253 protein-coding genes and 3 tRNA genes (2 of these 256 running past the window's edge) are annotated in these 229,825 nt (G+C 42.8%); 153 read left to right on the top strand and 103 right to left on the bottom strand.

Going from position 1 to position 229,825, the window contains the following annotated elements:
* The 10 genes from WC407_RS07700 to WC407_RS07655 form a co-directional block, all read right to left on the bottom strand.
* Positions 1–499, bottom strand: partial view of a rod shape-determining protein gene (locus WC407_RS07700; protein ID WP_373022026.1) — the start only. Its footprint begins 539 nt before the window's first position; the window shows 499 of its 1,038 coding nt (coding positions 1–499); the start codon lies at positions 497–499; the stop codon falls past the left edge of the window.
* An 8-nt stretch (positions 500–507) separates the two neighbouring features.
* Positions 508–1,740, bottom strand: a complete 1,233-nt coding sequence (gene clpX / locus WC407_RS07695; RefSeq protein WP_373022025.1) for an ATP-dependent Clp protease ATP-binding subunit ClpX — start codon at positions 1,738–1,740, stop codon at positions 508–510.
* A complete protein-coding gene (lpxA, locus tag WC407_RS07690) occupies positions 1,737–2,522 on the bottom strand; it encodes an acyl-ACP--UDP-N-acetylglucosamine O-acyltransferase (protein WP_373022024.1) in 786 nt (261 codons plus the stop codon). The genes clpX (WC407_RS07695) and lpxA overlap by 4 nt, the downstream gene beginning before the upstream one ends.
* 10 nt (positions 2,523–2,532) lie before the next feature.
* On the bottom strand, positions 2,533–2,976 hold the full coding sequence (fabZ, locus tag WC407_RS07685) for a 3-hydroxyacyl-ACP dehydratase FabZ (protein WP_373022023.1): 444 nt from the start codon (positions 2,974–2,976) through the stop codon (positions 2,533–2,535).
* 85 nt (positions 2,977–3,061) lie between these two features.
* Positions 3,062–4,660 (bottom strand): cation:proton antiporter, encoded by a 1,599-nt coding sequence (locus WC407_RS07680; RefSeq protein ID WP_373022022.1) that lies wholly within the window; start codon positions 4,658–4,660, stop codon positions 3,062–3,064.
* A gap of 115 nt (positions 4,661–4,775) precedes the next feature.
* Entirely contained in the window at positions 4,776–5,303 is a 528-nt protein-coding gene (locus WC407_RS07675) for a hypothetical protein (RefSeq protein WP_373022021.1), read from the bottom strand.
* A gap of 150 nt (positions 5,304–5,453) precedes the next feature.
* The gene (locus tag WC407_RS07670; RefSeq protein ID WP_373022020.1) at positions 5,454–5,822 is read right to left on the bottom strand and encodes a DUF86 domain-containing protein; all 369 of its coding nucleotides are present in this window, start codon (positions 5,820–5,822) and stop codon (positions 5,454–5,456) included.
* A complete protein-coding gene (locus WC407_RS07665) occupies positions 5,815–6,105 on the bottom strand; it encodes a nucleotidyltransferase family protein (RefSeq protein ID WP_373022019.1) in 291 nt (96 codons plus the stop codon). The genes WC407_RS07670 and WC407_RS07665 overlap by 8 nt, the downstream gene beginning before the upstream one ends.
* 56 nt (positions 6,106–6,161) lie before the next feature.
* On the bottom strand, positions 6,162–7,250 hold the full coding sequence (locus tag WC407_RS07660) for an epoxyqueuosine reductase QueH (RefSeq protein WP_373022018.1): 1,089 nt from the start codon (positions 7,248–7,250) through the stop codon (positions 6,162–6,164).
* Positions 7,251–7,252: 2 nt separating this feature from the next.
* The gene (locus WC407_RS07655; protein ID WP_373022017.1) at positions 7,253–7,759 is read right to left on the bottom strand and encodes a peptidylprolyl isomerase; all 507 of its coding nucleotides are present in this window, start codon (positions 7,757–7,759) and stop codon (positions 7,253–7,255) included.
* A gap of 108 nt (positions 7,760–7,867) precedes the next feature.
* On the opposite strand from WC407_RS07655, the gene WC407_RS07650 reads away from it, so the two are divergent.
* The 8 genes from WC407_RS07650 (at position 7,868) to acs (ending at position 17,732) form a co-directional block, all read left to right on the top strand.
* The gene (locus tag WC407_RS07650) at positions 7,868–9,088 is read left to right on the top strand and encodes a sensor histidine kinase (protein ID WP_373022016.1); all 1,221 of its coding nucleotides are present in this window, start codon (positions 7,868–7,870) and stop codon (positions 9,086–9,088) included.
* Complete coding sequence (locus tag WC407_RS07645; RefSeq protein ID WP_373022015.1) at positions 9,085–9,750, top strand: response regulator transcription factor; 666 nt, start codon at positions 9,085–9,087, stop codon at positions 9,748–9,750. The genes WC407_RS07650 and WC407_RS07645 overlap by 4 nt, the downstream gene beginning before the upstream one ends.
* A gap of 130 nt (positions 9,751–9,880) precedes the next feature.
* Complete coding sequence (locus WC407_RS07640; protein ID WP_373022014.1) at positions 9,881–11,230, top strand: OprD family outer membrane porin; 1,350 nt, start codon at positions 9,881–9,883, stop codon at positions 11,228–11,230.
* A 12-nt stretch (positions 11,231–11,242) separates the two neighbouring features.
* The gene (locus WC407_RS07635) at positions 11,243–11,557 is read left to right on the top strand and encodes a DUF485 domain-containing protein (protein WP_373022013.1); all 315 of its coding nucleotides are present in this window, start codon (positions 11,243–11,245) and stop codon (positions 11,555–11,557) included.
* Positions 11,557–13,215, top strand: a complete 1,659-nt coding sequence (locus tag WC407_RS07630) for a cation acetate symporter (RefSeq protein WP_373022012.1) — start codon at positions 11,557–11,559, stop codon at positions 13,213–13,215. The genes WC407_RS07635 and WC407_RS07630 overlap by 1 nt, the downstream gene beginning before the upstream one ends.
* A 108-nt stretch (positions 13,216–13,323) precedes the next feature.
* Positions 13,324–15,147 (top strand): putative nucleotidyltransferase substrate binding domain-containing protein, encoded by a 1,824-nt coding sequence (locus WC407_RS07625; protein WP_373022011.1) that lies wholly within the window; start codon positions 13,324–13,326, stop codon positions 15,145–15,147.
* Positions 15,147–15,761, top strand: a complete 615-nt coding sequence (locus WC407_RS07620) for a 3'-5' exonuclease (RefSeq protein ID WP_373022010.1) — start codon at positions 15,147–15,149, stop codon at positions 15,759–15,761. Before WC407_RS07625 ends, WC407_RS07620 begins: the two co-directional genes overlap by 1 nt.
* A 12-nt stretch (positions 15,762–15,773) precedes the next feature.
* Entirely contained in the window at positions 15,774–17,732 is a 1,959-nt protein-coding gene (gene acs, locus WC407_RS07615; RefSeq protein WP_373022009.1) for an acetate--CoA ligase, read from the top strand.
* Positions 17,733–17,850: 118 nt separating this feature from the next.
* Here acs and WC407_RS07610 read toward each other — a convergent pair.
* Positions 17,851–17,925, bottom strand: a tRNA-Gln gene (locus WC407_RS07610).
* Positions 17,926–18,055: 130 nt separating this feature from the next.
* Between WC407_RS07610 and WC407_RS07605 the strand changes: the two genes are divergently transcribed.
* The 3 genes from WC407_RS07605 to WC407_RS07595 all read left to right on the top strand — a co-directional run bounded on the left by WC407_RS07605 (position 18,056) and on the right by WC407_RS07595 (position 20,204).
* A complete protein-coding gene (locus tag WC407_RS07605) occupies positions 18,056–18,583 on the top strand; it encodes a YaeQ family protein (protein ID WP_373022008.1) in 528 nt (175 codons plus the stop codon).
* 99 nt (positions 18,584–18,682) lie between these two features.
* A complete protein-coding gene (locus WC407_RS07600) occupies positions 18,683–19,405 on the top strand; it encodes an ATP-binding protein (protein ID WP_373022007.1) in 723 nt (240 codons plus the stop codon).
* 91 nt (positions 19,406–19,496) lie between these two features.
* Positions 19,497–20,204 (top strand): YebC/PmpR family DNA-binding transcriptional regulator, encoded by a 708-nt coding sequence (locus tag WC407_RS07595; RefSeq protein ID WP_373022006.1) that lies wholly within the window; start codon positions 19,497–19,499, stop codon positions 20,202–20,204.
* A 24-nt stretch (positions 20,205–20,228) separates the two neighbouring features.
* Here the strand turns inward: WC407_RS07595 and WC407_RS07590 are convergent, their stop codons facing one another.
* The 3 genes from WC407_RS07590 to WC407_RS07580 all read right to left on the bottom strand — a co-directional run bounded on the left by WC407_RS07590 (position 20,229) and on the right by WC407_RS07580 (position 24,335).
* Entirely contained in the window at positions 20,229–20,867 is a 639-nt protein-coding gene (locus WC407_RS07590) for a transglycosylase SLT domain-containing protein (protein WP_373022005.1), read from the bottom strand.
* A gap of 23 nt (positions 20,868–20,890) precedes the next feature.
* The gene (locus WC407_RS07585) at positions 20,891–22,123 is read right to left on the bottom strand and encodes an MFS transporter (protein WP_373022004.1); all 1,233 of its coding nucleotides are present in this window, start codon (positions 22,121–22,123) and stop codon (positions 20,891–20,893) included.
* Between the two features lie 79 nt (positions 22,124–22,202).
* Positions 22,203–24,335 carry a WD40 repeat domain-containing protein gene (locus tag WC407_RS07580; protein ID WP_373022003.1) on the bottom strand — a complete coding sequence of 711 codons (2,133 nt, stop codon included), beginning with the start codon at positions 24,333–24,335 and terminating at the stop codon, positions 22,203–22,205.
* A gap of 136 nt (positions 24,336–24,471) precedes the next feature.
* Here WC407_RS07580 and WC407_RS07575 point away from each other — a divergent pair, with 136 nt between their 5' ends.
* On the top strand, positions 24,472–24,795 hold the full coding sequence (locus WC407_RS07575; RefSeq protein WP_373022002.1) for a hypothetical protein: 324 nt from the start codon (positions 24,472–24,474) through the stop codon (positions 24,793–24,795).
* Position 24,796: 1 nt separating this feature from the next.
* On the opposite strand, the gene WC407_RS07570 is transcribed toward WC407_RS07575, so the two are convergent.
* From WC407_RS07570 to WC407_RS07520, 11 genes are all read right to left on the bottom strand, one after another.
* Positions 24,797–25,735, bottom strand: a complete 939-nt coding sequence (locus WC407_RS07570) for a class I SAM-dependent methyltransferase (protein ID WP_373022001.1) — start codon at positions 25,733–25,735, stop codon at positions 24,797–24,799.
* A 9-nt stretch (positions 25,736–25,744) separates the two neighbouring features.
* Entirely contained in the window at positions 25,745–26,314 is a 570-nt protein-coding gene (locus WC407_RS07565) for a hypothetical protein (protein WP_373022000.1), read from the bottom strand.
* The gene (locus WC407_RS07560) at positions 26,308–27,270 is read right to left on the bottom strand and encodes an ATP/GTP-binding protein (RefSeq protein WP_373021999.1); all 963 of its coding nucleotides are present in this window, start codon (positions 27,268–27,270) and stop codon (positions 26,308–26,310) included. Before WC407_RS07560 ends, WC407_RS07565 begins: the two co-directional genes overlap by 7 nt.
* Positions 27,271–27,339: 69 nt before the next feature.
* Positions 27,340–28,002 (bottom strand): TIGR01621 family pseudouridine synthase, encoded by a 663-nt coding sequence (locus WC407_RS07555; protein WP_373021998.1) that lies wholly within the window; start codon positions 28,000–28,002, stop codon positions 27,340–27,342.
* On the bottom strand, positions 27,996–29,684 hold the full coding sequence (locus tag WC407_RS07550) for a sensor histidine kinase (RefSeq protein WP_373021997.1): 1,689 nt from the start codon (positions 29,682–29,684) through the stop codon (positions 27,996–27,998). The genes WC407_RS07555 and WC407_RS07550 overlap by 7 nt, the downstream gene beginning before the upstream one ends.
* A 10-nt stretch (positions 29,685–29,694) precedes the next feature.
* Positions 29,695–30,819 (bottom strand): substrate-binding domain-containing protein, encoded by a 1,125-nt coding sequence (locus WC407_RS07545; protein WP_373021996.1) that lies wholly within the window; start codon positions 30,817–30,819, stop codon positions 29,695–29,697.
* A gap of 61 nt (positions 30,820–30,880) precedes the next feature.
* Positions 30,881–31,627, bottom strand: coding sequence for a pseudouridine synthase (locus WC407_RS07540; protein WP_373021995.1), 747 nt, complete (start codon positions 31,625–31,627; stop codon positions 30,881–30,883).
* On the bottom strand, positions 31,605–33,437 hold the full coding sequence (locus tag WC407_RS07535) for an ABC-F family ATP-binding cassette domain-containing protein (protein WP_373021994.1): 1,833 nt from the start codon (positions 33,435–33,437) through the stop codon (positions 31,605–31,607). The genes WC407_RS07540 and WC407_RS07535 overlap by 23 nt, the downstream gene beginning before the upstream one ends.
* Positions 33,438–33,447: 10 nt before the next feature.
* Complete coding sequence (locus WC407_RS07530) at positions 33,448–34,524, bottom strand: DHH family phosphoesterase (protein ID WP_373021993.1); 1,077 nt, start codon at positions 34,522–34,524, stop codon at positions 33,448–33,450.
* Between the two features lie 7 nt (positions 34,525–34,531).
* Positions 34,532–36,706: a flagellar biosynthesis protein FlhA gene (gene flhA, locus WC407_RS07525; RefSeq protein ID WP_373021992.1), complete on the bottom strand. Its 2,175-nt coding sequence runs from the start codon at positions 36,704–36,706 to the stop codon at positions 34,532–34,534.
* A gap of 3 nt (positions 36,707–36,709) precedes the next feature.
* On the bottom strand, positions 36,710–37,114 hold the full coding sequence (locus WC407_RS07520; protein ID WP_373021991.1) for an Rrf2 family transcriptional regulator: 405 nt from the start codon (positions 37,112–37,114) through the stop codon (positions 36,710–36,712).
* Between the two features lie 252 nt (positions 37,115–37,366).
* Between WC407_RS07520 and rpsO the strand changes: the two genes are divergently transcribed.
* Positions 37,367–37,642, top strand: coding sequence for a 30S ribosomal protein S15 (rpsO, locus tag WC407_RS07515; RefSeq protein ID WP_299927893.1), 276 nt, complete (start codon positions 37,367–37,369; stop codon positions 37,640–37,642).
* Between the two features lie 138 nt (positions 37,643–37,780).
* Here the strand turns inward: rpsO and WC407_RS07510 are convergent, their stop codons facing one another.
* Positions 37,781–38,122: a hypothetical protein gene (locus WC407_RS07510; RefSeq protein WP_373021990.1), complete on the bottom strand. Its 342-nt coding sequence runs from the start codon at positions 38,120–38,122 to the stop codon at positions 37,781–37,783.
* Between the two features lie 74 nt (positions 38,123–38,196).
* A complete protein-coding gene (gene kdsB / locus WC407_RS07505; RefSeq protein ID WP_373021989.1) occupies positions 38,197–38,916 on the bottom strand; it encodes a 3-deoxy-manno-octulosonate cytidylyltransferase in 720 nt (239 codons plus the stop codon).
* A gap of 319 nt (positions 38,917–39,235) precedes the next feature.
* Here kdsB and WC407_RS07500 point away from each other — a divergent pair, with 319 nt between their 5' ends.
* The 10 genes from WC407_RS07500 (at position 39,236) to WC407_RS07455 (ending at position 48,949) form a co-directional block, all read left to right on the top strand.
* Positions 39,236–39,622 carry a type II toxin-antitoxin system PemK/MazF family toxin gene (locus WC407_RS07500; protein ID WP_373021988.1) on the top strand — a complete coding sequence of 129 codons (387 nt, stop codon included), beginning with the start codon at positions 39,236–39,238 and terminating at the stop codon, positions 39,620–39,622.
* Positions 39,623–39,749: 127 nt separating this feature from the next.
* On the top strand, positions 39,750–40,448 hold the full coding sequence (locus WC407_RS07495) for a tRNA1(Val) (adenine(37)-N6)-methyltransferase (protein WP_373021987.1): 699 nt from the start codon (positions 39,750–39,752) through the stop codon (positions 40,446–40,448).
* The gene (locus WC407_RS07490) at positions 40,433–40,813 is read left to right on the top strand and encodes a YkgJ family cysteine cluster protein (RefSeq protein WP_373021986.1); all 381 of its coding nucleotides are present in this window, start codon (positions 40,433–40,435) and stop codon (positions 40,811–40,813) included. Before WC407_RS07495 ends, WC407_RS07490 begins: the two co-directional genes overlap by 16 nt.
* Positions 40,806–42,059 carry a hypothetical protein gene (locus WC407_RS07485; protein ID WP_373021985.1) on the top strand — a complete coding sequence of 418 codons (1,254 nt, stop codon included), beginning with the start codon at positions 40,806–40,808 and terminating at the stop codon, positions 42,057–42,059. Before WC407_RS07490 ends, WC407_RS07485 begins: the two co-directional genes overlap by 8 nt.
* Complete coding sequence (gene trpC / locus WC407_RS07480) at positions 42,059–42,844, top strand: indole-3-glycerol phosphate synthase TrpC (protein ID WP_373021984.1); 786 nt, start codon at positions 42,059–42,061, stop codon at positions 42,842–42,844. The genes WC407_RS07485 and trpC overlap by 1 nt, the downstream gene beginning before the upstream one ends.
* Positions 42,845–42,920: 76 nt before the next feature.
* Complete coding sequence (locus tag WC407_RS07475) at positions 42,921–44,285, top strand: circularly permuted type 2 ATP-grasp protein (protein WP_373021983.1); 1,365 nt, start codon at positions 42,921–42,923, stop codon at positions 44,283–44,285.
* Entirely contained in the window at positions 44,282–44,977 is a 696-nt protein-coding gene (locus WC407_RS07470; RefSeq protein ID WP_373021982.1) for an alpha-E domain-containing protein, read from the top strand. Before WC407_RS07475 ends, WC407_RS07470 begins: the two co-directional genes overlap by 4 nt.
* Positions 44,978–44,988: 11 nt before the next feature.
* A complete protein-coding gene (locus tag WC407_RS07465; RefSeq protein ID WP_373021981.1) occupies positions 44,989–45,927 on the top strand; it encodes a M14 family metallopeptidase in 939 nt (312 codons plus the stop codon).
* Positions 45,924–46,853 (top strand): M14 family metallopeptidase, encoded by a 930-nt coding sequence (locus tag WC407_RS07460; protein WP_373021980.1) that lies wholly within the window; start codon positions 45,924–45,926, stop codon positions 46,851–46,853. The genes WC407_RS07465 and WC407_RS07460 overlap by 4 nt, the downstream gene beginning before the upstream one ends.
* Before the next feature lie 74 nt (positions 46,854–46,927).
* Positions 46,928–48,949: an EAL domain-containing protein gene (locus tag WC407_RS07455; protein ID WP_373021979.1), complete on the top strand. Its 2,022-nt coding sequence runs from the start codon at positions 46,928–46,930 to the stop codon at positions 48,947–48,949.
* Positions 48,950–48,955: 6 nt separating this feature from the next.
* Here the strand turns inward: WC407_RS07455 and WC407_RS07450 are convergent, their stop codons facing one another.
* On the bottom strand, positions 48,956–49,399 hold the full coding sequence (locus WC407_RS07450; RefSeq protein WP_373021978.1) for a GatB/YqeY domain-containing protein: 444 nt from the start codon (positions 49,397–49,399) through the stop codon (positions 48,956–48,958).
* A gap of 81 nt (positions 49,400–49,480) precedes the next feature.
* Between WC407_RS07450 and flgH the strand changes: the two genes are divergently transcribed.
* Positions 49,481–50,197, top strand: a complete 717-nt coding sequence (gene flgH, locus WC407_RS07445) for a flagellar basal body L-ring protein FlgH (protein WP_373021977.1) — start codon at positions 49,481–49,483, stop codon at positions 50,195–50,197.
* Between the two features lie 27 nt (positions 50,198–50,224).
* Here flgH and WC407_RS07440 read toward each other — a convergent pair whose 3' ends face one another.
* From WC407_RS07440 to WC407_RS07415, 6 genes are read right to left on the bottom strand one after another with little or no spacing between them, the layout of a single operon-like run.
* A complete protein-coding gene (locus tag WC407_RS07440; RefSeq protein WP_373021976.1) occupies positions 50,225–51,436 on the bottom strand; it encodes a murein hydrolase activator EnvC in 1,212 nt (403 codons plus the stop codon).
* Entirely contained in the window at positions 51,437–52,249 is an 813-nt protein-coding gene (locus tag WC407_RS07435; protein WP_373021975.1) for an SPOR domain-containing protein, read from the bottom strand. It lies immediately after the preceding gene.
* Complete coding sequence (locus WC407_RS07430; RefSeq protein WP_373021974.1) at positions 52,236–52,907, bottom strand: cell division ATP-binding protein FtsE; 672 nt, start codon at positions 52,905–52,907, stop codon at positions 52,236–52,238. The genes WC407_RS07435 and WC407_RS07430 overlap by 14 nt, the downstream gene beginning before the upstream one ends.
* Positions 52,900–54,075, bottom strand: coding sequence for a tRNA (guanosine(46)-N7)-methyltransferase TrmB (gene trmB / locus WC407_RS07425; protein WP_373021973.1), 1,176 nt, complete (start codon positions 54,073–54,075; stop codon positions 52,900–52,902). Before trmB ends, WC407_RS07430 begins: the two co-directional genes overlap by 8 nt.
* Before the next feature lie 5 nt (positions 54,076–54,080).
* Positions 54,081–55,334: a fibronectin type III domain-containing protein gene (locus tag WC407_RS07420; RefSeq protein WP_373021972.1), complete on the bottom strand. Its 1,254-nt coding sequence runs from the start codon at positions 55,332–55,334 to the stop codon at positions 54,081–54,083.
* Positions 55,279–56,256, bottom strand: a complete 978-nt coding sequence (locus WC407_RS07415; protein ID WP_373021971.1) for an RluA family pseudouridine synthase — start codon at positions 56,254–56,256, stop codon at positions 55,279–55,281. The genes WC407_RS07420 and WC407_RS07415 overlap by 56 nt, the downstream gene beginning before the upstream one ends.
* 51 nt (positions 56,257–56,307) lie before the next feature.
* On the opposite strand from WC407_RS07415, the gene WC407_RS07410 reads away from it, so the two are divergent.
* From WC407_RS07410 to WC407_RS07395, 4 genes are all read left to right on the top strand, one after another.
* Complete coding sequence (locus tag WC407_RS07410) at positions 56,308–57,417, top strand: FtsW/RodA/SpoVE family cell cycle protein (protein WP_373021970.1); 1,110 nt, start codon at positions 56,308–56,310, stop codon at positions 57,415–57,417.
* 32 nt (positions 57,418–57,449) lie between these two features.
* Positions 57,450–57,525: transfer RNA gene (locus WC407_RS07405), tRNA-Ile, on the top strand.
* A 113-nt stretch (positions 57,526–57,638) separates the two neighbouring features.
* The gene (locus WC407_RS07400) at positions 57,639–57,854 is read left to right on the top strand and encodes a hypothetical protein (protein ID WP_373021969.1); all 216 of its coding nucleotides are present in this window, start codon (positions 57,639–57,641) and stop codon (positions 57,852–57,854) included.
* A complete protein-coding gene (locus WC407_RS07395; RefSeq protein WP_373021968.1) occupies positions 57,851–58,153 on the top strand; it encodes a type II toxin-antitoxin system RelE/ParE family toxin in 303 nt (100 codons plus the stop codon). Before WC407_RS07400 ends, WC407_RS07395 begins: the two co-directional genes overlap by 4 nt.
* Before the next feature lie 195 nt (positions 58,154–58,348).
* On the opposite strand, the gene WC407_RS07390 is transcribed toward WC407_RS07395, so the two are convergent.
* Complete coding sequence (locus WC407_RS07390) at positions 58,349–60,787, bottom strand: EAL domain-containing protein (protein ID WP_373021967.1); 2,439 nt, start codon at positions 60,785–60,787, stop codon at positions 58,349–58,351.
* Between the two features lie 479 nt (positions 60,788–61,266).
* Here WC407_RS07390 and WC407_RS07385 point away from each other — a divergent pair, with 479 nt between their 5' ends.
* The 3 genes from WC407_RS07385 (at position 61,267) to WC407_RS07375 (ending at position 62,889) form a co-directional block, all read left to right on the top strand.
* The gene (locus tag WC407_RS07385) at positions 61,267–61,701 is read left to right on the top strand and encodes a low affinity iron permease family protein (protein WP_373021966.1); all 435 of its coding nucleotides are present in this window, start codon (positions 61,267–61,269) and stop codon (positions 61,699–61,701) included.
* Between the two features lie 110 nt (positions 61,702–61,811).
* Positions 61,812–62,063, top strand: coding sequence for a hypothetical protein (locus WC407_RS07380; RefSeq protein ID WP_373021965.1), 252 nt, complete (start codon positions 61,812–61,814; stop codon positions 62,061–62,063).
* A gap of 634 nt (positions 62,064–62,697) precedes the next feature.
* Complete coding sequence (locus WC407_RS07375) at positions 62,698–62,889, top strand: hypothetical protein (protein ID WP_373021964.1); 192 nt, start codon at positions 62,698–62,700, stop codon at positions 62,887–62,889.
* A 5-nt stretch (positions 62,890–62,894) separates the two neighbouring features.
* Here the strand turns inward: WC407_RS07375 and WC407_RS07370 are convergent, their stop codons facing one another.
* The gene (locus WC407_RS07370) at positions 62,895–63,263 is read right to left on the bottom strand and encodes a hypothetical protein (protein WP_373021963.1); all 369 of its coding nucleotides are present in this window, start codon (positions 63,261–63,263) and stop codon (positions 62,895–62,897) included.
* A gap of 160 nt (positions 63,264–63,423) precedes the next feature.
* Between WC407_RS07370 and WC407_RS07365 the strand changes: the two genes are divergently transcribed.
* Positions 63,424–64,287, top strand: coding sequence for an aldo/keto reductase family protein (locus WC407_RS07365; RefSeq protein ID WP_373021962.1), 864 nt, complete (start codon positions 63,424–63,426; stop codon positions 64,285–64,287).
* On the opposite strand, the gene WC407_RS07360 is transcribed toward WC407_RS07365, so the two are convergent.
* Genes WC407_RS07360 through WC407_RS07350 form a run of 3 tightly spaced genes read right to left on the bottom strand, consistent with a single transcriptional unit; the run spans position 64,284 to position 66,789 of the window.
* Complete coding sequence (locus WC407_RS07360; RefSeq protein WP_373021961.1) at positions 64,284–64,856, bottom strand: NUDIX domain-containing protein; 573 nt, start codon at positions 64,854–64,856, stop codon at positions 64,284–64,286. The two genes, WC407_RS07365 and WC407_RS07360, sit on opposite strands and share 4 nt — an antisense overlap.
* Positions 64,857–64,862: 6 nt before the next feature.
* The gene (locus WC407_RS07355; RefSeq protein ID WP_373021960.1) at positions 64,863–65,561 is read right to left on the bottom strand and encodes a tRNA-uridine aminocarboxypropyltransferase; all 699 of its coding nucleotides are present in this window, start codon (positions 65,559–65,561) and stop codon (positions 64,863–64,865) included.
* On the bottom strand, positions 65,542–66,789 hold the full coding sequence (locus WC407_RS07350; RefSeq protein ID WP_373021959.1) for a DEAD/DEAH box helicase: 1,248 nt from the start codon (positions 66,787–66,789) through the stop codon (positions 65,542–65,544). Before WC407_RS07350 ends, WC407_RS07355 begins: the two co-directional genes overlap by 20 nt.
* Positions 66,790–66,876: 87 nt before the next feature.
* Between WC407_RS07350 and WC407_RS07345 the strand changes: the two genes are divergently transcribed.
* Entirely contained in the window at positions 66,877–67,278 is a 402-nt protein-coding gene (locus WC407_RS07345; RefSeq protein ID WP_373021958.1) for a hypothetical protein, read from the top strand.
* Here WC407_RS07345 and WC407_RS07340 read toward each other — a convergent pair.
* Positions 67,268–68,755: a diguanylate cyclase domain-containing protein gene (locus WC407_RS07340; RefSeq protein ID WP_373021957.1), complete on the bottom strand. Its 1,488-nt coding sequence runs from the start codon at positions 68,753–68,755 to the stop codon at positions 67,268–67,270. The genes WC407_RS07345 and WC407_RS07340 overlap by 11 nt on opposite strands.
* A 173-nt stretch (positions 68,756–68,928) precedes the next feature.
* Between WC407_RS07340 and WC407_RS07335 the strand changes: the two genes are divergently transcribed.
* A tRNA-Gly gene (locus WC407_RS07335) sits at positions 68,929–69,005 on the top strand.
* A 29-nt stretch (positions 69,006–69,034) separates the two neighbouring features.
* Here WC407_RS07335 and WC407_RS07330 read toward each other — a convergent pair.
* The gene (locus WC407_RS07330; protein ID WP_373021956.1) at positions 69,035–69,475 is read right to left on the bottom strand and encodes a YcgN family cysteine cluster protein; all 441 of its coding nucleotides are present in this window, start codon (positions 69,473–69,475) and stop codon (positions 69,035–69,037) included.
* Between the two features lie 151 nt (positions 69,476–69,626).
* On the opposite strand from WC407_RS07330, the gene recQ reads away from it, so the two are divergent.
* Positions 69,627–71,429 (top strand): DNA helicase RecQ, encoded by a 1,803-nt coding sequence (gene recQ / locus WC407_RS07325; RefSeq protein WP_373021955.1) that lies wholly within the window; start codon positions 69,627–69,629, stop codon positions 71,427–71,429.
* Here the strand turns inward: recQ and WC407_RS07320 are convergent.
* The 4 genes from WC407_RS07320 to gspG are packed head-to-tail and all read right to left on the bottom strand — an operon-like array spanning position 71,422 to position 73,331.
* Positions 71,422–71,925: a type II secretion system protein J gene (locus WC407_RS07320; protein WP_373021954.1), complete on the bottom strand. Its 504-nt coding sequence runs from the start codon at positions 71,923–71,925 to the stop codon at positions 71,422–71,424. The two genes, recQ and WC407_RS07320, sit on opposite strands and share 8 nt — an antisense overlap.
* The gene (locus WC407_RS07315) at positions 71,922–72,362 is read right to left on the bottom strand and encodes a prepilin-type N-terminal cleavage/methylation domain-containing protein (RefSeq protein ID WP_373021953.1); all 441 of its coding nucleotides are present in this window, start codon (positions 72,360–72,362) and stop codon (positions 71,922–71,924) included. The genes WC407_RS07320 and WC407_RS07315 overlap by 4 nt, the downstream gene beginning before the upstream one ends.
* A complete protein-coding gene (locus tag WC407_RS07310) occupies positions 72,349–72,900 on the bottom strand; it encodes a prepilin-type N-terminal cleavage/methylation domain-containing protein (RefSeq protein ID WP_373021952.1) in 552 nt (183 codons plus the stop codon). Before WC407_RS07310 ends, WC407_RS07315 begins: the two co-directional genes overlap by 14 nt.
* Positions 72,900–73,331, bottom strand: coding sequence for a type II secretion system major pseudopilin GspG (gene gspG / locus WC407_RS07305; protein ID WP_373021951.1), 432 nt, complete (start codon positions 73,329–73,331; stop codon positions 72,900–72,902). Before gspG ends, WC407_RS07310 begins: the two co-directional genes overlap by 1 nt.
* A gap of 164 nt (positions 73,332–73,495) precedes the next feature.
* On the opposite strand from gspG, the gene WC407_RS07300 reads away from it, so the two are divergent.
* The 8 genes from WC407_RS07300 (at position 73,496) to WC407_RS07265 (ending at position 81,543) form a co-directional block, all read left to right on the top strand.
* Positions 73,496–74,404 carry a hypothetical protein gene (locus WC407_RS07300; protein ID WP_373021950.1) on the top strand — a complete coding sequence of 303 codons (909 nt, stop codon included), beginning with the start codon at positions 73,496–73,498 and terminating at the stop codon, positions 74,402–74,404.
* A gap of 94 nt (positions 74,405–74,498) precedes the next feature.
* Positions 74,499–75,521 carry a hypothetical protein gene (locus tag WC407_RS07295; RefSeq protein ID WP_373021949.1) on the top strand — a complete coding sequence of 341 codons (1,023 nt, stop codon included), beginning with the start codon at positions 74,499–74,501 and terminating at the stop codon, positions 75,519–75,521.
* A complete protein-coding gene (locus WC407_RS07290; RefSeq protein ID WP_373021948.1) occupies positions 75,518–75,907 on the top strand; it encodes a hypothetical protein in 390 nt (129 codons plus the stop codon). The genes WC407_RS07295 and WC407_RS07290 overlap by 4 nt, the downstream gene beginning before the upstream one ends.
* Positions 75,904–76,416 (top strand): hypothetical protein, encoded by a 513-nt coding sequence (locus WC407_RS07285; protein WP_373021947.1) that lies wholly within the window; start codon positions 75,904–75,906, stop codon positions 76,414–76,416. The genes WC407_RS07290 and WC407_RS07285 overlap by 4 nt, the downstream gene beginning before the upstream one ends.
* On the top strand, positions 76,400–77,227 hold the full coding sequence (locus WC407_RS07280; protein ID WP_373021946.1) for a hypothetical protein: 828 nt from the start codon (positions 76,400–76,402) through the stop codon (positions 77,225–77,227). Before WC407_RS07285 ends, WC407_RS07280 begins: the two co-directional genes overlap by 17 nt.
* Positions 77,211–78,815 carry a secretin N-terminal domain-containing protein gene (locus tag WC407_RS07275; RefSeq protein WP_373021945.1) on the top strand — a complete coding sequence of 535 codons (1,605 nt, stop codon included), beginning with the start codon at positions 77,211–77,213 and terminating at the stop codon, positions 78,813–78,815. Before WC407_RS07280 ends, WC407_RS07275 begins: the two co-directional genes overlap by 17 nt.
* Positions 78,812–80,326, top strand: coding sequence for a GspE/PulE family protein (locus tag WC407_RS07270; RefSeq protein ID WP_373021944.1), 1,515 nt, complete (start codon positions 78,812–78,814; stop codon positions 80,324–80,326). Before WC407_RS07275 ends, WC407_RS07270 begins: the two co-directional genes overlap by 4 nt.
* Positions 80,326–81,543, top strand: coding sequence for a type II secretion system F family protein (locus WC407_RS07265; protein WP_373021943.1), 1,218 nt, complete (start codon positions 80,326–80,328; stop codon positions 81,541–81,543). The genes WC407_RS07270 and WC407_RS07265 overlap by 1 nt, the downstream gene beginning before the upstream one ends.
* Positions 81,544–81,554: 11 nt before the next feature.
* Here WC407_RS07265 and WC407_RS07260 read toward each other — a convergent pair whose 3' ends face one another.
* Complete coding sequence (locus WC407_RS07260) at positions 81,555–81,983, bottom strand: lytic transglycosylase domain-containing protein (RefSeq protein ID WP_373021942.1); 429 nt, start codon at positions 81,981–81,983, stop codon at positions 81,555–81,557.
* A 111-nt stretch (positions 81,984–82,094) separates the two neighbouring features.
* Here WC407_RS07260 and WC407_RS07255 point away from each other — a divergent pair, with 111 nt between their 5' ends.
* From WC407_RS07255 to WC407_RS07245, 3 genes are read left to right on the top strand one after another with little or no spacing between them, the layout of a single operon-like run.
* Positions 82,095–83,042 (top strand): hypothetical protein, encoded by a 948-nt coding sequence (locus tag WC407_RS07255; protein ID WP_373021941.1) that lies wholly within the window; start codon positions 82,095–82,097, stop codon positions 83,040–83,042.
* A gap of 15 nt (positions 83,043–83,057) precedes the next feature.
* Positions 83,058–83,471, top strand: a complete 414-nt coding sequence (locus tag WC407_RS07250) for a hypothetical protein (RefSeq protein WP_373021940.1) — start codon at positions 83,058–83,060, stop codon at positions 83,469–83,471.
* Between the two features lie 3 nt (positions 83,472–83,474).
* The gene (locus WC407_RS07245; protein ID WP_373021939.1) at positions 83,475–85,481 is read left to right on the top strand and encodes an ATP-binding protein; all 2,007 of its coding nucleotides are present in this window, start codon (positions 83,475–83,477) and stop codon (positions 85,479–85,481) included.
* 2 nt (positions 85,482–85,483) lie between these two features.
* Here WC407_RS07245 and WC407_RS07240 read toward each other — a convergent pair whose 3' ends face one another.
* Entirely contained in the window at positions 85,484–86,146 is a 663-nt protein-coding gene (locus WC407_RS07240; RefSeq protein ID WP_373021938.1) for a response regulator transcription factor, read from the bottom strand.
* A 74-nt stretch (positions 86,147–86,220) separates the two neighbouring features.
* Here WC407_RS07240 and WC407_RS07235 point away from each other — a divergent pair, with 74 nt between their 5' ends.
* The 3 genes from WC407_RS07235 (at position 86,221) to nifE (ending at position 90,549) form a co-directional block, all read left to right on the top strand.
* Positions 86,221–88,392 carry a multiheme c-type cytochrome gene (locus WC407_RS07235; protein ID WP_373021937.1) on the top strand — a complete coding sequence of 724 codons (2,172 nt, stop codon included), beginning with the start codon at positions 86,221–86,223 and terminating at the stop codon, positions 88,390–88,392.
* 134 nt (positions 88,393–88,526) lie between these two features.
* Complete coding sequence (locus tag WC407_RS07230) at positions 88,527–89,129, top strand: class I SAM-dependent methyltransferase (RefSeq protein ID WP_373021936.1); 603 nt, start codon at positions 88,527–88,529, stop codon at positions 89,127–89,129.
* Between the two features lie 61 nt (positions 89,130–89,190).
* Complete coding sequence (gene nifE, locus WC407_RS07225) at positions 89,191–90,549, top strand: nitrogenase iron-molybdenum cofactor biosynthesis protein NifE (protein WP_373021935.1); 1,359 nt, start codon at positions 89,191–89,193, stop codon at positions 90,547–90,549.
* A 45-nt stretch (positions 90,550–90,594) separates the two neighbouring features.
* Here nifE and WC407_RS07220 read toward each other — a convergent pair whose 3' ends face one another.
* The 4 genes from WC407_RS07220 to WC407_RS07205 form a co-directional block, all read right to left on the bottom strand.
* Entirely contained in the window at positions 90,595–90,768 is a 174-nt protein-coding gene (locus tag WC407_RS07220) for a hypothetical protein (protein WP_373021934.1), read from the bottom strand.
* Positions 90,769–90,851: 83 nt separating this feature from the next.
* Complete coding sequence (locus WC407_RS07215) at positions 90,852–91,439, bottom strand: NAD(P)H-dependent oxidoreductase (RefSeq protein ID WP_373021933.1); 588 nt, start codon at positions 91,437–91,439, stop codon at positions 90,852–90,854.
* Between the two features lie 221 nt (positions 91,440–91,660).
* Positions 91,661–92,074 carry a DUF86 domain-containing protein gene (locus tag WC407_RS07210; RefSeq protein WP_373021932.1) on the bottom strand — a complete coding sequence of 138 codons (414 nt, stop codon included), beginning with the start codon at positions 92,072–92,074 and terminating at the stop codon, positions 91,661–91,663.
* Positions 92,067–92,369 (bottom strand): nucleotidyltransferase family protein, encoded by a 303-nt coding sequence (locus tag WC407_RS07205; RefSeq protein ID WP_373021931.1) that lies wholly within the window; start codon positions 92,367–92,369, stop codon positions 92,067–92,069. The genes WC407_RS07210 and WC407_RS07205 overlap by 8 nt, the downstream gene beginning before the upstream one ends.
* Positions 92,370–92,488: 119 nt before the next feature.
* On the opposite strand from WC407_RS07205, the gene nifN reads away from it, so the two are divergent.
* The 9 genes from nifN (at position 92,489) to WC407_RS07160 (ending at position 98,219) form a co-directional block, all read left to right on the top strand.
* Entirely contained in the window at positions 92,489–93,787 is a 1,299-nt protein-coding gene (gene nifN / locus WC407_RS07200; protein ID WP_373021930.1) for a nitrogenase iron-molybdenum cofactor biosynthesis protein NifN, read from the top strand.
* Positions 93,777–94,229, top strand: a complete 453-nt coding sequence (gene nifX, locus WC407_RS07195; protein ID WP_373021929.1) for a nitrogen fixation protein NifX — start codon at positions 93,777–93,779, stop codon at positions 94,227–94,229. The genes nifN and nifX overlap by 11 nt, the downstream gene beginning before the upstream one ends.
* A gap of 105 nt (positions 94,230–94,334) precedes the next feature.
* Entirely contained in the window at positions 94,335–94,787 is a 453-nt protein-coding gene (locus WC407_RS07190; RefSeq protein WP_373021928.1) for a NifX-associated nitrogen fixation protein, read from the top strand.
* A gap of 1 nt (position 94,788) precedes the next feature.
* Entirely contained in the window at positions 94,789–95,304 is a 516-nt protein-coding gene (locus WC407_RS07185) for a flavodoxin (protein WP_373021927.1), read from the top strand.
* Between the two features lie 10 nt (positions 95,305–95,314).
* Complete coding sequence (locus tag WC407_RS07180) at positions 95,315–95,689, top strand: nitrogenase-stabilizing/protective protein NifW (protein ID WP_373021926.1); 375 nt, start codon at positions 95,315–95,317, stop codon at positions 95,687–95,689.
* Positions 95,646–96,182: a nitrogen fixation protein NifZ gene (locus WC407_RS07175; protein ID WP_373021925.1), complete on the top strand. Its 537-nt coding sequence runs from the start codon at positions 95,646–95,648 to the stop codon at positions 96,180–96,182. The genes WC407_RS07180 and WC407_RS07175 overlap by 44 nt, the downstream gene beginning before the upstream one ends.
* An 89-nt stretch (positions 96,183–96,271) precedes the next feature.
* Positions 96,272–96,562 (top strand): 2Fe-2S iron-sulfur cluster binding domain-containing protein, encoded by a 291-nt coding sequence (locus tag WC407_RS07170; protein WP_373021924.1) that lies wholly within the window; start codon positions 96,272–96,274, stop codon positions 96,560–96,562.
* Between the two features lie 135 nt (positions 96,563–96,697).
* A complete protein-coding gene (rpoN, locus tag WC407_RS07165; RefSeq protein WP_373021923.1) occupies positions 96,698–97,963 on the top strand; it encodes an RNA polymerase factor sigma-54 in 1,266 nt (421 codons plus the stop codon).
* 112 nt (positions 97,964–98,075) lie between these two features.
* Positions 98,076–98,219, top strand: coding sequence for a hypothetical protein (locus WC407_RS07160; protein ID WP_373021922.1), 144 nt, complete (start codon positions 98,076–98,078; stop codon positions 98,217–98,219).
* Between the two features lie 17 nt (positions 98,220–98,236).
* Here the strand turns inward: WC407_RS07160 and WC407_RS07155 are convergent, their stop codons facing one another.
* A complete protein-coding gene (locus WC407_RS07155; protein ID WP_373021921.1) occupies positions 98,237–98,632 on the bottom strand; it encodes a P-II family nitrogen regulator in 396 nt (131 codons plus the stop codon).
* A 204-nt stretch (positions 98,633–98,836) separates the two neighbouring features.
* Between WC407_RS07155 and WC407_RS07150 the strand changes: the two genes are divergently transcribed.
* The 6 genes from WC407_RS07150 (at position 98,837) to WC407_RS07125 (ending at position 104,774) form a co-directional block, all read left to right on the top strand.
* Complete coding sequence (locus WC407_RS07150; protein WP_373021920.1) at positions 98,837–99,814, top strand: iron-sulfur cluster assembly scaffold protein; 978 nt, start codon at positions 98,837–98,839, stop codon at positions 99,812–99,814.
* The gene (locus WC407_RS07145; RefSeq protein WP_373021919.1) at positions 99,814–100,935 is read left to right on the top strand and encodes an aldo/keto reductase; all 1,122 of its coding nucleotides are present in this window, start codon (positions 99,814–99,816) and stop codon (positions 100,933–100,935) included. The genes WC407_RS07150 and WC407_RS07145 overlap by 1 nt, the downstream gene beginning before the upstream one ends.
* Positions 100,925–102,583 carry an FAD-dependent oxidoreductase gene (locus WC407_RS07140; protein ID WP_373021918.1) on the top strand — a complete coding sequence of 553 codons (1,659 nt, stop codon included), beginning with the start codon at positions 100,925–100,927 and terminating at the stop codon, positions 102,581–102,583. The genes WC407_RS07145 and WC407_RS07140 overlap by 11 nt, the downstream gene beginning before the upstream one ends.
* A 41-nt stretch (positions 102,584–102,624) precedes the next feature.
* Positions 102,625–102,837, top strand: a complete 213-nt coding sequence (gene nifT, locus WC407_RS07135) for a putative nitrogen fixation protein NifT (RefSeq protein WP_373021917.1) — start codon at positions 102,625–102,627, stop codon at positions 102,835–102,837.
* Between the two features lie 138 nt (positions 102,838–102,975).
* A complete protein-coding gene (locus WC407_RS07130) occupies positions 102,976–103,800 on the top strand; it encodes a helix-turn-helix domain-containing protein (RefSeq protein WP_373021916.1) in 825 nt (274 codons plus the stop codon).
* A gap of 95 nt (positions 103,801–103,895) precedes the next feature.
* Positions 103,896–104,774: a diguanylate cyclase gene (locus WC407_RS07125; protein WP_373021915.1), complete on the top strand. Its 879-nt coding sequence runs from the start codon at positions 103,896–103,898 to the stop codon at positions 104,772–104,774.
* A 3-nt stretch (positions 104,775–104,777) separates the two neighbouring features.
* On the opposite strand, the gene nifA is transcribed toward WC407_RS07125, so the two are convergent.
* Positions 104,778–106,412: a nif-specific transcriptional activator NifA gene (nifA, locus tag WC407_RS07120; protein ID WP_373021914.1), complete on the bottom strand. Its 1,635-nt coding sequence runs from the start codon at positions 106,410–106,412 to the stop codon at positions 104,778–104,780.
* Positions 106,413–106,540: 128 nt separating this feature from the next.
* Here nifA and WC407_RS07115 point away from each other — a divergent pair, with 128 nt between their 5' ends.
* Positions 106,541–107,089 (top strand): redoxin family protein, encoded by a 549-nt coding sequence (locus tag WC407_RS07115; RefSeq protein WP_373021913.1) that lies wholly within the window; start codon positions 106,541–106,543, stop codon positions 107,087–107,089.
* 5 nt (positions 107,090–107,094) lie between these two features.
* On the opposite strand, the gene WC407_RS07110 is transcribed toward WC407_RS07115, so the two are convergent.
* Both WC407_RS07110 and WC407_RS07105 read right to left on the bottom strand, forming a co-directional pair.
* Positions 107,095–109,104 (bottom strand): EAL domain-containing protein, encoded by a 2,010-nt coding sequence (locus WC407_RS07110; protein WP_373021912.1) that lies wholly within the window; start codon positions 109,102–109,104, stop codon positions 107,095–107,097.
* Positions 109,104–112,400, bottom strand: coding sequence for a chemotaxis protein CheB (locus tag WC407_RS07105; RefSeq protein ID WP_373021911.1), 3,297 nt, complete (start codon positions 112,398–112,400; stop codon positions 109,104–109,106). Before WC407_RS07105 ends, WC407_RS07110 begins: the two co-directional genes overlap by 1 nt.
* 187 nt (positions 112,401–112,587) lie before the next feature.
* On the opposite strand from WC407_RS07105, the gene WC407_RS07100 reads away from it, so the two are divergent.
* The 5 genes from WC407_RS07100 (at position 112,588) to WC407_RS07080 (ending at position 116,163) form a co-directional block, all read left to right on the top strand.
* Positions 112,588–113,022 carry an ankyrin repeat domain-containing protein gene (locus tag WC407_RS07100; RefSeq protein WP_373021910.1) on the top strand — a complete coding sequence of 145 codons (435 nt, stop codon included), beginning with the start codon at positions 112,588–112,590 and terminating at the stop codon, positions 113,020–113,022.
* A complete protein-coding gene (locus WC407_RS07095; protein WP_373021909.1) occupies positions 113,015–114,223 on the top strand; it encodes a nitroreductase family protein in 1,209 nt (402 codons plus the stop codon). The genes WC407_RS07100 and WC407_RS07095 overlap by 8 nt, the downstream gene beginning before the upstream one ends.
* A complete protein-coding gene (gene ald / locus WC407_RS07090) occupies positions 114,220–115,317 on the top strand; it encodes an alanine dehydrogenase (RefSeq protein WP_373021908.1) in 1,098 nt (365 codons plus the stop codon). Before WC407_RS07095 ends, ald begins: the two co-directional genes overlap by 4 nt.
* Positions 115,314–115,631: a hypothetical protein gene (locus tag WC407_RS07085; RefSeq protein ID WP_373021907.1), complete on the top strand. Its 318-nt coding sequence runs from the start codon at positions 115,314–115,316 to the stop codon at positions 115,629–115,631. The genes ald and WC407_RS07085 overlap by 4 nt, the downstream gene beginning before the upstream one ends.
* A gap of 79 nt (positions 115,632–115,710) precedes the next feature.
* Entirely contained in the window at positions 115,711–116,163 is a 453-nt protein-coding gene (locus WC407_RS07080; RefSeq protein WP_373021906.1) for a globin, read from the top strand.
* Positions 116,164–116,282: 119 nt separating this feature from the next.
* Here the strand turns inward: WC407_RS07080 and WC407_RS07075 are convergent, their stop codons facing one another.
* Positions 116,283–118,178 carry a hypothetical protein gene (locus WC407_RS07075; protein WP_373021905.1) on the bottom strand — a complete coding sequence of 632 codons (1,896 nt, stop codon included), beginning with the start codon at positions 118,176–118,178 and terminating at the stop codon, positions 116,283–116,285.
* Between the two features lie 193 nt (positions 118,179–118,371).
* On the opposite strand from WC407_RS07075, the gene WC407_RS07070 reads away from it, so the two are divergent.
* The 7 genes from WC407_RS07070 (at position 118,372) to WC407_RS07040 (ending at position 124,024) form a co-directional block, all read left to right on the top strand.
* On the top strand, positions 118,372–118,701 hold the full coding sequence (locus WC407_RS07070; protein ID WP_373021904.1) for a nitrogen fixation protein NifQ: 330 nt from the start codon (positions 118,372–118,374) through the stop codon (positions 118,699–118,701).
* Complete coding sequence (locus WC407_RS07065) at positions 118,698–119,711, top strand: AAA family ATPase (protein WP_373021903.1); 1,014 nt, start codon at positions 118,698–118,700, stop codon at positions 119,709–119,711. The genes WC407_RS07070 and WC407_RS07065 overlap by 4 nt, the downstream gene beginning before the upstream one ends.
* Positions 119,692–120,843 carry a VWA-like domain-containing protein gene (locus WC407_RS07060; RefSeq protein ID WP_373021902.1) on the top strand — a complete coding sequence of 384 codons (1,152 nt, stop codon included), beginning with the start codon at positions 119,692–119,694 and terminating at the stop codon, positions 120,841–120,843. Before WC407_RS07065 ends, WC407_RS07060 begins: the two co-directional genes overlap by 20 nt.
* Positions 120,812–121,525, top strand: coding sequence for a hypothetical protein (locus WC407_RS07055; protein ID WP_373021901.1), 714 nt, complete (start codon positions 120,812–120,814; stop codon positions 121,523–121,525). Before WC407_RS07060 ends, WC407_RS07055 begins: the two co-directional genes overlap by 32 nt.
* Positions 121,518–121,760, top strand: coding sequence for a hypothetical protein (locus WC407_RS07050; RefSeq protein ID WP_373021900.1), 243 nt, complete (start codon positions 121,518–121,520; stop codon positions 121,758–121,760). Before WC407_RS07055 ends, WC407_RS07050 begins: the two co-directional genes overlap by 8 nt.
* A complete protein-coding gene (locus tag WC407_RS07045) occupies positions 121,760–122,173 on the top strand; it encodes an ArsC/Spx/MgsR family protein (RefSeq protein WP_373021899.1) in 414 nt (137 codons plus the stop codon). Before WC407_RS07050 ends, WC407_RS07045 begins: the two co-directional genes overlap by 1 nt.
* 99 nt (positions 122,174–122,272) lie before the next feature.
* Positions 122,273–124,024 carry a cache domain-containing protein gene (locus WC407_RS07040; RefSeq protein ID WP_373021898.1) on the top strand — a complete coding sequence of 584 codons (1,752 nt, stop codon included), beginning with the start codon at positions 122,273–122,275 and terminating at the stop codon, positions 124,022–124,024.
* A gap of 1 nt (position 124,025) precedes the next feature.
* Here WC407_RS07040 and WC407_RS07035 read toward each other — a convergent pair whose 3' ends face one another.
* From WC407_RS07035 to WC407_RS07025, 3 genes are read right to left on the bottom strand one after another with little or no spacing between them, the layout of a single operon-like run.
* A complete protein-coding gene (locus tag WC407_RS07035; RefSeq protein WP_373021897.1) occupies positions 124,026–124,253 on the bottom strand; it encodes a hypothetical protein in 228 nt (75 codons plus the stop codon).
* On the bottom strand, positions 124,250–124,735 hold the full coding sequence (locus WC407_RS07030) for a hypothetical protein (RefSeq protein WP_373021896.1): 486 nt from the start codon (positions 124,733–124,735) through the stop codon (positions 124,250–124,252). The genes WC407_RS07035 and WC407_RS07030 overlap by 4 nt, the downstream gene beginning before the upstream one ends.
* A gap of 9 nt (positions 124,736–124,744) precedes the next feature.
* Entirely contained in the window at positions 124,745–124,981 is a 237-nt protein-coding gene (locus tag WC407_RS07025) for a hypothetical protein (RefSeq protein ID WP_373021895.1), read from the bottom strand.
* Between the two features lie 96 nt (positions 124,982–125,077).
* On the opposite strand from WC407_RS07025, the gene WC407_RS07020 reads away from it, so the two are divergent.
* The 5 genes from WC407_RS07020 to WC407_RS07000 are packed head-to-tail and all read left to right on the top strand — an operon-like array spanning position 125,078 to position 127,602.
* The gene (locus WC407_RS07020) at positions 125,078–125,968 is read left to right on the top strand and encodes a NifU family protein (RefSeq protein ID WP_373021894.1); all 891 of its coding nucleotides are present in this window, start codon (positions 125,078–125,080) and stop codon (positions 125,966–125,968) included.
* 12 nt (positions 125,969–125,980) lie between these two features.
* Positions 125,981–126,427: a molybdopterin-binding protein gene (locus tag WC407_RS07015; protein WP_373021893.1), complete on the top strand. Its 447-nt coding sequence runs from the start codon at positions 125,981–125,983 to the stop codon at positions 126,425–126,427.
* Between the two features lie 10 nt (positions 126,428–126,437).
* On the top strand, positions 126,438–126,812 hold the full coding sequence (locus WC407_RS07010) for a 4Fe-4S dicluster domain-containing protein (RefSeq protein WP_373021892.1): 375 nt from the start codon (positions 126,438–126,440) through the stop codon (positions 126,810–126,812).
* 10 nt (positions 126,813–126,822) lie between these two features.
* On the top strand, positions 126,823–127,203 hold the full coding sequence (locus WC407_RS07005; RefSeq protein WP_373021891.1) for a NifB/NifX family molybdenum-iron cluster-binding protein: 381 nt from the start codon (positions 126,823–126,825) through the stop codon (positions 127,201–127,203).
* 3 nt (positions 127,204–127,206) lie between these two features.
* Positions 127,207–127,602, top strand: coding sequence for a 4Fe-4S dicluster domain-containing protein (locus WC407_RS07000; protein WP_373021890.1), 396 nt, complete (start codon positions 127,207–127,209; stop codon positions 127,600–127,602).
* Here the strand turns inward: WC407_RS07000 and nikR are convergent.
* Positions 127,599–128,012, bottom strand: a complete 414-nt coding sequence (nikR, locus tag WC407_RS06995) for a nickel-responsive transcriptional regulator NikR (protein ID WP_373021889.1) — start codon at positions 128,010–128,012, stop codon at positions 127,599–127,601. The genes WC407_RS07000 and nikR overlap by 4 nt on opposite strands.
* Positions 128,013–128,179: 167 nt before the next feature.
* On the opposite strand from nikR, the gene WC407_RS06990 reads away from it, so the two are divergent.
* On the top strand, positions 128,180–130,210 hold the full coding sequence (locus tag WC407_RS06990) for a TonB-dependent receptor (RefSeq protein WP_373021888.1): 2,031 nt from the start codon (positions 128,180–128,182) through the stop codon (positions 130,208–130,210).
* On the opposite strand, the gene WC407_RS06985 is transcribed toward WC407_RS06990, so the two are convergent.
* Positions 130,207–130,782 carry a GNAT family N-acetyltransferase gene (locus WC407_RS06985; protein ID WP_373022065.1) on the bottom strand — a complete coding sequence of 192 codons (576 nt, stop codon included), beginning with the start codon at positions 130,780–130,782 and terminating at the stop codon, positions 130,207–130,209. The two genes, WC407_RS06990 and WC407_RS06985, sit on opposite strands and share 4 nt — an antisense overlap.
* A gap of 256 nt (positions 130,783–131,038) precedes the next feature.
* Between WC407_RS06985 and WC407_RS06980 the strand changes: the two genes are divergently transcribed.
* The gene (locus WC407_RS06980; RefSeq protein WP_373021887.1) at positions 131,039–131,284 is read left to right on the top strand and encodes a hypothetical protein; all 246 of its coding nucleotides are present in this window, start codon (positions 131,039–131,041) and stop codon (positions 131,282–131,284) included.
* 3 nt (positions 131,285–131,287) lie between these two features.
* Here WC407_RS06980 and WC407_RS06975 read toward each other — a convergent pair whose 3' ends face one another.
* Complete coding sequence (locus WC407_RS06975; protein ID WP_373021886.1) at positions 131,288–132,178, bottom strand: DMT family transporter; 891 nt, start codon at positions 132,176–132,178, stop codon at positions 131,288–131,290.
* A 113-nt stretch (positions 132,179–132,291) separates the two neighbouring features.
* On the opposite strand from WC407_RS06975, the gene WC407_RS06970 reads away from it, so the two are divergent.
* Complete coding sequence (locus WC407_RS06970) at positions 132,292–134,487, top strand: SulP family inorganic anion transporter (RefSeq protein WP_373021885.1); 2,196 nt, start codon at positions 132,292–132,294, stop codon at positions 134,485–134,487.
* Positions 134,488–134,490: 3 nt separating this feature from the next.
* Here WC407_RS06970 and WC407_RS06965 read toward each other — a convergent pair whose 3' ends face one another.
* Positions 134,491–135,033: a YbhB/YbcL family Raf kinase inhibitor-like protein gene (locus WC407_RS06965; protein WP_373021884.1), complete on the bottom strand. Its 543-nt coding sequence runs from the start codon at positions 135,031–135,033 to the stop codon at positions 134,491–134,493.
* A 171-nt stretch (positions 135,034–135,204) separates the two neighbouring features.
* Here WC407_RS06965 and WC407_RS06960 point away from each other — a divergent pair, with 171 nt between their 5' ends.
* The 3 genes from WC407_RS06960 (at position 135,205) to WC407_RS06950 (ending at position 137,631) form a co-directional block, all read left to right on the top strand.
* A complete protein-coding gene (locus WC407_RS06960; protein ID WP_373021883.1) occupies positions 135,205–135,921 on the top strand; it encodes a pirin family protein in 717 nt (238 codons plus the stop codon).
* 72 nt (positions 135,922–135,993) lie between these two features.
* Positions 135,994–136,551, top strand: coding sequence for a hypothetical protein (locus WC407_RS06955; RefSeq protein WP_373021882.1), 558 nt, complete (start codon positions 135,994–135,996; stop codon positions 136,549–136,551).
* A gap of 282 nt (positions 136,552–136,833) precedes the next feature.
* Positions 136,834–137,631 (top strand): hypothetical protein, encoded by a 798-nt coding sequence (locus tag WC407_RS06950; protein ID WP_373021881.1) that lies wholly within the window; start codon positions 136,834–136,836, stop codon positions 137,629–137,631.
* 43 nt (positions 137,632–137,674) lie between these two features.
* Here the strand turns inward: WC407_RS06950 and WC407_RS06945 are convergent, their stop codons facing one another.
* Both WC407_RS06945 and WC407_RS06940 read right to left on the bottom strand, forming a co-directional pair.
* A complete protein-coding gene (locus WC407_RS06945; RefSeq protein WP_373021880.1) occupies positions 137,675–138,307 on the bottom strand; it encodes a cysteine hydrolase family protein in 633 nt (210 codons plus the stop codon).
* Positions 138,304–138,837, bottom strand: a complete 534-nt coding sequence (locus WC407_RS06940; RefSeq protein WP_373021879.1) for a carboxymuconolactone decarboxylase family protein — start codon at positions 138,835–138,837, stop codon at positions 138,304–138,306. Before WC407_RS06940 ends, WC407_RS06945 begins: the two co-directional genes overlap by 4 nt.
* Positions 138,838–139,032: 195 nt before the next feature.
* On the opposite strand from WC407_RS06940, the gene WC407_RS06935 reads away from it, so the two are divergent.
* The 7 genes from WC407_RS06935 (at position 139,033) to WC407_RS06905 (ending at position 143,825) form a co-directional block, all read left to right on the top strand.
* Entirely contained in the window at positions 139,033–139,608 is a 576-nt protein-coding gene (locus WC407_RS06935) for a TetR/AcrR family transcriptional regulator (protein ID WP_373021878.1), read from the top strand.
* Entirely contained in the window at positions 139,601–140,497 is an 897-nt protein-coding gene (locus WC407_RS06930; protein WP_373021877.1) for a DMT family transporter, read from the top strand. The genes WC407_RS06935 and WC407_RS06930 overlap by 8 nt, the downstream gene beginning before the upstream one ends.
* A gap of 2 nt (positions 140,498–140,499) precedes the next feature.
* Positions 140,500–141,186, top strand: a complete 687-nt coding sequence (locus tag WC407_RS06925) for an SDR family NAD(P)-dependent oxidoreductase (RefSeq protein WP_373021876.1) — start codon at positions 140,500–140,502, stop codon at positions 141,184–141,186.
* A gap of 385 nt (positions 141,187–141,571) precedes the next feature.
* On the top strand, positions 141,572–142,426 hold the full coding sequence (locus WC407_RS06920) for a helix-turn-helix domain-containing protein (protein ID WP_373021875.1): 855 nt from the start codon (positions 141,572–141,574) through the stop codon (positions 142,424–142,426).
* 74 nt (positions 142,427–142,500) lie between these two features.
* Positions 142,501–142,875: a carboxymuconolactone decarboxylase family protein gene (locus WC407_RS06915; RefSeq protein WP_373021874.1), complete on the top strand. Its 375-nt coding sequence runs from the start codon at positions 142,501–142,503 to the stop codon at positions 142,873–142,875.
* Entirely contained in the window at positions 142,862–143,473 is a 612-nt protein-coding gene (locus WC407_RS06910; protein ID WP_373021873.1) for a cysteine hydrolase, read from the top strand. Before WC407_RS06915 ends, WC407_RS06910 begins: the two co-directional genes overlap by 14 nt.
* Positions 143,474–143,537: 64 nt before the next feature.
* Positions 143,538–143,825 (top strand): YciI family protein, encoded by a 288-nt coding sequence (locus WC407_RS06905; protein ID WP_373021872.1) that lies wholly within the window; start codon positions 143,538–143,540, stop codon positions 143,823–143,825.
* Between the two features lie 9 nt (positions 143,826–143,834).
* On the opposite strand, the gene WC407_RS06900 is transcribed toward WC407_RS06905, so the two are convergent.
* On the bottom strand, positions 143,835–144,347 hold the full coding sequence (locus WC407_RS06900) for an HPP family protein (protein ID WP_373021871.1): 513 nt from the start codon (positions 144,345–144,347) through the stop codon (positions 143,835–143,837).
* Positions 144,348–144,438: 91 nt separating this feature from the next.
* Positions 144,439–144,996: a TetR/AcrR family transcriptional regulator gene (locus tag WC407_RS06895; RefSeq protein ID WP_373021870.1), complete on the bottom strand. Its 558-nt coding sequence runs from the start codon at positions 144,994–144,996 to the stop codon at positions 144,439–144,441.
* On the opposite strand from WC407_RS06895, the gene WC407_RS06890 reads away from it, so the two are divergent.
* From WC407_RS06890 to WC407_RS06870, 5 genes are all read left to right on the top strand, one after another.
* Positions 144,989–145,219: a hypothetical protein gene (locus WC407_RS06890; protein ID WP_373021869.1), complete on the top strand. Its 231-nt coding sequence runs from the start codon at positions 144,989–144,991 to the stop codon at positions 145,217–145,219. The genes WC407_RS06895 and WC407_RS06890 overlap by 8 nt on opposite strands.
* 107 nt (positions 145,220–145,326) lie before the next feature.
* On the top strand, positions 145,327–147,375 hold the full coding sequence (locus WC407_RS06885; RefSeq protein WP_373021868.1) for a 2-isopropylmalate synthase: 2,049 nt from the start codon (positions 145,327–145,329) through the stop codon (positions 147,373–147,375).
* A 2-nt stretch (positions 147,376–147,377) separates the two neighbouring features.
* Positions 147,378–148,178: a sulfite exporter TauE/SafE family protein gene (locus tag WC407_RS06880; protein WP_373021867.1), complete on the top strand. Its 801-nt coding sequence runs from the start codon at positions 147,378–147,380 to the stop codon at positions 148,176–148,178.
* A 15-nt stretch (positions 148,179–148,193) separates the two neighbouring features.
* A complete protein-coding gene (locus tag WC407_RS06875) occupies positions 148,194–148,550 on the top strand; it encodes a nuclear transport factor 2 family protein (protein ID WP_373021866.1) in 357 nt (118 codons plus the stop codon).
* 24 nt (positions 148,551–148,574) lie between these two features.
* A complete protein-coding gene (locus tag WC407_RS06870) occupies positions 148,575–149,261 on the top strand; it encodes an aspartate/glutamate racemase family protein (protein ID WP_373021865.1) in 687 nt (228 codons plus the stop codon).
* A gap of 54 nt (positions 149,262–149,315) precedes the next feature.
* On the opposite strand, the gene WC407_RS06865 is transcribed toward WC407_RS06870, so the two are convergent.
* Positions 149,316–149,966, bottom strand: a complete 651-nt coding sequence (locus WC407_RS06865) for a hypothetical protein (protein ID WP_373021864.1) — start codon at positions 149,964–149,966, stop codon at positions 149,316–149,318.
* Between the two features lie 103 nt (positions 149,967–150,069).
* The gene (locus WC407_RS06860; protein WP_373021863.1) at positions 150,070–150,753 is read right to left on the bottom strand and encodes a serine protease; all 684 of its coding nucleotides are present in this window, start codon (positions 150,751–150,753) and stop codon (positions 150,070–150,072) included.
* A gap of 263 nt (positions 150,754–151,016) precedes the next feature.
* Between WC407_RS06860 and WC407_RS06855 the strand changes: the two genes are divergently transcribed.
* The 4 genes from WC407_RS06855 (at position 151,017) to WC407_RS06840 (ending at position 153,858) form a co-directional block, all read left to right on the top strand.
* Complete coding sequence (locus tag WC407_RS06855) at positions 151,017–151,598, top strand: transglutaminase family protein (RefSeq protein ID WP_373021862.1); 582 nt, start codon at positions 151,017–151,019, stop codon at positions 151,596–151,598.
* A gap of 79 nt (positions 151,599–151,677) precedes the next feature.
* Complete coding sequence (locus WC407_RS06850; RefSeq protein WP_329658349.1) at positions 151,678–152,118, top strand: doxx family protein; 441 nt, start codon at positions 151,678–151,680, stop codon at positions 152,116–152,118.
* Positions 152,115–153,338 (top strand): cytochrome-c peroxidase, encoded by a 1,224-nt coding sequence (locus WC407_RS06845; protein ID WP_373021861.1) that lies wholly within the window; start codon positions 152,115–152,117, stop codon positions 153,336–153,338. The genes WC407_RS06850 and WC407_RS06845 overlap by 4 nt, the downstream gene beginning before the upstream one ends.
* Positions 153,339–153,561: 223 nt before the next feature.
* Complete coding sequence (locus WC407_RS06840) at positions 153,562–153,858, top strand: DUF4242 domain-containing protein (RefSeq protein WP_373021860.1); 297 nt, start codon at positions 153,562–153,564, stop codon at positions 153,856–153,858.
* A gap of 58 nt (positions 153,859–153,916) precedes the next feature.
* Here WC407_RS06840 and WC407_RS06835 read toward each other — a convergent pair whose 3' ends face one another.
* Genes WC407_RS06835 through WC407_RS06825 form a run of 3 tightly spaced genes read right to left on the bottom strand, consistent with a single transcriptional unit; the run spans position 153,917 to position 155,307 of the window.
* On the bottom strand, positions 153,917–154,195 hold the full coding sequence (locus WC407_RS06835; protein WP_373021859.1) for a heavy-metal-associated domain-containing protein: 279 nt from the start codon (positions 154,193–154,195) through the stop codon (positions 153,917–153,919).
* A 10-nt stretch (positions 154,196–154,205) separates the two neighbouring features.
* Positions 154,206–154,829, bottom strand: coding sequence for a Crp/Fnr family transcriptional regulator (locus WC407_RS06830; protein ID WP_373021858.1), 624 nt, complete (start codon positions 154,827–154,829; stop codon positions 154,206–154,208).
* Between the two features lie 40 nt (positions 154,830–154,869).
* Complete coding sequence (locus WC407_RS06825; RefSeq protein ID WP_373021857.1) at positions 154,870–155,307, bottom strand: DsrE family protein; 438 nt, start codon at positions 155,305–155,307, stop codon at positions 154,870–154,872.
* A gap of 122 nt (positions 155,308–155,429) precedes the next feature.
* Between WC407_RS06825 and WC407_RS06820 the strand changes: the two genes are divergently transcribed.
* Both WC407_RS06820 and WC407_RS06815 read left to right on the top strand, forming a co-directional pair.
* On the top strand, positions 155,430–155,843 hold the full coding sequence (locus WC407_RS06820; RefSeq protein ID WP_373021856.1) for a VOC family protein: 414 nt from the start codon (positions 155,430–155,432) through the stop codon (positions 155,841–155,843).
* A 49-nt stretch (positions 155,844–155,892) separates the two neighbouring features.
* The gene (locus WC407_RS06815; RefSeq protein ID WP_373021855.1) at positions 155,893–156,315 is read left to right on the top strand and encodes a DUF3995 domain-containing protein; all 423 of its coding nucleotides are present in this window, start codon (positions 155,893–155,895) and stop codon (positions 156,313–156,315) included.
* A gap of 177 nt (positions 156,316–156,492) precedes the next feature.
* Here the strand turns inward: WC407_RS06815 and WC407_RS06810 are convergent, their stop codons facing one another.
* The 3 genes from WC407_RS06810 to WC407_RS06800 are packed head-to-tail and all read right to left on the bottom strand — an operon-like array spanning position 156,493 to position 159,735.
* Entirely contained in the window at positions 156,493–157,158 is a 666-nt protein-coding gene (locus WC407_RS06810) for a type 1 glutamine amidotransferase (protein WP_373021854.1), read from the bottom strand.
* A 23-nt stretch (positions 157,159–157,181) separates the two neighbouring features.
* On the bottom strand, positions 157,182–158,462 hold the full coding sequence (locus tag WC407_RS06805; protein ID WP_373021853.1) for a GNAT family N-acetyltransferase: 1,281 nt from the start codon (positions 158,460–158,462) through the stop codon (positions 157,182–157,184).
* A gap of 10 nt (positions 158,463–158,472) precedes the next feature.
* Positions 158,473–159,735, bottom strand: coding sequence for a serine hydroxymethyltransferase (locus WC407_RS06800; protein ID WP_373021852.1), 1,263 nt, complete (start codon positions 159,733–159,735; stop codon positions 158,473–158,475).
* Between the two features lie 151 nt (positions 159,736–159,886).
* Here WC407_RS06800 and WC407_RS06795 point away from each other — a divergent pair, with 151 nt between their 5' ends.
* From WC407_RS06795 to WC407_RS06735, 13 genes are all read left to right on the top strand, one after another.
* Positions 159,887–160,360: a pyridoxamine 5'-phosphate oxidase family protein gene (locus tag WC407_RS06795; protein ID WP_373021851.1), complete on the top strand. Its 474-nt coding sequence runs from the start codon at positions 159,887–159,889 to the stop codon at positions 160,358–160,360.
* Positions 160,361–160,401: 41 nt separating this feature from the next.
* A complete protein-coding gene (locus tag WC407_RS06790; protein WP_373021850.1) occupies positions 160,402–160,557 on the top strand; it encodes a hypothetical protein in 156 nt (51 codons plus the stop codon).
* A 17-nt stretch (positions 160,558–160,574) separates the two neighbouring features.
* Positions 160,575–161,324, top strand: coding sequence for an arylamine N-acetyltransferase (locus tag WC407_RS06785; RefSeq protein WP_373021849.1), 750 nt, complete (start codon positions 160,575–160,577; stop codon positions 161,322–161,324).
* Between the two features lie 3 nt (positions 161,325–161,327).
* Positions 161,328–161,912 carry a transglutaminase family protein gene (locus tag WC407_RS06780; protein ID WP_373021848.1) on the top strand — a complete coding sequence of 195 codons (585 nt, stop codon included), beginning with the start codon at positions 161,328–161,330 and terminating at the stop codon, positions 161,910–161,912.
* Positions 161,909–162,349: a hypothetical protein gene (locus WC407_RS06775; RefSeq protein ID WP_373021847.1), complete on the top strand. Its 441-nt coding sequence runs from the start codon at positions 161,909–161,911 to the stop codon at positions 162,347–162,349. Before WC407_RS06780 ends, WC407_RS06775 begins: the two co-directional genes overlap by 4 nt.
* Complete coding sequence (locus WC407_RS06770) at positions 162,346–162,771, top strand: DUF3995 domain-containing protein (protein WP_373021846.1); 426 nt, start codon at positions 162,346–162,348, stop codon at positions 162,769–162,771. The genes WC407_RS06775 and WC407_RS06770 overlap by 4 nt, the downstream gene beginning before the upstream one ends.
* Positions 162,768–163,283, top strand: a complete 516-nt coding sequence (locus tag WC407_RS06765; protein WP_373021845.1) for a GNAT family N-acetyltransferase — start codon at positions 162,768–162,770, stop codon at positions 163,281–163,283. The genes WC407_RS06770 and WC407_RS06765 overlap by 4 nt, the downstream gene beginning before the upstream one ends.
* A gap of 169 nt (positions 163,284–163,452) precedes the next feature.
* Positions 163,453–164,127, top strand: a complete 675-nt coding sequence (locus WC407_RS06760; RefSeq protein WP_373021844.1) for a hypothetical protein — start codon at positions 163,453–163,455, stop codon at positions 164,125–164,127.
* A 66-nt stretch (positions 164,128–164,193) separates the two neighbouring features.
* Positions 164,194–164,607 carry a protein tyrosine phosphatase family protein gene (locus WC407_RS06755; protein ID WP_373021843.1) on the top strand — a complete coding sequence of 138 codons (414 nt, stop codon included), beginning with the start codon at positions 164,194–164,196 and terminating at the stop codon, positions 164,605–164,607.
* A 21-nt stretch (positions 164,608–164,628) separates the two neighbouring features.
* Positions 164,629–165,246, top strand: a complete 618-nt coding sequence (locus WC407_RS06750; RefSeq protein WP_373021842.1) for a hypothetical protein — start codon at positions 164,629–164,631, stop codon at positions 165,244–165,246.
* Between the two features lie 51 nt (positions 165,247–165,297).
* Positions 165,298–165,552 carry a type II toxin-antitoxin system Phd/YefM family antitoxin gene (locus WC407_RS06745; RefSeq protein WP_373021841.1) on the top strand — a complete coding sequence of 85 codons (255 nt, stop codon included), beginning with the start codon at positions 165,298–165,300 and terminating at the stop codon, positions 165,550–165,552.
* Positions 165,542–165,820 (top strand): type II toxin-antitoxin system RelE/ParE family toxin, encoded by a 279-nt coding sequence (locus WC407_RS06740; RefSeq protein ID WP_373021840.1) that lies wholly within the window; start codon positions 165,542–165,544, stop codon positions 165,818–165,820. The genes WC407_RS06745 and WC407_RS06740 overlap by 11 nt, the downstream gene beginning before the upstream one ends.
* On the top strand, positions 165,817–166,422 hold the full coding sequence (locus WC407_RS06735; protein WP_373021839.1) for a pentapeptide repeat-containing protein: 606 nt from the start codon (positions 165,817–165,819) through the stop codon (positions 166,420–166,422). The genes WC407_RS06740 and WC407_RS06735 overlap by 4 nt, the downstream gene beginning before the upstream one ends.
* Positions 166,423–166,428: 6 nt before the next feature.
* Here WC407_RS06735 and WC407_RS06730 read toward each other — a convergent pair whose 3' ends face one another.
* The gene (locus WC407_RS06730) at positions 166,429–166,794 is read right to left on the bottom strand and encodes a methylated-DNA--[protein]-cysteine S-methyltransferase (RefSeq protein ID WP_373021838.1); all 366 of its coding nucleotides are present in this window, start codon (positions 166,792–166,794) and stop codon (positions 166,429–166,431) included.
* A 213-nt stretch (positions 166,795–167,007) separates the two neighbouring features.
* Between WC407_RS06730 and WC407_RS06725 the strand changes: the two genes are divergently transcribed.
* Genes WC407_RS06725 through WC407_RS06715 form a run of 3 tightly spaced genes read left to right on the top strand, consistent with a single transcriptional unit; the run spans position 167,008 to position 168,684 of the window.
* Complete coding sequence (locus WC407_RS06725; protein ID WP_373021837.1) at positions 167,008–167,568, top strand: DNA-3-methyladenine glycosylase I; 561 nt, start codon at positions 167,008–167,010, stop codon at positions 167,566–167,568.
* Complete coding sequence (locus WC407_RS06720) at positions 167,556–168,362, top strand: ABC transporter ATP-binding protein (RefSeq protein ID WP_373021836.1); 807 nt, start codon at positions 167,556–167,558, stop codon at positions 168,360–168,362. Before WC407_RS06725 ends, WC407_RS06720 begins: the two co-directional genes overlap by 13 nt.
* Positions 168,363–168,384: 22 nt before the next feature.
* Entirely contained in the window at positions 168,385–168,684 is a 300-nt protein-coding gene (locus tag WC407_RS06715; protein ID WP_373021835.1) for a helix-hairpin-helix domain-containing protein, read from the top strand.
* On the opposite strand, the gene WC407_RS06710 is transcribed toward WC407_RS06715, so the two are convergent.
* Entirely contained in the window at positions 168,681–169,826 is a 1,146-nt protein-coding gene (locus WC407_RS06710) for an iron-containing alcohol dehydrogenase (RefSeq protein WP_373021834.1), read from the bottom strand. The genes WC407_RS06715 and WC407_RS06710 overlap by 4 nt on opposite strands.
* 10 nt (positions 169,827–169,836) lie before the next feature.
* Positions 169,837–170,442 carry an NAD(P)H-dependent oxidoreductase gene (locus WC407_RS06705; protein ID WP_373021833.1) on the bottom strand — a complete coding sequence of 202 codons (606 nt, stop codon included), beginning with the start codon at positions 170,440–170,442 and terminating at the stop codon, positions 169,837–169,839.
* 102 nt (positions 170,443–170,544) lie between these two features.
* Here WC407_RS06705 and WC407_RS06700 point away from each other — a divergent pair, with 102 nt between their 5' ends.
* The 4 genes from WC407_RS06700 (at position 170,545) to WC407_RS06685 (ending at position 172,938) form a co-directional block, all read left to right on the top strand.
* Positions 170,545–170,898: a winged helix-turn-helix transcriptional regulator gene (locus WC407_RS06700; RefSeq protein ID WP_373021832.1), complete on the top strand. Its 354-nt coding sequence runs from the start codon at positions 170,545–170,547 to the stop codon at positions 170,896–170,898.
* 10 nt (positions 170,899–170,908) lie between these two features.
* Positions 170,909–171,136, top strand: a complete 228-nt coding sequence (locus WC407_RS06695; RefSeq protein ID WP_373021831.1) for a DUF2798 domain-containing protein — start codon at positions 170,909–170,911, stop codon at positions 171,134–171,136.
* A gap of 103 nt (positions 171,137–171,239) precedes the next feature.
* A complete protein-coding gene (locus WC407_RS06690) occupies positions 171,240–172,310 on the top strand; it encodes an alkene reductase (RefSeq protein ID WP_373021830.1) in 1,071 nt (356 codons plus the stop codon).
* Between the two features lie 145 nt (positions 172,311–172,455).
* Positions 172,456–172,938 carry a PAS domain-containing protein gene (locus WC407_RS06685; protein ID WP_373021829.1) on the top strand — a complete coding sequence of 161 codons (483 nt, stop codon included), beginning with the start codon at positions 172,456–172,458 and terminating at the stop codon, positions 172,936–172,938.
* Between the two features lie 22 nt (positions 172,939–172,960).
* Here the strand turns inward: WC407_RS06685 and WC407_RS06680 are convergent, their stop codons facing one another.
* The gene (locus WC407_RS06680) at positions 172,961–173,875 is read right to left on the bottom strand and encodes a class I SAM-dependent methyltransferase (RefSeq protein ID WP_373021828.1); all 915 of its coding nucleotides are present in this window, start codon (positions 173,873–173,875) and stop codon (positions 172,961–172,963) included.
* 117 nt (positions 173,876–173,992) lie between these two features.
* Between WC407_RS06680 and WC407_RS06675 the strand changes: the two genes are divergently transcribed.
* Positions 173,993–175,264 (top strand): coproporphyrinogen III oxidase family protein, encoded by a 1,272-nt coding sequence (locus tag WC407_RS06675; protein WP_373021827.1) that lies wholly within the window; start codon positions 173,993–173,995, stop codon positions 175,262–175,264.
* Here WC407_RS06675 and WC407_RS06670 read toward each other — a convergent pair.
* The 3 genes from WC407_RS06670 to WC407_RS06660 form a co-directional block, all read right to left on the bottom strand.
* Complete coding sequence (locus WC407_RS06670; protein ID WP_373021826.1) at positions 175,236–175,580, bottom strand: hypothetical protein; 345 nt, start codon at positions 175,578–175,580, stop codon at positions 175,236–175,238. The genes WC407_RS06675 and WC407_RS06670 overlap by 29 nt on opposite strands.
* 62 nt (positions 175,581–175,642) lie before the next feature.
* Complete coding sequence (locus tag WC407_RS06665) at positions 175,643–176,518, bottom strand: diguanylate cyclase domain-containing protein (protein ID WP_373021825.1); 876 nt, start codon at positions 176,516–176,518, stop codon at positions 175,643–175,645.
* 58 nt (positions 176,519–176,576) lie between these two features.
* Positions 176,577–177,767, bottom strand: a complete 1,191-nt coding sequence (locus WC407_RS06660) for a NifS family cysteine desulfurase (RefSeq protein ID WP_373021824.1) — start codon at positions 177,765–177,767, stop codon at positions 176,577–176,579.
* A 167-nt stretch (positions 177,768–177,934) separates the two neighbouring features.
* Here WC407_RS06660 and WC407_RS06655 point away from each other — a divergent pair, with 167 nt between their 5' ends.
* Both WC407_RS06655 and WC407_RS06650 read left to right on the top strand, forming a co-directional pair.
* The gene (locus tag WC407_RS06655; RefSeq protein WP_373021823.1) at positions 177,935–178,228 is read left to right on the top strand and encodes a nucleotidyltransferase family protein; all 294 of its coding nucleotides are present in this window, start codon (positions 177,935–177,937) and stop codon (positions 178,226–178,228) included.
* A complete protein-coding gene (locus WC407_RS06650) occupies positions 178,221–178,568 on the top strand; it encodes a DUF86 domain-containing protein (RefSeq protein ID WP_373021822.1) in 348 nt (115 codons plus the stop codon). Before WC407_RS06655 ends, WC407_RS06650 begins: the two co-directional genes overlap by 8 nt.
* 53 nt (positions 178,569–178,621) lie before the next feature.
* On the opposite strand, the gene clpX (WC407_RS06645) is transcribed toward WC407_RS06650, so the two are convergent.
* From clpX (WC407_RS06645) to WC407_RS06625, 5 genes are all read right to left on the bottom strand, one after another.
* Entirely contained in the window at positions 178,622–179,833 is a 1,212-nt protein-coding gene (gene clpX / locus WC407_RS06645) for an ATP-dependent Clp protease ATP-binding subunit ClpX (protein ID WP_373021821.1), read from the bottom strand.
* A gap of 1 nt (position 179,834) precedes the next feature.
* The gene (locus WC407_RS06640) at positions 179,835–180,431 is read right to left on the bottom strand and encodes an ATP-dependent Clp protease proteolytic subunit (RefSeq protein WP_373021820.1); all 597 of its coding nucleotides are present in this window, start codon (positions 180,429–180,431) and stop codon (positions 179,835–179,837) included.
* Positions 180,432–180,443: 12 nt separating this feature from the next.
* Positions 180,444–181,274: an SIR2 family protein gene (locus WC407_RS06635; protein ID WP_373021819.1), complete on the bottom strand. Its 831-nt coding sequence runs from the start codon at positions 181,272–181,274 to the stop codon at positions 180,444–180,446.
* Between the two features lie 129 nt (positions 181,275–181,403).
* A complete protein-coding gene (locus tag WC407_RS06630) occupies positions 181,404–181,910 on the bottom strand; it encodes a hypothetical protein (RefSeq protein WP_373021818.1) in 507 nt (168 codons plus the stop codon).
* A 64-nt stretch (positions 181,911–181,974) separates the two neighbouring features.
* On the bottom strand, positions 181,975–182,418 hold the full coding sequence (locus tag WC407_RS06625) for a hypothetical protein (protein WP_373021817.1): 444 nt from the start codon (positions 182,416–182,418) through the stop codon (positions 181,975–181,977).
* Positions 182,419–182,579: 161 nt separating this feature from the next.
* Here WC407_RS06625 and WC407_RS06620 point away from each other — a divergent pair, with 161 nt between their 5' ends.
* The 7 genes from WC407_RS06620 to WC407_RS06590 all read left to right on the top strand — a co-directional run bounded on the left by WC407_RS06620 (position 182,580) and on the right by WC407_RS06590 (position 189,875).
* Positions 182,580–185,372, top strand: a complete 2,793-nt coding sequence (locus WC407_RS06620; protein ID WP_373021816.1) for an EAL domain-containing protein — start codon at positions 182,580–182,582, stop codon at positions 185,370–185,372.
* A 177-nt stretch (positions 185,373–185,549) separates the two neighbouring features.
* A complete protein-coding gene (gene nifB, locus WC407_RS06615; protein ID WP_373021815.1) occupies positions 185,550–186,965 on the top strand; it encodes a nitrogenase cofactor biosynthesis protein NifB in 1,416 nt (471 codons plus the stop codon).
* Between the two features lie 4 nt (positions 186,966–186,969).
* Complete coding sequence (locus tag WC407_RS06610; protein ID WP_373021814.1) at positions 186,970–188,085, top strand: homocitrate synthase; 1,116 nt, start codon at positions 186,970–186,972, stop codon at positions 188,083–188,085.
* Positions 188,076–188,903 (top strand): GNAT family N-acetyltransferase, encoded by an 828-nt coding sequence (locus tag WC407_RS06605; protein WP_373021813.1) that lies wholly within the window; start codon positions 188,076–188,078, stop codon positions 188,901–188,903. Before WC407_RS06610 ends, WC407_RS06605 begins: the two co-directional genes overlap by 10 nt.
* Positions 188,904–188,941: 38 nt before the next feature.
* Complete coding sequence (locus tag WC407_RS06600) at positions 188,942–189,139, top strand: CCE_0567 family metalloprotein (RefSeq protein WP_373021812.1); 198 nt, start codon at positions 188,942–188,944, stop codon at positions 189,137–189,139.
* Between the two features lie 12 nt (positions 189,140–189,151).
* Positions 189,152–189,430 carry a hypothetical protein gene (locus WC407_RS06595; RefSeq protein ID WP_373021811.1) on the top strand — a complete coding sequence of 93 codons (279 nt, stop codon included), beginning with the start codon at positions 189,152–189,154 and terminating at the stop codon, positions 189,428–189,430.
* Positions 189,420–189,875: an N-acetyltransferase family protein gene (locus tag WC407_RS06590; RefSeq protein ID WP_373021810.1), complete on the top strand. Its 456-nt coding sequence runs from the start codon at positions 189,420–189,422 to the stop codon at positions 189,873–189,875. Before WC407_RS06595 ends, WC407_RS06590 begins: the two co-directional genes overlap by 11 nt.
* A 4-nt stretch (positions 189,876–189,879) precedes the next feature.
* On the opposite strand, the gene WC407_RS06585 is transcribed toward WC407_RS06590, so the two are convergent.
* Entirely contained in the window at positions 189,880–191,442 is a 1,563-nt protein-coding gene (locus WC407_RS06585) for a diguanylate cyclase (RefSeq protein WP_373021809.1), read from the bottom strand.
* A 207-nt stretch (positions 191,443–191,649) separates the two neighbouring features.
* On the opposite strand from WC407_RS06585, the gene WC407_RS06580 reads away from it, so the two are divergent.
* The 6 genes from WC407_RS06580 (at position 191,650) to WC407_RS06555 (ending at position 200,131) form a co-directional block, all read left to right on the top strand.
* Positions 191,650–195,105, top strand: coding sequence for an EAL domain-containing protein (locus tag WC407_RS06580; protein WP_373021808.1), 3,456 nt, complete (start codon positions 191,650–191,652; stop codon positions 195,103–195,105).
* A gap of 211 nt (positions 195,106–195,316) precedes the next feature.
* Complete coding sequence (gene nifH / locus WC407_RS06575) at positions 195,317–196,234, top strand: nitrogenase iron protein (protein ID WP_373021807.1); 918 nt, start codon at positions 195,317–195,319, stop codon at positions 196,232–196,234.
* A 114-nt stretch (positions 196,235–196,348) separates the two neighbouring features.
* Positions 196,349–196,708: a hypothetical protein gene (locus WC407_RS06570; protein ID WP_373021806.1), complete on the top strand. Its 360-nt coding sequence runs from the start codon at positions 196,349–196,351 to the stop codon at positions 196,706–196,708.
* Positions 196,709–196,722: 14 nt separating this feature from the next.
* Positions 196,723–198,192, top strand: coding sequence for a nitrogenase molybdenum-iron protein alpha chain (gene nifD / locus WC407_RS06565; RefSeq protein WP_373021805.1), 1,470 nt, complete (start codon positions 196,723–196,725; stop codon positions 198,190–198,192).
* Positions 198,193–198,196: 4 nt separating this feature from the next.
* Positions 198,197–199,741 carry a nitrogenase molybdenum-iron protein subunit beta gene (nifK, locus tag WC407_RS06560; protein WP_373021804.1) on the top strand — a complete coding sequence of 515 codons (1,545 nt, stop codon included), beginning with the start codon at positions 198,197–198,199 and terminating at the stop codon, positions 199,739–199,741.
* A 201-nt stretch (positions 199,742–199,942) separates the two neighbouring features.
* The gene (locus tag WC407_RS06555) at positions 199,943–200,131 is read left to right on the top strand and encodes a hypothetical protein (RefSeq protein WP_373021803.1); all 189 of its coding nucleotides are present in this window, start codon (positions 199,943–199,945) and stop codon (positions 200,129–200,131) included.
* Positions 200,132–200,150: 19 nt separating this feature from the next.
* On the opposite strand, the gene WC407_RS06550 is transcribed toward WC407_RS06555, so the two are convergent.
* The 3 genes from WC407_RS06550 to WC407_RS06540 form a co-directional block, all read right to left on the bottom strand.
* Positions 200,151–202,055, bottom strand: coding sequence for an HD domain-containing phosphohydrolase (locus WC407_RS06550; protein WP_373021802.1), 1,905 nt, complete (start codon positions 202,053–202,055; stop codon positions 200,151–200,153).
* A gap of 97 nt (positions 202,056–202,152) precedes the next feature.
* On the bottom strand, positions 202,153–202,392 hold the full coding sequence (locus tag WC407_RS06545; protein ID WP_373021801.1) for a hypothetical protein: 240 nt from the start codon (positions 202,390–202,392) through the stop codon (positions 202,153–202,155).
* A gap of 76 nt (positions 202,393–202,468) precedes the next feature.
* Complete coding sequence (locus WC407_RS06540; protein WP_373021800.1) at positions 202,469–204,430, bottom strand: putative bifunctional diguanylate cyclase/phosphodiesterase; 1,962 nt, start codon at positions 204,428–204,430, stop codon at positions 202,469–202,471.
* Positions 204,431–204,566: 136 nt separating this feature from the next.
* On the opposite strand from WC407_RS06540, the gene WC407_RS06535 reads away from it, so the two are divergent.
* Together WC407_RS06535 and WC407_RS06530 are read left to right on the top strand one after the other, a co-directional pair.
* Positions 204,567–204,788, top strand: coding sequence for a hypothetical protein (locus tag WC407_RS06535; RefSeq protein ID WP_373021799.1), 222 nt, complete (start codon positions 204,567–204,569; stop codon positions 204,786–204,788).
* Positions 204,789–204,791: 3 nt separating this feature from the next.
* Positions 204,792–205,004, top strand: a complete 213-nt coding sequence (locus WC407_RS06530) for a hypothetical protein (RefSeq protein ID WP_373021798.1) — start codon at positions 204,792–204,794, stop codon at positions 205,002–205,004.
* A gap of 6 nt (positions 205,005–205,010) precedes the next feature.
* On the opposite strand, the gene WC407_RS06525 is transcribed toward WC407_RS06530, so the two are convergent.
* From WC407_RS06525 to WC407_RS06510, 4 genes are all read right to left on the bottom strand, one after another.
* Positions 205,011–206,696, bottom strand: a complete 1,686-nt coding sequence (locus WC407_RS06525) for a diguanylate cyclase (protein WP_373021797.1) — start codon at positions 206,694–206,696, stop codon at positions 205,011–205,013.
* Positions 206,693–207,946 carry an urea ABC transporter substrate-binding protein gene (locus WC407_RS06520; protein WP_373021796.1) on the bottom strand — a complete coding sequence of 418 codons (1,254 nt, stop codon included), beginning with the start codon at positions 207,944–207,946 and terminating at the stop codon, positions 206,693–206,695. The genes WC407_RS06525 and WC407_RS06520 overlap by 4 nt, the downstream gene beginning before the upstream one ends.
* A 78-nt stretch (positions 207,947–208,024) precedes the next feature.
* Positions 208,025–208,282, bottom strand: coding sequence for an EscU/YscU/HrcU family type III secretion system export apparatus switch protein (locus WC407_RS06515; RefSeq protein ID WP_373021795.1), 258 nt, complete (start codon positions 208,280–208,282; stop codon positions 208,025–208,027).
* Complete coding sequence (locus WC407_RS06510; RefSeq protein WP_373021794.1) at positions 208,279–209,778, bottom strand: flagellar hook-length control protein FliK; 1,500 nt, start codon at positions 209,776–209,778, stop codon at positions 208,279–208,281. The genes WC407_RS06515 and WC407_RS06510 overlap by 4 nt, the downstream gene beginning before the upstream one ends.
* 176 nt (positions 209,779–209,954) lie before the next feature.
* On the opposite strand from WC407_RS06510, the gene WC407_RS06505 reads away from it, so the two are divergent.
* On the top strand, positions 209,955–211,586 hold the full coding sequence (locus tag WC407_RS06505) for a methyl-accepting chemotaxis protein (RefSeq protein WP_373021793.1): 1,632 nt from the start codon (positions 209,955–209,957) through the stop codon (positions 211,584–211,586).
* An 8-nt stretch (positions 211,587–211,594) separates the two neighbouring features.
* On the opposite strand, the gene WC407_RS06500 is transcribed toward WC407_RS06505, so the two are convergent.
* Positions 211,595–212,356: a TerB family tellurite resistance protein gene (locus WC407_RS06500; protein ID WP_373021792.1), complete on the bottom strand. Its 762-nt coding sequence runs from the start codon at positions 212,354–212,356 to the stop codon at positions 211,595–211,597.
* Between the two features lie 179 nt (positions 212,357–212,535).
* On the opposite strand from WC407_RS06500, the gene WC407_RS06495 reads away from it, so the two are divergent.
* Entirely contained in the window at positions 212,536–213,747 is a 1,212-nt protein-coding gene (locus WC407_RS06495; protein ID WP_373021791.1) for an EAL and HDOD domain-containing protein, read from the top strand.
* A 13-nt stretch (positions 213,748–213,760) separates the two neighbouring features.
* Here WC407_RS06495 and WC407_RS06490 read toward each other — a convergent pair whose 3' ends face one another.
* From WC407_RS06490 to WC407_RS06465, 6 genes are all read right to left on the bottom strand, one after another.
* A complete protein-coding gene (locus WC407_RS06490) occupies positions 213,761–217,264 on the bottom strand; it encodes an EAL domain-containing protein (protein ID WP_373021790.1) in 3,504 nt (1,167 codons plus the stop codon).
* 80 nt (positions 217,265–217,344) lie between these two features.
* Positions 217,345–218,076 (bottom strand): class I SAM-dependent methyltransferase, encoded by a 732-nt coding sequence (locus WC407_RS06485; protein ID WP_373021789.1) that lies wholly within the window; start codon positions 218,074–218,076, stop codon positions 217,345–217,347.
* Positions 218,077–218,131: 55 nt separating this feature from the next.
* The gene (locus WC407_RS06480) at positions 218,132–218,827 is read right to left on the bottom strand and encodes a LytR/AlgR family response regulator transcription factor (RefSeq protein WP_373021788.1); all 696 of its coding nucleotides are present in this window, start codon (positions 218,825–218,827) and stop codon (positions 218,132–218,134) included.
* Positions 218,808–219,830, bottom strand: a complete 1,023-nt coding sequence (locus WC407_RS06475; RefSeq protein WP_373021787.1) for a sensor histidine kinase — start codon at positions 219,828–219,830, stop codon at positions 218,808–218,810. The genes WC407_RS06480 and WC407_RS06475 overlap by 20 nt, the downstream gene beginning before the upstream one ends.
* A gap of 170 nt (positions 219,831–220,000) precedes the next feature.
* Positions 220,001–221,314: a diguanylate cyclase domain-containing protein gene (locus WC407_RS06470; protein ID WP_373021786.1), complete on the bottom strand. Its 1,314-nt coding sequence runs from the start codon at positions 221,312–221,314 to the stop codon at positions 220,001–220,003.
* 3 nt (positions 221,315–221,317) lie between these two features.
* On the bottom strand, positions 221,318–222,037 hold the full coding sequence (locus tag WC407_RS06465) for a PAS domain-containing protein (protein WP_373021785.1): 720 nt from the start codon (positions 222,035–222,037) through the stop codon (positions 221,318–221,320).
* 164 nt (positions 222,038–222,201) lie between these two features.
* On the opposite strand from WC407_RS06465, the gene WC407_RS06460 reads away from it, so the two are divergent.
* From WC407_RS06460 to WC407_RS06435, 6 genes are all read left to right on the top strand, one after another.
* On the top strand, positions 222,202–223,719 hold the full coding sequence (locus WC407_RS06460) for a response regulator transcription factor (RefSeq protein ID WP_373021784.1): 1,518 nt from the start codon (positions 222,202–222,204) through the stop codon (positions 223,717–223,719).
* Positions 223,709–224,470 (top strand): MBL fold metallo-hydrolase, encoded by a 762-nt coding sequence (locus tag WC407_RS06455; RefSeq protein ID WP_373021783.1) that lies wholly within the window; start codon positions 223,709–223,711, stop codon positions 224,468–224,470. The genes WC407_RS06460 and WC407_RS06455 overlap by 11 nt, the downstream gene beginning before the upstream one ends.
* Positions 224,471–224,552: 82 nt before the next feature.
* Entirely contained in the window at positions 224,553–224,807 is a 255-nt protein-coding gene (locus tag WC407_RS06450) for a hypothetical protein (RefSeq protein ID WP_373021782.1), read from the top strand.
* 47 nt (positions 224,808–224,854) lie between these two features.
* Positions 224,855–226,336: an ABC1 kinase family protein gene (locus WC407_RS06445; RefSeq protein ID WP_373021781.1), complete on the top strand. Its 1,482-nt coding sequence runs from the start codon at positions 224,855–224,857 to the stop codon at positions 226,334–226,336.
* On the top strand, positions 226,333–226,926 hold the full coding sequence (locus WC407_RS06440; RefSeq protein WP_373021780.1) for a CheB methylesterase domain-containing protein: 594 nt from the start codon (positions 226,333–226,335) through the stop codon (positions 226,924–226,926). Before WC407_RS06445 ends, WC407_RS06440 begins: the two co-directional genes overlap by 4 nt.
* Before the next feature lie 3 nt (positions 226,927–226,929).
* Complete coding sequence (locus WC407_RS06435) at positions 226,930–227,691, top strand: protein-glutamate O-methyltransferase CheR (RefSeq protein WP_373021779.1); 762 nt, start codon at positions 226,930–226,932, stop codon at positions 227,689–227,691.
* Here the strand turns inward: WC407_RS06435 and WC407_RS06430 are convergent.
* Positions 227,688–229,295 (bottom strand): methyl-accepting chemotaxis protein, encoded by a 1,608-nt coding sequence (locus WC407_RS06430; RefSeq protein ID WP_373021778.1) that lies wholly within the window; start codon positions 229,293–229,295, stop codon positions 227,688–227,690. The two genes, WC407_RS06435 and WC407_RS06430, sit on opposite strands and share 4 nt — an antisense overlap.
* 106 nt (positions 229,296–229,401) lie before the next feature.
* On the opposite strand from WC407_RS06430, the gene WC407_RS06425 reads away from it, so the two are divergent.
* Positions 229,402–229,825: the start of a diguanylate cyclase gene (locus WC407_RS06425; RefSeq protein WP_373021777.1), read on the top strand. 1,838 nt of this gene lie beyond the right edge of the window; only the first 424 of its 2,262 coding nucleotides appear in the window; the start codon lies at positions 229,402–229,404; its stop codon lies off the right edge, out of view.

Here is a 229,825-nt window from a genome sequence, read left to right as displayed (position 1 = left end):
CTCCGATGTCAACAACGATATTTCCTTTTGGTTCACGAATATCGATTCCCGCACCGATAGCGGCTGCCATCGGTTCATCAATCAAATACACTTCACGCGCCCCTGCACTCATTGCCGATTCACGAACCGCTTTGCGTTCAACCTGTGTTAGACCGTAAGGGATACAAATAATAATACGTGGGCTGATGAGTGTGGTACGACCGTGTGCTTTTTCGATAAAACGTCGGATCATTTTTTCGGTCATATCGAAATCGGCGATAACACCGTCTTTCATCGGGCGGATTGCTTTGATATTCCCCGGAGTTTTCCCCACCATCTCTTTGGCTTCACGCCCTACGGCAAGGACTTTTTGTTGACCGTATTTCTCGGTTTTTACCGCAACGACGGAGGGTTCATTGATAATGATCCCTTTGCCTTTAGAAATAACGATGGTATTGGCTGTCCCTAAGTCGATAGAGAGATCGTTTGAAAACATACCGATTAATTTATTAAATAACATTATTTGTCCTATGCACTTTTTTGGTTGGGTTTTTTGATGTAGACGGGGGTAGAACCCTCTTCAACAACCTCTTTGGTAATGAGTACTTCATAACCGCTGTATTCAGGAAGCTCGTACATGGTTTCACCCATGATCTCTTCGAGAATAGCACGAAGTCCACGTGCTCCGGTTTTACGTGCAAGCGCCTTGGATGCAATGGCATTCAGCGCTTCTTTTTCAAATGAGAGTTCTACCTCATCGATGGCGAAGAGTTTGGTGTATTGTTTTATGAGACAATTTTTAGGTTCGGTCAGGATACGAACCATCTCTTCTTCGGTAATTTTATTTAAAGAAGCAATAATAGGAAGACGTCCGATAAGTTCTGGGATCAAACCGTAACTGACCAAATCATCGGGTTCAACATTTTCAAAACTGTCATTGATATCGGCAGTACTGTGCTTATCTTGACCGAATCCCATAACATTCTTCCCTTGTTTGCGCTCAAGGATTTGTCCAAGACCGTCAAATGCACCGCCGCAGATAAATAAGATTCCAGAGGTATCGATTTGGATGAAGTCTTGATTCGGATGTTTTCGTCCCCCTTTGGGAGGGATATTGACGACAGCCCCTTCAATGATCTTCAGTAGGGCTTGTTGAACCCCTTCTCCGGAGACATCACGGGTGATAGAGCGATTTTCGCTCATACGGGAGATTTTATCGATTTCATCAATAAATACGATCCCCTGCTGAGCCCGTTCAACATCGCCATCCGCGGCCTGAAGAAGTTTGGTAAGGATGTTTTCGACATCTTCACCGACATACCCTGCTTCGGTGAGGCTGGTTGCATCGGCGATTGCGATAGGTACATTCAAAACACGGGCAATGGTTTGTGCCATCAGGGTTTTACCGCTACCGGTCGGTCCGATGAGCAAGACATTGGATTTGGCGATTTCGGTATCATCATCAACGTGTGCGTGTTTAAATATTCGTTTGTAATGGTTGTATACGGCCACAGAGAGGAGCTTGCGTGCTCTGTTCTGGCCGATGATGTACTGACCCAAAAAGGCGTTGAGCTCTTTAGGGGTTAACAACTCGGTATGGGCGTGTGCGGCAGCAGCTTTTGAATCGGCTTCATTGTCGCCGAACATAATTTTATAAGCCGAGAAGACACAGTTTTTACAGATATAAACATTGTTGCCGGCAATAAGAGGATTGTGATCGCTCTCCTGTGCCTCGCAAAAGCTACAATGGCGGTGTATCATGATTGACTCCTTTCAAAGGGGATGCCCCGTTTTGTGTTGATAATAAATGTACAAAGATTACGTACATATTCACTTGAAGCACTCTCTAAAAGTGCTGTTGCACTCTCTTGAAGCGGTTTGCCCGATTCAAACAGTTCTCGATACGCAGCGCGCAATGCGTCGATGTCTTGGCGCTCGATATGACGGCGAAGACCGTTGAGATTTAGCCCGCGCAATACTGCACGATTTCCCTCTGCAAGACAATAAGGGGGAACATCTTGCGATAGGGCAGAAGCTCCGGCTATCATCGCGTAATCGCCGATTTTGACAAATTGGTGGATGGGGGTCATACCGCCGACGACGGCATGATTACCCATTTCGACATGCCCTGCCAAGGTGGCGGCATTGGCGAGGATACAATGATCGCCGATGATCACATCATGCCCTAAATGAACATACCCCATAAACAGGTTGTGTGAACCGACAACGGTTTTGCCCCCGCCCCCTGCTGTTCCGGGATTAAAGAGGGTAAACTCACGGATTTTATTGTAATCGCCGATAATAAGTTCAACCTCTTCACCCGCGTATTTCAAATCTTGCGGTACCGACCCGAGTACGGCGTGTGAAAAGATGTCGTTGTATTCACCGATGGTGGTATTACCGTATATACATGTACTGGCGGCAATTTTTGTCCCGCGTCCTATTTTGCTTTTACCGGAGATAAAACAAAAAGGTCCGATTTCGACATCTTCACCGATAATGGCACCCTCTTCGATGTGGGCAAGTGGAGATATGTTACTCATACCTGCTCGCTTACTTATCAACGATCATGGCTTTGAGTTCTGCTTCGGAAACAAGAGTGTCATCGACATACGCTTTTCCTTCTAAAACCCAGATAGATCCTTTATGTTTAACCACATTCATACGATATTCGAGACGATCTCCCGGGCGGACGGGAGCACGGAACTTCGCACCGTCGATGCTCATGAAATAGACCACCTTGTGTGCTGCTTCCTCTTCGGTCATGTCCATGCTTTGAAATGCGAGAATTCCTCCGGCTTGAGCCATCCCCTCTAGGATCATAACACCCGGATAGATTGGATGCCCCGGGAAGTGACCTTCGAAAATTTGTTCGCCAATAGTGACGTTTTTAAAGCCGATAAGGGATTCATTGGGCGTAAGAGACGTTACTCTGTCAACCAAGAGAAAAGGAAAACGGTGAGGCAAAATTTTTTGAATTTGAACGACATCTATCATGTTAGTAAGCACCTTGGGTAAAAAATCCCCCAATTTTACCTCAAAAATGGTTAATTAATAATAATGAATTTTAATCCTCTGACAACTACTTTTTAAATGCCCGTTGTACAAGAAGATCTGCTACTTCAAAACTGGCATCCACAAATTCCAACTCCGGTAAGTCCCTCATGCTTTTTCGTTCTTCTACACTGTCGATTTTGACAATGATATGGGCTTCGTTGTCATAGCCGAGTACCGCTTCGCTGATGAGGCGTCGGTTTTGTTCACTGCTCATGGTAATGATGATCGCTTTGGCCTCTTTTACCATCAACGACTCTAAAACCGGGAGTTTGTTTAAGTGCCCGAAGTACGCCATGTAGCCGAGCTTTCTCGCATGTAAAACATGTTTCAAGTTATCGGAGATGATGACAAAGTTTGCCCCTTTGGATTGCAGCGAAGCGGCAACAATTTTTCCAAGCATCGCAAATCCGGCAACAATAATATGATCCTGGCGTTCGATAGGGGTGATGACGTCGGATTCGTAAAACTCTTTTTCAAAGTAGGAGGAGAGTTTATAGATATTTCCGATAATAAACGGGGTTAGAATCATCGAGATAACACTCACCAAAATCAAAAAACTTGCCATCTCTTCGCTGATCAGTTTTTGTGCCCCTGCCAAAGCAAAAACGGCAAAGGAAAACTCCCCGATTTGTGCGAGGGACAGAGCTGTCTTAGCTGAGGTGTTCTTATCGGAGTTACGCCGTATGATCGCATAAATAACGAGCGCTTTAAAAAGCATCGCAAAAATGAAAACAAAAATTATAATGTGAATGTTTTCAGCAAAATAGAGCATATTGATTTTCGTTCCCACCCCGAAGAAAAAGGCTCCGAGAAGGAGATCTCTGTAGCTGGCGATGTCCGATTCGACTTTGACGTTAAAACGGGTATCGGCGATGATCATCCCGGCGATAAAAGCTCCCAAGGAGTAGGTAAACCCCATGCTGTGTGCAAGCAGTGACGTTCCGATGAGGATGGAGAATACCGAGCCCAAAAAGAGTTCTTCGAGTTCCGTTTTAGCCGAAAACTGCAAGAGGGTATTAACGATTTTATCCCCTATAGTAAACATAAACAAAACGACGAAAGCGGCAGATAGGATTGTTTTGCCGATGACTTCTCCCAGTGAGAGGGTGTCGTTGGACAAAAAAGTGATGAGCAATAAAATCGGAATCACCGCGAGGTCTTGGAAAATCAAAATTCCCATCGATTTTTGCCCATAAGGGGTGTGGATGTCCTTGGACTCTTTGAGATAGGTGAGGACGATGGCGGTGGAGGAGAGGGAAAACGCCAACGAGATGATCAAAGAGGTGTTGAAATCGAGACGAAAAAGAAAATGGGAGAGGATAAAAATCACTACGACGCTGAACAGGACCTGCAGCAGACCGTTGGTAAGGAGGATCTCTTTCATCTTTTTGATTTTTTCCAGACTCAGTTCCAACCCGATGGTAAACATCAAAAATACGATCCCGAATTCACCGATGAGGTTGAGCGAATCGATTCCGTCCCCGTTGAATCCAAACAGGTAGCTGATGATCGTTCCCGTCGCGATATAGCCGATGATATGGGAGATTCCAAACCGTTTTAGGATGATGTTGAGAACCGTTGAAATGGCAACGGTTAAAAAGATGGTTAGTAGTAAAGTTTCCATACAGACATTATAGTGCAAGGTCTGTGCTAGAGGTGGTTAAAAAGTAGGCGGTTAAGATGGCATAGGGGAAAAATGAGGGTGGAATACGAGATTTTATTTTTTAACACCCCTCTTGCTAACGCTTTTCGTTTTCACCATTCTCATAAGCCATAATTTTTAGTTTTTTAGATCCTTCATGAAAGTTGTAATCCATCATGGAAACTGTTTTTTTATTGATATACATTTGAATTTTGCCATCTTCCTCGGCAGGCGTGCTTGGCTCTTCAACTACTGATATTAACAATTTAACTCTTGGCTTGTAGTTACTGCCAGGATTATATAAAATGATACTCTGTCCCTGAATGTATGGCAAATCACTATTCGTCAATAAAATGGCTTGTCCATCAATAGCCCTTTTACTGACCCCAACATTTATATCTTGTCCACCTGCAATTTTGTCTTTTAAAGTACAGGCAATAGCACTTACATTATCATGAGTTTCGTTAGTATTTTTTACAAATGTAGCAATTTCGTCTGGTAGTTTAAGATAGACTAATATGAATGTAGCAATTGAAATCGTTGATGGAATCAAAAAAGCGACTATCTTCCATGTGATACTATTAAAGAATTTTGTAAACCCGTTATTGGTTGCTCTCGGCGCCATTAATATCCTTATAGTAATTTTAAGGAATAATGCCAATTTATTCTTAAATAAACTTTTTTACTCGTTCCAAAGCTCTGAAAAGGAAAGGGGTAGGTACTTAATCTTCATTTTTATTGTCACGAGATATAGGGGTCAGTTATTCAATCTTTACTATTTTAAATATTCTCGAAGTTTTAAAATTTTTTGCTCTAATTCTTCTAACTTTTCATCACAGATCATATAAATAGTCTCTGCATCAATATCGATGTAGTGATGGGTTAAAATCTCTCTCGTTCGAATGATTTTATTCCAATACTCTTTGTTGGCAACCATGAGTAGTAGCTCTTGTTGGCATTTATCCAAATTTTTTAACGCTTCCCCGATAGACTGCAATCGCATGGATATGGCATCGAGTTTATCTAGCCCCTCATCGCTGTCTAGAAAATCATCACTCGAAGCAATGCCGCTAAATCTTCGCTTGATTAATCGCAGACTCTCAAGGATAAAGTCTAAAAGTTCAGCAGTAGGGGCTTTATCCATAGATTACCTCTTTTTGGATACTTTCGAAGATAGCCCCTTTGCTTCTTTTGTGTTTGTGTAATAAGTCTATTTTTGTATGATATAACTCTTCTAAATGGTTCCAGAGACCTGTTAGATTATCGAAGGTTTTGTGTTTAAATTCGACATAAATATCAATGTCACTCTCAGGTGTTTGCATATCTTTTGCATAGCTTCCAAACAGTCCGATTTTATCAACTTCATAGGTTTTTTGGAGGTATTCTTTTTCTTGAGAGAGTTTTTGTAAAATATCAATTTTTGTCATTTACACTTCCCTCCTACTAAAGATACCGGTTTTTTATTGCGAAGATTATAACAAAATCAGGCTAATTCCAAACGAATAAGTTTTTCTCTCGTATCGTCGTATGTTTTTGTCTCTAACAAAAGGGAGATTTTTTCAGTGGGGATTACATCGACCACGATGATCGCTGAGGTGTTAAAAGGGCTATCGGTTAGTTGTGTGCGCAAAACTATTTCGGTTTCGACAGAGGGAGCATTAAACATGAGCTCTTTCGTATTTTTGTACGATGATTCGCTGAGGGTGTTGAAGGTGTCTAGGGTGATAAATCGTACCTCTTCACGGTTAAGAAAAAACTGTCCGTTAATCTCAAAATCGATTTTTCCCTCGATGGCGAGGCGGTTGATGGTGGAGTAAAAGAGGGGATAGGACGGGATAACCGTGTTGAGTACTTTTACGGAGGCACGCATCAGACGATAGTTGTAAAACCGTTCTTTGAGTATGCGATAGGGGATGCCTTGCTTTTCGAGTTCATTGCGGCGGGTATAGAGTTCCAGCCTCTCTTCGATCGAGGCAGGGAGAATCTGGCAGCTTAGAGGTGAGAACATCTCATCCATCAATTTATGTTGCTGATCACGCTGCATACTAAGACCATAGAGACAGCCGCAATAGTCTTGACGGTAGAGTTGCTGTTCTTTGGCAACCCGTCCCTGATCGGCAGTTCCGTTGTTTTTACGGTAGTCAAACGCGACAAATTTGACGCCGTGTGAGGCTTCAAACACCTCACCGCTTCGGATAAGCTGTTCTTGAGATTTCTTGGGACTAACGAGGAGGGTGGTGGTCATAGTGGACTCACCCAGTTCAATCGCTTTGTGGGCACTTACTTCGAAACGACGATCAAAACACACTTCACAGCGCGCTCCTTTTTCCGGTTCTTTTTCCAAACCTCGGACGGCGTCTATCCAGTTTTCAAAATCGTATTCACCCTCTATCAGCTCAATCCCCAGTTTTTTACAGCTTCGTTCTACATCGAGAAGACGGAGTCGGTATTCGCTGTAAGGGTGGATATTGGGATCATAGAAGAACCCGACGAGTTTTTCATCGGGGAATTCCTGCTGCAGTTTCTCGATAAAGAAGTGAGAATCGACGCTGCAACAGATATGTACGAGCATAATTAGTCGCGAGAAGCTAAAATCTCTACAGATTCGATAGTGTCGCGCATTTGGATACTGTCAAGAACCGCCATGGATTCTGCATCATCCGCTTCGATACCGCCGAATACCGTGTGAACGCCGTCAAGATGCGGAGTGCTTACGAAACAGATAAAAAACTGGCTTCCTCCGGTATTTGGTCCTGCATGAGCCATAGAAAGAGCCCCTTTTACGTGACGGTGCGTGTTAAGCGCTGTTTCACACGGAATCGCCCAACCCGGGCCGCCGGTACCGGTGCCGTGAGGACAGCCGCCTTGTGCCATGAATCCTGGGATTACACGGTGAAAATTAAGGCCGTTGTAGTACCCGTCGTTTGCGAGTGCTGCGAAGTTTGCAACGGTGTTTGGGGTCTCATCGTTATACAATTTGATCCACATAACCCCTTTGGCTGTGGTCATTTTTGCCCATTGGTAACTTGCTAGCTCTTCAGCGGTAGGAGTGTAGGTTTTAAGTTCTTTACGTCCGAACATGAATGTGATCCTTGAGGGAATTTTTTGCAATTATAGTGAATTTATCTTAAGAGGCTTGGATGAACTTGTTATAATACATCTCATTAATTTACTAAAAGCAGGTTTGGGATGGGAGATTGGTTTAGTCGTAGATGGTCTCAAATCAGCCTGAATCAGGTTAACTTTTACACTATTGTTTTTATCCTTTTTTTTACGGTTATTTTTTCTTCTTTGCTGATCTACGATGAATACAAAGATTTTTTAAAAACAGCACAAAGCGGGATTGAAATCAACAAAATTGCCTCCCTAAACAGCGCCCTTTCCTTTCAAAATTTACCCAAAACACGGCTTATAAGAGTTATGGTGGAGATAGCTACATTGGCGATGATCCTTTTTGGCTTTATCGTAGGTATATCCAAAATTGTTAACAGTATGATCGCTCGTGATATGGAACGGTTTATGGAATTTTTTGAAGCTGCCCATGAAAAAGCGGAACCGATTTCATCGAACGACCTTTATTTTAAGGAGTTCAAAAAGATGGCGGGCTATGCCAATGAGATGGCTTTGACATTAGAGCAGCAAAAAGAGTCTTTATATCAACTTAATGCCAGTTTGGAAGAGCGAGTTCGCATTAAAACTCAGGCACTGGAACTCAAAAACAGTGCATTGGAAGAGGAACAAAAATTTTCACAAGGACTATTAGAATCGCATAAACAGTTTATCCGTTATGCGATTCATGAAACCCATACCCCACTTTCGGTTATTATGGCTAATATTGAGTTATTTACAATGCACGAGGGGCGAAATCGCTATCTTGCAAAGATCGAAGCGGCGGTAAAAAATATCTTTAGTATCTATGATGATCTGAGTTATTTGGTCAAAAAAGATCAAATTGAGTATCCCTTAAAAGCGATTGATTTGGGAGAATATATCGGAACACGTCTCGAATTTTTTGATGAGGTTGCCCATTTTTCCAATCTTTCGTTTGAATTTAGTAAACCGGATTTTCCTTCATGGATACAATTTAACGAAACAAAGTTGCAGCGGGTTATCGATAATAATCTTACCAATGCGATTAAATATACCAAAAACGGTGAAATTATTCATGTAGGGATTCGCTATACCGTTGATGCTTGTCTATTTTGGGTAGAGAGCCGTTCCCAAAAAATTCATGACGCGCAAAAGATTTTTGAGGCATACTACAGGGAACGAAAAAAAACAGATGGATTTGGACTGGGACTTAGTTTGGTGAAATCGATTTGCGATGAAGAAGGGGTCACCATAGCGATTGAATCCAATGACGATTTCACCCGTTTTGAATACCGGTTTATAAAAGAGGGGAATGTTTGAAAATCCTTTTACTTGAAGATGAACAGATGCTAAGCGAAGCGATCAGCGAGTACCTTGTCGCATTGGGACATCGAATCGTTCCGTGTTATGACGGAAATGATGCATTGGTACGTATACAATCCGATAACTTTGATTTGCTCATTCTCGATATCAATGTACCGGGGATAGACGGGTTGGATTTACTGGAACAACTCCATTTGCTCAAAATTCGCCCTCCCGCTATTTATATCAGCGCGTTAGTTGATATTGAAGGGATTAGCCGTGCGTACGACCTTGGCTGTTTTGATTATTTAAAAAAGCCGTTTCATCTCAAAGAACTTTCATTGCGCATCGATAAAGTGATGCAAAATTGTGTCATTCCTCAAAGTCATGTACGGCTTTCGAAGAGTTACGCGTACGATGCTTCAACCTCAACTTTGTTGTGTGATAACGTAACACATCCGCTTACTAAACGACAGCTCCAAATTATCGATTTGTTGGCACGTAATCGTGGCCGAGTCGTTGATTTTGAACAATTTCGCACCTATATATGGGACGATGAATACGTTGACAATGCAACGATACGGGCTGAAGTGAGCCGGTTGAACAAGAGTCTCAAAGAAGATTTTATTCAAAACATACGGGCATTAGGTTACATGATTGATATTCCACGCCCACATTAGTGTTACCTTTTTACTCATATCGCATGCTGAAATTTACTTTTAAAGAATAATTTTTTCTAATTTACCTTTTGCTACGTTCGTGCTACGTTTTATTTTTATGATGACGGTGTAAAAACTTGAAGGAGCCAGAATGAGACATACAGTACGTCTTTCACTCTTAGCATCATTACTCGTAATGAACGCATCAGCAGCCGATGATTTGGAGAGCATGTTCAAAGAGGGAAAAGTTAGTGGACAGATCCGAGAGTTCTCGATCAGCCGTGATGTAGAAGATACCCGTCCAGTATCAGGAGTTGTGGGTAAAGATTATACTCGAAAAGCAAATGTTATCGGCGGATATTTAAAATACGATACAGCTGCATGGAACGGTTTGAGTTTAGGGGCCGCATTCTACACAACCAACGGTTTATTGTTGCAAGATACGAAAATGGACTACTACAGAGTTGATCCAACTTTGCTTGGTAATAATAACGGTTCTTACAGTCAGCTGGGTGAAGCGTATGTGCAATATAAATATGGCAACACAACCTTCAAAGGGGGACGCCAGAAGCTTGATACCCCTATGGCGGGAAGTGATGATGCAAGGATGCTTCCGAATCTTTTTGAAGCATATGTCGTCAGTAATACCGATCTTAAAGATACAACGTTTATCGCAGCGCAAGTAACCAAATTTGCTCAGGGGACGTTTGGACGCGCATATAACGGTGGAGTTCTAGGTGTTACTTCAGGATATTCACTGAATAACATTAGAGATACCGACACAGGCCAGTTTGTCGATATGGGAAGTTATGCGATCGGTCAGAATACCGGCGGTGTAAGTGTTGCCGCAGCTATTTATTCAGGAATTCCGGGACTGAAACTTCAATTGTGGGATTATTATGCCCGCAATATTCTCAATGCAATATATGGGGAAGCTAGTTATGGGTTTACGATGGCAAATGGCATTGCTCCCTACGTTGCGGCACAGTACATCGGTGAAAGAGATGTGGGTAGCAACAGTGTTATCACAAAAGTAAAAAGTGATTTTTCTGCGGCAAAAGCAGGGGTGAAAGTTGCTAATTTCGATGTATACGGTGCAATTTCGCATAACAGTAAAGATGCTACCGCAGCGGTTAACGGTGGAACAATTTCTCCATGGGGTGGGATGCCGGCTTATACTCAGGGTATGGTAACGCGTCATCAGTTTATGGCAGGAACCGATGCGTGGAAACTTGCAGGAAGTTACGACTGGAAAAATTTTGGGGTCAATCTGAATACGGGCATTTACTATACCTCGTTTAAAATGGATGCCCTCAATGGTTACTCTACCAATTATGCATGGACGGCACAAGAATCTGGTGTGGATGTCATCTATTCTCCAGAGAAAGTCAAAAATCTTCAACTTCGCCTTCGTGCGAACTATACGGATGATTTTTATCAAAGTACGACTGGCGCTATCAGCTGGAGTGAATACCGTTTTATCGTCAATTATAACTTTTAAAGGAGTACGAGTATGAAACAAGAACTTGTCGATCGTATTAAAAACGATCCCGATTTTCACCACCTTGTTAGTGTGCGAAGTAAATTCGCTTGGACATTAACTATCGTCATGTTGGTTATTTATTTCGGTTTTGTATTGACGATTGCGTTTGATCCGTCAATTTTGGGGACTCCGTTATCGGCTGGCGCTGTAACGACAGTTGGAATTCCGGTCGGTGTCGGTGTTATTCTCAGTGCATTTATCCTTACCGGGGTCTATGTTCGACGTGCGAACGGTGAGTTTGATGAACTTACAAGACGTATCAAAAATAAAGCAAAGGGGGAATAATGAAAGCGTTATTTTTAGCTCTTTTCTCGGTTGCTGCATTTGCCGGTGAAGCCCTTAGCGGTGCGGTAGAAAAACAACCGTTAAATATGTCTGCCATTATTATGTTCTTGATCTTCGTTGGTGCAACGTTAGGGATTACCTATTGGGCAGCCAAACGTACTAAAACGGCAAAAGATTTCTACACCGCAGGTGGCGGAATTACCGGTTTCCAAAACGGTATGGCGATCGCAGGGGACTATATGTCCGCGGCATCGTTTTTGGGTATTTCAGCCCTCGTTTACGGTAAAGGGTATGATGGTTTGATCTACTCTATCGGATTCTTGGTCGGTTGGCCGATTATCTTGTTTATGGTGGCTGAACAGCTTCGTAATCTCGGAAAATATACGTTTGCAGACGTCGCATCGTATCGTTTACAACAAACCCCGATCCGTACATTGGCGGCATTTGGATCAATTGTAACGGTTATTTTGTATTTGATCGCTCAAATGGTTGGAGCAGGTAAACTTATTCAGCTTCTTTTCGGTCTTGATTATGAAATCGCGGTTATTTTGGTCGGCGTGTTGATGATCCTTTACGTAACATTCGGCGGTATGCTGGCGACAACATGGGTCCAAATTATCAAAGCGTTCTTGTTGCTCTCCGGTGCGACATTTATGGCGATCGCGGTTATGGCTCACTATAACTTCAACTTTGAATCGTTGTTTTCAACGGCTGTTAGTATGAAAGACAGCTCTATCATGGCTCCGGGTAAACTGGTAAGTGATCCGATTTCGGCAATTTCACTCGGTATCGCGTTGATGTTTGGAACCGCGGGTCTTCCGCATATCCTCATGCGTTTTTTCACCGTCAGTGATGCAAAAGAAGCTCGTAAATCGGTTTTCTATGCGACCGGATTTATCGGGTATTTCTATATCTTGACGTTTATTATCGGTTTCGGTGCAATCGTAATGGTATTCCAAAATCCACAATATCTTGACCTTGCTAAACAAGCGGTTGATGGCGGCTACCCGATTCTCGGCGGCGACAATATGGCGGCAATTCACCTATCCCATGCAGTGGGCGGCGATTTCTTCCTTGGATTTATCTCTGCGGTAGCGTTTGCGACGATCCTTGCGGTTGTTTCCGGTCTTACGTTGGCGGGTGCATCAGCAATTTCGCATGACCTTTACGCCAGTGTTATCAAAAAAGGTAAAACCGACGGTCTTATGGAGATGAAAGTTTCTAAAATTGCTACGGTTATTTTGGGTCTTGTTGCTATCTATTTGGGTATTGCGTTCGAAGAGCAAAATATTGCGTTCATGGTCGGATTGGCGTTTGCAATTGCTGCAAGTGCAAACTTCCCGATTTTGTTCCTCTCTATGTATTGGTCAAAACTCACCACTCGCGGTGCATTGATCGGTGGATCTTTGGGTCTTTTGACGGCAGCAGTATTGGTCGTTCTCGGACCAACCGTATGGGTTGATTTCCTTAAAAATGCAGAACCGATTTTCCCATACAAATATCCGGCTCTCTTCTCGGTAAGTGCGGCGTTTATCGGAATCTGGTTCTTCTCGATTACCGACAAAAGCGACAATGCGGCACGTGAGAAAGAAGGGTATGAAGCACAATTTATCCGTAGCCAAACCGGTATCGGTGCAGAAGGTGCTGTTGAACATTGATTTGAACGCCGAAGGAGCAAAAGCCCCTTCGGCTGTGCTAGCCGCTATGGCACTGAAGCTTGCCTCTATCGAGGCAGATTTCTTTCATTGATTTTTTAGGAGTCAGCTTTGAGTCTATTTGACCAAAAAGCACTATTGATGTCGATCCATCCTTTTGATCTTTTAGGGGAGAGGATGATCGAAAAACTGATGACACAGATGGATATTGCCTATTATCCGAAGGAGACGGTCTTGATCGCTCCGAGGGTTAGGGCAGAATCTCTCTATATCATAATCAAAGGTATTGTCAACGAAACCATCGAGGGTGAACTCCAAAATGTATACGGGGAACGCGACAGCTTTGACGCGAATTCCCTGATATACGGAAATACCCAAAGCACTTTTAGCGTTGCCGAAGATCTCATCTGTTACTGCCTCCCCAAAGAATCTTTTCTCAACCTTCTCCAGGATGTCGAACCGTTTCAAAACTACTTTATGCAAGACTTTATCACCAAACATCAAAACCTCAAAGAGCGACAGCACCAAAACGAATTGACCCCTTTTATGGTTTCGCGTGTGGATGAAATTTATCTCCATACCCCCTGTATCGTAGATGCCTCTCAATCCATCAAAGAATCGCTGAAAGTGATGATGGAGAAAAATGCAAACGTGATGCTGGTTGATAATGCCGGTCATATGGGGATTGTTACGGATAGCAATTTGCGTGAGCGGGTTTTATTGGTTGATAAAAGTACCAATGATCCGGTCGGTGATATTGCGACATACGGTCTGATAACGATTGAGCGAAGCGATTTTTTATTCAATGCATTGCTCCTTTTTACCAAGCACGGGATTATGCGTCTGGTGGTTGTCGAAGGGGAGAAGGTTGTCGGTATTTTAGAGCAGCTTGATTTGCTGAGTCATTTTGCAAATCACACCCATTTGATTGTTGCTTCCATCGAACGCTCATCGAGTATTGAAGAACTTGAAAACACGCAGCGTTCATTAAACTACCTGGTTCGCTCTTTGACCTCCAAGGGGGTGCGGGTTCGCTATATCTCTAAACTTGTCAGCGAACTTAATGCAAAGGTGTATCGTAAAGTATTTGAGATGGTTGTTCCGCAAAAATTACACTCTCAATGTGCCTTGATTGTAATGGGGAGTGAAGGACGCGGCGAGCAGATTTTGCGTACCGATCAGGATAATGCCCTTATAATTCGAGATGGTGCGGATGAAGCCGAATTTGAGCCGTACATGATCCGGTTTAACGCGTATTTAATACGTCTCGGGTTTCCAAAATGCAGCGGTAATGTTATGGTAAGTAATCCATACTGGCGTCAAAGCGTATCAGGTTATAAAACCATGATTTCGCAATGGGTAGAGACATTAAACGAGGATGCACTCCGCTCGTTATCAATCTTTTTGGATGCTACGTGTGTCGCAGGGGATGAGAAGTTGCTTGGAACATGCAGAGATTATATTCGTGAACATTTTGAGGGACGTAGCGATGTGCTGGCCCATTTGGCAAAAGCGGCACTCGCGTTTGATACCCCATTAAGTCTTTTTTCGGGTTTTGTTCTCGGACATGCCGGGCATGAAAGTGAACTGGATATTAAAAAAGGGGGAATTTTTGCGATTGTCCACGGTGTCCGTATTTTGGCTTTGGAATACAAAATCGAATGCACCAATACAACGGAGCGAATTAAAGAACTTAATAATGCCGGATTATTTGACAAACGGTTTGCGAGTGAGTTGATAGAAGCGTATGATACATTGCTGGGGATACGTTTGCGCTCAATGCTCTCCCAAAAGCAGCAAAGTGAAGAACAAAACTATGTCAATCCGAAACTGTTTAGCAAAACGGATCGAGATCTGCTCAAAGATGCATTTAAAATCGTCAATACGTTCAAAAAGTTTCTTACGTATCATTTTCATTTAGGAATGGTAGTTTGATGTTTGAGAATCTCAGACGTTCATGGAATCGTCGCTCTCTCAAAGATGACTCCTATTTATGGATGTTTGAACCCTACGATGGGGATGAAGTGGTCGTGTTTGATACGGAAACTACCGGGTTAAATACGAAAAAAGATGCGATACTCAGTATCGGTGCGGTGAAAGTTAAAGGGGATCGTATCTTGACCTCGGAGAGTTTTGAAATTTTCTTAAAACCTTCTCGTGAGATCAGTGTTGAAAGTATCAAAATCCACCATATTCGTCCCTGCGATTTGGAGAACGCAATGGAACCGTTGGAAGGGGTAAAAAAATTTTTGAAATTCATCGAAAATCGCCCTTTGGTAGGGTATTATTTAGAGTTTGATATGGCGATGATAAATCGTCTCGTCAAACCGTGGCTTGGGTGTGAACTTCCCCATAAACAGATTGAGGTTTCAGGGCTTTTTTTTGATAAAAAAATCGCCCTTATCCCTCAAGGAAATATTGATTTACGCTTTGACACCATCCTGCGAGATTTGAATGTTCCAAGGATGGGACAGCACAATGCATTGAACGATGCTATCATGACCGCAATGGTCTATATAAAATTAAAAAATACACTTAAACTACATTAAGGAGCCTTAACTATGAGTGATATCGTAAAACCAACTTTTCAACCGAACCGCGAGTTTGCCAAGCAAGCCCGTATCAAAAATATGTGTGAATACCATGATTTACAAACATGGGCAAGTGAAGATTATGAGGGGTTCTGGGGACATTTTGCCTCTGAGAAAATCGACTGGTTCTCACCGTATACCCAAGTACTTGATGAGAGCAACGCACCGTTTTACAAATGGTTTTTGAACGGTAAACTCAATGTTGCTCACCAATGTATTGACCGTCATCTTACTTCGCGTAAAAACAAAGCGGCGATCATTTTCGAAGGGGACCGCGGTGATAAACAAATCATTACCTATCTTGAGCTCTATTACAACGTTAATAAATTTGCCAACCTTCTAAAAAATGAGTTTGGTGTCAAAAAGGGTGACCGCGTTGTTATCTATATGCCGATGATCCCTGAAGCGGCGTACGCGATGCTCGCATGTGCCCGTATCGGTGCGATCCACTCGATCGTATTCGGAGGGTTCTCTTCTGAAGCGTTAAAAGACCGTATCGAAGATGCCGAGGCAAAATTGGTCATCACCGCCGACGGTGCATATCGAAAAGACAAACCGTACATGCTCAAACCGGTAGTCGACCTGGCGATTGATGAAAAATCACCGGTCGAAAAAGTTCTTGTTGTTGAGCGCAACAATGAGGATGTGACATGGGTAGCGGGACGCGATTATTCGTATAATGAACTCATAAAAAACCAATCCAGTATTTGTGAAGCGGAAGTGATGGACGCTGAAGATCCTCTATTCCTCCTCTACACGTCAGGTTCTACCGGAAAACCGAAAGGGGTTCAACACAACTCAGCCGGGTATATCCTTTGGGCGCAAATGACAATGGAATGGGTATTTGATGTCAAAGAGAACGACACCTACTGGTGTACGGCAGACGTCGGCTGGATTACCGGACACACCTATATCGTTTACGGCCCGTTAGCTATGGGTGCGACAACCGTCATGTTCGAAGGGGTACCGACCTATCCGGATGCGGGACGTCCGTGGAAAATGGTCGAAGAGTACAAAATCAACCAATTCTATACCGCTCCGACCGCGATCCGCGTATTGCACAAAATGGGTGAAGATGAACCGGCAAAATACGATCTCAGCAGCTTGAAAGTGCTCGGAACCGTTGGTGAACCGATCGATCCACCGGCATGGAAATGGTATTATGAGGCAGTCGGTGGTGGCAAATGTGCGATCGTTGACACCTACTGGCAAACCGAGACAGGAGGACACATCGTCTCTCCATTGCCGGGAGCGACTCCGATCAAACCTGCATGCGCAACATTCCCGCTTCCGGGGATTATGGCAGAAATTTTAGATCCCCAAACGGGTGAAAAGGTAGCAGTAGGGGAGGGCGGTTATATGTGTGTAACACGTCCATGGCCTTCAATGATTCGCGGCATCTGGGGTGATCCTGAGCGTTTCGTGAAATCGTATTTCGGTGATGTCAAAAAAGATGGTCAGCCGGTATACTTCACGGGTGACGGCGCGATCTACGACGAAGACGGTTACATTACGATCACAGGACGTACCGATGACGTTATCAACGTTTCGGGTCACCGTATGGGAACCGCTGAAGTGGAAGCGGCATGTAAAAAGCACCCTAACGTCGCCGAAGTTGCCGTTGTCGGTAAACCGCATGAGATCAAAGGTGAGGGGATCTTCGCTTACATTGTACTCAAAGGTGATGATACCGTCGGTGAAGAGATGGAGATGGTCAAAGAGATCAATAAAGTGATCATGAAAGAGATCGGTAATATCGCAATTTGTGATGATATCGTTTTCGTACCGGGATTGCCGAAAACCCGTTCAGGTAAAATCATGCGCCGTATCCTTCGCTCCATCGCAAAAGGTGAAGTGATTACTCAGGATATCTCGACTCTCGAAGATCCAAGTATCGTTGCGACGATCGAAGCAAAAGTCAAAGGCTAATAGCTTCTTCTTTTCCCTCCCGTTTCGGCGGGGATTTCTCTCTATTTTTCCCATAAAAAGAATGCAGTTATTGTAAACATGACGGATTTCAAAAAAAAGCATGAAGTGTACAGAATTGTGGATGGGGAAGAGGGATTCGAACCCCCGAATGACTGGACCAAAACCAGTTGCCTTACCGCTTGGCGATACCCCAATGTTTTGAAAGTGTAAGAATACAAATCCAATCCTTAAAGATCAATAGACGCTACCTCAAAATTATCGATTAGTACGATAGTATAAGCCCCTTTATGTCATAGTTTCAGCACGTATAAGGGAGTTTTTTTATGGCCGCAGGTTCAACGATTTACAAAGTACAACTCAGTATAGCCGATATGGATCGTAATTACTATGAGACCCATGAGATAACGATAGCCCAACACCCCTCGGAAACCGATGAGCGGCTTATGATCCGTCTCGTCGCCTTTGCCCTCAATGCGTCTGATCGCTTAGTGATTACCCAAGGGATCGGAGGAGATGACGAACCCGAACTGTGGGAGAAAAATTACGGAGGAGAGATCGAGTTGTGGATCGATCTTGGGCAGATGGATGAGAAACGGCTCCGCAAAGCATGTGGAAGATCCGAGAAGGTGATCATTTATACCTACAACACCAAAAGTGCTACTGCGTGGTGGAAACAGTATGGCACGACGTTTGAGCGGTTTAAAAATCTCAAGGTAATTCATCTTTATACCGAGGGGATAGAAAAATTGTGTGAGCGTTCCATGCGTCTGCAATGCAATATTAGCGACGGTGAACTCAGTTTTCACAGTGAGCGGGGAGATGTTACAATAATGCAAGAGAGATGGCGATAATACGTCACCTTTCTTCACGCCTGCTTCCCGATTTATCTTTAAATCCGCTACCTTTGGTTATACTTGCTCCCTATATTATCTCCCTTGATGGATAAAACTATGAAACGAAAAATCGGAAAATTTAAAAGCTCTATCGCTACCCTCGAACTCCAAGACCGCGTATTGCGCGAAAATACCCTTATTTTGGCGGAACCGGGTTCAGGAAAAACCCATCTTGCAAATAAAATTCGTGAGTTTGTCATTGACAGCGGTATTCCTACCCTGTATCTTGATTTTTCCAATCCTACCCCGGATGAGGTAGAGGAGAAATTTAAAAAGGGGTCTGATTTTCATTATATGTGCTTTAATGAGAGTGATGAATTTAATGCCGCTTTGGATACGGCTATTGAACAGCGTCAGAACATTTATATGGCGGTAAGCCCCTCTTTTTTTGCCAGCAAACGGGATATCAAAAGCAAGCTTTCTCAGATGATGCAGAAACGGGAACTTTTGAATAATTATTACTACATTATGCAGGAAATTTCCAGTTTGGAAGGGTTTTACACCAAATTCGAAGACTTTATTTTTTATATTTTCGACCTTGTCAATCTCAAGAAATTTGGGCTTACCTTTTTGGCACAGCCGCATGAGATGTTTGAAAACCCTCGTATCAAGTTGCTGTTCTCCTTTCTTTTTGTGGGGCGTTGTTCTAACGCCTACTATTACAACACAACGGTACTTCGCTCGATGGAGCCGAATACATTCTTGTATCAACATCGAGTGGATAACCGCTCACTCCTCTTCAACAGCATCCAAAGCGATGTTGTTTATATTGACGCCTAAAACTGATTTCTTCGGTTTTAGCACGTTGAAGATAGCAGCTAAAATCGCTATAATTTCATAATTTTTTATATTTTTTAGAGGAGCATACGGTATGGGAAGAGCGTTTGAATATCGCAAAGCGGCAAAAATGAAGCGTTGGGGAAATATGTCGAGAATATTTCCAAAATTGGGCAAAATTATTACAATGGCTGCTAAAGAGGGTGGTGAAGACCCTGATATGAACCCGAAACTCCGCAGTGCTATTTTGACGGCAAAAGCGCAAAATATGCCCAAAGACAATATTGATGCGGCGATCAAGCGGGCTTCCGGTAAAGATGCTATTTCATTGGCGGAAATGAATATCGAGGGAAAAGGGCCGCACGGTGTTTTGTTTTTCGTTGAATGTGCTACCGATAACAATGCGCGGACCATTTCGAATGTTCGAACGATTTTTGGCCGTGCCAAAGGTGAAACCCTTAATAATGGATCTTTAGAATTTATGTTTAGCCGTAAAGCGGTCTTTCGATTTCCAACACCGGCTATGGATTTAGAGGAGCTTGAGTTTGCTCTTATTGATGCAGGAATTGAGAGTATTGAAGACGAAGAGGGTGAAACAAGCGTGTATGGCGAATATACCTCTTTTGGTGCCCTTTCTAGCGCTCTTGAAGCATTGGGGATAGAACCTGCCAGTGCAGCATTGGAGCGTATTGCTAACTCTCCGGTTGAATTTAGTGATGAACAAATGGCGGATATTGAAAAGCTTATTGATAAGCTCGAAGAGGACGATGACGTCCAAGCCGTTTACACGAATATCGGTTAATTTTACTTCTCTCCCTCGGGAGAATTATTCTCCCTTTTCTTTCTCATTCGTTTGTGAATAATGAATTTTGGCATCCAGCAGAAGCGTTTTGGCAAAATGGGCTTTTGTTCCTGCTGGAAAATGGGGATCTTTGAGTAAAACAGAGATTTTTTTACTGCCGTTTCGTTCAATAAGACGATGGATTGTCCCTTCTCCGGCCGCATAAGCAAAATCGACTAAATACCAGCTTCCAAACTCTTTTTTAAGATCCAGTAAGAGGTGAATAATTGCATCGGTTGAACGGTTGATACTGAGGCGTTCATCCTTTTTTTTTGTCACGGTAAGTCCAAAATTACGACCGCTTTGTTTGGTTAATTGCCATAGCCCGGCTGTCCCGTACCCGCGAGAATTGGGATGAAATTTGGACTCGGCGTAAGGGACGAGTGCGAAATACGTAGGGATTCCTGCTTCTATGAATTTTTGTTCAACCTCTTTGTACTCTTGGGTGGTCTCCTGATAGCGTTTGTATAATGCGATATATCCCGTGTGATAGCGCTCTTGAACTCCATTTAGGGCGCTTATTTCATCGTAAGACTCGGGGGAGCCAAGAGCTTCTAAAGAAGCATTAAGCGCTTCTGAAGTGGGTGCAGCGCTAAGGGCAGTATATCCTAGGATATACGCCAATAAGAAGCTTTGGATCAGAATCCTCATGCTTCGATGTAATCCAGATCTTTATGAAATGTTTCATGTGTATAGTAGAGGGCTACGGCTGCGAGGAGAAAACATACGGCACCAACGATTGCACCTGCACCAAGTACCCCATAACTCTCTTTTAAAAAGATAAATGACGTGGTGATCGGTACAACGGCTCCACGGACAAAGTTTGGCGCGGTAGTTGCCACTGTGGCACGGATATTGGTTCCAAACTGTTCTGCCGCCATGGTGATAAAAAGGGCCCAATAGCCGCAAAAGATTCCTAATGCCATACATGCCCAATAAAATTCGTTTGCACTCGCTCCGCGCAGGGTGTAATACCATAATACACTGAGTGTGGAGAAAAAGAGGAAAAGGGTAAACGCTTTTTTACGGCTTCGGAGTTTTTGGGAGAGGTATCCGCTGCCTAAATCCCCAATTGCAAGTCCGATATAGCAGTACATTAGTGCCTGTCCTGCGGTAACCGGCTCAGTAATTTCAAGAGCTTTGGCAAATTCAGGGGAGAACATCACCATAACACCTACGACAAACCATAATGGAATCCCGATGGCAATAGCTTTGAGGTATTTGCCTAAGAGACGACGGTGGGTAAAGAGGGATAGAAAGTCTCCACGCTTGATCTTTTCGCTAAGGTTATGTTCAAACATTCCGGATTCACGTACTTTTAGACGTAGGACTAGAAGGGAAAGCCCTAAAATCCCTCCGATAATATAGGCATTACGCCAATCGAAGTTTTGTGCTACCAGATTAGCGGCAACAACCCCAAGTACCCCGAAACTTGCGATACTCATAACTCCATACCCGCGCAAATGTTTAGGAAGAATTTCGGCTACGAGGGTAACCCCTGCCCCAAGTTCTCCTGCTAAACCGATTCCGGCAATAAAGCGCAATGCGGCATATTGCTCGACATTGGTGACGAAGGCATTGAGAAAATTGGCAATAGAATAGAGGATAATAGAGGCAAATAATACGGAAAGACGCCCTTTTTTATCTCCCATTATCCCCCACAGAATACCGCCGATCAGCATTCCACCCATTTGCATATTGAGGATGATAGATCCCCATGAGGTAATTTGATCACTGTTTAAACCAAGTTCTCCAAGACTCGCTACACGGACAACACCAAAGAGGATTAAATCATAAATGTCGACAAAATACCCCATTGCAATGACGATGACGGGGAGTGTCAGAACCTGACGGAGGATAGAGGAGGTAGAAGCAGGCATTAAAACTCCAAAATAGATATAGTCTTTTATTATAACTTAGGAGAGCTTATAAGTGATATTAGAGGGATAAATAGCGTAATTAACTGATACGATTGGGAAGCATAGTAATATGAGAAAGCCATTGATCACGGTTTTTGGATTGAAATTGGATGGCGTGCAGCGTGATGCTAAGACCTTGCGCCTGAGCTTCTTTGATAAGAAAACGGAGTTCCGTATCCATACCGAAAAGCTCACAATACGTATCGATACCGGCTTTAAAACGGTGGGTGTCTTTACGTAATAGTTGCTTGAGCTGCACGTGATACGCTGTTCTCAAAAGATCCCCGATCCGTTCATGCCGTTTGGGGAGAGTGATGAGATTTGCGAACTCTTTCTTGATCGACGTTGCATCACCGCTAATGGCATAACGTTCACTTCTCTGCAGCTTCTCATTCCATTGTATTTCGAGTTCTTGAGCCCAGGGGAGGATCATAAGCTCGCGATGGGAATCAAGCAGACGATAGGCAGAACGCATATGCTCATGGCTGATGGCATGATGCAAGTTCGATGCAAGAGATGCAAATTTTTTTAACTCACTACACGTTTCTTCATATTGAATGACATTGGTAAGTTCTTCCAACAATAGATTTGCCCGTTCGAAGGATTTGCTTTTTAATGCATCGGTAATGGCCGGAACCAGTTCTCCTACCTCTGATATCAGTTGTATATACGAGGGAAGTTTACGGATTATGGGGTATCGATGGCTTAATTGCATTAAGGTTTTATAATCGTGCTCATAAATTGCTTTGGAACATTTTTTAAGTACGTCAAAATGTTGGAGGAGCAGTTGGATAAAAGGCCATTTTACACTAACGGAGGTAAAGGGTTGAATCTCTGCTCTACACTCTTTTATTTTCCCCATAAGCATCAACTTTTGAGCTTTTCCAAACCGTTCTGACCAAAACTTTTCTGCCATTAAAAATAATGAAGTTGATTGTAACTGAGGGTATTGTTCCGCTAAACCGTAAAAGGGGGAGAGCTTTTGCTGGTTAAAAAGATAGGTGAGTCGGTCAATATGGGAATAGGCGATGGTGAGTGTAGCTATCTCTTTGGATTTAGCCGGATGAAAGGGGGCTAAAATGGCTTTGGCTTTGTCAACATTTCCTTTTTCCAATGCAACTCGTGCCGATTCTAAATTAAGCTCAAAGATCGATTCTAGCTCTTTATAGGATCGGTTTTTTTGGAGTAAAGGTTCTTTTTGGGCATACAGATACGCATCAGAATATTTTTTCGAAGCAATAAGGGTATCAAGATGATGTTGCGGTTCAAGGTCAAAACGAAAGAGTTCCCCTTTTTGGGTTCCGACATAGAGTTTATCCTCTTCATCTTTGCACATTGCCGTGATCGGATGTTCGAGTTCGATATACGAGTCATTGAGTATTTTCATCTCTTCTGCATCAACCAAAATAATATGGCGCTGTTCTGAAGCGACTAGAATATAGGGTTCTGTCCCTGCTTTAAGCAAATGGGTGATAGGTCCTAACGCAGTACTGAGACGTTGATTGGGGTATTTGGTATTTCGATCCAGTTTTAAAAGGGTTCCGCTTTGATTTCCGACGACAAGAGACTCCTGATGGAAAAGGAGGGCACCGTTTTTGACATATCCGGCATGAAGACGTTGTGTCTTGGTCTGCCCAAGATAATCGGTAATGACGATACTCCCTCCATAGCCTGTCGTTGCTACCAAATCTTTTTCAAAGGCAATGGCGGAAACGAAGTTTACTTTTGGTTTGATGGTGGAATAGGCGGCATATTCGGGAAAAGAGTGCATCCGTGCAATAAGTGTTGATGAGTCGCAGCGCCAAAGAAGTACCCGTCCTTGATCCGTTCCGCAGATGAGATATGATCCGCTTGGATCAAATGAAAGTACGGTGGGATATTGCTCATTCAACTCAAATTTGCGGATGGTTTTTTTTTGATCCAGATCGATGAGATGAAGTGCTTTGCTGTGGTTGCTTCCAAAAGCAATACGGTTATGAATGGGATCGAATACGCAATAGAGCTTTGCTTCTTCCGGTAAATTAAGACGTAGAAGCCTCTCTTGGGTATTGTCCGTTGAATTATAGAGGTATATTTCATGATTGGCGGTTACTACTCCGAGCATCGATCCCTTCAGTGGATAGAGTGCGATGATAGGGGATTCAAAATTAGCTAAACCGATTCTACTGGGCATTCTGTACTATCTCTATGAAATTAGGTTGTTGTTTACAGTATAGCATAATTGCAAAGACTATTTAGACAATATTTTTAATATGTTATACTAGTTGAAACATTTTTAGTAATTCAAAGTTGAAGAGGAGGTAGAGACTATGCAAGCGGAAAGAAAAAAAATCATTCAATATGCACTGGATTTTGAGATTGATGATATCAATACCTATTCGGGATACAAGGGTGATTTGGTCGTTAAAATTACCACCAAAGATATGCATGTAGTTGTGGCTATACGAAAATTTGCAATGGATTTGAATATTAAAGAGGTGGTTATTAAACAAAATCCGCATCTTCTTGAGTATGAGATTTATTGCGTTACCCCGGATGCAGAAGTCTATCATTTAAAAACAGAAAATATCATGGAAGAAATTCATACTCAGCATCCGGTAAAAGATCCATGGGAGGGAAAAAGGGAAAAATAATCTAGCTGTGTATTAAATTAATTTTTGTTCCGGTTAGAAACAGGTAGTCTTTTCCTGTAAGTGTTACTCTAAACTTTTTTTGTTGCAAATATTTTTTACAATAGTAAATGTCTTTTACCAGTATCGACATCTCTGAATAGGGATAGTTCGGTGCTTTGGCTCCGTAAATCATCTCTCCCCCCATCCAGCGGCAGTTCGGAAACCCTAGAATAATCGCGCCATCTGTGCTAAGATAATTTTGTACCAGGGACATAAAGAGAGGTTTGAATTCCAGTCCGCTGCTTTGCAGGGTACCGATTGTGATGATAAGGTCAAATTTTCCTAATCCGAGTGAATCGAGATCATTGATATCATGGGCATAAAAGGTGGCATTGCCCTCATCGAAGCGCTCTCTTGCAACGCTAATAGCACTCTCGGAGTGATCAATTCCAATAAGTTCAAGACTCAGATACTCTTCGCGAGGGAGGATTTGACGGATGAGGTCAAATTCGTCGCCTGTATTGATCCCCAAATTTAAAACCCGTTTTTTTTCCCCGATCTTGACATTTCGCAATGCACGTAGGTAGGGGGAGAGAAATGCAGGTTCTTCATTTTTGTGGATTGCAGCAAAACGGGATGTTATCCCGTATTTTTCCTCTTGGGCATCACAGTGGTGAAATGAGTCGCTGAGATCAAGTTTTTCGTAGGTGATAGCAATGGTATTTTCGGATATCGGTTTCGGTGTCAGCATCCGACAAAACAGCAGCTCCCCCAGATCGCTCCATCCTTTGTAGCTGCGATAGAGATAGTTACTTCCATTGATCGTTAGAGTTTCACCTGCGTAGTGTCCACGTCCGATATCGGGATTGAGCACTTCAATGGTGATGGTTTCGGCTTCTTTGAGGGTTTCTTGCGCCCATGAGAGAATGTCGGTCATGGATTCGGTAGTAAAGGTTTTCAAAATAGTTTTTTATTCTTGGAATAAGTTTATTAATTTTGTTTTTAGTGGAGTAAAATTTGGATGTTCCAAATCAAATGGTGCTTTTGGATAGGCTGTTTTATATATTTGATTTAGAATAGCTTTGTGATTTTCTTTTGAAGTAAACTCTGAGCACTCTAAAAAAGTTTCAATGCACCCTCGATGTTCGTCTGGAATCGTCGATAAAATCAAAGACTCCAAGTAACCGCATTGTTTTTCATCGCAGGTTACATATATATCAGACTGCTTTGTTAACCCTAAATTATCAATGATAGATTTAAGTTCTTTGGTAGTGTTTTCGTATCCTCCATATGTAGCATCATTTTCTTTATAGTCTGCATCAACAACAAAAAGAACTCTTTTTGTCATTTCTGCATCTATATTGCTTTGTAATTGCCGATAATTGACATGATCTGACTTAAAAAAATTACTTTTAGTCCCCATCCCAAAAAATTCTACTTTATCGGCAGAGAAACCCAACTTTTCTATTAAAAGTTTTAAAAGCTCATTGTCATTTGTTTTTTTAGCATTTCCCTCATGTAAAATGGCAACCTTTACCATCCTCTGACCTCGTGGTCTTGTTCGATGCTATTTTCGATAAGTTCATAATCAAATGTCGTTGCTTTTATTTGCCCGTCACTTAATTTACTCATCCGTATGTAGGCAATCTCTTGATCTTCAAGTTTCTTTGCTACCCGTGCATATGATTCGATACACTCTTTTGAATGGGTAGTGGCAAAAACTTGGACGTTTTGTTCTTTGGAAACTTTTAAAATAACTTCCCAGACTCTATCGAGATAAGTGTAATGAATTCCATTTTCTAGCTCATCTATAAATAAGTATCCATTTTGGGCTTGGAATAGTGCATTAACAATTGAAATAACATGTCTTACACCATCTCCAAATTCTGTAATTTCTAACCAGGTTTCATTGATTTTGCATTGTGGTAAATCATCAATAACTTTAAAAGCTTCTATGCTATTATCAAATTCATTTAAAATAGTATTTAAAAATGTCTCTTCATCCTTCTTCTGTATAGTAGAATAATAACGTATGATTTCTCCATTGGATAGTCCAAAACTATCTATAAATTTGATATTATCAATGATGTCTATTTCATATGAAAAATCGTTTGTGTTAACTCTTATATATTGTTTATTAAATTCAAAATTATAAAGTTTGATACCATCTTGTTCTTCAATTTTAAATGATGATTTATTTATATTGGATATTAAATTTATGCCATTAGAACGTTCCATAAAAATTTTGGCATTATTGGTTGTATTGTTAGCTAATATATTTAAGTTTTCTCTCATATATTTAACTCCCCATAAGGCACCAACAAAATTTTTAATATTCATTGCTCGCATATTAATGAAACATGCTTCCATAAATGCCGTTTTACCAACATTATTTTTACCGCTGATAAGATTTATCCGTTGAAAATCTTTGGATTCAAAATTATGGAAGCATTTGAAATCAACAATATTGATCCATTTTAAAAAATGTTCACCCATATTAAGCCCTTTGGTCTGGTAAAAAAGTGTACTTATTGTACAGTGCTTTATCTAAAATTCGGTTTTGACTTAAAACTGCTCCCACGGTTTATCCCATGCTTCAAGTTGTGTACGACACTCCGAACTGATAAACCGTTCCCCCTCATCGGGCGGCGAGACAAAACTAAAAGGCTCCCCGTTAAACGTAAATCGTAATGCATAGGCATGCAGATATCCCCTCTCTTCTTTGCGCGCTTCGTCAGCTTGCGCATAGCGCTCATCACCTGCGATAGGGGAACCCAGAGATTTGAGGGCGACACGTATCTGATGGGTTTTTCCCGTATGGGGTTTGATGAGGAAAAATCGCTCATGGGTTCGCAACGCACAGCTCACAAACTGAGTAATAGCCGGATTTTCCATCGTCGTAAGGAGCTTATAATCTCCCCGCCGAGCACTGCTCATATCCCCTTTGACCCACCCCATTTTTTTCTTCGGTTTGCGCATCGAAATGGCGAGGTAATATTTTTCGATTTTTCGATTTTCAAACAGCTTTCCAAACTGAGCGGCGGTTTCGGAGTTTTTGGCGAGGATAACGAGTCCTGAGGTCATTTTATCGAGGCGGTGGACGGGGAAGAGAGGGATGCCGAAGTGTTGAGTGATTTGGACGACGAATCCGGCTTCTCCTTCGGAATGGAAGTTTGTTCCAGCGCGTTTCGCTACGATGATAAAATCGTTGTTTTCAAATATCAGCATGGATCGATTCGAGCAGCGTAGATGTATTCCTCTTCGCTTTCCTTGAGCGATTGTGTACGTTCTTCAACTCTCTTAAGGAGATGATGACGCACTTCATCCTCATCGGCTACTATCAAGGGCAGCTCGATCTGAAACAATGATCCCTTGAGAGGTTCACTGATGAGAACAATATTGCCGCCCATCAGTTGTGCAAATTGACGGGCGATGGTGAGACCCCAACCTCTTAGTCTTTTTGGAGTCTCTTTGGTAAATTGGACGAACGGAGGGAAAAGATGCTTTTGATCTTCGAGAGTAATCCCCGGACCAGTGTCTTGGATCTCGATTATGAGGTGATCGCGTAGATTGTGTTTGATACTCAGTCGGATATTCACACTCCCTTTTTCGGTAAATTTGATGGCATTGCTGATCAGATTGATAAGAATTTGGCGAATACGGGCCTCGTCACCTTTAATGTAATGCGGGAATTCTGAGGATTGCTCGAAGTGCAATTGAAGCCCTTTGTGCTCGGCATGTATACGCATCATTTCCAAAATATTGCGTATCATAGCGTCGATGTCGAAAGGGGAAATTTGCAGGTGCAGTTTACCGGACTCGATTTTGGCAATCTCCAGAATATCGTTGATGAGGGTAAGAAGATATTCGCTGCTAAGGGTGATAATATCGATATTTTGGCGCTGGTTATTGTTCAATAGGGGATCTTGGCGGAGTATGTCTGAAAACCCTAAAATGGTGTTGAGAGGGGTACGCAGTTCGTGGCTCATATTGGCAAGAAACAGGCTTTTGGACTTGTTGGCCATTTCCGCCGCATCGCGTGCTTGAATCAGGTCTATGGTGCGTTGTCCCAAATGCCGGCGGTCTTCCCAAAACAGTTCTACGGCGTGTGCCATTTCATCGATTTCATCGTGGAACGGCACATTGCAACGATGAGCGTACTCCTCTTTTCCTGTGGACGTAGTGTTCGCATCTATGCGCAGATCATGGCTGACCTGCTGTAAACGACCCAGTACATGGCGTCCAAGAAACCATTGTGCCACCATCCCTGCAATCATGAGGCTTCCGACCAGCAGGAATGTCACCCAGCGCACATTACTCTGGGTCATATTATTGAGCTGTTGCACGGATTCGCGATAGTATCGGGTGAATTGCGCTGATTGTACCTGTGTCGCGTTTATCAGCTCCTCAGCTTGTTTGTGCAATTCTTTAAGATAATGTTGTTCAGATTTCATCATATCCGGGTGTTTTCTATCAGCTTGTAGCTCCTTTTCACGAAGCTGTGCTGCGATATTCGTCGTGTTACGGAATAATTGACTGGCACGATGCAGTTCCAGTAATGCGTTCCCTTCAGACTCGGCGGCAAGTCGATCGACAACTTTGTCGAACGTACTCAACTGCTCCAAAATTTCTCCGTAACGAGTGTGCAGCTGTGTATGTGATTCAGACTGTTCCAACTGATAGGTCTTACGCTCGATCAGAAATGTTAGCCGTACCAGATCCTGCGCTTCTTGCATTTGGAGTAGACGATGTTCTGCCAATAGGTGAATGGTTGTTGCCGAAGTATTCAGGGTATAGACCGCCATGCCTCCGCCCGCCAGTATCAGAAGCGTTAATACGGATATCGCCAGCAGGAACTGCTGGCGCAGTGTATGCGGCAACCATGAGGTGAAAAGTTTAAACAAGACCATAACCGTTCCTCTAACGCTTCCAGATATGATGGTAAAATTTTCGATACTCGTTATCGGGATCGAATTCCATCCGTATTCCGCCATCATAGGCGATATTACTCGGCGTTACTAGGTGCGGAGGGATGACATAACCACTGACACTACGCCCTGATAGTAGGCGGTTTAGCTCATCCACCAACTGCCATCCTTGCAGATTCAACGGTTCAGCTACCGTTGCGTATTGAAACGTTCCGGCCTGTATCCGCATGAAAGCTGCCGGACTCCCGTCTCCAGCAGAGAAAAGATGGATATCACGCCCCGTTTTGGTAAATTCGGGAGCCGCATAGTCGAAATAGATATCATTGATTGCCAGGGCATATGTCCAGCGTGTACCGTAGTGTGAGAGTAACTCCCGTGTTATTTTCGGCATCAGCTGCGCGCTTTGCGAGATCGGTACACGGCGTATTTCCAACAAGGTACACTTCGGGCATTCTTGGATGATTTTTGCCATTTCATTTGCTTTGCTCATTGCAATTTCGAAGTTGCTGTCGGTAAAAATGATCACCCCCGCCTTGCCATGACTTTCGACGACGGCTTTCATGGCAGTTACTCGGGCTACTTGGAACGGATCAGTGGATACATTCATCGCCACGCTCCCTGAAGAGAGTTTGCCCGCGATTGGTCCTACATGCCATCCCACCACCGGAATGCCTTTCTTTTTAAATTCGACCAAACGGGATTCAAGAGTGCGCGCATCGCTTCCGAGTAATATTAGACCATCGGGTTTCATCAAGAGTGCTGCATCAAGTGCGTTCTTTCGGCCGTTTAAGGTACCGCGTGCATCAATCATTTTGATATGCCATCCCAATACGTCTGCCGCTTCGCCCAATCCTCTGGCAACACCCAATACGCCTCCGTTACGCAAATCCTCGCACACTACCGCTATCTTTATGCCGTGCTGTCCGATGGGACCTGATGTGGGACCATCCCACTTGGAAACGCGTTCGCCTGCTTTTTCCACAATTTGTCGCATTTCAACAAGTGTTGCGCCCCTTTTTTTGCAGCTCTGTTCCATGGCAAACAAGGCTCCGCCTTCGATCAGGTAGACAAAGGTGAGTAAATAGAGGAGCAAAGCTCTATAGGGCATTTTACCCATCCGGTTCTCCTTGGATCGAAAATCAACCCACTTTGATTATATCATACAAGTATAAAGTAGTTTAGGTAAAAAGGTATCCAATGTCGCCGCTTAGCGTTTGATACTCAGCTTCCTTTATGAAGCGATACTCTCTGGGCTTTAAATCATCCAGCGTTAAATTACCGAAAGAGGAACGGTGTAAAGCGACGACATGATTCCCCACCGCTGCGAACATCCTCCGTACTTGATGATAGCGTCCTTCGGTAATCTCTAACGTCACGTGTGTCTCGTCGACAAGGGTAAGTTTAGCAGGAAGACACGGAGCTTTTTCGCCGTTGAGCATCAGAGTTCCCGAAGCGAAAATTTCCATTTCATCACCTCTGAGTGGCCGCTCAAGGGTTGCTTCGTAGACTTTGGCAACATGATGGCGCGGGGAGGTGAGGCGGTGAAGCAATGCTCCATCATCGGTGAGGAGGAGCAACCCGCTCGTATCTTTGTCCAGCCGTCCGACGGTTGATATTTTTGGATCGCGTCTGTTCCATCGATCAGGGAGGAGATCGTAAATCAGCTTTCCTTCACTGTCATCGTGAGAACAAATATAACCGATAGGCTTGTGCATCAGAATCACGATCCCCTGCGGTGGATCGAGAGGCTCTCCCCCAAAGCGGATATCCTCGTGAGAGACTTTCGTGTCGGATTTCAGAGGGAGATTTTTGGTGTGGGTAATGATCCCTGCTCGCAAAAGAACCGTAACTTCTTTACGGCTGCAATAGCCCAGTGCGCCGAGCAATTTGTCCAGACGTATCTTAGAGGGCTTCGAGTTTTTCATCGGTCTCTTTGGTGATTCGCTCAAATTCGTTGGTTGCGACTTCGAGCCGCTCAAACAGTTCTTCAATCATTTTTTCATCAGCGGCAACCTGTTTGGAGAGTTCCATGAGTTTACCACTTTCCCCTTGATTGGAATAGACGATTAATTGCTCATGCGATACCTTCATCTTATCCTCAAGTTTCATGATGGTGTTTTCACAATGATCGATCTCTTTTTTGAGAGGATTTAATACACGTGAGCGTTCTTGGATGAGTTCGGCACGTTGCTGCTTTTGCTCTTTTTTATTCGTATTTTGTGTCGCTTTTACAGATTTCGGAGCATCGCTGATCTCTTCATCCCATCCAATTTTCTCCAAAAAGGTGTCGTAGTTTCCGTCAAAAAATTCTGCACCGCTCTCACGAAAAATAATAAGCTGATCGGCAAGCTCACGCAGCAGCATTTCGGAGTGGGTGACGATGATGACGGAGCCATCGAACCGTTTGATCGCGTCACAGAGCGAATCGATCGATTGCATATCGAGATGGTTGGTCGGTTCGTCGAGAAAGAGGAGATTGGCAGGGGTGGCGATGATTTTTCCGAGCATGACACGGCTGCGCTCTCCTCCTGAGAGGATGCTGATCTTTTTATCGGCATCGTCGCCGCTGAACATCATCGTCCCGCAGATACCTCGGATTCGGACATTTTGCAAGGTGTTGTCAGCACTTTGAATCTCTTCGGTAATAGTACGGTTTTTATCAAGACGGTCGATGTTGGTTTGCCCGAAATGGGCGATCGCCGTAGAGGGGTGAAACGCGATTTCCCCTTTCGGTGTCAGAACCCCTGCGAGGGTGTTGAGGAGGGTCGATTTACCTTTACCGTTTTTCCCTATGATGGCAAGGCATTTTTTGGTCTCCAACACAAAAGAGAGATTTTGGAACAGCAATTCATCCTCTTTGTAGCCGAAAGAGAGATTTTTTGCTTCCATGATGATCTTTGCAGGGGTAGGGCGATAGGAAAAGGAGAAGGATAAATCTTTCTCCCCTTCTAATGACTCCATGACCCCCATCTTATCCAACTCTTTTTGCTTGGATTGGGCAAGTGTCGCTGTGGAAGCGCGGGCTTTGTTTCGGGCGACAAAATCTTCTAACTCCGCACGCTTTTTATCGTGGTTGATCTTGGTCTTTTCATAAATTTCGTCTTCTTGTGCCATAAATGTGTAATATTTATGGGTGTCGCCTTTGATGATCGATACATTTCGACGGCGTAATCCCATCGTGTGGGTACTCACCGAATCCATAAAATCGCGATCATGGGTGATGAGGATCACTTCCCCCTCGAACGTACGGATAAAGGCGCCAAGCCATCGCAGCGAAACGATGTCGAGGTAGTTCGTCGGTTCATCCAGCAAGAGCATATTGGGTTCGGTAACGAGAAGTTTGACCAGGTTGAGACGGATTTGATATCCCCCCGAAAAACTTAAGGGGTCACGATCCAAATCCTCCTGGCTAAATCCAAGCCCGAAGAGAATTTTTTCGACCCGATACACTTCGTGTTCCGCGTCCCCCGTAAGTACCGATGCGCACTCTTCCCGTACAGTTTTATGGGTAAAGTGGAGGTGTTGACGCAGCGTTCCGATACGATAGTTTCTGGGGATAAGAACTTCTCCCTCATCATAGGACTCTTCGCCGAGGATGATTTTAAAGAGGGTCGATTTTCCTGAGCCGTTTCGCCCGACGAAACCGATTTTTTGGCCTGAACCTACTTTGAGATTCAGATTTTCGAAGAGTACGCGTGTGCCGTAGCTTTTGGTAAGGTTATTAAGTTGAATCATGCGCTAGGTGTTAACTCTCTATTTTAGCGGGAAGTTTACCGGGCATTGCCTCTTTGTTGGAGAGCAAATCTTCGATTTGGCGTTTGACTTTGTCATAACGAAATTGCTCTTTAAACCCGTTGATCCGTCCACCAGCTGCATTGGGGTGTCCGCCTCCGCCTGCCCATTCTGCGGCCATCATTGCCACATCGACTTGATCATGTCCGCGTAGACTCATAGTGCCGCGTGTACTGACATCGACAATAAAATCAAATTCAGGGAATGCGGTGACAAAACCGTTTCCGATAATCGACGTATTGCCCAAGCCGTAGCTCAAAAAGCCGCGCCATCCTTTGTAATAGATGGTCATAGTAGAACGTTTGGTTCCGAGCAGTGCCACGATGTATTTGGTTGAAAGATTATCGAGGGTATTATCCACATCGTCTTTGAAAAACTCTTTTTTCATTTTATGGAGTGCTTCATCAAGGACAATATTGGCATTGGGGAGAAAACGCATTGTAGCGGCTTGTTCTAGCATAGCGAGTTTATAGACACGATCTTCATCGCCGAACATGACACGGCTGAGTTCTTTAGCATCGCTGATAAGGCGCATACACACTTTGCCATACTCGAAATCATCCTCTTCATCTTGATGCCACAGATCGACTGCATTAACCACTTTAACAAACGCTTCGAGCCATCCTCCGGCTTGTAATCCGTAATGCTCAATTGCGTATTCGTAGACGATTTTGGTTGCACAACGTTCCGTGTCGAGAAAATACCATGGGTATTGTGCTGCGGTATCTTTACCGCTTCCGTGGTGATCGAGCAATGTGATCGTGATCTCCCAGCCCCCTTCATTCAGGCGATTGACTTCGTTGTTAAGCCAACGCGCTTCATCGGGATAGAGATTAAGGTCACTGATAAGGATCGTGGCGGTTTGTTTGACTTTTTTGATGGTATCGATAATCTCTTCGAGACGATCCATTACTTCGGCACCGTAATTGGCATTGAAACTGATCATGGTGTGGGCAGTTTGTGCCATAACAAGCTGGCAGCTGTACCCGTCAAGATCGATGTGGGAGAGGTGATAAATGGTTTTTTGCATAAGTATCCTATTTAGTATCTAAAGTTATGGAGCCGAGTACTTCGAATTTTGCCCCTGAATCGATCTCAGCATGAGAGAGGGTAACGATGTCGAGGCTGAAACGCTCAAAAATTTCAGCCAACGGGCGGCGAAGTTTAGGATCAACAATGACAATGATCGGAGAGACCCCTTTTTGGAGGAGTTCAGTGGCTTTGGCACTGGTCGCTTGGATCAGATTATTGATCTCCCCGACATTGAGCATGAGCTGACGTGTTCCGTCACGCTCTTGGGATTTTTCCAAGAGGCGCTGTTCGCTCATTGCATCAAACGTCAGGAGTTTAATGACTCCGTCGGGGCTTGTGTAGGCTTGCGTGATGATACGGGAGAGTTTTGCGCGTACATGCTCCGTGATGATATCGACGCTTTTGGTATATTCGGCGACATCGGCCATCGTCTCTAAGATGGTAATCATATCTTTCAGCGGGATACGTTCATGAAGTAACGCTTTAAATACCCGCTGAATCAGACCGATATTGGCAACTTTGAGCAAATCGTCCACGACAACCGGATAGTCCCCTTTGATCTTATCAATAAGTGTTTGCGTCTCTTGGCGGGTGAGAAGCTCTTCGGCATGCCGTTTCACCAGCTCGCTCATATGTGTGGAGATGACGGTAGCCGGATCAACGACGGTGTAACCGTTGATAATGGCATCTTCTTTGAGCGACGGATCGATCCAAAGCGCATCCAGACCGAATGCCGGTTCTTTAGTCGCTTCTCCTGAAATTTCACCGATGGCCATGCCGCTATCCATGGCTAAATAGCGATCGGGCTGAATAAATCCGTCTCCGATATTGACCCCTTTGAGGAGTATCTCATATTGGGTCGGTTTTAGGTGAAGATTGTCACGGATACGTACCTGCGGCATCAAAAAGCCAAAATCGGAAGCGATTTTCCGCCGCATCGAGCGGATACGCTCCAATAAATCTCCCCCCTGCGCACTGTCAGCCAGCCGAATGAGCTGATACCCGAGAGTAAGTTCGAGCATTTCGATTTTGAGGATATCTTCGAGGGCGGCTTCTTCTTCTTTGGCAATCTCTTCGTTGGTTTTTTTACGCGGTGAACTTAGCGTAGAATCCTCTGTATCTTCCGGTGCATTGGTACCTTTTTTGGTCGAGGGACCTGTGGTAAGGAGAAGTTCCCCTTTTTGAAATTTGTGCAAAGCGTATCCCAAACCGGCAAAAACCAATCCCACAAATCCCATGGAAAGGGTCGGCAACCCCGGAACAGCGGCAAAAAGCATCATTATAAAACCGACGATGAGCATGATTTTAGCATTCCCCATGAGCTGGTTGATACTTCCCTCGGCGAAGTTCCCCGCATCATTGGAAGCACGGGTGATCATGATACCGGTTGCGGTAGAGATGATGAGGGCAGGGATTTGCATTACAAGCCCGTCCCCGATCGTTAGGATGGTATAGGTTTGCGCACTTGCCCCCGCATCCAGACCGAACTGGAAAATCCCGATCAAAAATCCGCCGATAATATTGATGATCGTGATGATGATCCCGGCGACCGCATCCCCTTTGATAAACTTGCCCGATCCGTCCATGGCTCCGTAGAAGTTTGCATCCTGCAAAATTTCGGCACGGCGGGCTTTTGCCTGCGCTTCATCAATGAGACCGCTGTTGAGATCGGCATCGATCGCCATCTGTTTACCGGGCATCGCATCGAGGGTGAAACGGGCTGCGACTTCCGCGACGCGATTCGAACCCTTGGTAACGACCATAAAGTTGATGAGGACAAGGATACTAAATACGATAACCCCGATGACGTAATTGCCGCCGATAACAAAATTACCGAAACTGGTGATAATATCACTGACCGCCTCAGGCCCCTCATGCCCGTGGCTGAGAATCATACGGGTTGTGGCGATGGACAGCGAGAGGCGAAAAAGGGTGATGACGAGTAGCAACGTCGGAAAGGTCGTTAGATCGGTTGGTTTTGGGATGTAGAGTGAAATTAATAAAATCAAAACAGCGATGGCGATAACGACCGCAAGGAGCAAATCGAGCAGGGCGCTGGGTAAGGGGACGATAATAATCGCTAAAATGGCCATAACGAAAAAGACCATACTTAAATCGCGTGAAGCGAATAGTACCCCTAAAACGGTTCTGACATCGGGACTTTTTTTTGCTTTGGCCAAACGTTACTCTTCTAAAATAGCTTCGAGGGTGAGGATTCCCAAAAAGGCGTCGACTTTCCCTTGGAGTCGATTCAGAAACGGCCATAGGCCGCAGGTCGGTGCTTTATTGGAAGGGCAATCTTCTTGGGACGGAGAGCAATTAAAGACGGCAGGACTTTTTCCTTCCGCCGCTTCCATCACTTCGAGTACGGTGATCTCAGAACTTTTGCGTGCCAGTTCAAATCCGCCGTTTACCCCTTTGTAGGAGTTTAAAATTCCCTTGCGTGCTAACGACTGGAGAATTTTTGCCAAAAAACTTTTGGAGATGTCGAGTTCGCGGGAAAGGGTATCCGCATCCATCGCATGCCCCGCTTTTGCCAAGACGATCAGCGATAATAGTGCGTATTCACTCGCTTTTGTCATCAGCATCGGCATCCTTTATTATTTTTGAATACCAAAGGAATAAAATCCCTTTGGCTACGCTAAGCCGCTAAGGCACTGAAGCTTGCCTCATTCAGAGGCAGAAAATATCGTTTTGTACTTTCTTTATCTAGGCAATTATAGCTAAAAATTATTAGAGATAGTTTTGACTGCAAAAGGGGAGTTTTTTTGCTATAATTCCGACCTTGCTTGAGAAAAATGTTTTTCATGTAAAATTTAACTACCCATCAGGAGGCTATTATGGCTTTAGATACGGCTAACAAAGCGCAAATTATTAAACAATACCAAAGAACTGAAGGTGATACCGGTTCAAGTGAAGTGCAAATCGCTCTTCTTTCTACTCGTATTGCAGGTCTTACAGACCACCTTAAAATCTTCAAAAAAGACCACTCATCACGTCTTGGTCTTTTGAAACTTGTTGGTCAACGTCGTCGTTTGATGCGTTATTTGAAACGCACAAACCGCGAAAGCTACAACAAACTTGTTGCTGATCTTGGAATCCGCGACAATATCTAAATCACTTCATTTAGAACGCCAAAGGAATACATTCCTTTGGCTTCGCTAGCCGCTATGGCACTGAACTTGCCTCTTGCGAGGCAGATTTTCTTACATAAAATATTCTTTTATCTTCCGCTAACTTCTATGTTTAACCGATCACACATCATGATGATAATGTTCTAATACCCGTTTGTATTCTTCGTACACTTGCGCAGGTGTGAGTGAGTTTTTGTACATTTTTAGAATTTGTCGGATGAAATCGAGTGGGTATTCGATGGAAAGGCCGGCATTTTTTGTGTAAATTTTTGCCAAGGTATCGTACATTCCCTCATAAATTGCGGGTTCTTCTTGTTTAAGACGTTGCAGGTTCTCTTCGGCTTGGATCAGTTTCGCATCATTAAACTCGCCACGCTCGTGGATCGTTTTACGAAGCTCTACATATTCTTTTAGGCTTTTGCGGTTTAGGACATAATCGGTAAACAGTTCTATGAGTGACATTTCTACTCCTTTATTCGTTTTGATAATTTTACGCTTTAAGTGTAGCAACAGTATAGCAGTGAAAAACCTTTATATCAAAATCCGAAAATTTTCTTTGCCCGTTCCAAATCTTCCACTGTATCGATACCGAATCCTGCGCTCGCCACTTTTACCATCGAGATTTTTTTGCCGTGGTAGAGGGCGCGGAGCTGTTCGAGTTTTTCGATGTCCTCCAGCGGTGCTTCGCCTAGTGCGCAAAAATTGTGCAGAGACTTTTTCGTAAATCCGTAAATCCCGATATGTCCGAAATAGTTCGCTTCCCCGCTGCGGTTAAACGGGATCGGAGAGCGGGAGAAATAGATGGCATTGTGATCCGCATCGGTGATCACTTTTACGAGATTCGGATCTTGTGCCGATTCGGTATTGATCGCGTTGTAACAGCTTCCCATGATGAATGGAGCGTTTAGCGCTTTGAGGGCGTTAAGTCGCTCGATCAGGAGTTCAAGCACTTCCGTTTCGATAAACGGTTCGTCTGCTTGGACGTTGATGATGAGTTCATCATTCGGTACATCGATGATCTGGGCGCACTCATTGATACGGTCGGTTCCGCTTTTGTGGGTCGTAGAGGTGAGGCGGGCTTCGACACCGTGAGCGGCACAAATTTCGAGGATTTTTTCATCGTCACACGCGACGACGACACGGTCGATGGATGCGACCCGTTTGGCAGTACGGATCACCATCGGCAAACCGCCGATATCGGCTAAAACTTTTTCGGGAAAGCGGGTTGAGGCGAGACGGGCAGGGATGATAATCATAGTTAAACCTGATATGAAGTGATATAATTAAGCAATTATATCCCAAAGGGTGAAAGATTGGGGTATTTGAGTTTTTTGGCTAAAATAACAACTATTTACAGCTAATTGATGAAGTAATGAAAGAATTTTAATGAGTTTCAATACCCTTGGCTGCATCTCAAGTATGAAGGCTTACAAGGGAATTTCAAGGAAGATTATAACATTTTTTAGGGAAAGAATAAATCTCGTTCGGCAATGCACGATATGACACATGCTATATACGCATACGATTATTGTGACACTGTCACAACAATCTTTCTCAACGAGATAGAGGAAAAAAATGAAAAAATTTAATGAATGGAATGAAGTTAAAAAAGAAATAGATACTCATGAAAAGTCTATTATCTTCAAAGAACGGGATGTTTTTTGGGTGAGTATCGGTGAAAATATCGGATATGAACAAAACGGAAAAGGTGAGATTTTTTCACGCCCTGTTGTCATCGTAAAAAGATTTTCGAGAAATATGTTTTTCGGCATCCCGTTATCAACGCAACTAAAAGAGGGTAATTTCTTTTTTGAGTTTGAACTCTCAGGTGTAAAGAGTAATGCGTTGGTCGTTCAAGGTAGATTATTCGATGTAAAACGGTTGGAAAATAAAATCGGCATGATGAATAAAAATGATTTTGAGAAGCTAAAAATACGAGTAAGAGAGCTGTTAAATGTGTAGATTTTCTCCCCTTGGCAGAACCAAGAGGCATCCCGAAGGTAATTATGGAAGAATTTTACCCCAAAAGGGTTTAAAAGTAAAGAGTGGTAAATATTTAGAAAATATGATAGAAAAGGTAATGTACTAAATGCTCCTTTATCAACCTGACGGAGGCTATTGTTACAACAGCGATTCGATATTGCTGTACGGATTCATCTCCCGTTTTGCCCCGAAGGGAAAAATGCTCGATGTCGGTGCGGGGAGCGGAATCGTAGGACTATTGGTAGGACGCGATTTTCCGGAAGTGATACTCGAAGCGGTCGAGAAACAGCCGTTGTATGCCGAATTTGCCCGTCGCAATGCTACGATCAACGGTATCGAGTACACACTGCATGAGGGGGATTTTTTAGAACTCGGAAATCATGGAAGCTATGACTGGATCGTCTCCAACCCTCCGTTTTATCATGAAAATGTTTCACGTTCCGAAAATCCGATACTCCATCAGGCCCGTTACAATGTTCACTTACCGATTGAGCCGTTTATGAGCAAAATTGCTAAACTACTCAGATCCAACGGCGAGGCGGCGATCTGTTACGATGCACGTCAATTTGTCCAGCTTTGCACTGCGTGTGAACGTGCAGGATTAAGAGTCGTTGAGGTACAATTCGTCCATTCTAAAGAGGATCGTCCCAGTACACTGGTGATGCTCCATCTGAAAAAAAACAGCAAAGCGATGCTGAATGTTCTTCCTCCGTTAATCACGTTTTCGGAAGAGAGTTATACCCCTGCGGTGCAGGCGATTTACGATAAAGCAAAGGCGCACAGTATTAAATGTCCGATTATATGACACAAGAAGGTTTCAGCTACGCATTTGACCCCTCTGCATGCTCCTCATGCGGTGGTAATTGCTGTACCGGAGAGAGCGGCAATATTTTTGTCTCTGTGACCGAGATCACCGCCATCGCAAAGCTGTTGAATAGGGATGAAGGTGAGTTTCGTCGAACATTCTTGCGTAAAGAGGGGTTTCGATTTTCGCTTAAAGAACGGAAAGTAAACGGCTCTTATGACTGTGTGTTTTTTGACCGTTCACTAAATGGGTGTAGTATTTACACTGCTCGTCCGTTGCAGTGTCGAACGTTTCCCTTTTGGGATTATTTTCGCCATCGTATCGATGAACTTAAAGCTGAATGTCCAGGGATAATACATGATTAAAATAGTTCTAACCAGTTTGCTGTTGAGCGGTGTAATGTTCGCCTCTCCTAATCCGATGATGAACAAAACTATGCTTGAAGATACGTTTACCCTCTATGCTCTGGATGCACAAATGCGCCAAAAACCGCATCAAGCATCGGAATACTTTGCCGAACTGTATAAGCAAACGTCTAAAAAAGAGTATCTTTATCAATCATTGCGGATGCTGGAGCAATCCAATGATACCAAAATGTTATCAAAATCAACGGCAGATGCGTTGGCGCTATCTCCTGAGGATGAGACATTAAAACGTTTTGAAATTATTGCACTCCTTAAAGGGGGGAGCTTTAGCGAGGCTTCTCAAAAAGCGGCAGCATTGAGTGAAAAAACTAAAAAATCGTCTGATTATCTCCTTTATGCCGAATCGCGGTTGAAACTTGATGATTATGAGGGGGGGATGAGTGCATTGAGAAATGCGTACGCACTCACCTATGATGATGCGACGGCAGAGCGAATGGCTTTGATTCAATATGCTAACCTGGGACAAAAAAATGAGGCGATTAAATTTCTAAAAGAACATATCGGAGCACACGGAAATAGCAAGCTGATCGGAAAACGATTAGGGAGTTTGTATGCTGATAGCGGTGCGTATGAGGATGCGGGAGAGATTTATGCTCAAACGTATGATTTGACGACCGATTCGGATGCTGCCACACAAGCGGTCAAAATTTATCTTTACACCCAAAACTATGTGAAACTCGTATCCATTTTAGAAAAATCGGGAATTAATGATCCATTGCTTTTGGAGCTGTATGTTAAAGAGAAAAATTTTGATAAAGCCTCTGCTCTTGCTCAAAAATTATATGAACGGGAGAATAACCCTCTTTTTCTCGCTCAAAGTGCTGTATACACCTATGAAGGGGCGAAAAACAGAAATGATCCTCTCATGCTAGCCAAAGTCGTGGATGGACTCAAAAAAGCAACTATGCAGATTGAAGAGCCTTTGTATCTCAATTATCTCGGGTATTTAATGATTGATCATGATTTGAATATCAGTGAAGGGATGGAGTATGTTCGCCGTGCTCTTAAAAAACAGCCGGAATCCCCTTTTTACATTGACTCGCTTGCATGGGGAAATTATAAACTCGGCGAGTGTGCAGAAGCATTGCGTTTGATGAAGCAGGTCGAATCGGTGATCGGAAGTGATGAGCAGGAAGTAAAAGAGCATCTAAAAGCCATTGAAGCATGTAAAACTAAGGAGAAATGATGATTTTAGATGACATTATCAAAAAAACCAAAGAAGATTTAAAAGAGCGCGAAGCGGCTTTTAGTATGGAGTGGCTAGGGCGTTCACTTGCCTTTAATTCCCGTGCACCTCGTGATGTGCGCCCGTTTTTGACCTCGACCCCCCAAGAGCCGTACAGAATCATTTCGGAAGTGAAAAAAGCGAGCCCTTCGCGCGGAGTCATCCGTGAAGATTTTGATCCTGTAGCTATTGCCCAAAGTTATGAGCGTGGCGGTGCTAATGCGATTTCTATTTTGACCGAACCGCACTTTTTTCAGGGAAATTTGGATTACCTCGCAGAAATTCGCCGTTATGTGAGCATCCCGCTATTGCGTAAAGATTTTATTATCTCCAAATACCAACTTCTTGAAGCTCTTGTATACGGTGCCGATTTTGTCCTCCTTATTGCGGCGGCACTCACCAAAGACGAGCTCAAAGAGCTGCTTAGCTACACGCGCCATTTAGGGATGGAAGCATTGGTTGAAATCCACGACAAATCCGAACTTACCAAGGCGATCTATGCGGGTGCCGACATCATCGGAATCAACCACCGTAACCTTCAAACGTTTGATATGAATATGAATTTGAGCTATGAACTGATCCCCTTGATCCCGAACGGCAAGATTATCGTTGCCGAGAGCGGTATTTATGAACATGGTCAATTAGAGGATTTAAACAAAGCGGGAGTCGATGCCTTTTTGGTGGGAGAATCGTTGATGCGCCAAGACGATGTGGAAGAAGCTCTTAAAAAACTTAAAAACGGATAATTGCCTACTATTTAAGCAACCCTTATGATTAGTTTAGGATATGATGAGTCAGTCCTAATTTTGACAAGGGGTACTCATGATCGAACCGATAAGTCCAGAATTACAAAAATTTTACGATATTTTTGAGAGTGTGGATCAGACCAAAGTCTCCGATTTTAAAGATTTCTTAGAATCCAATGCCGTCAATTTTAACCTCTTCAAAGAGGGAAATTTTATTGAGCGTTCTTTCCCCTTTGATATGATTCCCCGGATTATCCCTAAAGCAGAATTTGACCATTTGGAAGCAGGAATTATTCAGCGGGTTAAAGCATTAAATGCTTTTTTGAACGATATTTATACCGATCAAAAAATTATGAATGACGGAATTGTTCCGCGTGAATATGTTGATTCAGCCAAAGGATTTTTACCGGAGTTTATGGGTATTATCCCCCCCCAAGCGGTTCGTACGCATATCAGCGGTATTGATTTGGTTAAAGATGCGGTAAGCGGCAATTGGATTATCTTGGAAGATAATTTGCGTGTCCCAAGCGGTGTGAGTTATCCCCTCACAATCCGTCGGGCATTTCGTCATACTTATCCGGAGTTTTTTGAGTCGATGAAAATATCGAAGATCAAGCATTACGGCGACCAGTTAAAAGCGGCGATGGATTATGTGAATACGGGCGGTTTGAATGTTGTCCTTACCCCAGGAAGGTACAATTCGGCCTATTATGAGCACAGCTATTTAGCCAAAATTACCGGTGCAACCTTGGCACTGGGAGAAGACTTGGTGGTTGAGAATGATGAAGTCTTTTTGCTTGCATATAATGGGGAACATCTTCGTGTCGGAGCAATTTATCGACGGCTGGATGATGATTTTCTCGATCCCGAAGCTTTTGAGCCGGACAGTTTGATCGGAGTGCGGGGATTGACAAGAGCTTACCGTGCCGGAAACGTAGCGATTATGAACAGTATAGGTAATGGAGTCGCCGATGATAAAGGGATCTATTATTTTGTCCCTGAGATGATTAAATATTATTTGAATGAAGAACCTATCCTCTCCAACGCGCCGACCTATTTGCCCTATTATGAAAAAGATCGAGAGTATGTTTTAGCGAATATCGATAAGCTGGTTATTAAAGATGTTGCCGAAGCAGGAGGGTATGGGGTGCTGTTCGGTAATCGTCTCAACCCTCAGGAACGTCAAGAGATTATTGATCTGATTTTGGCTGATCCGCGTCGTTTTATCGCCCAAGAAGTGATTGAGTTTTACGATTTGCCCTGTATGATGGAAGGGGGTATCGTCCCCCGTAAAGCCGATTTACGAGCATACGTCATTCATGGTGATACAATTTCCGTGAGTATGGGCGGGTTGACGCGCTACGCAATGGAAGAGGGTAATTACCTCGTAAACTCCTCGCAAGGGGGCGGATTTAAAGATACATGGGTGGTGGAATTATGATGAACAGTGCACCGATTTCAATCAATACGGCACAGCATCTTTATTGGTTTGGACGTTATGTTCAGCGTGCTCAGACATTGCTCGTAGAGATGTTGGAAAGCTATGATTACGTACTGGATCGAGAATTTGAACATGGTAAAAAACTCTTTGCCAAATTAGGGATCGAAGCCGAGTATAACAGTGGCCTCGATTTTCTCAGAGTCGGTGTTTACGGCTCTCACTATGGGAGTGTCGATTCGATCATCAAGATGGCGAGAGAAAATGCAATTGAGACTCGCCACCTTTTGGATGAACGGGGATTTGCTACGTTAAATAAAATCTATAACCACTTGTGTGAGGGACATGACCGGGCAATCAGCCCTGCCTATCTGGAAGAAATTATCGATAATTGCAGTTTAATCTTGGGGATATTTTCATCGGAACTTGATCGTACTAGAGCCTATCAGCTGATCCGTTTTGGGCAGCAGATCGAGCGTTTCGATCTTATTTTGCGCTTATACGGAGAGTTGGATATGGTAGTTGCCGATATCGACGTGATTAACAGCATCGCGCGCCAGTTGAACCGTCAGTATCGTCCTATCAATGTGACTACTTCGGATATTCCGAAATTCCTTTTATTTTTGAACGGTGTTGTAGATAAAGTTATTCACAAAGAGCCCTTTGGGTCGTTACAATCTCAATCTCAAGCGTAATAGGAGAGTAGGTGGGTATTATAGAAGAGGTTTTTGCAATCGATTTACCGGTAGGGGAGCAATTTCGGATTCAACGGTGCCGTTACACCCCCATTGGCGGTAAAACAGAGAAGCGTATTTCGATCGTGAGCGGAATTCACGGAGATGAGCTGGAAGGGCAATATGTCTGTTTTTTACTGGGGCAATGGCTTCGTGCTAATCCGGATAAGATTAAAGCAACGATTGATATTTATCCGGCGATAAACTCTCTTGGAATCGATAGTATTACCCGCTCTGTCCCTTTTTATGATGTTGATCTAAACCGTATTTTTCCGGGAAGTAAAAATGATTTTCTCCCAGCTCAAATTGCAGATGGAGTCGTGAATGCGATGAAGGGGTCTGAAATCGCGATTGATATCCACTCCAGCAATGTTTTTCTACGCGAAATCCCCCAAGTACGTATCGCGAAATCACAAGAAGCAGTTCTTGTCCCTTTAGCCAATAAGCTCAATATCGATTTCGTGTGGGTTCATGATGCGGTAACTGTTTTGGAATCCACCTTTGCCCATGCGATGAATACCCTTGGAACCAAAACTCTCGTCGTTGAAATGGGTGTGGGAATGCGCTTGGGTCAAGCCTATGGGCATCAGCTTTTGGATGGAATTTTACATCTTATGGCAAGTGAGGGCTTTTTGGCTATCGAACCTCCGAAGATCCGTTTTCCGATACAGTCTCATGTCGGAGAAGTGGCGTATCTTAATGCTACCTCTCCGGGATTATTTGTTCCGGCTATCGAGCATTGCCAAATGATCGAAGAAGGTTCTGTTGTGGGGCATATTGTCGATCCTCTCAGCGGTAAAACCCTCGATGAAATTATTGCTCCGATCGGCGGGATTCTTTTTACCCTAAGAGCTTATCCTATTGTGTATGAAGGTTCTTTGGTTGGCCGGATTTTCGGAGAAAACCGATGAGACGATTTGAAATTTTAAACCTGAAATCTCCCAATCGTGCCCCTTTGAAAGTAGAAGGATTTTTATTCGCAGAAGATCAAAAGGGGCCATCAATCGCCATTGTGGGAGCAATGAGCGGTGATAACGTTAATCAGCTTTATGTTGCTTCCCATTTGGTTGAATATCTTCGCCAAAAAGAAGAAGAGGGAAAAATTTCGGGAAAAATTTTAGTGATTCCTGCCGTTAATACCTATGCCTTGAATATGGGAGAAAAATTTTGGCCTTTGGACAAAACGGATATTAATATGATGTTTCCAGGCTACAAAGAGGGGGAGACGACACAGCGGATTGCAGCTGTTTTGTTTGAAGCATTACAAGGGTACGATTATGGGATAATCCTCGAAGGTCGTCGAGATCAGGGGATGTGTTTGCCGTATGTAAAAATTATCCAAAGCGGTTATGAAGATCTTGATGCGGCAAAAGAGTTTGGGATGCGCTTTATCCATTATCGCCCTTACAGCCCGATAGAAACGGTGATGCTCCAATATAATTGGCAATTGTGGGGGACTAAAGCAATGTCGGTTGTTTTTGGAAAAAACGGTACGATTGACCCGAATACGAGCGATGAAGTACAGGGAGCGCTGGTCCGTTTTATGGCAAAACGGGGGATTCTTGGATTGGCGGTTTTTGACGGATATGAGAGTAATATTATCGAACCTGAACATATAAATATCCTCAAAGCCTCATGTGCCGGGATATTTGAATCAGCCGTTGCCTGCGGTACCCATATTTATAAAGGGGAAACCCTTGGTCGGATTACGGATGCATTGAGCGGCAAAAAAATCGAGAAAATCGTTGCTCCTTGTGATGGAGTAATAACCTGTCAATATTCACATCCTCTTATTTTTCAAAATTCGATTGCTTTTCGAATCGCATCGACGGATTAAATAGTAATTCTTATGTTTATTGTTTATAAATTTCATGTTATACTTATTTAATTTAATAACATTGGATGTTTTTTATGGAATCGTATACAACGTACAGAAGACTTATCGCTAAAACGGTTATTTTTTCATTAATAGCGAGTCTGTCAATAGCCTTTGTATATGGATTGTATATTAAAAAGCGTGCTGTTGATGATCTTGCCCGTGTTGATGCACGTAAAACAAGCCGAATGGCCTTTGAAGCACTTTACTCTGCAATGGAAAAAGGGTGGAGTAAGCAAGAAGTGGATGCAATCATTGTACGACTGAATAATGTTGAACCGCAGATGCGCATTAATGCCTACCGAAGCCCAATCGTCGCCTCACTCTTCGGAGATCGAATCAATGATAAAACTATTCGGGAACATGATCCGATGGTTGCTAAAGCGATGAAGGGGGAAGAGATATTGACGGGGGAAGATGAAATACGTTATCTCTACCCGATTGTTGTCAAGCAAGAGTGTCTTGCCTGTCATACCAATGCCAAAATCGGAGATATAAACGGAGTTATCGATGTCCGATTTCCTGTTGCGAACCTGAAAATTTCCCTTACAATGATGATTAACTCCTTTATAGTCTTTTTTACGGTTTTTACTATTGCTATTTTCATTCTTCTTTATTTTCGGCTGAATGCATTATTGGTACAGCCGTTAAAACAATTTATCGGAATGATCCAAGATATTATCAATAAAAATGATATGGCCAAACGGGTCAGTCTTAAAACAAGAATCCTTGAAGTGAAAAATATTGAGAATTATTTTAACAAGATGCTCGATTCGATCCAGGATTATTATGAAAAGCTTCAGCATCTTTCGGATCGTGATTATCTTACGGGGCTCTATAACCGTCGAAAGTTTGAAGAGTTTCTCTCCTATGAGATTAAACGTTCGATGCGGCATCATCACAAATTCACAATGCTCATGATCGATCTGGACAATTTTAAATACATCAATGATACCTATGGTCATGCATCGGGAGATTTAGTTCTTAAAGAGGTAACGGAAATTTTCGGTGCAAATTTGCGCAATGCCGATATATTGGCCCGATTAGGGGGCGATGAATTTGCGGTTATTTTGCCTGAAACCCCTTATGAAAGCGGTTTTGCTGTCGTCGAGAAGCTCCGTTCACGTCTGGAATCTACGCCGATTTCACTGATGTTTGATCAGATTACCCTTACGGCGAGTTTCGGTATAGCGGAATATCCCGAGCAGGGAGAGAATATTGAGGCCTTACTTACCGGATCAGATTTGGCGATGTATAAAGCAAAACGTGCCGGAAAAAACACTATATCCCGCGCCGACCAAAGCGATCAGGATATGGCAGCTGAGATTCAGAAAAAAGGGGAATTTTTACGCCGTGCAATCGATGAAGATCGTCTAGAGCCGTTTGTTCAGCCCATTTATAATATTCGAACCAATGAAATTTTCGGATATGAGGTACTTGCCCGTATCCGTGATGGACAACGCTATATGGCGGCGGGACAGTTTATTGAAATCGCAGAGAGTCTTGGTATGGCATCCAGAATTGATCAGATTATTTTGTCTAAAGGGCTTGATAATAGAGCAAATCTGAAGATGTGGGACAAAAAATTCTTTTTTAATCTCTCGACACACAGTCTTTTTGGTGGGAATTACCTCTCGGTAATCGAAGAGCATACGATGAAAAACGATCAAGTTGGAGTGGATACAGGGATTGTGATTGAAATTCTGGAACGTGAAGCAATTCATAATGTTAGGGCATTGATGGATATTATTGAAGCAATGAAAGAGAAAGGAATTTCATTTGCCCTGGATGATTTCGGATCCGGTTTTTCCTCGTTTGTTTATCTGAAATATTTCGATACCGAATATATTAAGATAGATGGCGAATTTGTCAAAAATATTACGGTTAATGAAAAAGATCGTATTTTTGTCAAACATATCAATCAAATTGCCCAAGAGTTTGGTAAAAAAACGATTGCAGAATATGTTGAAGATGAGGAAACATTAGCGGTACTGAAAGAGATTGGTGTAGACTATGCGCAAGGGTTCCACTATGGGAGACCGCATGCACTTAGTTGAGCTGTATTAGCCTAAAATCTTTTTAGCGCACTCGTTGATTCGTTTACCATCAGCTTGTGCACCGAGAGTTTTGGATGCAGTTCCCATCACTTTACCGATCTCTTTCATGGAGGTGGCCCCCACTTCTGTGATAATAGCACGGAGGGCACTTTCAAGTTCCTCATCACTGAGTTGCTGCGGTAAATAGGTTTCAAAAATCGCCGCTTCTGCCGCTTCTATAACGTATAAATCTTCACGACCCGCTTCACGGTATTGTGCCATTGAATCATTCCGCTGCTTGACCTGTTTTTGGATAATTTTGATAATATCTTCATCGGATAGCTCTTTGCGCTCGTCCACTTCAATTTGTTTCATCGCACTGCTAAGGAGTCGAAGTGCATCACGTTTGGCAACGTTTTTTTCTTTCATAGCTGTCTTAATATCGTCGTTGATTTGTTCACGTAGTGTCATCAGTATTCCTTGGAACTATAATTGCTTTTATTATAGCTAAAGGGTATTTAAAGATGCCCCAAACAATTATCCGGATGGCAAATGCGTATACCTTTTTATTTTTCGATTCTTACAGCGTCATTGCTGTTTAGTGGTTGTACCGCGAGGTTGTCAGATCCGGAAATGGCTTTTACCCCCCCAACGTATGTTGAGCAGATGCCGGCGCGAGAAGAAGAGAGCAATTTCGTTTCCCGGGGAAGTTTGTTCGGTCAAGGAGACAGTCCTCTCTTTTCCGATCACAAAGCAATGCACGTTAATGATATTGTAACGGTTGTTATTTCAGAAACGGCAACCAGTTCAAGCAAGGCGAGTAAAGCCCTCAGTGAAGCAGATACTTTAGGATTAGGGGGCGGTGCGTTTACCTCCACTGGCAATAATGCTGCGGTGAATTCAGCAGAAAATAAATTGAACGGGCTGGCCAATATTGGATTTAAAGGGGGATCAACCTCCAGTTATACAGGATCTGGGGCAGCCACTAAAAATGCTACTTTTACGACGACGGTATCTGCCCGAATCGTTAAGGTAATGGCAAACGGTAATTATTTTATTACCGGACGACGAGAAATAATGGTGGATGATCAAAAACAGATTATGCAGCTTAGCGGAGTCATTCGTCCGTATGATATTGATCAAAACAACCAAATTAACTCTGCCAAGATTTCAGACGCGAAAATTATGTACGCCAATCAAGGCGATGTTGACCGTTCCATCAATCGAGGATGGGGAAGTAAGCTTGTAGAGGCCGTTTGGCCGTTTTAAAGCACATTTCTATGCTTTAACTTTTCCTTATCGTATCATCTGCAATGGATCGATATGGGCATTGCGTTGTGTTACTTGAAACATCAGCTCTTTTCCAACCCGTCCGATGATAGAGCCTTGTTTAATCCGTTTGCCCACCTCTACAGTAGGGGCTATTTTATCCAGATGCGCGTATATGGTATGTAATCCGTTGTCATGTTCGATAATAATAACGTTTTCAAGCATTGCAGTCGGTTTTGCCAAAATAACTTTTCCGTTGAATACGGCTTTAACTTTATCATCTCCATTCGGCCGTAGAGAAACGGAGTCGTTGAATATTTTAATTCCATAGATAGGATCGGTATAGGGACCGAACCGTTTGGTTACGATATAACTGTCGAGTGGAGCAATGGTTCGCTCACCGGAGTAGGCCGCTGTTGCAGAGGGTTGATAATCGGCTACCGCTTGGCGAACATCTTCAGGAACCGGTTTAGATCCTGGTTTTGGTGCGACGAGAGGCGGTGGAGCTTTTTTAGGGCGTTGCGCTTCACGTTTGATAATATTGAGACTTGCCAGCGTATTTTGGAGTGAACGTTGCTGATTGAGAATCCGATCAAGCGATTTTTTATACTCATTTTTCTCTTTTTCGAGGAGGGAGATCGCTTTTTCATTCTCTTTTTTAGTCTCTAAAACTTTATTTTTTTGCTGATCGATGACGGCAATCGATTTTTTTAAGACCGTGGTTTGTGATGAGAGTCCTGCAATTTTATCCGCATTCTCCGAAAAGATAAAATTGAGTTCTTTGATCTCTTGATTGATTTGTTTTAGGTGGAGTTTGAGAGCCTCTTCGGTAATAATAGCATCGGCTTCTTTTGCGCGGTCATCGTTTATGAGCAAGGAGATCGATGTATTTCGTGCAATGGCAAAAACGAGGCGTTGCTCAATCTCATTTTGGGTTTTTATCAATTGATTTTGCTGTGTTTCGAGCCCTTTGAGGGTCATTTTACTTGTCTGATAGACGGTTTCTTTGGATTTTAATTCTTCGACCAGGGTATTGATATGATCTTGTTGCACCCCGACGATTTGCTTTTGTTGAATGATTTTTCCGGCGGTCTCTTCGAGTTTTGCATTGAGAGAAGAATAGGTTTGTTTGGTTTCACTCAGTTGTTTTGATGTGGATTGAATCTTTTCATCGATCTTCGCCGCATCGGCTGCGACACACATGAAACAGGCTAAGACAAGAGAATGGGAAAATTTCATTTATTCCTCTTCTTGATGCCCGATAACGATGGTGAGGGTCAACAGAATCGAAACTCCCAAAGCAATGAGAAGTGAGCGCAGAGAATCACCCAAAAAGTCAAATAATTGCACATCGATTCCGACGGTATGGAGCAATACGTCCATCCAGCCATACTGGTCAATCATGAAAAAAGCTAAACACAAAATGATCGTAGCGATAATGGCATCCACGATCGCAAGACGAAAGAGAACTGCTGAACGAAGCCACACAGGGGCACCGAAAAGGGCCATAATGCTCATGCGGTCTGCATGCTGAAATTGCCATAAACGCATCTCTTTGAGGATGAGCAACGATGTTACGGCAGCAATGGCAATGGAGAAAATTTGGACAACATCTTTAAACAAGAGCATCAATTTATAAACGGTGTCATGCGTTTGGGAATACCCCTCTACCCGTTGAATGGCAGCATTGCTTTGGAGACGTTTCTGAAGCTTGGTAATCTCTTCTGGGGTTGGGAAACGATTCAAATAAACACGATAAAATTTTGGAAGGGTAATCCGCAAAAGATCAAGATTCTTTTTGGACATTTCCCCTTGAAGCCGTTGCAATACTTGATCGACGCTGATTGCTTCGCTCCGCTCTATCAGAGAGTGCATCGCTTTGAATTCGGGTTCGGTAAGGGATTTATTGGCGACCACAATGATCGAATAATCATTTTTAAGATGGGTTTCATAGGCGGCAATCGTACGGTCCACCCCCACATAAATTTGGACGGAAAAAAGGACGGTAAAGAGGGCAATAATAAGTGAGATATGATTTTTAAGCGACTTCATGGATATTCCCCAACTCGATATGAAAGTGTTTGTATGGGACATTGAGCCCCTCAGGAATATGGTGGGTAACGACGATAATGGTCGTTTTGAGCTGTGTATTTGCCCCCTCCAAAAGATTCCAGATCACTTGGGACGAATAGTCATCCAAATTTCCGGTCGGCTCATCGGCAAGGATTAAAATCGGGTTGTGGGCGAGGGCTCGTGCCATCGCAACCCGCTGTTGTTCCCCTCCGCTCAGCTCTGGAGGATATTTTCCAGCTTGATGGATAAGTTTGACGTGACCGAGGAGTTTTTCGACTTGTGAGCCGCTGACGTCTTTGGTATACCCTGAGATGATGAGCGGAAGCATCACATTTTTCTCGATGGTCCACTCTTTGATCAGTTTATAATCTTGAAAAACGATACCGATGTGGCGGCGTAGGAAATTGAGTTTAGAGGTGCTGATGCGGTTCATTTTGACCCCACCAACGATAAGGCTTCCGGCACGAGGTTCTATCGCTCCATAAAACGATTTGAGCAGTGTTGATTTCCCGCTTCCGCTGGCACCGGTAATAAATACGAAACTTCCCGCATCGATCGAGAAAGTAGCCTTAGAGATAATGGATTCGAACTCTTTGTAGGAGAGGGAAAGGTTGTCGGCGATAATAACTTTATCCATTAAGCAACTCGTTTAGTAAGATGTGGGCGTGTAAGTTTGCGGATGAACGAACCGGCTGGGTAGGATAATAACGCGCTTGGCCATCTTCAACGATGAGATAGCTGTGTTCCGGACGGTCATAACTTCCCATCGCAAGACGAAGCATCCAGCTGGTTTCATTGATAGAAAAGCTTCGTTCACAGTGGAGAAAGCCCCACTCGCGTTTGTACGTTTCCCGTCCGATCCGCTCAATGGCATCTTTTGAAATAGCGGAGGATGAGAAGGCAAAGTCTCCTTCACTTGAGGCTTCAGGACTTTGGACTTCGCAGGTAAAGGTGACGTCATAAATATTTTTTTCAAGACGTTTCCATCGATCCTCATATTTACTGCTGATAGCGATGTTTTGATTTTTTCGAACATCAAAACGGCTTTGCGTCGGTGAGCTGAATGTCTCCAAGGCAAATCGGTAATACTCTTCACTGTCGGTACGCAATTCCAACGTTCCATTCACCTTAAGTACTCGAGTGGATTCCTCTAAAAATGCTTTGGAAATAACGCGTCGATGCGGTTTTTTATCCCATGGAACCGGGAAATGGACATAGATTGTACCGACGATATTTGAGGGGACAAATTCTAAAAATAGGCGTGCATCGTAATCAAGCACCATAATATTATTCAGATTTTGGATAACGATTTGTTTGAGTGCCTGTTCGATAGAGGGTTTGTGAATTTCTAATCCGATAAAGAGGATATCGGGATTAGCGGCTGCTTGGTGAAGCAGATGGCGTGCCGAACCGAATCCGATCTCAATTCGCACTTCACGGTCAGTTGGAAAATCATTGGCAAAGAAATCGATGGTTTTAAGGGCACTCTGCGATTTTAGATGGGTGTTTTCAGGGGCATTATCGACGTTTGAATCGAGGACTTTTGACCCGGAACACTCCGCATATGCCAAGAGGGCATGTTTGACTAAAAAGTTGGGAGAAGGGCGTGTAATCTTGTCACTTTTGAGAAGCTCTTTGGTCTGTGTCTTTTTATGAAGGAGAAAAAACTTTCGCCCTTTATAACGGGTAGCAATCAGCGATTCTTGTTCGCGCTCAGTGTTGGTGGCGATAAAGTCAAATTCGACTTCTCCGCACGTAGCGGGGAAGGAGAGAGTGTTAAAAGATTCGAGGTGTAAATGCGGCATAGGTTCTATTTAGCCTCGTAACTGAGTTCAATTGCTTTGGTCGGAACTGAACGTATCCCGTCTTTGTCAACACTCATTATTTGATACATATAATCAGTATTTGGCAGGATAGCGGCATCATGAAACTTAGGTTCCGTAATAGCATTGATTTCGACGCTCTCTTTGCTGATCCAACTGGTTTTGGTTGTTTTAATGACCGTATACGAGACGGTGCGAGGATCATTTTTACTCCATTGCAAATCCACCGCTTTATCGAGAATTTTACCTTCATAAGCGATTGGAGGCTGCGGCTTTGAGAGGGTTGATCCTTGTATTGCAACTGACGAGAGTGGACTTTCCAAACCGTCTTTATCGACTGCTGTTATTTTATAAAAATAAAATTTCCCGTCTTCTTTTATAGCATCGCTAAAGGTGGTCGTTTCGAGTTTGACATAGTAATCAAATAGCCCATCCGGAGAGGTAGAACGATAAATATTGTAGTGGCTTAAATCTTTGAGCGTACTCGCTTCCCAAGTAAGGATAATTGCACGAGGTACATCGTTGGTAGCGGTGATGTTTTTGATTTCCGGGGGGAGAGGTTTTGTGATGACTTTGGTCATTTCACTTGGTTCCGTGACAAGTTTGTCATACGCATGAGCTTTGATACGGTAATAATATACCTGCCCGTCTTTTAAATCATGATCAATATATTCGGCATTCAAACGGCCATTAATGGTTGCGATTTCAGACCATGTCTGGTCGTTGACATTTTGACGCTCAATGGTGTAGCCGCTGATTTTTCCGTTTGGATGAGGACGCCAGAGAAGTTTTGCACTGCGAGGCATATTTCCGACGGATTGGAAAAAACTGACCGGTGGGATCATCGGCTGGGTCGCAACGGTAAGGGTCTCGGAACCAATGGATTCGCTTCCCTCTTTATTGAATGTTGAAAACCGGTATTGATACTGCGTATTGGGTTTTAGATCATTATCAACAAAATGGGTCGAAAAACGGCTGTCGATAGTGGCAATACGGTGAAGCTTTTGATCGTCCGTTCCCGGAGAATTTCGATACACATAGACTCCGACTACACGAGTATCTTCGACCGGTTTCCACTCAAAAGCCGATGAGGTAATATCGGAGATGAAGCCGTTCATTGAAAGGACAGGGAGGGTCGAATCAATGGCAACAATTTTTTCGGGTACCGGTTTCGGTGCACAGCCGCTAAAGAGGCTCAGTGCTAAAGAGACGCTCAAAGCGTAACGGATCGATGAGTGCATGAAGTTCCTTTTCGTCAAAATGTTTATTTAAATAATCTTCCATCATCGCCTCAAGAGGAGCTACGAATTGGACGCGCTCACGGGTCGTAGGATGGGTAAAATAGAGTATGTAAGCATGAAGCAAGATACGTTCCATCTTATCACTTTTTGCTTGTAATGCGTAGAGGTGATCGCCCATAATATGGCGGCTCATAGACTCTAAATGAACCCGAATTTGGTGAGTTCGTCCGGTGAAAAGTTTACAGGCAACCAGCTCTTGAGTTTCATCTTTGGACAACAGCACTTTTTGAAACTGTGTTTTGGCACTTTTGCCACTCTCGCTGATCGCCATTTTCAGACGATTTTGAGCACTCCGTCCGATCGGCTTGTCGATGATCATTCCATCCTCTTTGAGCGGAGGGGTAGAGACCGCCATGTAATAGCGTCCCATGCTCTTGTCCTGCAGCTGTGCCGAGAGGGCTTCGTGGGCAACATTGTTTTTGGCGATCACCATCGCGCCACTGGTTCCACGGTCTAGACGGTGCACGATACCGTGGCGCTCTTCACCGCTTAGGGTGGAGAGACTGATTCCCTTATGTTTGAGCCAATCTACCAGCGTCGGTTCTTTGACGCTTGGTGCGGGGTGTACGGTGAGAGAGCTGGGTTTGTTGATGACAAGAATATCGTCATCTTCAAAAAGTATCTCTACCTCAAAATCGATCTTCAACGCCGGAGTCGATTTGGCCACCGGAAAAATAATCTCGACGTTTTGGCCGAGTTTGAGTTTGAGACCGGGCTTGGAGGTCGCTTTTCCATCGACACGGATGCAATCCTGTTCGATCAACTGGGAGATCTGATTACGGGTTTGTCCAAGTTTTTGGACTAAAAAAAGGTCAAGACGAATCGCTTCCTCGACATAAAGTGTCACATTTTCTCTGTTCATTGACGCCCTTTATGATACAATCAGCTAAAAATTTTTACGAATGAGATTGCAGTGCTTAATATTGATCGCCGAATTCTAGCACATTTTGATTTTATAACCGTTATCTTATTGATTCCTCTTGTCTTTACTTCAGGTTGGTTAATACATGAGATTCATCCCGTACTCGGGCAAAAGCACCTTATTTATGTTGCTGTAGGGATCGGAGCATTTATAACGCTCTTTTTATTGCCGGTACGTCAAATGCTCTGGACTATCCCTATTTTTTATTGGAGCAGTGTTATATTGCTTGTCGCGGTAGAATTCGTAGGGCATGCCCGTCTAGGGGCAAAACGATGGATTGAAATCCCGTTCGTCCATTTTACGATTCAGCCTTCTGAGCTGATAAAACCTGCATTCGTTCTGATGCTCGCTTATCTGATCCATCGTAATCCGCCGCCGAGAGACGGTTATCGACTCAAAGATTTTGTAAAACTCTCTTTCTTTATTGTTTTACCGTTTCTCCTGATTGCCAAAGAACCCGATTTGGGGACGGCAACGGTACTTGTAATACTGGGGTATGGAATTTTATTTGTTGTGGGAGTACACTGGAAAATTTGGGTCGGATTAGCAACGGTATTGCTCGTTTCTATGCCGCTGATTTATACCCAATTGCACGATTACCAAAAACAGCGTCTTGTTGATTTTGTCGGAGAAAAGCCGAGTTACCACGTAGAGCAGTCGATTATCGCTGTTGGTTCAGGGGGATTTTTGGGTAAAGCCAAAGAAGATGCCACCCAAACTCAAATGAAATTTCTCCCTATCGCATCGAGTGATTTTATCTTCGCTTACGTCGTAGAGCGAACCGGATTTCTTGGCGCGTTTATGCTCATTTCACTCTATGCGGCACTAATTATCCATTTGCTGATGATTGCTTCCTGGGCACAGGATTATTACATTAAAGTCGTCTCTGCCGGATTATCGTTGTTTATTTTTATCTACATGAGCATTAATATCGCGATGACGATCGGAGTGGCCCCGGTTGTCGGAGTACCTCTACCGATGTTCAGCTATGGCGGGAGCAGTTTTGTCAATTTTATGGTTCTGTTTGGGATTATGGAAAACCTATTGGCGTATCGATTTCGTTATCTGTATGACAGTACCGGCAAAAAAAGCTTCGTCTAATCAAAGAGCGTTTATAATACCGCTCCTCAATCGGGTCAATAGTTCAGCGGTTAGAGCCCTCCGCTCATAACGGAGTAGTCGCAGGTTCAAATCCTGCTTGACCCACCACCTACAAAATACACTATCCTTCAATAAATTTAACAGTTTAAAATATAGAAAAATACATTTGTTGACGTAGAATGTAGTATTATATGGTATATAAAACGAAAGAGAGAAGACTCATGTTAGCCTATCATCTTGAAGTTCAAGACGAAACAATTCTTGATAAACTCAAAGCATTCGTTCAAACGTTACCTGCTAATGCCGTTATGTTGACACCTGAAAAAGATGATTTCAAGACAGAGCTTGAAATCCTTTTAAATCGGGAAATAGAGGCACCTTCCATTGCTAAGCATCAAGAAGTTATTAGTCAAATTAAGACTAAGTACGCTTTTTGACTACAATCGAATACACTCAAACGGCTCTTGATGAGTTTGAGGCTTTAATCGACCATATATATCAAGACAGTCCTCAATCTGCAAGATCTTATTTTTATCGGCTTGAAAAAGCGATTGCCAATCTTTCTCATACCCCTTTGATAGGCGTTGTCTGCTCAAAGAAAAAAATTAAATCTGATTGTCGGATTTTGATCGTAGATAATTACCTCATTTTTTATCATTACAATCCTTCGATAAGTTTGATTAAAATATTGCATCTTACCTATGGAAATGTAAATTATAAAAAGCTTTTTGTTTAATATTTTAATTTTGGAATGGATAGGCTATTTAAATATAGAAAATAATAAGGAAAATAGATGTTAGACCCAGCTATTCTTTATAGCTCGATGTTTTCAAATGCATGGCCGATCTTTCTGCTTATCGTCATCATATTGTTTTTTAAGAGTCCCTTTATGACAGGGAAAATCGGTGAAGGAATTATCAACTTTCGCCAATTAAATGACCCATTCATGAGTTTTCTCCCATTTCTGAGACCATGCAATGAATTTTTCTGAGGGCATCGGTCGTGCGATTCCATACCCTTGCACAAGTTCACACCCAAGTAAAAGTAGTTGTTGCCCGTGTGCATGAGTTTCAACACCTTCCGCAATCACTTCGCGACCAAAAGCTTTGGCCAAACCAATAATTCCTTCTAAGATAGCCAAATCATCACGATCTTCAAGCATATCACGGACAAAGCTTTGATCTATTTTTAGTGTAACAACGGGAAGACGTTTAAGATAGGTAAGAGAGGAATACCCCGTACCAAAATCATCTAAAGCGAAATAAATTCCCATTGCTTTACACTCTTCAATAATATTAAAAGCTAGATCAATATCTTCCAATGCACTGGTTTCGAGTACTTCAATTTTGAGTGAGGAAGAATTAAAATTTTCATGTTGAGCTAGGATCCATTGTAAACGCTGAACAAAATTTCCTTGCAATAATTGTTTAGCTCCAACATTGACGCTAACAAGTAAATTTAGCCCCTCAGTTTGCCATTGTTTGATTTGAGAAATAGCCTTATTGATTACCCATTCACCAATTTTGACAGATAGGGGATGATTTTCGATAATCGGAAGAAATTCAAGTGGAGGAATCAGCCCTTTTTCGGGATGTTGCCAACGTATAAGGGCTTCAGCACCGATAAGCTCCCCTGTTCGCATATTAACTTTAGGTTGATAGTAAAGAACAAATTCGTCATTATCCAGTGCTTGCTGTATTCTCTCTAAACGTTCATGTTGAATGCGTATTGTACGATCGTGTTCAGGATCAAAAATATGGTAGCGATTTTTACCTGATTGCTTTGCACTGTACATTGCTTGATCCGCTTGACGAATAAGCTGATCGGCATCTACATCCTCATGTTGAGGATAAAAAGTTATCCCTATGCTGGCTGAAACTTGAACTACAATATCATCAAGTTCTATAGTTTGACTTGTAGTATCGAGAAGCCTTTGGATAACAGGCAATGCAGTAGAAGTATCATCCATATCAATAAGAATCGCTACAAATTCGTCCCCACCTAATCGTGAGAGGGTATCTCCTTCTCGTAATGCCTGTTTCATACGTGTTGAAAGAGCTATCAGAAGCTGATCGCCAATTGAATGCCCATAGCGGTCATTGACTTGTTTGAAACCATCCACATCAAGATAAACAACCGCTATTTTCTCATTTCTTCGTTCAGCATGAATCATAGCTTGTCGCAATCGGTCGGATTTTAAAACACGATTAGGCAATCCTGTAAGTGCATCGTAGTGGGCGATATATTCAAGTTGTTGCTCGTGTTCTTTGTGAGAAGTAACATCGGAAAAAAGTGCCACGTAATACTGTGTATTTCCCTGAGTATCAACAATGGAACTGATAGTGAGCATCTCAGCATAAACTTCGCCGTTTTTGCGTCGATTCCAAAGTTCTCCATCCCACTGACCTTTTTCGAGTAGATCATGCCACATGCTAGAATAAAATTCTTTCTCTTGTAGTTTAGAGTTTAGAATACGTGGATTTGCACCAATCATTTCATCTCTTTGATAACCAGTGATGCGGCTAAAAGCATCATTAACATCAATGATAGTTCCATCAGGTGAAGTAATAACAATGCCTTCATTTGCATGGGTGAATACATTTGCGGCAAGATGGAGTTTTTCTTCAGCCTGTTTTCGCTCTGTAATATCGTAAATAATTGAAAATAAAAGTACTTTATTGTCACTTTTTATACGGGAGGTATAGGCTTCGACCTCGCGTATTTCACCAGATGCTAATCGATGAGAAAATAAAAAGTAGTTAGAATTTTCATTCACCGCCATTTGTAAATTATTGGTGAGTGATTCCGCTGGTAGAATATTAATATGGTTTATAGGCATATCGATTAGTTGCTGTTTGGAATACCCATAATAATTTGCTGCAGCATTGTTAGCATCTTCAATCTTGCCTGACTCAGGATTTATAAGTAACATGACCGAAGAATTTTTTTGAAAAAAATCCCGAAATTTTGCCTGACTTTCAATTAATAGTGCATCGGAAATTTTACGATTCGTGATGTCTTCTACTACAGCAATGAAATACTCTATTGCTCCTGCTTCGTTTCGTACTGCAGTTGCTGTTAGGTTTGCCCATGTAGGTGTTCCGTCTTTATGCACATACCGTTTTTCAATACTGAAACTGTCCTGTACTCCTTGATAGAGCTCATTAGCATGATACAAATCAAGTGCAATATCTTCTTTAAAGGTAATCTCTTGAAATGTTTTTGCCAATAACTCTTCATGCGTGTATCCTAAAAAGTCACATAATTGCTTATTTGCATGTATCCATCGACCTTCAACATCCACATGGGCAATACCAATAGCCACTTTCTCAAATGTTTCTACATACATGTTTAAGTTTTCTGCTGTCAACTAATTATTCCTCATTACTGTGAGCTGTTTGTATATTTTTACTGTTTATCGATACAACCCACAAATGAATCATAAAGCAATAAGAACTTCTTTTATTGATTCTCAGTTTATCTTTAACGTTACATAAATACGACTATCCTATCATATTTTAATCTTAAAATTTATTAACATAGTGTTATCTCTCTGGTACTTTTAGAATAAATAGTATTAACTCACAATATGTCATATTTTACATATTGAAGATCATTAATGAAGTGCTTTTCCGTTTACAATCGGTCTAATCAGACACAAGCGTTTTTTAAATAGCATCTTTACCTTTAGTATCATAGAATTGTTTTGTTAGACGGATTAATTAAAATTTTCACAATAATATCTGCAGTTATAAATGGCGAGTGTTTAAAATGCTTTAATATAATATAATTAATAAAAATATATATAATTCATGATATGGTTTATTTTATTATTTAAAGGATTGAGGGATGTATATACATAATAAAAAGTGGTACACGGCATTTACTAAAAGATTTGCCGCAATTTCAGGGAGATCATCAACTTTTGGTCTTGCAATCGCTTCTATATTGGTATGGATGCTCACCGGGCCTTATTTCAATTTCAGCAATACATGGCAACTCGTTATTAATACCTCTACTACTATCATCACCTTTATTATGGTCTTTGTTATTCAAAATACACAGAATAGAGATACCAGTGCAATCCAGATTAAGCTTGATGAATTAATACGATCGACTTTGGGGGCACATAATGCACTTTTGGATTTGGAAGAGCTCGAAGAAGAAATTATTAAAAATTATCAAAATCTTTATCAAGCACTTGCTCGAAAAGCACGTATGGGAATTGAAAATGGTGATACAGATACCAATAGCCCATCCTCTTATAAAGATGAAATTGCTTAAGAATACAGGATAAATCCACCGTACACTCCCCAACTGAATGGCAAAGTATACTCAAGCCCTCCCGTTAGATATAATGTTACTGTCGCATACAATACAAAAAGGATTTCATAATGGATGAAAAAATATTAGTAGAACTTCAACAACATATCGCTCAAGTGGTCGGTGATCACACGGCAAAAATGGCAATGGCACTAAACAACTATGTACTCGATACCGCAGCATCAACGGCGATTTATGCTATTGAAAAATCAACGGGCAATAAATTATCTAACGATGAAAAAGATAAAATTTTGACCTCTATTATGGGTGCAATGGACGGAAAACTTGAAGGCTATATCAAAATGGCATACGGCGAAGAGTGAATCGTTGATTCTTTGATGACGCCGATGTTTAATAAATCAAGTTAACCCGAATATTCTGGTTGACCAAAAAGTTATTGCGTTATAATACGTGTTGAAAAGATTATTTAATGTGTCTAACTGGCGCATAATTTAATCTTCTTACTTCCTGCCCTTTTTCCCTCATTATTTTATAAAATCTCAATCAAATGAATCGTTGAAATACCCAATTCGGCATCATCCCCATTTTTCAGAGCTGCTTTTTTGATTTATGTTGCTTTTCTCTTTGCAATTCAATAGTATTTAAATTTATTATATATAAGTATATTTGATAAGAAATATCAATTAGGTACGTTTATTGCTTGTTGTATAGATAGCTCTTCATTTGATAAAACGGATGTAAATGGCTTGACGTTCAATATCTCACTAAAGGTGATACAGCCATGATCCCTATTTTCGTTAAAAACTACAACTCTTTTCTCAATAAAATTGAAAATACCTGCGGTGTTTGGGCCAATATACTCTTCTAGTCGAGTATTCGCCCTAAATTAGTTTTGCTCTTGGCGCTTTATTCGTAGAGATTCAAAAGACATTGGTCGTTACATTACATGGAAAAGGTAGCCCCTTCCATCGTTTAATAATAATTTGGAAAATAATCATGACAGAATCAATATTTGACGCATTGAAAAATAAAATCAAAGAGAGACGGGAGTTACATCAGGAAGCGGTAGCAGAAATGTCTGCTGCAGAGAAAAAAACGGCAGAGGATAATGCTACGGCATTGGATGGTGAGATCACTGCTTTGGTTAAAGAGTATATTTTGCAACCGATAAGCAGCAAGGAGGATTGATCCCTCTACAGCGTAATCTTTAATTCTGCCATAAGAGCTTTTTTTGACCCTAACGGATCATCAAAAAATTGGTTTTTCATATCATCGTCGAGCAGAGCTATATCATCGACCAATTCGGGATCGTACATGTTATGAAAATGTTTTTGTGCCTCTTGTCCCATTGCGTCGAGCTGTGTTTCGTCTAGCTCTTCGTTGTCGAAAAGACCGATCTTATATCCTTGCTCGATACTTGCTATGGCACGAAGCCAGAAGAGTTTTTCTCGGCGCTCATCGTCGTTTTCTGCTTCGAGAAGACGGTTGAGTTGTTCTACGTCGTGTTTATAGGCGAGTGTAGCTTCTTTAATCAATTCTTTTTTTTCGGGTGTTAATGTCATGGTGTTATCGCTTTGTATAATAAATGGGAGATTATAGCACGCCGCTGTGGTGATGCGTATTTTTAAAGCTCTCCTGAATCGGGAGAAAATGCAATTTTTGCAAAGTTAAAAGTGAGTTGGTACCCACTATACTATCCGCAGTTTTATAGAGGATATCCGCATGCACACTGGCCTAGATGTCACCACATCCGAAAATATTAAGATGCCCAAACTGATCTACGGTACGGCATGGAAAAAAGAGCGCACCGCCGATTTGGTCGTTCAAGCGATTCTATGCGGATTTCGTGGAATCGATACGGCGTGTCAGCCCAAACATTATGAAGAAGCTTTGGTTGGGGAGGCATTGATGCGTCTCTCCCTGATGGGAATAGGGCGTAACGAGCTGTTTGTCCAGACAAAGTTTACCCCTCTCTCGGGACAAGACCCTATGCGAATCCCCTATGATCCTAAGGGGGCTTTAGACGTTCAGGTAGCACAATCGTTTGAGCATTCGAAAAAAAATCTCCAAACGGAATATGTCGATTCACTGGTGCTCCATTCCCCTCTTTTTCCGTATGCCAATCTTTTAAAAGTGTGGAGAGCTATGGAGTGTATTTATCATAGCGGCGGAGCGCGTCAGCTTGGGATTAGCAATTGCTATGATCTGGAATTACTGGTTCGGCTGTACGGTGAGGCGGAGATAAAACCTGCCGTGGTACAAAACCGCTTTTACGCTGAGAGCGGATATGACGTCGAACTTAGACGCTGGTGCACTGAGAAGGGGATTATCTATCAAAGTTTTTGGAGTTTGACCGCAAATCCCCATATTTTAGCAAGCCGCGAGTTTTTTGCCCTGAGCCAAAAGTATGACAAAACTGAAGCACAGATACTCTATCGCTATTTGAGTCATGTGGGGATTGTCCCGTTGATCGGATCGACATCAAAGAAGCATATTGAGGAGGATTTGGCACTCTTTGAATTTGAACTCACCGACAATGAGATAGCGAGTATCGGGATGTTATTGGGGGGAGAAAGTGTTTCCTAGAGATTGATGTGAAAAATTTCTCGCAGCAATACGTCAAGGTCTTCTCGGGATGAGCCGGCAAAAGAGTTTTCGATAAAGCGGACGATCCCTTTATTCTCATGCTGAATCAGCGGGACGATTTTGATCCCTGTAATCTCCGACATAAAGTGCGACTCATCCCCCTCTTCGTAGGCGTGGAGGAGGATTGAACGGGAGAAATTATTGAGGATGTGGTAATAGATATGCAAAAATTCTGCTTCGAGTACTTTTAGCCCGTATAGGTGGGTGACGAGGCGCGTTTCATGGCTCACGATCGGATGTACTTTATCGGGTTTGATCGTGATTCCAATCTCCTCTTTGATCTCCCGTACCAATGCTTCAATGAGGCTCTCCCCCTCATTCACCGTTCCGCCTGGAAATCCCATACGTCCATCCCATCGGTCGATCATAATCAGTGCAGGGCATTTGAGATGTTGCATGTCGTCTTTGAAGTATCTCCACGGTGAAATCGATTCGACGTAGATGGCTAGAAAAACGGCATTTTTTTTCGATGGGTTGGTCTGTCCAAAAGGTATACGTCGTGTTTTCATTTTTCCTTATCCCTTATCTGTCGATCCGTAGGTTCTAAACCGTATAGTATCTTCATCTCCTGTAGAAATACATTTCAGTTGATGATCCACCATCGATAAAAACGGGTCTAGAAAATGTTCCAATGACTCGGGTTGTATCGATTCGACCCCCTGCATATTGAGCAGTTCGAGTATGGTCAGTGTCGATTCTATGGTGGAGAGGCAAAAGTCGGCGGGTTGCTCTTTGATCTGAAATTGCGACGTTTTAGAGTGGGTAAAACTGAGCTTCGGCAGCTGCTGTAGATTGTGGCTGAGTCGAAGTATTTTTACCGAACACGGCCACGTTGAATCGATGATAAAAATGACCAGTTGTTTTCCATCCGTATCGATCTTTTGGGTGTTTAGATTGACACTTTTTTTGCCGGGATAGAGGACATAGCACAGATTGGAGGGATCATTGATCAGGGCATTGATGGCGGTATGGTCGGTGAAATCGACATCGATGTAGATCTCTGAATTGGGAAGGGAGAGATGGGTGAGGCGGCCTGTCCCGTTTTTGGTCTTTTTAAACTCTTTGGGGTGCATCAGAATGATGAATTTCGTATTCGTAGCGACGGGTTTGACGTGTGAACACATACACGAACTCATAGGGCGATAGCAGGTGTAGCATTTGGCTCTGGCTTCCGGTCTCTCCATGGGAAGATGGTTAGATTTTTTTACTGGCATCTTTGGCAGCTTGCTCTCTGAGTTTGTCTTTTTTACTTTTCCCTTTTCCTTTGACCGGTTGAGGACCACGCTCTTTGATCGGAGCCTCTCCGGTGAGGGCAAATCCCTCTATTTGCTCCCGTACAAGTTTAATTTGGGAACGTTTTTCGATCAGGGCAAAATGATCTTGATCTTCGTGGGAGATGAAGGAGACGGCTATCCCTGATTTTCCGGCTCTGGCAGTACGTCCTATGCGGTGGATATAGTCCGCAGGAGAGCGGGGGAGATCGAAGTTGATGACACAGGTGATATTGTCAATATCGAGTCCGCGAGCGGCAATATCGGTAGCAAAGAGGATACGGATTTTTTTGTTCTTGAATTGGTTGAGGGTAAAGGTTCGCTCCTCTTGGAGGAGGTCACCGTGAAACGAGTCGGCTGAAAAACCGTATTTTTTGAACTTCATCGCGATGTTATCGGCGGCGCGTTTATTGGCCATAAAGACGAGTACCTGCTCCCACTTTTCAGTATTGAGCAGATGGCGGAGGAGGGGACCGCGATTTTCCCGGTTGACCTCGATGACCCGCTGAGTGATACTCATCACCGTCGGCTCTTCGGATTCGAGGGTGATTTCTACGGGATTTCGGGTGATTTTGGAGGCAATTGCAACCATTTTCGGAGGATAGGTGGCTGAAAAAAGGAGATTCTGACGCTGGATTGGGATCTCTTGAAGGATAAGTTCCAGCTCCTCAGCAAATCCAAGGTCAAGCATCTTGTCTGCTTCATCAAGGACGAAGAATTCGAGATGGGAGAGATTCATCTGTCTCTTTTTCACGACATCGAGCAATCGCCCTGAGGTGGCTACGAGGATGTCACACCCTTGTTGTATGGCGTAGAGCTGATCGCCGATGCTCTCCCCTCCGATGACGCTTACCACTTTCGGTTGTTTCGGTAAAAATTCACCGAAGGTCTCAAACGCTTCGGCAACCTGCAACGTCAGTTCTCGTGTAGGGGTAAGGATTAGCGCTTTGATCTTCGCTTTTCCTTCCCCTTTGCTTCGCATCCAAAGCTCTAGAATCGGTAACACGAAACTCGCACTTTTACCGCTTCCCGTCTGTGCTCTGGCCATGACATCGTGACGTTCCAATACGAGGGGAATAACCTTTTCTTGTATCGCAGTGGGGTCAACAAAGCCGCTTTTTTGAAGTGCGCGCAGAATGTGCGGCGAGAGTCCGAGTCGGGAAAATGGCATTTGGGGATTCCTCGTAATATTTGAACGTATTTTAGGGAGTTTGCGCTTTAGAGGAGGTATAATCGCCTTTTTAAAACGAGGTAAACGATGTTAAAACGTCTTATTTTTATGTTTATGATCCTTTTAGGGAGTATACAAGGGGCTGAAATCTCCACCATGGACACTATCCGCTCCAAAATTTTAAACTCGGCAGTATCGCTTTATTTTAGTGCACGCGGATACGGGAAAGTCGAAAATATAACGGTCGACACGAACAAAAAAACACTCCATTTTATCCTTCTGCCGGAAGGGGAGACGCAAAAGCTTGCGGTGAACATCGGTTCGTACATGACCTTGAGCGTTGATAAAGAAGAATACTTGATCTTACGGAATGTTCAGACAAATCGCGTATGGCTCAACCGAATCTTTGCCGATCATATGGCAGAGGGGATTAAAGTGCCTTTGGGAATTGTTTCAAAAGGGGCAGGATCACTGCTGCTTAATCTGTAAGGGCATCTATTCCTGTGCAGAAATGAATGGTGTTACGCCCTTTTTCTTTGGCTGTGTACATCGCTTTATCCGCTTCGTGTAAAAGTTGATCTTCATTCCCCTCGTGGTTGGTGAAGACGACTACCCCGATGCTCGCACTGCAGTAATATTCGAAGAAGCTGTCGGGTTCATTGTTATTTGCATTGAAGAGGTAGGGGGCAGAGAGGGCCGTGCGAATTTTTTCGGCTACGATTTCAGCCTGAGCAACCGATTCAACTTTATTTTCACTGAGTTCATTCAGCATGATGACAAACTCATCACCGCCGAAACGGGCGACCGTATCCATCTCTCGTACACAGTTTTTAATCCTCTCTGCCGCTTGAATTAACAATAAATCGCCGACAGCGTGACCATAGGCATCGTTTAGGGGTTTAAAATTATCTAAATCGAGAAACATTAATACACAATATTTGTGGCTTCGTTTGCTGCTTGCCATGGCTTGTCTGAGGCGATCATAGAAGAGCCGACGGTTGGGAAGCTTTGTAAGCGAGTCATAAAATGCCAGTTGATGCACTTGTTCTTGCATCTGCTTGCGTTCAGTGATCTCGCGGGTTATACCGTGGAAGCCAATAATAGTACCGTTGGGATCACGATCAGGTTTGGAGAGGACTTCTCCCCATTTCAGCGTGCCGTCTTTACATCGATGCTGCAACTCGAAAGTGGTATAGCCCGTTTTAATTCCCTTCTTTTCGGATTCTTCTCTTTCTTTGAGTTTTTCGAGGATAAGAGCGATCCCCTCGTCGGTAAACATCTCAAAAACAGAGTGCCCGATCACTTCTTCAGCTTTATAGCCGCGTAATCGTTCATCGGCAGGGCTGATATAGGTGACATTCAGATTGAGATCGGTCTTCCAGATCACGTCGGATACATCTTCGGTGAGGAGTCTATAGAGGGCTTCACTTTCACGCAGTTTGGTTTCCGAAACACTTTTTTCAATAGCAATACTGGCGAGTCTGGCACTTTGTTCGATGAGGTAAATATCGGATTCATTTGGGGTGTGGGTATCGTGATGATAGATGGCAAATGTTCCCAGCACCTGATTGGTCGAAGAACGAATAGGCTGTGACCAGCAGCTTCCGAGCCCTGCACGAAGTGCAAGTTCTTTGTACGGTGCCCAATACGGATGGGTCGTGATATCTTCAACAACAACACGTTCATTGGAATAGGCGGCCGTCCCGCATGATCCGACGCCGATGCCGATTTGAACGCCGTTAATTGCTTCATTGTAAAAATCAGGGAGGCTCGGTGCGATACCATTGCCGAGATGGTTCCCCTCATTATCCAAAAGTAAAATACTGCACAGCATTTGAGGATGAAGTTTTTCGATCCCCAACACAATCTCTTGGAGTATGACATTGAGCGATTCACTGCTGACAAGCATTTCTAGGATATGGCTACGAAATTTTTCGAACTCTATCGGATCATTAGTTTCTGCCATTGTGCCTTTTCCCATGGTTTAGACGTAAAATATAGCTTTGTTGGGTTAATGCTATCAACTCTTGGCTGTTTTATAGCTGATGAGGGGGGGATGAGGTTTTGTAAAAAAGGGTGTACGACAGAAGTCGTCAAATAAATGCTTAAGGGTGAATGGATTATAATTCGCACCGTGATGCGGGAATAGCTCAGTTGGCTAGAGCGTCAGCCTTCCAAGCTGAATGTCGCGAGTTCGAGTCTCGTTTCCCGCTCCACCTCTTTTTCAAAACTTCCTCACTAAAACTTAATCTTCAATAATATGATCTTCCAAATCGATATCGTCTGTTTCAAGAATCGGATTCAATGCATGAACGCCATGTGCTCTTACACTCTCACGTGTGCCGCTGATCAGCGGATGCCATAAAGGGAGAGATAAATTATGGTAGCGCAGACGGTAGGCGCAGGTCTCGGGAAGCCAGTCAAATTCTGCGGCCCGTTGGAAGGTGAGCTGGGTGCACCCCTGTACTTTTTTAAAACGGTTGGGATAGTCGCTGCACTCTCCGGCTTTGATATCATAGCAGTGGCATACGACACGGGTCATTAAGACGGGGGCATGCTCATCTTCGTCGTCTTGAAGTTTATGCAAACAGCATAAGCCGCATCCATCGCATAGCGCTTCCCACTCATCATGAGAGAGTTCATTAAGTTTTTTTGTTTCCCAAAAGCGGGTATCGGTAGTTTTCATGATGACAGTGTAGCATTTGAGAGATAAATAATGCCATTACTCCCGATATCAGAGAGCTAAATGCTCAGGTGCTATAATGGGGATAAAAGAACAATTATTACAAGGAAACTTTTTTCGATGAAACTTAAAATAGTATGCATGAGCCGTAAACGTGGGTAAAAAGGACGAAGTCCTCAAAAGGGTATTCGGGCACTCCTCTTTTAGAGCATTTCAAGAAGAGGCCGTTGATGCGATCGTAGCGGGATCGGATGTGATGATGATTTTGCCGACCGGTGCGGGAAAATCACTCTGTTACCAGCTTCCGTCGTTGTTGATGGAGGGGGTTACAGTGGTGATTTCACCGCTATTAGCTCTTATGCATGATCAGATAACGGCATTGGGAGCTTTTGGGATTGAAGCGGCGATGGTCTCATCGATGCAGACTTCCGAAGAGATCACTGCAACGATGCAGCTTGCGACTGTGGCAAAACTCAAATTTTTATATGTTGCTCCTGAGAGGCTAAAAAGCGGCGAATTTATCCGATTTTTACGAAACATCCCCCTAAACTTTTTTGTCGTCGATGAAGCTCACTGTGTCAGTGAATGGGGGCATGAATTTAGGGAAGATTATCGGCAGCTCTACCGTTTGCGCGAGTTGTTTCCAAATGTCCCTATAGCGGCATTTACGGCGACGGCGACGCATATGGTGGAACACGACATCCTCTCTCAATTACGGCTCAGAGAACCGGTCTTGATACGGGCGAAAGTCTCTCGGGAAAATTTGACGATAGGTGCCCTTCATCGAAACGGAAACGGGCGTGAGCAGCTGATGGAATTTTTGAGCAAATACGAGCATGAGAGCGGTATCGTTTATACCTTTACCCGCAAAGAGGCGGAAGAGCTTGCTAAATTTCTCTCAACTAAAAAGATACCGGCACAAGCCTATCATGCGGGACTCCCGAGCGAACAAAAAAATGAGACCTATCGGGCATTTTTAAACGATGATATTCGGGTAGTCGTTGCGACCGTAGCGTTTGGGATGGGGATAGATAAAAGCAACATCCGCTTTGTAGTTCATACTTCGCTTCCCAAAACGATCGAAAACTATTACCAAGAGATTGGGCGTGCGGGGCGTGACGGACTCGATGCCTCTACGCTGCTGCTGTTTTCGGCTTCGGACTTTTTAGAGCGTAAACGGATGATAGAGTCGCAAAGCGACTCTCCCTATAAAAAATTGGCGTTCGAAAAACTCGAAGCGACCGCAAAATTTGCCTCCTCTCAGGTGTGCCGCCATCGGCTGATCGCCGAATATTTCGATGATAGTGCCACTGCGTGCGGCGTACGATGCGATAATTGTCTGGAACCGGACAAAGAGAGTATCGATATCACCCAAGAGTCGCTTAAACTCCTCTCGGCCGTTTATCGCAGCGGTCAGCGGTTTGGACTCCATTATGTAATTGATATTCTCCTCGGTTCCAAAAATGAAAAAATAGAGCAAAACGCTCATGAGCGCCTTTCGGTTTACGGGATAGGTAAAGATAAAAGCCGCCGGCAATGGCTTAGCATCGGAGATCGTCTTATGGAACTCGGGGCATTGGCACAAGGAGAGTTTCGTGTGGTTGCAATCGATGAATACGGGTTGCATATCCTTAAAAATTCCCTCGCTGTAACGATTCGTAAAGAGCGGTTGGAAGAGAAACAGCGAGGCGTAAAGGGTAGAAAAACAGCTTACGGATCTGAAGAAAATCATACGGTTTTTGAGCAATTAAGGGGATTGAGAACGGAAATTGCCAAGCGCTCAAATGTCCCGCCTTATGTTGTTTTTAGCGATAAAACACTTCAGGAGATGGCAGCTAAACTGCCGCAAAACCGATCTGAAATGTTGCAGATCGGTGGAATCGGAGAGGTGAAATTTGATCGATACGGAGAGGCATTTTTAGAACTTTGCCTCTTTATTCAAACGGGTACTATTTAGCCGTTTCGACAATGAGCGGCGATTGATTTTCAAATTTTAGGTAGATAAGCCGGTGCTTTGGGGAGTCATAAAGGCGAAACAATTCACACCGTTTGCCGATAAGATCACTGTGGATCAGATAGAGTGCTTCGGGACGTATCGGCAAAGTGATGGGGTAAGCCGATTCGAGTCGGACTAGAGTATTGTGTGCTTTAAGTACGACCCAAACGACAAAAGGGCGATCTATCCCGTACAACGATCGGTTGGAACCGCTAATCGATATTTGATCAAAATCTTTGCTCGTGCTTGCCGTTACGTTTATTGCTTGAGCGCGGTCTACATCGGTTCGCAACAGTGAAATAATTTGGTTTTTTTTGGAAATGAGAGCCTCTTTTTGTTGAAAAAAGCTCTGTTGCTTGCGCAACTCATCAATCGCTCCGAATAAAAAAACGGTGATAAGACCAAAAAGGGCGATGGAAACGACTAACTCTACAAGGGTAAAGGCATTGCGTCTCATTGGAGCCCCGACGTGATGGTAAAAAATGATCTTTTTTCGTTGGGATTTTGGAGGATCACTTTTTGGATGGCGATAGAGCTGAGCGCCACGCTAGAACCCATACCGTTTACCGGAGTGTTCATAAGGGGGTTGATGATCTCTTTGGGCAGTAGACGAATCTCATACGTGGCTGATTGCAGAGATTCTCTAATAACGGGATGATCGATGCTATAACGATTACGAAGTATCTCATCTACACTAAGCGTTCTGCCGTGAAAGGTATCATTGACTTCTCCAGCGACTAATCCCATCATAATAGAAGAGTTAAAACGTTTTAAAGCATTGGCAGAAGTAGTGGAAGCGTGGGAAATAACTTTCATCAATGCCATCGTCGCGATAGAAGCAATGGTAATGGCGACGAGTGTTTCAATCAGAGAAAACCCTTTAGTGAGTGCCATAGATATCATCTCCTCTTTGAGGATAGAGTGTTTCATCAAAGACAAATTTACGTAAACTCTCTTCACTGTAAGTGATATAGGGTTTATCCCCTCCCAGTGGTGCATAAGCATAAAATTTGTTGTTGCTCTTTAGAATCAACGGAGTGACTGAGCCATCGGGAAGAAGGGACATCTCGAAACACCCTTGGCTCAAGCCATTATCCGTCCGCGCAACCACCTTTCCCAATACACGAAGTTCGCCGAAACGGTTAAAACCATAGCGCAGCACCGGAGTATCCGAGTGTAGATGTGCCGTCGTAAGGAGTTTACCCTCATTGGAGAATATTCGGCACTCTTGGCAGGGTACATCGCAGAGCAACCGAATGGTACTGGATTGGGAAAGGGCTAAGAGGGTCGTTTTCAAGGTGGATGCACTGAGCGTCGCAGCGGTGACTTTCTCTCTTTTTAACGTAAAGAGTCCGATCGAATAGACGATCCCTATAATCGTCATAACGATGAGCAATTCAAAGAGGGTCATCCCTGAACGCGCTGTTTTCATTAGCGGCACTCAGAGAGTTTTTGATCCTTCTCTTCGTCTTTTCCACCCTCTTTACCATCGCTTCCTAAAGAGATCAGTTCAACCACACCATCAAGATTGAGATAAAGATAAGGTTTATTCCACGGATCTTTAGGGATGTTTTTTCCCTCAATGTAGCCGCTTGGGGCATACGATGTGTACGCATCAACGTTCGGATTCGTGATGAGGGCTTTTAATCCCTCTTCACTTGTCGGATACGAGCCATTGTCTACTTTGAACATTTTGAGGCTTTCATTCAAACTTTTCATCTGAATACAGACCAATTTTTGTTTGGCCTCTCCGCTTTTGCCGGTGATATTGGGGATGACGAAGGCTGCCAAAAGCCCTAAGATAATGATAACGACCATGATTTCAATCAGTGTGAACGCTTTTTTTTGGGTAGAAAACGGCATTTCATCGCTCCTGTTGTCTGTAATAGTTGTAGGATTGTATTTGAAATATAAGAAAAGGTGACTTAAGGTTCATATTTTGGATCCTTTTTATATTCATAAAAAATTCATCTGTACCAGATATACTTATCTTCATAAATAAAAATATATGAAACTGAAGAATGTGAATGAAAAGACGTGGCATGGTTTTGATGATGACGTTGGTCCTGATAACAATGCTGATGGGAATCGTCGCTTTGGTATTGACGCAGAGTGAACGTTTGTCACGGGTGGGGAATAATGCGTTTTATCAAAGTTCGTCGTTTGGGATTGTAAATGATTTAGAAAAACAACTTCCTGCTTTGCTGAGTGTTATTAGCGGAGCGGAACAACTCGATTTGGCAATACGCCTACCGTTGCAGTTGGAGAGTAAAAAAAGGGACTTTTCTCTTAAAGCACGACTCTCTTCCCCCTACGGTCGATTAAATATCAATCGTCTTATGAGCCCTGAGGGGCAAGTTAATGACATGAATGTGGCATTATTAATGCGGATATTTGCTGTGTATCCGATTGCTGACGCTGATATTTTTATTAAGCTCCTTTTTGATACAATCGATACTGATACCGTAGAACGTGGGACGGATACAGAGATAGCATGGACATCCACCGATTTTAAAAACGGTGTGATCGCGGATGCTAGAGCGTTTAACCGCATATTGGAACGTTACATAGAACTGACACGAGATACGACGATTTTATCAATTCCATGGGACCGGTATATCGGATATGATGGAGAGAAGATGGATTTCAATGCCCTCAACCCTGAAACGCTCTCCTTGGTATTACCTAAGATTTCTGCTGAAAAAATCCGTTCTCTGACCCTCTTCCGCACCAAAGCGTACGCGTCAAAAGAAGAGGCAATTTTGGCAGAACCTGCATTGGGTCCTGTATTTGACAACTATTTTTTCATTTACAAGCCGGGAGTTTCTTACAATCTTGTATACGATGTACGAGTAAGTGAAAATGGACATGAAGAACATGTACGGTTTCAATACAATCTCTTGGACAAAAAAGTACAACGTGTTGAGTTTCTTTAATATGACGCGTTTTGGCCGATTTTTTTGTGATACATTTCCGCGCGTTAGCCGTTTGTTCTGTCCCTCGGCCCATCTAATTTATAGTAAGGGGGATTTGTCTGTTTCGAGTGAATCGGTTTTGATCCTCTCTCCGAGTGATTATTGGGCATTAGCAGTTAACCTTAATGTAAAAACGCCCAAAGAGGCGGCAAGTTATGGTGCCGCATTGTTTGATTTGGGTAAGGAGTATCGCTACGAGGCACAAAAAGTGGGAGAGAATAGCTATATTCTCATTGCCTACAGCCCCGATGAACTCGCTCAACGCTTCAATCTCCTGCCGCACCTTTCAGTGATCAAGAAAATGACGTTTGCCCAATGGGTATTCGCCGAAGAGCCGCGCCCGATTTATCTTCCTAACGGGAAATATTTAACTACGCTTGAGGGGATTATTGTTGAAATAGATCCCTTATATATTGACACAAAACCTTCCGTTACATTGGATGAAGTGCTTTCTCATCCAAGACCTTTTTTAAAAACAATTCCGATAGAGGGGTTATCAACCGCTGAACTCACCCCAAAAACACTCACAATAACCCTAGTTATTTTAGGGATCCTTTTGGCAAATCTTGTCGCAGAAACATTTTTGAGTTATCAAAATTCAGAGCATCTGAGCCAAGAGATGCAAAGCGTGTTGGAATTATCCAAATTACCCGAAACCTCGATTGAGCGAGACGCGATTCTGGCTAATTTAAAGGTTAAAGAGGCCAAACAACTCCATTTTCGTCAGCTTTGTAAAGCGATCAGCGACCTTCCTATAGAAGGGAAAAGTCTTGTTAATCCCAAGGTTCCGAATATCTCTGCGGCTGTGAATGCAACGCCGGAGGGGATTGTCCTTATTCCGGGTTCAAAACCGGGTGAACCGAACCGTCTTTTGATCGAACATACCGCATCGGCTGCGAATATCAATGTTCACGGTGAGGGGATAGAGACATTTAATTATGATGGAAACGCCGTTAACTTGATAATAGAAACACACGATTCTGCGTCCAATGAATCTCTAAAGCGCGAGATTTCCAAACATTTTAATCATGCGCAGATCAATGATCATGACACCCAATTAGAGGTTCGGTTAAAATGAAGCCTAAATCATTGATATTTACCCTATACGTTATGGTGGCTCTGATTGTTCTTGCCGGAATAGGGGCTAGAGAACACTCACTTGCACAGGAATTAAATGAGGAACATACACTTCTCTTACAACAGGTTAAGTCAATCGATCTTTTAAAAAGACGTTGGTCAATCCAAGAGTCACAACGTGATTTTGAGTATTTGAAAAATCATCCCAACTTAATCAAACAAGAAAAACGGGGGGGGAACGTCTATTTTGAATATGATAATCTCTCCTCAAGCGAGTTTAATATTCTCACTAATAAACTTCTTAATTCCATGTTGGTGATCAAAAAACTAACGCTTCAACGTAACGGTGCTTCAAAAGGGTACATTACGGTGGAGATTGAATCATGAAACGTTTTTTTTACACTTTGTACATTCTGTTGGTCATAATCGTGATGATTCCGAAAGAAAAACTTTATTTCACGTTTGAATCGATCCTTTCACACTACCATCTTTTTATCAGCAATGAAGAGTTTACGAATGCACTTGTTTATTTTGATGCCGATAACGGGGTGGTATTACTTGACAACCAAGAGTTTGCTTCGGTGGAACATATCCGAATTGCACCGTGGATTTTGATCAATCGACTAACGCTCTCAAATATCTCTTTTTCACCGCTGTATCGAAACTTTTTTCCGGGTAAAATTGAGACTATCGCTTTTACCTATTCTCTTCTTCACCCTTTGCATGTTGAGATCGAGGGAGAGGGCGATTTCGGTCATTATGAGGGTACTGTGGATCTGATCGATCAAAAGGTTAGGGTTGTTTTTGATCCTACACCACAACTTCGCGCTTATGGGCTGCTTGTGAGTAAATTGCATCAGGAGAAAGGGGGATTGGTATATGAAAGCACTTTTTAATGAAGCCCTCTTTCAGAGATTCAATCTCTTGGCTTTGCCATTGGTTATAGTATGGAGTTTATCAAGTGTCGGAGGAGTGTTTTTATCCCATTACACTACCGAGGGGTTTGCCTCTGCCTTTGATCCCTTTTTTGAAATTTTTCATTTTGGAGAAAAATTCGGTATTGCAGAACATTTTGAGGGTGCGATACATACCAAAACCGTTACCACTACCTCTCTTGTTCCCGATCCGCACCGTATCAAAGCGATTTATCGCTCAAACTCCGGTTCGTTTGTGAGTATCAGCGATGCGCAAAAAACCCTTATTGTCCCATTGGGCGGCATCTATAAAAAAGTATTCCGTCTTACAGCCCTGCGTGATACGACGGCAACGTTTCGCGGATTCGGTAAGAGCTATACGCTGAGATTGGGACATGACGATCCTCTGGCGCGTCAAGAAGTGATGAACGAATCAATATCGGATCCTGCTCAAGAGAGTGGGGGTACAAATGAACGGCACACGATTGCGTATCAAGTCATTATGAATCAGATGAGCGATCTGCAAAATATCGGGAAAAATATTGATATCTCTGAAGTTGCTAATGGAGATAAAATTACCGGGTTTCGAGTCAATACCATTGCTCCGGAATCAATATTTGCGCAACTGGGTATTATGAATGGAGATGTCATCCTCTCCGTCAATAATAAAAAACTCTCCTCCTATGCCGACGCGCTTGCAGTGTATGGTCTTATACCGCATCTGCGAAGTATCCGCATCTCTGTTAACCGAAATAATCTCCAAAAGGATATCGTCTATGAAATCACCCGTTAAAATTTTGCTCTTCTCGATGTCACTCGCGGCGCTTTTGATAGCGTCTCCTATCCATACGGAAAAGGTCTCTCTCGCAATTGATGGAATGGGAATTTCCGACTTTATTAAACTGGTTGCCGCATCGACACATAAAAATATTTTTATCGGGGATGAGATACCCGGAACAATCAGCTATGCCGGTAACAAACCGATTCAGCAAAAGGATCTTTTCGGGATCTTGCAAAGTACACTGGATGCGCGTGGGTATACTCTGGTGGATACCGGAGGTGGGTATTTAAGTGTGGTCAAGACAGCGGATGCGATCCAAATGAATCTTCCACTTATGGAAAAAAGTGACATCCCGCAAATGCAAACCCACATTTTTACGTTCCATTTTTCTTCCGCTGAAACGATGGGAACCAAGATTAAGCACTTCAGCAGTAAAAATGGCAAAATCACTGCATCCAAGGAGTCAAATTCGGTTATTGTGACCGATTTTCCTGAAAATATTGCTACTATCAAAAAAGCGATGGTTATCCTTGACGCGCGTGATGAGACGATAGCAAATACTACCCATATCATTTCTCTAAAGAATGCAGATGCTAAATCCATTGTGGCCACTCTCAATACGATTCTTGGAAAAATGACATTGATTCCGGGGCAGCAGCCGCCGAGTATTACAAGTGATGATTCGACCAATTCGCTGATTATTATAACAAGCGATGATTTATTCAAAAGTCTTGAATCAACGATACATGACTTAGATCATAATCGACAGCAAGTCTATGTGCGAGCGAAAATTATTGAAATCAGTGAAAATAAATCTCAGGAAGTCGGGATAAAATACGGTCTTTCCGGCGGCAAAGTAGGGTCAAACGGGCTTTTTACCTTTAACTCTCTTTTGGGAGATGGCAAAACATCGGCAGTATCCCTTGATTCGACTCTTTTGGGTGCGATCACCCTTCCAAGTCTTACAAGCGGGATTGCGCTAGGTGCCAATATTGCCCTTTTAAATTCGAACGGTGCAGCAAATGTTTTATCGGAACCTTCTATTCTGTGTATTGATAACCAAGAATCGTCAATTTATGTAGGGAAAACAGAGTCAATCAGCTCAGGGGTAACTCAGGGAGTGGGAACAGGGATAACGCAAAATTATACTCGTCAGGACATCGGACTGACGCTAAAAATCAAACCGCGTCTTTCCAATGATAATAAAGTTCTTTTAGGGGTGAGTGCAAAACTCGAAGATATTGAGCCCAATTCCATAGCCGATCGTCCAAGCACCACCAAACGAGAGGTAATTACTTCCGCTATCGTCAATAACGGAGAGAGCGTTATTATCGGGGGGTTAATTCGGGAAAAAATCGATGAAACCAATACAAAAATCCCCCTTTTGGGTGACATTCCTGTAGTCGGATATCTTTTTAAAGACAAGGTGACAGCCCACGATAAAATCAATCTCGTCATTATACTGACTCCCTATATCATTGAAAAAAGCAGTGATTTGAGCGCACTTCGAGTGCAGTTGAGTGAACTTGATGCGATACAAGATCGTTATATTGCCAACATAACCAAAAACTTTGAAGCTAAAAAAGAGCTCAAGCCATGATTCAATTCCCCCTGTTGGATGAAACGCGCATTGAATTCACCCATCCTGAAAGTATTGATCTTGCGTTATGCATTCGCCACTCCCTTTTGTTTTGTACTTTTGAGGGGGAGACGTATGCCATTATCCCTGAGGGACAGCGATTAACAGCCCTTCAGCTTTACAATAAACTTTCACTCAGCTACCCGATAGCCTATTTAGGTCAATCAGGGTATGAAAATCTCTATTTGAAATTTTTAGAGCTGAAAACTGATCTTGATATCTCTGCAACGGCTCCGAGCAGCAGCGAATTTATCGATGAAGAGCTATCGTTGATCGATTTTATTAAAAATTCGGCGGATTTGCTGACCAGCGAAGAATCAGCCCCTATCATCAAATTTGTTAACACGATTTTTTATCAGGCGATCAAGCGTAAAGCGAGCGATATCCATATCGAAACCCATGAGAAAAAAGGGGAAGTACGTTTTCGGATTGACGGAGCGCTCATAAAACATATCGATTTGGATAAAAATATCATCGATTTGATTATCAGTCGTATTAAAGTTATTTCGGCGTTGGATATTTCGGAAAAACGGCTTCCCCAAGATGGGCGTACTCAGGTAAAAGTAGCCGGAAAAAATCTTGATGTAAGGGTATCGGTTCTTCCGACGTATCACGGAGAGCGGGTTGTGTTACGGCTTTTAATGCAGGCGGCTTCGATTCCTGCCTTACGGGAACTTGGATTTGATGAGAAAACGACCTCAGAGTTTGAAGAGCTTCTCAAATATTCACACGGTATCATCTTGGTCACTGGGCCTACGGGGAGCGGTAAATCGACGACATTGCACTCTTTTTTGCAGCAACTCGCAAGTCCGGAAAAAAATATCATATCCATTGAAGACCCGGTCGAGTACGATGCCCCTCATGTCAGTCAAATTGCCGTTAATACGAAAGCCGGATTGACCTTTGCGGGGGGATTGCGCTCCATTTTACGTCAAGACCCCGATATTATCATGATCGGTGAGATTCGTGATACCGAGACCGCCCATATCGCGATTCAAGCAGCGATGACGGGACACCTCGTACTCTCGACGCTTCATACCAATAACGCAACTGCTGCATTGACTCGACTGGCGGATATGGGGATCGATAAATTTTTGATCACTTCGACCTTGATCGGAGTATTGGCGCAGCGGCTTGTACGGCGTTTGTGCCCCTCCTGCAAAGAGATCGTTAGTTTGTCGAATGAAGATGCCGATGAATTGAAGATTGCGCACGGGCATAGCGTGGCACAACCCAAAGGGTGTGTCAAGTGTCATTATACGGGGTATCAGGGACGTGTTGCCATCGGTGAGTTTTTTATGCTGGATGATTCGTTACGGCCACTGTTGAAAAACAGTGAAAACGATTTTGAAATTCGTGAAATTATGCGAGAGAGGGGGATGCAATTTCTCTCCAATCAACTTATTGCACTTCTTCTGGATCACACGACCGGTCTTGATGAAATTATCCGTGTGGGAGTGAAAGAGGCGTAATGGAGTTTCATTACAAAGGGATAGACAGCACAGGGAAACCGCTAAAATCAACGATCGAAGCGGTAAACAGTGATGAAGCGAAGATGAAGCTCAAAGCTCTGGGTATTTTGTACTCGGACATCTCCACACGCGAGCAATCTTTTTTCGGTGTTCTTGCTCTGTTTAAACAAAAAAAATTCCCCGACAGCGTACTGGCAACACTGAGCCGTGATCTCGCCGTCTATCTGAATGCCGGAATCCCGCTGATCCGTTCATTGACCCTTTTAAAACATCAAAATCATGCGAATATCCGACTGGAACGTTTTTTTGAAACCGTGATTGCCCTTATTAATGAGGGGAAAAGCTTTGCACAAGCGCTTGAATCTCAAGAGCACTATACCCTCCCTATTTTTTACACCGGAACACTCAAAATATCGGAAGACAGAGGGATATTAGCGGAAGTTTTAAATGAACTCTCCCTCTATTTGGCGCTACAGGAAAAAATCAAAAAACAGCTGGCTCAAGCATTGGTCTATCCCTCGTTTATCGTAGTAGTATCGATACTGATGATTTCATTTATGCTCACCGTTGTGGTTCCGAAAATCACCTCTATTTTCGAGTCTACGGGGCAGGCTCTTCCATTGTTAACACAGATTGTTATTGCAATGGCCCATTTTTTTGCCCAGTATTGGTTTGTGATGGCGCTAGGCGTGTTGAGCGCCGTGGGGCTGTTTTCCTATAAAATGGCGACCAGCTACGACTTCAAAAAAGGGGTTCATGCCTTTATTCTGAATCTGCCTATTGTCGGAAAAATGGTCGAGACCAGTGATTTGGCTCGCTTTTGTACGATCTCTTCGCTACTGATCCGCTCAGGAATTCCGGTCGTTAATACGATCAAACTCTCCTGCATCACCCTCTCATCCGAAGTGATAAAATCGCTTTTCGAACAAGCCTCCGTAAAAGTTGTCGAGGGATCATCGCTCTCCAAGGCACTAAGACAAGAGGTGGGATATACGATTGACGATTCATTTATCGAAGCGGTGGCAATCGGCGAAGAGACCAGTGAACTCGCTTCGATGTTAGAGCACCTTTCATCATTTTACATCGATACGAACAAAGACAAAATCACCCTTTTCTTATCGGTACTGGAACCCTCATTAATGCTTGTTATCGGAGGGATAATCGGGGTGATGGTCACCGCAATGCTATTGCCTATTTTCTCGTTAAATTTGCAATAATAGTTTAGAACTTATGGTGATGTTTTTAACGCGATAATGAGTCTGTGAAGCCATTTCTCTTTGTGGGCTTGGGTTTTAGAGTGGTAGTTTCCGATAGCTTGGAGGTTAAATCCCCGTTCTTTGATATGTTCCGAGAGGAGCCAGCTTCCGGCGAAGATATTGATTTGGGGATTGAGTATGTTACGTTCATTGATTCCCCACGCCGATAACTTATGAAAATGGATCGAATTGATCTGCATTAAACCGTAATCTTTGGTTCCGTTATCGTTGATCCGAATGGCATTGGGATTGCCTGCACTTTCGATGGTTGCGATATTCTTGAGGAGTAGAGGGGGAATATTATAATAACTTCCCGCTTTTTGAAAGTAGGGTTCATACTCCGATACGTTCGCGAGGAGAGAAGTGCTGAAGAGAAGTGCGATAAAACAATTTTTTAACATTTCTTCCCCTCCGTACAATTGTAAAATTGTAGCACACTGGAAATAGTTTTATTCAAAGAAGATTATAATTACGACATGAAAGCATTAAAAATAATAATAATTGTGTCAATCATGACTTTTACTCTTACTCATGCCGAAGAGTATAGCTTTGGAAACGGAGTACAGGTGGCTGATTCTCCCTTGATTGTGGGGGGATATGCCTCGTCGATTATGGATCTAAATAAAAATAACCGCATGGTAAGTGTGGATGATGTGGCACTGTTAGCATACGGTGAATACGATCATATGGATTTTTTGGCAGAGCTTGAAACGGTGGATTTGTATAAAAAAGAGTTTTCAAACCGTCGCGATGAGAACAGCAGCGGTGCGATTCATGTTGAGCGGCTCTACGGAGACTATTTTTTTGGTCATAACGAACGGCTTCGGATCGGAAAATTTAATTCCGATATCGGGTTTTGGAATCAAATCCCTATCAATGTATTGCGTGATACGACCTCAAGCCCTCGCCTTGTAAGTGATTTTTTTCCAAAACTTACCACCGGTATCCAGTATGAGTCACGCCAGTCCATTGGTGCGGTACGTCGTATTTCAGTGACGCTGCAGAACAATCGTGACCTAGATATCGGGTTTAATAATTTTGATACCTATCGGCATTACGCCGCGACCTGTGATATCATAGATCAAGAGGCGTTGTGGCGTTTTAGTGGCGGATATTTTCAATATGAGCCTTGGAGGGAGGCTTATTATCTTTCGGGTGCGATGAAAACAGAACAAAAGAGGTGGACATTTCTTCTCGAATCCATCCTAAGACGCGATAGTGGTGAAGGGCGTGTAGCATACGATGTGTATGCACAAGGAGTATGGCATATGCGACCCGCACATGATCTGATTTTTCGTAGTGAAATTGAAAAAACACCGTTGACCTATGCGCATGATGGAAGTGCTATTGTAGGGTATACCTATCGACCGTTGAATAATATTGCTTTAAAAAGTGAGTATGAAGCGCATCAAAACACCCTTCTCAATCGCTGGCTCTTTTCATTCTCGGTCCTTTTTTAGGTGAATAGGATGAAAATGGCATTGGTTTTTTGGCTCCTTTTCAGTGGAATAGTACAACTGCAGTCTGAAACGCTCGTCATTGCTGCAGGGGAAAGTTTTGGTGTCAATGTCTTAGGGATCGATGAGATACGTTCGATCTATCTGGGTAAAAAATTCCGTCTGGGAAATCAGAAACTATTCCCCCTTAATTTAGGGATAGATAATCCGCTTCGTAATAAGTTTGAACAACAAGTTCTGGGAGAAGACAGGGATACTCTGGCACATAATTGGCTTCAAGCCCATTACCTTGGACATCATGCACCAAAAGTATTAAAAAGTCCCGAAACCGTTGCTGAATTTTTGACTAAAATAGATAATTCTATGGGGTATTTAGACGAAGATACAGCATTGAAATATCACTTAAAAATCCTTTTTCGTTTAAAAGAGTAATCGATGAAACATCGTTGGAACCGATTATCAATAGCTTTCAAGCTTTTCACGACCATTGTCGGAGGAATCGCACTTATTGTTATTATTTTACTTACCTATTTATGGGTGCATGAGTCAGAACTGATGCTTAAAAAAGAGCAGGACAGCCTTCATTCTCAGTCGGTTTTGGTTGCAAAGGATCTGAATACACATTTGAATATACTGTATAAAGAGATCCTTTTTTTGTCTCATCTTGAAGTGATGGATGATATTGTTGCTCGCGATATGGATCGGCGTATTACGAGTGTACTTGAACAAAAAGCGACCGATTTAGGGGAGTCCATTGTCCTCTTCACGATTACTCCGAACGGAATGATCTATGCCGCCTCCAAAGCATCTAAAATAAATACCGTGTCGAAGGATATAAAGAGGATTGCTACTGCTGTTAATACTAAAAAAACGTATCTTTTTTTGAGAGATAAACTTTATCTATTTACCCCTATTTACGGCTCATTTTACACTCAGGATTTATTGGGATATTTGGTACTCTCCTATCCGTTAGAAAATTTTTCACACCAATTAAAAACCGATCAAACCTTTTATCGGTGGTTAACCCCTCCCTCAGCCACATCCATAGTGTACAAATACACTAATCCCCTCCATAATGCCAATGCTTATTTACATGATAGCTACACCCTTAGCGGGATATTGGAGGGATGGGTATTGCATTACGCGATGCCTAAAAATGAAGCACTTTCTCTGTTGTACCATTTCCAAATGCTTTTTTTAGTGGGGTTTGGAGTAGGTCTCGTATTAATTTCCTTTTTAGTTTGGATTATTGTTCTTCGCATTATCAAACCGCTTCGTTCCCTTTCCGATACGGCAATGGCAATTGCGACGACGGGAGACTATACCCAAACGGTTCCTGAAACGGGAAATGATGAAGTGGGGATTATGGCTCATTCCTTTAATGCTCTGATGTTTACCACTCGAATGAGTATGAAGCGGTTGGAGATTGAGCGTGAAAAACATTGGGATAAATTGGTCAGTCTGATCGTTTTTTTCAATGCAATTACCAGATCCGATACCAAAGAATCGACCATTGAGATTGCTATGAGTGAAATTCGCCGTTTCAGTAATGCCAAAGAGGTTTATTTTAGTGAAGATCAATCTAAAATCAAGGGGGTATCTATTGCTTTGGACGCTGTTGGCAATGAGACTCACGGGGCTATCTGCATTATTGATCCGCAATTGACGAAAGAAGCCAATGAGCGTTTTTATGCTGCATTGGAGCGTATGTTGGCATTACAGATGCAACGTATTGAATTACTGGGCAAAACGCAGGCTGCTCTCAGCGCAAAATCGGCATTTTTATCGGCAATGTCGCATGAATTGCGTACTCCATTGGGATCGGTATTAAGTTTGACCCAGTATATGATGATACAACCCTCAACGCCCCAAGCAATAGCTGAAACATTGGGAAAAATTGAAAATTCGGCCTACCATTTGCTGGGTGTTATCAATAATATTTTAGATTTAGCCAAAGCAGAATCGGGGAAAATGGAACCTCATATGGAGCCTTGCGATCCTATTGGATTGATACGCGAAGCAATAGAGTTGGTATATCCTTTGGCAGAGGATAAAGAGCTGAGTATTACGACGTCGTATGTGTCGGTGAAAGATACGTTTATCAGTGATCCGCGCTTGTTTGGTCAAGTGGTGATTAATTTACTCTCCAATGCGATTAAATACACCGCTTTTGGCAGTATAGATGTAACCCTTCGCTACAGTGAGGGGATATTTATATTAGAGGTAAAAGACACAGGACGCGGCATTGCACATGAAGCATTATCCCATATTTTTGATGAATTTTATCGGGTACGTACGACAGAACAGGATCAGGCAGAGGGGAGCGGATTGGGGCTTGCCCTGAGTAAACGGATTGCACTGCTGCTTCGGGGAGATTTGCATATTATCAGTGAAGGGGAAGGGAAGGGGACAACGGCTTCGTTTCATTTTAGAACCTTCTAACCTTATTGTGCGATCATATACCCTACCCCTCTTACCGTTTGGATCAGTTCATCGGCATTAAGCTTTTTTCGAAGATTCTTAATATGGGCATCGACAATATTGCTGGCACTTACGTGGTCGAAATCCCTGCTTAGATGTTCTGATATCTGATACCGGGTGAGTACGGTATTGGCATTTAGGATAAGTAATTCGAGTAATTCAAACTCTTTGGCCGAGAGTTTTGCGGGGGTATTATCAATCAGTACACTACGAGAAGAAAAATCAATACTTAAATTCCCGATTTCTAGCAGGGTCTGTTTTTGAACGCTTTCACGACGAAGAAGTGCACGAATGCGGGCCAAAAGTTCGATATTGGAGAACGGTTTTTCCAAATAATCGTCCGCCCCCCCATCGAGTGCTTCGACTTTATCTTCGACCTCTTTTTTAGAGGAGAATAATAAAATAGGGGTTCTCATTTTTTCTTTTCGCAATTGTATCAGCAGATCAATGCCGCTTCCGTCGGGCAACATCCAGTCGAGCAAAATCAAATCATATTTTTTTTGAGTAATACATTCATCCCCTTCCCCTAATGTTTTAGCAATATCCACATGATAATGAGCATCGATCAGGAGTTGTTGGAGTGCATACAATAATTCTTCATTGTCATCAATAATTAAAAGATGCATGGGTTACCTTCGTTCATCAAATTTTCACAATGGTAGTTTACCATAACGCTTAAATATCAACTAAAGGAGTCAATATGCGTCAAGCAATTGGACTGGTTTCATCGGTACTTGCGGCATTTATCCTCACAGGATGCGGCGGTAGTGGGGTATCAACAGCAACATTTATCGATGCTGCTGTATCAGGATTGGAATTCGAGAGTGCTACGCAGCACGGTATAACTGATTCCAATGGTAATTTTATCTATAAAGAGGGTGAGTTGATCACTTTTCATATCGGTAATCTTTATTTAGGTTCTTCAACAGTAAAAAATGGAAAAGTCACCCCATTGGATATTGTAAAAACAGGCAATATTTCAGATGCGAAAGTTGTTCGCATGCTTCAAACACTTCAAACATTAGATAGTGATGGAAATCCGTCAAACGGTATCACTATTGATCCAGCAGTTGTGGCTATGCTCAAAACAAAATCTCGTATTGATTTAAGTAGTTCAACAATAACTGATTCTGATGTATTGAGTATGATTAATAAAAATGCTTATTCAGTTTCTTCAACAACAGCGCAAAGTAATTTTAAACCTGATACACCATCTAATGCCGCTAAGGGTTATATACCACCAACCATTGGAGCAGGTACAACAATAGGAACAGGAAGTACCAATACTGGAAATTACACTCTTGTGGCGTGGAATGACTTAGGTATGCACTGTGTGGACGGCAAAGACTACTCGGTCTTTAGTATCCTTCCCCCTTATAACAATCTTCATGCCCATCTTATTAGCAAAACGGTAACGAGCGGAAAAAATATCATCAGTGGAGTGACTCTGACCTATGAAGCAGTTGCGGATGCCAATGGATCTATCAATACAACGAGTAAAACGAAAACCAATTTTTGGACATGGGTCTATTCTTTATTTGGCGGCTCTCCGGCACCGGATCACGGGCTTAACCTTTCGAACCCATCTATTTCGAATCCAACGCCGAATTTAACCCCTGCGGCAATGAATTACAATAGTACTCAAGGATGGTGGGAAGCCGAGGGGATCCCTGTAACTCCGTATGATGACAATAATATTAAAAACTACTATCCGATGGTCAAAGTGGTTGCAAAAGATTCAGCCGGTACCGTATTGGCAACGACCAAAGTGGTACTTCCCGTCTCGGATGAGATGAGTTGTACGACCTGTCACGCCTCCAACAGTGTTGCTGCGGCAAAACCAACTGCCGGATGGGTCAATAATGCGACAGTAGAAAAAGATTGGAAGCAAAATATTCTCCGTCTTCATGATGAAAAACATCCGAGTGCGATTGCCGATGCGGGTATGGGTGCGTCCTATACGGGAGGAACTCTTTTGGCTACGGCCAATGCAGGACAACCGGTATTGTGTGCAGCGTGTCATAAGTCCAATGCCTTGGGTACGGGCTTGAAAACCGGTATTAAACCGTTGACCGAAGCGTTACACAGCAAACATGCTACTGTGACCGATCCGACTACGGGTCTTTCGATGGACAGCAGTACAAATCGCGATTCATGCTATAAATGTCACCCGGGATCCGTGACCAAATGTCTACGCGGTGCTATGGGTAATGCTAAAACAACCAGTGGTGCGAATGCTATCGATTGTCAAAGCTGTCACGGTAAAATGTCTGATGTAGGCCGAACAGGGCGTGAGGGGTGGTTGGACCAACCAAACTGCCAAATGTGTCATGATCGTAACGGATCATCTACGGCTAACTTTACACGATTCACCAGTGTTTTCTCTAGCGGAAGTACATTGCGAACGATTGTAGATCCAAAATTTGCCACTACGGCAAATGCTCCTGCTTCCGGTAAATCACTCTACCGATTTAGCAAAGGGCACGGTGATCTTCAATGTGAAGCGTGTCATGGTTCAACCCATGCGGAATACCCAAGTAGTCATGCGAACGATAATGTACAAAGTATCGCCTTGCAAGGACACACAGGAACGATCGCGGAATGTTCAACGTGTCATACGACAACACCGACTTCTTTTACCGGTGGACCTCACGGGATGCACGTTACCGGACAGAGTGCTGTTAGCTCACATCAACATGCTGCTGAGAGTAATCGGGCGAGCTGTACCGTGTGTCACGGTTCAGATTATCGAGGAACGATATTGTCCGCAACCTCTCAAGCGCGAACGCTAAGTGTTGAACATGGAATTAAAACCTTTGCTGCCAAACAAAAGGTCAGTTGTTACGATTGTCACAACGGACCAAATCCGTAATCTCCTTTCGACTATGAGCTCTTGCTACGGCAGGAGCTCACTTTCTTATCTTCTACTTTTAGCTAATCTTTTTCTTTTTATCAAATCTTTTTTTTAGAAATTTTGTTCATAATACGTTCAAAAAAAGAGAAATCATGACAGAACGTTTTAATGAAGCTGCCGCTCAGTGGGATAGCGGTGATATGCGTCAAAATATTGCCCACTCCACTTTTGAGACCATCGCAAGCCGCATCGCACTGTTGCCCCATATGGATATACTCGATTTCGGAGCGGGAACGGGACTTCTCAGTTTTAAAATCGCACTGCAGGTTAAATCGGTTGTCGGGATTGATCTATCCGAAAAAATGTTGGAACAAATCGAGGCTAAAAACAGCGATACCGTATCGGTTACACCGATATGTCAAGATATCATGAATGAGCCGTTAGATCAGAAGTTTCATGGAATCGTCAGCTCTATGGCAATGCACCATGTCAAAGATACCGCCACACTTTTTGAGACCTTTCATAAACATCTCAAACGTGACGGATTTGTTGCCATTGCCGATCTCGAAGCGGAAGACGGGAGTTTTCACAGCCACGGTAATGAGGGCGTTTACCATTTTGGATTTGAGCGTGATGCGCTGCGTCAGACGATCGAGAAGTGCGGTTTTATAAGTGTTCGATTTCACGAAGCCTATACGGTTGTTCGAGAGGATAAAAGCTATCCGATTTTCGTTGTAACGGCAATCAAAGTATAAAAATACTTCTACTTGCATGAATCTTGCATACTGTCGGTAATTCACTCCCTAGGAGTTTTCCGTGGTAAGCCGAGCTAAAATCAAAGAACTCATGAACGAGAGTGCCTGCTCTCACAGCAAAGATAAAAAACCCGGAGAGGGGTGTGATAAGCCTAAACCCGGTCTTGCCGCAGGGGGATGCGCTTTTGACGGCGCTCAAATCTCCCTTTTTCCCTATGCTGATGCCGTCCATCTCGTCCACGGTCCACAAACCTGTCTGGGTGCATCATGGGAGACCCGTGAGACAAAAACGTCGTACAAGGGGCGTGATCATACGCAGATGGGGTTTACGACAGGGATTAACACCAACGATGTCATCTTCGGCGGCGACAAACGGCTTGATGCGTCGATCGACTACATTATGGAACACTACAAACCCGAAGCGATTTTTGTTTATTCGACCTGTGTGACGGCACTCGTAGGGGATGACATCGATATGACCTGTAAATTGGCTGCGGATAAACACGGCGTCCCCGTTGTCCCTGTTCATGCCGCAGGATTTGTGGGGAGCAAAAATCTCGGTTCTCGCCTTGCGGGTGAAGCAGTTTTAGAGCATTTGATCGGTACCAAAGAGCCTGAACAGACAACTCCGTATGACATTAATCTGATTGGGGACTACAACGTCACGGGGGACATGTGGCAGTATCTCCCCATCTTTGAGAAGATCGGACTTCGCATCCTCAGCTCCATGAGCGGTGACGGACGCGTCGGAGATATCCGATGCGCCCATCGAGCCAAGCTTAACGTCATCGTCTGTGCCAAATCATTGATTACATTAACTCGTAAGATGCAGGAGCAATACGGTATCCCGTGGATTTCGGTCTCGTTTTACGGGAAGCGTGATACGACGTTTGCTATTCGTGAGATCGTTAATGCTTTGGGATGTCCGGAGCTTATCGCACGTGCTGAAGCGGTGATCGCGGAGGAAGAGGCGGCATTGGAAGAGAAACTTGCCCCCTACAAAGCCCTCTTCGCAGGGAAAAAAGCGGTACTTAACACGGGCGGAAACAAAGCGTGGTCTATCGCGTCAGGATTGCAGGATTTGGGTATCGAAGTGGTTGCTACGAGTGTGGCAAAATCGACGCAGGATGATATCGACAAAGCGCGGGAATATCTGGGTGAAAACGGAGTTTTGATGACGAAACCCGCCTCCGAGCAGGGGAAAATAATTGATTCTACGGGTGCGCATATCCTCCTCGCCGGAGGGCGAAGTCTCTACACCGCGATTAAGAAAAAGATCTCCTTTATCGACGTTAATCAGGAGAAGAAAACGAGCTATGGCGGATACGGCGGATTGCTCAATCTTGCGGAAGATTTGAAGTATGCTTTTCGTAATCCCGTCTTCGCCAATGTCGGAAAACCAGCTCCATGGGAGTTGTAGAGGTATCAAATATTGATACGTTTACATTAAAAAAATTAGAGAAATTCAACTCTGTGTTTGAAGGATAGGTTTGTTGTGTGTAGTTTTTGTTTCTTTGACATCGTTTTTGACAATGCCTAAAGTTACAATATCTACTGCGCCTCCAATCATTTTAGAGACACATCCTGTCATAAGTAATCCTATACAAATAATAGATATTACTAAAATGTTCTTTTTCATAAAATAACCTTATATTACTAATTTTAAAAGTGATTATATCTAAAACAGATTTGTACTTTTAAATAGCTGCTAAAAACTTAGTCCTAAAAGTTTTTCGCTAATGTGTCTTGTAATCCAAGAAGTGCTTTGTCCAGATTGAAGTCTGATTTGTAGACATCATGGACAGAGTACGTTTTTAGCGGTTTTGCTCCGCAAAATTGAAACGTTTTGTGCAAAGCGACATTGGCCTGATCGACGCTCATCCCTTCGAAAAATCCGTTCGGATTGTCAAACTCGCTCGTCGGACAGTTGTAGGTGAAACTGAGCATATACTCTTTTCCCTGCATCAATCCGCCACTTCCGTATTTTTTGGACGCATCGTCACGGCTTCTTCCGTCGCTGGTATAGGTGACTGTGTTGTTTCCGGCTGAAAAAATTTCATCGACGTATTTTTTAGCCAGCCACGGAAGCCCCATCCAGTAGACGGGAGATTGGACGAAAAAAACATTTGCCCACGTGAAATTTTCCAGCTCTACGGCGACATCGTAGCCGTTATCGATAGTGGTTTCCCGCACTTCATAGCCGTGTTCTAGAAAAAACGTTTTGGCTTCGTTCATGAGATCATGGGTCAGATTGCCGTTGGCAAACCCTTCATATTTTTGGTGGAGGTTGAGGAGGAGGACGTGTTTCATGGTAGTTTCCCTACGTATAGTATATTAGGATGGATTGTACTCCGATAGGGTAAACGGAAGATTAGGGGAATTATTTAGATTTATCATATCATTTTTGAGGAGATTTACATTAATCGTATCAATTATTGATACGATTAGAGGGTATAAATAAATCTAAGAGAGATATTGTTTGAGTTACGGAAGCGAACGAACGGTTTATTATACGGTGAGGGAAAAGTAAACTATTTCCGCAAATACTGAAGATGTTGATAGTATGGCGAATCCAAAAATTCGTTTAACAGTTCGATTGAGGGATCGATTAACTCGATCATTTCGAGAAGTGCTTGTTTGAGTTTTGGTAAAACTGCCCAAAGAATTTCAGCATCCGTACCGCGATAATCGTGAGATATTTTATCTCGTATCCCTGCTACATCCGACCAGTCTAGTTTGCTCACAAGAGCATCTTTCAATACTTGGTCTATTTTTTTGGATTCTTCGCCGATAGCAATAAACATCGAGATTACAGCATTGAGATGTATTTGCGAATCTGCCCAGACAAAATCGTTTGGATTATCAAAACCTGCTGAATATACCCAGCACTTTTCGGTACATTCAAGCATTGTAAAAATATATATCAGATTTCCATCGTTATACATAGATAAAATCTTTTTTAGCGTAATGTTTGATGATCGGATTCATGTATTTAAGCGGTACAAAATCAACTTTTGCTACATGTAAAGATTTTGCTATCTCATCGGAGATTCGTAAGAATTCAAAGCCGCTTTGTAATTCGACAGAACTGTCTCGTTCATAAAATATATCTACGTCACTGCTATCTTTTGCTTCGTTGCGAGCATAGCTTCCGTACAGTCCCAATGTCGTAATACCGTATTTATTGCGAAATTCGTCTTTTTTGCTTTTGAGATAATCGATGATGTACTGTTGTGTCATAGCGACCTCTCCGATTTAGAATAGGGTTATTATACACCAACCCTAAAAAATCACCGATTAACTCTTTAAAACCCTCTCCTCGTACAAATCTTGCAATACTCCTTTCATAAGGAGTTGCCATGGAATTCTCCCTTTCCCGTCATGAGCACAAACCGCTTCAAGTCAACCCGATCAAACATTCCCAGCCGATGGGGGCAACTCTCGCATACTTGGGTGTCAAGGATTGTATGCCTCTGATGCACAGCGCCCAAGGGTGCGCTTCGTATACGAAAGTGTTTTTTACCCGCCATTTCAACGAACCTATCGCGATTAACAATACTTCCGTGAGCGATATCACCGCCGTCCTTGACGGGGGTGATTACTCGATTCTTATGGCGATTGAAAATATCCAAAACAAAGAGAAAAATCTCAAACCGAGCATGATCGGTCTCCATACGACGGGTCTGACCGAGACCAAAGGGGATGATGTTCGCGGAGTGGGGATGCACATCGAAATCCCCTACGTGTTTGTCAATACTCCCGATTATGAGGGGGGGATGGAGAGCGGCTGGGCGTTGACCGTCACGGCAATGATCGAACAACTAACCGTTGCTGCAACTGAAATAAAACCGAATAAGCTTGTTTTTTTACCCCATCTGAGTATGCAGCCGATCGAGGTGGAAAAGATTAAAGCGGTGTGCGAGGATTTCGGGTTTGAGACCTATGCACTGCCCGATCTCTCCACCTCATTGGACGGGTATTGGGAAGCAGGGCAGGGGAAACTTGCCAATGGCGGAATCACGGTGGAACAGATTCGTGATTTGGGTACCTCTGCGGTCGTGGTCAGTATCGGTACATCAATGAAAAAATCGGCATTGGCACTTCAAAAAAAGAATCCCGCGATGGTACATCTCCATTTTGATCATTTGATGGGATTGGATGGGTGCGACAATTTTGTCAGTGCATTGATGAAAATCCGACATATGGATCCAAAACCGTTTATGAAGCGTTGGCGCTCGCGGTTGCAAGATGCGATGCTGGATTCCCACTTTCTTATCGGGAGTTCCCATTTTGTTATCACGGGTGAACCGGATATGCTCGTCGGTATGTGCGCACTGATCCGAAGTGTCGGCGGAACCATCGATGCAGCGGTATCTACAACATTTAGCGATGCGTTGCATATGATTGAAGCAGAGAATGTATTCGTCGGAGATTTGGAAGATGCGCGTCGCTTTTTTGATAAAGCGGATATGGTCATTAGTAATTTCCATGCAGAACGAATCTTGCATAGTGTTCATCATACGGCGCTCGTTATCCGAGGATTTCCGAACTATGAAGAGTTAGGGAACCAACTCAAAAACGATCAACTGTATGAAGGAAGCACGTACTTTTTGTTTGAAATAGCCAACGAATTGAGAAAGGTTAAACATGAACACTAAAATCAGCATAGAGGGGAACGGTACGATGAATAGCGCTTTGAGAGTTGCGTTTGCAACCAAAGATATGGAAGAGATTAACGCTCACTTCGGCGGAGCGAAAGAGTTCGTCGTTTACAACGTTTCTAAAGACGGCTATGAAGTATCCGAAGTGATTAAAACGGACAGTGCCGATCCGGAAGATGATGATAAAACCGATTACCGTGTGCGTGCACTCAAGGGTGTCAACATTATGTATTGCGAGAGTATCGGCGGTACGGCGGCGGCAAAAGTGATTCGTGCAGGGATTCATCCGATGAAAGTGTCAGAGCCGACACCGATTGAAGATATTTTGAAAACCTTGGTAACGATGATCAACGGCAATCCTCCCCCGTGGATCAAGAATATTATCCAAATGAAAACCGAGCACGATGTGCGACAAGATCGATGGCAAGCTGAAAGCTGAAGCGCTAGAGCGCGTGGGCTCGCTGCCTAAGCGAACTCAGCGTTAGCGTAGCCAAAAGGGGTTTTATTCCGTTGGCGTATGAAATAAGATAGGGAGAATAAGATAATGGAAGCAGAGAAAAAAATGAATGAATACGGTGTGGAGTTGATACGTCAAATCCGTGCACTCGATCAGTTTGGAAACTGGGCTAAAACCAGTGATGAAGAGCTGTTGGTCAAAAAGTATGTCAAAACCAAAGAGGATCTAAAAACGATCCCTTTGATCGCGGATATTGACGAGATGCTCATAAACGATATAAAGATGATCTATAAAGCGATCGCGTTGGCGTTTGAACGTAAAACGGGGATTGTCTGTAATGTTATTATGGAGATGAGCCACGAGGGGTTCGGCCGATGTGCAGTTATCGCAGGGCGTATTTGTATCGTCGATAAGTATTTTAAAGACGCACACCGTTTTGGATTCCGTACCTTAGAGGGGTTATTCGAAGACGGAGATAAACATTTAGCAAATGCAATTGCCATATATGAGCAATATAAACCGTGTACACAGGAGGGGTGAAATGGCAAAGGTAGGTATTTTTTTCGGTAGCAGCAGTGGTGTGACGCGCGGAGCGGCAGAACTTTTAGCAGAGCAACTCTCCGGTGCGGAATTGATCGATATGGAAGAAGATTTTGATGGTATCGAGCAATTTGATGATTTTGATGTCTTGCTTATCGGTTCTTCTACCTGGGGGCAAGGTGATCCTCAACGTGACTGGGTTGATCCTTTGTATGAACTGGACAATGACCGTCCTGATTTGAGTGGTAAAAAAGTGGCGTTCTTCGGTGCGGGCGATCAAAAAACGCACGGTGAACACTTTTTGAGCGCACTGGGGAAAATGCATGATCTGTTTGTATCCCTTGGGGCGGAAGCACACGGATTTATCCCGACTAGCGGGTATGAGTATAAATTTTCTCTGGCAGAGCGTGAGGGGAAATTTTGCGGTCTTGGGATCGACGATGTGAATCAAGAAGATTTGACTGAAGAACGGGTTGTAGAGTGGGCTGGTCAGCTCAAAAGCGAGATGGGATTATAAGGAGAACACAATGGGAACGTTGGGCGAATTTGAACAAATAAGCGATACCGAAGATTTCTTTGATTTTTTCAATCTTGAATACGATGAACGTTTGGTTCAGGTCAAACGGTTCCACATGATGAAAAAATTTGGCGAATTGGTTGAAAAGGCAAAAGGGCATGATTTCAAAAGCGATGAAAAATTGCTTGAGTATTATAAATTTGCTCTGATTACCGTGTACAAAAACTTTGAAAACGGTTATAGCCCATCGGCTGCTGATGTATGGGAAATGTTTGATAAGCCAAGTGCATGCGGTACCTGTTCTACGTCAACGAGCTGCAGCACTGTTGAGGAGGTCAGCAATGGAGTCCACGCCTGTGTCAGCCAAGCAACCATCCAGTTCTGAGCGAATCGAGAGCAAAGCCCTCGATTCTACGCTGGCCGCTATGGCACTGAAGCTTGCCTCTGAAGAGGCAGATAATAAACCTAAAATTGAAGAGAATATGCCCATTAATGATGAGGCACGTAAAACGAACCTCTATAAAATGTCAACCAAAGATGAAATTCTCTCCCTATTCAGGGTAGGAGAACGTGTACGTCTGATAAAAGCGATCCGTAATGACGGAACTTTTCCGCATGCAAAAGTGGGAGATGTCCTCATCGAAGCGGGATCAGAAGGGTATGTTCGGGCGATCGGCGATTTTTTACAGACGATTCGGGTCTATGAGGTCAATTTTATCGAAGAGGGGTTTGTCTTTGGATGCCGCGAAGCGGAATTGGAAAGCGCACTCGAAGATGACGGATACGATGAGGTCGCCGAAGAGCTGAAATGGATCAAAGAACATCGTGCCCAAAGAGCCGCAGAGAAAGCGGCGCAATCTCAAGAAGAGGGGGAGTAATATCAACATCTTCTGAGATTTTTGCATACCGTATCAAGCGGAATTGGTGCCCTTGCGGCTAAATAATCGTAATCAACAAAGGAGTTGGGATGACAACACGTGTAGAAATTATGAATGACTTTTTGGCGATCAACGTCATACCGGGCAAAACGATCCAAGATATCGTAGAAGCTTCAGGTTCTGCATTGCCATTTGGATGCCGTGATGGCGAATGCGGCACTTGTGTCGTAATGATCGAATCAGGTATGGAATTTATGAGCGAAATCAATGCAAAAGAGAAAGCTGTATTGAAAACGGTCGGTGAAACTAGCCCGAAAGCACGCCTTGCGTGTCAAATGAAAGTTGTCGCGCCAAACGGATTGGTACGTATCAAATACTAATGCCTCTTCACAACTCAGTTTTTGCTGAGTTGTCTATTATTTAATCATATAATTGCCTAGAAAAAGCCTATAATTTTCATAAGAACAAAATATGCATTTTATTGCGTAAATGTGTATTTTTTTAGGCGGATTATTATGCAAACATCACTCTCTTATAAACAAAAACAACTCCCAAGATTGTCGATGCAGACGTGGCTGCCTCTTTTACAATGCTCACTCAACGACCTCGAAAAACATTTACAAGTCATTACCAATGAAAATCCTTGCATCGAAGTGAGATCAGGGTTTGAAGAATCGAATGCCCAAGCGGGAGGATCTGCAGCCTACGGTGCCTTTCAAAATTATGTCTCGAATGCGTCATCGGATCAAATCGAATGGCTCAGCATCTCCTCTACCTCGTTGTATGAAAAACTCGATGAGCAGATTGTAGCACCGTTGTTTCCGACACCGATATCCCAAAAAATTGCCCGTCAGATTGTCTACTATATTAGCGATGAGGGGTATTTTGAGGGGTCTGTAGAAGAGGTAGCACAGCAGTGTGACACCGATGCTCATACGGTAGAACGGGTGCGCCAGCGCTTTGCCCACTTAGAACCCTCCGGTGTCGGTGCAATGGATTATAAAGAGTCCTTTTTATTTCAATTGAGCGATCATGATTTGGATGATGAACTGAGTATTTTACTCGGTGCGATGATTTTGCAGTTTGATAAGATGGAAAAATTCATTAATCATCCCAGACTCCATGACGCCAAACATGTTTTGCAACATCTTAAAAATCCTCCGGCACTGGAATATATGGAACCCGAAGCGCAGATAACCCCTGATCTTTTCGTCGAGTTTGCAGGTTCAGAATTGGATATTCGTATAAATCATGCGTTTTATCCCGACTTGAAAGTAAGCATGATTGATAAATACGATAATTTCGCCAAACAAAAATTCAAAGAGGCGCGCGAACTCGTAAAGCTCCTCGATCTGCGTAAAGCGACACTGTACAATGTCGCGCTGGTTTTGATTGAGAAGCAGTACACCTTTTTCATGGGGGGAGAACTTAAACCGCTCCGACTCCAAGATGTGGCGGATGAGTTGGGATTTAACGAATCGACGATCTCACGCGCCATTGCGGATAAATATATCCAAACGGAGCGCGGATTGTATGCATTTAAAGAGTTTTTCTCCAACTCTATCGGCGAAGTCTCGACGTCAGAGATTAAACACTTTTTGAAACGGCTGGTCGGAAGCGAAAAGAAAGAGGACCCGTTTAGTGATAAAACGTTGCATGAGATGATTGAAGAGCGTTTTGGCGTTAAAATGGTTCGTCGTCTTATTGCCAAATATCGACAAGAACTTGATATTCCCTCTTATAAAGAGCGACAGTTTCTTTACAAACTCGAATTGCTCTAGGTCACTTCTCGTCTGAAGTGACCGTTCTGTTTTTTTTAGTATTTATTCAGTTAATATTGGAACAAGGCAATGTGCTCTATGATGAGCGGATGTTAAACTAAAGGATTCCAAAATGAGTAGCAAGATTAAGAAAATTGTCAAAAAGCAAGTGAAAAATTTGCTCAAAAAAGAGTTAAAGCAAGAGATCAAAAAGCAAATGAAGAGCTTTAAGAAAAAAGAGAAGATCGAGCGAGGCGAAAAGGTATCCGCAGAATAATTGCTAAGAGACAACTCTTAGCTTGATGGGGTGTCGACGGCGGTGAAAAAGGTGTTGCTTTTGGTCGTAGCTCGCGGAATCGGTTGAGTAAGAGCAACTTCATCTTTTTCTCCTGTACGGATACGTTCGACTTCCAAGACGGGGGTGACCCACATTTTACCTGCACCGTGACCCAAATCTTGCGTATGCGCACGAATCGCTTCCATGGCTATCTCTTTTGTTTTATCGTTGGATACAACGATGAAAAGCATAACTTTCGGATACAAGTCGGGTGCGTTGTTTTTTTCTGCAATACCGAGAGAACCTTTTCCTATTACTTCCGTAACAGTTACCCCCTCGATTTCATTATCAAACAGTTCACGAAGAACATCATTTAAACAGTGACGGTTGAATACAGCGGTAATCTGGACCATTTGGAACCCCTTTGAAGTTTGTTGATATGCCATTATAGGCTGAATTAAGGTGAGCACGCACCAACCAACTGATTATTTTATAAGCAGCTTATAGAAAAGCCCTTGCATAGAGTATTCCCGTAAAAAAGTATGACAAAAATGTTACATCGCTGCGAGAACACCATTTGCATTCCTTTGGCAAATATCCATTCCAAGGAGCTATCAATGGCACGAGACACATTAATCGGCGGAGCATTATGGGAAGAGTACTCATTAGAAGTACAACGACGTATGAACGATCCGATCAATATGGGAGAGATTACCCAAGAGGAGGCCGATGCTGCGCAAAAGCAACTTATTATTGCCGATTTCGGTGCAGAGAGCTGTGGGGATGCCGTGCGATTGTATTGGATGATTGATCCTAAAAACGACGTGATCATTAAAAGTCGATTTAAAAGTTTCGGATGCGGTACAGCGATTGCCAGTTCGGATATGATGGCAGAATTGTGCATGGATAAAACCGTTGATGAGGCGTTAAAAATTACCAATATCGACGTCGAAAAAGCGCTTCGTGATGAGGCAGATATCCCCGCCGTTCCGGGGCAAAAAATGCACTGTTCGGTTATGGCGTATGATGTAATCAAAAAAGCGGCATCGATCTATAAAGGGGTCGATATGAGCGAGTTTGAGACGGAATATATCGTCTGCGAATGTGCCCGCGTTAGCCTTGATACTCTTAAAGAGGTTATTCGTCTTAACAAACTCGACTCTATCGAAAGCATCACCGATTACACCAAAGCAGGGGGCTTTTGTAAATCGTGTATCAAACCGGGCGGCCATGAGAAAAAAGATGTTTATCTCATCGACATGTTGGCCGAGATTACCGCTGAACTCGAAAAAGAGGCGATCAGCAAAAAGATCAAAGAGGCAAAAGGGGACGGTAATTTTAATGCGATGAGTTTGGTACAAAAACTTCGCAGTATCGAATCGATCCTCGAAGAGTACATTCGACCAACTCTCAAAGCCGACCACGGCGATGTGGAAGTAATCGACCTCAAAGAGACCGAAGAGGGACATGAACTCTACATTCAGTATAAGGGAGAGTGTATGAGCTGCTCCATGAACACGACGACAACATTAGCCGGTATGCAGGATATGCTCAATTTTAAACTCAAATCCAATTTGCGAGTGATGGTGGTCTAATGTCACACGCAACCAAAGAGGGGACATTTTCGTATCTAAAGAAGTTTGGTAAATATTCGAAAGATTTTTACCGCTTTAACGGAGAGCTGTTTTTCCCTTCCCTCGGAATTGGAACCTATAAACCGGAGCCGTACAAAGAGGATAATTATATTATCAACTATGGCTCAGCGATTAAAACGGCATTGCGAAACGGTATCCACTTTATCGATACGGCAATTAACTATCGCTATCAGATGTCGGAGCGTGAAATAGCCGAAGCATTGAGTGAGATGATACAATCGGGTGAGATCAAGCGTGAAGAGGTGATTGTCGCTTCCAAAGCCGGGTTTATACCGCTTGATTTTCCGTTTCCCGAAAACCCGTACGGTTGGATAAAAGAGAATATTATCAACAAAGAGTTGGCGGCTGCGGATGAGATTATTATTGATCAGCACTGTATGAGTCCCAAGTATTTGCGCTGGAGTTGTGAACAGTCGCTGAAAAATCTTGGACTTGATACCATTGATATTTTGTTTCTCCATAATCCTGAGACGCAGTTGGGGTATGTGGACCAAGAGACCTTTTATGCCCGTATCGAAGCTGCCTTCGAGCTTTTCGAAACCTTGCGTAGTGAAGATAAAATTATTGCTTACGGGATTGCATCGTGGAACGGGTTTTTATATGAAGAGGATCATACGGAGTATATTTCACTTACCAAAGTCATGGAGATTGCACGACGTATCGGAGGGGGTGAGCATGGGTTTAAATACCTTCAAAGTCCGTTTAATATGGCCAAACCCCACGCTTACGGATATGCCAATCAGCAGTGTGAAGACGGATTTTATTATCCGCTGATGCATGCCTGTGCCCGATTCGGTCTTAGTTTTTTAGGCTCGTCACCGCTGTTGCAAAAAAATCTTTTCAAACGACCGTTTACGCCGAAGATCGGTGAATTAATGCAAACCAGTGATTTGAGTGATGTGGCAAGTGCCCTCCAGTTTGCCCGAAGTGCGGGAGCCATCACGGCTATTTTTGGTGCCGTTGCACCGTCTCATGTTATTGATAACACTATTTTGGCTTATCTGCCCAATGCCACAACAGAGGCCATGGAAAGCCTAATGAGCGATTCGTATGCTGTATGATGTGATTGTCGTCGGTAGCGGTATCGCAGGGCTGAATGCAGCACTTCAAGCACGACGTGCAGGGCTTCATGTTGCCCTGATTTCAAAGAGCAATCAACTCCGTTCGAATTCAGCGGTAGCCTCGGGCGGAATCAATGCGGTGCTCAAAACCACTCGTAACGATTCCGTGCGAGTGCATATTTCCGATACGATTAACGGAGCAGACAAGCTTGGACGATTTTCCGCGATCAATGCGATGGTGTGCGGCGCTCGGGAGATCATCGAGGATCTTCAAGCCATGGGGGTCAATTTTGATGTCAGTGAGTCAGGAGATGTGGCTCAACGACCTTTTGGCGGGACGGCGGCAAAACGTACCTGCTATATCGCCGATCGTACCGGAGCAGCAATTACCCAAACATTGCTTGTGCAGTGTCGCAAAGAGGGGGTGGAAATGTTTCCAAACCACCTTATGCTCGGTATCGCAACCTTTAAAAATAAGCTTTCGGGGATTACGATGCTTCGGCGGCGTGATTCGCAAGTCATAGCTTTTGCGTGCAAATCACTGGTACTTGCCGGTGGGGGGTATGCGGGGATTTATCGAGGACATTCGACCAACTCCCAAGAATCCAGCGGGGATATACTGGCGATTGCTTTGCGGGCCAAAATGCGGCTGGTCAATATGGAGTTTGTACAGTTTCATCCAACGACCCTTTTAAACAGCGGAACCTTAATCAGTGAGGCAGCACGGGGGGAGGGGGCTTATATTGTCGATGAAAATGGATTTCGATTTACCGATGAACTCCAAACGAGGGACAAACTTTCCCGTGATATTGTCCGCCATCAGATGGCAGGGCATAGCGTTTATCTCGACTTCCGCCATTTGGGGGAGGAATTAATCGACAAAAAACTCCCCTCTGCCCGTAAACATGCTCTTAACGGAGCGGGGATCGATATTCTTACCGAACTGCTTCCTATTACCCCCTCGGCGCACTACACAATGGGGGGAATTTGGAGCCGTGACGATACCTCCACCGATATTGATAACCTTTTTGTCTGTGGAGAGTGTGCCTACAGTGGTGTACACGGCGCCAACCGTTTAGGGGGTAACAGTTTGCTGGAGGGGGCATATTTTGGCAAAGTAGCCGGTATACAAGCGGCTCGTGCGGCGAAGAAAGGGGTATTCCACCCGATCGATTATGCCCTGGTAGCTAAAGAGTTCCGTTATGTTGATATGATCTTAGAGGGGGAAAACCGCTTTAATATCAATACCATGCGCCGTAATTTGGGAAATATCCTTTATAAAAACGTAGGGGTATTCCGCCATCACGACTCCCTCGCAGGTGCACTCGAATATATTCATTATCTGATGAAAATGTCATCGGGTCTGTGTTGTATCAACAAAGAGCGTAGCGATAACGTCGAGTTGATGTCCATTATTGAGTTTCGTAACTCCCTCACCGTTGCCGAAGCGATGGTGATGAGCGCATTGGCTCGTGAAGAGAGCCGCGGTGTCCATTATCGAGAGGATTTCCCGCAAAGAGATGATCGCAATTATAAGGTTGATACCGTTATACGACGGCTTGCCGGGACATTTTTGCGAATCAGTTTTGAAAGTCACCTCGTTTCGGACTGGAGGCATCGTATTCGGAAGTTTTTTCACGCACAGTAGTGCGGTGAATTGAATAGGTAATTTTACACAAGGAGTAGGTTATGGCAAAAGTTATGTTACGTTACGATTCAAAAGGATCAATCTCTTTTTATGTCGCTAAAAAAGATATGGAAGAGACTATCGTTAAAAGTGAGTTTGATACGGATGAAAAATGGGGCGGTGAAGTTGAACTATCAAACGGTGAAACATGGTTTATTGAGCCAGGTGCGAAAAAGTTCCCTTCTGAAGTAGTAGCAATTAGACGGGGAGAATAATAGTTTATCCATTCATTCTTTGAATGGATATTTTCCTTGATTTGCTTATAAAATATTCTTATTTGTTTAATTGGCGGAATTTTACAATACATGTTTCCCTTTCTAGCCTATCATTGCGCTAGTTAAAGGATTACATAAATGAATATTATTTGCCATCAAAGTCCTTCTATTGATTCAATCTATCACATTCCGACATATCAATATAAAAAAGAGCAAGATTTTGAATTTATTGGTGCTCCCTCTGTACATGAACATATTATTTTAAATAATGGATGCGCTGTACTGATGTTTGAAATTGCTGGAAAAAAGTATGAATTTGACGGTGATTTAGTTTGCGGTAAATTTACTCATGCTCCAAAGATCAAAATTGTATTTAAAAATACGTGTCAAAAACTGACGATTATTCGTCTCAGTGCATGTGGCATGTTTAGACTGACTAATACTTCAATAGCCTCGATGGTAAACAAAATTGCACCTGGTTCAATAATAGATATGCAATTGGAAACTGAACAAAGCCCGGAACAATATATTCGATCTGTCGAATCAATTATGAATGCGGAGTCTCAAGAAGCTTCTTATGTACTTACACGCCAAATTATACGTTATGTCAATGCCAATTTTACGGAGCTTCCTACTAATCCTACTAAAACTGTAGCGGAACATTTTGGAATTTCTGAAAATTCATTACGCCGATATTTTAAAAAATATCTTGGAATTAACCTCTCTACCTACATTATTACCATTAAACGAAAAAAGATGATTCAAGCCCTTTATGAAAACAATTATGACTCATTAAGTGTACGAGAAAACGGTTATTATGATCAATCCCACTTTCTAAACGATTTTAAACGATTATATGGTGTCCCGCTAAAAGAGTATTTTAGTAATATTCAATTGATGCGGAACCATGCACCGGATTTGATGCATTTTTTATACCATTGTAATATTCAGAGTAGTATATGATGATCTCAGAAGTGCTGGCTATTAATCATTCGACACCAATCGGAAATTTATTTACTGAAGAATATAGAGTTCATACATTTGAAAGTAACACTTTAATGAAAGAAGTGTTTACTCATTTCACTACCTTTGCTGCTGATGTCGTCATAATTGTAGATGAAGCGATCTCGATCGGTATCATAACACTCAAAGATTTGATACGTATACTTCACAATTGTGATAATCTGATACGTCCAGTCAAAGAATTTATGACGACACCTTTACATACCTTTCACGCTTCTATGAGTATTGCAGAAGTTTTGGATGGGATGAAAAATGCTTTATTTGACAAAATTGTTGTAACGTATGATACAGGTGTTATTGATGTGATAGACAGACGTCATCTCTTGTCCTTCTGTTATAATCAACTTACTCCTATGATTAAGCATGAATACAATATGCTCCATTCACTTATAAGATTAGTGGGTGAAGGAGAGCACGGACTGTTAAAAATGGCTACAACAGATGCGTTAACAGGAATAGGTAATCGTCGTTTGTTAGAAGAAGTTTTCAATGCACATCAGCGCCTTGAAGAACGGTATGCCGTTGATATGTTTTTGCTGATGTTCGATATAGATGGATTCAAAGATATTAACGATACATTCGGACACAATGTTGGGGATTTAGTCCTAAAAGAATTGACAAAATTGGTTAGTAATTCGATTCGAAAATCTGATATATTTATCCGATGGGGTGGAGAAGAATTTATGATATTGTTGCGATATTCTGATTCTGAAAGCGTTGTAAAAATTGCCGAGCAGATCCGTATGCGTATTGATAACTATCATTTTGAGACTATAAGTCATATGACGTGTAGCTTCGGATTGACATCCATTAAAGCGAATGAAAGCCTTGAAAATGTAATTGAACGTGCGGATAAGGCGCTCTATCGTGCAAAAACAGACGGAAAGAATACGGTTCGAATCGAAGAGGTATAAGTGTTACAATTCAATTCCGTACTGTTTAATCTTATACCCAATTTGACGGGCCGTCATTCCGAGCAAGCGTGCCGCTTTCGTTTGAATGCCGTGCGAATCGATCAGCGCTTGCATGATGGATTCTTTCTCTAATTCTTGAAGACTTTTTTTCGTCATCGGTCCGCCGGAATGAGTCTCGACATGCGGTAGGTGTGCAGGTGCACTCATATATACGGGTTGTGCTGCGGGAGCGGGTTCAGGCTGCATATAGAGTTTTTGATAATTAAACGGCAATACATGACTGAGCATTTCCGGCTGTATTTCACCATCCGGACAGATAAGGACGATTCGCTCCATAGTATTTTGCAGCTCACGGATATTTCCCGGCCACGGATAATCAAGTAACAACTCCATCGCCGGTTTGGTGAAGTGCATATTTTTGCGGTGCTCTTTCATGAAACGATGCAGATAGTGTTCGATGAGGAGTTTGACGTCTTCGTACCGCTCCCGTAAAGGGGGGAGATTGATAGGGATGACGTTGAGACGATAAAATAGATCCTCTCGGAACTCTCCCTTTCGTACCATCTCTTCGAGATTGCGATTGGTTGCAGCGACAAGCCGAACATTGGTTTTAATGGTTTTATTTCCGCCGACCCGTTCGAACTCCTGCTCTTGCAAGATACGGAGTAATTTGACTTGCAATGAGGGGGTGATATCCCCGATCTCATCGAGAAACAGCGTACCGCCATCTGCCAGTTCAAAACGCCCTTTACGCATCTCTCTCGCATCGGTAAACGCCCCTTTTTCATGCCCGAAGAGTTCCGATTCTAGGAGCGTTTCACTGATGGCGGCACAGTTTAGTTTAATAAAGGGACCATTTTGACGACGGCTGAGGTTATGTACGGCAGTTGCAATCAACTCCTTCCCGGTACCCGTTTCACCCCGAATTAGAATAGTTGCATCGGTAGGGGCAACGGTGTTGATCATGCTGAAAACCTGCTGCATTCGAGTAGAGCGTCCGACAATATTTTCAAATTTATAATCTTTTTGCAGCTCTTCTTTGTAATAGGTTTTCAGTTCGCTGATGGACTCTTTTTCTTGTACGATGGTTTGCTGGACTTTCATCGATCCGACAAACAGCGTTCCGACGATGGTGAGCATACGGACAATTTCGTCAAAATTCAGAGGGCTGTTTTTACCGATATTGGCTGAGATGACACCGATGACCTCATCATCTTGGAGAAGCGGTACCGCGACATAGGAGACCATTTGTGTCGAGATATTTCCCATTTTGTTGAGGTAATTGATATTGTTGTGGATATTTTCGATAACAATAGGCTCGCGGCTCTTAGCCGCAAGTCCCGTAGCCCCCTCCCCGAAACGGTAGGTTGCCATTTTTTTTTGATGAGGTTCAAGATCGATGGAGACGAGCAACTCAAGCTCATCGACATCCTCTTTTTTACGAAAGAGGGCACACCGTTCGAGATATCCGTGTTGTTTGAGTTTACGTATCGCTTTTTCAATACTGTCATGAATATCAGTAGTACTGGTCAGTAAGACGGCTACGTCATACAGAAGATGAATCTCTTTGTACGCGAATGTCAGTGCACAGGTCTGGCACTCTTCATTGTTAGGTAGTTTAGGTTCATACGTCATCATGAATGCTCTTTCAATTAAATAGTAAAGTAATTGTATACTAATTTTAATCATTACCTATGTCTAAAAAATAGGCAGTTTGTAGAACATGATTTGCATTCACTCTTACAAAATTCCGACAAGGAGAACAAATGCACATTACTGTACACGGAACACTTACCGCATTAGAGGGAAAAGAGATGACAATTTGGCGTGAAGCACCTGCCGCGCGCGTCACGGCTTTGGATGGAAGCCAAAATGTAATCGGGATGATTGCTCCGAGCGCGCAGCTGCTTATTGCAATCCCTTCGCTCAAAACGGAAGTGTGTTCATTGGGAGCTAAAAAATTCAATGATCTTATCAAACAGTTCAAAAAACTCAAAACGGTGATGATTACAACCGATGATATCGAGTTTGTGAACGATTTTGTCACTCGTGAAGGGATCGACAGTGCCGAAGTGGTGATTGATACGGCGCGTGATTTTGCCAAAAAATTCGGTCTTTTGATCAGTGAGGGGAAGCTCAAAGACCGCCTTGCCCGTGCGGTATTTGTCATCGACCAAGAAGGGATGATCAGTTACGTCGAAGTTGTTCCTGAGATTACGGATGAAGTGGATTACGATAAATGTATCGAAGCGGTGGATAAAGCGGCCAACTTCAAGAAAAAAGGGCACGACCACGAAAACTGGATGGGCGTTTAATTTCTTTACCCCAATCTCTTATAAAACTGATTGGGGTAGAGGGGTTTGTCAAAATAAAACCCTTGGGCATAGGTTGCCCCCATCTTTTTCAATATCTCATATTGTGTTAGTCGCTCAATTCCCTCTACAATCGTTTTAGCACCGATGGCATTGGCTAAGGTCACAATGGTTTGGACAATCTCTCTGTCTTTGTGGTTATCTTCGATCTGCTGAATAAAACTGATGTCAATCTTTAAAAAATCAATTTCAAAGTGTTTGAGATACGCCAAAGATGAAAATCCGGTTCCGAAATCATCAATCGCGATCCGAATCCCCATCTCCCGAAGTGCGTACAGATACTCAGAGGTTAATTCCATATTTTTCATCATAACGTGTTCGGTAATCTCAACGACTAAATGATTCTTCAGTGCGGGAGTGGCTTCCAACAGCGCGCGCATATTATCTATCAGATGGATGTCTCCAAACTGATTGCCTGAGAAATTGACGTTTATAAATATTGCTTCGTCTAAGGGGTTGTTTTGTAAAAAATCGACTGTTAAGCTGAGAATATGGGAATCAATTTTTTTCTCGACCCCCAATTTTTCAGCCAAGGCAAAAAAGATATCGGGACGAACGTTGTTAAAAGTCAGATTTAGCCATCGTGCTAATACTTCTCCACCCACGACTTTAGTGGTTTCCATGTCGATAATAGGCTGTATCCGTATAAAGAACTCTTCCCCTCCTACGGCGCTCAAGAGCTCTGTCCGAATCGATTTATCTTTGGCTTTGTCGACAATAAAATCTTTTGCCATAAAGACACGGCTAGAGTGAGACGATTTTTTTGCTTCGTACATGGCGGCGTCCGCACGCTCGATGAGTTCAGACATTTTTTTGGCATCTCTAGGCGCGAGTGCGATACCGATACTCGCCGAGGTAAAATCAATAATTTGCTCATCCACTTCATAGGGGCGGCTCAGGGCTTCATCGATTTTTTGAGCTATCGCTTTTGCTGTCTCTTCATTGATTCGCTCAAGAAGAATGAGAAACTCATCCCCACCGTAGCGACCGATCATATCATTGGAACGTAGAATCTTTTTGATTCGGTTGGCGGCTTTGGATAAAACTAGATCTCCGTATTGATGACCGTAGGTGTCGTTAACCTGTTTGAACTTATTGAGATCGATAAAGAGGAGTGCAATTTGATTCTCTTCGCTCGCCACATCGATTTTGATCTCCAAAACGTTCAAAAATGATTCTCGATTATAAACACCGGTTAAAGGGTCTTTAAAAGAGGTAGATAAGAGTTTGGTTCTTAAAAATTTGAGTTCAGTGATGTCTTCGAGTATTCCGACGTAATTGGTCACATCTTTATAATCATTTTGGAGTGGAAAGATGGTGGAACGAACCTGTATAAGCTCACCGCTTTTAGTACGATCAACGAGCTCATCCTGAAAAATCCCTTTCTCATGGATGTCAGCGTGCATCTTTTTATAAAAATCGACCCCTTGTTTGCCCGATTTTAAAATGGAGGGCATTTTACCGATCACATCTTCGGCATCGAATCCGGTCATTTTTTTAAAAGCCGTATTTACCTCTATGATTTTGTAATCCCTGTCGGTAATCAGAACACCTGCATTGAAATGCTCAAGCAGTAGATGGAGCTTTGAGTTAAGTGCATTGTAACGCTCTTTGTAAAAGTCAGGGAAGATAATAATCATAAAAAAGGGTTTATCCCCCTCAAAGCGGTGCCCTATGAGTCTGCTTTCCCCTATACCATCTAATTTTAGATCGACTTGGGCATAAAATTGTTGTGAAAGTTGCGCTTTAAAGTTAAGAAGCATTGGGAGAAAAACGGGTTTAAAATGATTTTCGAGATAGTTGGGTTGAAAATCATTGACGTGACAAACCGATTTGGCTTTTTCATTGATACGCTGTACTTTGAGATCTTGATCGGTGATGATGACAGGCACAGGCAAAGGCATCATCCAATGCTCAAACCACTCGGATACATTTTTTAATAAGAGTGAATTTTGCATCAGCGTATAATCAACTTACACTCATCGGCGTTAATTTGGAAAGTGCCACGGTATATCTCTTCGAGGAACCCTTTAAAGACGTGAAACGTATCGTTCAACATATGTGTTTGTCCTGATGGATCGACAACCGCAGATTCACACTTCATAATTTCTTGACATAGCAACTCACTCCCCGGATGGGTGATGTTTAGAAGGATGTATCCCTCTTCTTTTTTGACTTCAACCTGTAATTTCATATTTTTGAGTTGCGTACTTTGAGCGACCCGAACGAAAAACATCATCCACAGTAAACTCAATTGGTGAAATTGCCCTGTTTTATCGAGATACGTGGCATCTTGATCCCCTATCACTTCAATCTCTATCGGAAAGGTTTTGGACTGCGTCAGTAAAAGTCCAATCTTTTCGGTGGCACCGAAGGTATTGATCACTTCCTCTTTTTGCGGAATAAAAAACTCTTTTAGAAACTGTATGTCGTTTAAAACATTCTCTTTTTCGATTTGAAACTGCTGAATATAAAGATGGTGTTCATTGCTATCAGGGATATTTTCGACGATCTGATGATATAAATGGTTGATCGAGTTGAGTGGTCGTTTCATCTGATCCATTAACTGCCGTACGAAAACATCAACCCCTAATACGCTAGAGAATTGATGAATGACCCGTGAACTGCTCACTTTGTACTGTATCTCATCGGTTAGTGCTTGTCTGAGTTTCTCTTTGGCTTCATCGATGGCTGAAATATCGGTTAACGTGACAACATAGAGAGCTTCATCACTATCCAACGCATTGGCAATAATATGAAAGGTACGCAATTCATTATTACGTTTGATTTTAACTTTTAGATCACTGCGTGATGAATGCAAGATGAGCTGAAGCCAGTTGGAACCGCTTTTTTTATCGTAAATAAAACCGTCTTCATCGATTTTTTCGAAAAAGTCACAAATGCATGCGTGCTCTTTTTTGAAATCTTCCAACGACTCGTATTCGCTGAAAAGATGTAAGAACGCTTGATTGGCAGAGTTGAGTTCTTTGCCGTCGGTTACGATAACAATATTGCTCTCCGTATCGAGGATTTGCTTGATAAATTGATACTGTACCTCTAGCTCATCGCGCAGTGCGTTGAGTTCATCTGCTTTGTCGGCTAAGTGATTTTTTTGAATATTTTGTTTTTCATACAATGCCCGTATTTCGGAATAGGCGGTTTGGAGCTCTTCATTGGTCGATTGCAACTCTTCATTCGTGGTTTCGAGCTCTTCATTGGAGGCTTGCAACTCTTCGTTGGAGGCTTGCAACTCTTCGTTGGAAGCTTGCAATTCCTCATTGGAGGTTTCGAGCTCTTCGACTACAGTTTGTAGATGTTCACGTGTCGCAATCAGCTCTTGTTCAAGATAGACAATGCGGGTATTGGTCGCTTCTACCGCATCGAGAACAATCTCATTTTTTCGCGCTTCTTGTAGCTCAAATGAGAGTAAAAACATCAGATAATTACCGCGATAACCCTCTAATGGAGAGAGTTTTAGACGGATTATACTATCTCCCTCGGTACGTTCAGCGATGACAGGGAAAACAAGGTTTGTCTCTTCTTTATTGGCTTTATAAACCAGTGAACGTATCTCTAAACTAATCCCATCGGGTAGCATTTTGAGGATATTGTTTTGAACCATTCCACTAGGAAATTTTAGTAAATCGTTTAGATTTCCTTTGATGTAATGGATGTTAAAATCGTTGTCGATAACCACACATTTATCTTCATAAAAATCAAACAGCGTTTGGCGTATCGCATCTTCAATAGTGCCCAGTTGACGTTTAGGGGTGATTTGGGTTGGTTTGAGATATTTTGGACGATTGATCATCTGAGGATAGAGCATTTTACGTGATTCTGCGGTGGTTCGCGCTTGAAAAATTTTGCTTTTTGTATCAATGGTTGCAAAATAATCGCTCGATGCACTTACCGTTTCAGATTTGCCCAAAAACATTGTTGCATGGGATTTGAGCGCATAGGCAAAGGTGGTGAAAATTCTCTTTTGGAGATCATTTTCAAAATAGATTAAAAGATTACGGCACGAAATAAGATCGAGATTGACAAACGGCGGATCAACCATGATGTTATGGCGTGAAAAAATAACCCGCTCTTTAAGAAACGGTTTCACCTCAAACTCATTCCCTCTTTGGTTAAAGTAACGTTTTAACCGTGCTTCGGATAGGTTGCCGACCAAGATCTCAGGGTATATCCCCTCGCGCGCTTTTTTAATTGCTTCTTCATCGATATCAGTGGCAAAAATTTTGATATGTACCGCACTGTGAGTTCCGATAATTTCATCGAGTAAAATCGCAATGGTGTAAGCTTCTTCCCCTGTGGCACATGCTGTTATCCAAACGCGAAACGTATCGGTGATCGGCTGAGTATGAATGTACTCTTGTATATGGGTACTTAAGGCTTCGAATGCCTCATGGTCTCTAAAAAATGCGGTTACACCGATGAGCATATCGCGGTACAGTAACTCAATCTCTTCGGGATTCTCTTGGAGATATCGGGTGTAATCTTCTAAATCAGAGGATTTGATTGCTGCCATACGACGCTCTATCCGGCGGGTAATGGTGCTTTTTTTGTATTGGCTAAAATCAACGCCGATACGCTCTTGTAAAATGTCAAAAATGTCAAAAAGCTTATTTTCTTCCTCTTTTTCAACCCGTAGTGATTTTGGATAGCGTAGAAGATGGATAATCTCTTTTGCCATATCTTCGGCAGAGAGGATGTAATCGACCCCTTTGGTATGAATCGCTGACATTGGCATTCCATCAAATTTCGCCTCTTCAGGTTTTTGTGCGATGGTAATACCACCCTCAGCGCGGATAGCACGGATTCCTTGCGAACCATCCGAACCTGTCCCTGATAATATAACACCGACGGCATGTTCCCCTTGTTCTTGGGCGAGGGAGATGAAAAATTTATCAATAGAAGGTTTTGGCCCGATACGATTTTCGGGTGGCTTTTCTAAATGAAAAAGACCGTTGGAGATAAACACATCACGATCTGGCGGGGTAATATAAATAGTATTAGGTTTTGGTAGGAGACCGCTTTTGACTTCCATAACGTCAAAAGGTGTTTCACGAGAGAGGAGTTCGAGCATCATGCTTTTATGATTGGGGCTGAGATGTTGTACGACGACGTAAGCAATCTCCCCTTTTTCCGCAGGAACATTGGAGAGAAAGAGTCGTAATGCTTCCAAGCCGCCAGCGCTGGAACCGAGTCCAACGATAATGAGAGGCTTTTTAGTTGTACTTTCTTTCGACATAACCGCTTCCTCTTCTATTTTGCTCGCTAATCTAAAATTATAACAGATTCTTGGTTATAAAATAGTCATGATTATTAAAAAATAGTTAATGAATATAATTTTATATTCAGGATAAGAATTAGTATTTAGTAAAGGGATAGAACGTATTTTGCATGTATTTTATTATCAGTGATTATGAGGAATATGTATGGTCGAGCAATACATTATGTGGTTAAACGGGCGGGGATTTCATCCCGATGATTTAGAATCCAAAGGGTTTAACGGCAATACCCCCTTGTTGCTTGCCGCCTTGGAAGGGAATGCCATGATGGTCTCACGTCTGATCGAGGCAGGGGCAAATCTCTATGCGATCAACGGCGATTTCAACGGGGTATTGTTTAATGCTTGTTATGCTGCATCACCCGAAGTGATCCGTCTCCTTGTGGAAGCGGGTGCTGATATCAATGATACGAACGAAGAGGGGACGACGGCTTTGATGTATGCGGCATCAGCTTCGCGCGTGGAGTGTGTCAAAATGCTTCTTAGCCTCGGTGCGGATCCATCTCTTCACAACGAAGACGGTTTCAGTGCTATCGAACTCACCAGTAATCGTGACGTCTTCCGACAACTTCGTAGTGCGTGAAGAAACCCTTCTAACCCCTCAGGGGGTTGCTTCTAATCAATCATTCTTGGATTGGGACTCTCAGCCCTCACTTTTTAAACACTATCCCCATTTTTGTTATCGTGTACCTTTATGTGATCATCCCTCCCTCCAATGGCTTAGAGAGACAAGATGTATCACGGATGAGCAGCGTATTGCATATAAACCGTATCATCGCCTTAATGTACCCTCTGCCGGAAATCTTCACCCTCTCGAAATTTATGTTCAGATCCGTAATGTATCGGGACTGCTTAGCGGTATTTATCATCTCGACGTAGTGAGAGATGAGCTTGTGATGATAGTCGAGCTAGGCTCAGAGGGGATTGAACCGCTTCTGGGATTGGATCGGCGTTTTAGCGGATGCATTGTGATGCTCTCACTCGTCCCTTTTCGTTCATCCTGGAAGTACGCTCTGCGTGCATGGCGATACCTCTATCTCGATCTCGGACATCAGATCGGAGCACTTAGCGCATCGGTAGAACATTTTGGGTTTCATCTGACAAAAATGTTTACGAATGATTTAAATGCCCTTAATCGTGTCATGGGGATGGGAGAGGATGAACGGATCGTTGCACTCTATGGAGTTGGGGAGATGTCGGAGAGACCGGTAAAACTGCTGCAAAAACCGTTGAAGAATGTTCAGCCGACCGATTACACGATTAGTAATGATCTGCTGGTAACGAGTGTTAAAAACAGCCCTCTCTACAGTGAGATTCCCACTGCTCAACGATGGGAGAATTTTATAACACTCAATCGTACCCGCCGAAGTGCACGGGAGTTTTATCTGCACGCCATGAAGGATGGCGCGATCGAAGTGTTGCTGCAACGGAAAGCTCCGCTGTCGTTAGAAGTTGTCGCAATACTCTTGCAAGCACACTCTATGCAACCTGGAGTGTATCGTAACGGAAAATGTGCTGTGAGCGAAAATTTTAATTCTGAAATAGTCCATCTGCTTTTAGATCAGCGTTTTATTTCAGGATCAAATATGGTAGTATTAATCTATGCAGAGATTTTTAGTGCAGAAACCCATATTGAAGCGGGGGTCTATGCGCAGGATCTTTATCTGGCGTGTGAGGAACTTGGAATCGGATGCAGCGGAATCGGCGCTTTCTATGATGATGAAGCGTCTCCCTGGTCGGATAATGCACTGCTGTATGCAGTCGCAATAGGAGGCAAATTATGATTATCGGTGTACCCAAAGAGATCAAAACGGATGAGTTCCGTGTCGGTATTACCCCATCCGGGGTACGAGAGCTTGTAAAACACTCACATACGGTTTTCATTGAGGCCGGTGCGGGTCTGGGAAGCGGATTTGAAGATGAAGCCTATAGGAATGCTGGCGGTACGATTATTGAAAACGCCGATGCCGTGTATGAGCGCTCACAGATGATACTGAAAGTAAAAGAGCCTATCGAAATCGAATACGGCCGCTTGCGTGAAGGGCAGATCCTCTTTACCTATCTCCATCTTGCTGCGGATAAGCGTTTGACAGAAGTGTTGTGCGAGAAGAAGATCACGGCATTGGCGTACGAGACGTTACGTGTGGGGAGACGGCTTCCGCTGTTGGAGCCGATGAGCGAGATCGCGGGGCGGATGGCGACACTCTTCGGAGCAGTGCAGTTGGGACGATACAACGGCGGGAGCGGACGGCTTCTCGGCGGTGCGGTGGGTGTTGAGACAAATCGTGTCGTCATCCTCGGAGCCGGAGTCGCTGGGAAATCGGCAGCGGACGCTGCGGCGGGTTTGGGTGCGGAAGTTACGATGTTTGATATCAATACCGAACGGCTGACTTATCTGCGCGATGTGATGAGTCCGCGTGTGACGATGATGTATTCGATCCATGAAGCGATTGAACACAGTATCAAAGAGGCCGATCTCGTCATCGGAACGGTACTCGTCACCGGAGCCAAAGCTCCGAAACTTATCACCAACGATATGCTTTCATGGATGAAGAAAGGTTCCGTCCTCGTCGATGTTTCTATCGATCAGGGGGGGTGTTTTGAGACCTCTCATCCGACAACCCATTCTCATCCGACGTTTGAAGTGGAGGGGATCGTTCACTACTGTGTAGCCAATATGCCGGGGATGTATCCGCGCACTTCGACGATAGCTCTCACCAATGCGACCTTGCCGTATGTGCTGAAGATCGCTTCGACACCGTTGGATACGCTGTTAAAAGATGAAATCTATACCGGTGCGCTCAACACGTATAACGGATATGTGACCAATCAAGCGGTTGCAGAGGCACATGCGATGGCATATAAGGCATTCTCATGAACGAAATGGACAAAGCGCACGAGATATTAGCCATTTATCGTTTTTACAAAATGGACGGTAAACTTTATGATTACGATGAAGATGATCGCCTTGATGAGCTTTTCGATGCGGTTGTAATGGCGATCAATGAGTGCGGTATCCTCAAACCGCTCCTTCCTAAAGAGGAGTTCGTTATCCCGTGTCGCGGATTGCTAAATCGTGAGCGTGCATGGCTGCAGCGGTTTGAACATAAAGACACCCGAGCTTTTTTTCTTAGCGATATTTACGATTTCTTGAAGCTCTTTACGGGACGGACGAAACTGCGGGTAGGGTGAAACGGTAAATTTTCGTCTATATTTTTCAGGCATGCCTCTGTATACTTACACTCTATAGCAAAAGAGAAAGGGTGAGTAAATGAATCTTATCATTTCAGATGGGACATTGGGGCAAGTATACTCTACAATCACAAAACCAAATCCAGAGTTTTTCCAACAAGTCGGAGAAGAACGATTTCGTAAATTGGTGAATGACCATTACGAGCTAATTCGTCAAACACCCATCTCCTTCATGTTTCCGATCGATTACAAAGAAGATTTTGACAAGGTCAAAAAACACGCTGCCGATTTTCTGATCCAAATGTGCGGAGGACCTGATTATTACGCGCAAACACGGGGGGATCCGAGGATGCTTGCCCGACATGCGCGGTTTCGGATTGATGAAAAAGGTCGCAAGGTGTGGCTGGAGTGTTACGCAACGTTATTACAGGAAATTGAACGTGAAGGGATTTCAAAAGAGAACATCCAATCGTTTTGGAACTACCTTGATACGTTTTCCAAAGTATTAGTAAATACAGAAAATTATCTCTAACGAAATTGATTATAGTGCGAATATAAATTGCCTTGATACATTATGGTATGACATTGAAGCCTATCTGAAAAAGTACGCGATTGGTTGAAAGTATTATCTTGTAAGTAGCAATAATAGTACTAATACTCGATAAAAGTGAGTGACAAGACATCATTCTTATAATTATCTTGGCGTTTATATTCTCGATATCCGTGTGATAATGCAATACCGATCAAATATTTTTTCCCCTCATGGGTGATAAAACGATGGGTTGCTTGATCCGAGTTAAAACGTAAAATTTCATCATCTAATTCGATGCTATCCATAGGGTTAAGATGGGGATGAGTCGTAGAGATAATAATCCCTTTACGATCGACAAAACACGAAAATCCGTTTTTAGAGGGGGGAAAGCTGTCGTTTAACATGGCTTTAAATTGCGGATAGGCATCAAATACGATACCGATTCCCCCCAATGTTTTATTATTTTGACGAATTGTAGCGCTGTAAATGTAGGTCGATTGAGCATCATAAAACGGCGTATTATCAAATTTACTGACAAAATAGTTCTGGCTATTGTGATTATTGAGTGTTCTTGAGACATATTCCTCGGAAACTTTTTTCCCTATGATCGTGGAATCGTTGGATGTTGCGATAACGGTAGAATTTTTATCATAAACAAACAGATTGGTATATACCGTATAGAGGCTATTAATGTACTGCAATACATCTGTCATGACTTTTCTATCTGGGGTCTCTTTGGAGAGTTCTTCTTCAAATATAGGAGTCATTGCCCACCAGCGGCTATCATTCGCCCGTTCATAGAGATTTCTATCCATAATGTCGATTGCTAATTTAGCCGATGCTTGAACATCGTAAATCAACCCTTCCATAATGGTATTTTCAAGATTGGTCACGGTATCTTTTATCGTACTGAGTATGGCAGTGCTTACCGTGCGAAGGTTATCGAGTACGGGTGTTAAAACATACACCTTCTCTTTTGAAGCAATCAGCTCACCATTAATAATCACATCGCTTAGATCTTCGATGACGTCATCTGCTTTGCAGATAATGGCTTTGATATTCTCATCCAAAGTACATTTGGCACTGATAGGGTCTTGAATCGGAGGATTTTTTGAACATTTTTGTGCATTAATAAAGGCGATACTTCTCCACGGAGCGCCGTAATAGCCTTCATACCCTTTTGTTTTTGCCGAGACATAGAGATATCCGTTACGGTAGATGATGTCATCATCGAATGAAAGTTTATGAACCTCTTTGTTTGTTTGGAGTGATTCTGATGATGCGGTGATAATCTCTTTGCCATCGGTAAAAATAATGTGTTCTGAAGGGTTTAAAAGGGATGAAAATATATAGTTCATCTCATCGTCAAAACGAAAACATAAAATCAGCACTCCGATCGGTTTTTTATTATCCATGATTCTTTGGGCAAAAATGAGCGTTTTTTGCTGTGAAGCAAACAAATCGGTATGGGCATAGCGTTCAACATAGCCGTCGCTCTGTAATGCATCGCGAATAATAGAATCCGATGTTGATGGGGTGAGCGTATTGTTTGGATTGATATTGAGACGGATATTTCCTTGTGTGTCTGCGATGATGATTTCGTTATAAACGCTGTATTTCATCGTATATTCGATTAGGCGATTTTTAAGATCTTCTATAGAAAAACGATCATTTAAGAAATCGATTATAGCGGTATCCGTAGCCAAAAATCCGACATCTGCCGTGCGCTCAAACAAATTTCGGATCAGGATATCGATACTGATTTGAGCTTTTGAATTTAGTTCTTCGGTGTATTTTTTCAAGTTCTCTCGGATAAGCAGAGGGATTAGCTCTTCTTTGAGATTACTAAAAGTCTCAATGGTTTTTTCGGTAAACGAGAATAGGTTGGCCGCTTTTTCGAGAGCACAAATTTTTCCGGTTAGGATGATTTTTTTAAGAAATCTGTTTTGATCATCGAAAAGATTTACACTGTTGCGAATAAACGGGAATATTTCTAAAAATTTTGTACTATCCATACGGTTGTATCCATTATATTGTTAGGTAATAAATTATCGGTATTTTTATTATGAAAATATAGCAGGTATACAAATTTTTATATCTATTAATTATTCTTATCTATGGTTATTATTTAATCATAGTTATTCATCTTGGATCGGTTATATCGCGAATATAAATTGCATTGATTGTCTATATATTAGGAGAAACGCAATGAGTGAACGTGACGCATTACGGTATGAAATCGAAGGCTATCTAAAAAAATACGCGATTGATGATGAATCACGATACGTAATAGCACCACTCGTTGCACTTAAATCGCTGGAGATGAATCATCTCTATGAAGATCTGGGCTTTAAAAGCCGTGTTCAGATGGGTACCTATATGGCACACCATTTTCCCCGTCTTGCCGAGCTTAAACCCAAAGATAAACTCTGGAAAAAATTTCTCTATGATGCCATAGGGAAAGTTGCACCCGCATGCGCGAGCTGTAATGATCAGGAACACTGTTTTAGCTGTTTGATCGCCGAGGCGAGTGCGTGAAGACCCCCTCGATAACGACTAGCGAACTCTATATCCATCTTGATACCCTCATCGGTGCCGATATCCCTGTCTTTATCCACGGAAGTCCCGGAATCGGAAAATCGTATATTGTTGCCGAAGTGGCTAAAAAACATGGTTTTGAATTGGTTGATGTACGCCTTTCACAAATGGATCCCGTCGATCTGCGCGGTGTCCCTGCGATACGAGATGAACAGACGGTGTGGATGAGCCCCGTATTTTTTCCGAAAGATACCGAGTCGAGCGGTATTCTCTTCCTCGATGAACTAAACTCCGCACCCCCTTCGGTACAAGCAGCGATCTATCAATTGGTATTGAACCGTAAAATGGGAGAGTATGAACTCCCTCGCGGATGGCGGATTATCTGTGCGGGGAATCGCATCTCTGATCGCGGTGTTGTGTTTCGTCTCCCGACTCCATTGGCGAATCGGATGGTGCATTTGAATGTTGAAGCACGGTTTGAAGATTTTAAACTCTTCGCGATTCGTGAGGGACTGCACTCTTATGTGATCGGATTTTTAGGATTTCGTCCCGATCTTCTCACCTCTGAACCCATTAGTGAAGATGATAGTAATCCGGCTTTTGCAACCCCTCGAAGCTATCATATGCTCTCCTCCATCCTCAAACACAATGATAATACAGCACATATTGCTCCGATTATCTACGGATTGATCGGATACGGGGCAGGAATCGAGTTTCTCTCGTATGTCAAGGTGTATAAAAAACTTCCAAATGTACAGGCGATATATAAAGGTGTGTATCCGAGTATTGACAAAAGTGAACCGGCATTGCTCTATGCGCTCGTTTCAGCAATGGTAGAACTCTATCGAGGTGGTGAAGAGGCGTCGAAACATCTATTTGGTTTTGCTCAAAATTTACCGACCGAGTTTGGGGTAATGCTGATCAAAGATACCATCGTCAAAGATGCTTTGATCGCGGAGTGTGCTGAGTTTGATGCATGGATTAAGTGCTATGGCGACTATATCCTTTAACGAGCGTCTTGAAAAGATTAGAGTTCAATTCCTATTCGATCACCCTTTTTTAAGCGTCCTAGCCCTCTCTATCCATCATAAATACCAGAGCAATTCTCACATGCTCTTCGAGACTGACGGTGTTAGTATCCGTGTTGATGAGAGCAAGGTTTTGGGATACGATGATGCGGCTCTCAAATATCTTTATGCCCATGTGCTTCTCCACATTCTCCTCAAACACCCGTTTCGGATGAAGGATCGGGAAAAGCCAACATGGAATCACAGCTGTGATATTGTTATCGGGTTGCTCCTCAGTGATTTTCTGCGCGTCGGAAGTGCTGATGAAGAGGCGATGGTGATCGAATCTTTTCGCGACAAAAGTGTCGAGGAGGTGTACTATGCCCTCTATAAAGAGAGTGATGAGGGGGAGGGGAAGCAGAGTGAGGATAATCCAACTGAGCAAAAGATGGATATTATCGAGCACGAGGGGGATACAAAGGTAGCGGAGGAAGAACTCGATGCACTGATTATTCAGGCAATGGGTGCGGCACGGAAGCAGGGGAATATTCCCTCCTCGCTACTGGAGATGTTTGATGAGATCACGAAACCATCTATCGATTTACACACGTTGTTACATGCCTATATGTCAGAGAGTTTTTTCGATAAAGAGTCCGATTTTTCTCACCCCAATCGCCGTTTTATAGATCAGGGGCTTTATCTTCCGGGATACCGGTATGATCGTAATCGTTTGAGTTTTTTTATCTTTTTGGATCGATCTATGAGTATCACAGCTGAGGTATTCGGGCGCTTTTTAGGAATTATTGACTCTATTGTTCGCATGAGTCACGATTTCGAGGTGAGCGTGATCCCTTTTGATGAGCGGGTATACGCCGAGGAGAAAAAGAGTTACGATGCACAGGGGATATTGCCTGAGATACGTTTTGCGAAAGGGAACGGCGGAACGCAGTTTGAACCGGTTTTAGAGTATCTAAACACCCATGCAGGGGAAAAGAGTCTGGCGGTGATCCTTAGTGATGGATATTTTACGGTGGAAAAAGCTCCGGCGATGCAGACACTCTTTCTCCTCAGTGAGAAAAAAAATTTGAAAAGGTTTGAACGTTATGGAGACGTCGTCTACTTTGACTTACCGTGAACATATCGAAGCGTTGAAAGACGATTTGGATTTTGAAGAGCAGGGGGATAGACTTTATCTGTATCATGAGGACGATGAGGCGCGGTTACTGTGGGCTTTTCATCGTCCAAGCGGTTCACATCCGGTACAGGTGGGCGACCCAAATACCGACGTAGCGATTATGGCATTCAATCACTCTCGTTTGGGAGCATTGGAGCGGTACCATCGATTGAATCCTACCGTGATCAGTGACTCCGATTTACGCCGTCATATTCGTAATCGTAGCCGGATGCTCTTTCGTGCCCTGGTTGATAATGATTTCACCGAATTGTTAGACGTTTTAGCTTTTGCCCCCGTCTTTATCGATCTAGCTTGCGATCAGATGATCAACGGGCGCATATGGAATGAAGAGTATGCTTCACCGTTGCGTGCGTCGCAGTTTTTAGAGCTGGCACATAACCATCTCAATGATAAACTGATCGAGGGGGTAATTCACCGTCTGCGACCGCTTAAACACCAAACGTTTGATGAAGCGAAAAGGCTTTTAAGTGAATTGATCTGTCAAGTACAAAAGTTGCATTCAGAGATCAAAGCGCACTATGTGGATGAGTTTGAGCGGTGGATGAAGAGCGAAAAGCTTCATCCTCTCCAACTTATCGTACTGACCAAGCAAATTGTTCTATTGAAGGAATCGCATGAATGAGACCAAACTCAAAGTGATGAAGGCACTTTTCGCCCTAAGTGACGAGATCGAATACAACATCTACGATTCTCCCGATATTGCTGAGTATGCGTGCATGGATATTGAAACGGTTGAAGTGGTGATGAAAGAGCTTTATGCTGAGGGATATTTAGGGGAGTGTATGACGGTAGGCGATGATGGATTCGATACCTTTTATCTCAACCGTAAAGGGCGAGCCCTGATAGGTGTGGAGTGATGCATAAACTCGTCGTATTTTATGAAAAACCTTTTTGCGCCGCAAATGCTAAGCAAAAGCAAATTCTTCGGGAGAGCGGATGCACGCTGATCGAGCGCAATCTTCTTGAACACGGACTGGATGCGGAGACGCTTCGCAGTTTCATGGGCGATAAGGCGGTGCATGAGTGGTTTAACCCCGCTGCCCCCGCTATCAAAAACAGCCTTATCTTGCCCGAAACATTGAATGAGGAAAGTGCGATGGAATTACTGATGGATGATCCGATTCTGATCCGCCGTCCGCTTATGATTATCGGTTCTGAAAAACTGTGTGGATTTGATGTGAAGAAAGTTTCGGACGTTCTGGAACGTTATGTCGAACCAATGCCTAACATTACCTGTATGGAAAAAGGATGCATGGAAAAGAGAATTTAATTTGTTGTTATTTTGAATTTGATATAATGTTATATAATAATGAAGTATTAGTGAAATATAAAATTTATAATCATTGATATTTACAGAGAAGGTAGTTTGTTGAACTTTTCACTTGAAAAAAATCTAATACGACTGATTGCCCTCGGCCCTTTCATATTTATACCGTTTGTTGTGATCGTTATATCCTCGGTTGTTATTTATCAAAATCAGCAATATTATAAACGTTCTATTGCAGAAATAGAAAATTCCTACATCAATACGCAAAAAAATGTCATTCTTTCCAAAATAGATAGCTCCATAAAACTGATGGAATATCAACAATCGATCACAGAGAGGATGTTGCAGGAGAAAGTTAAATCGCGTGTTGATACCGCCTATTCGGTAGCGCAAAATATATATACCCAAAACAAAAACACCAAAAGCCCCCAAGAGATTCAAAAAATGATCACCGATTCGCTTCGTCCTCTTGTCTGGAATGGTGGAGAGAGTTTTATATTTATTCTGGATTTTGATGGAGTTTTTCATTTGGCGCCGAATTATCTGAGGCACTTAGAAGGGCACAGTATTATTGATTTCCAAGATGCTACAAAAAGGTATGTAATCCGTGAAGAAATCGCAAAAGTAAAAAACACCGGTGAAGGCTATTTATGGGATACCTTTACGCGTCCCAAGTTTGATCCGAAGAAACAATTCAGACAATTAGCCTATGTAAAAAATTTGGGTTTATATAATTGGTATATCGGTTCGGCAGAGTATTTGGATACCACGACGAAAGAGATGGAAAAAAGCACTTTGGAGATTATCAATAACAGTGCTGCCAGCGACAGTGAGTATTTTTTTGTATTGGATCAAGCGGGAAATTTTATATCAGCAGGGAAAAATTCTGATTTGGTAGGTAAAAATGTTTTATCGCTGAAGGATGCCGATGGGAAGGAATTTATTAAAGAGCTGCTCAAAAGTGCTGCTTCCGATCACCCATTCTGGATAACCTACAAGTGGAAAAATCCTGCCAATATGCACATAGAACTGAAGCACACCTATGTTAAGAGAATTCCGAACACGAACTGGGTCATTGGAAGCGGATTCTACGTGGAAGAACTCAATAAGAAAATAGCGGATAAAAAAATGGAGTTGTCGAGAATCAATAAAAAACAATTCAATAATATCCTAATTTTCTCCCTTATGATACTTTTGATTTCACTGATTATTTCTTATATGATATCAAATAGGATACGAAAGAGATTTGTCGACTATTCAGGGATGATTGAACTGAAAAACCGTGAGTTGACGGTTTTAAATGCAGAATTGGAGAATATTGTCATAGATCGGACAGCAAAACTGCATGAAGCGTATGAAAAAATGGAAAAGATAGCGATTACCGATAGTCTTACCAATATCAACAATCGATATTATTTTAACAATGCACTGCAAAATGAAATCAACAGAGCAATCCGATATGACAGCTTTTTCTCCCTTATAATGTTTGATATTGACCATTTTAAGCAGGTAAATGATACGTATGGGCATGATGTCGGCGATAATGTTTTACGAAAAATTGTTGATATCGTTAGCAGTTGTTTGAGGGAGAGCGACATTTTTGCCCGGATCGGCGGAGAAGAATTTATAATTATCTTGCCTCAAACGACACTTGAATCTGCCATTGAAATTGGAGATAGGATACGAAAAAGTATCGAAAACTACTTTTTTGAAATGATTGAAAATACTACCATTAGTTTAGGCGTGGTTGCATACAGAGAAAATGAGAGTTTTGAAGAGATTTTAAAAAGGGTTGATACGGTATTGTATGAAGCTAAAAAGAGCGGACGCAATCGATTGATTGCGGATATATGATTTAGAGATGATCGCTGTAATCGCACAATCCGTCTATTTCAATCATCTCTTGAGCCTCTTTCTTTAAATCTTCCACATACTTTGACAACAAATCCCTTGAAACTCCACATGCGGACGCAATTTTTTCGATCACTTCACTGCTGACATTCGGAGTACGAAGTTGCATAAACTGATCGGCACTGATTTCGATATGAACCGTCTCGGTGGCGGAACAGAGGGTGAGTATCATCCCTCCATACTCGCTAAGGCTTCATTGATTTGTACCAATGCGAGCGATTTTGCATTTTCCACCTCTTTGTTATCCCACCAGTATTCGATGATAGCGTGTTCAATTTGTTCGAGCTGATCCATTTTGAGATTGGCGAATACTTCATACGACGTGATCTCTTCCGGGGTTACCCCTTTGGATGCGGCTACTTTATTCAGTGTTTCGATAATGCTCTCTTCGAGGGGTTTGGGACTCACTTCCAACCGGGCGTGATCGATCCACGCTCGGATCTCCTCTTCGAGATAGTCATGCCCCCACACTTGGTAACATAAAATACGGTTCGGACTGTAGACGATTTTCTCATCTTCGTTCAGCACATCGGACGTTTTAACTGACCCGTCATACAAATACACTTCAATCCGCTCATTTTCCCGTAGGGTACAGGCTCGTTCAAAGGCCGCTTTGGCGTGTTTAACTATTTCGCTTCGTAAATTTTCATTCATGTTAACTCCTTAAGATGCATTTGATTTAATGTTATGATAGTCCCATAGCCGCTTGTAATGGCTATCGAGTTCGGATAAAGTTGAATCAACGGTAATGAGTTCATTGGTTCGATCAAACCGTTGGGTATTGCTTTCGTACCATTTCTCCATTTCAAGCTTCAAAAAATTACGCTTGACCACGGTTTCGGCTATAAGATGACGAATTTCATCCATTTCGGAAGTGATGGTTTCAGTCGTGGCTATCATCGCTTTTCCTTATGTGAGGTTCTTTCCATCTCTTATGCATTTTTTATTCTCTCATTGAGAACGGCAATTGCACCAGTCGTTTTAAAAAGAGCGAACATGGAAGAGTTGCGTACCCACTATCATTATTTCAGCAATGAAGAGGGGGATGGCTATGAAATTTATAGCTGTGATTTTCCCGATGTAAAAGGATTCGGAGAAACGTATGAAGAGGCAATGTCGGATTTGCGAGTAAATTTGAAACGAAATGAGGGGAAAAAGATGGAAGAAGAGACAATGATGCAACAGGCAATCAAAGCTTATGATGCAAAAGATTTTATGAGTGCAAAATCTATTTGGGAATCTCTTAGCTCTTCGAATTCCGATGCGATGGTGAATCTCGGAACTATGTATGCCAAAGGATTCGGCGTCGCTAAAAATATAAGCACCGCATTTTCTCTTTTCGAACGTGCGGCATCACTGGGGCATGAAGTAGCCTCGTTTTATCTGGGGGGGATGTATGAAAACGGGATCGGTGTGCGTGCGGATAAAAATGAATCTGTCCGTCACTATACGATAGCGGCTGAGGCTAATATGGCCTCTGCACAGTTAAAACTGGGGATATTGCTTCGTAATGACGATGTCTTAACCTCTATGAAATGGATGATCAAAGCGGCGCATGCGGGAGAAGCACAAGCCCATTCTTTATTGACCTATGTGAGCAATCAAAATGACGCATCCGACATAAATGTCACATTTCGGATGATGGATGAATCTTCGCAGCGGGCAAAAGTTGAATCGATCATCGAACAAAATATTTCGGCTGTTTTAGCGAGCGATGGGGGCGGGGTTGAATTGGTCAATTATCTCAGCGGCGATACTCCCGAAATATGGCTCCGCTATTTGGGTGCATGTTCGGGATGCCATCTCGGACCGACTTCGACAGCGGGGATGATTTTAGAACAGTTTGAAAATGTCATTGATAAAAGAATTGTGATTTATCTCTGGTAATAGGAGTTTCATATGAATGCTTTTGCAGCACAGGTTGAAGATATCAAAAGCGATGATTTTTTCACTTGTATTACGATACGGATAAAAGATATGACGTTTAAGCTTCTTAAAACCGAAACACCTAAATGGCTCCGAATCGGCGATGAAGTGGAGTGCCGTATTCAAGAAGCGGCGATTGCGATCTGCACGGGAGTCCATGAGGGGAATGTTTCGATTGAGAACCATCTGGGCGGAGAACTGCAACATTTTCGTAAGGGTTTGGTTTTAAGTGAAGTAAGTGTCGATACCCCTTGCGGTGTACTCAATTCACTGATAACAACTGATGCTTTCGAGCGGATGGAGTTATGCGAGGGGTGCGCCGTGACATTGCTGCTCAAAGCGGTGGATATCAAATTACTACCGATAATCGATTCAACCTCGTATGAAAAATGCAAAGACAAATTGTATCAAGCCAACTAAGGAGAAAATTATGGCCGTAATGATTACTGATTCTTGTATTAACTGTGATGCTTGTATTGACGAGTGTCCTGTAAGCGCGATCGCGAGTGAGGGTGATTCACCGCGTGATGATTGGGAATATACCTACGTCAAACCTGAAAAATGTATCGAGTGTGTCGGTCATGCCGAAGTTCCTGCCTGTGCTGCAGCGTGTCCTACGGAAGGGTGTATCGTTTGGGATATGCCATATACGGCGGAATTCAATGACTATTATGCCAACAGTGCAGAGTATGTGATCGGTTCAAGCAAAAAACGCGGTGTTCTCACTCCGGAAGTTTCTCCGCAAACCTTCCGTGATGATATCTCTATTGCTGCCCGCGAATCTCGCGAAGCCGTAGCAGTTTAAAGGATAGAGGGTGCTAATCGCGTTCGCTTCATCGGATGGCATTCATGTTAATCAGCACTTTGGGTGGTCGAAACAATTCGAGCTCTATCGTGTACATGAGCACAGTGCCGAATATGTAAAAACTCTGGACAGTTCAGAGGATGCGATCGAAGACGAACACGAAAAACTCGCCTATAAAATCGGCACCGTAAAAGAGGCAGACATCATGTTTTGCTCTCAAATCGGACCGACGGCCTCAAAGTTGGTTCTTGCAGCTAAAATATATCCGATGCGCTCGGCTGAAAATGAACGGATCGATGAAGCGATTAAAAAACTTCAAGAGCTGTTATTGGGAAATCCACCGCCATGGTTACTCAGAATCGTACACACTTCAAAAGATAGGGAGATTTAAAAAATGTCTGTAATTATCGATGATACCTGCATCACGTGTGATGCCTGTTTGCAACAATGTCCTGTTAATGCGATCGTGGATGATATGAACAATCCTACCGGTAACAAACGGTATTATGTTCAGCCTGAGAAGTGTATCGAATGCGTGGGTGTGTTTGATGATCCGCAATGTGCCGCGATTTGTCCGAGTATCGGATGTATCACATGGGATATGCCTTTTACCAAAGAGTTTGATGGCTACTTTTTAAACGAAGAGATCTATAAACTCGGAGAGAAAAACGGTGTTCCTAAATCGCCATCATTCCGAGAGAAAAAATATCGTAAAGATATTCCACTCTCCGATCGCGGTATCGGGAAGCTCGTCCAAGAAGAGCCTGAAAATTTAGAAGAAGTGGGTTAAAAAGAGGCCGTTTTGGTCAGCTTGGAGAAGTTAATTCCTTTGAGTCCGCCGATTTTACTCGCAATTCCTTCGACCTGTGATGGTGTCCCTTTGATCATGATCGTCTCTAGGCAGTTATGATGGTCGATATGGACATGAGTATTACAGAGTATCTGCGCATCCCCCTCATGCTGTAGATCAGTCATCCGCTGCAACAGATCCCGCTGATGATGATCGTAAATGAGAGTCAATACTCCGATCACCGTTTCTTCACTGCTATTCCACCGATCTTCTACCAATTGTTCGCGAATCAAATCACGGACAAATTCTGAGCGCGAAACATACCCTTGATTGATAATCTGATGATCCAACGAAACTAAAAGATCTTCGGGGAGTGAGATACTGAAACGGATGATCGCGTCATTGGCCATGGGGCTTCCTCTGGAGATATATCTGTTATTTTATCCAAAATTTTATCTCTCCTCTCCCTAACCATAAAAACGAAATGAATAATCGTTCAATTTAAGGAGCATTTAAACCAATGCAGCAATAATACTAAAAGTAAAAAAGTAATACTGATGATTATCAGGGGGCAAACATGAACTATCCGACGTTCAACAACGTGATGATCGGATTGATTTTATCCTCCTCCGTGTATGGAGGGGGTGAACAAACGCTTAAAGAGGTAACCCTCTCGCCGATCAGTATTGAAGGGGAAGTGGACTACTCGGATATAACCGATGCGGCAACTGAGGGTACAGTCACGGCACGCCAGTTGGCTAATCGACCGCTGCTTCGTCCTGCCGAAGTTTTGGAAAGTGTTCCGGGACTCATTGTTACACAACACAGCGGTGACGGCAAAGCCAATCAGTATTTTTTACGCGGATTCAGTCTCGATCACGGGACCGATTTTTACACGACGGTAGAGGGGATGCCGACCAACCTTACCACCCATGCCCATGGGCAGGGGTACAACGATCTTAATTTCTTGATACCCGAACTGATTTCAAGCGTGATGTACAAAAAAGGGCCCTATTATGCGACCGAGGGGGATTTTGCTTCGACGGGGAGCGCCCATATCCATTACGCCGATAGTTTGTCGTCGGGAATCGCCAGTGTCACGGTGGGAAGTTTCGGCCAGAAACGCTTCCTTAATGCCAATGCATTTGATGTGAAGGGGGGGAAACTTTTATACGCCCTTGAATACTTCCATAACGACGGCCCGTGGGAAAACCCTGAAGGGTATCAGCGGCTCAACGGTGTCGTAAGCTATGCCAAAGAGGAGGGGCGTGATAGTTATAAAATCACTGCAATGGGATATAAAGGGAATTGGGAGGCAACGAACCAAGTGCCACTACGTGCTATTAGCAGCGGCATCATCGGAACCTACGGTTCGCTTGATCCGAGTGATGGAGGCAATACCCATCGCTATAGTCTATCCGGGGAATATACCCATCGGGATAATGATGGTACGACATGTGCAAATGCCTATATGATTGATTACGGACTCGATTTATTTTCCAATTTCACCTATTATCTCAATGATGCAGTCCGTGGAGATCAATTTGAGCAAAATGATGCCCGTACGGTTATAGGCGGTAATGTAGGGCGTGTATCGGTGTGGGGATTAAATTCCGTACAATCGTACGGTTTCCAACTGCGTAATGATGCGATCCGTGGAGTGGGGCTTTACAATACACAAGATAGGTTCCGTTTCAATACAATTAGTTCGGATCGGGTCAATGTCACCGATGGTGCCCTCTATTACCAAAATGAGCTGACCTTAAGCGATAAAGTCCGCTTGATTGCCGGAATACGCGGGGATTTATATCGGTTTGATGTTATAAGCGATGTCAATTCGGCCGATTCAGCGGTAAAAATGGCTGCTATTGCCAGCCCAAAACTCAGTTTTATCTTCGGCCCATGGGCAGATACGGAGCTGTTTTTAAACAGCGGGTACGGTTTTCACAGCAATGATGCGAGGGGGATAGCCCATGCGATTTCTTCGGCGACACCGTTAGTACGAACCAAAGGGGGAGAGATCGGTGTACGGACACGTGCAGTGGATCATCTGCAAAGCTCACTGGCATTATGGATGATGGACAGTGATTCAGAATTGGTTTTCGCCGGTGATACGGGGGGGACAGAGCCGACCGGACCATCACGCCGAACAGGAATAGAATGGGCGAATTATTGGACACCGACACCGTGGTTTATTCTTGATGCTGATATGACACTCTCTCGTGCACGGTACAAAGATCCAGTATTATCGGGTGGAGTCTATGTCCCTGAAGCGATTGAACAGACGGTATCGATCGGGGCAGCGGTTACAGAGTATGATAATTATTTCGGGGGGCTGAGACTCCGATATTTCGGCAGTCGTGCTTTAATCGAGGATAACTCGGTCCGCTCGAAACCCTCGACGCTTGTTAATCTCAAAGTGGGGCGTCATTTGGCTAAAAATCTTGATCTGAGTGTTGATGTGTATAACCTATTTGATCGTAAAACGTACGACATCGAGTATTATTATACGTCACGCTTAGCGGCTGAAAGTACTCCGATAATGGATCATATGGTTCATCCGGGCGAACCGCGTTCCGCACGTTTGACCTTGACGTATCGCTATTAAGTCCGTAGTGCCGATAATGCTTCAAAATTGCATTTAGAGAGGAGCTTGATTCGATCATTTTCATACCGTACCAATTGCTTTGGCGTGAAGTTGATGGCATTACCGTGTACTTTGGCATAGATTTTTTCTATGTTTCTTCCGATTAAAGTCTCCAAGGTATCTGTTTGTATCATCTCTTCAAATCCATCCAACCCTTGAGTTGGGATAGGGAGATCACAATAATAGTCGCCGATATTATTGACACCCCAAAAAACAAAACCGAGTTCAAGATAAAAATCGAGGGAATCCGATACGGAGGAAAAATTGATTCGTTTCACATGATGTTTTTTTGCACGATTAATGATCAAGTGTAGCAATTTATGGGCGTATCCACGGCGACGTTCATCCAACGGAGTAAAAAGATTATAAACGGTGAGATACTCGCTGTAACGGTCGATTTTGGAAAACAGATAACACAGATGGGTATCCTCTTCATTTACCAACACATCACATCCCTGTGCGCTCCAGCTGAAATGACGATCCCACCATGCGAGTGCCTGATCGGCAAAGCGGCGGCTTTCAGGGTCGAGTATTGATTCGATCGAGATGATGTATTCGGCACGATTGAGCGTGCAAATATGGGTGGTGATAAGAAACCTTTTAATCTTTATCCTATTATAGCATTCAATATCACGGTGCTGTAGGTCGAGCTGTATTATATTTAACCATTTGGGATAGAAAGCTTTAGTATTTTCATAAGAAACCGATTATAGCTGTGTTCACATAGTATTCACAATTTTTCGATACTATAGGTTATATAAATTTTTATTTTTATTAAAAGGAGTTGTTATGCGTCCATTTGTATATCTTGTAATTTTTGCGGTTGCTTTTTTGATTTTTAAAGCATTTTTTTTAGATTCTTATTTGAAAGAACAGAGGGTATCTGAGTCAAATAACTCGGTTGAGGTGACGCAAGAAAAATCTGTATCGGGAACAGTACCACCGATTTCAAAAGAAAAAAGTGTTGAAAAATCCAAAGAAGAGATGCCTTTGGATAAATTAGGAGATGATTTGTCTAAACACATTAAACTCTAGCTCTTATTTTTCTCTTGCAAGGAGGATGCCGCTCATTATAATGAGCAATCCGCCTGCCATGATCAACGGACTCGGTAATACATCTCCTAGTAGTACTCCAAAAAAGGAGGCGAAAAGGATAACGGAGTAGCTGATTGTACTTACGAGTCCTGCTTTGGCATAATAATAGGCGCGTGTCATATACAGTTGTCCGAACGCTGCCGCAAATCCCATCAAGACAATCCAAAGCCATGCAAGTCCATGCGGCATCACAAATACGTTGAGGGCAAAAGCAAATGCTTCTGAGGTAATAAATTCTGCACCGATCATCAGCAATAAGGGGATAAGTACCCCAAAAAACATAAACGAGAGGACAACGGTACGTTCATCGTAATGGGCTTTTAGACTTCGGACACTGGTATAGGCGAGTGCCGATAAAAAACCGGTTAGAATTCCCATGATATGCAAATAACTTATCTCTAATCCACTGAGAGTAACAACTCCGATAAATCCGATGATAATGGCAAAAACAGCTCTTAATTTGAGTTTTTCGCCGAGTAAGACGAATGCGAGAATAGCCGTAAAAATGGGTTCGGTTTTTGCATAAATGATAGCATTGGACAGAGATGTCGCACTGATGGTGTAAAAAAAAGTGAGCAGAGCTATAGTACCGATCACCCCTCGAAAGATGAGAGTATAGGGGCGTCCTCCGATGTTGTGGATCGGTTTACGATAAAGGAATACAAAAAGCACTCCCAGTCCGACGGCATTGCGCCAAAACGTCACCTCGACCGCACCCATCGAACCGGCGAGAAGTTTGGCGGTAAGCATCGTGAGGGAAAATAAAAATGACGCTGCGAGCATCAAAAGAATACCGCGTTGCGTATTGGTTATGTGGGAAGGGGAGATAATCATAAATACGATTGTAGCATGATATTTCTCAGCAATGATTTTTACTGGTATGACAATCCTATTTTTAGATACAATGGAGAAATCAGATATGATGAATAATATTGGGAATTGTTTATATGCTTAAAACGGATAATTTATTAGGGGATTTTTGGGGCGGAACGGCAGCCATGTTGGTGGCGTTACCCTCTGCTATTGCATTTGGGGTAACGATATATGCTCCGATTGGAGGACATTACGGTGCTTATGGTGCAATAGCCGGTATTTTAGGAGTTGCTACTATCGGAATCATTGCCGCCTTGATGGGGGGGACGAATAAATTGATTTCGGCTCCGAGTGCACCCGCTGCGGCAGTTATGTCGGCATTTGCACTCGAATATATAACGAGAGGAGTCAGCGCGGATACCGTTTTTATCTTATTGATGGTGGTTGCCTTGCTGTCGGGTATGATACAGGTAGCATTTGGCGTTATCGGACTGGGACGGTTGATAAAATATATGCCTTTTCCGGTTGTCAGTGGCTACCTCAGCGGGGTGGGTCTTTATATTATAGCTTCGCAATTCCCTAAGTTTTTAGGAGTATCCCCCGAATTGCATTTTTGGGAAAGCCTTCAGAACCCGATATTGTGGCAATGGCAAAGTATTGTTGTCGGTTTCTCCACCATACTTGCAATGCTTTTTGCCGATAAAATATTTCGATTTATCCCTGCGGTGATCGGTGCATTAATCATCGGTATCGGAATCTATTTTCTTTTAGCCTTGATCGATCCCTCTCTTTTACATCCGAATAATCGTTATGTCATCGGTGAGCTTGGAGGAAGCGGAGGAGTTGATTTTCTTCAAATATTTACAGGGCGTTTTGAAGAGTTGTCAAAGCTCTCTTGGGAAAATGTGACTACGTTGCTGTTTCCTGCATTGACGATGGCGGCACTTTTATCGATTGATACCCTTAAAACCTGTGTTGTGGTTGATTCGATAACCCGTTCGTACCATAATCCGAATAAAGAGCTGATCGCGCAAGGTTCTGGAAATATTGCTTCCGCCCTAATTGGAGGGATGCCAGGTTCGGGGATGATGGGGGCGACGATGGTCAATATCTCCAGCGGTGCTTCATCCCGAGTATCCGGTTTCATTGAAGGGTTAATGGCCATTATCGCTTTTGTTGTTTTAGGGAATTTTATTGCATGGATACCGGTTGCCGCATTGGCCGGAATTTTGATTGTAATCGGTGTTCGTATGATAGATAAGCGGAGTATTGAGCTTCTCGAATCCCGTAAAACAGCACTTGATTTTCTCATTATTATAGCCGTTGCATTGACTGCAATCCTTGTAAGCCTTATTGCCGCAGCCGGAGTGGGGTTGATGTTAGCTATCGTATTATATATAGTTCAGCAAATCGGCACATCGGTAGTGTATCGTCATATGGATGGGACGGAAGTAAAAAGTAAAATAGTACGGACGAGAGAAGAGAGCGCTCTTTTACGTGAAAAGGGGAGTTGCTTTTCGGTGTATGAATTACACGGCAGCCTCTTTTTTGGAACGGCGAATCAACTCTATTCGATACTTCAAGAGGATTTAAAGCAGAAGAAATACATTATCATGGATATGAAGCGTGTCCAAACCGTTGATTTGACGGCAGCCCATATTCTTCTTCAGATCAAAGACATCCTTCATGATAGAGGGGGATATCTGATGGTATGCCGATTGCCGCATAAACTCCCTACCGGAGATGATTTGGAAAGTTATTTCAACCACGTCGGACTCCTTAAACACTTAAGTCCTATCATGGTATTTGATGACCTTGACGATGCAATCGAATGGACGGAAAATCTTATCATTAACGAGGGACTTCTTGAAGAAAATGGGGAACGTCTGCTTGAACTTCATGATTTTGATCTGTTCAAAGAACGTCATGAAGATACCATACAAGAGATCCAAAGCCTTGTGGAGAGCCGATCGGTTAAAAAAGGGGAAATAATCTATTCCGAAGGGGCATCGCAAGGGGAAATTTTTCTAATACGACGGGGTTCTGTGCGGATTATGCTCCCTTTTCCGGACAGAAAGAGTGTACATCTGAGTACACTTGGGCAGAATGACTTTTTCGGAGAATTTTCATTTTTGGAAGGGAGTCCACACTATACGGATGCTATAGCGGGGAGCGATACCGATTTATATGCGATTACACGAGAATCGTTTGATCTTTTTTCAATACATCACAAAAAGGCCGCATTCCATTTTATGCAAAGTCTTGCTACCGTACTGGCAGAGAGACTTCGCTTGACACGATCAGAATTGGGTGCGGAATACGACGTATAAGTTTTATCTTCCGTAATACGATACCATCGCCGCTTTCCCTAGCGAATGGGCATTTATCATATATCCCGCCAAAGCAGGGGAGGCTTTGTCATCCAGATCGAGGTGCTCGATATTGAGAGCATGAACCGTAAACATATATCGATGAGGTTTATCTCCTTTGGGAGGACAGGCTCCGCCGAATCCAGCCTTGCCGTAGTCCGTCATACTTTGCAAGGCACTGATCGTATGCGATTTTGCCATATTTCCGAAATCAGCCGGAAGGGATGTCACAGAGGAGGGGATATTAAAAACGACCCAGTGCCACCATCCGCTTCCCGTCGGAGCATCCGGATCGTATACGGTCACGGCAAAGCTTTTTGTCCCTTTTGGGGCATCTTTCCAGTGCAGTTCGGGAGAGATGTTTTGCCCGTTGCATCCGAATCCGGAAAATTCCTGTGTTTTGGTTAACTGGCCGGCAAGATCATTGCTTTGAAGGGTAAATTCTCCTGCTCCAAGCGAGGTTGTACCTGCCAAAAAGATACTTGTCATAAGAGATAAAAGACGCATAGGCAACTCCTTTGATTGTTATGCTCATATTGTAACATTTTGAGATAAACGGTTACTTTCAATTGATTTTTGCATGAATGAATTAAAACAAGTATGATAAAATCTGTGTAGAAAATAACCAATTCATAGTTAGAGAAAGGAGAATAGACTCTTTTCAAAAAGGGGGTTCACATGAAAACATTTCTTCATAAAGCCGATCAACGCGGATCTGCTGAACACGGATGGTTGCACAGTAAATTTAGTTTTAGTTTCGCCGATTACCATAACTCGGAGCGAATGGGATTTGGTGCTCTGCGTGCTATAAATGATGATATTATTGAACCTGATGGGAGATTTGGAATGCATCCCCATCGTGACATGGAGATTATTACGATTGTCATGAAAGGCTCGCTTGAACACGAAGACTCCGAAGGCAATCACGGCATTATCAGTGCAGGGCAAATACAGTATATGTCGGCGGGGAGCGGTATAGAACATTCTGAGTTTAATCGATCCTCGCATGAGCGTGTCGAACTGTTTCAAATATGGATTACTCCCGATGCAAAAGGGCTTCCACCGCGCTATAAACAACGCGACTGTAATGATTTGGATACGATTAACCGCTGGTCGCTTATTGTGAGCGGTGACGGACGGAAAAAATCGATGCAAATTTCTCAGGATGCGAGTATTAAGACGGCGCGTCTGTATCCGGGACATACCCTTGTTTCCGATCCGATCAAAAAAGGACATGGCCGATTATTGTTGGTCATTGATGGCGAAGTAAATGCATGCGGGCATACACTTAAGCGCCGGGATGAACTGCAAGTGATTGGGGATGAAGCCTTTGAAATTACGGTAGAGAGAGATGCCCATTTGATCTTGTTTGATGTACCGATGGACAGACCATAGATCAAGAACCTTGACCCTATTAGAGAACGATTTTTGCTTATTAAAGTTTTTACTGTGTAGGAGGAAATCGTAATGAATGTAACAGCTGCATTAAACTCGGCAAGCACCATTGCCCCGACGGCCTTTAAAGATACCAGTGTCTCCCAAGAGTATATTGATTCTATCTACAAATCGTATCCTTTCGTTGCTGCTCAGACGCGTGATGAGATCAATAGTAACGATGCGGCATTGGGACAATTTAAAAAAGATATATCCACAAAAGGGGCGGCACAGTTTCTGCATGATCTGAATGAAGACAAAATAAAGACCCTTGTCGAAGCGTATCGCCAAAAGTTATTAAAGGAAAAAGAGGCAAATCCTGAAAAGCCAATGGACATAAACCAGATGGTAAGCGATTACCGAAAACTCTTGCTCAAAGAGATGATTGAAGCGCAAAAAGCAGAACAAGAACAGAAAAAAGAAGCTCAAAACGCAAAAACTTCAGAGTCGCCGGCTCTCTCAACAGCAGATATTCTTGGAAGCGTTAAAGAGAGTGCGTTCAACTCTTCGAATAAAAAGAGTGTTGATCTTTTGGAATTGATGATTAATACGGTATGTACTGAAACGGATAAGAAAGAGCATAATGCTTGATTAAATAGCAGCTAATCAGAAAAGAAGTGTACCAGAGATTAGAATCTTTCTTTATTACTAATAGTTTTATTTTGGACAGTTAGCTCAGTTATTTCTAATATAAATAGTATTAAATATTTATTTTCAATTTTGTATGCAATAAGTATTACTGGTATTATTTATTGCAGTTTCTTTGTTATCAAAATATTATTGGGAACAACATCAAAGTTAAATAGGTCGCCAATGGATAAGAGAGGCTAAAGTGTCTATTTTTATTTATTTCTACATTAAGGTAACACGCATATGATCATAAAACTCTTTTGTCCTTCTTGTGCATATGAAGCATCAAAAATTCTAAACAGTAAAATAACTATTGATGTCCCCGTCCCTATTGAACAAATCAAAGATGATGGTAAATATTTGGTTGAATGTGAGGCTGGTCATATAAATGAGGTAATTTTAGACAATATAAAATTAGAACTCTTATTTGAAATGGGAGCAAACGCATTAATTGATGGTTATTATCGAGAAGCTGTATCATCATTTGCTTCCTCGCTTGAACGATTTTATGAATTTTATTGGCATGTAACGATGATACATTTCGATCAAGATATAAAAGATATATCACAAACTTGGAAACCAATGTCTAAGTTGTCTGAACGCCAAATTGGTGCGTACTCAACTGCCGTATTATTACTCACAGGGAAGCCTGCTTTATTACTTAACTCAAACAAGGAAGTTCCATTTAGAAATAATGTGATTCACAATGGATATATACCAACAAAAGATGAAGCTACATTATTTGGTGATGCTGTTATGAAAATTATCTTAACTAATCTTGAGGATCTTCGAATTATTGCACCGATCACTTTAGAAAAAGTGTACGAACAATATACGCCAGATAGTCTGGAGGATGCTAATGATGAAAATAAACTTACTGGAAAAGTGAATATATTAACGTGTGTTGATATTAGATATCCTCAAAACAATAAAACTAAGCTAGAAGATCATTATGATCGTATTTTAAGAGATAGAGAGCCAACTCATATGTCTTTATTAACAAAAGAAGAAATGGAAAAATATTTAGCAGAAAAGGAATGAAGTCTTTTTATCGCTCCTACTCTCCCAAGTGGGAACGAATAGTTTAGGAATTTATCGTATCAATCCACTCTTGCGTACTCATAACCGTGCTAAATCGAAACGCTTGCTCCACAAGCGTGGTTCGGTGTAACTCTTCTGCGGTAGCTTTTCCTCCTGCATTCTCAAATGCCAGCGTTCCTGTCGCATCCGATAAAAACTCGACGTTAAAACCCAAATGATGAGCGTATCGCGCCGTCGTATCACAGCAGTGTTGCGTCATATAGCCGCTGATGACGATGGTATCGATCCCGTTGTTGCGTAGCCACGCTTCCAGATCGGTGCCGACGAACGAACTCGCCATCGTTTTTTCAATCGTATGTGCCGTTTTGGCATTTTTCACACTCTCGTGTAATTCCCATCCGTGTGTCCCTTTTACAAACGCTTTCGCTTTTGATGTATGTTGTACCATGACGATGGGGATACGTGAATCCGTCGCCGCTTGGATCGCCGTGACGATGTTGGAAGCGCTGTTTTTCGGATAGGTCACGGGGAGAAGCCCCGTAAAATATTCGTTTTGGACATCGATGACGAGTAATGCTCGCTTTTTGCTATTTTGACTTTTGATCGGAACCGTATCGGCGATGACACCGCTCGCGGCAAACAGTGCCGCTATTTTTAGTGCATCTCTGCGATTCATCCGTTATTCTCAATCTTGAACGTATTAAAAATAATATCGGTCGCCAACATCCGCGTCGCATGGTTTACCGCATCGAGAATATCACTATCACTCCATCCCATCTCACGCAACGTATCGAGATCATTCGCGGTGACACCGTGTGCGTTACGAATGGCTTTGATCGCCAATAACAGCATGGCAATTTCACGTTCAGGCAAGTTTGCCGATGTTGGATCTTTGCGCATTTCTGCCACTTGATCAAACGTCCATCCCGCTAGATTTATCAACATTCCCGTATTGTAATCGATACAAAACTGGCACTCTTCGCCACTGGAAACCATAATGCGGATAGCGGCGAGCAGAGGCATCGATAGGGTCGGGTGGTTCATATAAAATTTGATGAAATCCATCTGCTGACGCAACAACTCAGGGCTAATACTGAAAAGTTTGGCATTGTTGCCGACACTCCCGCGCATGGTCGTGATAATTTCATAGAGTTTGGCTAACTCACCGGTTGCTTCTTCGGGTGCTATGGTTTGAATGAGTGGCATGAGAATCCTTTTGGATGATGTTGACTGTTTGGTCAAGTGGCATTATAAAACGATTTGACCGAATAGTCAAGAGGTTGTGATACAATAGCATTTATATATCTTCCGCATTCATGCGGAAAGCTTTAGGGGGATGCAAGGGACAAGAATGTCCCTGCCATCAAAGCGGGCTTTGCTCGTTTAGGTGATAGCAATAAAATGAAAGAAAATACACGACAAAAACTGATCGATGCCACGTATGAAGAGGTATACTCTCACGGCTATCAAGGTGCGGCACTAGCCGATATACTTGCCAATGCGGGGGTGCATAAAGGCTCTATGTACCACTTTTTCCCCAACAAAAAAGAGATGGCACTCTCCGCGATAAAAGAGAAGATTGCGGAGCGGTTCGGAACCCGTTATTTGGCAATAGCCCAAGGGGATGGCGATTATTTAGTGCATTTTTTTGAGGGTTTGCGGGATCTTAAACAACGAGATTTTCGTCGCGGATGTCCGGTCGCAAACATCGTTCAAGAGATGTCCAATATCGATGAAGATTTTAATATGGCGATGAAGGAGATATACGCAAAGTTTCGTCAAAGTGTAAAAATCATTTTCGATAAAGCGGTGAGTGTCGGCGAATTGCGATCTTGTGATACGGCCAAACTTGCCCTTTTTACGACATCCACATTAGAGGGGGCAATCCTCTCGGCGAAAGCGTCGGGGGAGCCTCAAGACTATCTCGATTGTGTGGAATGCTTGATCAGTTACATTGAAAGTTACAAACATGAATAATACAAAGAATACAAACAAGTATATTATTTTGATGATTATCGCGATGCTCTTTTGGGGGGTTGCGTGGACAGCGGGTAAAGTCGCGGAGGAGCACTCCAATGCCCAAGTTGCCGCTTTTTGGCGTTATGCGATCTCGTTTATCAGTATTATCCCCGTGATTTGGTATATGAAAACACCTCTCATCACCGATAGAACGGGGTTAATCTATATGGTGATCGCTGGGGTGCTGACATCGCTGTTTAATTATCTCTTTTTCGCGGGACTTTCACACGGAAATGCGGGGTATGGAGGGACGATGGTAACCTCACTTGCTCCGATTATCACCTACATTCTCTCAATCTCATTTTTGGGAACCAAGGTCTCGTCCCGTCAACTCGGGGCACTCATCATCGGTATTTTCGGAGCGTTGATACTGCTTCGTGTACCGTTAGAAGGGTTCGCATTCTTGAACGTCGATAGTGCCTATTTTCTCGGGTGTGCGGTTGTGTGGGCATTGGTCACGGTCGTCTCCCAAAAAGCGGCGGCACGGGCTCATCTGATGTTTTATACCTTGGTCGTTTTCGGTATCACGACATTTATCAATATGCTTTTTGCCCTGCCGCACCATCCGTTTGATTTCGGGGCATATGATGCGGTATTTTGGTGGACAATTCTTTTTATAGGGGTCATTCCCGGAACATTCAGTACCGCTTTGTATTTTGTCTCAGCCGGTAAAGTCGGTGCGCACCGGACGGGAGTGTTTATGTTTATTGTCCCTGTCGGGGCGATTGTGTCAAGTTGGGTTGTGTACGGCGAAGCACTGGCTCTCTCGACGCTCATAGGGTGTCTGTTGGCATTTGCTGCAGTCATCTTGTTTAATATGAAAAAAAGTAATGTACAAGAGGACTAAAGATGAAAAAAACTGTTTTGATAACCGGTGGCAACAAAGGGATAGGATTAGAAGCAACCAAAGCTTTTGTGGTATTAGGCTACGAAGTCATTGTTTTGGCACGAGATTTTAGCAGTTTTGAAGATCATGCGGCGATACGGAAGGTTATATTTGATTTAACACAAGTGGATGAAATTCCCACGCTTATCGCATCGCTTCCTCCCATTGATATTCTGATCAATAATGCTGGGGTAATGTATTCGATCCCCTATCACAGCTATAGTGCGGAGAAGATCGATTCGATAATGAAGTTAAATCTTCATGCTCCCATCAAACTGATCGAAGAGGTTACCAAAAAGATGCCACTTGGCGGTCGTATTGTTAATAATGCTTCGATTGCCGGACAAATCGGACATCCCGATATTTGGTACGGGATGACCAAAGCGGCTCTAATCAATGCTACCAAGAGTTTTTCGAAAATCTTTGAGGGTAAAATTATCATTAATGCAGTAGCGCCCAGTCCCGTTGAAACCGATATGCTTGATGTAATACCCAAAGAGCGGCAAGAAGCATTTTTAAAGTCGGTCATAACCAAACGTTTCGCTTATCCGCAAGAGATAGCCAAAACGATGGTCTGGCTCGCCACCGAATCACCTGAATACATTAACGGAAGTGTGATCGATATCAATAACGGTTCGTTTCCGAGGTAGAAAAATGAAGAGAACCTCTTTTGAAAAAGATAGCACTGGCGAATATGCTGAACTTTTCTTACATGTAAGAGACTTCATAAAGATCTGCATAGACAACGATGCCAAAGAGAAGTACAGCAAAACATTACGACCTTGTACTCAAAAGAGGGTGGATTTTGCTACATACGAGTCAAAGATGACTATATCCACATTGGTTGGTTTCGAGGCAGACATATAGACGATAAATACAATCTGCTATTTGGAAAAGGCAAGACCATACGAGGGCAAAAAATCTATATGCTAGATAAGCCAACACGCGATGCCATAAAATACTATACTCACGAGACTTTGATGTTTTTGTTTGAGCATAATGCATTGATGAAATGAACTTAAAAGAGGTAAACATATGACCGTTAACTTGCCGAATTATATATTTGACAATAAAGAGTTATATCAAATCATAAACGATGATAAGATAATAGTGTCTAAATCTTCAAGATTTAAAAAAGATATGTTATCGCTGCGTAATAGTTTGCATCTTGTTATTTTACTTGTAAAAGGCGGGAAAGTTCTTCATTTAAAAGAGGGCGATGTGAGTATAGATACAAGCGATATTTTGTATTTGTCTCAAGGGAACTATTTTATGAGTGAAATTATGGGAGATAAAAATAACTTTGAATCGATTTTGATATTTTTTGATGATGAATATATCTTGGACTTTATCAAGCGATACAAAATAGAGTTGAATACCAAAGAAGAAAAGGATGTCTTAGCTCTAAAAAGGGACGCTTTTATAAGTTCATGTATCACTACTATAGATGGGTATTTTAAGGTGAATATGGAAAACGGCATTGATTTGGTTAAACTAAAACTAGATGAACTTTTTTTATATTCGCTTGAAAAAGACAAACAGCAATTTGGTACTTTTTTAAACAATATCATCACTACAAAATCCTCGAGAATCAAATACATTTTAGAATCAAATCTTGATATTATAAGTAGTCTAGAAGATATGTGTAAAATAACAAGGCTCAATGCAAAGGCTTTAAGAAAAGAGATGTTGAGACTTTATAAGCAAAATCCAAAAGAATGGCTAGATGTAAAGAGACTTTCTCAAGCTACAGCTTTACTTAAAAATAGTGAAGATAGTGTTTCTCAAATAGCAACAATGTGTGGTTATTCAAGTGTGTCTTGGTTTATCTCTCAGTTTAAAAAATATCATAAAATTACACCACAATCATATAGGAAACAAAACTTATAAAAAAAGGCAATTTCCTTATACTTTAAAATCTTCGTTTCATTTATAATCCTAACACATTAAACAAAGGAGATAAAATGAAATCTCAAAGATTTAAAAAGGGTTGGGAGAAATTAAAAGAGGTAGACGGTAGTGCTGGAGAGAATGTGATTAATTCTTTAAAAGATATAGCACCGGAGTTTGCAGATTTACTTATAGAATTTCCATTCGGAGATATTTATACAAGAGATGCTTTGGATTTAAAATCAAGAGAAATCGCAACTGTGGCAGCATTAACAGTTATGGGAAATGCTGCACCACAGCTAAAAGTACATATACATGCGGCTTTAAATGTAGGATGTAGTAAAGAAGAGATTGTTGAAATCATCATGCAAATGTCAGTATATGGAGGTTTTCCTTGTGCTTTAAATGCTTTATTTGTGGCTAAGGAAGTTTTTAATGATGGTAATTGATGCTAAAAAAAGTGCTTTGATCCTCATCGAGTATCAAAATGAGTGGTTAGGAAAAAATGCAAAATTAAACGCTTTAATGGAAGATAAAATCCAATTTGAAGATTCTAAAAGAAACTCTAAATTGGTTTTAGAATATGCTCGAAAACATGATATTCACATTGTGCATATTCCGTTAATTGTTAATAATGATTATAGAGAGTTTGGTAAAGATAAAGCTAAACTAGGGCTTAGAGCAGTCATTCAAAAAGTGAAAACATGGCAAGATGAGAGTAGAAATTTTTATAAAGATTTTGAACCAGAAAAAGATGAGTTTATAATAGGCGGTAGAGTTGGAGCTAGTGGATTTGCTGGTTCAAATTTAGATGCGATACTAAGAAACAATAAAATAGAAAATCTATTTTTAATAGGGTATGCCACTCATGTATGTGTTGAGTCGACTTTAAGAGAAGCACATGACAAAGGGTATAACACTTATATTATAAGTGATGCGACAAGTGCTTTTACAAAAGAACAAAAAGAGTTTGTTGAGAAAAATATTGTTCATCATTTTGGTGCTTTATTAAGTACGAATGAGTTCTTAATGGCAAAAAATTTATAAATTAAATAAGCTTACTAAAAGTGCCTGACACTTTTATGTGAGATAAAAATAAATTGGAGCACTTATGTTTATCATTTCATTAACTTACATCAAACCGCTTGAGGAGGTGGACACTCTGTTAGAAGATCATGTTGACTATCTCAAAGAGCAGTATTCTCTTGGAAATTTCCTCGCATCAGGACGTAAAGTTCCCCGAACTGGAGGGATAATTTTGGCACGAGGGGCATCTCGCGAAGAGATTGAAACGATTATTGCCCTTGACCCATTTTATCGGCATCATGTGGCAGAGTATGAAATCACCGAATTTAGTCCGACGATGACTACTAATGAATTGGTATTTTTACGAGAATAATACTTTGGGTTAAATCCAATACGACGGATACACCAGCGATTTTTTGAGATTGAGATAAAACAGCGCCAAGATCACCAATATCACGGCTCCGATTAGCGTCGGTGTGATCAAAAACGTCCATGGCGCGCCCAGCAAGAAAACGATGATGGGGTTTGATCCAGCGGGGGGATGGACGGTATTGGTTGCAAGCATGACGGCGATAGCGGTAGCGAGGGCTAATCCCATACTCCACCACATATCTCCGATGATGTGGAAGAATAGCAAACCGATTAACGTCGAGAGAAAATGACCTGCAATAACATTGCGCGGTTGGGAAAATGGGCTTTTTGGAAATCCGAACAACAGTACGCATGAGGCACCGAATGAGCCGAGCACGAGCGGATGGTGTAATGACTGAGTTAAATAACCGATCAGCGCAATCGCGATAAATCCTCCGCCCCATGCGAATGCAATCTCGTTGATATTTGCTTTGGTTGCAAGCGGTGCATGTTCTCCTCTAAACTTTTGAAAATAGCTTCTCACGATAGCTCCTTGGTATGTTGGTTTTCCACTTTAGAATTCTCTTTGTATATTTACTAAACAAACGGTTGTTTGATAAGATAAGTAAAAAAAATCAATCGAGCAAAGCGATCAATTTTTGTTCGATTTTCAGATAAAGGGTCGAATCGTTATAGAGATTCATCATCATAATCGCCCCCTGAACCGACGCAACCGATTCAACGGCAATCTCTTTTGCCTTTTCTGCTCCGTAGCGATTTTCCATGATGTGGCTCACTGCCTTCTCCCAGTTGTCGAAGTAAGCGAGTATTTCCTCTTTGAACAACGGTAGATCATGTGACGCTTCGAGTGCGAGATTACCCAGTAGACACCCTCCTGCACTGTTCAGAAAGTATTCATCGGTTTTTTGGACGAAGAGGGCTATTTTTTCGCGGTCGGATAGATCGTTACGGTACGCGATGGAGAAAATATGCTCTTCGAAATAGCGGTGGATGTATCGGAGTGACTCTAATCCCAACTCCTCTTTGCTTTTGAAATAGTGGTAAATACTCCCCTTGATCAGTCCGCATGCTTCACCGATCTTTGCCATCGTCGTGTTGTGGTAGCCGTGAAGTTTGAAGAGGGCGATGGAGTCTTTGAGAATCGTCTCTTTGTCGGTTTTGATGATGGGCATATATTTATCCAAACGATGGTTTGATAAAAGTGTACTCTGTTTTGGTGAGGGTGTCAAGGAAAATAATATATCGAATGATGTTGCATTCCGTATCATTATCCGTTACAATTTCAACAATACATATAAAGGAGAGACCATGAAAAGTCATACTATGCCTATTTCACAACCCATTACGGATAACCGTATCGCGAGCCTCTCTCTCCTCCTGCTGAACCTGCTGTAATTTTCCTTTTTTCGTTTTCTTTTTTACATTTTTAGTTTTGCCACATCGGGCGCAATGCGTCCGCACATCGGCATTTTCATTACTATTGTCATATTAAGGATATCTCTATGCATACGCATACAAAATACACACCGTATCCGACGGTAAAATTGGATAAAAGAGAGTGGGCGGATAAATCTGCCACAGTTGCCCCGCGATGGGTTAGTACCGATTTACGTGATGGGAATCAGGCACTTGCCAATCCGATGGGGTGTGAACAAAAAATTCCCTATTTCAAAGCATTGGTCGAGTTCGGGTTCAAAGAGATCGAAGTCGCCTATCCCAGCGCATCGCAGACGGAGTTTGATTTTTGCCGCCGTTTGATCGAAGAGGGGTTGATTCCTGAGGATGTCACCATCGGAGTGCTTGTCCCTTCGATAGAGCGTCATATCGTGCGAAGTTTTGAAGCATTGCGCGGAGCGAAACGGATCACGATGCATTTGTACAATCCCACCGCAGCCAATCAACGCAGTGTCGTCTTTCGCCGAAGCCGTGAGCAGATCATTGAGTTGGCATTGCAAGGGGTCGAGTGCATCAAAAACGAGGCAGAGAGGTCTGAGGGAGAAGTGGTATTCGAGTATTCACCGGAGAGCTTTTCGCAGACCGAATTGGATTTCGCCCGTGATATCTCCAATGCGGTGATTAGCGCGTGGGAACCGACATCGGAGCATCCGATGATCTTGAACTTACCCAATACGTTGGAAGCATGTTCACCGAACATCTATGCCGATCGTATCGAGTGGATGTCCAAGCATATAAAAAACCGTGAGAGCGTTATCATCAGTGTCCATCCTCACAATGATCGAGGATGCGCGGTAGCAAGTGCGGAGTTGGCGGTCTTGGCAGGGGCGCAAAGGGTAGAGGGGACGATCCTTGGAAACGGTGAGAGGGCAGGGAACGTCGATTTGATCACGTTGGCGTTCAACTATTTTTCGCAGGGGATTAATCCGTGTTTGAGGGTAGACAAAGTGGATGAGATATTAAGACGTATCACGAGCATCACAGGGATGAGTGTCGCCGAGCGTCATCCCTATGTAGGATCGATGATCTATACGGCATTTTCAGGCACTCACCAAGACGCGATCAAAAAAGGGATGGAGCATCATAGAGAGAAAAACAGTTCTATCTGGGAAGTACCGTATTTGGCGATCGATCCGCGCGACATCGGCAGAGAGTACAAAGACTCGATCCGCATCAACTCCCAATCGGGTAAAGGGGGAGTGGCGTATGTGTTAAAAGAGATCTACGGCATCGAAGTTCCTAGTGAGATGCAGACGAAGCTTGCTGAAGAGGTAAAACGTATTTCGCAAAAAAGAGGTGGTGAAATCAGCAGTGACGAGGTGCTTGGGATTTATGAGGGGATGATGAAACGTCATGAAAACAGTTGGAATGCGCAGGAATACAACAAACATGCGTCGTTCGTCTCAAATTTGGCATTGCCCGTCGTTGACTTACTTGCTCCGATAGAGGGGGAGGAAATATTGGATTTGGGATGCGGTGAGGGGACATTGGCACTTGAAATCCAAAAGAGCGGTGCGAAAGTAACGGGAGTCGATTTGAGTCACGAGATGGTGAAAAATGCAAGAAACAAAGGGATTGATGCAACGGTAATGAGCGCTACGGAGTTGGAGTTTAAAAATCGATTTGATGCGGTCTTTTCTAATGCCGTGCTTCATTGGGTCAAAGAGAGTGAAACCGCCGTTAGAAACATTTATAAAGCATTGAAGCCTAATGGGAGATTTGTCGCAGAGTTTGGAGGGGCAGGTAATTGTAAAATAGCCGTCGATGCGATGAAAGAGGTGTTTAAAAATCACTCTGAATTTGGAGTGTTTGAAGACCCGTGGTACTTTCCGAGTATTGAAGAGTATCGTACCCTCTTGGAGTCGTGCGGTTTTAGAGTCGAATACATCGAATTAATCCCTCGACCGACCCCTGTGGATGATATCGCCAACTGGCTTGATTTGTTCGCGAACGGTGTAACGGCTCATTTGAGTCGCGAAGAGTTTAGTGTGTTTAAAGAGGAAGTTAGAGCGATAGTGAAACCCGCATTGTATGATGAAAACGACGGTTGGCATGTTGATTATGTCAGGTTGAGAGTTAAAGCGGTGAGGGGATAAGTATGGAAACGATTTTTATCATTGATTACATCGCTTTAGGTTTACTGGTCGGATTTATGGCTGGATTGCTGGGAGTTGGCGGAGGTGGGATCATGGTGCCGATATTTGCCATGCTTTTTGCGATGCAGGGGTTTACAAGTGAGGTGATCATGCACATGGCACTAGGGACGTCAATGGCAACGATCATCTTCACCTCGTTTTCGAGCATGAGGGCGCACTATAAAAAGGATAATATCGAGGTATCGATGGCTCTTCGGATTGCAATCGGCGTTTTTGCGGGGACGTTTACAGCGACGTTCGTTGCATCGTATCTCAAGGGGGTCTATCTCGCTCTCTTTTTTAGTGCATTTATGAGTTACGTCGCCTACAAAATGTTCAGAAAAGCACACTATTACCATAATGAAAATCCGCATGGCATCGTTGGAAACATCGCCAGCGGTACATTTATCGGAGCGATTTCGGCACTGGTCTCTATCGGAGGAGGCTCACTTAGCGTACCGTATTTGATGCATCAAAATTTCGATATTAAACGCGCTATCGGAACGTCAGCGGCAATAGGGTTTCCCATTGCGATTTCAGGGACGATGGGATATTTGATTAACGGATGGAGCCTTACCGATTGGAATCATTACATTATCGGGTATATTTATGTACCTGCAGTGGTATTGGTCGCGATTAGCAGTGCATTTACAGCTCCTCTTGGGGTTAAATACGCGACACAGCTTCCGACCGACATACTTAAAAAGGTTTTTGGACTATTGGCGGTAATATTAAGTATTAAAATGCTTTTTTCGGTTATTTAACACAGGAGGAATACTATGATTGATACCGTATTTGCAGAGCGCTTCGCCCATGAGTGGGTAGAGGCGTGGAATAGTCACGATTTGGAAGCGGTACTATCGCATTACAGTGATGATTTCGAGATGAGTTCGCCGTTTATCATCGCATTCAGTCCTGAATCGGGTGGGACGCTCAGAGGCAAAGAAGCGGTAGGTGCTTATTGGGCAGCGGCATTGGAGAAATTCAGCGATCTGCATTTCATATTGGATAGTATATTTGTCGGGGCGGACTCTATCGCCCTCACGTATACGTCGGTGTTGGATAAAAAGGCGGTAGAGGTTTTCTTTTTCGATGAGAATGGTAAGGTTTTTAAAGCAGTGGCGCATTATAATTAATTTACTTTTGATGTTGGAGGAGTGATGAAAGTTATCGGAATTATCGGCGGTGTCAGCTGGGAGTCATCGGCAGAATATTACCGTCTTATCAATCAAAAAGTAAAAGAACGTTTAGGGGGTCTCCATTCGGCTGAGCTAATCCTCTACAGTTTGGATTTTGAGCTTATTTCTCAGTGGGAACATGAAGGGCAGTGGGATCAAATCGCCTCTTGCATCCTTGAAACATCCCAAAAATTACAATCAGCCGGAGCCGATTTCATACTCATTGCATCGAATACACTACATAAAATTGTGCCGGAAATCGAATCTCGATTGAGTATTCCGATTGTACATATCGCCGATGCCGTAGCAAAAACTATCCAAGAGGCAGAAATATCTACCGTAGCTCTTTTGGGGACGCGATTTGTGATGGAAGAGAGTTTTTATAAAGAGAGATTGGAAAAAGCAGGAATCGATATTCTGATTCTCTCACAAGAAGCAAGAGAATTTATCCATAATATGATTTATCATGAACTAGCACGGGGTGAAATCCGAGCTTCTTCCAAAGAAAAAATGGTTGAAATTATCGAAGAGATGATCTCTATGGGAGCTGAGGGAATTGTTTTGGCAAATACCGAACTGCCTTTGATTGTTTCTCCTGAAGAGTTGAAGTATCCGATATTTGATTCAATGAAAATTCATATTGGTAAGGCGATGGATTTAGCGTTGTGATCTTTGTATGTATTAGTCTGCATTCCCAACGAGGACGTTTGGAACGATGGAAATTTATTTTAATTGATGAGTAAATATTTTTAATAATGTTTCTTCATTAGTAATATTGACTTTATATTGTTTCATGTATATTGGTTTTACTTTTTCATTATCATTAAAATCAATTTCAGTATGTAAAAAACTATATAGGTTGTCTGATTCTTTTATAGTTATAATATGATTAGCTAATAACTCCTTGACTTGTCTTAGAATATTTGTATTAAGTACCCATAATTCATCATTAGTCAATTTCTTTGTTTTGAATGGATGAAAGGCATGAAGAGCATTATTGTAGTTTTTGTAGGCTTCTTTTAATTCGGATATATTTAAAGCATGTTGAAAACCTCTTGGAATAACTGTTGGTTCTCCTGTTTCATCTTCTACAAGATAACAAGGGGTTGGATAATATATAGAAACTTTGTCTTGTAAATTTTCAATAAATTTAGTTGGACTCCATTCTCCTTTTTGTTTGCTATTAAATTTATCTTGATTAACTACTACGAACAAATATGATATTAATTCTAATATCATTCTGAGTTGTAATGATGTTGATTCAACCATAATTTGATTTCTTTCTTTTGATAATGCTTCAGCAGAAATAGTTTTATTTTTTAAATCATTCATTATATATAAATATTTTTCTAGTACTGATTTATTCTGAATCATTATACTCCTTAGTATATATTTGTGTTGAAGTTATATTAGGATAACGTTTAAAATGAGCAATCAGCAACCCGCACGCGGGTTACTGATTGGCTCCTCTGATTTGTTATGCATTTAGTTCTAAGCCAATAGGGTTAGACTTGATTAAGTCGACTGCATGCATAATACCATAAGAAATAATGATTCCCGTATTGTATCGATACGCTAGTGGTAACTCTTGAGCACCTTGGTATATAGGTTCTTCATTATATCTGTATGCTGAAATAACACCTGCAACTTTAAATTCGTTGCTACTTGGCTCTTTGAAAATAACAGGGCCACCGGAAAAGCCTGGGTTATTATGGCCATCAAGGAATAATAATTGTGCATTTGTAGGTGTAGTATGAAGACAAGAAACAATGGCCTTTTTGACAAAAGGAAGAGGAAAATCACGGTTTATTTGGCCAATTTCACCTGTCATTCCATAGGGAAACCCAAGGAAATAGACATCTTGACCATAAACAATATCTGCCATTGTAGGTGGTAATGGGTAATTTGGAGAGAGACGTACATTGGTAGTGAGTACAGATATATCTATTTCGCCATTACAATGACCGACCAACGTTACATGTACATTTTTCCATTGATTGTCATGATATATAGACACTTGTTGCGTTCCAATAATAGCTGAAACTACATGCCTAGCTGTTACCAAGTATTGTCTGCCATCAACATCTATCGTAAAGCAGGTGCCTATAGAATCACCTATGCGAATATGGAATGTTCTTTGAATTACATTGGTCGTTATCACTTTTCTACCTTATGCATAACTGTTTATTTATACCCAAAATATACTATTTTGCCAGGAATTCCTCTGATAAGCAGACATTAAAAATGTCCTGATATTAGAAACATCCAGAAAAAATCTTACAAATTGACATATTTTTAAACATTTTACACCGTTTTTCTTAAAATCATTTCCGTAATCGCTTTAACAGCAGGCAAAGCGAAAAAAGAGGACAATTTCCCATTATCAGATATAGAAATCCTTATGACTGCTTACGGGGAAATAATATGGAAGAATTTTTAGCCTCTTCGGAGATCATCGATTTTACTTATCCGTCTGTAGCCGTAAAAGCCCGAGAACTGGCTCAAGGGTGCAATAGCGACACCGAGATCGCCAAGCGGTGTTTCGAGTTCGTCCGTGACGAGATACGCCATACGGGCGATGCGGGTGAGGGGATAACGACACTGCGTGCTAGTGAAGTGCTCGAACAAGGACAGGGGTGGTGCTATGCCAAAAGCCATCTGCTAGCCGCGTTACTCCGTGCTAACAGTATTCCGACGGCTCTATGTTATCAACGTCTCAGTTGTTCGGAATACGTCGAGGGTATTTATTGTCTGCATGGGCTAAACGCCATTTATCTCAAAGAGTTCGGCTGGTGTCGAGTCGATGCACGAGGGAACAAAGAGGGAGTAGATGCGCAGTTTAACCCGCCGCATGAAAAACTGGCATTTGAATTGGGAGAGAATGAATATGACTTACCCGATTTGTATGCCGAGCCTTTGCAAGTTGTCGTTGTAGCACTTAAAACCTATAAAAATTATGGTGAAATGGTCGGGCATTTTCCCGACATTGAAATAAAAATAGAGTAGAAACTTTTTTATGTGATCAAAGTCACATACGTGTCATAGTCATTTTTTTTACAATTGTCTCTAAAAAGGAGGCGATAGTATGAAAGTAGAAAAAATGGTGCGAATCATTCAGATCGCAATAGGGATAAATTTCCTTTGGTTTGGAATGCTTAAAATGTTTCCCGGGATGAGCCCGGCTGAATCGCTGGCAATCATGACGATTGAAAAGTTAACGTTTGGGCTTATAGCTCCTCACATATCGATAAAGTTGTTGGCGATATGGGAGGTTTTGATTGGTACAGGATTTATTATAGGAATGTACCCCAAATTCTTTGTGCGCATTTTTATGCTCCATATGGTTTTGACGTTTTCACCTCTGTTCTTATTTCCCGAACTTTGCTTTACAGTTGTACCGCTAGGATTGACGATTGTTGGTCAATACATCATCAAAAATCTTGTGTTTATAGCATCAGGTGCACTTATCTGTAACACCCTCGTTAAAAATAACGTATGTGCTCCATGCTCACGAGGTGAACTATGAGGGCTATCGTCATCTTTAGTACATTGGTACTCATCTCATCTTTGTATGGAAATGAAACATTACGATCAAAGGCACTAAAACACGGGCTTATACCTATGACGTCTATCATAGTGAGCCAAAAGTACAAAAAGGAGATGATTCAACTAGGGGAGAAGCTGTTTTTTGAGAAAAAGCTATCTCTAAACCGGGATATAAGCTGTGCGAGTTGTCATGCGGTAAACAAGGGTGGAGCAGATGGCCGATCTACGGCTGTGGGTGATCGAGGACAAAAAAATCCGAGTCATCTCAATACACCGACAGTCCTCAATACCGCTTTTTCTAAACATTTCTTTTGGGATGGGCGGAGCAAATCGTTGCAAGATCAGGCTAAAGGACCTCTTCAAGCACCGTTTGAGATGGCTTCAACTCCCGAATTGATCGAAAAGAGGCTTAAATCCGATAGTCGATACAAGAGCTTATTTGTCAAAGCATTCGGAGATAGCAATATCACTTTTGAACGAACAGCCGAGGCAATCGGTGCGTATGAGCATACCCTCACAACCAGTGGACGATATGACCGATTTTTGGAAGGAGATGTGAGTGCATTGAATCAAGTGGAAAAAGAGGGACTAAAACTCTTTATTGACAAAGGATGTATTGGCTGTCACAACGGAATCGGATTGGGTGGACAGGAGATGCGTAAATTTCCATTGCTTCATCATCCTATTTGGAGTATGGCAGATCAAAAAACAATTAATAAAATCCGAATTTCATATCTAGATTTTTTAGCTAATGAAAAGCGGACTCAAACGTTTAAAGATGAAATTGAACGTTATGCTTACTTGATGAAATCATTGGGTGAAAAAGAGATTACATTACTTAGTGAGGGCTATTTTCAAGCATACACTGCACCTGAAAAATATAGAGTAATGAGTACGCAAGGATGCTATATATGCCATACCGAACCAAACTTCGGCGTTAATAAACAGGTATTAAAAGAAAAAGCATTTGCGTTTAAAAATACGGGAGGTTTTCTGGGTAAAGACAAACCGGGGCGTTATTTTCGTGCACCTTTGCTCCGTAATGTTATTCGCACCGCTCCCTATTTTCACAACGGAAGCGTGAAAACACTCGAAGAGGCCGTACAAATTATGGTGACCTATCAAAGCCGCTCAAAAGTGAGCGAAAAGCAAATTTCTCACATAGTTGCTTTTCTAAAAGCTGTGGATTCAGAAAAATGAAATTTCACTGAAAGATGATGATAGTGACATTTGAGATATTCAGTTCTGCTATCATCATTTTATTGGGACATTTCATTGTACTACTTGTTTTTTGGAAATATAAAAATAGACAGTGAACTAACGCGTTGTGTGAGTTAAGTCACAGATATGAGATTGTGTAAACAGTTACACTATGAATGCTGAGCGTTTCGGTACGTTCACATACACAAATAAGGAGTCTTCAATGAGTCAAGCAATGCATTTTTACATGGATACCCATGATAAAACAAATGGTACATTCCCGGAAGGGATCACCCCCGAAGCATTAGCAGAGTTTTATAAACAGTACGAAAAAGCGTGTGAAGAAGAGGGGGTGATTTCGCTCAAAATTCATGTTGGATTTAATGAAGGACGGGCATTTTGTCTAAACATGGCACCAAGTATCAACGCGGTTTTTAAAGTTCACCAAAGAGTCGGATTACCGTTTGATACCATCACGGAAGTGAGTACTATTTCTCCGGCAGATTTATTGTTAAAATAAAGTCACAAGGGTAATTATCAAATTACCCTTACAGAAATTAAAAGTACTTGGCATACATCTATTTATCCATTTTTCCAATGGCACACGATACAAAGCTTTTTGCATTGGTGGCAAAAGATTGCAGGGTATTGAGCTCATCAGTAGAGAGCGGATATCCAAGACTTCTTAGTGTTAATTTTAGTTTTTCAAGCTGATCGGTTTCAATACTGAGAGTTATTTTTCTTGGTTGTGATTGAAGATCGACACTGACTTCCCCAAAATCGTCAGCCAAACTTTTTATCAGAGTATTGGCACACCCTTCGCATTTGACATTAAGAACTTCAAAGGTTTGTTTCATTGTATATCCTTTAGGATGAAATTATTTTAATAAAGCCTCTCCCCATGGAGATAACTCCCTCTTTTTCCAAATTTTTCAGAATACGACTGATCACTTCACGTGATGTCCCAAGTATTTGAGCAATTTGTTCATGCGTCGTGCGAATCGTGTCTCTACCCTGAACGAACAGCCAGTTAAGCAGACGTTGATCCATCCGTTTGAATCGGAGTTCTTCGACGAGATGCATGATTTGAGTAAGCCGTTCAGCACAAAATGAGATTTTAAAATCACGATATGCAGGAGAATTATTGATGAGCCAGCGGATTGTGTCGGTAGGTACAAGCCATCCTTCGATACTCTCATCGACAATAGCAGTAGCAGTGGCCGGAGTTTGGGAAATGGTGCTGAGTGTATTAACTAAGCACTGCTCCCCAGGTGTAATGTAGTAAAGAGTAATTTCCCCTTTGCCGATTTCGTCGGCATGGAGGAAGACTTTAACACACCCTTTTGTCAGAAAAAGAATCCCTTGATTAATATCGCCTTGGTAATAGAGAAACGTTCCGACACCCAAAGAGACTTTTTTGGCTTCTGAGCATACTTTTTCAAGCGATTCAGGCTCTAATGACTGAAAAAACTGATAATGATCCAGCTCCATGATTTCCCCTTTCACTTTGAAAAAGTATAGCTTAGTGTGATTAAAATGTCATTGATTGTGCGTTTGGAGCGTATAAAGCACCTGCAAGATCAGCCGGAGCAGCGATCTCAACGCCTTCAACAATATCTGACTTTTTGATTCCTCCTAGTTTAACAAAACCTTCACAGATTTTGACGTGCCCCCCTTTGCGAATCAATCCGGTCATAAGTTCTTTAGGCGTTGCACCGGCAAATTTAGGCTGAGTTCCTTTATTGAGAGCGAAATTGACCGCATCGGCTGCGATAAAAACAGTACTTTGAACCCCCGCATCTTGCATGGCATTAGCGACAGCTAAACCAAATCCGGCTTTAACGATTGATCCCTCAGTAATGGTGATTACCATACTCTTTGGCGCGTCAGTATTACATCCACCTGCTTCAGCGCTTGAAATCGCCAACATCATCCCCAACATTCCCGTCATTAACATTTTGAGGTTCATAGTACCCCTCCTATTTGAATTTAGCATTTTTGATGCAGTTGAATTGTAAGACAGAATGGTGGGGGAGTTCTGTGACTAAAGTCACATTAAATCTGTATTATAATTGTGAAAAAAGGGAATCCATGCAAAACTTGATTGTCAATCTAGCAGTGAGAGATATAGGTGAAAGCATCGCGTATTATCGAGATATTTTGGGATTTACCCCCATTATGGCGGTTCCTGAGGATAAAAGCAGTTTTAGCCCTGAGTTGGAAGAGGGCAAACGCTACCTTTTTGCAATGGTACAATCAGGCGGGGTGGAAATAATGCTCCAGCAAGATGAGAGTTTACGTGAAGATGTGGGTGACTTTTTTACAGACATCGGTGCATCGGTGACGTTTTACATCCGTGTTGATGATGTCGATGGATGGTATGAGACGATTGCACTCAAAGTGGAGATTATCAAACCTATAGAGACAACATGGTATGGGATGCGAGAATTTTATATCCGTGACATCAACGGGTATGTTTTAGCCTTTGCAACACAAGTGATATGATGAAATGTTCAGAAATGGTGAAGTACAGACTCAAGCAGGTTAGAAAAATATGAGTATTCTAGCAATTCTTGTTATTGTTGTATTGTGCCTGATCGGATTGCTCCATTTTTATTGGGCATTTGGCGGAAAATTCGCAGCTGAACAAGCGATACCGACAGAGAACGGACAGCGATTAATTAACCCAGGAAAAATAGCTACCGTTATGGTAGGAATAGCTTTATTTTGTTTCGCTTTTGTCGCTTATATACTCTATTTCTATGATTTGTCTTCGTCACACTATCGGAATTATTTCATCATTAGCGGATGGATACTATCGGTGATATTTACACTTCGAGGTATCGGTGAGTTTAATGCGGTTGGGTTGTTTAAAAAAATAAAATCATCTGAGTTCGCATATTATGATACCCATTTTTATACCCCGTTTGCATTATCTATGGGATTGATTTTCGCTACTTTGGCATATCGAGTATGATGAAAATCAATATAAATTTAGCTGTTTATTTGGGAGAAAACAACGGTATGAAATTTTCCTACGATCCATGTGAGTGCAGGACGAAGAGGGCTGGAGATAGAACTCTCGCCGAATGATTTAAAAATAGTCTGTTCGGCTGAGTTTTATGATTTGAGGGTATGATTTGAGGGTATGATTTTAGCTTTTTACCCACTTATCCAAAAGAGTGAATAGTGCTTGATTGCTTTTAAAGATATTGGATACCCCTTGGCGTATTGTTTGGGGGTCGCTAACGTACACAGAGTCAGATCGAAGATACTCACCATCAGCATTTAAAAGTTTTTCCATACTCTCCGCTGTCGTCTCAAAATGAAATTGGGTAGCGATAATCCGTCCATTCTCCGTGGCAAATGCCTGATTCTCATAAGCATCATTACGTGCGATACGGACAACATTATTTGGCAGATCAAACGTATCCCCATGCCAATGAAAGACGCATTGGGTTTTATCCAGTAAATCGGTGAGTGGATGAGGCAATAGTTCGATATTTCTCCATCCTGCCTCGCGTGTTCCGGAAGAATAGACGCGTGAGCCCATCGCGCTTGCCAACAATTGCGCACCCAGACAGATACCGAATACTTTGCCACCCTCACGGATACGTCGGCGTAGAAACTCGATCTCGTTACGGATAAAATCGAGATCATCATACGCACTCATCGATCCGCCCAATACCACCAGTAAATCATCCGCTTCCAAGGGTTCGTTTTCCCAACATCGGATGATGCGGTATGAGATACCGCGACTACGCGACCACTCACCGATTGCCGCTTCGTTTTCAAACGGTACATGTTGCCAAATTGTCATAATACGCTCCTGCGTTGTTTAGGTTAGAGTTGAATTCGTAACGGAATCATGGAGGACTTTTCAAACCCCATCCCCTCGTAAAAGCGGTGAGCGGCGATATTGTCTCCGTCGGTGAGGAGGGTAAGTCGTTGAACTCCTTTTTCTTTGCTGATTGTGAGAACATATTCGAGTAAAGATGAGCCGATATCCTCTCCTCTGTGATTCTCATCGATAACCATATCTTCGAGAATGGCGACTCTTCCTCCCAATGCCGTTGAAACGGTGTAGAGCAGATTCACCATCCCCACAATCTCGCCCTCTTTGGATGCAACGTATATCTCACCGATATTCTCATCGTCGATGATTTTTTTCAACGCCTTCGTCTGATTTGCACTATCGGGGGTGAATTCGGCTTCTTGGGAGAAGAGCTGATCTAAAAGATGACAAAGTCTCGGAATATCCTCTAGTGTTGCCGTTCGGTACGTGATTAGGGTCTCTTTAGAGACAGACTCATAGGCGATGAGGATCTTTTTGCGCTCAATCCCCCAGCGATATCCACTCATAGCACCGCTTTTGGCGATGACGCGATGACAAGGGATGAGATAGCCGATGTGGTTCTCCCCGATTGCACTGGCTACTGCACGCACCGCTTTAGGATTATCGATAGTATTTGCGATATCTTGATAGGTTGTTACCGCACCATCTGGGAGATTGATGAGGGCTTTCCACACATTGATTTGGAGGTTTGTCCCTTTGACCATCAGGTTGTATTTTTTGTTTTTGATGAAAATATTTTCCAAGTAGGTTTGCGCTTTTTCATCATCGTGTTGCAAATTTGCATTTTCCCACAGTTCACTAAATCGTGTAAAAATAGCCTCTTTGTTTTTATCGATAAACCCTAAATAACAGACCCCTTTGTCAGTATAGGCGATCAGTGCTTCACCGAAAGGTGTGAGACCGAAACCGTAGGTGATGGTGACGTCTTTCCCTTTTTCGCGCCACTCTTTTGGGGTAACTCCTATGAGATTGACAAACAGTTCGTGCAGTCTGCTGGAACTGGATAATCCGATGTCCAGAGTGCTGTCTAGCAGAGATTTGGACTCTTTGATATGCTCTTTGGCGTAGTTCAGCGTCACTGAGTGGAGAAACTGTTTAGGCGTTACTCCGACATACTCTTTAAACACCCGCATAAAATGGTATTTGCTCATCCCTATGTTTCGAGCTATCTCATCGATCGAGGGCTGATCTTTGAAATGGGTGTCGATATAGGTAATGGCTTTGGCAATAAGCTGATAATTCTGATTTAATATCTCGATATCTTGCATACGATCACCTTTAATAGGTTGCATAATTATAGACTCTAAAACCCTTCAAAAGAGTTTCGAGCTCCGCTTTAATCTGTATTTGAAGAGGGATGTTTTGTATGTCATCTAAAACATCGCAGATTCTATGCGCGATCAGGATAAACTCTTTTTCCTTCATCCCCAATGTACTCAACGCCGCAGAGCCTAGGCGTACTCCTGACGTAGACGAAGCAGGGCGGGGATCTGAGGGAATAGAATTTTTGTTGACGGTGATACCGGCATTTTCCAATGCCACACTTGCTTCTTCGCCGGAAAAATCTCTCTCCATCAGTGATATGAGTACCAGATGGTTATCAGTTCCTCCGCTGATGAGCTCATAGCCTCGTTGGATCAGCACCTCCGCTAAAACTTTTGCATTGGATTTGATGGCTTTGGCATACTCTCTCCACGAGGGGTGCAAAACTTCTCTAAACGCCACCGCTTTTGCGGCGATAACATGCACCAGCGGTCCCCCTTGTGTTCCGGGGAAAATGGCGCTGTCGATTTTTTTAGCGATCTCTTCGTTGTTTGTCATAATGATACCGCCGCGAGGACCTCTAAGTGTTTTGTGGGTCGTGGAGGTGACGATGTCGGCGTAGGGAAACGGGCTCATGTGCTCTCCCGCCGCAACCAATCCGGCGATATGGGCGATATCGGCAAAGAGTATTGCACCTACTGCGTCGGCGATTTCTCGGAATAGGGCAAAATCAATTTCGCGAGCATAGGCAGAAGCCCCGCACACGATAATTTTGGGTTGAACTATTTTTGCGATTTCTAAGACATTATCATAATTGATGCGGCCGTTAGATGCTACACCGTAGGTAAAGGAGTGATAGTTTTTTCCCGAAAAGTTGGGTTTTGCACCATGGGTCAAATGTCCTCCGTGGCGTAAATCCATCCCCAATATTTTATCTCCGGCATTCAGCAACGCCGCATAAACGGCTCCGTTTGCCTGACTGCCCGAATGGGGCTGTACGTTTGCATAGCGACAGTCGAAAATTTCGCAAAGTCGATCTTTTGCTAGCTGTTCTACCTGATCGGCAAATTGACATCCGCCGTAGTATCGTTTGTTCGGATACCCCTCTGCGTATTTGTTGGTAAAAATACTACCCATTGCCTCCATAACAGCAGGAGAGGTAAAGTTCTCACTCGCGATCATTTCCAGATGCGTTGACTGTCGGTCGAACTCATTTTCAATAATGGCGAAAACTTCCGAATCCGCAACCGATAAACTCTCTTCACGTATAAAACTCATCGCGTCTCCTTTTTGAATGGTTCGTCAAAGTTTATCTCTCTGAGTAGATATTGGCAATCCAAATCTTGCTGAATAGAGGAGAAACTGAGCAATTTTTGGATTGTTTTTGATTATTTTTTGAACTAGAATTCACCAAAAAAAAGGATGAATCATGAGACACAGAACCAAGAACCATCTGCTGACACAAGAGCAGATAGAAGCGTTGTTTAAAAGAGCCGAAGTCGGGAGAATAGCGACTTTGAATAAAGACGGTTACCCCTATGTTTTACCGATGCACTTTGTATATTTTAATTCAAAAGTATATTTGCATGGATTACCGAAAGGAAAAAAGATTGACAATATCAAGGCAAATCCAAAAGTATGTTTTGAGATTGATGAAATGATTTCATTAATTAGTGAAGGGATTGAAGATCCTTGTGACGTTAACACCGAATTTAATAGTATTATCCTTTACGGAACGGCTAGTATTGTGGATGATTTTGACGAAAAGAGAGAGGCGTTATCTAGTATTGTGGAGAAATTTACACCGCATCTGATGGAAAAAGAGTTACCTGTTCCTATGATTAACGGAACGGCAGTCATAAGAATCGATATTGTAGAATGCATAGGTCGATATTATAAATGACTATGAATTGTACAGATTAACCAAGATAAAGAGGCGTAACAATGTTTATTATCTCACTCGCCTATATCAAATCTCGCGAAGAGGTTGAGACTATTATCAGCCTCGATCCGTTTTATCGGCATGGTGCAGCAGAGTATGAGATCACTGAATTTACTCCGACGATGACAGTAGCTGAATTGACGTTTTTGAGAGAATAAGAATTAAAAGGAAAATAATGAAAGCTACGAATTTTAATCTCTCTGAGTATTTAGCGCGTATCGGATATGAAGGTGCGGTTTCAAATGATTTAGCGACACTGGAGAAACTTGTCGCTAAACAGCTGCAAAGTGTCCCATTCGAAAATACCGAGGTGCAATCCGGTCGTATTCCTTCGCTTATCCCAGAGGATATTTATACGAAAATCGTTACAAACGCTCGCGGCGGGTATTGCTATGAAGTCAACGGTCTGTTCGCGATGGCACTCACAGAGATCGGGTTCGAGTGGTATTTTGTAGGGGCGCGACCGATGTTTTATCCTGCTCGCCGACCTAAAACGCACATGGTGGTAGTTGTGCGTATCGAAGGGAAAGACTATCTCTGTGATACGGGATTCGGCGGATACGCTCTGCGCGCTCCGATAGCGATAGAAGAGGGCGAAGTGACTCAAGACGGTGATCGATTTCGACTGGAGTTGATCGATGGGGAATACGTGCTCAACTCTCTCGTGCAGGAGGAGTGGCAGCGACAATATGGTTTTGCTCTGCAACCTCAGGAGTGGATCGAGTTTAGTCTCGCAAACTATTTTAATGCTACGCATCCCGACACCATTTTCACCCAAAAGAGACTTGCCGTTATGCAAACACCTAACGGGCGAATGATTCTCGTGGATAATGAGTTGAAGTTGATCGAAGAGGGGAGATTGGAAAAACTCGAAGTTGATTACGAGAGAGCGTTAAAAGAGTATTTTGCTCTGGAGTTATTCTAAACGATGAAGCCGTTTTTAGAATCCACTGATATTATCGATTATACCCATCCAAGTGTTGCGGAAAAAGCGCGTGAATTAGCGGATGGATGTATAAACGATACGCAGATTGCTAAACGCTGTTTTGAATTCGTCCGTGATGAGATTCGCCACACGGGCGATGCGGGTGAGGGGATCACGACGCTCAAAGCGAGTGAAGTCCTCGAACAGGGGAGCGGGTGGTGCTATGCAAAAAGTCATCTTTTGGCGGCATTGCTCCGTGCAAACGGAATTCCTGCGGCATTGTGTTATCAGCGGCTCAGCTGTTCGGAATACGTCGAAGGTATTTATTGTCTTCATGGACTCAATGCGGTGTATCTGGCAGATTTCGGCTGGTATCGTATTGACGCAAGGGGAAACAAAGAGGGAGTGGATGCGCAATTTAACCCGCCGCATGAGAAGTTGGCATTTGAACTGGGTGAGAATGAATACGATTTGTCCGAACGTTATGCTGAACCTTTGGAAGTTGTTGTCGAAGCTCTAAGAACCCGAAAAAATTATGCTGAAATGGTCGGGCATTTTCCGGATATTGAAAAAATGGATATTAAATGAACAAAAAACAATTAGCCAGTAAATTAATGTTGATAGGAGGGTTGGTTGAAATTTTTCTTGGAATTCTTCACTTCATTTGGCCATTTCAGCTGATAAAAACGGGCGAATATGTGCATTTATCAGCGGATTATATGAATCTACTCTTTCTGAGTTCACTCTCTATCGCTCTTTGTCTCAGTGTTTTTGGATTATTGTCTATCTATTTTTCAAAAAGGTTGCTTTTTGATGAGAGAAGCGCATGGATTTATGGAATTTCACAAGGGTTAATATGGGAAATGAGAACACTGTTTGAGCTAATACTTCCTGTTAAAATACCTTTATTATTTATCTCAAATCCGACACTGTTAATCCTTCCATTAGCGTTTTTGCTTGGATTGCTTTTTTTAGTTCCTCTTTGGATGGTTAAAGAAAAATTTATACATAGCGAGAAAAAATGAGTGTTATAACCATTCTTGCTATTGTCGCGTTGAGTTTGATCGGATTGCTCCATTTTTATTGGGCATTGGGTGGAGTGATCGGTATGAATATCGCTGTACCGACAGAGGATGGCAAGCCATTAATTAATCCGGGAAAAGTTGCAACAGTTATCGTAGGGGTAGCTTTGTTCGGATTTGCTTCGGTTGCTTATTTATTGTATTTTTATGATTTACAATTGACGTCATATCGTGATTATATACTAAATGCCGGATGGATACTATCGGGGATATTTACCCTTCGAGGTATCGGTGAGTTTAATGCGGTCGGTTTGTTCAAAAAAATAAAATCATCCGAATTTGCATACTATGATACCCGTTTCTATACGCCGTTTGCATTATCTATGGGATTGGTTTTCGCTCTTTTAGCGTATGGGGCATCATGATTAATTCAATAAATATTCATAAGAGCACTATAAATGACATCGACGAGATTTTCCGATTCTACAAAATAGCGACCGATTTCCAAAAGTCCAAATTCTTCGTCCATTGGCCGGAGTTTAAACGCGAGTTGATAGAGACGGAGATAATGAAAAACCGACAATGGAAAATGATGATCGATGGACGTATAGCCTGTATCTGGGCGACGACGTTTAGCGATCCTCAGATATGGGGTGACCGTGACTCTGCCCTCTATATCCATCGCATCGCGACCAATCCCGATTTTAGAGGAAATAATTTAGTCGCTCAAATTGTAGCGTGGGCGGAACAATACGCGCGAGAAAATGCCAAAGAATACATTCGGATGGATACAATCGGTGAGAACAGAGGACTGATTGAGTATTATAAAAAATGTGGGTTCGAGTATCTTGGGTATTTCAAACTGGATTCTATAGAAGGGCTTCCCGATCATTATGCTCTAGCGGATGCATGTTTATTTGAGAAAAAACTTTTGTAACCGATCTTTCGCTATACTTCCACAACTTTACAAAGGAGAGCAGATGACACATTATCGCACTATCGACAATACCCCTCTTGTCCGAGTCGCTCTCTTTTGGCGTCTGCCATAACACTTTCTTTTTAACCTAACCCCATAACATTTATTACTACACACCATAAGGATACCTATGTCGTTGCAATTAGACGATTTCCTCATTACGGGTCGTACTTTTGAGGAGTATGTGGCATTTTTCGATTTGAATGCCGAGACGATGAAAAATATGAGAGTTTTGGACTGCCCAATCGGAGCGAGTTCATTTATAGCCGAAGCCAAAAGCAGAGGGATAGCGGCGTCAGGGTGCGATATTTTGTACTGTTATGATCGCGATGCGTTGCGTGTGCAAGGGGAAAAAAGTATCGAAAAGATCTATGCTGATACGAGCTGGATGGTGGATAATAATTTTGCATTTTATCAGTCAATAGAGAGACATAAAGAGCACCGAGTGGGTGCATTAGAAGCATTTTATGCAGATTACAACACAACGGATTATTGGTTCGCTGAACTTCCAAAATTGCCATATAAGGATGATAGTTTTGATCTGGTGCTGAGTTCGCATCTCCTTTTTGTCTATGACGATAGACTGAATTTGACATTTCATGAAGCATCGATAACCGAGATGCTGCGGATCGGGAGAGAAGTACGCATTTTCCCTTTGGTCGATTATAAAAACTCCCGCGCGGATGAATCGGATAATCTCAGTCCATTTACATATCAGATTGCAGAAAAATTTGGCGGAGAGATCGTTAAAGTCGGCTTTGAGTTTCAAAAGAATGGAGCGTATATGTTGAGGATAAAACGGTAAAATAAGAAAAAAAGTGTGATTACATGCTAACTGATACTTACAATGTTAAATAAGATTCTAAATTATATGCAAATTACGGAGAGCATAGCTTCATCGGGACAGCCTAGTGATTCTGAGTTCGCTGTAATCACAGATGCCGGATATAATGTAGTCATCAATCTCGCTATGCCAAATTCGGAAAATGCAATACCCTCCGAAGGTCATTTGGTTACTGCTAATAACATGATTTATATTCATATTCCAATTCCGTTTGATGTACCCGAACTTTTTCATCTACAATCATTTATAAAAATCATGGAGAGTTTTTCGGATCAGAAAGTCTGGGTACATTGCGTGAAAAACTACAGAGCATCGGCATTTTTATACCATTACTTATATAAATCACAAGGTTTTAGTGTAACAGAGGCACAAAAAGCGATACTTCCATCATGGGAGCCGAATGAAATCTGGCAACGGTTTATGAATCTTGATCAGAAATAGATATATAAGGAGAAAGAGACAATGAATCTAAATAAACTAAAAGAAGCCGAGGCAAGTTTCTTCGCATTTTATCCCAAAGGGTTCGAAGACGAAGCACTTCTGCCGATCATCAAACGGCACAATACGGCAAAAATAGGTCAAAGTGTACGGGAGATGTTCGCTCCCGATAATTTTGCTAAAACTGAACAGATTTGTGAGAGTTTTGCAAAAATTGTCTCCAAATCCTCACTGGTATCGCTTTTCGAAAAACCCAAAGTAAGAGACATGGTAAAGCAATTGAGTATGGAGCAACAAGATATGCTCTCCATCGGATTGTTTGAACTCTTGCACGCGAATCAAGAGAAAGGTTTTGAAATTTTGGTAGATATTTTATCGACCTATAAACTCGCAAAATGGTCGATTGTGACGCTGATCCCCTATTATTACGCAAGGGACAAAGACTTTTTTATCAAACCGACCACTACAAAGGACATTATCAAGTTCTTTGAAATCAGCGGTTTGGAATATAAACCTAAACCGACGTATGCATTTTACACGCGGTATAAAAAGGTACTCTTAGAGATGAAATCACAGGTATCTCCTATGATCAGTCAAGATAATGCCGGATTTACCGGCTTTTTAATGATGGCGATGAAATAATTTCTGTAATATTTTGCTATAATGACAGAAAGCTGTCATAAAGGGTATCCTATGCAAGCATTAAATTACACTACAGCGCGCAACTCTCTCAAAACGATTATCGATGAAGTGTGTGATAATAATGAAGAGGTGATTGTCACGACCAAAAATGACAAGAGCGTCGTGATTATGTCGCTTGATGAATACAACCGCACCCATGCACAGCTCAAACGTGAAGTCAAAGAGGCGATGGAGCAGATCGAGCGGGGTGAATACATGGGGATCGATGAGGCGTTTGATCGGGTGATCGCGAAATATGCGGATTGATTTCTCTCCCAAAGCGCATAGTCGGTTGGAGATGATCGCCGAATACATCTACGAGCAGACGAAGTCCAAAAAACTTACCCGAGAGTATTTACAACGTCTTCGCGAGTTTATCGTAGTCACATTGAGTGTTTTTCCCTATGCGGGGCGAAGTTCGGAAGAGTTGATTAGCGGTTCGCGCAAACTCGTTTATCAGGGGTACTCGATAATCTATACACTCGAAAAAGATCAGATTTGGATTTTGACCCTCTATAGGGAAAATTTGCCGTGACTCGCGATCCCATCACCGACGCCATGGACGTATTCGCCGAGAAATTCGAGGGCATTGATCTGCACGGCAAAAAGATCACCAAAGCCGAATTTGATGACTGTACGTTTGTCTCCTGTGATTTCAGTGAAACCTTTTTTTCCTCCTGCAAATTTACCGAATGCCGTTTCGAAAACTGTAATTTGAGCCTGATAAAGCTGACCAATACCAAAATGAGCGATGTCGAATTTGTATCGTGCAAGATGATCGGTATCGATTGGACGATGGCGGATTGGAAGAGTTTGCTCAATGCCGATCCTCTCCACTTTCGTGAGTGTATTCTCAACGACAGTAATTTTTTCGGTTTGAGCTTAGAGGGAATGGTAATGAGAGAATGCCGAGCGAAAGAGGTTGATTTTCGTAACGGGATGTTTCAAAAAGCCGATTTTACCCTTAGCGATTTCAAGGGGGCATTGTTCGGCAATACCCACCTTGAAGGTGCCAACTTTACCGATGCGAACAATACCATGATCGATATACGTTCCAACCACCTCAAGGGGGCGATTTTCAATCGTTATGAGGCACTGTTTTTACTCGAATCGATGGGAATCGTACTGGTAGATTAGACTTTTTTAGTCACTTTTTTTTTCTACTGCCAACAAAAATTCTTTTCTCCACAGCCCTCCGCTGTATCCTCCGAGTCCACCTCCCGTCGCGATGACACGGTGGCAGGGGATAAGGATAGAAATAGGATTACGGCCGTTGGCACTGGCGACGGCACGGACGGCTTTGGCGTTGCCGAATAGTTTGGCTTCTTCCGCGTATGAGATCGTTTCGCCGTAGGGGATTATCCGCAGTGTTTCCCAAACTTTTTTTTGAAATGGAGTTCCATCCGGAGCGAGAGGGAGGGTAAATATTTTCCGTTTTCCCTCAAAGTATTCACGCAGTTCTTCTTCTAAGCGGATCAGAAGAGGGGTATCGGAGTTTTGGACTAGCACAGACTAAGGGGTGAAATCTAGCGAGAGGATTGCGTTCTCATCGGCAGCTGCAATCATTTTGCCGATGGGGGTATGGATGAGACGAACATAGCTTTTCATGTATAAATTATAGTGATATTTTCTCAATAAGACGAGAGTATTTCACTTCGTCATAAAAAAGTGTTGTTGAACGGTTTATGCTATGATAGTTTAATGTAAAAAGTGGAGATAATAATGTCTGTTTCACGTTGCGGATGGGTCAAATTGAGTGATCCTGTATATGTGGCCTATCACGATGAAGAGTGGGGCAAGCCTTTGCATAATGATCGAGCTCTTTTTGAACTGTTTTGTTTGGAAACACAGTCGGCAGGTTTGAGTTGGCTGACGATACTGAAAAAGAGGGAAGGATATCGAGAAGCGTTTGAAGGATTTGATCTCTCGAAAGTAGCTTTGTATACCGAGGCGGATATCGATCGTATTGTACAGAGCGGAACGGTTATTAAAAGCCGTCCGAAAATCGAAGCGATTATTGCAAATGCGAAAGGGTTTTTAGAAATTCAACAAGAGTTCGGTTCTTTGGATAACTATTTTTGGGAAAAAGTCGATGGAAGTCCGATTGTTAATGATGTCTCTGATTATAAAAAGGCAGCATGCACCTCAGAGATTTCCGATACGATGACCAAAGAGCTCAAAAAACGGGGATTTAAATTTATAGGGTCGACAACCCTCTATGCGTTTATGCAGGCGTGCGGGATGGTCAATGATCATGAGAATGGATGTGCATGCAAGAGCTAAGAAAGTCGATAGTTTTTTTTGAAAATGTTGAACTTCGATACGATAATCTTCCTGTCCTTAAAGATATTTCACTCAAGATTGAGCAAGGGGAACATTGTGTTATATTAGGAGCAAACGGTTCTGGGAAATCGACACTCATTAAACTCATCAATTGTGAACTCTATCCATCCTACAAAGATGAGCTGTTTAAACGTGAGATATTGGGTAACGAGCGATGGGTCGTTACAGAACTGCGTAAACATTTAGGGGTTGTGACGAATGATCTGCATACCCGATTTTCACTCGATGGGAGTTATCTAAGCGGTTTTGAAACGGTATTGAGCGGATTTAACGGAACGATAGGGTTATTCGATCATTTAGAGAATACAACGGATCAGATGAATGCGGCTGAGGGCGCGATGGAGCGTTTAGGGATTCACCATCTGCACGATAAACGGGTGGATCAAATGTCGACGGGAGAACTGCGCAAATGCATCGTGGCACGAGCACTTGTTCATCCCGTAAAAGCGATATTACTCGATGAACCTACCGTGGGGTTGGATATCAAAGCGCAACTCGATTTTATAGAGATGATGCGATCTCTTGCTAAGAGCGGTACGACAGTAATTTTGGTAACACACCATATTGAAGAGGTTTTCGAAGAGATACAAAAAGCCGTATTAATCAAAGACGGGATTATTTATGCATCGGGAAACAAAGATGAAGTGCTCAATAGTATAAACTTGTCGGAGATATTTAATACGTCGCTTGAAATACAAAAGCAACGGGGCCGTTATTCGATACGTCCGAAATAAACATTGATAGAAAGGTCGTTTCATGAATCCCTCAAAAGTGATCCGAGAAAAAATCGAAAAACTCACCGATCTTCCCAACATCGGCAAGACAGTGGCTCATGATCTTACACGTATCGGCATTACCCGTCCCGATCAGCTGCGAGGGGAAGATCCCTACGATCTTTATGTCCGATTCTGCGAAGCGTTTGGAGAGAAGCAAGATCCGTGTATGCTTGATGTACTGATGTCGATCACCGATTTTATGGATGGCGGAGAGCCGCGTGTCTGGTGGGATTATACCGCCGAGCGTAAGGCACGCTACGGAGATAAGATCAGACTCTAGCCATTTTGGAGTATCTCTGCGATCGTTGCAGCAGAATACGTTTCCCCCATCCCCCACAATACGGCCAATCCATGTGCGTTTTCGGCAATCTCGGCAATTCGCTCTCGCGGGATATCCGCTTCTGCCAGAGTGGTCGGTGTTTTGATGGAGCGAAACCATTGTTCCAACGCGGCAATCCCCTCATCGGCAGTGTCAAGGGCGAAAACCTCTTTGGCAAACCGCTCAAACTGAGGCGTATTTTTTGCTTTGTACCATTTCATCCATGCCGGAATGACGATGGAGAGACCTGCACCGTGGGCGATGTTAAAGAGTGCCGAGAGGGCATGTTCGATCATGTGGTTCGGGAAGTTTCCTCCTCCCGTTCCCGAGTTTGTCAGGCCATTGAGCGCTTGGGTAGAGGCCCATGCGAATTCGGCACGTGCATCGTAATTGAGGGGGTCTTTGAGGAGAATTTCGGTCGTTTCGATGACGGTTTTGATGATCGATTCGACTAGACGGGATTGAAAATGGGGATGGTCAGTCGCCGTGAAATAGACTTCGATCGTATGGGCGATGATGTCGGTTGCCGAATAGGCGAGATACTCCGGGGGGACACTCATCATCAGTTCGGGATTGATAATGGATATTTTTGGGTTGACCAAAACGGATGCGATCGAATATTTTTGGTGGGTCGTATCGTTCATCACGACCGAGTTACCGTTCATCTCACTGGCAGTTGCTGCGAGGGTCATGATCGTATAGACGGGGAGTGCAGCCGTGATAGAGGCTTTCTGGATGAAAAAATCCCATACATTTCCGCTGTAAAGTGCCCCTGCCGCGATCGCTTTGGCCGAATCGACGACAGAGCCTCCGCCGACACCCAAAACCGCTTGAAGATTATGCGATTTGACGAGATCGATTCCGTCCTGTACGCGTGAGAGGAGAGGGTTGCTCACTACGCCGTCTAACTCTTCATAGGCGATCCCTGCTGATTTTAAACTCTCGATTACCCGGTTGTATAAACCGTTTTTTTTGATCGAACCGGTTCCGTAGACGATGAGAAGCTTTTTGACGCCTTGCTCGGCGATCATTTGCCCGATGTTGTTTTCTTTGTCCCGTCCGAATTCGATTCGGGTCGGATTGTAATAGGTAAATGCGTTCATTGGGTTCCTTTTAAATATACGTTACGATATCACTTAATTCGGATCTGTGTAGCGATGGCTGTTCGTTGACACGATAGCCAAACGGTAGTAATAATACAATACCGTAGGTATCGGTATCGATTCCCATGATTTTCTCTACCGCATTACGATCAAACCCCTCCATCGGACACGAATCGATCCCAATGGATGCGGCGGCACTCATCATATTGGCGGCAGCGATGTAAACCTGACGTGATGACCAGCACTCTAATGTCTCTTGATCACGCGGATCGACCCATTGGCTGTACATTCCGCGAAGTCCCTCTGGGTAGTGAAACTTGTCAAATTCGTTTTGGATGTAGCTGTCGGTACTGCGGACATTTTTTTTATAGGCAATTGCTATCAGTTCCGAAGATGTTGTGATCTGAGGCTGGTTCCATGCTACGGCTTGAATTTCTTCGCGCATTGCTTGATCACGAATGACAAAAAACTGCCACTGCTCCATCCCGAACGAACTTGGGCTGAGGCGTCCCGCTTCGAGGATAAAGGTCAAATCTTCCGAACTCATTGCTTTGGTGGTATCAAACAGTTTGCATGCATGACGGAAGTGCATTGCTTTTTCAAAATCGTTTCGCATAAAAAGGCTCCTTTAGGGTTTTATCAGGTGAGATTCTATAGCATACGGTATTAACTGTCAAGAACATACTAAAAAGTAATGTACATACTAAAAGGTAACTATGTGAAGAAGGATGAAGTACGTTTTAACTGTCCGTTTGAACTCACCATCGAACTGATCGGCGGGAAGTGGAAAGGGCTAATTTTGTGGCATCTACTCGATAAAAGAGTATTGCGCAACGGAGAGATGCTCCGTCTTATGCCCCGTATCACCCAAAAGATGCTTACACAACAGCTTCGTGAGATGGAGGAGAATGGACTGATTAACCGTGAAATTTATGAGCAGGTACCGCCAAAGGTCGAGTACAGTCTCACGATGCACGGTGAAGCACTCCGCCCAATACTCGATCAGATGATCGAGTGGGGATTGGTGTATGCGCAGGATAACAAGATTACGATTGCCTGCGGCAATAAATAAAGGAAAAAATATGGTTTCAGTTAAATATCTTCATCAGGTACAGGCGGCGTTGCTTTCGGGGTTTATGAGCTTTATTATGTCGGGGGCGATTACCTTTATTAATCTCGGATTTGTGCAGGGGTTTATTTCGATATGGCTTCATGCGTGGCTGGTGGCGTATGCGATTGCATTTCCGACCATTCTTCTCGTGTTTCCATTTGCTCGAAAGTTGGCCATGAAGATTGCGGCAAAGCCTTAAATCTCGATATCTCATTTCTTTTTAATATTACTAAAAATTATTCATTATTATATAAATCGGATTGTGGAACAATGATCCTATTATCTCGCTAGAGGAGTATGATATGGATCTGTTTTCTCCTATTAAAATCGGCAATTACCTTTTGAAAAATAGGATATTTATGGCACCGATGACACGGTGCAGAAGTGTAGAAAGTAATGCTGCCAATGAAATGATGGCTCAATACTATGGGCAAAGAGCTTCTGCCGGTTTAATCATCACCGAAGCTACTCAAATTTCACCCAAAGGTATCGGTTATCCCTATACCCCGGGAATTCATACCGCTATGCAAGTGCAAGAGTGGAAAAAAGTGACCAAAGCAGTGCATGATAAAGGGGGGAGAATTTTTTTACAGCTTTGGCATGTCGGGCGAATTTCTCATCCGGCATTTCATAACGGCGAACTACCCGTTGCCCCATCTGCTATCAAACCCACAGGGAGTATTTATACTTATGAGGGGATGCAAGAGTTTGTTACGCCACATCCTCTTAGTATAGAAGAGATTTCACGTGTTGTACAAGAGTATGTCATGGGTGCAAAGAATGCGATGGAAGCTGGATTCGACGGAGTAGAAATACATGGAGCTAACGGTTATTTGATCGATCAGTTTTTGCGCGATGGGACAAATCAGAGGGACGATATATATGGAGGTTCTATCGAAAATAGAGCACGGTTTCTTATTGAGATTATCGAAGGAATTTGTGCTGCTATCGGATCAGAAAATACGGGTGTCCGGCTATCTCCAAGCGGAACGTTTAATGATATGAAAGATTCCGATCCGCAAAACCATTTTTCCTACATATGCGAAAGACTCAATGGATACAATCTCGCTTATTTGCATATTATCGATGCTTTGGACGGAGATATTCGACACGGTGCGAATGTTGTTGAGCTGAGTACGCTTAGAAAGTCGTATAAGGGTATTTTGATCGTGAATGGTGGGTACACTTTTGAGAAAGGAAATTTGGTAATACAAAGCGGATTAGCCGATGCGGTAGCATTTGGAGCTCTTTATTTGGCCAATCCTGATCTTCCCGAACGTTTTAAAAGCAACACCGAACTCAATACTCCTGATCCTCATAGCTTTTATACGCAGGATAAAAAGGGGTATTTGGATTATCCGACACTGCACTAGGATAACAAGCTTTCGATTCCACGTTTAAAATGGATAACTCTTAAATTTGATATTAATTTGTTAATTCTGATGATAAACCGATGATACATGAATGCTAAGATTGTGTTCTATAAGGCTCGGAAAGTTTAATTTAAAGGGATAAACTTTGAAAGAACTAACGTTTGATAACAATGAAATAATTGTTTCCAAAACAGACACAAAAGGAAAAATAACATACAGCAATGCTCTTTTTTTAAAACTAGCAGGTTATACAGAAAAAGAGTTACTTAATGCACCGCACAATATCATCCGTCATCCGGATATGCCAAAAATAGTTTTCAAATTGCTATGGGATACAGTGCGCCAAGGTAAAGAAATTTATGCGTATGTCATTAATAAAGCTAAAAATGGTGATTATTATTGGGTTTTTGCAAATGTTACACCCTCTTTTGATAATCAAGGGAATATCGTGGGATACCATTCTGTTCGAAGAAGTCCATCACAAAAAGCACTTGATATTATAAAACCGCTTTATAAACAGCTACTAAACGCTGAAAAATATGATGGTATAAAAGCATCTGAAAAAATGCTAAATGATCTGCTGGCTGAAAATGGAGGTAGGTATGATAAATTCATCTTATCTATCTAAATTGCAAATATGGTTGAATTTGTTAAGCTTCTTTCTTGAAAATTAAATTTTTAAGACTTCGTTCTGCATCATTAGAGGGGAAGGTCTCAAGATTTTCCAGCCTCTCGACATAATGAAATTCGGGAGCATTCTCGCTAAAAAGTCTTTTGATAAACCCACTCTCCAATTCGGGAGCATTGAGTGCCGATAAGACGGTGCACTCCTTTGCTGCGAACTCATTGAGTCTTTTAATAATCTTGGCGTAGTCGGACGTCGCCGCAAATGATCCTTTCTGAAAGCTGGGAGGATCAATGATGATCAGATCATACGGTCCCGATTTGCGGATGCGACTCCACGATTTGAGGATATTGTAGGGCATAAATTCCACTTTTTTGGTATCGAGTCTGTTGAGGCGGTGATTTTCCCGTCCGACGGTGAGGACGTTTTTGTTCATATCGACGTTGACAACTGAGGCTGCACCCCCTGCGATAGCGCTGAGCGAAAAAGAACAGGTATAGGAGAAGAGGTTTAAGACGTTTTTGCCCTTTGCTTGCGTTCGGATAAAGTCACGTCCTATTTTCATGTCTGGGAAAAAACCGATGTTCTGTGCATTGAGGAAATTGACATGGTATTTGAGCCCGTTTTCGATAGCAAAAGTTTCCTGTGGCAATTCTCCAGCAAGGATAGTAGAGGGGGATGATGGAAGATAGCGTTGTTGAACTATTAATACCTTCCATTTGGCTTCGGCAGTATAGAAATCATGTAACATCGAGACAATCGATTCTTCTTCTTCGTTCTCATCAAACAATACGGCAAAAAGAACTTTATCGACGCTGTCTACGGTGAGAAAGCGGTATTCCTCATACGTATTGCCCCGACCGTGAAAGAGACGGGTATACTCCTCGGTGCAGTTGTGCGCATTGGTTAGTAATAGTTGTTGTAAATCGTTTAAGGTCATAGAGGTATCTTTGATAAAAGTGGTGAAAGTATAGCAGGAGTTTGATTGAGGTTTTTTTGAGTCAACTAAGCACCTCGCCCATGTTATAATATGACCAATGAGAGGGGTATAGCATCTATGATTGATTACCATGATATCTCAGATATCCGTTGGGGCATTGCTGAACAGATAGCTTCGGCAACAATGCGATGGGCGGTAAAGAGGTATCTTCATCTAAAACCTACTCAAAAAACATTACCTAGCGCACCCGATCAAACTTCGCGCTTGTTGTATATTCATATCCCTTTTTGTCTGACGCTGTGTCCTTATTGTTCCTTTCACAAATTTCGATTTGATGAACCGAGTGCGAAGCGCTATTTTGAACTGCTGCATCAGGAGATGCGGATGGTACATGCACTGGGGTATCGGTTTGATTCAATCTATTTTGGAGGGGGGACGACGACGATTCTCCCTTATGAATTAGGCGAGACGATCGATTTGGCAAAATCGTTATTTGCTATCCGCGAAGTGTCGTGTGAGAGTGACCCTCAACATTTGAATGATCTTGAAGATGCCCATTTGATTGGTAAAATCGATCGCCTCTCCATCGGAATACAGAGTTTTAACGATGATACCCTCAAACAGATCGCTCGATACAAAAAATACGGCTCCGGTGAAGCGCAGTATAAAAAAATAGAACAGGCCATCTCCCATTTTTCTATCGTCAATATTGATATGATTTACAATTTCCCAAACCAAAGCGAAGAGGATCTGCACCGCGAGATCGATACGATACTCAAACTTCGACCGCCTCAAGTAACTTTTTATCCGCTGATGTACGCTCCGGGAATCCGAGAGTCTTTGAACAAGCGATGGGGAATGCTCAGCGATACCAAAGAGGCTAAATTTTACCGTATCATCATGGAACGTATGCGGAGTGTTTATATCCAACGCTCCTCATGGGCATGGTCGCTTGAAAAAGAGGGGATTATCGATGAGTATGTGATCGAGAGGAGCGAATACGTCGGTATCGGGAGCGGCGCATTCAGTTTTATCGGCGATACCCTCTATGCCAATACCTTTTCATTACCCACTTACACTGAGATGTTGTTCAAAGGAGATTTGCCGATCACCCATACAATTACCTTTCCATTTCGTGCCATTCGTCAATATCGTATGATGGTGGAGCTGTTCGGTTTTTCCGCTGCAACAGAGCATTTGTGGCTTGAAAACACCCTTCTAGCCCTTTTTGGCGGATATCGCAACGGAAAAGTAAGCGCCGCAGGATCGTACCTCTCTTCCGTGATGATGCGGGAGTTTTACAATGGGATGGATTATGTCCGTGAGACGATGCGTCGTAATCTGAGGAAAGAAGACGGGATTATCCAACCTCATGAGCGTGTTGATTAAGGGCAATCGGTAGATAAAGCTGCCCGTAGCAGTCGCAGAATTTTTTGCACCCGCAAGCGTAAAAGAGATTTTTCCCTGTATCGAGCGAATAGCTCCCGAAATTGGTTTTGATAACGTCCCCTTGTATCCGTTGGATGGTGATGGTTTTAATCAAACATGCGTCCATGGGATCAAGGCGATGATATTTTTCTCGTGATGAATGGACCCATAAAAGAGTTGATGGGATAGGGAGAGTGAGCGCTTTTTGGGAGTTCCATTCACGCATTGCTCCGAGCGTTTCGAGTTCACTGTCAGTGATATTACGGTAAGGACGCATAGATAACTTCTCCGTATATGCATTTATTGCAAAAATACATGCATATACGGTTCTAGAATACGTTAGAGAAGGGTAACTTCGGAACTTAAAGATTCTTTGAGGGCATTTTCTGCGCGTGTGATAATACTGGCAGTATCTTCTTTATTTTTTTGGACGGTTGTTCCTATCCGCATACTGATGGTGTTTAGATCTTCAAACGGTTCTTCTCGCATCACGCTAAGGAGTTTCCGGCTGAATTTCATGGCATTATCGGGAGTATCGATGAGATAGGCCAATAGAAAAATCTTTTTTCCCCAGCGGACAAGCATATCGCTTTGTCGGATATTGCATTTGATGCTGGATGAAAAATCATGCAGGTATTTATCTGCATCGGCATCGGAGGACATCATTTCGATTAGGGTGATACCGATTTCTTTTTCATTGAATTCTGCCGCATCGTGAAAGCTTTTTGCGGTATGAATAAAATAATCTTTGTTGTATGCACCGCTCTCTTTGTCGATACTGACATCGTTTTCGATCATAATCCGTTTGATAAGGTCTTGTGAGATATCGGTAAATGAGACAATAGTGTACTCCTCAACCCTATCCAGAGAGACGGAAAAGGCAAAAGGATCCGCACGAAAATTGATCATACTAACAATTCTGTCTTGTTCGGGAAGAGCTGCAAGTGCAGTTATCCATTCATCGGGATTTTCGGCTTTTCCGGCATGAAAATAGGCGTCATGGGGGACAAAACGGTTGGGGAGTGAACCAAACTCACGGAGAAATTCTCTAACCGTTGGAAGGTTAGTGAAATCTTGAAATGCTTTGTTAAAAAGAATAGGGATATTATTGTGAAGAAGGATAATTAAATTCTTTTGGGTATCAATAGCCGCTTGAAAAAGCTTGCTGCATACATTGTCTTCAGTTATAAACAAAACATCACTTGATAGACTCATTCAAACCCTTTAGTAGGTGTATCGCATAATGATAACATATTGAAAAGGAAAAATGGCCTTATCCAGCCATTTTTTCGTTCGTGTAGGCATACGTTGAGGAAATAGAGCGTAGACGTTCCGCCGCTTTGGTGAAGACGTCTATCGTGTAATCAATCTCATCAGCGGTGGTAAAACGGCTGAGGCTGAGGCGAATCGCCGTGTGGGCGAGTTCGGGATCTTCGCCGATAGCGGTCATAACAGGATTCGCTTCGAGCGATTCGGAGGCACAGGCACTTCCAGTAGAAGCGGCGATACCGGCACGGTTGAGATCCCACAGCATCGATTCCCCCTCGATACCGCGAAGTGAGATAAGGATAGTATTTGGGGTGCGGCGTGCACGGTCTCCGACGATAATCGTGTCGGGGATGAGGGAAAGTGCATCTTCGAGACGGTCACGTAACGCTCGTACATCGCTGTTCATTTTTTCCAGGTGGCCGACCGATTGTTTCATCGCCAAGCCCATTCCGATGATGTAAGCGACGTTGAGGGTTCCGGCACGCTTGCCCCCCATTTGTTCCCCGCCGTGGAGGAGATTCGGAAGTTCAGAGCCTTTGCGGACGTACAATCCGCCGATCCCTTTTGGGCCGTGGAATTTGTGGGCGGAGAATGTTAGATAATCGATCGGTGTAGCGGTGAGATCGACTTTGACTTTTCCGATCGCTTGAACCGCATCGGTGTGGAACAAAATCCCCCGCTCTTTCGCGATTTGCGCGACTTCTTCGACAGGGAAGATCATCCCCGTTTCGTTGTTCGCCCACATCATAGAGATGAGGATCGTTTTGTCGGTGATCGCCGCGGCGACACGTTCGGCACTCACATAACCGTAAGCATCGACATCGACAAACGTGATCTCCGCACCGTTATCTTCGAGAAAGTGGAGGGTTTCAAGGACAGAAGGGTGCTCGACAGCAGAGGCGATGATATGGTTTTTGGATGGGTCGCGGAGAATGTGTTTGAAAAAGACCCCTTTAAGGACGGTATTGTTGCTCTCTGTCGCACATGAGGTAATGAGGATGTCGTCCGCATCGGGGGCATTAAGAGTGTCGTACATGTATCCCATCGCTTCGTTTAGATAAGGGCGTACTTCGATCCCGTACTGGTGGAGGGAGTTCGGGTTGCCGTAAAGCTCTTCAAAAAATGGCTGCATTTTTACTTTTACGATAGGATCGAGTTTTGTGGTGGCATTGTTATCTAAATAGACGCGTTTCATAGATAGTCCTCATAATGTAGGTTATTATGAGGAGAGAATGCAAGATTTGTTCGAGAAGGGGATAGAAATGACAGATTGTCATAAAAAATAGGTTTAAAACTATATTGCTATAATATGTGATACGAAATCGGGCTATAATTTCTAAATCTTGGATAGAGGAGTGCACTATGATCACACAAATGAAAATTCTCACTTTTCTGTTGGATCATAAAGAGACATTACGTGAGCGTTTCGGAGTCACACAAATCGGGTTATTTGGCAGTTATGCACGAGGCGAAGCAACTGAAGAGAGCGATGTGGATATTGCCGTCGAGATCGATGCACCCAACAAATTTAGAAGCTTTTTCGGGTTGAAACATTACTTGGAAACCAATCTTTACCCCAAAATTGACCTCGGAATCGAAAGTACCCTAAAACCCATTGCCAAAGAGTTTGTGAGTAAAGAAATCATTTATGTCTAAACGTGATTATTATCTTTACGTGAGTGATATGCTCGAATCGATGGAAGCGATAGAAAGTTATGTGAGCGGACTCAATTTTGAGGGATTTTTGAATGATCGAAAAACGTATAGTGCGACACTGCGTGAATATATCGTTATCGGCGAAGCGATCAACGCGATCATCGATTTGTTAGAAAAACGTTTTCCCGATTATGAATGGCGATTGGTAAAAGATTTCCGCAATTTTATCGTACACGAATATTTCGGAGTTGATCCCCGAATTGTATGGGATTTGACGACGCAGGAACTTCCGATTTTAAAAGCAAAAATTGAACTTTTGGATCAGTCAGATTTTAATTGATTTGATGAGAATTGAAGTATAGCTATACACTCCCACTCGGGAGAGTGTGCCAGTTAGCCTTCCGCATGTTCTTCTTTATAAACATAGATCGCTTCATTGGTCGGATCGTCGATCACCGCTTCGGTGACGGTGAGACTCTGTAAGTTTTTCTTTGACGGACAGCTAAACTGCAATGGCAGCATCGCCTCTTCGATAATCCCACGTAATCCCCGCGCTCCGACACCGCGATCAATCGCTTTTTGCGCCACCGCTTCGAGCGCTTTGTGCTCAAAATTCAGCTCGATACCGTCCATATCGAACAATGCTTGGAACTGTTTGATGAGGGCGTTGTCCGGTTCTTGGAGGATTTGGATCATTTGATCTTTTGTGAGTTCACCCAGCTGTGCGACGACGGGGATACGCCCGATAAACTCGGGGATCATCCCGTAATGGACGAGCGCTTTGGCATCGATTTTTTTCACTTTCGCATCGGCAGAGGCACTTTTGCTGAATCCCACTTTGTTGGTTTTTTTCGTGTGGGTGTCGGGGACGAGACCGACGAATGCTCCTCCGCAGACGAAGAGGACGTGAGAGGTGTTAAAGAGCACCGTCTCGGTGGTGGAGTTTTTACGGCTCCCTTTGACGGGAACGTAGACTTCGGCACCCTCTAGGATTTTGAGCAACCCTTGCTGTACTCCCTCACCTGAGACATCGCGCCCCATCGTCGAGCTTTCACCCTTACGGGCGATTTTGTCCACTTCGTCGATATAGATGATCCCCCGCTGTGCGAGGTCGATGTCGTAATTAGCGGCGGCGAGGAGGCGGCTGAGGATGCTCTCGACATCTTCACCGACGTAACCCGCTTCGGTCAATGCGGTCGCATCGGCGACGGCGAAGGGGACCTGCATGATCTTGGAGAGCGATTTGGCGAGCAAAGTTTTACCGCTCCCCGTTGGCCCTACGAGCATGATGTTGCTTTTTTCCAACTCGACGTTGTTATAGACCGGATTTTCGATCCGTTTGTAGTGGTTGTAGAGGGCGACGGCGAGCACTTTTTTCGCATCATACTGACCGATGATGTATTTATCCAAAAACTCTACGATCTTCTCAGGGGTAGGGAGCTGTTGCTGCATGGCGGAGCGCTGCTCAAAACGTACCTCTTTTTGCAAAATACTAGAGCAGGTGGTGACACACTCGTTACAGATATGGGTCGTCTCCGAGGAGAACATTTTTTTCACTTCGCTTTGTTTACGACCGCAAAATGAACAGGTTTTTTCGGTACTCATCTCAGACATCCTTAGCGGTGAATTTAGTGAGAATCTCATCAGCGAGGCCGAACGCTATCGCTTCTTTGGCCTCCATGTAATTGTCACGGTCGGACTCTTTTTCGATCACTTTGGCACTGTTGCCCGTAGCCTCGGAGAGGATCACATACAGCCGTCGTTTGAGGTTCAGGATATGTTTGGTGTGGATCTCGATGTCGCTCGCCTGACCCGAATACCCTCCGAGGGGTTGATGGATCATCACTTCGGCGTTGGGGAGCATGTAACGGTGCCCTTTTTCGCCGCAGGTAAACAACACTGCCGCCATCGATGCGACAAGTCCCATCGCATAGGTATAGACTGGGGCGTTGATCAGATTCATCGTATCGAGTATCGCCAGCCCCGACATGACTGAGCCGCCGGGAGAGCTGATATACATGTGGATCGGCTCTTCAGGGTCCATCGCTTCGAGGTAGAGCAACTGAGAGACGATAACTCCCATCATCTGGTCATCGATCGCTTCGGTGATAACGATAACACGGTCTCCGAGGAGTTTGGAGAAGAGATCAAAATAACGCTCTCCACGCGGTGAAACATCTTTGACGGTTGGGATAAACGGCATGAAATTCTCCTTTTAGACAAATGCTTTGATGAATTCGGGAAGTGACATAGGGATCACTTCGAGGTTATGTTTTTCAATGAACTTTTTCTCTTTTTTACCCAGCTCTTTGTCAGTAATGACGTAACCGCCTTCCAAATCCAAACTCAATTCATTGGCAACCATACGATCCGTATCGTGGTCGAATGAGGTTCCTAAAAAGAGATATTTTTTCGCTTTACGGTAGGTTTTGAGTATTTTTGGAACGGCAAATCCGCTCATCGCTTCGGTGAGCCAATCGACATAATCGGCATCGCTGATAACGAAGCTCGGATTGGGGAACGGTGAGCCCATTGGTTTAAAGAGGATTTTTTCGGCATTGTCGAGCACTTCATCCTCTACGAGAAAATATTTTTGGTTTTCGACATCGTACTCGTACACTTCATAGCGGTTTAAATGACCCATGATGCGCGATTTACCGATAATAAGTACGTGGGGGGTGTAGGCTAATAGCTCTTGTAATTTGGTATCACGGTTGGTATCGATGATATAGCGCGGTGACATATCGACGATCGCTTTGTGAAGCGGTGTCGGCTCGAACGGTTTGGTATAGATATGGTTGATCAGCTGTGTCATGTACTCGACACCGCGTCGTTGTTCCAAATGCATCGCGGCGCGTGAATATTCAAACATCAGTCTCGGAGCCATTGCCCGACCGCCGTTCATCGCCAAGATGAGTGAATCACTGTCATGCGGCACCGCTTCACCCTCTTTGGTCATTATTCCCTCAAACACGCCCAATCCGAAATAAGGGATGGTCGTTTGGTTGCGCAACTCTTTTTTGATCGTCTCTATTCGTGTGTCCATCGTGATCCCTTTTGGAACTTTAGATAGAGGATTGCATTTTGCGTTCTTGTATTAAATAGGAGTAATTTAGTCTTATTTGTAGGATTGTGGAGATAGGGGGGAGAAAAGAGACAAAAATGTCATCTCTACTTACCCGTGACACCCTTTTCCCGTATAACAACTTTGCGCAGCAGAAATCTTGACAAGTGCTTTATCAAAACTAAACGGTGCGTTTAGATCGTTTAAAATCTCATGGTAAAACACCGCTCCATCTTTAGAGATAATAAAGAGCGATTTGGCGAGTTCTTTGTTGGATAGGCGGATGCCGTAGTAGTCTCCGAATGCTTCGTCATAGTCATATCCGACCAGCCACTCTTCCAGTGCAGGCAATTCATGTTTATCGTTTGCGACGATGAGGGCTTGGGTGATTCCTCCGAGCGCGTTGAGGGAGAGGAGGGTGTCTATCTTGCGCAACTGAGTGATGAGGGGATCATCGATAAAGGGGACGCTGATGAGGAGTTGGGTTGCCCCATTTTGCCCCCCGATGATAAAGGTCTCTCCTGCATTGTTTTTTAGGGTTACTCTTTCCGAGGCGTATCCGACATCGAGCGGCATATCTTCGAGGGTGAGGGTGGAAGAGTTATAGATGATCTGCACAACAGACTCCTTGGTAGGCTATTGTCATCAAAATTGCATTTAGTGTTCTTGTAAGAGGGAAAGATTACGAGGCAGGATGGATACAGCGCAGATTGTCGGTGATTTCCGAACCGATGATAAAGTGTGCCATCGCTTCATGCGCCGTTTTGATAAAGGGGGGGAGTTTGTGGATTTTGATACCGACATTGCGCATGGCATAGAGGGTATTTAGACAGTATTTATTGACGAGGAGGTAATTGCATTTTCCGATCACTTCAAGGAGGGCGTAGTGTTCGCTGATGTGATGGGGATCTTTGCTTTTTTCAGTGTCACAGCTGCAGCTTTTTACGTTTAGATCACGCACCATCTCCCCTCCGGATCTTTCCCACGGGTTGAGTTTCGTTTCCACATGGGCATAACGCACATCGGTACGATCCCCTGTAAGTCGATAGAGGGCAAACAGGGTTGCACTGCACGGGTTTTGGTGATAGACACGCATCATTGCATCCATGGGTATGGCAACCATCATGATGTACTCCTTGTATTGGTTTGACAATGCAATTTGTATTCTGTAATATTTTTATGATAAAGTATAAACTGTGAACAATATATGCAAAAATGCATTAATTACTAAAATTTAGTTAAACTTATAGAGAATTAAAAAAATCAATATAGACGTCGGGAGTTTGGATGCAGCTAATTAATCATCGCTACGAAAACAAAGATCAGCTTGAAATTTTTTTAAATGAGATGATTTTTCCTAATCGATCTGATTCTATTTTGATTCAGTTTTTTAGCGGTGTTATGGACAAAAAAGTCTTGCAACCCATATTGGATATTCTTGTAGAATCTCTTCCGAATGCCACAATGATCGGTGCCACAACGGCGGGTGAGATCATGGACGGGGTTATGAGCTCGTCGCAAATTATCCTCTCTTTTTCCCTTTTTGAAGCAACTGATATTTCCACCTATTTTTATCCTCAATCGGATTTTGAACACGGCGTTCGTACGGCGCAAGAGATTTTAAGTGATCGGACCAAAGTGTGCATCGCATTTAGCGAAGGGCTCAAAAGTGATTCGGAATCGTTTCTGGACGGATTTACGTCGGTTCGAAACGATGTGATCGTTGCCGGTGGTAATGCCGGAGATGATTTGACATTTACCCGTACTTATGTCATCAAAGAGAATACGATCTACGATGAGGGGATCGTTATTGCTGTATTGGACAGTGATGTGCTTCAGGTGCATAATGCCTATTCGCTCAACTGGACCTCTGTGGGTAAAGAGATGCATATTACCAAAGCGGACAAAAATGTCATTTACGAGATTGACGGACGTCCGGTGAGGGAGTTGTATACCCATTATCTGGGTGCTGAAACGGTTGCTCGGGTACCGGCAAGTGCTATTGAATTTCCTCTCGTAAAGGTTGAAGACGGCGTTCGTATCGCCCGTTCTATTATTGCTAAGACGGAGGATGGCGGTTTTGTGTATGCGGGTCACTTTCATGAGGGGGATACGGTTCGCTTTGCGATCGGAAATATCGATGAGATTCTTAATCATGCGGTTGATATCCGAGATAGTGTTGCTTCCGCTCCGGTAGAAGCCACCTATATTTACTCCTGCTCGGTGCGTAAACTCTTTGTCCAAGAACAGCTTAATTATGAGTTTGGACTTATCAATGAAATTGCCCCGACGGTAGGATTTTTTACGTATGGAGAGTTTTTTCACTCCCCTTCGAACAATCAATTGCTCAATATCACTACGACAACCCTCTCTTTGAGTGAGATGAAAGTCCTCGCTTCTCCGGACAAGAACAGCGCCGACGAATACCGTCATTCGATGCTCAAATCGCTTACGTATCTTATCAATGTGACTCAAGATGAGCTTGACGATAATATCCGGCTTCTTGACCAATATAAAGTAGCGCTGGATGAAAGTTCCATTGTCTCTAAGACCGATGCAAAGGGATTTATTACTTATGTAAATGACGCTTTTTGCGAGATATCCGGATTTTCGCGCGATGAGTTGATCGGTAAAATGCATAATGTTATTCGTCATCCGGATACACCGAAGGAGCTTTTCAAAGACCTTTGGAGCACTATAACGGCAGGGCATATTTGGAAAGAGACGTTTAAAAATCTCTCGAAAAGCGGTGAGACCTATTATGTTAAAACGGTGATTGTCCCGATTCTTAATGATCAGGGAGAAATTGTCGAGTACATCGCTTCACGTGTCGATGTAACCGAGCTTATCGCCAAAGAGGAGATTATCCAGCGTCAGCTGATCGATACGTTGAGCGGATTGAAAAACCGTACGGCGCTGGTGAGTGATCTTGAAAACGGCGGGGATGAAGTTGCATTGGTCTTGTTTAATATTGACCGTTTTTCCAATATCAACGACTACTTCGGCTATGAGGTGGGAGACAGTTTGCTCAAAGCATTTTCGGGAATGCTCAGCCGTGAGTTCGGGCATGATCATATCTATCGCATCAGCGGGGATGAATTTGCTATTATTTGTATTGCAACAGAGTTTGATGATCAGTTTGTCGAGCGGATTAATGATCATGTCAGCAATTTGGAGAAAAAGAAGTTTAAGATCGGTATTAATGATATCACCGTGAACGTCTCCGGCGGTTTGGCGCATGCGGATAAAGCAGAAGTGTATAATCTCGCCCATATTGCACTTAAAGAAGCAAAAGAACAGCGGGTTAAAGTAGTCTTTTTTAATGATAATAAAGCCTTGAAAGAGAAAACCCATAATAATATTTTGATGTTTGATAAAATCAGATCGGCGATCGAAGAGGATCGTATTGTCCCTTATTTTCAGGGGATCGTAGATAATGATACGCGTGCTATTGTAAAGTATGAGTCCCTGATCCGTTTGATCACCCCGGATGGAAGCGTTATTAGCCCTTTTTTCTTTTTGGAACATGCAAAACGCTCAAAGCTCTATGATAAATTAACCCGCATTATGATTGCTAAGACTTTTAAAGTGTTTGAAGATACAGAGTATGAGTTTTCCATCAATTTGACGTTACAGGATATTGTCTCTGAGAAAACGCGCCAACTGTTATATGAAACACTGGAACATTCAAGTGCTGCAAAGCGTGCAGTTTTTGAGATCGTAGAATCTGAGGGGATCGAAAATTTTGATGAGGTTGCAAAGTTTATTAAAGTGCTCAAGGGATACGGTTGCAAAATTGCTATTGACGATTTTGGTACGGGATATTCGAACTTTAGTTATTTGAGTAAACTCGACGTAGACTACATTAAACTCGACGGTTCACTCATCAAAAACATTAATTTCGATGCCGATCATCTTTTGACGGTAGAGAGTATCCTCTTTTTCGCCCGTAAAAAAGGGATTGAAGTAATTGCGGAGTTTGTCGAAGATGAAGCAATTTTCAAAACGCTCGTAGAATTGGGTATTGAGTATTCTCAAGGGTATCTCTTTTCACAACCATCCCCGAGTATTAACGTCTAATTTCTCCTTCCCTTTTCCCCTTTTTTAGTAGCATTCCGACAAAAACGTCTCTTTTTGTCTGTATGCACACACGTATAATCGCTTAAATCACTAGAACGTCATTTGCATAACACTCTCTAGAAAATGGTTGATGCTGGATGAAGCAGGATCATGAATAAAACTACATAGGAGACTATTATGAGCTGTTCGTCTAGCGGAACCGAAGCTTTTATGCCCGATGACATCAAGGAAAAAATCCACAATCATCCATGCTACTCTGAGGGGGCACACCATCACTATGCCCGTATTCACGTTGCGGTAGCTCCGGCGTGTAATATCCAATGCAATTATTGTAACCGTAAATACGATTGTTCGAATGAAAGCCGTCCCGGTGTAACCTCTGAGCGCCTGACACCGGAAGAAGCGGCTAAAAAAGTGCTTCTCGTCGGCGGTGAAGTACAACGTATGAGTGTCCTAGGGATTGCGGGTCCCGGCGATGCATTAGCTAATCCTGCAAAAACCTTTGAGACCTTTGGACTGGTTCGTGAATTCGCACCGGATTTGAAACTGTGTCTCTCGACCAACGGTTTGGAACTACCGAATTTCATCGATGAGATGGTGGAATACAACATCGATCATATCACCGTCACTATCAACAGTGTGGATGAGACCGGAGAGATCGGAAGTCAAATTTATCCGTGGATTTTTCATAACAACAAACGTATTTATGGAAAAGAGGCGGCACAAATCCTTTTGAAAAATCAGCTCGATGGGATGAAAAAATGCGTTGAAAAAGGGATATTGATTAAAGCCAATTCGGTTTTAATCCCGGGAATCAACGATAAACATCTCCAAGAAGTTTCGAAAAAACTCAAAGAGATCGGTGTATTCTTGCATAACATCATGCCGATCCTCTCTGAACCCGAATTCGGAACAGCATTTGCCTTAGCCGGAGTACCGAGTGCAACGGATCAAGAGCAGATGGCGGTTCAAGAAGCGTGCGGTATGGATATGAAGCTTATGCAGCACTGTCGCCAATGCCGTGCGGATGCGGTCGGACTTATCGGTGAAGATCGTGGAGCCGAGTTTACCAAAGACACCTTTGCGGGACTCAGTTTTGACGAGCTGCAAATCAAATACGATTTGGAAGCACGTCAAGCGGCTCAGGCAAAAATCGAAGAGTTCCGATTCTTCTTAGATCGTGCAAACGATCGTGTGAGAAAAGAGAAAGAAGAACTCAGCTCTACGGGTGTAACAATCCTTGTCGCAGTAACGACTGCGGGTGAGGGGATGATCAACCAACACTTCGGAAGTGTGAGAGAATTTTTGATCTATGAAGCAGGGGACAAGGGAATCCGATTTATCCATCACCGTAAAGTGGAAGCGGAATACTGCGCAGGACCGGATGGGACGAATCCACTCGCTCCGATCTTAGAAAAACTCAAAGACGTGCAGTTGATCCTAACGGCAAAAATCGGTGGATGTCCGCAAGATGATCTTAAGGCTGCCGGCATCATCGCCGATCAAAGCTATGCGTATGAGCCGATCGAGATTTCGGTTCTTAAAGCGTCTCGTAAATATTTTGGTATGGATGAAAACGCGGAAGTGAATTAAGACTATGGCACTCATTAACGACACTACATTGCGCGACGGGGAGCAGGCTCCGTATGTCGCGTTCAATACCGAGGAAAAACTCCGTATCGCTACACTTCTGGATGCGTGCGGTGCAGATGAACTCGAAATCGGTATTGCGGCAATGGGTGTCAAAGAGCGAGAGGATATAAAAGCCCTCCTTTCTCTTGGTTTGAAAGCTCGGATGATGACATGGAACCGAATGAAGATGGACGATTTAGAGGCCTCATTGTCGTGCGGAATTAAAGCGGTTGATCTCTCAATTCCCATTTCGGATATTTTGATAGATGTTAAATTCGGCGGTAGCAAAACCAAGGTATTGCAAGAACTTGAACGGGTTGTTAGTGCTGCATCGCGTGAGGGGCTTTTTATCTGTATCGGCGGTGAAGACAGCTCGCGAGGAAGTTATGAATTCATCCGGGATGTGATGCAACTCGCCCGTGAATGCGGGGCGCACCGTTTTCGTTATTGCGATACGATCGGCATCATGACACCGACGCAAACGTATGCTTCGGTCAAGTTGCTGACGGACTTAAATCTCCTCCCAATCGAAATGCACACGCACAACGATTTTGGACTGGCTAACGCGAATGCCCTCAGCGGTATCGATGCAGGTGCAATCAGTATGAACACCACTGTTATCGGATTGGGAGAGAGGGCAGGCAATGCCTCGTTTGAGCAGATCCTTATGACATTGAAACATCTTTACGGTGAGGCACGCCCCATCGATCCTCTTTTGATCCGGAATTTAGTGCAGACGGTTGCAGGAGCGGCCAATATGGCGCTCGCTTCCAATGCCCCTATCGTGGGCGAACGGATATTTGCCCATGAGAGCGGCATACATGCCGATGGAATGATGAAAAATTCCCATGCCTACGAACCGTATGAAGCGTGTGAAGTGGGGTTGGAAAGTTCTTACCCTATCGGAAAACACTCCGGCAGTGCAACTATCCGCTATCATCTCAAACGAATGGGGATCAGTGCGGATACTGGTATTTTGAGAGATCTTCTCCCCAAAATACGAGAGATCGTCACCTCGCGCAAGCGGGTATTGGATTCGATAGAGTTAAAATCTCTCTATCAGGATGCGGCATGTATATAGGGTGGCTGAAATTTGTTGATGTTCCTGAACTCGTTAAAATTGCCGAAGAGACGGGATGGCTGCTGGACGGGTACCATGTAAAACTCATGATGATGCATGCCCCCCATTTGTGCTACGGTGCCTACGATGAGGGGGTATTGGTCGGAGCGGTTATGGCTATCGAATTTGAAACCTCGGCAATGATCAAGTACTTTATGGTCAAACCGACGCACCAAAAACAGGGGATCGGCAGACGGCTGTTCAATACCTTATTCGGTGTCATAAAAGATGAACACCCATCGATTTATCTGCATGCGAATCCGCAGCTAAAATCTTTTTTTGAACAAAATGGTTTTAAGGCTGTGATGGAGGTAGGGCGATATCTCAATGTCGGCAAAGTTCCTCCGTTTAGTTTTACCAACGCTCAGGCAAAAGAGCTTGACGGCGGTAATTTTGATGCCATTATCCGCAAAATAGATTTAGAGACGTTCGGAGAAGATCGAATGGATTTCATGCTTGATGAGATGGAGCGCAACAGCTCTCTCAAATTTGCTCTTCCAAACTCTTTTCAACACTCCAGTGTCATCAATGCACGAGGGGTTTATCTGGGCCCGTGGCAGTGCCGTGAAGGGTTTGAGGAGGAAGCGGAGAAAATGATGCAGGGGGTCCTTTATTTTCGCGGATTGAAAAAAGTGATGGCGGATGTGCCGATGGGAAATACCAAAGCCGTTGAATTGTTTGAACGGTATCACTTTCAGCAAAAAGGGACGTTTTTACATATGACATACGGTGAGCAGCGTAACGTCAAATTTGAGAACATCTACGCATTTTCTCTGTGAATAAAATTTGTAAATAAATCTAAAAAAAGGAATCTATTATGTCCGAAATGACTGAACAAGACCACAAAAAAGAGTTGGCAAAACTCAAACGCTTAGCCGTTGAAATAGCCTCTGAGATCCATGATATCGTTGAAGATACGGTTTGGACGAATCATGTTAAAATGCCGCAATTGGCTGAAAAACTTTACAATGCGGTCGAGAAAGCAAACCGTTACAAAGCAGAACATTCTCTCTAAAAGGGGGCTATCATGCCGACCCAAGAAGACGTGTTATCTATGGAAATATGCGAATGCGGCGGCAAAAGCGTCGCCGATGCGATCAAGATATTTCAAGAGACCGATTTACCTTATAAAAAAGCGAAGAAGCTGGTTACCGAATGTGATAAAAACTGCTGTCGCGCGGCTCTTATTCGTATTTTCGATATGACTTATTTCGGTAAATTTGATTATGACGAAATTGATCGCTTAATTCAGCTTCGTAACGACAAACTCGGAGAAATTCTTGAGAGGATGAAGAGTGGACGATAAGGTTAATATTCGCAAGGCTCATAGTGGTGATACACTTGCCATGGCAGGGTTGCTTTCGGAACTTTTTACTATCGAGGATGATTTTGCGATTGATCAGCAGAAACAACTACATGCCTTGTACTTACTTCTTCAAGATGCCGATGCGACACTCTTGGTGGCTGAGATATCCGGTTGCGTGATCGGAATGGTATCGATGCAAGGGTTGATCTCTACCGCTATCGGAGCAAAGGTAGGATTAATCGAGGATATGATTGTCACGGCCCCTTTTCGGGGGCAGGGTGTCGGACGATTATTATTGAGTGCAATGATTGAAGAAAGTGAGCGGTTGGGATATAGAAGGCTTAGCCTCGGGGCCGACAGACGAAATGATTCGGCACTTGCTTTTTATCGAACGTTTGGATTTGAGACAAGTAACATGGGGTTGATGTATCGAATCATCGAGTGATCGATTACCCTTTATGTACTACAACTTTGTTTTTTCCTGCTACTTTTGCGTCATACATCGCATCATCTGCCTTTTTGACAAACGCCTCGATACTTCCAATGTTATCGTATTGTGCGACACCGATGCTGATGGTAATTTGACCGACATTTTTAAAGACGCTTTGTTCAATCTCTTTTCTCAGTCGCTCCGCAAGGGCTATTGTCCCCTCATAAGGGGTGTCTATTTGTAGAATGACAAATTCTTCTCCACCCCATCGTGCAAACATATCGCTGCTGCGCACCATAGTACGGACAATGTCGGCGATTTGGACTAAAACATCATCTCCTGCGTTATGTCCGAAGGTATCGTTGACTTTTTTGAAATCGTCGATATCAAAGAGTATTAACGTAACCGGAGTATTGGAGAGGTGGGCCTGATCGATTGCCAATTTAAGCCATTGGTTGCACTGCAAGCGGTTTGCTGCATTGGTCAGAGGATCGGTAGCTGCCGCTTTTTCTAATTCATGTTCCAAGACGACTCGGGAGGTGATGTCTTTACCGGTAGAGATAAAATTGGTGAGTTCTTGGCGTTTGTTTCTCAATGGGACGATGGTTTTAAATTCATGATACAGGGTTGTGTCTTTTCGTTTATTGGTCACTACACCCCGATAGGTATTCCCTGCGAGGATCGTATTCCATAAATATTCATAAAAGGGGGTCTGATGTTCGCCGGAACGGAGAATATTGGGTTTATTACCAATAACCTCCTGAGCCAGAAATCCTGATTGCTGTTCAAATGCACGGTTGACATATTCTATTTTACCCTCGATATCGGTAATAACTACGGTGTCTCCGCTCTCTTCAAGCGCTTTGGAAAGTTTCAGAATATGGTAGTCTGTCTGATGCTTAAATACTCTAAGTATCTGTGTGATGGCGTAGCTGGCGATAATGGCACACAAAGCCCGGAATAACTGGACAGGCAAATCGGTTAATGCTTGAAAGGAGTCTCCGTTGAGTACGGATGCAGGAAAAAATGTTCCTGAGGGGACAATGAATCCGGCGAAGATACCATAGAGAAAAAAAGTGACCGAAAGGGTATATGCACACCGTTTGACAGAGTCAAAAACCGATCCTTGGACAAGATAGAAAGGGTTGGCAAATATATAAGCGGACAAGAAAATTCCCGGAACTCCGAGAAAATAACGAATTGTAATATTGACATTATTCAAGGACAGATCATGAAAAGTTATCAGCAGAGCAAGGGATCCTAGCATAATTAGGGCAAGGAGTTTCGTTGCCAATTTTCGACTCCATATAATACGCAAAGCGAAATAGAGAAGTACTATATAGGATAGTCCCATAGTAATAATACTGGCAAGATTCAGTAGTCCCTTGCCTGATCCTGAGTCCAACAATGCAAACATGCTCAGCCATTCGGATACGCCGTGAAGAATTCCGAAAATTCCCAGATACTTTAATTCACGGACAAATTTAAAAATAGAGTTTTCCATCGGATAGTGGAGAATGCTAAATCCGAACAGGAAAAAAGCAAGACCGTAGAAAAAATAGATGTAGTCAATAAAGTGCAATAGGTGCTCCGGTTATACGTAATACGCATAAAGAATTATGATTTATTATAATATTTTAAGCTGTATTGAGCGGTAAAAGAACAGGTTGGAACGCTTAAAATTTCTGAAATGTTACCATCTATAAAGCACTAAAAGAGCTGAGAGGTACAAAGTTACTATTTGCTGTTATAATTAAATGAAATAAAATCAGTTTCATTGGAGGCATCAATGCATTACTCTGAATTTTTTTTTCAACAACTGTTTGAAGCAAGCCCTCACCCTTATCTCATCCTCTCTGCCGATGATAATTACACGATTGTTGCGGTTAACGATTATTATCTGGAAGCAACGGGAATTCGAAGGGATATTGTCATCGGAAAACCGCTTTTTGACGTTTTTCCGGATAACCCTAGGGATGCTTCTGTCAGTGGTGTAAGTGATCTGCATATCTCATTGGACAGTGTCGTTCGATACGCTCAAACCGATACTATGGGAGTGCAAAAATATGATATTCCCCTTCGAGACGGCAGTGACGGCTTTGAAGTCAAATACTGGAGTCCTGTAAATGTACCGATATTCGGAAAAGAGGGGAAGGTAGAGTATATTATTCATCATGTTGAAGATGTCACCGATTTTGTTTTGCTCAAAGAAGCTAATAAAACAGTCGGCCAATCATCGGATTTGAAAACAAACAGACTTGAAGCCGAGGTATTGAAACGGGCGAATGAGGTCAAAGACGCCAACCGTATGATTAAAGCCAGAGAAAAAGAGGTTGCCGCTCTCAACGACAAACTCAAAGAACTCGATCGACTTAAAACAGAATTTTTTTCCAATATCTCGCATGAATTCAGGACCCCATTGACGCTCATGATAGCCCCTGTGGAAGAGTTGCTATCCAATCGCCAGAATCTCGCAACGGATAGATTTAGCGCTGATATTGCGATTATTCATCGAAATGCCTTACGATTATTAAAATTGGTCAATACTTTGCTCGATTTTTCCCGTATCGAAGCGGGACGGGTGAGAGCGGCGTATGAAGCTACAGATCTTTCGGCATTGACAGCCGATTTGGCGAGTAATTTTTCATCGGCATCGGAACTTGCTAATGTGCAACTCGTCGTCGATTGTCCACCTCTTCCTGAATGGGTCGAAATCGACCGAGAGATGTGGGAAAAAATCGTTTTGAATCTCCTCTCAAATGCGTTCAAATTCACCCATAACGGATCCATTACGGTATCGACCCGATCAGAGAACAACAAGGCGGTATTGAGAGTGCACGATACCGGAATAGGGATAGAGGAAGAGGAGCTTCCAAAATTGTTTGAACGCTTTTATCGGGTTGAAAATTCTCAAGGAAGATCGTATGAGGGGACGGGGATAGGTCTTTCGCTGGTTCAAGAGCTTGTGAAACTTCAAGGAGGAAGTATCGAGGTCACAAGTAAAGTGGGAGAGGGGACAACGTTTACGGTTTTTATGCCGCTTGGAATGCACGAAACGGATTCTGATATTAAACCGACCAAGCGTATTGATAAGGGGACGGAGAATAAATCGCTTCATACACAAACCTATCTTGCCGAAGCGGCACGTTGGAGTAACGACACTAAAATATCCGAGATTCAACAGCCCAACGAGAATACCAAAGGTCATGTTATTATCGCAGACGACAATGCGGATATGAGAGAATTCATCGCTAGACTCCTCAGAGATGCCGGATACAGTGTCTCATTGGCCGTTGATGGAGAAGATGCATGGGAGATGTGTCAAAAGAGTTTGCCCGATTTGGTCATTAGTGATGTCATGATGCCCCGGTTAAACGGTTTTGAATTTTTAAAGAAAATCCGCTCGGCCGAATATACGTATTCCTTGCCGATTATTTTACTCTCAGCACGTGCAGGAGAGATCGATAAGGCTGAAGGATTGACGTCAGGCGCAGATGATTATCTCTCAAAACCGTTTCACAGCGGTGAATTGATCGCCAGGGTCGACGGTGCGGTCAAATTGGGAAAATACCGTAAAAAAGCGCATGAACAACTCCTGTCTCAAACGAATCATATTGCTAAAATCGGTGGATGGAGCTTCGATATTGCAACCATGAAAGGGGAATGGACGGATGAGCTCATTCGGATACATGAGCTCTCTCCGGGGGCGACCATAGACGTAAGCAAGGGGCTTGAATTCTATGCGCCGCAATCACGACCGATTATAGAACAAGCGATATATGATGTTATTACTTTTGCTAAACCGTATGATTTAGAACTCGAAATTATCACGGCAATAGGCACACATAAATGGGTAAGAACCGTTGGCTCTCCGGTCATAGATGAAGGAAAAGTGATCAAAATCCAAGGGGTCATGCAAGATATAACACGACAAAAAGAGGATCAAATTAGGATCATAATGGAAAAAGAGCGATATGATCATTTGGCACACCATGATGAACTTACCGGTCTGCCCAACCATCTCAGTTTGAATGAATTTATGGAGAAAAAAATCTCTGAAAATACCAAATTGGCCTTTATGTTTCTTGATTTGGATGGCTTCAAAGAGATTAATGATTCATACGGACATGGGTTTGGAGATAAAGTATTGATTAACGTAACTCTGTTGCTCAAAAAATCGTTCCCTGCAGACTCATTTATTGTGCGGAGCGGAGGAGACGAGTTTATCATTGTTGTTTTATGTAAAGAAGGAAAAAATCTGATTAATACAGCGATGAAGCGACTCTCAGGGATGTTTAATCACCCTTTTTCGATAGAAGAGAGGGATGTTTATATTACTGCCAGTATCGGTATCGCCATGTCTCCTGAAGATGCGCAGACGACGGAGGAGCTATTACAATGTGCGGATGCCGCAATGTACAATGCGAAAAATCTGGGGAAAAATACCTTTAGTTTTTACAATCGTGATTTGACCGAACAGACGCTTTACCGAATGACAATAATGACTCAGCTCAAAAAAGCCATACCAAATCATGAATTAAAACTCTATTTTCAGCCTCAGGTTGATCCCAAAAGCGGCTTGATTATAGGATTCGAATCCTTGCTGAGATGGTTTTCTCCGCAAGGCGCAATTTCACCGTCCGATTTTATCCCTATTGCCGAGGAGAGCGGACTTATCATTGAAATTGGGGAATTTGTTTTGATGGAGAGTTTTAAAACAGCTAAACGGTGGGCTGATGCTAATCTTCTCAAGGGACGAATAGCGGTCAATGTTTCAGCGCATCAGTTTATCCATACCAATTTTATGGCTGTGCTTGAACGGATTTTAGAAAATACACACTGTAAACCTGAATGGATCGAACTTGAAATTACGGAGCGTTCGATTCTCTCTAACCCTGAAAAAGTGATTATGATTTTAGAGGAGTTGCGTAATAAAGGATTTCATGTATCGATTGATGATTTCGGAACCGGATATTCATCATTGTCATATCTTAAAAACCTCCCGGTCAATAAACTAAAAATCGATATATCGTTTGTCAGAGATATTATGCACCAGCCTAAAAACCAGACTATTGTCAAAACAATCATCGCTTTGGCAAAAGGTTTGGATATGGAAGTACTCGCTGAAGGGGTAGAAACGCATGAAGAGATGGAGTTCTTACGTATGAATGATGTCGATTCAATACAAGGATACTATTATTATAAACCGGTTTCCATAGAAGCTCTCGAAGAACTGCTTGGTTAGCGGCTAACGTACATTCGTTCATAAAACTTAGCATTCTAAATATTAAGATGTTTTTTATGTTGTTTCATAACGTTTGTATACCCCTGCAATCCCTATTCCTACAAATTTGTTGCTCACGTGTCATTTTGTCGCACCCCATTTGCTAAATGTCCCAAAAAGGATAGAACACCCTTTGCACCAACCTAAGTGAAGTTCACAAAAAGGGGTTAACATGGCTGGAGCAGCTAGCTTGCGTCAAATCGCGTTCTACGGAAAAGGTGGGATTGGTAAATCTACTACATCTCAAAATACATTGGCAGCAATGGCACACTATTTCGATAAAAATATTATGATCGTCGGATGTGATCCGAAAGCGGATTCAACTCGTTTGATTCTTCACGAGAAAGCACAAGATACTATCCTTTCTCTTGCAGCGGAACTTGGAACCATCGAAGATGTTGAGATGGAACAAGCTCGTCTTTGGGGTAAAGGTCTTTTTGATAAAGAAACTCCGGGCGGTTGGATCAACTGTACAGAATCAGGCGGACCAGAGCCAGGAGTAGGTTGTGCAGGTCGCGGTGTTATTACAGCGATTAACTTCCTCGAAGAAGAGGGTGCTTACGATGAAGAAGGTTTGGATTTCGTTTCTTATGACGTTCTTGGTGACGTTGTTTGCGGCGGATTTGCAATGCCGATTCGTGAAGGTAAAGCACAAGAAATTTACATCGTAATGTCAGGTGAAATGATGGCGATGTACGCGGCTAACAATATCTCTAAAGGGATCTTGAAGTACGCAAACACCGGTGGAGTTCGTCTTGCTGGTCTTGTATGTAACGCTCGTATGACAGACAAAGAGTACGATTTGGCACTAGAGCTTGCTCAACGCCTTGGAACTCAATTGATCCACTTCGTACCACGTAACAACATCGTTCAGCATGCTGAACTTCGCCGTATGACGGTTGTTGAGTACAGCCCATATTCTGACCAAGCTCGCGAATACAAAGAGCTCGCTCGTAAAATCGTTTACAACGACATGAAAATTATCCCTACTCCGATCAGTATGGATGAGCTTGAAGAGTTACTTCTTGCATTCGGTCTTGAAGATGAAATCGATGAGTCACAAGTCGGTAAAGCGGCTCACGAGGCCTAATTAGTTAACCCCGGAGGTTCCTCTTTGGAGGGATCTTCAATGGCTGTCATGGGTGACTGTGACGTTTAACATCTTGTTAATAATGAAAAGAAAAGAACAGAAAAAGGAGATTAGATGTTTGTATTAGGTTTTCACTTCCCAGCTTCAATGGGGAATATCATTCCAGACGAATTGGTTGCAGAAAAAATTGCCGGCGTTGATATCAGCGATGTCAAAGAGATCAAACTTTTGATGGGTACAAAAGACAAAGATAAAGAGTGGTTGAGCTACACGAACAAAGAGACTTTCTTGTTCAGAGCTTTGATCCACTATTTCAAAGAAGAGAACCCTGAGAAATTACAAAAGTACATGATCTACATGAACCGTTACCAAATGTCCGCTATCTCTAAACGCGTTGACGCGGCAGATGATGAAACAATGAAATTATGTCACAATTTAGATTCGATGGAACAATTCCGCATCGAAATCGCGTAAGGAAGAGGTGTATTATGGGTCCAGAAACACTAGAAGCCAAACAAAAAGCGGCCATTGAAGAGATCTTAAAAGTATATCCTGAAAAAGCGGCAAAAAGCCGTGAAAAACACCTCGGTGTCGGGTCTCCCAATGATGAAAATCAAAAAACGTGCGGCGATGTCCGTTCAAACAAAAAAACCGTTCCGGGTGTAATGAGCCAACGCGGTTGTGCCTATGCAGGGTCTAAAGGGGTTGTATGGGGTCCGGTCAAAGACATGATCCATATTTCTCATGGTCCTATCGGATGCGGTCAATACAGTCGTGCAGGTCGTCGTAACTATTATATCGGTGTAACCGGTGTTGATACGTTCGTTACGATGAACTTCTGTTCGGATTTCCAAGAAAACAACATCGTTTTCGGTGGAGACAAAAAATTGGGTGTGTGTATCGATGAAATCGAAACTCTTTTCCCACTTAATAACGGTATCACGGTTCAATCAGAATGTCCGATCGGTTTGATCGGGGATGATATCGCTGCGGTTGCTAAAACCAAAGCAAAAGAGATCGGTAAAACGATCGTTCCGGTAAACTGTGAAGGTTTCCGTGGGGTTTCTCAATCACTCGGTCACCACATCGCTAATGACGCGGTTCGTGACTACATCTTTGAAGGCGATCTTAGCCACATCGACACGACTGATGTTACTGCCACTGAGTATGACGTAGCGATCATCGGGGACTACAACATCGGTGGTGACACATGGTCAAGCCGTATCCTCCTTGAGGAGATGGGTCTTCGTGTTGTAGCTCAATGGTCAGGTGATGCGACGCTTAAAGAGATGGCATTGACACCGAAAGTAAAATTGAACTTGCTTCACTGCTACCGTTCAATGAACTATATCAGCCGTCATATGGAAAAAGAGTTCGGGATTCCTTGGATCGAGTATAACTTCTTCGGACCGAGCCAAACGATCAAATCACTTCGCAAAATTGCTGCTTTCTTCGACGAAAGTATCCAAGCAAAATGTGAAGAAGTTATCGCGAAGTATCAGCCGATGATCGATGCGGTTATCGCAAAATACAAACCACGTCTTGAAGGTAAAACCGTCATGTTGTTCGTCGGCGGACTTCGCCCTCGCCACGTTATCGGTGCCTATGAAGATTTGGGTATGGAAGTAATCGGAACAGGGTATGAGTTCGCTCATGATGATGACTACAAACGTACCAAAGAAGAGATTTTCCGCTCAACGATCATCTACGATGACGTCAACGAGTATGAGCTTGAAGCGTTTGTTAAAAAACTTCAACCTGACCTTGTAGCTTCAGGGATCAAAGAGAAGTATGTATTCCAAAAAATGGGTCTTCCGTATCGCCAAATGCACTCATGGGATTACAGCGGTCCATACCACGGATACGATGGATTCGCGATTTTCGCACAAGATATGGATTTAGCAATTAACTCACCAGTATGGGCGCACTCAAAAGCACCATGGGAAATGGAAGGATAATACGATGCAAGAAGTAGAAAAAATTGTAAACGGGAAAGACCTGTTTAAACGCCCTGAGTACACTGAGTTACTCGCAAACAAAAAACAATTCGAATCTTCAATGCTCGCAATTAATCCTGCGAAAGTAGAAGAGATCGCTGAGTGGACCAAATCATGGGATTACCGTGAGAAAAACCTTGCTCGTGAAGCGATCACCGTCAACCCTGCAAAAGCATGTCAGCCTCTTGGGGCTGTTATGGTTGCACTCGGATTTGAGGGTACTATGCCTTACGTTCATGGAAGCCACGGATGTGTAGCGTATTTCCGATCCTACTTTACCAAACACTTCAAAGAGCCGACTCCTTGTGTTTCTGACTCTATGACTGAAGATGCTGCGGTATTCGGTGGTTTGGTAAATATGAAAGAGGGTCTTAAAAACTGCGCTGCGGTTTATAAACCTAAAATGATCGCGGTTTCTACTACCTGTATGGCAGAAGTTATCGGTGACGACTTGATGGCGTTTATCCTTGCTGCAAAAGAAGAGGATGGCGGAAAGTATTTGGCTGCGGATTATCCGATTCCCTATGCGCACACTCCTTCATTCGTAGGCAGCCATATCACAGGTTATGACAACATGATGCACGGTATCATGTCTCAACTAACCGAAGGAAACAAAGGCGAAACGAAACAACGTATCAATATCATTCCCGGTTTTGAAACGTATATCGGAAGTCTCCGCTCCGTAAAAAGCATCGTAGAAGCGTTCGGCACAGACTATATCATGTTGGGTGACCACTCTGATCAATGGGATATGCCGGCCGGTAACTACGAAATGTTCCAAGGCGGAACAAAACTCGAAGATGCAAAAGATTGTATCAACTCCAGTGCAACGATCTCTTTGCAAAAATATGCAACGTCTAAAACTATGAAAATGGTAGAAAAACGTTGGAAACATGCTGGTGGACATAGCAACCCAATCGGTCTTAAAGGTACCGATGAGTTTGTAATGAAACTTGCAGAACTTACTGGAACTGAAGTTCCACAAAAACTTAAAACTGAGCGCGGTCGCCTTGTCGATGCTATGCAAGACAGCTATCCGTATATGCACGGTAAAAAATTCGCAATCTGGGGCGATCCTGACTTCCTAATCGGTGCCGTATCCTTCCTTCTTGAGATGGGTGCTGAGCCGACTCACGTTCTTTGCCACAATGCACCGAACGGTTGGGAAGCTGAGATGAGAGCATTGCTTGATACATCTCCGGCTAAAGACAGCTTAAACGTATGGGCCGGTAAAGACTTGTGGCACATGCGTTCACTCTTGTTTACGGAACCTGTCGATTTCATGATCGGTAACAGCTACGGTAAAGAGTTGATGCGCGACACCGGTACTCCGTTGATTTACATCGGATTCCCGATTTTCGACCGTCATCACCTACACCGCTACTCTATCAGCGGATACGATGGAGCGTTGAATCTTCTTACTTGGATCACGAACAAAGTTCTTGACCAATTGGATGAAGATACCAAAGGTATCGCAACCACGGATTACTTCTTCGACCTCGTTCGCTAACTATTTGATTCAAACGCCAACGGAGCAAAAGCCCCGCTTGGCTACGCTTGCCGCTATGGCACTAAAGCTTGCCTCTTAGAGGCAGAATCTGTCCCCATTTGCGGGGGCAAACTTCATTGTTTCTCGTCAATTTCTCCCGGATGGGAGATTTTTTTGGTTGAGTTTTTAACGAAAGACTTAGTCAAACAAATAGGATGATTTATGGCGGCTGTTCACGATAAAATCAAAGCGGAATTATTGGTGGAAGTGTATGCCAATATCGATCGGATTTACGATTCGATTGAGCAGCATTTTGAGATGGATGAGACCCGTCGAGACAATGTTATTAAACATCTTAATATTCTCAAAGACGAGCTCTATTTTGTAGTACAGACGACACCGTTATCGTAATGGTATGGTTCAAGCCGATTTACGAATGTGTCGTACTGAATTTAAATCGTTTCTCTTCGAATAATTTTAAGCAGGCATCGACAACCGAAGGATCGTACCAGCTTCCCCGTCCACGCTTGATTTCATTAAGGGCTGGTTTAATTCCTAATGAAGCGCGATAGGGACGATGCGATGACATCGCTTCAACGACATCGGCAACGCAGATAATTTTTGCTTCGAGCAGTATCTTATCTCCTTTTAGCCCTTGCGGATAGCCGGATCCGTCGAGTTTTTCATGGTGCTGCAAGATGATGTCGGCAATCGGCCATGGAAATTTGACCTCTTTGAGGATATTGTACCCCTCCTGCGGATGTGTTTGTATCAGCATGAACTCAATAGTATTCAGTTTACCGGGTTTGGACAGAATTTCTGCAGGGATATGAATTTTGCCCAAATCGTGAATGATGGACGCGAGATGTATCCCCTGAATCTGTTCTTTGCTCAAGTTCATTTCCCGAGCAATCGCTGTTGCTAATTCACTGACACGATGCTGATGACCGGCAGTGTAAGGATCACGTGCTTCTACCGTGGCGGCAATGGTTTGAATGGACTGTTCCAAACTTTGTCGAAGAAGTGTTGCATGCTGCTCTTGTTCGACACGGGCACGGAGATTCATAATACCGTATGCGAGGTCATTTGCCAGCTCTTCGAGCAATCGAATCTCTTCCTTATCAAACGTATTTTCTTCAGTAGAATAGATACACAATGCTCCAAAAGTCCGATGGGTATTATTTAGTGGAAGAGCTATATTAGAAGCAAAGCCTTTAGAGAGGGTGGACTCTTTCCACCCCTTAAAACCGATTGCACAGGCTATATTATGGCAAATCTGTGTTTTTCCGCTGCGAATCGCTTCGCAGACAGGTAATTGCCCCTTTTCAGTGTCATCCCAAGTGATATCTTCTGCCCAGTAATGAGTGATATCCATCCCTGCAGCGGATACAGGTCTTATACTTTTTTGCGGGTTTTCATCCGCGTAGACAACAACCGCGAGTTGATAGCTTGCCTGCTGAACAATAATGTCGGTTACATTTTTTAGCAATTCGCCCTCATTGGCAGCACGTACGAGTGCTGTATTTACAGCAGAAAGGGTTTTAAGCGCACGGTTGGCTTGATGTAACGATACTTCAGATTGCTTTCGTTCGGTAATATCCCGATCAATTCCGCGATAGCCTGCGAATACCCCATTTTTATCAAAGAAGGGGAGACCGCTCGTTTCAAGAATTTTGATGGTTCCGTCTTTGCACACATTGGTATTTTCTAATCCAAACAGTGGGGTGTGTTTAGTAATCAGTTTTTGAAATTCACCTCTGAGTCGTTGTGCATCTTCAAGAGGCATAAAATCAAAAGGAGATTTCCCCACTACCTCTTCGGGTGTATATCCAAGCAGTGATTCTACCCTTGGACTGGCATAGGTATAGTTGCCGTTTCGATCAATCTCCCATATCCAGTCATTCGTAGATTCGACAAGGGCACGGAATTTTTCTTCGCTTGTGCGAAGGGCTTCTTCAATTTGACGTTGTTCGGTGATATCTTCGAGAATGTGTAAAGAGTAAAGATAATTGCCGTGCTCATCTTTGATGATGAACCCTTTTGAATGAAAAAGTTTATCTTCTATCTTAACGTCTTCCTCGCTTCCCTCACTTAGGGGATCTTCGAGCGCTTCGGTACAGTGGGGAAGGGGACCGTCGTTTTTAGGGAAGAGTTCATAATATGCTCGGCCGATAATCTCGGCATAGGGGATGCCGGCATATTGACTGTACGCCTTGTTACAGCGGAGGATACGAAAGTCTTTATCATGTAAAAATATCGGAGATGAAACAGCATCTAAAGCGCACAACCACTCTTGATGGGCGTACTTGATTTTATCGATCATCTCTTCGTTCACAATTTGACTCTTTCTTAGGATTAAAATTGTTGAAATAGCATGTGCAATAATTATAGCACGTTATCGGAATTACTAAACCGTAGAGGGACTCTTTTCCTTAAAGGGTATCTTCGTCTTCAAAAACTTTAAATGCTTCCGTAAGATCCGATGGTTTTACAACCTCTTCTTCTCTCCTTTTTAACTCTTCTGCTTCTTCAACTTTGGCATGCTCTTCTTCGACGTATTCTATAAATTTTTCGATCTCTTGCTCAGGCTTATAAAACGGGGCATATCCTAAAGCAATATCTACAAATTCCAATCCGCATCCAAAATCGATCAGTTGCTGTTTTAAATCCATGGTTCACCGCCTCTTTTAATGGGCGGCATTATAGGGAAGATTGGTTGAGATATCAAGGGCGATAAAAGAGGGAGACTTAGAACTCTCTACGGAACAGGGCTTCAATTGCTGCAAGCGGCATTGGCATGTGATAATAGTATCCTTGAATGGAATCAATACCGTTTTGGCGTAAAAACTCCAGCTCTTCTTGCGATTCTACCCCCTCAGCCAATACCTCCATGTTTAATCCTTTAGCCAATGCTATGATAGTTTTAACAATGGTCTGATTTTTAGGTTCATGGGTCACATCGCGGACAAATGAGATATCGATTTTGAGTTTATCGATGGGGAGATTCTTGAGATAGGAAAGTGAGGAATATCCTGTTCCAAAATCATCGATGGAAATATGGAACCCTTTTGTTTTTATGGTCTCTAACAGAAGAATTGTTTTGGTCGGATTGTCGATAATGGAGCTTTCTGTTATTTCAAGTTCGATTAAGGATGGATTGCAATGGGTCTCTAGAATGATTCGATCCAGAGTTTTTAAGAAGTCAATATGGGTCAGCTGACGAGCCGATACATTGATGGCAACTCTTCCCGGCCATAATCCCTCCTTGGACCACTCTGCTGCAATTAAGCATCCCTGTCGTAGAACAAATTCACCCACTTCGAGGATTAATCCACTCTCTTCAGCGATTGGGATAAATACGGTTGGCGAGACCATCCCCTCAGGTGTATGCCATCGTAAGAGCGCTTCTACCCCGATAATAGCAGCTGAATGTATATCAATTTGAGGTTGAAAATAGAGTTCAAGTTCATTATTCTGAAGGGCTTTTTTGAGTTGGGTAGAGAGTGTTGTCCGTTGAAGTGATCTTTCGGTAAATCGTGATTCGTAAAAACTGTAGGTATTTTTTCCCATATTTTTTGCATTGTACATCGCTACATCGGCTTTTTGGAGCAGAGCTTCTGCATTATCCGTGTCGCTTGGATACATAGCGATACCGATACTGGCAGTGATATAGACATCTCGTTTCTCAATATGAAACGGAAGGTTGAGCCCATTGACAAGACGGTGCATAATTCGGTCAATTTCATTTTTGTCTTGGTGACACGACATGAGCATTACAAACTCATCCCCTCCCGTACGGACAATAAAGGTATCGGGTGGAAAAACCGTTTGCAGTAAATGGGTCATACGGATTAAAAGTGTGTCACCGAATCGATGACCATACGAGTCGTTAATCTCTTTGAAACGATCCAAATCGAGGAAGAAGAGGGCAAACGGATCCCTTTGTGTTGTGGAGGTCTTTTGGGTTAATGTTTCAATTAAACTGAGCCGATTTGGGAGGTTGGTCAGAGGATCATGGTGGGCTAGATAATCAAAATGTTCTTTTGCCTTGAGTATTGCTAACTCATTTTCTCTGATTTTCGTAATATCGCGATAGATTCCATAGGTACCGAATACCTCACCGTCTTCGGTTGTAAGCAACCCTTTAGTGACACAATTGATCCGTTTGGATCCATTGGGCATTACCATGAGTTCTTCACGTTCTGCAAAAGATTTTTTTTCCAGTAGTTCCGTATCATCAGTATTGATCATCTGCGCCGTTTCCGGAGGGAAAATCTGATCCGCTGTTTTTCCCAGAGCTTCGAGTATTGGAAGTCCTGAAAGTTTTGCTGCCGCATCATTGAGAAGGATATATCGTCTATCCAGCCCTTTTATAACAATGGCATCGGAAGAACTGTCTATGATCGAGTTTAATAAAGCATTCTTTTGTTCTAAAAGCATTTGTGCCGTTTTTTGTTCATTGGTACGTTCTATATAGTCAATAAACCCTTTGTGCAAAAACCGATAGCATAGTAGGAATAGAAAAAAAGCGGTAATGGCAATAAACAACCAACCTTTATAATCTTGAATCAGGGTGAGTTCATGAGAACTTTTTGACGAGAGGAGTTCTACTGCAATATCGGAAAAGTAAATCCATAACATTCCGAAAATGAGATAAAAAACAGAGATTTTCAAAGCACTTTTAAAACTTTGTGAATCTTTTATTCCCATATTTCACCCTCTTTTGCAAGCTAAGAATATTATAACACTCTTATTATTAATACTAGTGAATTAAAAGGGATAATCAAAAAGATCGTTCTAGAACATCTTATGCAGATGTTTTTCAAATCAATCTTGGAGAAACACCATGGAGCACCACGTCGTTATCGAAAAACTTTGCAGCTGTGCAAAAAAAGAGGAGATGTCTCAAATCACTACCTATGATGCGAAAGAATCTGCACATGAAGCGGCACAAACCCAATTGGCGTATATGCAGGGACATTTTTGCGGTAAACACGAATTTCAGCTTGTCGAAGTAAACGACAATTATGTCATCGGGATGGTCGGCGGCTGCGGCTGTAAGGGGTAAATTATGGAATATCATGTTGTAGTTGAAAAACTCTGTAAATGCGCACTCCGTAAAGGTATGCCTCAGATCAAAACATTCGATGATAAAGAAAATGCACTGCGAATTGCCCGCGCATGGGCGCAAGAACTGAACGAGAGTTTTTGCGGCCAGCATTCGTTCGGCGTTGTAGAAGTGGATGAGAACTATGTCATTACGGTAGGTGAGGGGACATACTGAATTATGTTAAAGAACACAAACCCGGTTACGCCCTTTTTCTTTTGCCTGATAGAGGGCATCATCTGCGTTTTTTAGAAGCTCTTGTACGCCAGTACGATATTCGCTTACTCCGAAACTGGCGGTCTTGTTTCCGATGACGTCGAAAGGATACATTTCGATAGCGATACGCAGTTTTTCCGCCGCCGCAGCGGATTCATTTTTATCGGTATTGGGGAAGATGATTAAAAATTCTTCCCCTCCCCATCGTCCTATAATATCGATGGATCGGCATTGCTGCTTGAAAATTTCGGCGATACTTTGCAAAACATGGTCTCCAACTTGATGACCGTAGGTGTCGTTGATTGATTTAAAATAGTCAATATCGATAATACATACACTAAATTGGGTGTGATAGCGTTCAAAAAGCTCAGCATTTGTTTCTAGTGCAGAGTCTAAATGGCGTCGGTTGTACAGTCCTGTGAGTTGATCGGTTATGGCAAGGGTTTCGAGTGTTTGTTTGGCAATCTCTAGCTCTTGAGTCCGTTCAAGAATTTTGATTTCAAGGTCTCGATTGTAGGAATCAATCTCTTTGGCCATCGCGTTAAACTCTTCAGAGAGATAACATATCTCACCCGAACAATCGATTTGATCCAAATCAAACTCCCCCTCGGTGCGAAATTTCCGTATCGATAGTATGAGTTTATTGATGGATCCCGTGATTGATTTGACCGTGAGTATGATGGCTACAATAACTGCTAAAGCGACAAAAAATAAAATGAGGTAGAGGTTTTGTTGATCTTTTAAAATCCCAGAGAAGACTTCCGCCTCATCCGTCTTGACCACGATTCCCCATTTAAGCGTTGGCTCATACCCCCAAACGGCCAAACTTTTCACCCCTCTATAATCGATAATTTCACCTTTTCCGGCATGTCCCTTTACTGCTTGGACCATTCCGGTGGCATAATGGTTTACATTAAGCACTCGTTCGTTTTTAAAAGCATCAGGATCGTATTTGAGTGGTATGGCGGCTAGTACCTGTCCATTTTTCATTAGCGCCCCTGCGACCACTTCACCGCTTTGACCCAACCCGTTATAATTTTTGATCAGATCGAAAATATAATTTTCATTCAGTTGGGCGGCTACGACCCCTAATATTTTATGATCGACAATGATGGGTGTGGCGATAAAACTGGCTTTACGTTTGGAAGGGAGATAATATTCAAGTGGACTTATAGAGGTATCGAGGAGACTTGAGGCTTGATCGTAGACGTACGCTAATCCAGTGTTTTTTAAAAGAGAGCAGTTGACATTTTTACCGTAATCGCTCTCTTTTTTAAAGGTATAAACAACCTCTCCGGTGTTGGTAATAATAAAAAAATCATAATAACCGTATTTATAGATGACATTAGTCACATACGCTTGAATAGAAGGGTCAAGGTGGAGTTTTTGATTGGGATGACGATCTCTTAGCTTCTCGATAATTTTTGGCATTGAAGCAATATTGACCAACAGTTGCTTTTGGTATTGGACATTGGTATTGATCGTACTGATAGTTTGCTTGAAGATGACTTGCAAATGGGAGAGATGTTGCGCTGAAATCTCTTCTTTTTTTTGATATTGGAGGCTGTAGGCGATGACCAATAGGGGGAGAATCGCAATGAATATCATGGAGAGTGCAATACGGGTAGTAATACTCTGAAAAAAATATTTCATCGGTTATCGCTATTAACAGGAGTTGATAAGGGGTGATACAACTGCATTTGCTCATTCCACTCCTGCACCGATTTGTAAGCAGGATAGTTTTCAGGTTGGATAGGGGTCATGGAATCATAAACGATATCAAATCCAAGTGCGTTATTGATACGCCCGATGCGGCTGTTTTTCCATGAATGGTTATTATTCGGATCGATGTAAAGTATCCCTCCTGCACCGTTGTAACTTTGCATAGGGATACATCGCATGACAATTTGTGGGTCAAAACTTCCGCATTCTTCAACCGCTTGTTTGTAGATATGGACACCGTTATACGCCGCTTCCATAGCATCGGTTGGAAGTGCATTAATCTGGTATTTTTTCAAGAATGCTTTAAAAGCAGTGTTTTCGGGTGATGTGAGTGATCCGAAATAACTCCAAGCAGCATAATCTCCTATCAGGGCATCAGAAGGGATAATTTTCCCCATTTTTTGGTTTTCACTCTCGGCAATACTAAATGAGATAACGGGAATATCCGAGGGGTGTATTCCTTGATCGTGCAATTCACGAAAAAAGTAGAGATTGCTGTCTCCGTTGAGAGTATTTAAAATGACATTTGGTTTTTGGGTTTTGATGGCGTGCACGATGGCTTTGAAATCGCTCCCACCTAGCGGTATATACGCTTCCCCTTTTATCCTTACCCCTAAAAGCGAGGCCATATCTTTGATGTATAAATTCGCGGCACGCGGGAAAATATAGTCACTGCCTACTAGAAAAAAATCTTTGCCGAAGTGGTCAATAGCGTATTTGATCGCCGGACGGATTTGTTGATTGGGGGTTTGACCCAGATAAATGATATTGGGGGATGCTTCAAATCCCTCATACTGTACCGGATAAAATAAAAGAGACTTATGTGCTTCGATAACCGGTTTTACCTCTTTACGGCTTGAGGAGGTCCAGCATCCAAAAATGGCTTGTACACCCGTGAGTTCAATAAGTTTTTTTGCTTGTTGTGCAAATATTATCGGATCGGATCTTCCATCGGCGATAATAGGCTCGATTCGGTGCCCTAAAATGCCCCCCTGTGCATTGATTTCTTGAAATGCGGCCATCGTCACTTGGGCTACATCTTTTTCACTGATTGCCATGGTTCCGCTGAGTGAATGCAATATCCCGACGCGAATAACGGAGAGTTTTTTAGGTAAAAATATCCATACTACGACACTGCTCAAGGCTAAAAGAAGTGTGAAGAGTATAATGACTTTTTTCATTAAAGATACTTTCTTCTAGTGATATAAATATAAAAAATATAAAAAATTATTATAGCATAAAAAGGGTTGTTTAAATAATTAGTTTTTCATAGTATTGGTGATTTTATACACAAAGCTAAATACTTCGACGACGGCCGTATAGAGTTTTTCGGGGATTTCACGGTCTATTTCCACTTTGCTCAGCAGTTCGACGAGATCTTCGTCTTTTTGGATCGGTAGGTTGTGCAGTTCGGCGACTTTGATGATATTCTCAGCGGTAGCCCCTTTTCCGGATGCGACGACACGCGGTGCATTTTCTTGGTCGGGGTTATAGCGCAGTGCAACCGCTTTTTTCATACTTTTACCTCAAATCCCAGATCCGAGCCGAAATCCTGTGAACCGTACGAATCCGATATGCTTTGGGGTGATTCTTTTGTCTCATAGACCCGTATGGAACGCGGAGTTAGCCCCGCATTGATAAGGAGGGTGCGTAATTGAGCGATATTCTCTTGTATCAGCTCTTTTAGCTGGGGCAGTTGTGTATGCGCCTGAATCTCGATTTGGTTTCCCTCATAAAGACCCATCATCAAATCGAGCTCCCCATACTCTTTGAGGCGGAGATTGATTTCACAGTAAAACTTTTTATTATTGTTTTTTTTAAAGGTCATAGATCCCTCATCAAGCTGATCCCATGCGAAGGGGAAATAGATTGAATTGGAATGATTTAGATGCGATACGAGTTGTTGATAATCAATTTGGGTGAGGAGCTTATCAACATGTTCTAAGAGTACTTTAGCGGAGGGATCACTACTCTCCTGCAACGATTCTGAAAGGTTCATTAATCCCGATTTGAGATCATCACTCATGGATTCTTGGAGAGCATGATCGAGCAGTAGCGACTTTGGATTGGTGAATTCATCCAGTTTAGCAATCAGTACCGAGGTTTCATGAGAAACCATAACATCTCCCGAACTGATAGCCTCTTGGAGCTGATTGGAGAGTTCTTTTAGCGGTACTATGGGATCTTGGGTAGTATTGTTGATATTTTTAAGAAGCAGCTCGATGGAATCGAGTAAGGGGTTAACCCCATCGGCTTTACTGGATAGGAGTGCGCCGTAGAGCTGTGAGAGGGTTGTTTTTATCTCTGCAACAGCGGCTTGGGGTGCAGAAGCAAGCTGATCGATTTTCTGTGAAAACTGGGTGATCTCTTTGGAATAGAGGACATCACTCTTGGCAACAATATTTTTTAGGGAGTCGGTAATGTGTTTTAAGGTATCGGCAATGACTGCGGCACCCTTAATATCCTGAGGGGGATGAGTAAGTGCCGAACTCTCTATAAGTGAACCTATTGTGCTACTCAATGTTTTGGCCTCGGGAAGGGGACTCTTGGAGAGGAGATTTTGGAGTGAGGTCAATGTCTCTTTTAGGGTAGGAAGTATTTGGACGGCAGCAGCAATTTTGGATTCCATAAATACGCCGCTGTTGGAAAGCTGTGACTTGAGCGTAGCGGTATTCATAGAGGTGATATTTTTGAAAAATCCCTCGATACTCTCTACTTTTTGGGTGAGGAGCGGGGCATTTTTTAATTCGCTTAGGAGAGATTTTAAATTCTCCGTAAAATTCCCCATATTTTTAAAGGCCGCTCCATTTTTGAGAATATCGAGGAGGGTTTGATCGGATTTTGATGCGGTGATTTTGTCCTGAAAGACGCCGCTAAGGAGCGATTTTATGTCCTTTCCCTCTTTGAGCTGAGTCAGTTGTTCGGGGGTAGCGGTTCTGATCGCCTCGGCCAGCGCTTTATTGGTATTAGGGAGGACAATACTGAGCCGTGTATCGGTCGTTACGTTTATCATACTGGTACTATAGCATAGAGTTTTAAATTTTTTTTGAGTAGTTCCGATACATTAAAAATTAAAATAATGCAAAAACAACGGTGCTAATGATTTTATCGTATAATTGTTGTATTATATTTTTTTATAGCACTCCTCTCCCTTGATTCATGATCTTTAAATCTGAAAAAGGATTACTTATGAACTACTCCATTAAAGCCCGTCTTATTACGGTCAATATAATTGCATTGATAGGTATCGTGATTGCAATTTCACTGGCGATCTACGGTTACACCTCTCTTGAAAGAGATATTCTTTCAGAATCTAGGGCAACAATAACTGCCGTTGATTCAGCCCGTTCAGCACAAGTATCTTTTAAAAAACAGGTTCAAGAATGGAAAGATATTTTGTTGCGAGGGGAAGATCCCGAAAAATTAGCACACTACACAAAAGGATTTATTGAAGAGGAAGCCGAGGTCGTAAAATCACTTCAAGAACTCAAAAATCTAACGTCCAATACAACTATCAAGGGCAAAATAGATGATTTTTTAGAAAGTCACAAACGTATGGGCGAACAATACCGCAGCGGTATGAACAGCTATAAAAATGCTTCTGCGGATAAATATAAAGTGGGAGATAAAGCGGTAAAAGGGATCGATCGGCAACCTACCAAAGATTTAGATCAAATTGTCGTGGAGGTGCAAGCTGAGTATGGGAAAGCCGAAGCCGAGATCCAAAGTCGTCAAAAGACATTGACTTGGATTATCATCCTATCGGCTTTTGGTGTCATTGCCGCTGTCAGCGGGTTGATTATTATGGTTACTCTTTCTATTTTGCGTTCCGTTGATAATATGGCTAAAATTGCCTCTTTTGCCGAGGCGATTCGTAACGGCAGCGGAGATTTGAGTAAACGGATTCTTGTTCTAGGGAATGATGAATTATCGGGCGTAACGCGTGCTATGAATGAGTTTATTGAGGTGACTGAGCAGATTGTGCTTGAGACAAAAGAGGTTGCGCAGATGAATGCTGTTATGGCCGTTCAGCTTTCACGTACAGCCAGTAGTATGAGCGATAGAATAGGGCATGAAGTGACTATGACCCAAAATACAGCGGTTGAAGCAACGGAGGTTAGTTCTCATATCCGTCAATCTGCAAATACGACCAAAGAGAGTCAAAGAAGTGCACAGGAAGCAAATAAAACACTTCAAAAAGCCCAAATTGAAATTCAAGGGATGATTACCTCTTTGCAAGAAAGCGCAGAAGTCGAAGAGGAATTTTTAGTACGGTTGCGTCATCTGACGGATGATGCACAGCGCATAAAAGAGGTTCTTTCCGTTATTGGGGATATTGCCAACCAAACCAATTTATTGGCATTGAATGCTGCGATTGAAGCTGCTCGTGCGGGTGAGCACGGGCGCGGGTTTGCGGTTGTAGCGGATGAAGTACGTAAGTTGGCTGAACGTACGCAAAACAGTTTGGTCGAAACGAATGTCACGATCAATACGATTGTTCAATCGATCAATGATGCGGTTGAACAAATGGGGATTAATTCGAAAAGTATTAAAGAACTCAGTAATCATTCACAAAAGCTGGAAGATGCGATTGCGATAACCGTTGATACGATACAGATTAGTTTCTCTGTGATTGAAAATCTTGCTGCCAATGCCGATACAGATGCAAAAGGGGTCGATTCTATTGCAACACGAATGGACGAAATGGTTAGCAGTGTACAAACGAGTGCACGAGATATAAATGATATTACGCTCTCTGCCGAACATCTGAAACAGACGGCAAGTAAACTGGATGAAATGTTAAAACGCTTCAGCGCGTAAGGTTTACCTTACATCCCTCGCGATTTTTTTATCATTTCATACGCACCGTTGATCTCTTGGACTTTTGCGGTGGAGAGTTGGATATACTCTTCATTTGCCCCTTGGGCTTTGATGATATCGGGATGGTATTGTTTGACGAGGGCACGGTACGCTTTTTTGATCTCATCTACCGAGGCCTCTTGGGTGATTCCTAACAGCATGTAGGCTTGATCAATGGAACTCTCTTTAACACTTTTCTGATGCATAGAATCAAATTGGTGGAGCATTTCGGTGAATTCATCATCGCTAAACTGCAAATACCATCCGATTCTATGGAGCATCGCTTCTTCGGATTTGCTCAACGTCCCGTCAATATAGGCAAGATTGACCATAAACTGCATCATCTGTATACGTTTGTGCGGATCGTTTTTGATGAGTGTATTGAGTGCCAGAGCTACGGTATCGACATTGGTACTGATCTCTTTTTCAATACTGAAAATCTCTTTTAGGAGTTGTTTAGTTGCTTCAGGATCGGGGAAGAGGGTACTGATATCGGTAAACATGTTTCCGACAAGTTCGGCTTCAAGCTCATCGACACGCCCGTCAGCTTTTGCCACTTTTGCCACCAAGGCGACAAAAAGTCCCAACTCACTGTTGGCTAAAGCCTCTTTGTTTAAGACAAAACTTCGAAATTGTTTTGGGGAGTATTCACTCTTTTCATAACGCGAATAGCTTTTGCTGATCCAATAAAAAACGGCGAATAAAACGGCGACAAGTAACAGTTGACTCATAGTATCCTCATAGGTTAAAAGGTAAATGCAATAGTAGCGTTAAATGGACAATAATGCGTTGTAATGTGACCGGTTGGTGTACTATGGTTACGATACAATACAACAAAGAATGTATACTCAACGCTAATTTGGAAAATTGATATGAGTTATTTGATACATTATAAACAAGGAATCTGATTGTGAATGCGGTTTATTTAGCCAAACAAAAAATTTTTAATCGGCATGGCAAGCTTTTTGCTTATGAACTGCTTTTTCGAGACCATGAATTTGGAATAAAAAAATTTCCTTCAAATATTCAGGCCACTTCCCATGTGGTTTTAAATACGCTTACCAATGTGGATACTAATGAATTGTTGGGAGATGAGGGGATTGCGTTTATAAATCTGGATGAGCATGCACTGACATCCGGAATCATTGATATCTTAGATAAAAACAGATTTATTTTAGAGATTTTAGAGACAACGGATTTGAATGAAAAAGTTGTTGCCAATATAAAGCGGTATCACAAAAGAGGCTTCAAAATTGCCATTGATGATTTCGATTGCAGTGTTGAAATGATTAAAAAGTTTACCCCTTTATTGAAGTATGTGCATATAGTCAAAATGGATGTTTTGGCGGCGGAAGAAGAGAATTTAAAAAATGTCATGGCCAAAATTAAAAAATTGGGGATAAAAGTACTGGCTGAAAAAGTTGAAACCGAAAAAGATTATAACCGTTATCTTGAAATGGGATTTGATCTGTTTCAGGGATATTATCTCCATAAGCCCGAAGTGGTTGAAATTGACCGGTATAAAGATGCAACGCAGCTCATTATTTTAAACCTGATAAAATTGATTAAAAATGATGGGGCTACCTCCGAAATTGAATTTTATATCAAACAACGGGCGGATCTCTCCTATAAATTGATTAAGTTTATTAATAACCAAGCGAGATTTGATACGGAGGTCGAATCGATTTCACAGATCATTACGCTGCTTGGAAGGGATAAACTCTTACGTTGGCTCCTTTTATATCTGTACGCTGAAATGTCGAATAATCCGGTATCGGAAGCCATGATGAGTGTCGCGACTAAAAGAGCCGAAAAAATGGAGGCTGAAGCTGCACCGCGTGAAAAAGACAAAGCCTATATGTCAGGTATGTTCTCGATGCTGGATGCCCTTTTTGATACGGATATTAAAGAAGTCATGAAGGGGATTAAAGTGGACAAGGACGTAACGGACCTTGTCCTTGATAAAAAAGGGAAATTTATATCAAGCTTTAGACGAGCCGAACACTTGGAGAGAACCTATTTAAAAAAACTCTTATGCGATAACTTTGATAAGATCGATATTACCCTTCTAATCTATGCATTGGAATTGAGCAGTGTTCATATTGATGCAAATGAATTCTAAAGACTCCCTTGAATTATAGGGATCGGTGTACATACGCTTCAAACTCTTTCGGGGGGAGCGGTTTGCTAAAATAATACCCCTGCACTTCATTACAGCCGTTTTCCTTCAGTAAAGCAAGTTGCTCGGCCGTCTCAACACCCTCTGCGATGGTTATCATTTTAAGAGAGTGTGCCATATTGATAATGGTATTGACGATGGTTTGGTCTTCGGTATTTTCGGTAATATCGCGAATAAAGGATTGATCAATTTTGAGTTTATAGACACGGAATCTTTTAAGATAATTGAGCGAAGAGTATCCGGTTCCAAAATCATCAATGGACATCCGTATACCGTGACTGTAAAGCTCCTCCATCAGCTCAATGGCATGGAGAGGATCTTCCATGGCAATTCCCTCGGTAAGTTCAAGTTCGAGATACTCTGCCGGAAGGTCGAGCTCTTCGAGGATACCTAATACCATTGACACCAAGGTTGGATGGCGAAATTGGATGGCGGAGAGATTGACCGCCATAATAAAAGGTTTCATCCCCTCACTCATCCATACTTTTAGCTGTCCAAGGGCACGGCGGAGTACCCATTCTCCGATACTAACAATTTGTCCGCTGTCTTCGGCAATCGAGATAAATTCTGCGGGAGAGACCATGCCCATAGAGGGATGATTCCAGCGTAAAAGTGCTTCAGCACCGATAATATCTCCGCTTTCGATGGAGATTTGCGGTTGGTAGTACACTTCAAGCTCATCACGCTTGAGTGCATACCGAAGGGCACTTTCCAGTTCAAGATTACGAGCAGAGCGCGCTTGTATTTCAGGGGTGACAAAACGGTAGCAGTTTCGTCCGTCATGCTTAGCGCGGTACATGGCGACGTCGGCAGCTTGCAGCAGTGTCTCTGCCTTATTCCCGTCGATGGGATAGAGGGAAATTCCGATCGATGGGGTGACACTGAACTCATGGTTATGAATATGATAGGGCTGTGAAATAGTATCAATCAGTTTTTCGGCAACGTGGGCCGCACCGTCGGCATCCGCACCGGGAAGTATGATGATGAATTCATCTCCCCCTTGTCGAGAGAGGGTATCTTCATCGCGAATAACCGATTGCATCCGTTTCGAGACCTCAATGAGAAGTTCATCTCCGATGGTATGTCCCAGCGAGTCGTTGATGTTTTTAAAATGATCCAGATCTAAAAAGAGGAAGGAGATGGACTCTTTTGCACGATAGGCGATGCTGATAGCGTATTTTATCCGGTCATTAAGGAGGATACGGTTTGGCAATTCGGTAAGGGGGTCATAATGCGCGAGCCATTGTACTTTTTCTTCGGCAAGCTTTTGAGCGGTAATATCTTGTATGGAACCCCGTATCCGAACGACTTTTCCTTCTTCAATAACCGGTGCACCGATAGTACGTACCCATTTTAGATTTCCCTTCGGGGTTTTCATCTGAAGTATCAGATCGTAGGGCTTAAAGCTGTGGATTGTATCCTCCAAAGCTGTGGTTATTTTTTCGAGTGATTCGCCCTCATAGACACTGAGTCCCAGTGTCATTGTGGTCGGATCATTCGGGTCTACATCGTGAATAAGGGCCACCTCTTTCGTCCAGTGTCCCAATCCTGTTTCAGGATCAAATTCCCATCCCCCGACATGTGCCATGGAACTCATCTCTTCGAGGAGCTTTTCGGTATGGAGTAAATGAATTTCTGCCTCTTTGCGTTTGGTTTCACGATCAAAATTTTCCATCGCAAAACTGATATCCATTGCCATTTCTATCATAAGTTCTTGGATTAACGGCTCAAACGCATTGAGGGTTTGAGAATAGATCGTAAAAACACCGATCACATCATCGTATAAATGAATCGGAAGGGCGGCGGACGATCTCCAGCCCATGGCTTTGCCCCGTTCATGCCAAAGCTCTGTTGCGGGGTCATTTAAAAAATCCTGACACCAAAAAGGGCGATTCTCACGGACGGATGTACCGGTAGGACCTTTGCCGGAGGGGAGATCTTCTTGGGTGGAGATTTCAAGTCCCTCAAGATATTGCAGATGATCTCCGTACGATGCGGTTGGATAGATATGATGTTTTTCCGGATCAATGAGTCCGATCCATGCCATACTCATCCCCCCATGAACCACACTGCTTTTGCAAATCTTGTCAAAAAGCTCTTTGGGAGAGTCGGAGTGGACAATAGCATGATTGCATTGGCTCAGAGTAGCATACGTTTGAGTGAGTTGATGGATACGATTTTCATTGGAATGGCGTTCAGTGATATCGTGCGCTACCCCTAAGATACCGATGAGATTCTTATTTTCATCCATCATTGGGATTTTGACTGTTTCGAGGAGGGCTGCATGTCCGTCGTCGGCAAAAGTAATCCACTCTTCGTTGATACTTGGGGAGTGGGCTTCCATGGCAACACGGTCATTGCGGCGGAAAAAATCGGCGAGTTCTTTATCGACAAAGTCATAATCGGTTTTGCCGACGATCTCTTCCTCTTTGGCACCGAAAAAACGCTCAAACATCGGGTTGCAGAGCAGATAAATCCCCTCTTTATCTTTAAGCCATATCAGATCGGGGATTGTGTCTAGAAGGGTATGGAGCTGATTTTTCGTTTGTGCGATCTCGGCTGTACGCTGTTCTACGAGTTTTTCAAGTGAAAAACGGTAATTTTTAAGTTCGCTGTACTGTTTTGCAATGTATCCCAAAAGTATACTCATAAGAAGGCCGATCGCAATCTCAAAGGATAATAACCAATGATGATGCCACCCATTGATCGGTGCAATACGTAGCATCCATATGGCATTGGGGAGATCGATGGTTTGTTCCACCGGAAGCGTTAGACTCATTTTACCCGATGCCGCAATAATTTCTTCTCTTTTTGTTTGGGGATTGATACGGCTTAGGGTATATTGATACCCCTCTTTTTTCAGTGTGTTAAGGGCAGTAGCATTGAGAATATCGGGAAAACGGATGACGACAAGAACGAATCCCCAAAATTTATTCTCTTTGGTAAAAATAGGTAAGCGACCGACAATTCCTTTGCCTCCTTGAACGAGATTCAAAGGACCGGCGAGGGTAAGTTTCCCCGATTGACGTGCCAATAGGGCTTCAGCTTGCTGTTCTGGATCGGTGAACAGATTGAACCCCAACGCTTTTTTATTGGTGGAACGGGGAACCACACGGCGAATAACCCCATCCGGAACGAGTGCAATTTCGGAGATCATGGGATAAAATGTTATAAGTTTATTCCCGATAGACTCAAAGTTCGGGATAGTCCCCTCTTGCTCAATCATCGCGGCAAGAGGATAGGTGAGTGCGAGTTTTTGGTCAATCTTTTTGCGTAAAAGATTGACGGAATCATGCGCGATTGCAGTTGCTTCGGCATGCATTTTTTCCGAGTGCATCCCTTCTAAATGCCAGATTACGGCTGCTGATGTGAGGGCGGTAGTTAAGAAAATCAACAGACCTGCCGCCCATCCGTTGTAGAAGATGCTTTTTCGATCATTTAAGGGAGAAAAGTTTGGCATGAAAACCTTTCTATAGTTATTAATTTTAGTAATTTTAATTGTATCGTTTTTTTACTAAATACCTTTCTTTAGAGTGGTAATTAACTCTTTTTGGTGGCAGTAATAAAGATAAGATTATCAACCATCTTGACCATAGTGTCAGGATGATTTTTTTCAATTTCTTCTATCCCTTCGTCGATCTCTTGATCGCTGAAAGAGCTTAAATCGGACATGAAACGGTGACGCAGCATGAGGTACCACTGCTGTTTTGGAAGGGTGAAGGTATGGCTTCGGCATTGTGTATCCACAAAAAATCCCGCCTCATGCAGCTCTGATTCGAGTGCTTCATACGGTGGTTGATTGCGTGCGAAAGCTTCCTTCGCCGCATCAAAAAAGGGGAAATCAATAGATTGAGGGCGGGTAATAATAAGGAGTTTGCCATTGGGGGGAAGCTGATGATATATATTGTTCCAAAAGGGTTCTCTATCGCTAATGTGGTGAATCACCTCTTTGAGTAAGAGTTTGGTGTAGGGGAGATTCAATGCGCAAAATCCAGAGGCATCGGTGCAAATTGATATGATATTATCAATTTTGGAAGCCTCATCACACATTGCCTTTGAGGGTTCGATACAGTAGGCGCATTTAAGATCTGCATCGGAGGCCAATTTACTGGTAAACGTCCCTGTTCCCCCCCCGATATCGACTAATATATCGGTACTGGTGAGGGCAAGATCAGACATGATATGCGAATGGACAAACTCTTTGTATTCGTCGGAAAAATGCCAAACGGTGTTAAAAAAATCGGCAAGAGTGTCGTAATGATTTATTTCCATACAAAGTCTTTCTGTGAGGTAGGAGGAATTGTATCTAAAAGAGATCAGAGATACATCACGTTACTTTAAATCGGTTTCGAAAGTTTTTAGCCCCGTCTTTACTGCTTTCAATCGTCTCAGATATCCCCTCAAATATAAAGCTTAGACGACTTTGATCAACGGTATTCATCTCCTTGATCTGGTTTAGATTGATCAGATAAGAGCGGTGGACTCGTAAAAATCCGTGCAGTTTCAGCATCTCTTCGACATCGGATATTTTCTTGGGATAGTAGGAAAATCCTTCCCGTGTACGGAGTATCACTTCGGAGAGATCGGCTTTGACATACAGAATATCTTTGGGAGCGAGGAGGTAATGGGCTTCTCCTGCCTTTGAAATAAGGCGCAACTCTTTGGAACTCTCTTTTGCTAAGGCTCTTTCGATAGAACGTTCAACAGCTTCGGCAGTATAGGGCTTAAGGATATAATCAACAGCCCCTACGTCGAAAGCTTTTATCGCGTAATGCTCATATGCACTTTGATAGATGAGAGCCATTTTTTCGTGTTGATAGCGTAAGCAATACCCCAGTTCAATCCCGTCCATATCCGGCATTGCTATATCTAAAAATGCAATATCAAAAGATTTTTTGGCCGAAATTCTTAACGCTTCATATCCATTGGATGCTTGGGTAATATGGGTATAGCCCAAGTTAACGAGGAGACGTTGCAGACGTGTAAGGGCGAGAGGCTCATCATCAACGATCAAAATGCGCATTACAATCCTTTAGTTCGATCAGATAGGTTGGGATATCGGTACGCTCTATTGTCAATTTACCCTCACAGAGGTGAGAGAGACGTTCTTGAAGATTGGAAAGACCGATGCCGAAAGAGGGTTTTGTGATAGGTTTGCCGTTATTGGATACGCGGATGTGCAAAGAATTATGGATGTGGACTATGTGTATCGAGATGGTAAAATCGGTAGAGGGGCTTTGTAAACCGTGTTTAATCCCATTTTCGGCTAAAAGCTGGATTGAAAATTTCGGAACCATGAGCACTAAAGCACTCGATTCCACCTCAACAGACAGAGCAATAGCTCCGTTAAAACGGATATTTTCCAAATCGATGTAATCACGAACCTTTTTCAACTCTGCGCGCAGCGGTATAAGGGATTTTTCACCCATGGTATTGCGTAAAAAGGTTGAGATTTTAACGATGGTTTCTTCTGCTTTGTGTGGGTCTTGATGGATCAATTCCGTGAGAGAATTGAGCGCATTGAAGAGAAAATGGGGATTGAGCTGTGTCTCTAAAGAGCTCAGGCGGCTTTTGATAAAAAGACGATGGCTCTGATCTTTTTCATTGCGAATTTTAACAAAACGGTAGACGAGCAAACCGATCAGATAGGTGAGACTACCGATGATCGATGACGTTTGATACGGGTGTGTATCAAAATGCTCTATGAAGGTGATGGCAGTGAAATGAAGGATACCGTAAGTAAATAACGTTCCTAAAAAGCCGGACAAAAAGGAAAACAGGGCTGCACTCGTATTCCACAAAGATTGAGAAATATTTGGTAGAAGATAACGGTTCATGGTCGTGATAAAAAATAGGGAAAAAAAGGTGATACAAAATCCGAGGACTATACCGAATATCCCCCCCTCTATGAGGGATAATTCGAGGAGATGGTATTCTAAAATGGACAAGAATGTGGAAAACAATATCCCGATCAGTAAAATACTGAGCCAATCACGTGAGGTGACACGCAGTTCTAGATTACGCATCGATTAATCTTTTGACATTCATAGCGCTCATTGCCCTTATGCCGCACAGTATCGTGTATGCGGTGACACTCTTTGAGGGGTGTGTCATCCGAAGTTGTGCAGAGTGTATCATAAATCAAGATACGAAGCAAACGTTAAACCCCTAAAAAACATCGGGATAAGAGATCACTTTAATGGGTCGATAGATCAGAATAAAATCCAAATTGATTGCGTCCCGCTTGCTTTGCAGCATACATCGCCGAATCAGCACTGTTGAGTAGACGCTCTGCTTTTTTTCCGTCTTTTGGAAAAATACTGATCCCGATACTGCAGGTAGTGAAGATCTCTTCTCCGTTAATGATAAAAGGATCATTGAAGAGCTGTTGTATTTTTTCGGCAACGGCTATAAGATGCTCCTCGGAAGCTTCATTCTCGATAATAAGGACAAACTCATCCCCTCCATTACGTGCAATGGTATCTCCTTTTCGAATTACTTTCCGTATCCGTTTAGCAACGTACACCAACAGCTGATCTCCGATCAAATGACCCAGTGAATCATTCACCTCTTTGAAATGGTCTAAGTCAATAAAAAAGAGTGCGAACAGTTGACCGGAGCGACTCTTTTTCTCTATGGCATGATTAATCCGATCCTCTAGCAGACGACGATTCGGCAGACGGGTGAGGGGATCATGCATCGAAATATGGGTCAGTTTTTTGGTCTCATGCAGCAGCTGATTTTGGATGTCGAGATAAGCACTGATATCATGCCGAATTTCGAGATAAGCAATCATAGTCCCTTCTGGATCAAAAATGGGTCTTGTGTGGATATCGACATGATGTTTCTTGCCCTTTTGATCGGTGTGGACATGACGCAGGGTAGAGGGGGTTTTGGTTTTGGAAACGTATTCTGCCGGGCAGGGATGGGTGCCGTCGGAACATGCACCGCTGGTTTGACTTGAAACGGTGTAACATTTTGGAAAAAGTTCATTCACCCCTTCTCCTCCAAGATCCTTGGCCGCTTTATTCATCATGCTCACCCTCATATCCAATTCAATATATAAAACAGGGTCAGGAATCTCATCGATGACGGTTTGCATCATAATACGAGAATGGGTTAGCGATTTTTCAAGCGTTAATACTTTTGCCGCTTTGTATAAAGCCTGGAGCATAAGATGGGGATTTGTAGGTTTTAGAATGTAATGATCGATGTGCAACGCAATACTTTTAAGAAGTACTTGGGAATCATCGATGGCAGAGTTGATGATCACGGGAAGATGAGGAGAATGTTTTCGCATACGCGCTATCATCTCTAATTCTTTAAGTTCGGGAAGCTGAAGGGTACTCAGGAGCATATCAGGATGGGAGGTTTCAAAAATTTGAAGTCCCTCTTCCGGGGTTTTTGCAATAAAAATAGTTTTGAAATGGTGTTCAAAGAGACGTATAAAGGTCTCTCTATCGCCATCATTATTTTCGAGATATAAAAGAGAGTAATTTTTAAGCGTCAAGGTTTAGACCATCCCTTTGATTTGCTGGATTAATTGTTGGATAGAGGTGACATCTTTTTGCACCCCTACGTAATATTTTAGTTTTCCCGTATTTTTATCAAAGATCGGGCTGATGGTTACTTCGTTATAGATAAGTTCTCCCGATTTATGGTAATTACGAAGGATTACGGTGACATCTTTTTGCTCTTTCATCGCTTGACGTATCTCTTCAAGGGCGCTTTGATCGCGATCATCCCCCTGTAAAAAACGGCAGTTTTTTCCGATGATCTCTTCGGGAGAATAGCCGAAGGCATTGGCAAAAGCGTGATTGATATAGATAACCGGATTGTCAGGCTGGTTGGGATCAGAGATCGTGATGCCGTTTTTGGCTTGGTCGAGAATATCGATGAGATGATCGGTAAAGACAGGATGGCTTTCGCGATTTTTTTTCAGCATATAGCTTCCGCCGTAATAGTTGACGACAGTGAGGCATGGGAGACGTTTACGCAGATTGCTGATTAAGTTGCGGACATTTCGGGGGGTATACTCTTGCTCATAGGTATCCCATATATGCAAAAAAATCTCAACACTGCTGATCGGTTTATTGTAATTGCCGATCAACAATTTAAGAAGCTTTTTCATATTAGAGGTTAACGGTACGATCTCATGATGCAATTTAACGGTTTCAGAGGCCGCATCCCAATAACATCGATCGCAAAGTTTGAGGGTGTGATGAGTATTCATAGCCTTATTGTAATCCAAAAGTGTCTTCAAAGTGTCTATATAATGACTAAGTTGTGACCAAAACAAATAAATAGATAAATTAGCCATTTTTTTTTCATTTTAAGACTTTACCTAAGATTTTTTTCGATATTCTTAGTCAATATCTCTTATGTGGATGGGGTTGGATGGTCGAGTCAAAGACGCTAAAGCAGTTGCATGTATCATTACAGTCCTATGCTTTATTGTACGTTGAAGATAATCGTGGTTTGAATGCTCAAGCAAGTGTATTATTTAAAAAAATAGTGGACACCGTTTACTCGGCATACGATGGAGAAGAGGGGTTAAATCTCTTTACACAGCATCGACCGGATATTGTCATTACGGATTACGGCATGCCAAAAATGGATGGTTTGACAATGGCGGAAGCTATTTTACGGATCAATCCCGATGCAAAAATCATTATTACCAGTGCCAATGATGACCCCAAATTGCTTCATCGCGCACTTCGGATCGGTGTTTTTGATTTTTTAGTCAAACCGCTTCGGATTGAAACCCTTGTTGAAACCCTTGAACGATGTTCTCAGCTGCTTCGAGATGAGCTCCATCGCCGTATTTTTACCACGAATCTCCATACCATCTTCAATTATCAAAACAATCAGGTTTTACTCTTGTACAAACAGAATGTGGTGATGGCGAATCAGCCTTGTCTCGATTTTTTCGGGGTACCAAGTACAGAGATATTTCGTAAACAATTTGTCTCTTTTGGAGAGCTGTTGCTGGAACACAACGGTTTTTTATACAATCACGATGATATGGAGTGGTTTGATCATCTTTCTCACCATCAAGGTAAACTGTTCAATGTCAAGATAGCAGATACGGAGGGGATATCACACCATTTTGTCCTCAATTATCAAAGTATTCCCGAAAAAGAGGGGTATGCGGTTTTATCGCTCAATGACGTCAGCGAATTAAATCTGCTAAAACTTTATGACAGCAGTGCAGTGGAACGTGAACGTTTGGCAAAAGATGAAAAAGTGGTTCGCGGATTATTGGAGATGGCGATGCGCAGCGGTGCAAAAATTCGTGTCCATAACCTCTATAAGGGGCTTAGTATTACCAATGACGGTATCATTATAGCGGTCGGGGAAAAAGAGGTTGTCCTCAAAACCCCTTATGTTCAGCTCAAAGCGATGCAGCATGAAGAGGAGTTTTATCTCTCTTCGGAGTTGTTTCCGATGGCGATATATTGCAATACGATCAAGCGGATCGATTTTGATCCGCAGAGTGTCACTTTTGTCCATTATAAAATGGTACAAACCTCTCCAACCCGTCGGCAAGCGATTCGTGTGGTACCGGATGACGATGTAAAAGTTACTCTGCTGTACGAGGGACGAAAATTTGATACGGATATTGTTATTTTAGATATTTCAATCAAAGCAATTCGGCTTCAACTCTCAACCCTTCCATCGGGATTTGAGTTAAAACACTCGGTTGTTATTGATATCGTTTTATCGACTGCGCTACGACCGATAATTATCAATACCAGTGCGGAGGTGTATCGAATTGACGAAGGGAGACACAACTATGAGGTGGTTTGCACGTATGAGTTACACGGGCAAGCGCAAAAGAATATGATCGACTACGTCGCGAAACGGCAAATGGTGCTGATTCGAGAATTTAAAGGATTGCAAAGTGAAAAATGAAACTCTGTTGTATGATGATGGAATGCACAAATGTGTGATGTTCAGTCTTGAAGATGAAGACCATCAAGATTATTCTCTCTCGGTGAACCAATTTTTGATTATTCAGCACGATAATGCCGTCTTGATCGATCCTGGGAGCGGAGCTGTATTTGGTGAGTTGTACGATGCAGTCGCTCGCCATATAGATCCCTCAAAACTTAAATACATCTTCTTTTCACACCAAGATCCTGACGTTGCGGGAGCCATTGCGGAATGGAGTGTTTCGACAACGGCGAAGTTGGTCGTATCAAAACTCTGGACTCGATTTATGGGACATTATGGCTTGATGGATATGGGGCGTATAGTCGCCCTTGAAGATCACGGTGGAAAGATTAAATTCGGGAATGATTTTTTACAATTTATACCGGCCCATTTCCTTCATTCTCCGGGCAATTTTTCACTTTATGATAGCCGATCAAAAATTCTTTTTTCCGGTGATATCGGTGCAGCGGTTCTCTCTCCTCAGAATCTTCATAAAAAAGTTGACAATTTCGAAGAGCATCGTCCTTTTTTGGAGAGTTTTCACGGACGTTATATGGCGGCTAACCGTTTTTGCCGTGCATGGGTAAAATGTGTCCGAGCTAATGAGGTAGATATGATTGCTCCGCAGCATGGATCGGTGTTTCAAGGAGAATTTGCCCAACAATTTTTGGCATGGTTTGAAGAGGTTGAGGGGGGATGGGAACATTCTGAAGAACTCTATGGATGTTAAAAGCGAAGAGAGACAAAAATAGAGTAGCGATATTTCTCGATTTATGTCTATAATACAGGAATATCAATGAGAGGAGTTTGTCATGCTAAAAGAGTTATTGTACACAGGTATGGGGGGAGCGTTATTGCTCAAAGAGAGAGTCGAAGAGGAACTTAAAAAGCTTGAAGAAAAAGGGAAACTCAATGCCGATGAATCCAAAAGTTTTTTGGAGAACCTAAAGACACGCGGTGAAAATGAGGAGACTCGTCTCAAAGAGGAACTTAAAACCGCTATTAAAGAGGTGATTGAAGAACTGGGACTTGCGACTAAAAAGGATATCGAAGCGCTCAAATCGTGAGTCGTCTTTATTCGCCCGCTCGATTGTGGAGTGTATTCCGGCTTCTATTGTCATTTTATCTTCTGATCAAAAAAAAGAGCCGTTTTTTAGGGGTTACCCCCTTTTCACCTAAAGCACTTGCTCATACCATTACGGATTTGGGTGCCAGTTTTATTAAACTTGCCCAAGTGCTCGCTACTCGTAACGATTTTTTTGAATCTGACTATCTTGATTCTCTAAAAACCCTTCACGATGACCTTCCTCCGATGCCGATAGATGCGTATGAAAGGGTGATGAATCGAGCCTTTCCGTCACTCCCTTTTATTCGCTTTAATCCCAATCCTATCGCTTCCGCATCGATCGGTCAAGTGCATGAAGCGTGGCTGGATGAGAATACCAAAGTTGCGGTAAAGCTTAGACGTGACGGTATCGAAAAGCGTATTCGTGCCGACATCCGAATTGTTACATGGTTTAATATCCTTTTTAACCCCCTTTTTTCCCATACGACGCGTCACTCAATCGAGTCGGTTATTGCTGAATTTTCCACCATGATTGTTCAAGAGTGCAGTCTCAACCATGAACGTGCTAATTTGGAGAAATTTTCTCATATGTACGCTTCATCGGGGGTTATTTTCCCCCGTCCCTATCCTCAGTACAGTTGTGATGATGCCTTGGTAATGAGTTATGAGGTGGGATGGCGGTTTGATGAGCGTGAAGCAATTCTCTCAAGTGGTATTGATATTATCCCCCTTATCGATAAACTGGTCCGTTTTTACACCGATCAGATGCTTGTACAAGGTTTTTTTCATGCCGATCCACATCCGGGCAATCTCCTCGTTACACCGAATGCTCAGCTGGTATTGCTTGATTTTGGGATGGTAAAGAGGGTATCCAACCCGACCCGTATTGCGATTATTGAGCTTTTACGCGCTGCCAATGAGCAAGATTATGAAGCTTATGTAAGTGCATCTAAGCGGTTAGGTACCGTTGCCTATGATGCTCCTACGGCAGAACTTGCCGAATTTACCGAACGGATGTTTGAGATATTTGCCAACGATGCCCTTGATAGCAGCAGTATGCAAGAATTAGCATTTCAAGTATTGGAACAGACCCGTAATCTCCCTTTTAAACTCCCCCAAGAGGCGATCTATATTTTGCGGGTAAGTGCAATTATTGAAGGTCTTGGGACGACCTATATCGAGAATTTTAATGGAATCAAGGATATTCTTCCGATATTACAACGCAATATCCCGCGTGCGTTGGGGATGAAAGACTCTTTGCTTGAGAGCATTATCGATGAGATTAAGCATCTCCCCGATGACGTACATGCTGCCCGAGAGACACTTCGTCGCGCCAGCAGAGGGGAGTTAGTGGTTGAACTTTCCCCTCTTCAACTGGAGAGTATAAAACAAAGTGTTGAACGCTCTCTGCGTCCGATCATTATGGCATTCATCCTATCTTTAGGGGCGATGAGTGCATGGATGGGGGGGATAAACGAATTGGCCTATATCCTTGTCGGGGCGGCAATTATGAGGTTATGGTATCGATGAAACAGTATCGTTCTAAAATTGTCCTTATCGGAGCATCCACCGGAGGACCGGGGGTTATTGAGCAACTTATCCGTGCATTGCCGGAACATTATCCCCATCCCATTTGTATCGTGCAACATTTTCCTGCCCAATTGACCCATTCGTTTGCGACACGACTCCAAACGTGTACGGCCAATAGTGTTGTTGAGTCCAGTGATGGGTTAATCCTAAGCGGTGAAATGATCGTAATCGCTCACGGCGGAAATCATCTCTCTTTTGGTACGAAGGGAGAGACGGTTATAGTGAGCCACAAAAATGCTCATGAAGGGGCTCGGGAAGATTTTGTACCCAGTGTCGATGAGATGTTTTTAAGTGCGTTAGAGGTGTACGAACCCTCATCTATCATGGCAATCCTCCTTAGCGGAATCGGAGATGACGGTGCGGAGGGGATGGTTAAGATCGCATCCGAGGGGGGGATGACGCTTTGTCAAAATGAAGCCAGTTCCGCGGTATTCGGTATGCCGCGTCAGGCAATAGAGAGGGGCGGTGCACGCTATATTCTTTCCCCTGTTGAGATGATTGAAGCAATGATTCAGTTTGGGAAGCAGTAGAGTATGCGAGAAGAGACTATTAGCGCTATTTTGGAGCGGATTCAACAGGAGACCGGAATTGTCCTTTCACGTGCTACCGATCGCGCCCGTATTTCACGCTATCTAGATAATGGCGGCATACTTCCCAAAACGCATGAACCGCTCCCCGACACTCTGCTTAATCTTATCACTACCAATGAGACCTATTTCGAGAGAGAATCTCACCATTTTGACCGTTTGATAGATGAGATATTGCCCCAAATCGATCGAAGCGGTGTCTCCAAGCCGATACGAATTCTCTGTGCCCCAAGTTCCAGTGGTGAAGAAGCGTATACGATAGCATTACGTATTCTGGAATCGTCGCTACGATTGACCAGAGCGATCGAGATCATTGGAGTTGATATCTCTCCTGAGATGATTCGGCGTGCACAAGAAGGGGTTTATTCAAAGCGTTCCATTCATGCGTTAAAGCCGGAAATAGTGCAACGTTATTTCCGTATGCAAAATCAGGAATTTAAAATTAATGCGTTAGAAGGTATGAGTGTCCGATTTCTCTCGGGAAACTTATTTGATCCGTATCTGTGGAATGAATTGGGGAATTTTGAGATTATTTTTAGCCGTAACATGATGATTTATTTTGACAAGTCCAAAAATAGAGAATTGCTGCTACGGTTTCGGGATCATTTAGAGGGATTTTTGATTTTAGGGCATGCAGATGATCATATCCAAGCACGAGAGCTATTTACTCCAATGCGAAAAGAACGGGGTGTGATATATCACACCTAAGTGCGGTATACGGAGACCTGATCGGTTAAACGTTCTGTCATTTGGTGTAAATGCTCAGCTGCCGAAGCAATCTCTTCAACACTTCGTGCATTGGAGGTTGAGAGTTCATTGATTTTACCGATTTTACGGATAATTGCATCGGTCGTATCGGCATTGGTCTGCGTATCTTCAGAGAGTTTTTCGATAGCATCGACTGTGTGTGCCAGTGCATTAACCGCAGTTTCAGTGTGGTTATCCACTTCGGCTGAGGCACTTACTAGTTGTTCGATACGGTTAGTGTTATGGTTCATCTGATCGGTAATATCGTTGATCGATTGTACGATGACATTGACCGTTGCATTGGTTTCTACGAGACTTTTTTGAGTTCGTTCGGCAAGTTTGCGTACTTCATCGGCAACAACGGCAAATCCGCGTCCGTGTTCTCCTGCCCGTGCCGCTTCAATTGCAGCATTGAGGGCGAGAAGATTGGTTTGATCGGCGATATCGGCGATGACGGTAAGGACTTGTTTTACTTGAGATGCCTCTTGAGAGAGCGCGTTGAGTCTCTCGTTGATCTCCCCTTCCATTTGAACGGTGAGCGAGAGCTGCTCAATGGTATTATGCAGTGCTTTTTGAGCTTCTTGGAGGTTTTCACGAGCATTGAGGGCTTTTTCACGAACACTTTGTGCTTCGCGTGCCGAATTTTGCATGGTAATTTTCATGTGATCGGATTCAGAGGTTGTTTGGGCAACGATTTGTGCCTCTTCTTCTGCAAGCTTACCAATGCTTAGGGTAGTTGCAGAGAGTTCTGCGGCTACGGATAGGTTTTCACTGGATGCAGAGCGGATTCTTTGAAATGATTGGCGCAGCATACTTACAAGTTCATTGAGTTTACGTCCCATTTGGGAGAGCTCATCATTCCCTTCTATTTTGGTGTCTCGAGTAAAGTCACGATTATGGGCAATGGTTTCTATGGTTTCTTCTAAACGGGAGATAGAAGCCGTGATATTCCGGATAAGAAGATAAAACATGGTTAATATGATGACTGCCGAGAGGAGAATGATAGTATTCATCCATGTTGCATTGTTACTGAGTCGATTTTTATTGGATTCTTCCATCTCTGTATTGAGTTTTATAGAGTCATCGATATAAGTTGTTTGCAATGCTTCGGCTGCTTTTCCGAGCTGTTTTAACTTTTGCCCCTCCGTTGAATTTTCAAACGCTTCATCAAAAATTTTCTTACCGTATTTTTGAATAATTGCGATACGTGGAGCATTCCCCTCCATCCATGCATGATGTTGAGAGATTAAATTTTTGAGAGACGATTGGTTCTCTTTGGAGATCGTAATGGCTAATAACTTCTCCAGAGCTTTGGAAAGCTTTTGATTTCGATCTTCATAGCGAGATAAATAGGCAGCGTCTCCTGCATGCAATTGATAGCCTCGAAGTTCCATTATGGCACCGTTGGTATTAGCACGAATATCGGCTAGTAAAACCATTTTATCAATGGTTGTGTCTGCTTCTTGAATATTGGTGTACGATAAGTATATGAGAATTACGTAGGTAATTAAACTGAGTGCCATCAATGCACTGAGTTTCCCTTTAATAGTCTCTAATCTAATCATTTGAATTCCCATAGTATAATTTAATATAATTATATCGTATGAAAAATTAAAGAACTGTTTTTAAAAGATATGTAGGTAAAATTATTGTGCGATTAAAAGGTTATTAATGAAATTTATTTTCTTTATTTTTATTATTATTTATCCATTGTTTGGACAAAGTAATTTACAAAAAGTGACTCTCCAGCTGGATTGGAAATATCAGTTTGAATTTGCAGGTTTTATTGCTGCAAAAGAGAAAGGATTTTACAAAGATGTCGGCTTGGATGTCCAATTACGCGAATACCAAGCCGGTACCGATATTGTTGCGGATGTTCTGAACCAAAAATCGACCTACGGTGTTTATAATTCCAGTATTGTTGTTGAAGAGGGACGTATTCAGCCGATTGTTTTACTGGCCACCTACTTTCAGCGTTCACCACTCGTTTTTGTTGCTCAAAAGGGGATAAAACATCCGATTGATATGCTCGGAAAAACGATTATGGGGACAACGGATGAGCTTAAATACAGTTCATTGGCTCTATTGCTGGACC

Origin of the sequence: Sulfuricurvum sp. (assembly GCF_041651515.1) — a bacterium.
In the GTDB taxonomy this organism is placed as follows: Bacteria; Campylobacterota; Campylobacteria; order Campylobacterales; family Sulfurimonadaceae; genus Sulfuricurvum.
This window is presented reverse-complemented; position numbering and strand designations above follow the sequence as displayed.

Coding starts and splice junctions, on each gene's coding strand:
- clpX (WP_373022025.1), bottom strand. CDS start 1,740: ATGATACACCGCCATTGTAGCTTTTGCGAGGCACAGGAGAGCGATCAC.
- lpxA (WP_373022024.1), bottom strand. CDS start 2,522: ATGAGTAACATATCTCCACTTGCCCACATCGAAGAGGGTGCCATTATC.
- fabZ (WP_373022023.1), bottom strand. CDS start 2,976: ATGATAGATGTCGTTCAAATTCAAAAAATTTTGCCTCACCGTTTTCCT.
- WC407_RS07680 (WP_373022022.1), bottom strand. CDS start 4,660: ATGGAAACTTTACTACTAACCATCTTTTTAACCGTTGCCATTTCAACG.
- WC407_RS07675 (WP_373022021.1), bottom strand. CDS start 5,303: ATGGCGCCGAGAGCAACCAATAACGGGTTTACAAAATTCTTTAATAGT.
- WC407_RS07670 (WP_373022020.1), bottom strand. CDS start 5,822: ATGGATAAAGCCCCTACTGCTGAACTTTTAGACTTTATCCTTGAGAGT.
- WC407_RS07665 (WP_373022019.1), bottom strand. CDS start 6,105: ATGACAAAAATTGATATTTTACAAAAACTCTCTCAAGAAAAAGAATAC.
- WC407_RS07660 (WP_373022018.1), bottom strand. CDS start 7,250: ATGCTCGTACATATCTGTTGCAGCGTCGATTCTCACTTCTTTATCGAG.
- WC407_RS07655 (WP_373022017.1), bottom strand. CDS start 7,759: ATGTTCGGACGTAAAGAACTTAAAACCTACACTCCTACCGCTGAAGAG.
- WC407_RS07650 (WP_373022016.1), top strand. CDS start 7,868: ATGGGAGATTGGTTTAGTCGTAGATGGTCTCAAATCAGCCTGAATCAG.
- WC407_RS07640 (WP_373022014.1), top strand. CDS start 9,881: ATGAGACATACAGTACGTCTTTCACTCTTAGCATCATTACTCGTAATG.
- WC407_RS07635 (WP_373022013.1), top strand. CDS start 11,243: ATGAAACAAGAACTTGTCGATCGTATTAAAAACGATCCCGATTTTCAC.
- WC407_RS07630 (WP_373022012.1), top strand. CDS start 11,557: ATGAAAGCGTTATTTTTAGCTCTTTTCTCGGTTGCTGCATTTGCCGGT.
- WC407_RS07620 (WP_373022010.1), top strand. CDS start 15,147: ATGTTTGAGAATCTCAGACGTTCATGGAATCGTCGCTCTCTCAAAGAT.
- acs (WP_373022009.1), top strand. CDS start 15,774: ATGAGTGATATCGTAAAACCAACTTTTCAACCGAACCGCGAGTTTGCC.
- WC407_RS07605 (WP_373022008.1), top strand. CDS start 18,056: ATGGCCGCAGGTTCAACGATTTACAAAGTACAACTCAGTATAGCCGAT.
- WC407_RS07600 (WP_373022007.1), top strand. CDS start 18,683: ATGAAACGAAAAATCGGAAAATTTAAAAGCTCTATCGCTACCCTCGAA.
- WC407_RS07595 (WP_373022006.1), top strand. CDS start 19,497: ATGGGAAGAGCGTTTGAATATCGCAAAGCGGCAAAAATGAAGCGTTGG.
- WC407_RS07585 (WP_373022004.1), bottom strand. CDS start 22,123: ATGCCTGCTTCTACCTCCTCTATCCTCCGTCAGGTTCTGACACTCCCC.
- WC407_RS07580 (WP_373022003.1), bottom strand. CDS start 24,335: ATGCCCAGTAGAATCGGTTTAGCTAATTTTGAATCCCCTATCATCGCA.
- WC407_RS07575 (WP_373022002.1), top strand. CDS start 24,472: ATGCAAGCGGAAAGAAAAAAAATCATTCAATATGCACTGGATTTTGAG.
- WC407_RS07565 (WP_373022000.1), bottom strand. CDS start 26,314: ATGGTAAAGGTTGCCATTTTACATGAGGGAAATGCTAAAAAAACAAAT.
- WC407_RS07560 (WP_373021999.1), bottom strand. CDS start 27,270: ATGGGTGAACATTTTTTAAAATGGATCAATATTGTTGATTTCAAATGC.
- WC407_RS07555 (WP_373021998.1), bottom strand. CDS start 28,002: ATGCTGATATTTGAAAACAACGATTTTATCATCGTAGCGAAACGCGCT.
- WC407_RS07550 (WP_373021997.1), bottom strand. CDS start 29,684: ATGGTCTTGTTTAAACTTTTCACCTCATGGTTGCCGCATACACTGCGC.
- WC407_RS07545 (WP_373021996.1), bottom strand. CDS start 30,819: ATGGGTAAAATGCCCTATAGAGCTTTGCTCCTCTATTTACTCACCTTT.
- WC407_RS07540 (WP_373021995.1), bottom strand. CDS start 31,627: ATGAAAAACTCGAAGCCCTCTAAGATACGTCTGGACAAATTGCTCGGC.
- WC407_RS07535 (WP_373021994.1), bottom strand. CDS start 33,437: ATGATTCAACTTAATAACCTTACCAAAAGCTACGGCACACGCGTACTC.
- WC407_RS07530 (WP_373021993.1), bottom strand. CDS start 34,524: ATGCAAAAAACCATTTATCACCTCTCCCACATCGATCTTGACGGGTAC.
- WC407_RS07520 (WP_373021991.1), bottom strand. CDS start 37,114: ATGCTGATGACAAAAGCGAGTGAATACGCACTATTATCGCTGATCGTC.
- rpsO (WP_299927893.1), top strand. CDS start 37,367: ATGGCTTTAGATACGGCTAACAAAGCGCAAATTATTAAACAATACCAA.
- WC407_RS07510 (WP_373021990.1), bottom strand. CDS start 38,122: ATGTCACTCATAGAACTGTTTACCGATTATGTCCTAAACCGCAAAAGC.
- kdsB (WP_373021989.1), bottom strand. CDS start 38,916: ATGATTATCATCCCTGCCCGTCTCGCCTCAACCCGCTTTCCCGAAAAA.
- WC407_RS07500 (WP_373021988.1), top strand. CDS start 39,236: ATGAAAAAATTTAATGAATGGAATGAAGTTAAAAAAGAAATAGATACT.
- WC407_RS07495 (WP_373021987.1), top strand. CDS start 39,750: ATGCTCCTTTATCAACCTGACGGAGGCTATTGTTACAACAGCGATTCG.
- WC407_RS07490 (WP_373021986.1), top strand. CDS start 40,433: ATGTCCGATTATATGACACAAGAAGGTTTCAGCTACGCATTTGACCCC.
- WC407_RS07485 (WP_373021985.1), top strand. CDS start 40,806: ATGATTAAAATAGTTCTAACCAGTTTGCTGTTGAGCGGTGTAATGTTC.
- trpC (WP_373021984.1), top strand. CDS start 42,059: ATGATTTTAGATGACATTATCAAAAAAACCAAAGAAGATTTAAAAGAG.
- WC407_RS07475 (WP_373021983.1), top strand. CDS start 42,921: ATGATCGAACCGATAAGTCCAGAATTACAAAAATTTTACGATATTTTT.
- WC407_RS07470 (WP_373021982.1), top strand. CDS start 44,282: ATGATGAACAGTGCACCGATTTCAATCAATACGGCACAGCATCTTTAT.
- WC407_RS07460 (WP_373021980.1), top strand. CDS start 45,924: ATGAGACGATTTGAAATTTTAAACCTGAAATCTCCCAATCGTGCCCCT.
- WC407_RS07455 (WP_373021979.1), top strand. CDS start 46,928: ATGGAATCGTATACAACGTACAGAAGACTTATCGCTAAAACGGTTATT.
- WC407_RS07450 (WP_373021978.1), bottom strand. CDS start 49,399: ATGACACTACGTGAACAAATCAACGACGATATTAAGACAGCTATGAAA.
- flgH (WP_373021977.1), top strand. CDS start 49,481: ATGCGTATACCTTTTTATTTTTCGATTCTTACAGCGTCATTGCTGTTT.
- WC407_RS07440 (WP_373021976.1), bottom strand. CDS start 51,436: ATGAAATTTTCCCATTCTCTTGTCTTAGCCTGTTTCATGTGTGTCGCA.
- WC407_RS07435 (WP_373021975.1), bottom strand. CDS start 52,249: ATGAAGTCGCTTAAAAATCATATCTCACTTATTATTGCCCTCTTTACC.
- WC407_RS07430 (WP_373021974.1), bottom strand. CDS start 52,907: ATGGATAAAGTTATTATCGCCGACAACCTTTCCCTCTCCTACAAAGAG.
- trmB (WP_373021973.1), bottom strand. CDS start 54,075: ATGCCGCATTTACACCTCGAATCTTTTAACACTCTCTCCTTCCCCGCT.
- WC407_RS07420 (WP_373021972.1), bottom strand. CDS start 55,334: ATGCACTCATCGATCCGTTACGCTTTGAGCGTCTCTTTAGCACTGAGC.
- WC407_RS07415 (WP_373021971.1), bottom strand. CDS start 56,256: ATGAACAGAGAAAATGTGACACTTTATGTCGAGGAAGCGATTCGTCTT.
- WC407_RS07400 (WP_373021969.1), top strand. CDS start 57,639: ATGTTAGCCTATCATCTTGAAGTTCAAGACGAAACAATTCTTGATAAA.
- WC407_RS07385 (WP_373021966.1), top strand. CDS start 61,267: ATGTATATACATAATAAAAAGTGGTACACGGCATTTACTAAAAGATTT.
- WC407_RS07380 (WP_373021965.1), top strand. CDS start 61,812: ATGGATGAAAAAATATTAGTAGAACTTCAACAACATATCGCTCAAGTG.
- WC407_RS07375 (WP_373021964.1), top strand. CDS start 62,698: ATGACAGAATCAATATTTGACGCATTGAAAAATAAAATCAAAGAGAGA.
- WC407_RS07370 (WP_373021963.1), bottom strand. CDS start 63,263: ATGACATTAACACCCGAAAAAAAAGAATTGATTAAAGAAGCTACACTC.
- WC407_RS07365 (WP_373021962.1), top strand. CDS start 63,424: ATGCACACTGGCCTAGATGTCACCACATCCGAAAATATTAAGATGCCC.
- WC407_RS07360 (WP_373021961.1), bottom strand. CDS start 64,856: ATGAAAACACGACGTATACCTTTTGGACAGACCAACCCATCGAAAAAA.
- WC407_RS07355 (WP_373021960.1), bottom strand. CDS start 65,561: ATGCCAGTAAAAAAATCTAACCATCTTCCCATGGAGAGACCGGAAGCC.
- WC407_RS07350 (WP_373021959.1), bottom strand. CDS start 66,789: ATGCCATTTTCCCGACTCGGACTCTCGCCGCACATTCTGCGCGCACTT.
- WC407_RS07345 (WP_373021958.1), top strand. CDS start 66,877: ATGTTAAAACGTCTTATTTTTATGTTTATGATCCTTTTAGGGAGTATA.
- WC407_RS07340 (WP_373021957.1), bottom strand. CDS start 68,755: ATGGCAGAAACTAATGATCCGATAGAGTTCGAAAAATTTCGTAGCCAT.
- WC407_RS07330 (WP_373021956.1), bottom strand. CDS start 69,475: ATGAAAACTACCGATACCCGCTTTTGGGAAACAAAAAAACTTAATGAA.
- WC407_RS07320 (WP_373021954.1), bottom strand. CDS start 71,925: ATGAGACGCAATGCCTTTACCCTTGTAGAGTTAGTCGTTTCCATCGCC.
- WC407_RS07315 (WP_373021953.1), bottom strand. CDS start 72,362: ATGGCACTCACTAAAGGGTTTTCTCTGATTGAAACACTCGTCGCCATT.
- WC407_RS07310 (WP_373021952.1), bottom strand. CDS start 72,900: ATGAAAACAGCGCGTTCAGGGATGACCCTCTTTGAATTGCTCATCGTT.
- gspG (WP_373021951.1), bottom strand. CDS start 73,331: ATGCCGTTTTCTACCCAAAAAAAAGCGTTCACACTGATTGAAATCATG.
- WC407_RS07300 (WP_373021950.1), top strand. CDS start 73,496: ATGAAAAGACGTGGCATGGTTTTGATGATGACGTTGGTCCTGATAACA.
- WC407_RS07290 (WP_373021948.1), top strand. CDS start 75,518: ATGAAGCCTAAATCATTGATATTTACCCTATACGTTATGGTGGCTCTG.
- WC407_RS07285 (WP_373021947.1), top strand. CDS start 75,904: ATGAAACGTTTTTTTTACACTTTGTACATTCTGTTGGTCATAATCGTG.
- WC407_RS07280 (WP_373021946.1), top strand. CDS start 76,400: ATGAAAGCACTTTTTAATGAAGCCCTCTTTCAGAGATTCAATCTCTTG.
- WC407_RS07275 (WP_373021945.1), top strand. CDS start 77,211: ATGAAATCACCCGTTAAAATTTTGCTCTTCTCGATGTCACTCGCGGCG.
- WC407_RS07270 (WP_373021944.1), top strand. CDS start 78,812: ATGATTCAATTCCCCCTGTTGGATGAAACGCGCATTGAATTCACCCAT.
- WC407_RS07265 (WP_373021943.1), top strand. CDS start 80,326: ATGGAGTTTCATTACAAAGGGATAGACAGCACAGGGAAACCGCTAAAA.
- WC407_RS07260 (WP_373021942.1), bottom strand. CDS start 81,983: ATGTTAAAAAATTGTTTTATCGCACTTCTCTTCAGCACTTCTCTCCTC.
- WC407_RS07255 (WP_373021941.1), top strand. CDS start 82,095: ATGACTTTTACTCTTACTCATGCCGAAGAGTATAGCTTTGGAAACGGA.
- WC407_RS07250 (WP_373021940.1), top strand. CDS start 83,058: ATGGCATTGGTTTTTTGGCTCCTTTTCAGTGGAATAGTACAACTGCAG.
- WC407_RS07245 (WP_373021939.1), top strand. CDS start 83,475: ATGAAACATCGTTGGAACCGATTATCAATAGCTTTCAAGCTTTTCACG.
- WC407_RS07240 (WP_373021938.1), bottom strand. CDS start 86,146: ATGCATCTTTTAATTATTGATGACAATGAAGAATTATTGTATGCACTC.
- WC407_RS07235 (WP_373021937.1), top strand. CDS start 86,221: ATGCGTCAAGCAATTGGACTGGTTTCATCGGTACTTGCGGCATTTATC.
- WC407_RS07230 (WP_373021936.1), top strand. CDS start 88,527: ATGACAGAACGTTTTAATGAAGCTGCCGCTCAGTGGGATAGCGGTGAT.
- WC407_RS07220 (WP_373021934.1), bottom strand. CDS start 90,768: ATGAAAAAGAACATTTTAGTAATATCTATTATTTGTATAGGATTACTT.
- WC407_RS07215 (WP_373021933.1), bottom strand. CDS start 91,439: ATGAAACACGTCCTCCTCCTCAACCTCCACCAAAAATATGAAGGGTTT.
- WC407_RS07210 (WP_373021932.1), bottom strand. CDS start 92,074: ATGTATAACGATGGAAATCTGATATATATTTTTACAATGCTTGAATGT.
- WC407_RS07205 (WP_373021931.1), bottom strand. CDS start 92,369: ATGACACAACAGTACATCATCGATTATCTCAAAAGCAAAAAAGACGAA.
- nifN (WP_373021930.1), top strand. CDS start 92,489: ATGGAATTCTCCCTTTCCCGTCATGAGCACAAACCGCTTCAAGTCAAC.
- nifX (WP_373021929.1), top strand. CDS start 93,777: ATGAACACTAAAATCAGCATAGAGGGGAACGGTACGATGAATAGCGCT.
- WC407_RS07190 (WP_373021928.1), top strand. CDS start 94,335: ATGGAAGCAGAGAAAAAAATGAATGAATACGGTGTGGAGTTGATACGT.
- WC407_RS07185 (WP_373021927.1), top strand. CDS start 94,789: ATGGCAAAGGTAGGTATTTTTTTCGGTAGCAGCAGTGGTGTGACGCGC.
- WC407_RS07180 (WP_373021926.1), top strand. CDS start 95,315: ATGGGAACGTTGGGCGAATTTGAACAAATAAGCGATACCGAAGATTTC.
- WC407_RS07175 (WP_373021925.1), top strand. CDS start 95,646: ATGGAGTCCACGCCTGTGTCAGCCAAGCAACCATCCAGTTCTGAGCGA.
- WC407_RS07170 (WP_373021924.1), top strand. CDS start 96,272: ATGACAACACGTGTAGAAATTATGAATGACTTTTTGGCGATCAACGTC.
- rpoN (WP_373021923.1), top strand. CDS start 96,698: ATGCAAACATCACTCTCTTATAAACAAAAACAACTCCCAAGATTGTCG.
- WC407_RS07160 (WP_373021922.1), top strand. CDS start 98,076: ATGAGTAGCAAGATTAAGAAAATTGTCAAAAAGCAAGTGAAAAATTTG.
- WC407_RS07155 (WP_373021921.1), bottom strand. CDS start 98,632: ATGGTCCAGATTACCGCTGTATTCAACCGTCACTGTTTAAATGATGTT.
- WC407_RS07150 (WP_373021920.1), top strand. CDS start 98,837: ATGGCACGAGACACATTAATCGGCGGAGCATTATGGGAAGAGTACTCA.
- WC407_RS07145 (WP_373021919.1), top strand. CDS start 99,814: ATGTCACACGCAACCAAAGAGGGGACATTTTCGTATCTAAAGAAGTTT.
- WC407_RS07140 (WP_373021918.1), top strand. CDS start 100,925: ATGCTGTATGATGTGATTGTCGTCGGTAGCGGTATCGCAGGGCTGAAT.
- nifT (WP_373021917.1), top strand. CDS start 102,625: ATGGCAAAAGTTATGTTACGTTACGATTCAAAAGGATCAATCTCTTTT.
- WC407_RS07130 (WP_373021916.1), top strand. CDS start 102,976: ATGAATATTATTTGCCATCAAAGTCCTTCTATTGATTCAATCTATCAC.
- WC407_RS07125 (WP_373021915.1), top strand. CDS start 103,896: ATGAAAGAAGTGTTTACTCATTTCACTACCTTTGCTGCTGATGTCGTC.
- nifA (WP_373021914.1), bottom strand. CDS start 106,412: ATGATGACGTATGAACCTAAACTACCTAACAATGAAGAGTGCCAGACC.
- WC407_RS07115 (WP_373021913.1), top strand. CDS start 106,541: ATGCACATTACTGTACACGGAACACTTACCGCATTAGAGGGAAAAGAG.
- WC407_RS07110 (WP_373021912.1), bottom strand. CDS start 109,104: ATGCAAAATTCACTCTTATTAAAAAATGTATCCGAGTGGTTTGAGCAT.
- WC407_RS07105 (WP_373021911.1), bottom strand. CDS start 112,400: ATGTCGAAAGAAAGTACAACTAAAAAGCCTCTCATTATCGTTGGACTC.
- WC407_RS07100 (WP_373021910.1), top strand. CDS start 112,588: ATGGTCGAGCAATACATTATGTGGTTAAACGGGCGGGGATTTCATCCC.
- ald (WP_373021908.1), top strand. CDS start 114,220: ATGATTATCGGTGTACCCAAAGAGATCAAAACGGATGAGTTCCGTGTC.
- WC407_RS07085 (WP_373021907.1), top strand. CDS start 115,314: ATGAACGAAATGGACAAAGCGCACGAGATATTAGCCATTTATCGTTTT.
- WC407_RS07080 (WP_373021906.1), top strand. CDS start 115,711: ATGAATCTTATCATTTCAGATGGGACATTGGGGCAAGTATACTCTACA.
- WC407_RS07075 (WP_373021905.1), bottom strand. CDS start 118,178: ATGGATAGTACAAAATTTTTAGAAATATTCCCGTTTATTCGCAACAGT.
- WC407_RS07070 (WP_373021904.1), top strand. CDS start 118,372: ATGAGTGAACGTGACGCATTACGGTATGAAATCGAAGGCTATCTAAAA.
- WC407_RS07060 (WP_373021902.1), top strand. CDS start 119,692: ATGGCGACTATATCCTTTAACGAGCGTCTTGAAAAGATTAGAGTTCAA.
- WC407_RS07055 (WP_373021901.1), top strand. CDS start 120,812: ATGGAGACGTCGTCTACTTTGACTTACCGTGAACATATCGAAGCGTTG.
- WC407_RS07050 (WP_373021900.1), top strand. CDS start 121,518: ATGAATGAGACCAAACTCAAAGTGATGAAGGCACTTTTCGCCCTAAGT.
- WC407_RS07045 (WP_373021899.1), top strand. CDS start 121,760: ATGCATAAACTCGTCGTATTTTATGAAAAACCTTTTTGCGCCGCAAAT.
- WC407_RS07035 (WP_373021897.1), bottom strand. CDS start 124,253: ATGATACTCACCCTCTGTTCCGCCACCGAGACGGTTCATATCGAAATC.
- WC407_RS07030 (WP_373021896.1), bottom strand. CDS start 124,735: ATGAATGAAAATTTACGAAGCGAAATAGTTAAACACGCCAAAGCGGCC.
- WC407_RS07025 (WP_373021895.1), bottom strand. CDS start 124,981: ATGATAGCCACGACTGAAACCATCACTTCCGAAATGGATGAAATTCGT.
- WC407_RS07020 (WP_373021894.1), top strand. CDS start 125,078: ATGGAAGAGTTGCGTACCCACTATCATTATTTCAGCAATGAAGAGGGG.
- WC407_RS07015 (WP_373021893.1), top strand. CDS start 125,981: ATGAATGCTTTTGCAGCACAGGTTGAAGATATCAAAAGCGATGATTTT.
- WC407_RS07010 (WP_373021892.1), top strand. CDS start 126,438: ATGGCCGTAATGATTACTGATTCTTGTATTAACTGTGATGCTTGTATT.
- WC407_RS07000 (WP_373021890.1), top strand. CDS start 127,207: ATGTCTGTAATTATCGATGATACCTGCATCACGTGTGATGCCTGTTTG.
- nikR (WP_373021889.1), bottom strand. CDS start 128,012: ATGGCCAATGACGCGATCATCCGTTTCAGTATCTCACTCCCCGAAGAT.
- WC407_RS06990 (WP_373021888.1), top strand. CDS start 128,180: ATGAACTATCCGACGTTCAACAACGTGATGATCGGATTGATTTTATCC.
- WC407_RS06980 (WP_373021887.1), top strand. CDS start 131,039: ATGCGTCCATTTGTATATCTTGTAATTTTTGCGGTTGCTTTTTTGATT.
- WC407_RS06975 (WP_373021886.1), bottom strand. CDS start 132,178: ATGATTATCTCCCCTTCCCACATAACCAATACGCAACGCGGTATTCTT.
- WC407_RS06970 (WP_373021885.1), top strand. CDS start 132,292: ATGCTTAAAACGGATAATTTATTAGGGGATTTTTGGGGCGGAACGGCA.
- WC407_RS06965 (WP_373021884.1), bottom strand. CDS start 135,033: ATGCGTCTTTTATCTCTTATGACAAGTATCTTTTTGGCAGGTACAACC.
- WC407_RS06960 (WP_373021883.1), top strand. CDS start 135,205: ATGAAAACATTTCTTCATAAAGCCGATCAACGCGGATCTGCTGAACAC.
- WC407_RS06955 (WP_373021882.1), top strand. CDS start 135,994: ATGAATGTAACAGCTGCATTAAACTCGGCAAGCACCATTGCCCCGACG.
- WC407_RS06950 (WP_373021881.1), top strand. CDS start 136,834: ATGATCATAAAACTCTTTTGTCCTTCTTGTGCATATGAAGCATCAAAA.
- WC407_RS06945 (WP_373021880.1), bottom strand. CDS start 138,307: ATGAATCGCAGAGATGCACTAAAAATAGCGGCACTGTTTGCCGCGAGC.
- WC407_RS06940 (WP_373021879.1), bottom strand. CDS start 138,837: ATGCCACTCATTCAAACCATAGCACCCGAAGAAGCAACCGGTGAGTTA.
- WC407_RS06935 (WP_373021878.1), top strand. CDS start 139,033: ATGAAAGAAAATACACGACAAAAACTGATCGATGCCACGTATGAAGAG.
- WC407_RS06930 (WP_373021877.1), top strand. CDS start 139,601: ATGAATAATACAAAGAATACAAACAAGTATATTATTTTGATGATTATC.
- WC407_RS06925 (WP_373021876.1), top strand. CDS start 140,500: ATGAAAAAAACTGTTTTGATAACCGGTGGCAACAAAGGGATAGGATTA.
- WC407_RS06920 (WP_373021875.1), top strand. CDS start 141,572: ATGACCGTTAACTTGCCGAATTATATATTTGACAATAAAGAGTTATAT.
- WC407_RS06915 (WP_373021874.1), top strand. CDS start 142,501: ATGAAATCTCAAAGATTTAAAAAGGGTTGGGAGAAATTAAAAGAGGTA.
- WC407_RS06910 (WP_373021873.1), top strand. CDS start 142,862: ATGATGGTAATTGATGCTAAAAAAAGTGCTTTGATCCTCATCGAGTAT.
- WC407_RS06905 (WP_373021872.1), top strand. CDS start 143,538: ATGTTTATCATTTCATTAACTTACATCAAACCGCTTGAGGAGGTGGAC.
- WC407_RS06890 (WP_373021869.1), top strand. CDS start 144,989: ATGGGCATATATTTATCCAAACGATGGTTTGATAAAAGTGTACTCTGT.
- WC407_RS06895 (WP_373021870.1), bottom strand. CDS start 144,996: ATGCCCATCATCAAAACCGACAAAGAGACGATTCTCAAAGACTCCATC.
- WC407_RS06885 (WP_373021868.1), top strand. CDS start 145,327: ATGCATACGCATACAAAATACACACCGTATCCGACGGTAAAATTGGAT.
- WC407_RS06880 (WP_373021867.1), top strand. CDS start 147,378: ATGGAAACGATTTTTATCATTGATTACATCGCTTTAGGTTTACTGGTC.
- WC407_RS06875 (WP_373021866.1), top strand. CDS start 148,194: ATGATTGATACCGTATTTGCAGAGCGCTTCGCCCATGAGTGGGTAGAG.
- WC407_RS06870 (WP_373021865.1), top strand. CDS start 148,575: ATGAAAGTTATCGGAATTATCGGCGGTGTCAGCTGGGAGTCATCGGCA.
- WC407_RS06865 (WP_373021864.1), bottom strand. CDS start 149,966: ATGATTCAGAATAAATCAGTACTAGAAAAATATTTATATATAATGAAT.
- WC407_RS06855 (WP_373021862.1), top strand. CDS start 151,017: ATGGAAGAATTTTTAGCCTCTTCGGAGATCATCGATTTTACTTATCCG.
- WC407_RS06850 (WP_329658349.1), top strand. CDS start 151,678: ATGAAAGTAGAAAAAATGGTGCGAATCATTCAGATCGCAATAGGGATA.
- WC407_RS06845 (WP_373021861.1), top strand. CDS start 152,115: ATGAGGGCTATCGTCATCTTTAGTACATTGGTACTCATCTCATCTTTG.
- WC407_RS06840 (WP_373021860.1), top strand. CDS start 153,562: ATGAGTCAAGCAATGCATTTTTACATGGATACCCATGATAAAACAAAT.
- WC407_RS06835 (WP_373021859.1), bottom strand. CDS start 154,195: ATGAAACAAACCTTTGAAGTTCTTAATGTCAAATGCGAAGGGTGTGCC.
- WC407_RS06830 (WP_373021858.1), bottom strand. CDS start 154,829: ATGGAGCTGGATCATTATCAGTTTTTTCAGTCATTAGAGCCTGAATCG.
- WC407_RS06825 (WP_373021857.1), bottom strand. CDS start 155,307: ATGAACCTCAAAATGTTAATGACGGGAATGTTGGGGATGATGTTGGCG.
- WC407_RS06820 (WP_373021856.1), top strand. CDS start 155,430: ATGCAAAACTTGATTGTCAATCTAGCAGTGAGAGATATAGGTGAAAGC.
- WC407_RS06815 (WP_373021855.1), top strand. CDS start 155,893: ATGAGTATTCTAGCAATTCTTGTTATTGTTGTATTGTGCCTGATCGGA.
- WC407_RS06810 (WP_373021854.1), bottom strand. CDS start 157,158: ATGACAATTTGGCAACATGTACCGTTTGAAAACGAAGCGGCAATCGGT.
- WC407_RS06805 (WP_373021853.1), bottom strand. CDS start 158,462: ATGCAAGATATCGAGATATTAAATCAGAATTATCAGCTTATTGCCAAA.
- WC407_RS06800 (WP_373021852.1), bottom strand. CDS start 159,735: ATGAGTTTTATACGTGAAGAGAGTTTATCGGTTGCGGATTCGGAAGTT.
- WC407_RS06795 (WP_373021851.1), top strand. CDS start 159,887: ATGAGACACAGAACCAAGAACCATCTGCTGACACAAGAGCAGATAGAA.
- WC407_RS06790 (WP_373021850.1), top strand. CDS start 160,402: ATGTTTATTATCTCACTCGCCTATATCAAATCTCGCGAAGAGGTTGAG.
- WC407_RS06785 (WP_373021849.1), top strand. CDS start 160,575: ATGAAAGCTACGAATTTTAATCTCTCTGAGTATTTAGCGCGTATCGGA.
- WC407_RS06780 (WP_373021848.1), top strand. CDS start 161,328: ATGAAGCCGTTTTTAGAATCCACTGATATTATCGATTATACCCATCCA.
- WC407_RS06775 (WP_373021847.1), top strand. CDS start 161,909: ATGAACAAAAAACAATTAGCCAGTAAATTAATGTTGATAGGAGGGTTG.
- WC407_RS06770 (WP_373021846.1), top strand. CDS start 162,346: ATGAGTGTTATAACCATTCTTGCTATTGTCGCGTTGAGTTTGATCGGA.
- WC407_RS06765 (WP_373021845.1), top strand. CDS start 162,768: ATGATTAATTCAATAAATATTCATAAGAGCACTATAAATGACATCGAC.
- WC407_RS06760 (WP_373021844.1), top strand. CDS start 163,453: ATGTCGTTGCAATTAGACGATTTCCTCATTACGGGTCGTACTTTTGAG.
- WC407_RS06755 (WP_373021843.1), top strand. CDS start 164,194: ATGCAAATTACGGAGAGCATAGCTTCATCGGGACAGCCTAGTGATTCT.
- WC407_RS06750 (WP_373021842.1), top strand. CDS start 164,629: ATGAATCTAAATAAACTAAAAGAAGCCGAGGCAAGTTTCTTCGCATTT.
- WC407_RS06745 (WP_373021841.1), top strand. CDS start 165,298: ATGCAAGCATTAAATTACACTACAGCGCGCAACTCTCTCAAAACGATT.
- WC407_RS06740 (WP_373021840.1), top strand. CDS start 165,542: ATGCGGATTGATTTCTCTCCCAAAGCGCATAGTCGGTTGGAGATGATC.
- WC407_RS06725 (WP_373021837.1), top strand. CDS start 167,008: ATGTCTGTTTCACGTTGCGGATGGGTCAAATTGAGTGATCCTGTATAT.
- WC407_RS06720 (WP_373021836.1), top strand. CDS start 167,556: ATGCAAGAGCTAAGAAAGTCGATAGTTTTTTTTGAAAATGTTGAACTT.
- WC407_RS06715 (WP_373021835.1), top strand. CDS start 168,385: ATGAATCCCTCAAAAGTGATCCGAGAAAAAATCGAAAAACTCACCGAT.
- WC407_RS06710 (WP_373021834.1), bottom strand. CDS start 169,826: ATGAACGCATTTACCTATTACAATCCGACCCGAATCGAATTCGGACGG.
- WC407_RS06705 (WP_373021833.1), bottom strand. CDS start 170,442: ATGCGAAACGATTTTGAAAAAGCAATGCACTTCCGTCATGCATGCAAA.
- WC407_RS06695 (WP_373021831.1), top strand. CDS start 170,909: ATGGTTTCAGTTAAATATCTTCATCAGGTACAGGCGGCGTTGCTTTCG.
- WC407_RS06690 (WP_373021830.1), top strand. CDS start 171,240: ATGGATCTGTTTTCTCCTATTAAAATCGGCAATTACCTTTTGAAAAAT.
- WC407_RS06680 (WP_373021828.1), bottom strand. CDS start 173,875: ATGACCTTAAACGATTTACAACAACTATTACTAACCAATGCGCACAAC.
- WC407_RS06675 (WP_373021827.1), top strand. CDS start 173,993: ATGATTGATTACCATGATATCTCAGATATCCGTTGGGGCATTGCTGAA.
- WC407_RS06670 (WP_373021826.1), bottom strand. CDS start 175,580: ATGCGTCCTTACCGTAATATCACTGACAGTGAACTCGAAACGCTCGGA.
- WC407_RS06665 (WP_373021825.1), bottom strand. CDS start 176,518: ATGAGTCTATCAAGTGATGTTTTGTTTATAACTGAAGACAATGTATGC.
- WC407_RS06660 (WP_373021824.1), bottom strand. CDS start 177,767: ATGAAACGCGTCTATTTAGATAACAATGCCACCACAAAACTCGATCCT.
- WC407_RS06655 (WP_373021823.1), top strand. CDS start 177,935: ATGATCACACAAATGAAAATTCTCACTTTTCTGTTGGATCATAAAGAG.
- WC407_RS06650 (WP_373021822.1), top strand. CDS start 178,221: ATGTCTAAACGTGATTATTATCTTTACGTGAGTGATATGCTCGAATCG.
- clpX (WP_373021821.1), bottom strand. CDS start 179,833: ATGAGTACCGAAAAAACCTGTTCATTTTGCGGTCGTAAACAAAGCGAA.
- WC407_RS06640 (WP_373021820.1), bottom strand. CDS start 180,431: ATGCCGTTTATCCCAACCGTCAAAGATGTTTCACCGCGTGGAGAGCGT.
- WC407_RS06635 (WP_373021819.1), bottom strand. CDS start 181,274: ATGGACACACGAATAGAGACGATCAAAAAAGAGTTGCGCAACCAAACG.
- WC407_RS06625 (WP_373021817.1), bottom strand. CDS start 182,418: ATGATGGTTGCCATACCCATGGATGCAATGATGCGTGTCTATCACCAA.
- WC407_RS06620 (WP_373021816.1), top strand. CDS start 182,580: ATGCAGCTAATTAATCATCGCTACGAAAACAAAGATCAGCTTGAAATT.
- nifB (WP_373021815.1), top strand. CDS start 185,550: ATGAGCTGTTCGTCTAGCGGAACCGAAGCTTTTATGCCCGATGACATC.
- WC407_RS06610 (WP_373021814.1), top strand. CDS start 186,970: ATGGCACTCATTAACGACACTACATTGCGCGACGGGGAGCAGGCTCCG.
- WC407_RS06605 (WP_373021813.1), top strand. CDS start 188,076: ATGTATATAGGGTGGCTGAAATTTGTTGATGTTCCTGAACTCGTTAAA.
- WC407_RS06600 (WP_373021812.1), top strand. CDS start 188,942: ATGTCCGAAATGACTGAACAAGACCACAAAAAAGAGTTGGCAAAACTC.
- WC407_RS06595 (WP_373021811.1), top strand. CDS start 189,152: ATGCCGACCCAAGAAGACGTGTTATCTATGGAAATATGCGAATGCGGC.
- WC407_RS06580 (WP_373021808.1), top strand. CDS start 191,650: ATGCATTACTCTGAATTTTTTTTTCAACAACTGTTTGAAGCAAGCCCT.
- nifH (WP_373021807.1), top strand. CDS start 195,317: ATGGCTGGAGCAGCTAGCTTGCGTCAAATCGCGTTCTACGGAAAAGGT.
- WC407_RS06570 (WP_373021806.1), top strand. CDS start 196,349: ATGTTTGTATTAGGTTTTCACTTCCCAGCTTCAATGGGGAATATCATT.
- nifD (WP_373021805.1), top strand. CDS start 196,723: ATGGGTCCAGAAACACTAGAAGCCAAACAAAAAGCGGCCATTGAAGAG.
- nifK (WP_373021804.1), top strand. CDS start 198,197: ATGCAAGAAGTAGAAAAAATTGTAAACGGGAAAGACCTGTTTAAACGC.
- WC407_RS06555 (WP_373021803.1), top strand. CDS start 199,943: ATGGCGGCTGTTCACGATAAAATCAAAGCGGAATTATTGGTGGAAGTG.
- WC407_RS06545 (WP_373021801.1), bottom strand. CDS start 202,392: ATGGATTTAAAACAGCAACTGATCGATTTTGGATGCGGATTGGAATTT.
- WC407_RS06540 (WP_373021800.1), bottom strand. CDS start 204,430: ATGGGAATAAAAGATTCACAAAGTTTTAAAAGTGCTTTGAAAATCTCT.
- WC407_RS06535 (WP_373021799.1), top strand. CDS start 204,567: ATGGAGCACCACGTCGTTATCGAAAAACTTTGCAGCTGTGCAAAAAAA.
- WC407_RS06530 (WP_373021798.1), top strand. CDS start 204,792: ATGGAATATCATGTTGTAGTTGAAAAACTCTGTAAATGCGCACTCCGT.
- WC407_RS06525 (WP_373021797.1), bottom strand. CDS start 206,696: ATGAAATATTTTTTTCAGAGTATTACTACCCGTATTGCACTCTCCATG.
- WC407_RS06520 (WP_373021796.1), bottom strand. CDS start 207,946: ATGAAAAAAGTCATTATACTCTTCACACTTCTTTTAGCCTTGAGCAGT.
- WC407_RS06515 (WP_373021795.1), bottom strand. CDS start 208,282: ATGAAAAAAGCGGTTGCACTGCGCTATAACCCCGACCAAGAAAATGCA.
- WC407_RS06510 (WP_373021794.1), bottom strand. CDS start 209,778: ATGATAAACGTAACGACCGATACACGGCTCAGTATTGTCCTCCCTAAT.
- WC407_RS06505 (WP_373021793.1), top strand. CDS start 209,955: ATGAACTACTCCATTAAAGCCCGTCTTATTACGGTCAATATAATTGCA.
- WC407_RS06500 (WP_373021792.1), bottom strand. CDS start 212,356: ATGAGTCAACTGTTACTTGTCGCCGTTTTATTCGCCGTTTTTTATTGG.
- WC407_RS06490 (WP_373021790.1), bottom strand. CDS start 217,264: ATGCCAAACTTTTCTCCCTTAAATGATCGAAAAAGCATCTTCTACAAC.
- WC407_RS06485 (WP_373021789.1), bottom strand. CDS start 218,076: ATGGAAATAAATCATTACGACACTCTTGCCGATTTTTTTAACACCGTT.
- WC407_RS06480 (WP_373021788.1), bottom strand. CDS start 218,827: ATGCGCATTTTGATCGTTGATGATGAGCCTCTCGCCCTTACACGTCTG.
- WC407_RS06475 (WP_373021787.1), bottom strand. CDS start 219,830: ATGCGTAATCTAGAACTGCGTGTCACCTCACGTGATTGGCTCAGTATT.
- WC407_RS06465 (WP_373021785.1), bottom strand. CDS start 222,037: ATGAATACTCATCACACCCTCAAACTTTGCGATCGATGTTATTGGGAT.
- WC407_RS06460 (WP_373021784.1), top strand. CDS start 222,202: ATGGTCGAGTCAAAGACGCTAAAGCAGTTGCATGTATCATTACAGTCC.
- WC407_RS06450 (WP_373021782.1), top strand. CDS start 224,553: ATGCTAAAAGAGTTATTGTACACAGGTATGGGGGGAGCGTTATTGCTC.
- WC407_RS06440 (WP_373021780.1), top strand. CDS start 226,333: ATGAAACAGTATCGTTCTAAAATTGTCCTTATCGGAGCATCCACCGGA.
- WC407_RS06435 (WP_373021779.1), top strand. CDS start 226,930: ATGCGAGAAGAGACTATTAGCGCTATTTTGGAGCGGATTCAACAGGAG.
- WC407_RS06430 (WP_373021778.1), bottom strand. CDS start 229,295: ATGATTAGATTAGAGACTATTAAAGGGAAACTCAGTGCATTGATGGCA.